Here is a 229,510-nt window from a genome sequence, read left to right on the forward strand (position 1 = left end):
CAATGAAACTGGTTGGCATGCTGGATTCCCCGTTCGTGCGTCGCGTCGCCATCTCGATGGCAGTGCTCGGCATTCCGTTCGAACATCGCAATCTGTCGGTGTTTCGCACGTTCGACGAGTTCGCGAAACTGAATCCGATCGTCAAGGCGCCCACGCTCATCGAAGACGACGGGACCATGCTGATCGAATCGACGCTGATTCTCGATCATCTCGACCACAAGGTTCCGCCCGACGTGCGCCTCATGCCCCAGCGCGGTGCCGAGCGCACGCGTGCGCTGCAATTGGTCGGTTACGCGCTCGCGGCTGCGGAAAAGACGGTGCAGATCGTCTATGAGCGCGAGCTTCGGCCGCAGGAGAAGCAACACGAGCCGTGGCTCGTGCGGCTGCAGGGGCAGTTGTCTGCCGCGTACGATTTGCTCGAAAAGCAGATCGGAAGTACCGACGGCTGGCTCGTCGGCAATCGCATGATGCAGCCCGATATCAGCGTGGCGGTGGCATGGCGCTTCACGCAATACATCCTGCCCGGCATGATCGATCCGGCGCGCTATCCGGCGCTCGCCGCATTCTCGGCTCGTGCCGAGGCGCTGCCGGAGTTCATCAACGCGCCGCTCGAATAGTCGGGCGTCCGTTCATCGAAGTTTGACGCGCATCGGCTCTTGCGAGCCGATGCGCGCATGGTTTCCAAGCCCGCCTCCAAGCGTGCCGCCGCACTAGCCGCCGCGCACATTTGCGCCTCATCCGTCAGGTCTGCCCGATTGTTCGCTTGCGCCGACAAGTGACTTTCACTTTCGTGCATTTATCCGCACGACCCTCGTCCCTAGAATGGAACCCATCGAAACATAGAGGGCGTTGCGGGCCGAAAAACCGCACTGCGCGAAGGGGCGGAAATGAGGGACTTGATCGAAAAGCAGTTGTACAACCCGTCTGTGGTGCTGCCCATGGTCGCGCTGATGGAGATGCTCGTGTTCACCGATTTCAGCCTCGGCCGCGTGGGCCTCATGGTCGCGACCAGGGGTGCGCAGGCTGCGTTGACTCGGTCGCGCGAATTCATCTGCGCCCATCATCACAGCGCGTGTCACTAGTAAGATGGCGGGACCTTCATACCGCAAACCGCCACGTACGCGATGAGCGTCTTCCGCATCGGCCTGATTTCCGACACCCACAATCTCGTGCGTCCCGAAGCGCTGCAATGGCTTGCGGGATGCGACGCCATCATTCATGCAGGTGACATCTGCGCTCCGAACGTGCTCGATGCGCTCGCGCAAATCGCGCCGGTGACGGCGGTGCGCGGCAATAACGACTTCGGCGACTGGGCCGCGCACTTGCCGGTATCGACGACGCTCGAAGTGCAGCGCGTGAAGATCCACGTCGTGCACGACATCGCCGACTTGCATGCCGATACGCTTGCGGACGGTGTGCGCGTCGTCGTCACCGGGCACTCGCACAAGCCGCACGTCGAAGAGCGCGATGGCGTGCTGTTCGTCAATCCCGGCAGTGCGGGGCCGCGCCGTTTCAAGTTGCCGATCTCGGCGGGCATGCTCACGATAGAAGACGATCACGTCGAGGCTTCGCTGCATACGCTCGTCGCTTGAACAAAAAGGCGCAAAAAAGGCGCTGCACATCGTGTGCAACGCCTTTTTCGCTTCTTGACTGTGTGCTTAAGCGCGCACGGTTGCCGCCGGGGCGTAGACGTCGTCGTCCATCTCCTTGGCTTCACGCGCTTCACGGGCTTCGCGCACGAGCGCATGCGCTTCGGCGCGCGTCGCCACGGCGGGCGCCGAGCCCTTGAGCGGCTTCTGCGCGGTTTCCGCGAGCGCGACCACCGACACGATCCCGATCACCGCCGCGCCCATCAGGTAGTACGCGGGCATCATCAGGTTGCCGGTCGTTTCAACGAGCCAGGCGGTGACGAGCGGCGTCGTGCCGCCGAACAGCGACACGGAGACGTTGAAACCGATCGCAAGCGCGCCGTAACGGATCGCGGTCGGGAAGAGGGCCGGCAGCGCGGACGGCATCACGCCCGTGAAGCACGACAGCAGCGCCCCGAGGATCATGAGGCCGCCGAACACCGGCAGCGTTTCGCCGGTTTGAATCAGCATCAGCGACGGAATCGAAAGCAACAGCAGACCGACGCAGCCCGCGAGCATCACCGGCTTGCGCCCGATCGCATCCGACAGACGCCCCGCCGCGAGCGTGAGCGGCATCATCAGCACCATCACGATCAGCACGAGGAACAGGCCGTGCGTTTCGTCGAAGTGCAGCGTCGCCGACAAATAGCTGGGCAGGTACGACAGCGCCATGTAGTCGGTGACGTTGAAGATCAGCACGAGGCCGACGCACAACAGGAGCGGCTTCCATTGCGCGGCGAGCATCTTGCCGAACGACTGCTTCGGCGCGGCCTTATCGAGTGCTTCGCGTGCTTCGGCTTCGCGCTTGAAAGCGGGCGTTTCCTCGAGCTTCATGCGGATGTAGAGCCCGACGAGCCCGAGCGGCCCGGCGATCATGAACGGCACGCGCCAGCCCCACGAGAGCATCGCGTCTTCGCTTAACGTGGCCGTCAAGAGCGCGACCGTCCCCGCGCCGAGGATGTAGCCCGCCAGCGTGCCGAACTCGAGGAAACTGCCCATGAAGCCGCGGCGCTTGTCCGTCGAATACTCGGCGATGAAGGTCGCGGCGCCGCCGTATTCGCCGCCGGTCGAGAAGCCCTGCACGAGACGCGCGAGCAACAGCAGTGCCGGCGCGAAGATGCCGATCGCGCCGTAGCTCGGGATCAGGCCGATCGCGAACGTGCCGGCGGCCATCATGATCATCGTCATCGCGAGCACGCGCTGGCGGCCGATGCGGTCGCCAAGCGGCCCGAACACCATGCCGCCGATCGGCCGCACGAGAAACGCGGCGGCGAACGTGCCGAAGGTCGCGATCAATTGCGCGGAAGGGCTGCTCGACGGGAAGAACACTTTGCCGAGCGTCACGGCGATGTAGCTGTACACGCCGAAGTCGAACCATTCCATGGCGTTGCCGAGCGCCATCGCGCCGACGGCGCGCTTGAGCAGGCTTTTATCGACGACGGTGATGTCGTCGGCTTTGAGAAGGGCGTTTTCTTGTTGTTGGTTTCGCGCGGAGCCGTTAAGTGAAGCGGTCAAGGTCAAAAACTCCTGTGACTGAGCCGAATCGAGATGTGAATCGTGTCCCGATGCGGTCACGGTTGCCGAAAAAGCGCACGCTCGCGAGTTCGAGCCGGCAGCGGACAAATCGAAGAAAAAGAAACGCCCGTGCCTCGCGCCGAACACGCGAAAGTGCACTCGAGAGTGATGCTGCTGGTGCGGCGCCTGCCCGATGGGAGGGCAGATCGAACCGGCCGATAGCGTGAAGCTAGGGAACGAATCCCACGAGGACGTTTTCCTCGTTGGCCGGCACACGCCGTGTCAAGGCTTGGAACGAAAAAGGCCGGATGCCCGATGCGCTTCTGAGCGCTGCAACCGACAAGCCTTTCTGTGTCAAAAGTTATTCAATCTCGCCGCGGCGCAAGGTGGGCGCGCATGAAATTGAGCGCGAATGAAGGTGAATTGCTGTTGGAACGATGCAGATGGTATCACGTTGTAAGTGTTCGCTGCAAACCTGAGCTCGGCGGTGGGCCGGCCGAAGCGCTCGATCGCTTGGCTGGCGGGGGATTGCGGCGGGCACAGCTTTGCATGGGACCCAAGTAAGCGCTGAAGCGCCAACTTGGGTCGACAAAAAAGACCGGCCCGCATTGCGGGCCGGTCTTTTCGAATCATGCAGCTTGCGTTACTCAGCCTTGCGCCGGAGGAGGCACGAAGCCCGACGCCTGGTCGGCGCCGTCGCCGAAAAAGTACTTCTCCGTCTGCTTCATCAGGTACTGACGCGCGCGCGGATCGGCCATGTTCAAGCGGTTCTCGTTGATGAGCATCGTCTGGTGCTTGAGCCACCCCTGCCACGCTTCCTTCGAAACGCTTTCATAGAGGCGCTTGCCGAGTTCGCCCGGCAGCGGCGGGAAATCGAGGCCCTCGGCTTCCTTGCCGAGCTTCGCGCATTGAACCATACGGGTCATCTTGTCCTTCTCCTGTCATCGATGTGGGTGGCAGCTTAGCGTGACTTGGACGCGTTTGCTCAGAGCTGTTTCAACAGCACGAGCGATTTGCGCTGCCAGTTATAGAGGCGGCGGCGGTCTTCGGGCAGGTCGTCGACCGTTGCCTTCTTGAAGCCGCGCTTTAGGAACCAGTGCTCGGTGCGCGTCGTCAGCACGAAGATGTGCGTGAGGCCGCGCGCCCGCGCGCGCTGCTCGACGCGCTTCAAAATCCGCTCGCCGTCGCCGGAGCCCTGCGCTTCGGGCGCGACCGTCAAGCACGCCATCTCGCCGATGCGCTCTTGCGGATACGGATAGAGCGCCGCGCAGCCGAACAGCACGCCATCGTGCTCGATGACCGAGAAGTGGTCGATGTCGCGCTCGATCTGGTGGCGTCCGCGCCGCACGAGCGTGCCGTCGCTTTCGAGCGGCTCGATCAGTTGCAGGATGCCGCCGACGTCGTCCGGCGTCGCTTCGCGCAGGCTTTCGAGGTTCTCGTACGAGATCATCGTGCCGACGCCGTCGTGCAGAAACAGTTCGAGCAGGAGGCTGCCGTCGAGCGCGTAGGGCACGATGTGCGCCCGCGCGACGCCGCCGCGGCACGCGCGCACCGAATGCTTCAGATAGAAGCCCGCGTCGCCTTTCACCTCGCCGCTTTCATGCAGCTTGTACGCTTCGTCGAGCGACATTTCGGCGATCAGTTCGCTGTTCTCGTCCGTGAGGCCCTGGGTCTCGGTGAGGAAGACGATCTTGTCGGCGCGCAGCGCGATCGCAGCGGCGGAAGCTACGTCTTCCATCGAAAGATTGAACGCTTCGCCCGTCGGCGAGAAGCCGAGCGGCGAGAGCAGCACGAGCTTGCCGCTCGCGAGCGACAAGCGGATCGATTCCGCGTCGATCTTGCGCACGAGGCCCGTGTGCTGGAAATCGACGCCGTCGAGAATGCCGACCGGGCGTGCCGTCACGAAGTTGCCCGATACGACGCTGATGTGCGCGTGTGCCATCGGCGTGTTCGGCAAGCCCTGGCTGATCGCCGCTTCGATGTCGAGCCGCACTTCGCCCGCGGCTTCCTTGGCGGATTCGAGCGCGCGCGCATCGGTGATGCGCATGCCGTGCGAGAACTCCGACTGCACGCCGTGCAGATTCATCTGTTCCTCGACCTGCGGGCGCGAACCGTGCACGAGCACGATCTGGATGCCCATCGCCTGCAGCAGCGCGATGTCGGACACGAGCGCGTTGAGCAAGCCCTCGTGCACGACTTCGCCGCCGAAGCCGACCACGAAGGTCTTGTTGCGGAACTTGTGAATGTAGGGAGCGACCGAACGCATCCAGTCGACGAATTGGGCCCGTTCGGCGAGCGTTTCCGCATCCGGCGAGGTGCTCGGAACGGGCTCGGGCGCGGAAATGAGGTCGGTTTGAGAATTCATGCCGGGATTATAATGCGCCCCCATGTCGAATGTACCCAAAAAGCCTGCCGCGCCGAACACGAATCCGACACGCGACGCGGCGCACGGCAAGCCTCAGAAAAACGGTGGCGCGAGCGGCCCGCAGAGCGCGCGCGACGCCCGCGAAAAAGCGAATCCGCAGCGTGCGAAGCCATCAGGCGAGGCCAGAACGGCTGCCCGTCCGCCGCGCCGCGTCGAGCCCAATCCCGTTCCACCCATCGAATTTCCCGAAGCGCTGCCGGTGTCCGGCCGGCGCGAGGAAATTGCGCGCGCGATCTCCGAGCATCAGGTCGTGATCGTTTCCGGCGAGACCGGCTCGGGCAAGACCACTCAGCTGCCGAAAATCTGCCTCGCGCTCGGGCGCGGGCTCGGCGCGGGCGGCACGGGATTGATCGGCCACACGCAGCCGCGCCGGATCGCGGCGTCGGCCACCGGCCGTCGCATCGCCGAGGAGCTCGGCACGCCGTTCGGCGAAGTGGTCGGCTACAAGGTGCGCTTTACCGACAACCTCGCGCCGGGCGCGTCGGTCAAGCTGATGACCGACGGCATCCTGCTGGCGGAAACACAGACTGATCCGCTGTTGCGCGCGTATGACACGCTCATCATCGACGAAGCGCACGAGCGCAGCCTGAACATCGATTTTCTGCTCGGTTATCTGAAGGAGATCTTGCCGAGGCGGCCCGATCTGAAGCTGATCGTGACCTCGGCGACGATCGACGCCGATCGCTTCGCGCGCCATTTCGGCACCGAGGAGAAGCCCGCGCCGGTGATCGAGGTTAGCGGACGGCTCTATCCGGTCGAGGTGCGCTACCGCGCGATTCAAGAGGACAGCCCGGCGGTGAAGGCGGCCGAAGGCACGTCCGGCCGCGACCGCCCGAAGAACGCACGCGAAGCGGATCGCGATCTGATGGACGCGATCGTCGACGCCGTCGACGAGCTGTGCCGCGAAGGCTCGGGCGACGTGCTCGTGTTCCTGCCGGGCGAGCGCGAGATCCGCGACGCCGCCGAGGCGCTGCGCAAGCACCATCCGCCGCACACCGAGATCCTGCCGCTGTTCGCGCGCTTGTCGGCGGCGGAGCAGGAGCGCGTGTTCAAGGCGTCGAACGCGCGGCGCATCGTGCTCGCGACCAACGTCGCCGAAACGTCGCTCACCGTGCCGGGCATCCGCTATGTCGTCGATTCGGGGCTCGCGCGCGTGAAGCGCTACTCGTATCGGAACAAAGTCGAGCAGCTGCAGGTCGAGCCGATCTCGCAGGCGGCGGCGAATCAGCGGGCAGGGCGCTGCGGCCGGGTGGCCGATGGCGTCTGTATTCGTCTGTATGAAGAGACCGATTTCCAGACGCGCACGCGCTTCACCGATCCGGAGATTCTGCGTTCGTCGCTGGCGTCGGTGATTCTGCGCATGAAGTCGCTGCATCTGACGGCGATTGAAACGTTTCCATTCATCGAACCCCCGCCGGGCCGCGCGATCGCCGATGGCTACCAGCTGCTGAACGAACTCGGCGCCGTCGACGACGATAACGAACTCACGCCGCTCGGCCGCGAGCTCTCGCGCTTGCCGCTCGATCCGCGCGTGGGCCGGATGATTCTCGCCGCGCGCGATCAGGGCTCGCTCGCCGAGGTGCTGATCATCGCGAGCGCCTTGTCGGTGCAGGACCCGCGCGATCGTCCGATCGAAGCGCAGGAGCAGGCCGACCAGGCGCACAAGCGCTTCGCCGACGAGCGCTCTGAATTCCTGCAGTGGCTCAAGATCTGGAAGTGGTTCGAGGAAGCGGTCGCGCACAAGAAGTCGAACCGGCAGCTGACCGACGCGTGCCGCGCGAATTTTCTCTCGCATCTGCGCCTGCGCGAATGGCGCGACGTGCATTCGCAGTTGCTGACGGTCGTGCGCGAACACGGCTGGCGGCTCTCGGAGGCCGAAGCCACCTTCGAGCAGATCCACTTGGCGCTCTTGACCGGCCTGCTCGGCAATCTCGGCCTCAAAGCCGACGATGAGCCGCACTACCTCGGCGCACGCGGCATCAAGTTCTTCCTGTGGCCGGGCTCGTCGCTCGTGAAGAAGGCGGGGCGCTGGGTGATGGCGTCCGAGCTGGTCGAAACGAGCCGCCTGTACGCGCGCTGTCTCGCGAAGATCGAGCCCGAGTGGATCGAGAAGGTCGGCGCGCATCTGCTCAAGAAATCGCTTTCCGAGCCGCATTGGGAAAAGCGCGCGGCCCAGGTGACCGCGTACGAGCGCGCGGTGCTGCACGGGCTGCCGGTCTACAACCGGCGGCGCGTCGCGTTCGGCAAGGAAGATCCGCGGCGCGCGCGCGAGCTGTTCATTCGCGGCGCGCTCGTCGAAGGCGAGTTCGACACGAAGCTCGCGTTCTTCGCGCACAACCGCAAGCTGCTCGCCGACATCGAGCAGCTCGAACACAAGTCGCGCCGCCAGGACGTGCTCGTCGACGACGAATTGATCTTTGCGTTCTACGACCAGGCGTTGCCGCAGGGCATCTATACCGGCGCGGCATTCGAGCGCTGGTATCGCGATGAAGTGAAAAAAAGCGGCCAGTCCGAGGACAAGCCGCGCCTCCTGTATCTGTCGCGCGACGATCTGATGCGCCACGAAGCGGCCGGCGTCACGACCGACCTGTTTCCGAAGCGCATGATGATGGCCGGCGTCGAAATGGGGCTGACGTACCACTTCGAGCCGGGCTCGCCGCGCGACGGCGTGACGCTCGCGGTGCCGCTCTTCGCGCTCAACCAGGTCGACGCGCGCCGAGCCGAATGGCTCGTGCCGGGCATGATCAAGGAAAAGACGCAGTTGCTGCTGAAGTCGCTGCCGCAGAAGCTGCGCCGTCATTGCGTGCCGCTGCCCGAGTACGCGGCCGGTTTTGTCGAGCGCGCGGGCGCTGAGCGCTTTGGCGTGGGCGGCCTGGTCGAAGCGCTGATCATCGACGTCCGCGAGACCACGCAAGTCGCGATGAAACAGTCCGACTTCAAACTCGAGACGCTGCCCGCGCACTTGTTCATGAACTTCAAGGTCATCGACGAGCATGGCCGGCAACTCGCGATGGGGCGCAATCTCGCGCAGCTGCGTGCGGAATTGGGCGGTGAAGCGCAGCGGCATTTCCAGAAGCTCGCAGCAGGGGCGACGCTGGGCGGCGGCGCGGCTCCAAGCGCTGGCCGTGGAGAAGGGGCGCGCGGCGCGGACCGGGGCGGCGTGCACGACGGCCAACGCGAGATCACCGGAAAGCCTGCGGCGCAAGCCGCCACCGCATTCGCAAACAGCACGCGTGCCGCGCCAGGCGCCACGCAAGTGGCAGCGACCGCGCTCTACGACAACCTGACCACCTGGAATTTCGGCAAGCTCCCCGAGCTGCTCGAAATCCGCCGCGGCGGACAGACGCTCTTCGGCTACCCCGCGCTCGTCGACCGCACGACGCACTGCGACGTCGAGGTGTTCGATTCGCCGGAGGAGGCGGCGCGGATTCATCGCGCGGGCCTGCGGCGTTTGTTCGCACTTCAGCTGCGCGAGCCGATCAAGTACCTGGAGAAGAACCTGCCGGGCCTGCGCGAGATGGCGATGCAGTTCATGCCGCTCGGCACGCAGGAGGAATTGCGCGATCAGCTGATCGACACCACGCTCGACCGCGCCTGCTTGCAGGAGCCGCTTCCCGACGACGACGCGAGCTTCCACGCGCGCCGCGACGAAGGCAAGAGCCGCCTGAGTCTGCTCGCGCAGGAGATCGCGCGGCTCGTCGGGCAGATCCTCGCGGACTATGCGACGGCGACCAAAAAACTGGTGCAGGCGAAGCCGTTTCCAGCCGCCTACTCGGATCTTCAGAGCCAGTTGAACGCCCTGATCAGCAAGCGCTTCGTGCTCGATACGCCCTATGTGCAGCTCGCGCATTTCCCGCGTTATCTGAAGGGCATCGCGCTGCGCGTCGACAAGCTCAAGGCCGATCCCGCGCGCGACACGCGTCAAGCCGCCGACCTGCTGCCGCTCGTGCAGCACTACCAGCGCGCTTTGTCGCAGCGCGGCGGCGTGCCCGACCCGCGCCTGGCGGAATTCCGCTGGCTCCTCGAAGAACTGCGAATTTCGCTCTTCGCGCAGGAGCTGCGCACGCCAATGCCGGTATCGGTCAAGCGCCTGCATAAGGTGTGGGAGTCGATGCAGCGGTAAGCCCTCCTAACGCGCGAACCACCACCGTCCATTTCCGCCAAAACCGCGTCGAACCGGCGTTTGCGGACCGCATTTGTGCCCAGGCAAGTCAACCGGAAGCGCCGGTAAACGTTCTAGAATGGCGGCTGCAATTTTTTCGTAGGTTGATATGCGCAAATTTTTCCTCGCCGGCTTGAACGGCACCGCCGGCGCTTTCGCGGCGGGTGTGGCACTGGTGGCAGCGACGGGCGTGTTTTCCACCGCCGCGCACGCGAACAACATCATCGTGCTCAACTCCGGCGAAGCCACGCTGTCGCTGATCGATCAGACGACCCACAAAGTGGTCGCCACCGTGCCGACCGGCAAGGAACCGCATCACCTGATGGCGACCCCCGACAATTCGTCGCTGATCGTCGCCAACTCCGTTTCGAACAACCTGATGTTCGTCGATCCGAAAACGGGCCAGACTCAGCGCTGGATCGAAAACATCGAAGATCCCTACCAGCTCGGTTTCTCGCCGGACCGTAAATGGTTCGTGACCACGGGCCTGCGCCTCGATCGTCTCGACATCTACCGCTACGACGGCCACGATCCGGTGCTGGTCAAGCGCTTGCCGCTCGAAGTGATGCCGAGCCACATGGCGTTCTCGAACGACAGCAAGACGGTGTTCGTCACGCTGCAGGTGTCGGGCGAACTCGCCGCCGTCGATCTGCCGACGCAAACGGTCAAATGGAAGATGAAGGTCGGCAAGGTGCCGGCCGGCTTGTGGATGACGCCGGGCGACAAATACCTGCTCGTCGGCATGACGGGCGCCGACTACGTGGCGGTGGTCGACTGGCGCAACCAGAAGGTCGTGAAGATGATCCACACCGGCAACGGCGCGCACAACTTCCGCTCGCTCGACGACGGCCGGCATGTCGCGGTGAGCAATCGGGTCGCGAGCACGATCAGCATCATCGACGAAGAGACGCTCACCAACGTGGGCGACATCACCGGCCTCTTGCCCGGCCCCGACGACATGGAGCTGACCGCCGACAAGAAGCAACTGTGGGTGACGTTCCGCTTCGCCAAGAAGGTCGGCGTCATCGATCTTGCGACGCGCAAGCTGATCGAGACCATTCCGGTCGGGCGCTCGCCGCACGGGATCTACTTCTTCGATCGCGCGCCGGTGACGGCCGCGAATGGCGCCTGACATGTTTCATCTGATCGTCTCGTCCCTCGACAGCTTTGTCTCGGCGGTGCAGACGCTGCTCTACATCGACGTCGTCCAGCCATTGCTTTTCAAGTTCAACTGGATGGACTACGACGAGGACACCTACGACCAGCTCTATTGGGTGATCGTCGGCGCGCTCACGATCGTGGCGATGTATGCGGTGCTGCGGCCGCTCGAAGCGCTGATGCCGGTGGAGAAGTGGAAGAACCGCAAGGAAGTGCGCGTCGACGTGCTGTACACGTTCATCATGAAGCTCGGGTTTTTCAACCTGTTCTTCTTCTTCGCGTTCCAGCCGGTTTTTGACAACTTCCAGGCGTGGCTGCGCTTGAAGAACATCTCGAACATCAACTTCGACAATCTGTGGCCCGGCGTCACCTCGCAGCCATGGGTCACGTTCGTGATCTACCTGGTCGTGCTCGATTTCGCGGGCTACTGGTACCACCGCTGGCAGCATCGTTTCGGCGTCTGGTGGGAGCTGCACGCGGTCCATCACAGTCAGAGGCAGATGTCGCTCTGGTGCGACGATCGCAACCATATGCTCGACAACGTGATTCAGGCGGCCTTCTTCGCTGCGATCGCGCTCGCGTTCGGCGTGCCGCCGGCGCAGTTCGTCGTGCTCACGGCGCTCACCAATTTCGCACAGAGCATTCAGCATGCGAACGCGAAGCTCAACTACGGGTGGCTGCTCGAGCGGCTGATCGTGAGCCCGACGTTCCATCGCCGGCATCACGCGGTCGGCTACGGGCACGAAGGCACCAAGTACGGGTGCAACTTCGGCGTGCTGTTCCCGTGGTGGGACATGCTGTTCAAGACCGCATCGTGGAATCGCGCGGTCGAGCCGACCGGGATTCGCCAGCAGTACGAGGGCGAGTCGTACGGCGAAGGTTTCTGGTCGCAGCACTGGCTCGCGTTCGTGCGCATCGCGCGGCGTGTGTCGTCGAAGAAGCGCGCGTCCGCGGTTTGAGGCGTTACCTCGGCTGGCCCGAGCGACGCGCGTAGGCGCCGCGGCTACGGCGCTCATCTTCGTGCTCATTTTCACGAAGTCTCGGCGAACTTTCGTTCGCCTTTCCCCTCATTCACCTCGATGAACCACTCTTAGCGGTTACGCTGAGAGTGGTTTATTCTGTCCGCGCATCTCGGATCGTTTTCTTTTCTCTACTTTCATACTGACTCGCATGAATGATTTGCTGCGCTCGTTCGGCCGGGCGCTCGCGAGTGCGCTGCACCCGCGCATGCTCTTCCTGACGTTCGTGCCGTTTGCCGTGGCTGCGGTCGTTTGGGGCGTGCTGCTTTGGTTTTCGTGGCAGACGCTCGTCAATTGGACCCACGCGTGGCTCGACGGCTGGACGCTGACGAACACGCTCTACAAGATCTTCGATTGGGTCGGCTTCTCCGCACTGCACACCGTGATCGCGCCGTTCCTCGTGATTGCGGCGGCGATTCCGCTGATCGTCGTGAGCGTGCTGCTGCTGATCGCGATGCTGTCGATGCCCGCCGTGATCCGCTATTTGTCGGTGCGGCAATTCCCGAGCCTCGAGCAGCGCCGCGGCGGGGGCTGGTTCGGCAGCCTCGTGCACGCGCTCGTGACGACGCTGGTTTGTCTCGTGCTGCTCGTGATCACGTTGCCGCTGTGGCTGATCCCGCCGTTCTTTGCGTTGATCCCGCCTCTCCTGTGGGGCTGGCTCACCTACCGCGTGATGACCTACGACGCGCTCGCGCTGCACGCGAGCCGCGAAGAGCGGCGTGAACTCGTGCGCCGACACCGTCTGCCGCTCTTGATGATCGGCGTCGCGAGCGGCCTGCTCAGCTCGCTGCCGACACTCTTGTGGGCGTCGTCGGTATGGCTCATCGTGCTGTTTCCGGTCGTCACCGCGGCGACGATCTGGATCTACTCGTTCATTCTGGTGTTTTCGGCGTTATGGTTCGGCTATTACTGCTTGCGCGCGCTGCAACGGTTGCGCGCCGAGCAGGCCGACGTTCACGGCGAGCGCCTGGCTTGACGGCCGGCGCGCGTCATTACTCGCGAGGCGGTTATGGCATTTGGCGTCATCATCATCGGCGATGAAATCCTGTCGGGCAGGCGCACCGACAAGCATTTGCAGAAAGTCATTCAGCTTCTGACGGCGCGTGGTCTGTCGCTTGGGTGGGCCGAATACGTCGGCGACGAACCCGAGCGCATCACGGCGACGCTGCGCCGTTCGTTCGCGTCCGGCGATATCGTGTTCTCGACGGGCGGCATTGGCGCCACACCCGACGATCACACGCGCCAATGCGCGGCCGCCGCGCTCGACGTGCCGCTCGAACTGCATCCCGAAGCCGCCGAGCTGATTCGCGAACGGATTCGCGACATGCACCCGCCGGGCTCGCCGAACCCAGTCGACCTGGATTTGCCGGAGAACCAGCATCGCTTGAACATGGGTGTCTTTCCGCGCGGCGCGTCGATTATCCCGAACGGCTACAACAAGATTCCCGGCTTTTCGGTCGGCGACCATCACTTCGTGCCGGGTTTCCCGGTGATGGCGTGGCCGATGATCGAATGGGTGCTGGATACCCAGTACGCGCACCTGCATCATCAGACGCCGCACGCGGAGCGTTCGCTATTCGTGTTCGAGCTGCCGGAATCGACGCTCACGCCGCTCATGGAAAAAATCGAAGCCGATTTTCCGGGCGTGCGCGTGTTCAGCTTGCCGAGCGTCGGCGATGCGGAGAAGGGCGGGGTGTTTGCGCGCCGTCATATCGATCTCGGCGTGAAGGGCGAGCCCGAGGCGGTGGCGGCGGCCTTTGTGAAGCTGCGCGAAGGCGTGCATCTGCTCGGCGGGGACATCGTCGAGGCGGAAACGCTGCAAGGCAAGCCGGCCTGAGCGGGCGCGGCATCACCTTGCTGTCACATCACGCGCCGATTCTCACATCACGCGCCGATCCACGGCAGCCCGCGATAGCACCAGCCTTCGACCGTTTTCCGATGCCCTTGGCCGTCCTTGCCGCCTTCGAAGCCTTCGAGCAGGTCGTACGCTTCCTTGTAGCCCGCTTGCGCGGCAGCCACGGCGGCGAGCTTGGAGCGCGCGGCGCTGCGGCAGAGGAACAGCACGGGCGTGTCGGGCGAGGCGACCTGACGCAACTGATCCATGAATTCGGGATTCGGCACGCCGCCGGGATAGCGGGTCCATTCGATGTGGGCGTACTGGCCATCGCCGACGACCGGGCGGCCGACCCAATCGAGTTCGGCGCGCGTGCGCACGTCGATGAGACGCACGCGCGGATCGAGTTGCAGCAGCTCGAAAGCTTCGGCCGGCGAGATGGCGCCTGCGTACGCCAATTGGTTGTCGGCGCGACGCTTGTGGGCCTGGGCGTAGAGTTGTTCGAGCGTACTCATGACTGCATGTCTCCGTTAGACCAAAGGATCATTCTAGCGCGTCGCGCTTAAGAGGACGCCGCGACAGGGTGGCAGCACTCGGTTGGCCGAGAAGCTCCGCAATGGTGCAAAATATGTTGGGTGCACCAAAATGGAATTCTGGTCGGATGATCATTTTGGGATTGCACCGTTTTCGTGCAGCCCGGCAGCGCTGCACGGCATTGGACGAGTGGGACGATCCAACAATGGGCGTCGCGGTTTCTTCGAGACGCATGGCGCACAAGGATTTACGCCAGGGTGGCACTGTCTTGGCACGGAAGCTGCTTTAACAGCCGGCGATCGTTTTGATCACCTGCTATAGCATCGATGCAGTCGATCAGCTAGATTGGGCGACGGCGGAAACCGCCGACTTCATTAATCAGGAGAAAAGGATATGAGTAAATCCGTGGCCGACGTCATGCAACTCGTCAAGGACGAGGACGTCAAGTTTGTCGACTTCCGCTTCACCGATACGCGCGGCAAAGAGCAACACGTGTCGGTGCCGCTGTCGGCATTCGACGAAGACAAGTTCGAGAGCGGCCATGCGTTTGACGGTTCGTCGATTGCCGGCTGGAAGGGCATCGAAGCGTCGGACATGTTGCTCGTTCCGGACCCGAACACGGCGTTCATCGACCCGTTCTACGAAGAGTCGACGCTCGTTCTGACCTGCGACGTGATCGAACCGGCGGACGGCAAGGGCTACGAGCGCGACCCGCGCTCGCTCGCGAAGCGCGCCGAAGCGTACCTGAAGAGCACGGGCCTCGGCGACACCGCCTTCTTTGGTCCGGAACCCGAATTCTTCATCTTCGACTCGGTCCAGTGGAACACGGACCAATCGGGCTGCTTCGTGAAGATCGGTTCGGAAGAAGCGCCGTGGTCGTCGGGCAAGGAATTCGAAGGCGGCAACACGGGTCACCGTCCGGGCACGAAGGGCGGCTACTTCCCGGTCGCGCCGGTCGATTCGTTCCAGGACATCCGCTCGGAAATGTGTCTGCTGCTGGAGCAAATCGGCATCCCGGTCGAAGTGCACCACCACGAAGTGGCGGGCCAAGGCCAGAACGAAATCGGCACGAAGTTCTCGACGCTCGTGCAGCGCGCCGACTGGACGCAGCAACTGAAGTACATCGTCCATAACGTCGCGCACACCTACGGCAAGACGGCGACGTTCATGCCGAAGCCGGTCGTCGGTGACAACGGTTCGGGCATGCACGTTCACCAGTCGATCTGGAAGGACGGCCAGAACCTGTTCGCGGGCAATGGCTATGCCGGCCTGTCGGAGTTCGCGCTGTTCTACATCGGCGGCATCATCAAGCACGCTCGCGCGCTGAACGCGATCACGAACCCGGGTACGAACTCGTACAAGCGTCTCGTGCCGCACTTCGAAGCCCCGGTGAAGCTCGCTTACTCGGCACGCAACCGTTCGGCATCGATCCGTATTCCGCACGTGAGCAACCCGAAGGGCCGCCGCATCGAAACGCGTTTCCCGGATCCGCTGGCCAATCCGTACCTGTGCTTCTCGGCGCTGATGATGGCGGGTCTCGACGGCGTGCAGAACAAGATCCACCCGGGCGAAGCCGCCGACAAGAACCTGTACGACCTGCCGCCGGAAGAGGATGCAAAGATCCCGACCGTCTGCGCCGGCCTCGACCAGGCTCTGGACGCGCTCGACAAGGATCGCGAATTCCTGACGCGCGGTGGCGTGTTCACGGATGCGATGATCGACGCGTATCTGGAACTGAAGGAAGGCGAACTGCAACGCGTGCGCATGACGACGCACCCGGTCGAGTTCGAACTGTACTACTCGCTGTAATCGGCACCATGTGCGCTTCGCCCACCATCCGGCGAAGCGCATCCGATGCTTGCGATCGGTAGCGAAGGGACGGCAGTGCCGTCCCTTTTTTTGTTTTTGTTTGACCTCGTCGCAATCAAAAGATGGTCCTCAAGAACTTGATCAAAGCGAAGAAAGGGCAGGCCGAATCGCTGTCCGACGACGTGCAGCTTGCCAATTCCGGTCTGCTGCCGGGCCTCGAAGCATTGCCGACGGTGGTGCTCGTGCTCGACAAGCGCACGCTGCGCGTGGCGTTCGCGAACCCGTCGGCCGAATCGATGCTCGATTTGTCGCGCAAGCAATTGGCGCAAATGCTGTGGTCCGACATCTTCACGAACGCGGAAGAGCTCGTGACGACGATCGGTGCGATCGCCGAACACCGTTTTCATGCCACCCATCTCGATGCCGTGCTCGAGCGCCCGGGGCGCGAGCCGCTGCACGTGCATGTGATCGTCGGCTTTCTCGAAGTCGCGCAGGACTACGTGCTGCTCGAACTCTTCGAGAACGAACGACATTTGAAGAGTGACCGTGAAGAGCGCATTCACGATCTGACCGCGGTCAACAAGCAGCTGATCCGCAATCTCGCGCACGAAATCAAGAACCCGCTGGGTGGTATCCGGGGCGCTGCGCAGCTGCTCGAGTTCGAGCTCGGCGCGCGCGAGCGCAACGACTTGCGCGAGTACACGCAGGTCATCGTCAAGGAGTCGGACCGGCTGCAGACGCTCGTCGATCGCTTGCTCGAACCGCATCGCCATCCGCATGTGGTCGGCGACGTGAATATCCACGAAGTGTGCGAGCGCGTGCGCGCGGTGATCCTCGCGGAGTTTCCGCGCGGCCTCACGATCGAGCGCGACTACGACGTGAGCCTGCCCGACTTCCGCGGCGACAAGGAGCAGTTGATCCAAGCGCTCCTCAATATCGTGCGCAACGCGGCGCAAGCGCTGCGCGAGCGGATTTCGCAGGGCGATGCGCGCATCGAGCTGCGCACGCGGATCGCACGCAAGATCACGATCGCGAAGCGCCTTTGCAAGTTGGCACTGGACTTGCATGTCATCGACAACGGGCCCGGCATTCCCGAAGACATTCGCGACCGAATTTTTTATCCGCTCGTGTCGGGGCGCGAGGACGGCAGCGGTCTCGGGCTCACGCTCGCTCAGACCTTCGTGCAGCAGCACGACGGCCTGATCGAAGTGGAAAGCCGCCCAGGGCACACCGAGTTTCAGATTTTGCTTCCGCTCGATACCTGATCAACAGCAACCAGCATATAAAGCTTTCTGACCGACCATATGAAGCCGATCTGGATAGTAGACGACGACCAATCGATCCGCTGGGTGCTCGAAAAGGCGCTCGCCCGCGAGAGTTTCGCGACGCGAAGCTTCGCCAATGTGCGCGAGGCGCTCAGCGCGCTCGACCATGAAAGCCCGCAAGTGCTCGTATCCGATATCCGGATGCCGGGCGGCTCGGGCCTCGAATTGCTGCAAGCCGTGCGCGAGCGGCTGCCGGGGCTGCCCGTCATCATCATGACGGCGTTCTCCGATCTCGATAGCGCCGTCGCCGCATTTCAGGGCGGCGCGTTCGAATATCTCGCCAAGCCGTTCGATGTCGACAAGGCCGTCGAGCTGATCCGGCGCGCGGTCGACGAGAGCCTGCGCGGCGCGCATGCGGTCGACGAGCGTGTCGCCGAAGCCCCTGAAATGCTTGGGCAGGCCCCCGCTATGCAGGACATGTTCCGCGCGATCGGGCGTCTGTCGCATTCCGCGGCGACCGTGCTGATCACGGGCGAGTCGGGCACCGGCAAGGAGCTCGTGGCGCGTGCGCTGCACCGCCATAGCCCGCGCGCTAACGGTCCGTTCATCGCGCTCAACACCGCGGCGATTCCGAAGGATCTGCTGGAGTCCGAACTGTTCGGCCATGAGCGCGGTGCGTTCACGGGCGCCCAGGCGATGCGCCAGGGCCGCTTCGAGCAGGCGGAAAACGGCACACTGTTTCTCGACGAAATCGGCGACATGCCGTTCGATCTGCAGACGCGCTTGCTGCGTGTGCTGTCGGACGGGCAGTTCTATCGCGTCGGTGGCCACAATCCGCTGCGCGCGAACGTGCGCGTGATCGCCGCGACCCACCAGAACCTCGAATCGCGCGTGCGGCAGGGGCTGTTCCGCGAGGACTTGTATCACCGGCTCAACGTGATTCGCCTGCGTCTGCCGGCGCTGCGCGAACGCAGCGAGGACATTCCGCTGCTCGCGCGGCACTTTCTGCAGAAGAGCGCGCGCGATCTCGGCGTCGAGCCCAAGCGCGTGTCGGACGAGGCGCTTGCGTATATGGCCTCGCTGCCGTTTCCCGGCAACGTGCGTCAACTCGAAAATCTCGCGAACTGGCTGACCGTCATGGCGCCTGCGCAGACGGTCGAGATCAAGGACTTGCCGCCCGATCTCGTTCCGGCGCGCTCCGGTTCGGAGGAGATCGTGGCGCTTGATTCAGGCGTGGCGCAAACGGCGAACGGCATGCCGGGCAACGCGGGTACGAACGGCGTGATATCCGCGCCCGCCGTGCCGTCGACGCTCGGCGGCATGCCGGTCGCGACGCCCATGAGCGCGTGGGAAAACGGCTTGCGCACGGAAGTCGCGCGCTTGCTGCGCGAGAACTTCGCCGACGTGATGGATGAGCTCGCACGGCGCTTCGAAGCCGCGGTGATTCGTGAAGCGCTCGACTTCACGCGCGGCCGCAAGGTCGAAGCGGCGGAGCGGCTCGGCATCGGCCGCAATACGATCACGCGCAAGATTCAGGAGTTGCATCTCGAGCCGTGAGGGGGGCGGCGCGGTTCGCGTAGGTGGAGCGCGCCGCTGCTTCAATCAGAGAGCCTGAGCGTCCATCAGGCATTCGCACGTCACCCGATCTGCGCCACCACCGGCGTGTGATCCGACGGCTGTTCCCACTTGCGCGGCGTCTTGTCGACCTCGCACGCCGTGCAGCTAGCCGCGAGCGCGGGCGAAAGCAGGATGTGATCGATCCGCATCCCCGCATTGCGGCGAAACGCCATCATCCGATAGTCCCACCATGTGAAGATCTTCTCGGGCTGCTCGAACTTCCGGAAGGCGTCGACGAAGCCCAGTTCGATCAGCCGCACGAATGCCGCGCGTTCCTCCGGCGACACGAGATTCTGTCCTTCCCACGCCTTCGGGTCGTGCACGTCGCGGTCTTCCGGCGCGATGTTGTAGTCGCCCAAAAGCGCGAGCTTCGGGTACTGCTGCATCTCGCCGGCGAGCCAATCGTGCATCGCGTCGAGCCAGCGCAGCTTGTAGGCGAATTTGTCGGTGCCGGGCGCTTGTCCGTTCGGGAAGTACGCCGAAACGATTCGCACGCCATCGATCGTCACGGCGACTACGCGCTGCTGCGGGTCTTCGAAGCCGGGGATGTTGCGTACCACGGTCGCCTCGTCGACACCCAGCCCCTCGCGCACGAGAATGCCGACGCCGTTGTAGGTCTTTTGCCCGGCAAACCAGCTTCGATAACCCTTCGCTTCAAGTTCGGCGCGCGGAAATTTCTCGTCCGGCAATTTCAATTCCTGCAGGCACAGCACGTCGGTTTGGCTCAGTTCGAGCCAATCGATTACATGCTGCTGACGCACCTTCAGGGAATTCACGTTCCACGTCGCTATTTTCATTGCTTGACTCGAGCTATTGATCCGGGGATGGCATGGCGGGCGACTCGCGTCGCGCCGAGCATTAAACGCCGCCAATAGTACCTCCGCACGCGCAGCTCTTGGCTCTCGCCTGTCCAATTACGCCACCGGTCACGTTTTTTGCTCACGTCATATGCGGTGACGATACCTATTGCAATCGACATAGGCTGCAACTAGCGTTCATAGAATGACTTGTCGATCCGCTCGATATATGAATTTGAAATTCATATATTGCCTTCGAACCAAGCATTCGATTGACGGATTTGGCAGGCATCGGGGTAACAACAAAACGGCTGCGCAGGCGGCCCAACGACAACGTTCGGATCGCGATCCATTGGAGGAGAACCATGGGCGACGCTCAACTAGGCAGAGGCGCGAAACCCGCAGGAATACCGGGCGGCTTGCTTTCACGGGAGCGCACGGTGGCAGGCGCGCACTACAACCGGTGGCTCGCGCCGCCGGCGGCACTGGCCATTCACCTGTGCATCGGCATGTCATACGGCTTCTCGGTGTTCTGGCTGCCGATGACAAAGCTTGTCTCGAACGCCGATGCATCGGCCTGCACAGCGCAAGGTTTCAGCGCCGAGTTGTTTTCGTCGAGCTGCAATTGGTCGGTGCTCGCCGTCACGCACATCTTCGAAATCTTCATCGCGATGCTCGGGATTTCCGCGGCCCTGTGGGGGCGCTGGCTCGAACACGCCGGACCGCGCAAGGCAGGCTTCGTCGCCGCTTGTTGCTGGGGCGGCGGCTTGATCCTGATGGGCTTCGCCGTGTCGATTCATCAGCTCTGGCTCGTGTTCGTGGGGGCGTTCATCGGCGGCATCGGGCAGGGGATCGGCTACATCACGCCAGTCTCGACGCTGATCAGATGGTTTCCTGACCGCCGCGGCATGGCGACCGGTTTCGCGATCATGGGATACGGCGGCGGCGCGATGATCGGCGCGCCGCTCGCGGTGTGGCTGATGGGGCACTTCGCGAGTAACGGCATCCCCGGCGTGAGCGAGACGCTCATGGCGATGGGCGTGATCTACTTCATCGCGATGTCGGCAGGCGCATTCGGTTTTCGCGTCGCGCCGAGCGGCTGGCATCCGCGCGGCTGGACGCCGCCCGCCAACGATCAGTCGAAAGGGATGATCACGCGGCAGAACGTCCATCTGAACCAAGCGTGGAAGACGCCGCAGTTCTGGCTGATCTGGGGCGTGCTCTGCACGAACGTGACGGCGGGCATCGGGGTGATCGCGATGGCGAGCCCGATGCTGCAGGAAGTGTTCGGGCCGAAGCTGCTCGGGCTCGAACCGGGCACGACGATGAGCACCGTGCAAAAGGCGGCGTTGGTCGCGTCGGCGGCGGGACTCGTCGGGCTCGTCTCGCTGTTCAACTCGCTTGGGCGAATCTTCTGGGCATCGCTCTCCGACAAGATCGGCCGCAAGACCGCGTACTTCACGTTCTTCGTGCTGGGCATCGTGCTCTATTGCCTGCTGCCGACGTGGGGACATCTGTTGCTGCCGGCGCTGTTCGTCGCATCGATCTGCATCATCGTCAGCATGTACGGCGGTGGCTTCGCGACCGTGCCGGCGTATCTCGCCGACATCTTCGGTCCGCAGATGGTCGGCGCCATTCACGGACGTTTGCTTACCGCGTGGTCGGTGGCGGGGATCATCGGACCGACGCTGATCGCGGGCATCCGGCAGTTCCAGATCGATCACGGCGTCGCGCACAACCTGATCTACGACGTGACGCTCTACATCATGGCGGGCTTCCTGGCCGTTGGTTTCATCTGCAACTTGTTCGTGAAGCCGGTCGACAAGAAGTACTGGATGACGGATGAAGAACTCGCGCACGAGCGCTCGCTGTTGCATGAGGACCGCACGATCGGCAATGCCGAAACGGCGGCGCGCGGCAGGTTTGGTTTTGGAAGCGTGATCGCTTGGCTCGCTGTGGGCATTCCGTTCCTCATGGGCCTGTTCATCGCCATCCAGAAGGCGGTGGCGTTGTTCTGAGCGTTGGCGATGGGTGATTGGCGAAGCGATATGCGTGTATCGACACGTGATCGCTTCGCGGTCCGCAACGTCATTCACATGGCGCCGCGAAATTAATTGGCGCTTTTGTTTGACGCGCCGATGACATGCCCGTACAATTCGCTTCCTCTGACGCGGGGTGGAGCAGTCTGGCAGCTCGTCGGGCTCATAACCCGAAGGTCGTAGGTTCAAATCCTACCCCCGCAACCAAGCCTTCATGACAAAGCCCGCTGGCATCTCGCCACGCGGGCTTTGTTGTTTCTGCGCGCAGTTTGCGCTTACCGCGTGGCTCAATCGCGAGCGGCCCAATCGACCGCCGCTTGCGCGTGCAGCGATGTCGTATCGAACACCGGCAGCGACGAATCCTCGGGCTTGATCAGCAGCGTGATTTCCGTGCAGCCGAGAATCACCGCTTGCGCACCGCGCGAGGCGAGATCGTCGATCACGCGCTGGTACGTCGCACGTGACTCGTCTTTCACGACGCCGTGACACAGCTCGTCGTAGATGATCCGATGCACGTCGGCGCGATCCGCTTCGTTGGGTGCCAAGGTATCCAGCCGGTACTTCTCCCGAAGACGTCCCGTGTAAAACGTCTGCTCCATCGTATAGCGCGTGCCGAGCAAACCGACGCGCTCCACACCGGCATCGCGCAATGCGGCGCCCGTCGGATCGGCGATGTGCAGGAACGGAATCGTGATCGCGCTTTCGATCGCCGGGTAGACGCGATGCATCGTGTTGGTCGCAAGAATCACGAGGTCGGCGCCGCCGCGCTCGAGCTGTTGCGCGGCTTCAGCCATGTGCGCGCCGAGCGCAGTCCAATCGCCCGCGCGCTGAAGCGCTTCGACGGGCGCGAAGTCGACGGTCAGCATCAGGCTCTTGGCGTTATGGTGTCCGCCGAAGCGCGCCTTCGCGTGACGGTTCAGCAAGCGGTAATACTCGGCCGATGATTCCCAGCTCATACCGCCGATGACTCCGATTGTTTTCATCTTTGCTCTCCCATTCGTACTCTTCGTAACGTATTGCGCATCGCATCCGGCCAGCGCTATCCCGTCGCTATCGCCTGGACGCCGACAAGCATAAGCGCAGCGGCGGCTTTTGCCGCGATACAGATTCCGGACGTTTTGCCAATACGGGGACGCTCGCACGCCCAGCCCGCCTGGCTTGAAAAAACCACTGTATTTTTGTACAGTGGTGCCACTTTGAACCCGCTCGATCCGCACTCCGTTTCGCCCATGCTTGCGCCTTCCAGCGCGAGCGGCGCCGCCGTGCGCAAGATCATCCACTGCGATTGCGACTGTTTCTATGCGTCGGTCGAAATGCGCGACGATCCGTCGTTGCGCGGCAGGCCGCTCGCGGTGGGCGGCCGCCCCGAGGCGCGCGGCGTCATTGCGACTTGCAACTACGAGGCGCGGCGCTTCGGCGTGCATTCGGCGATGCCGTCTGCGCTCGCGATGCGCAAATGTCCCGAGCTGCTGATACTGCGGCCCGCGATGGAGAAGTACCGGATCGCCTCGCGGCAGATCATGGCGATCTATCGCGATTACACGCCCGACGTCGAGCCGTTGTCGCTCGACGAAGCCTATCTCGACGTGACGCGATCTGAGCGTTGCAAAGGCAGCGCCACGCTGATGGCCGAGGAGATTCGCCAGCGGGTGCGCGAGACGGTTGGCGTGACGGTGTCGGCGGGCGTCGCGCCAAACAAGTTCGTCGCGAAGATCGCCTCCGACTGGAACAAGCCCGACGGGCTCTTCGTCGTGCGTCCGCACGAAATCGACGCATTCGTCGCGGCGTTGCCGGTGCGCAAGATTCACGGCGTGGGCAAGGTCACGGCGGCGAAGCTCGAAAAACTCGGCATCACGACGTGTCTCGAGTTGCGCGCTTGGGCGCTGATCGATCTGCATCGGCACTTCGGCGCGTTCGGCAAGCGCCTCTACGAGCTGTCGCGCGGCGTCGACTACCGCGCGGTGCAGGCGGACCAGGAGCGCAAGTCGATCAGCGTCGAGACCACCTATGTGACCGATCTGAAGACGCTCGACGAATGCGCTGCGGAAATCACGCGCCTCACCGAGCAGCTCGACGAGCGGATCGCGCGTGCTGGTGCGGCGTCAGCTGTGCGCAAGCTGTACGTGAAAATCCGCTTTGCGGATTTTCAGCGCACGACGGTCGAGTGCGTCGGCGACGCGACTCACGTGCCGACGTTGCTCGCGTTGCTCGAAAAGGGCTTGGCGCGGCGCAACCGGCCGGTACGGCTCCTTGGCGTCGGTGTGCGTCTCGAAGAGGACGACCCGTCTCAGCACGGGCAATTCGCGCTGTTCGACGACCTGCAGCTGACGGAGCATGAGCCGGACGTGGCGAGCGAGCGGGGCGAGGCGTCAGACGGGGCTGCACGCGAAGACGGCGTCGGCGACCATTTGGCCTGAGCTTCGCAAGCGCTCGGTTTGCCGCTTCTGTTTTCGGGTCGCTAGAATCGAACCCACACTAACGAGCGCCACAGGGAGCCGCCAATGGACCTGATCATTCGCCGCGCAGCACTCACGACTCACATCGCACATCGAGACGAGCTGGTCGATATCGGCATCGACGGCGAGCGCATCGTCGCGGTCGAACCGCGGCTCGCGGCCACTGGACGTGAAGAAATCGACGCGGGTGGCCTGCTGGTCGCGCCACCGTTCGTCGATGCGCACTTTCATATGGACGCGACGCTTTCCTACGGGCTGCCGCGCGTGAACGCATCGGGCACCCTGCTCGAAGGCATTGCGCTTTGGGGCGAGCTCAAGCCGCATCTCACACAAGAAGCGCTGATCGAACGCGCGCTGCAGTATTGCGACTGGGCCGTCGCGCGAGGGCTGCTGGCGATTCGCTCGCACGTCGACGTCTGCGATTCGCGTTTGCTCGCCGTCGAGGCGTTGCTCGAAGTGAAGCGGCGCGTGGCGCCGTATCTCGATCTCCAATTGGTCGCGTTTCCGCAGGACGGCCTCTTGCGCAGCCCTGGCGCATTCGACAACTTGAAGCGTGCGATCGAGATGGGCGTCGATGTCGTCGGTGGCATTCCGCACTTCGAGCGGACGATGGCCGATGGCGCCGAGTCGGTGCGCCTGCTCTGCGAATTCGCGGCTGAGAAGGGTCTGCGTGTCGACATGCACTGCGACGAATCCGACGACCCGATGTCGCGACACATTGAAACGCTCGCCGCGCAAACGCACCGGCTTGGGCTTCACGGACGCGTCGCGGGCTCGCATCTGACATCGATGCACTCGATGGACAACTACTACGTGAGCAAGCTGCTGCCGCTGATGCGAGAGGCCGGCGTCGCGGCGATTGCGAATCCGCTGATCAACATCACGCTGCAGGGCCGTTCGGATACCTATCCGAAGCGGCGCGGCATGACGCGCGTACCCGAGATGCTCGCGGTGGGCATCGATGTCGCATTCGGGCACGACTGCGTGATGGACCCGTGGTACAGCCTGGGCTCGGCGGACATGCTCGAAGTCGCGCATATGGGGCTGCATGTTGCGCAGATGACGGGCGTCGATGCGATGCACGCCGCGTTCGATGCGGTGACGGTCAACCCGGCGAAGATCCTCGGTCTGGAAGGCTACGGGATTGCTCCCGGGCATTACGCGGACTGCGTGCTGCTCGATGCGCGCGATCCGATCGAAGCGCTTCGCCTGCGTGCCACGCGGCTTGCGGTGGTGAGGCGGGGGAGAGTGGTGGCGCGAACGCCCGCGGCGCGCGCGGCACTATCGCTCGAAGGCCGGCCTGCGGAAGTCGACTTCAAGCTATATCGATGAGTCCAGTCCAGATGAACTCGCGCGGCGCGCGACCCGTCAACCTGCACGGGCAGCGCGCCGCGCGATACTGCGCGCGGTTTAGTGCGCAGAGCCAGCCGACATGCCGCTATGACGCAGCAGCGCATCGATTTGCGGTTCGCGGCCGCGGAACGCCTTGAACGACTCCATCGCGGGCCGGCTGCCGCCCACTTCGAGAATCTCGCGACGGTAGCGCGTGCCGGTCGCCGCATCGAGCACGCTGCCGCTCGCGGCCTTGGCGGCTTCTTCGAACGCGGCATAGGCGTCGGCGGACAGCACCTCGGCCCACTTGTAGCTGTAGTAGCCCGCCGCATAGCCGCCCGCGAAGATATGGCTGAACGTGTTCGGCCAGCGCGAGAACGGCGCCTGCGGAATCACATGGAAGCGCTCGTTGATCTCGCGCGCGAGATCGGTTGCGTTCTTTTGCGCGGACGGATCGAAATCGACGTGCAGCATCATGTCGAACATCGAGAACACGATCTGCCGCAGCGTGCCGAGCCCACTCTGGAAGTTCTTTGCGGCGAGCATCTTGTCGAAGAGATCGCGCGGCAGCGTGGCGCTGGTTTCGACATGCGACGACATATCGGTCAGGACGTCCCACTCCCAGCAGAAGTTCTCCATGAACTGCGACGGCAGCTCGACCGCATCCCATTCGACGCCGTTGATGCCCGACACGCCGAGTTCGTCGACGCGCGTGAGCATGTGATGCAGGCCGTGGCCGAACTCATGGAACAGCGTGATGACTTCGTCGTGCGTGAAGCAGGCCGGCTTGCCGCCGACCGGCGCCGAGAAGTTGCACGTCAGATAGGCGACCGGCGTCTGCACGCCGCCTTCGGTGCGCTTGTGGCGCGAGCGCGCATCGTCCATCCATGCGCCGCCGCGCTTGCCTTCGCGCGCGTACAGGTCGAGATAGAACTGCGCGACGAGCGAGCCGTCCTTGTTCTCGACGCGAAAGAAGCGCACGTCGGGATGCCACGTGGCCGTCTGGTCGCGGCGAATGCTGACGCCGAAGAGCGTCTCGGTCACCTTGAACAGCCCCTTCAACACGGCGTCTTCGGGGAAGTATTGCTTGACTTCGTTTTCCGAGAACGAATAGCGGTTCTGACGCAGGCGCTCGCCTGCGAACGCGACGTCCCACGGCTGCATTTCGGCCATGCCAAGTTCCGTGGCAGCGAATTGGCGCAGCTCTTTCCAGTCTTGCTCGGCGAAAGGACGTGCGCGCTTGGCGAGGTCTTCGAGGAACGCGACGACTTGGGCGGGCGACTCGGCCATCTTCGGCGCCAGCGAGACTTCGGCGAAGTTCTGGTAGCCGAGCATTTGCGCTTCCTCGCGGCGCAGCTTCAACTGATCGGCGAGATTGGCGGTGTTGTCCCAATCCGCTTTGCCGTTGCCATACAGCGCGCCCAGCTCGGATGCGCGCGTCACGTAAGCGCGATACATCGCCTCGCGCATCGCGCGGTTTTCCGAGTACTGCATCACCGGGAAGTAGGACGGGAAGTGCAGCGTAAATTTCCAGCCTTCCTTGCCGTCGCGCTGGGCGGTTTCGCGCGCTGCTTCAGCGACGTCGTCGGGAAGGCCCGCCAGGTCGCCCTCGTCGGTCACGATGTAGGCGTAGGCGTTGGTTGCGTCGAGCACGTGGTCGGAGAATGCTTTCGACAACGCCGCTTGCTGCTCCTGCAATTCGGCAAAACGCGGCTTCTGCTCTTCCGGCAACTCGGCGCCCGACAGGCGGAAATCGCGCAGCGCGTTTTCGAGGATCTTCTTGCGCTCGGCGGTGAGCGTAGCGAATTCGGTGCTTGAGGCGATCGCCTTGTATTTCTCGTAGAGCGCGAGATTCTGCCCGACGCTCGACCAGAACTCGGTCACGCGAGGCAGGTTCTCGCCGTAGGCGGCGCGCAGCTCAGGCGTATCGGCGACCGCGTTCAGGTGGCCGATCACGCCCCAGGCGCGAGAGAGCGGCTCTGTCGCGTGTTCGACCGGCTCGACGATGTCGATCCAGGTCGCGGGTGTTTCCGGCGCGCTCGCGCGATCGACGGCAGTGTTCGCGGCGGCGAGCAGCACGTCGAGTGCGGGCGTCACGTTCGCAGGCTGGATCTCGCCGAAGCGCGGCAGATCGGAGAAATCGAGGAGCGGATTGTCTTTCTGCGTGAGGGTATTGGATGACATGGAGCTTCCTGTCTGACTGAATGAGGCGGGCGCCGCGCGCCCTGCACCGTCATTATTGGGGCAGCGCGCCACGATTCCAATCGATAGTTTCTACCGGACCGATTATCGTGCCGCATGACGCGGCCCGGTAGCTGGCCAGATGGCATAGGCCGAACGGCCTAGTTGCCCGCGGCGCGCTCCGCTGCTTCAATGGTGTTCACGAGCAGCATCGTGATCGTCATCGGACCGACCCCGCCCGGCACCGGCGTAATGAAACCGGCCACTTCCTTGACGGCCGCGAAGTCGACGTCGCCGCAGAGCTTGCCGGCTTCGTCGCGGTTCATGCCGACGTCGATGACGGCTGCGCCCGGCTTGACCATGCCGGCGGTCACGATGTTGCGCAGGCCGGTCGCGGCGACGATCACGTCGGCGTTCTTCGTGTGCGCGGCGATGTCGCGCGTCTTGCTGTGGCAGATCGTGACGGTGGCGCCGGCTTCGAGCAGGAGCAGCGCCATCGGCTTGCCGACGATGTTCGAGCGGCCGATCACCACGGCATTCGCGCCCTTGAGATCGATGCCGTACGCCTCGAACATTTTCATCACGCCATACGGCGTGCAGGGGCGAAAGAGCGGCTTGCCGGTCAGGAGCGCGCCGGCGTTCGCGACGTGAAAGCCGTCGACGTCCTTCTCGGGCGCGATCGCTTCGATCACCTTGTGGCTGTCGATGTGCTTCGGCAGCGGCAGTTGGACGAGGATGCCGTGAATCTTCGGATCGCGGTTCAGCTCGTCGATGCGCGCGAGCAGGTCGGCTTCGGAGAGCGTAGCCGGGTAGCGGTCGTAGGACGAGAAGATGCCGTTGTCCTCGCACGCTTTCACCTTGTTGCGCACGTAGACTTCGCTTGCCGGATTGTCGCCGACCAGCACGACGGCGAGGCCCGGTTGATGGCCGCGTGCGGCGAGCGCGGCGGCGCGGGTCGCGACTTCGGCGCGGAGGGTCTTGGAAAGGGCGGTGCCGTCGATCAGTTTGGCTGTCATGATGGGTCGGTCGAGTGACGAGTATGGAAATCGGTCTTGCAAGGCGCTGTTCGGGCCGAGATGCGGCGCTTTAGGCCGGCAGCTTGACGCGAACAGGCTGAAAGCGGTTTGGCGCGAGGCTGCGAACGGGTCGTGAAAGCCAGGAAAGAGGACGACCGACCGGGGCCGCGCCGCGAAGTAGCGAATTATACCTTTGAGCGAACGCCGGACGGCGCGGATGGACAAGCGCGTGGCGGCCGCGGACAGGCGTGTCGGGCGCGAGTCTGCGTGTGATGAAGAGGGAGGGTGTGGAGTGGGACGACGGCGTCCCAGAGAGGAAAAGCGAAAGGAGCGCCGCATGAGCCGACGCCGCGCGTCGCTGAAATCTCAACGCCTGCTTTCGTCGGCCGCTGCCATGGCGGCCGCCAAAGCCCGGGCGGCGAGCCCGGGCGCGCAGCGAATGAACAGCGCTTACTGCGCTTGCTGCGGCTTGTTCGAAAGCGCCAGACGCAACAGATCGGCGACCGTGTTGACGTTGAGCTTTTCCATGATGTTCGCGCGGTGCGCTTCGACAGTCTTGATGCTGATGCCGAGATCGTCCGCGATCTGCTTGTTCAGACGGCCGGCGATGATGCGCTCGAGCACCTGATGTTCGCGTGCGGTCAGCTTGCCAAGCCGCTCGGCGGCGGCGCGCTGCTGCGCGACGCTGGTGCTTTCGCTGCGGGCCTTGTCGAGCATCCGCTCGACGAGCTTGCGCAGTTCCGCCTCGTCAAACGGTTTTTCGATAAAGTCCATCGCGCCTTTTTTCATCGTCGAGACGGCCATCGGCACGTCGCCGTGACCCGTCACGAAGATGATTGGCAGGGTGGCGTTTTCCGCGATCAGACGCTCTTGCAGTTCGAGGCCGCTCATGCCGGACATCCGCACGTCGAGAATCAGGCAGGCGATCTGGCCGGCGTGCTGCGCGGGCTGATAGGCGTCGATGAACTGTTCGGCGCTCGAAAAGCATTGCACCCGATAACCATTTGCCTCCAAGAGCCAGCGCAGCGAATCGCGCACGGCCTCGTCGTCGTCGACGACAAACACAGTTTCCTGAGTGGTGACTGGGGTACTCATAGCTCTCCCGTAACGGTTTGTGTTCTCGGCGCCTCGGACCCGCCGTTGCTCAGGTCGTGAGGCTCGCCAATGGGCAGACTGCAATGGAACGTGGCGCCCGTGATGTGGCCGTCAGCTTCGACGTTGTTGACCACCCACAGACGGCCGCGGTGCGACTCGATAATGGAACGGCAGATGTTCAGCCCCATGCCCATGCCGTCGGACTTGGTGCTGTAGAACGGTTCGAACAGGCGCTCGGTGGTGGCTTCATCGACGCCCGGGCCCTGGTCGATGACGCTGATGCAGACGAACCCGGCATCGAGCTTCACGACGACGCGGATCACCGGATCGACCGCATTCGGGCGCGCGTCATGCATGGCCTCGGCGGCGTTTTTCAGCAGGTTGACGAGCACCTGCTCGATCAGCACCGGATCGACATAGATGACGGGCAGCCGCGAGCGCATTTCGGTGACGATGCGGATCTTTCGCTTGCGGGCTTCGATTTCGGCCAGACCCACGGCATCGGCGACGATATCGGCGACGCGCGTTGCCTGACGCTTCGGCTCGCTGCGCTTCACGAACTCGCGGATGCGCTTGATGATCATGCCGGCGCGCACTGCCTGTTGCGCGGTCTTCTCGAGCACCGGCAGCAGATTGTCGGAGTTCGTGCGGCCCGATTTCACCAAGGCGACGGTGCCGGAACAATAGTTGTTGATCGCGGCGAGCGGCTGGTTGAGTTCGTGCGCGAGCGACGACGCCATCTCGCCCATCGTCATCAGGCGACTCGTGAACTGGAGCTTTTCTTCCTGCTGGCGCGCGAGTTCCTGCGCCTGCTTGCGCGAGGTGATGTCGGTCGCGATCTGCATCTGCGCGAGGTGGCCGTCGACCCACTGAATGTACTGACGGCGCACTTCGAACCACTTCTGGATGCCGTGAATATAGACTTCGCGCGCATCGGCCGTGCTCTCGGTGAGCGCGGCGGCGGGCAGGCCCGCATAGGCGTCGACCATGTCGATCGAATCGGACGAAGCCTGCGCCGTGTCGTAGCTGCCGCCCGAGAGTTCGAGATGCCCGTCGGGGCGGATGCCGAACAGATGCCGGTAGTAGCGGTTTGCGAACAGCAGCTCGGCTTCGTCGGCGGCGAGCACGGAGACGGCCGCGTCGAGGCTTTCGAGCACGGTCGTGAAGCGTTCGTGCGCGGCGGCGAGTTCCTCGCGCGCGCGTTTCGGTTCGGTGATGTCGGTCATCGACGACATCCAGCCGGTCTGCCGGCCCGAGCTGTCGATGAGCGGGGAGACGTAGAGACGTGCGTGAAAGAGCGAGCCGTCCTTGCGCCGTACGCGCAATTCGAAGCCCGACGACGGCGCCTTGCCGCGCAGCGTCATGTCGAGCTGGCGCTGCATTTCCGGATACGAATCGCGCGGCCAGTACGGGAAGGGCGCCGTTTTGCCGACGAGGTCGCTTTCGTCCCAGCCCGTCATCCGGCAAAACGCCGGGTTCACGTGGGTGATGCGGCCGTGCATGTCGAGCACGCGCATGCCGATCAGCACCGAGTTCTCCATCGCGCGCCTGAAGAACGCTTCGGCGTACAGCGCCTGCTGCGCCTCGAAGCGCTGGCGCGTGTGCTTCCAGAGGCTCCACAGGCTCCACAGCACGAAGCACGACAGGCCGGCGACGAGCCAGACGAGCGTGTTGTTCGTGAAGTTCGTGATCTGCGGGAACGAGTAGACGCGTACCGTCACGCCTTGTCCCGGCGGATCGAGCGGCAGGTCGTAGTAGACGTCGCGCGGCAGGCGTGGACGCGTCGAGGTGGTGGCGAGCTCGCGGTTGTTCGAGTCGGTGATCGAGATCTTGTACTTCGCCGACAGCTCAGGCGGGATGTCGTGCTTCAGAATGCCTTCGATCGAAAACACCGCGGCGACCGTGCCGAGAAATTCGCGGTCGCGGTAGACGGGCGTTTGCAGCGTCAGGTAGCCGTTGCCGAGATCGTCGTAGATGAGCGGGGAATACACCTGGCGGCGCGTGCTCTTCGCTTCGTTGAACGCCGCTTTCACGGCTTCGTCCATCTGCGCGTCGTTCGGGCGCGCGAGGCGCTGCCCGAGCATGGGAAGCGGGTTGTTCGGCCAGCGCGCGACATCCTCGTTCGTATACCAGTTGAGGTAGAGGATTTCGGGATGGCCCTGCATGATGTCGGTGGTCGACACCAGGAACGAATGGGGATCGGCGTGGCCGGCGGCGAGATCGCGCGAAAGCGCCTGCAACTGCTCCTGCGCGCCCGTCATCGATAGACGGATCTGCTGCTGGGCCCAGGCGACGTTTCGGTATAGGGTGTCTTCCTGCTGCTGCTGCTCGCGCCGGTTCAGGCTCCAGAGGATCAGGCTCATGACGACCAGGAACACCAGGATCGACAGGAGCGGCGTGAGCAAATAGGAGTTCGACCACCACGGTCCGTGGTGCCAGCGGGACGGCGAAGCGTCCGCCCGGGAGCGGGACGGCCGCGCCGAGCGTGTGAATAGCCGTTCGGTCAACATGGCTGGCATTGTAGCGCAGCGTGTCATCTGCAATTGGCGTAAAAGGACGGCGAACAGGGGCTAATCTCGATAATTCGAGTCGTGTAATGACGATTCCGCCGTTCATTCGAGGTGCGCTGCAGCAAAATTTCGCATTATGAGAATCGATCTCGTAATTCGAAAATTTTGTTGCGCGGGCAGCGTTCGGCTCATTACAATCGCCGAAAGCTGCCGCGGCCGGTCCCGGCCCGCGTCGTGTGTTCCAAGTGCATTTCTCTAAATCAGGAGACGAGAATGTCCGCTGTACCCGACGAAGTGATGAAATATGTCGCTGCCGATAAAGACGACGACCCCCAGGAGACGGGCGAATGGCTTGAAGCCCTCGATGGCGTGATTTCTGCTGTCGGCCCCGACCGCGCGCACTACCTGATCGAGAAGCAAATCGAATTTGCCCGCGTGCACGGCGAGCACCTGCCTTTCTCGGCGAACACCCCCTACATCAATACGATCCCGGTCGCGAGCCAGCAACGCATTCCCGGCGACCAGGACATCGAACACCGCATCCGCTCGTACACGCGCTGGAACGCCATCGCGATGGTCGTGCGGGCCGGCAAGCATACGAACGTCGGCGGCCATATCTCGTCGTTCGCGTCGGCGGCCACGCTTTATGACGTCGGCTTCAACCACTTCTGGAATGCGCCGTCCGACAAGCATGGCGGCGACCTCGTGTTCGTGCAGGGCCACTCGTCGCCGGGCGTCTACTCGCGCGCGTTCCTGCTCGGCCGCCTGTCCGAGAGCCAGCTCGACAGCTTCCGCCAGGAAGTGGGCGGCGAGGGCATCTCGTCGTATCCGCACCCGTGGCTGATGCCGGACTTCTGGCAGTTCCCGACCGTCTCGATGGGTCTCGGCCCGATCATGGCGATCTACCAGGCGCGCTTCATGAAGTACCTGCAGGCGCGCGGCATCGCGAAGACCGACGGCCGCAAGGTCTGGGCGTTCCTCGGCGACGGCGAAACGGACGAACCGGAATCGCTCGGCGCGATCGGCATGGCCGGCCGCGAGCGTCTGGAAAACCTCGTGTTCGTCATCAACTGCAACCTGCAGCGTCTCGACGGCCCGGTGCGCGGCAACGGCAAGATCATTCAGGAACTCGAAAGCGAGTTCCGCGGCGCGGGCTGGAACGTCATCAAGGTGATCTGGGGCAGCCGCTGGGATGCGCTCTTCGCACGCGACAAGACGGGCGCGCTGATGCGCCGGATGATGGAAGTCGTCGACGGCGAGTACCAGACCTACAAGTCGGAGTCGGGCGCGTTCGTTCGCGAGCACTTCTTCAACTCGCCGGAACTGAAGGCGCTCGTCGCCGACTGGTCCGATGACGACATTTGGGACCTGAACCGCGGCGGCCACGATCCGCACAAGATCTATGCGGCGTTCAAGGCGGCAACCGATACGAAGGGCCAGCCGACCGTGATCCTCGCGAAGACGATCAAGGGCTACGGCATGGGCGAGTCCGGCCAGGCCATGAACATCACTCACCAGCAGAAGAAGCTGCCGGTCGAGCAACTGAAGAAATTCCGCGATCAGTTCCGTCTGCCGATCTCCGACGAAGCGATCGTCGACGTGCCGTACATCAAGTTCGAAGAAGGTTCGAAGGAACTCGAGTACATGCGCGCACGCCGCCAGGAACTCGGCGGCTATCTGCCGGCGCGCCGCCAGAAGGCGGAATCGTTGCCGGTGCCGGCGCTCGAAGCGTTCGAGCCTTTGCTGAAGGGCACGGGCGAAGGCCGCGAGATTTCGACGACGATGGCGTTCGTGCGGATTCTCAACATCCTGTTGAAGGACAAGGCGCTCGGCAAGCGCATCGTGCCGATCGTGCCGGACGAGTCGCGTACGTTCGGCATGGAAGGTCTCTTCCGTCAGATCGGCATCTGGAATCAGGACGGCCAGAAGTACGTGCCGGAAGATTCCGACCAGCTGATGTTCTACAAGGAATCGGAAACCGGCCAGATTCTGCAGGAAGGGATCAACGAAGCCGGCGGTATGTGTGACTGGATCGCGGCCGCGACGTCGTACTCGACGCACGGCGAGATCATGATCCCGTTCTACATCTTCTACTCGATGTTCGGCTTCCAGCGCATCGGCGACCTCGCATGGGCCGCCGGCGACATGCGCTCGCGCGGCTTCCTGCTGGGCGGCACCGCGGGCCGCACGACGCTGAACGGCGAAGGCCTGCAGCACGAGGACGGCCACTCGCTCTTGTGGGCGGCATCGGTGCCGAACTGCATCAGCTACGACCCGACGTTCGGCTACGAGCTCGCCGTCATCATGCAGGACGGCCTGCGCCGCATGGTGCAGGAGCAAGAGGACGTGTACTACTACGTCACGGTGATGAACGAGAACTACGAGCACCCGGCGATTCCGCAGGGCGAGCACGTGGCGGCCGACATCATCAAGGGCATGTATTCGTTCAAGAAGGCCGACGCGAACTCGAAGGCGCCGCGCGTGCAACTGATGGGCGCGGGCACGATCTTCAACGAAGTGATCGCCGCCGCCGACCTGCTCAAGAACGACTGGGGCGTCGATGCCGACCTCTGGAGCGTGCCGAGCTTCACGGAACTCGCGCGTGAAGGCCAGGACGTGGATCGCTGGAACCTGCTGCATCCGGCCGAGCCGCGCAAGCTGTCGCATGTCGAGAAGCTGTTGAAGGACGCGAAGGGTCCGGTCATCGCATCGACCGACTACATTCGCGCACTCGCGGATCAGATCCGCGCCCATGTGCCGCAACGCTTCGTCGTGCTCGGCACCGACGGCTTCGGCCGCTCGGACACGCGCGAAAAGCTGCGTCACTTCTTCGAGGTCGACCGTTACTGGGTCACGGTCGCTGCACTGAATGCGCTCGCGGACGAAGGTACGATCGAGCGCAAGCTCGTCGCCGACGCGCTCAAGAAGTACAACCTCGATCCCGCCAAACCCAACCCGATGCACGTCTAAGGCATCGTCCGCGTGATGCTGGCGTGCGCGCTTTCCGTTCGATGAATGGGACGCGCGCACGCGGCCCAGGAGACACTAACAAATGAGTCAAGCGATCGAAGTCAAAGTCCCGGACATCGGCGATTACAAGGACATCCCTGTGATCGAGGTGCTGGTGAAGGCGGGTGATACCGTCGAGAAAGAGCAGTCCCTCGTCACGCTGGAGTCCGACAAGGCGACGATGGATGTGCCGAGCCCCGCGGCCGGCACGGTCAAGGAAGTGAAGGTGAAGCAGGGCGATCCGGTGTCCGAGGGCACCCTGATCATCCTGCTCGAAGGCGGCGCGGCGGCGCCGGCGGCCAAGCCCGCGCAGGCCAACGGTGCGGCTGCGGCTCCCGCTGCTCCGGCACCGGCTGCTGCGGCAAGCGGTGGCGGCGTGCAGGAAGTGAAGGTTCCGGATATCGGTGACTACAAAGACGTGCCGGTTATCGAAATCGCCGTGAAGGTCGGCGATCGCGTCGAGAAGGAGCAATCGCTCGTCACGCTCGAATCCGACAAGGCGACGATGGACGTGCCGAGCCCGGCATCGGGCGTCGTCAAAGAGATCAAGGTCAAGGTGGGCGACGCGGTGTCGGAAGGCACGGTGATCGTGCTGCTGGAAGGCGGGGGCGCGGGTGCCGCCGCGCCTGCGGCTGCTCCGGCTCCGGCCGCGAAGCAAGTCGAGCATCCGATGGACGAGCCGGCCGCCGCGCCGCAACGCGCCGCAGCGCCCGTTTCGGCGCTCGCGCAAGCGCCGGTGATTCCGTCGGGCGTCGGTGGCGAGCGCAAGCCGAGCCATGCGTCGCCTTCGGTGCGCAAATTTGCGCGCGAGTTGGGCGTCGATGTTGCGCTCGTGCCTGGCACGGGTCCGAAGGGCCGCATCACGCAGGACGACATCACTGCGTTCGTCAAGGGCGTGATGACCGGCCAGCGCGCACCGGCTGCAGCGGCCGCGCCGGCTGCGGGCGGCGGCGAGCTGAACCTGTTGCCGTGGCCGAAGATCGACTTTACGAAGTTCGGTCCGATCGATCCGAAGCCGCTTTCGCGCATCAAGAAGATTTCCGGCGCGAACCTGCATCGCAACTGGGTCATGATCCCGCACGTCACGAACAACGACGAAGCGGATATCACCGAACTCGAAGCGCTGCGCGTGCAATTGAACAAGGAAAACGAGAAGGCGGGCGTGAAGATCACGATGCTCGCGTTCGTCATCAAGGCCGTGGTGTCGGCGCTCAAGAAGTTCCCGACCTTCAACGCAAGCCTCGACGGCGACAATCTCGTCTTCAAGCAGTACTACCACGTCGGTTTCGCGGCCGATACGCCGAACGGTCTCGTCGTGCCGGTGATCCGCGATGCGGACAAGAAGGGCTTGATCGAAATCGCGAAGGAAATGGCCGAGTTGTCGAAGCTCGCACGCGAGGGCAAGCTCAAGCCGGATCAGATGCAGGGCGGTTGTTTCTCGATTTCGTCGCTGGGTGGGATTGGCGGCACGAACTTCACGCCGATCATCAATGCGCCTGAAGTCGCGATTCTTGGTTTGTCGCGTGGCGCGATGAAGCCGGTTTGGGACGGGAAGCAGTTCGTGCCGCGTCTCACGCTGCCGTTGTCGCTGTCGTATGACCATCGCGTTATCGATGGCGCCGAAGCTGCGCGCTTCAATGCGTATTTGGGCGGGCTGCTTGCCGATTTCCGGCGGGTGATTCTTTGATTTAGTGCCGTCGCGGGGGCGTGGGTCGCTTACGTCGGTGATCCACGTCCCTCGTAGAACCTGATTCCACGTCGGTCTGCAAGCATTGCCCCTGTGCGGGGCGGCACCTACTTTTCTTTGTCTTCCAAAGAAAAGTAGGCAAAAGAAAGGCGCGTCCTTGGGCGGACGGCAAAGGATGTTTTGCCCATGTTTTCGCCAGCTTTTTAGTCCTCTGGTCAATGTATCTACGGCGCTTCAATCAACACGGTCAATAAGAGAAGGGGACGTTAATGAGTCTCGTCGAAGTGAAGGTGCCGGACATCGGCGACTTCAAGGATGTCGATGTCATCGAAGTCAATATCAAGCCGGGCGACGTCATCGAGAAGGAACAGTCGCTCCTGACGCTCGAGTCGGATAAGGCATCCATGGAAGTGCCGAGCGATACCGCTGGCACCGTCAAGGAAGTGAAGATCAAAGTCGGCGACAAGGTCTCCCAAGGGACCGTCGTCGCCATCGTCGAAGCCGGTGAAGCAGTAGCTGCTGCGAAACCTGCTGCTCCGGCGGCTGCGCCCGCACCGGCCCCGGTAGCGCCGAAGGCCGCTGCGCCTGCGCCTCAAGCCGGCAGCTTCGGCGGCTCGGCCGATATCGAGTGCGACATGCTCGTGCTCGGCGCAGGCCCCGGTGGGTACTCCGCTGCGTTCCGCTCGGCCGATCTCGGCATGAAGACGGTGCTCGTCGAGCGTTATTCGACGCTCGGCGGCGTGTGCTTGAACGTCGGGTGTATTCCGTCCAAGGCGCTGTTGCACACGGCGCTCATCATGGACGAGGTCAAGGATCTTGCCGCGCACGGCATCTCGTTCGGCGAGCCGAAGATCGATCTCGACAAGCTGCGCGGATTCAAGGAGAGCGTCGTCAAGAAGCTGACCGGCGGCCTCGCCGGCATGGCCAAGGCGCGCAAGGTCGAAGTCGTGACGGGCTTCGGCTCGTTCGTCGATCCGCATCACATGGAAGTCGTGGGCGAGGGCGGCAAGAAGGTCGTCAAGTTCAAGCAGGCCATCATCGCGGCCGGCTCGCAAGCCGTGAAGCTGCCGTTCATTCCGGAAGATCCGCGTGTCGTCGATTCGACGGGCGCACTCGAGTTGCGCCAGATTCCGCAGCGCATGCTCGTGATCGGCGGTGGCATCATCGGCCTCGAAATGGCAACGGTCTACGCGACGCTCGGCTCGCAGATCGACGTCGTTGAAATGCTCGACGGCCTGATGACGGGCGCGGACCGCGATCTCGTGAAGGTGTGGGAGAAGTACAGCGGCAAGCACTTCGCCAACATCATGCTCAAGACGAAGACGACGGCGGCGGAAGCGAAGCCGGACGGCATCTACGTGTCGTTCGAAGGCGAGAAGGCGCCGGCCGAACCGCAGCGTTACGACCTCGTGCTCGTGGCGGTGGGCCGCAGCCCGAACGGCAAGAAGATCGGCGCGGACAAGGCAGGCGTTGCCGTGACCGACCGTGGCTTCATCGACGTCGACAAGCAGATGCGCACGAATGTGCCGCATATTTTCGCGATCGGCGACATCGTCGGCCAGCCGATGCTCGCGCACAAGGCCGTGCATGAAGGCCACGTGGCGGCGGAAGCGGCGCACGGCGAGAAGGCGTACTTCGACGCGATCCAGATTCCGTCGGTGGCTTACACCGATCCGGAAGTCGCGTGGGCCGGCAAGACCGAGGACCAGTGCAAGGCCGAAGGCATCAAGTACGGCAAGGCGGTGTTCCCGTGGGCCGCATCGGGCCGCGCGATCGCGAATGGCCGCGACGAGGGTTTCACGAAGCTGATCTTCGATGAAGAGACGCATCGCGTGATCGGCGGCGGCATCGTCGGCCTCAATGCGGGCGACCTGATCAGCGAAGTGTGTCTCGCGATCGAAATGGGTGCGGACGCAACCGATATCGGCAAGACGATCCATCCGCACCCGACGCTCGGCGAGTCGATCGGCATGGCGGCGGAGTTGTATGAAGGCGTCTGCACGGACTTGCCGCCGCAGAAAAAGAAGTAAGCTCGGCATCTACCGCTAAGCGAAACGAAACGGCGCGCCCAGTAATGGGCGCGCCGTTTCGTTTTCAACGTTTCGTTCCGACCAGATCCGGGCCGCGGCATTCATTAGCGAAGCGAGCAGGCAAAAAAACACCGGCCCTTGGGCCGGTGTAACGATACGCTGCTTGCCGTATCGGGGCTCTGGGCAACCTATCCGCTTGGGAGATCCAGATAGGCCGCGCTATGGCTTACGATACTGAGCGTTTGCGCCCGCGATGGAAGTCGCAGGCGCGGACTAGCTTTAGGCAGCCGGCTTCTTCGCTGCGCGCGAAGCTTGCGAAGCGGCTTGCTGAGCAGCCTTCGTAGCGGCCGTAGCGGCGGCGTTGAAGTTGCTTTCGGCGATTTCGACGGCTTGCTTCGTTGCCTTGTGGACCGTTTCGTACGTCGTGTTGGCGGCGCTGATGGCCGACTTCATCACGGCGACAGCGGTTTCCGAGCCGGCCGGTGCGTTCTTCGCGACGTTTTCGACGAGCGCTTGGACCTTGCGGTTTTGCTCTTCGTATTGCGCTTCCGCGACCTTCGCGAATTCGGCTTGCGTAGCCGATGCGATTTCATACAGGTGACGGCCGTACGACAAAACCTTTTCAGCGACCGGTTGCGTCAGGCTGGCTTGAAGCGCGAGGAGTTCTTGCGCGTCCTTGACCGACAGCGCGCGTTGTGCGTTTTCCTGGCCTTCCGCGATCGTCGATTTCACGACTTGCAGGTTCAGCTCAACCAGCTTTTCGACGCCTTCGAACGCCTTGTTCGTCAGACCGAAGAGAGCTTCGAGGTTGGCCTTCTGTGCTGCGGCAAATTGCTCAGGGGTCAGCAGAGTCATGTTTACGCTCCTGGATTTGATCTGTCTTACGCAGATCGATGGGTTGACAGCAAAACGAGGGTAAAACCGCTTCAAGCGCGCGGCGCATTGTGCGTCGCAACAATGGTTCCCATTTTAGGATGGCGCGCCCAAATGTCAAGCGCATTTTGTGCGACGCACAATCTCGAGAAATTATCGAGAAAACAATGCCTTAAGTCTATGCGGAATGGGTCGCTTAACGAGATTGACACTGTTTTGTGCCCCGCGACGGGAGCCGCCTTGGCGGAAGAGTATCTGATTGTGGCGGGTGAATTTGGGGCGTAAACCGAAGATTGACATTGAACGTTAAGAAAACTACCCGGTCGAATGCGCGCGTCTTAGGATTTGCAACAGACGCTTAAGATTCGGTATGGTCGGCCGTCCGGCGGACTTCGCGTGCCGAGAGTTCGTTGTACCATCGGCGCGATCCGTGTTTTCCCCGCTCAAGTTCATGTTGACCTTGCCGATATGTGGATAAGTGCTATCGGTGAGGCGCAGCCCGTAAGGGTGGCGCACCTGTGCAGGCAGAACCAGGTCGATTGCAGTGCCCGCGAGCGTTGCTGTACCCCGGCGATCGATTTTTTTGATTGCTTACAGTGCGGTTATTGGCTTTTTACAATCGCTGCTTATAAGTCGGTTTAAGTACATTCGATAAGTGCTTAATATTGCTTATTTTTCGTAGCTTTACTACACTGGCGAGAAATTCTCGCCCGCTCTACATTCAGAACACCAATGAAAACCGAAATGTTTTCGTCGATCAAAGTGATGCAAGGCGTGGCGCTCAGCACCGCGATGTCGGTCGCCACCTCGATGGTCATGGCCGCCGCGCTTGCCGCTCCGGTCAATGCCTTCGCTGCATCCGCCGATTCTTCGGCCCCCGCGACGGCCGCGCCGTCGAAACCCGCCAAGCTGCACAAGAAGAAAGTCGCTTCGGGCGCGACGCGAAAATCGTCGAATGCCGCGAAAACGGCTTCCGCGCAGGACGACCAGGCGCCGGTTCGCGTCGAATCGAAACGAAAGCGTGTTTCGTACACAGTAGACGCGCATGGCCGCCACACTGCAGTGCGCAAGGTCGCATTCGCGCCGCGTCAGCAGTCGGTCGGGCAGGCGTTTGGCCTGCACGACACGCCTGATGCGCTCGCCTTGCGCTCGAGCGTGGCCTATGTCGTCGACCAGAACACCGGCGAAACGCTGTTCGACAAGAACTCGCGTGCAGTCGTGCCGATCGCATCCGTCTCGAAGCTGATGACTGCGATGGTCGTGCTCGATTCGAAGTTGCCGATGACCGATCAGATCGAAGTCACCGATGAAGATCGCGACTACATCAAGAATACGGGCTCGCGCCTGTCGGTCGGCTCGGTGCTTTCGCGCGAGGACATGCTACATATCGCGCTTATGGCGTCGGAAAACCGTGCGGCCGCGGCGCTGTCGCGCTATTACCCGGGTGGCCGCCCAGCGTTCCTCCAAGCGATGAACGACAAGGCAAAGCAGCTCGGCATGACCGATACGCACTTCGAGAGCCCGTCGGGCTTGACGAGCGAGAACGTGTCGAGCGCGCGCGATCTCGTGAAGATGGTCAACGCGGCGTATCAATACCCGCTGATCCGCAAGTTCTCGACCGACGAGAGCTACGACGTCTTCAACGGCAAACGCACGATCCCCTATCGCAGCACGAATGCGCTGGTGCGCAATCCGACGTGGGATATCGGTCTGCAGAAGACGGGCTTCATCAACGAAGCGGGTGAGTGCCTCGTGATGCAGGCGACGATCGAAGGTCGTCCGGTGATCATGGTGTTGCTGGATTCGTCGGGCAAGTACTCGCGATTCGCGGACGCGACGCGCGTGCGCAATTGGCTCGACGCAGGCGGCGCTCAGCGCATCACCAGCGCCGATGCAAGCGGTAGCGGCACGTGATGTAAACTCGCGGCAGGCTGCGAGGAGCGGTTTCCGGTCGGAGGTTTGAGATTCGGATGCAGCTTGTGAAAGATGCTTGGAACGGCCCAATCGGCGAAAGTCGATTGGGCCGTTTTCTTTTTCGGTGCTTGGCGCGTAGTTGGCCGCCTTAGTCAGCCGCCACCGTCATGCCGCGCGCAATCCAGCGCGTTTTGCCGTCTTGCTTAAGCAACGCGCCGAAACGGCCGCTTAGCCTGAGCGATTGGAGTCCCTAGGCTCCCAAGGAGAACGGCATGAAATGGATTGGGATCGGTTGGCTCTTGGCGGCGTGCTGCATGTCCGGTACGGCGCTGGCCGACACGAATGGGCAGTTCAACGTGGAGTGCACCTACTCGCACACGCTGGCCGACGACGCCATCGTCTATCCCGGTCAGCCGGGCATCGCGATGGGACATGACTTCTTCGGCAACACGGCTGCGAACGCCTTCACCACGCGCAAGAGCCTGATGGCGCAGCCCGGCACCTCGTGCGACAACTTCGCGGACAGCTCGGCGTATTGGGCGCCGTCGCTGCGGCTGGCGGACGGCCGCGTCATCCGGCCGATGTACCAGAAGACGTATTACCGCGCGAATGGCGTGGACAAGTATCCGGTCTCGCCGCTGCCGGAAGGCCTGCAACTGCTGGCGGGCGACCACCGTGGTTCCGCGCCGTCTCCGAATGTCACTTTCCTTTGCTCGGGCCAGGACTACAGCAGGACGATTCCTACTGGATGCACGCCCAATCAGGAAGGGTTTGTACAGTTCAATATCGCGGTGACGTTCCCGAATTGCTGGGACGGCGAGCATCTGTCGCCCATACAGCACGACCCGGTCACGGGCAGGCCGCAGCATGTCATGTCGGGGCTGGGCAACGCCGTCTATAGCGACCGCGCGGGCAAATGCCCCGCCAACTACGTCCATATTCCCCAGCTGAATTTCAACCTCGCCTACAACCTGGGCACGACGACGAGCCTGGAGGGTGCACAGCTGTCGATGGACCCGACCGTCGTCGACGGCAAGGCGGTGAACGAGAACTGGGGCTCGCTCTATTCGGCCCACGCCGATTTCGTCAACGGCTGGCAGAGCCGCGCCGCGCAATACATGGTGACGTACTGCTTAAACAAAGGCTGGGCCTGCAATAAGCGGATTCCCTTCGACTACAGCGAAGCCTTGGCCGACACCACGCTGAGCAATCTGCGCCCCAACGAGAACACTGGCACCGAGCGTGAAATCCACGCCAAGGCGCGCTTCAAGAGCGATGTCGACCAGGAGATGGCGCTGTTGCGCTTTGCGGTGCCCGCCAAGCCGGACAGCGCGGCGCTGCCGAACCCGAAATACGCTGTTCAGCTCTATGGCGCTAACGCTTCATCCAAATCGGCGCGCATCATCTATCTGTACGAGGCCGATGACAGCTGGGACGAGGCGACCGCCACTTGGGGCAACACACCGCTCTGTCCGGATTCGGGCCGCGCCGTCACGATGTACCTGGACCAGACGCCGGCCTACCGCAACTTCGACGTGACGGATTTCATCAAGGACGCCCAGGCGAGCGGCAAAAAAACGATCTCGTTCTGTGTGCGAGGCACCAACGCCGGGAACGACATCTCCAGCGTATTCGCCTTTGATTCGCGCGAGGGTGCCAATCCGCCGCTGCTGATCTTGCCGTCCAATCCGTGATAGGGAAGGGGCGCTATTCAAGCTGACCGCGCGCCCGCGCGAACCAGGCGCGGCGTGGCGATCACGCGTGTCTTGCTGCGTCAGCCTTTCCCACCTCAGGGTGGTATCCGAGCGATTCGGATATCACGAGCGCGGTTTGGCTCAGCTGCCCGAGCCACGCGTCCTGCAGCCTGTCGGCCGGCGCCGAGAGCGACAGGCCCGCGACCAGCTTGCCCGTATCGTCGTAAATCCCCGCCGCGATACAGCGCACGCCTAATTCGAGCTCTTCGTTGTCGCGTGCACAGGCTTGCTGCCGGACGTGCAGCAACTCACGCTCGAGCTTCGAGAGATCCGTAATGCTGTTTTGCGTATGTCCCGAAAGACCGGTGCGTGTCGCGTAGGCGCGGACGCGCGAGGATTCGTCGGCCGCGAGAAAGAGTTTGCCGACGGACGTCAAATGCAGCGGCGCGCGTCCGCCGATTGCCCGCACCACCTGCATGCCCGAGCGCTCCGAATAGGCGCGCTCGATGTAGACGATCTCATCGCCTTGCCGCACCGACAGATTGACGGTTTGCCCCGTCAGCCGGTGCAGCTCGCGCATCGGCTGCAGCGCGGCGTCGCGCACCGAAAGCCGCGCTTTGACGAGATTGCCGAGTTCCAGCAGGCGCATGCCGAGCCGGTAGGTGCCGGGGTCGGAGCGGTCTACCAGCCGGCAGGTCACCATGTCGTTCAGAATGCGGTGGGCCGTCGAAGGATGCAGATCGGTGCCCTGCGCAAGTTCTTTGAGGCTGACCGGGTCGGTATGGGAGGCGAGGGCGTCCAACAGGCGCATCATGCGCTCGATGACCTGAATCGACGTTTTGGAATCCGGATTCGTTTCGCTCATCGTGAAAAATTGTTTGACGCGTCAACAGCGGGAAAATCGATTGTATCTCGTATCGTGAAAAAAGCGAACGGCGTTTGAATGAAGTCTCGGGCCGCCGATTCGGGCCTTTCACCGTGCTTTGGCGTTGGAGATGCGAAGCAAACAGCGGATAATCGCAGATGTTTTCTCGAAGGAGGGGCTATGCGAGTCGGATTGTTCGTTACCTGCCTGATTGACCTGATGCGCCCGGAAATCGGGTTCTCCGTCATCAAGCTGATCGAGCGCGCGGGTTTCGAAGTCATCGTTCCGCCTGCGCAGACCTGCTGCGGGCAACCTGCCTACAATTCCGGCGACCGTGGCCTCGCGCGCGATCTCGCCGAAAAGACGCTGCGCGAGTTCGAGCAATTCGATTACGTGGTGGTGCCGTCGGGTTCGTGCGGCGGGATGATCGGTGTGCATTACGGCGACTTGTTCGCCGACGATCCCGAACTGATGAGCCGCTACGGGCGGCTGCGCCCGAAAGTCTTCGAACTGACCGATTTCCTCGTCAACGTCGCGAAAATCGAGCTGGGCCCCCTTGGGTTCGAGGGAACGGTCACCTATCACGATTCGTGCTCGGGCTTGAGGGAGCTGGGCGTCAAGGCCCAGCCGCGCGCGCTGCTCGCGCAAGCCGGCGTGGCGGTCACCGAAATGAAGGGTTGCGAGCACTGCTGCGGCTTCGGCGGCACGTTCGCCGTGAAGTACGGCAACATCTCGACGGCGATCGTCGACGAGAAGTGCGCGAATATCCAGGCAAGCGGCGCCGGCGCGGTCGTGCTCGGCGACCTCGGCTGCATGCTCAATATAGAAGGGCGTCTGCGGCGCAACGGCGATACCACCACGCGCGTCCTGCACATCGCGCAGGTCCTCGCGGGCGACGCGTAGATTCGCTCGCCGCCGCGCTTCCTACCTTCTCTCCAAGGCCGCCTCATGCAAGTTCAATCGATGCAATTCAAGGCGCGCGCGGGCCAGAAGCTTGCCGACCAGCGTCTCCAGCAGAACCTGACCAAGCTGTCGACGAAGTTCGTCACGGCTCGCGCGAGCGCAATGACCGCGATCGATTTCCAGGCCACGCGCGCCGCGCTGAAGGCGCGCCGCAATCGCGCGCTGGAAAATCTCGATGTCTGGCTGGAGACGTTCGAGCGCGAAGCGACGCGCCGCGGCGTCACGGTGCTGTTCGCGGAGACGGCGCAGGAGGCGGCGCGGCTCGTCGCCGACATCGCGAAGAAGCACGACGTCAAGAAGGTGATCAAGACGAAATCGATGGTGTCCGAGGAGATGCGCCTGAACGCCGTGCTCGGCGAAATGGGCGTGCAGTCGATCGAGACCGACCTCGGCGAATACATCCTGCAGATCAACGACAACGAGCCGCCGAGCCACATCATTGCGCCCGTCGTCCACAAGGACAAGGAAGAGATCGCGGACCTGTTCGCAAAAACGCACGGGCGCGCGCGTCTCACGGAAATCACGCAGATGACGCGCGAGGCGCGCGAGGTGCTGCGGCCGCACTTCATGTCGGCGGACATGGGAGTGACCGGAGGCAACTTCGTGATCGCCGAGACCGGCTCGGTCGCGGTCGTGACGAACGAAGGCAACGAAGGGATGTGCACGGTGATGCCGCGCGTACATGTCGCCGTGACGGGCATCGAGAAAGTGCTGCCGACGCTCGAAGACCTCGCCACCGCGATGCGTCTGCTGCCACGCTCGGCGACGGGGCAGACCACGTCGAATTACTTCTCCGTGCTGACGGGCCCGCGCGCGGCGGGCGATCAGGACGGTCCCGAGCATATGTACGTCGTGCTGGTCGACGGCGGCCGCACGGGGCTGATCGGCGGGGAGTTTCAAGAGATGCTGCGCTGCATCCGCTGCGGCGCGTGCATGAATCATTGCCCCGTGTATCAGAAGGTCGGCGGCCATACTTATGGATGGGTGTATCCCGGTCCGATGGGCTCGGTGCTGACGCCGAGCTACGTTGGTCTCGACAAGGCGCTGGACCTGCCGCAAGCCGCGACGTTGTGCGGCGAGTGCAATAGCGTGTGTCCGGTCGGGATTCCACTTTCTGACTTGTTGCGCAAGCTGCGTGAAAAGCAAGTGGAGCGGCATTTGCGACCTTGGCGCGAAAGGGCCGGGCTCGCGGTCTGGGGCTTTCTCGCGCTGCGGCCGGGCTTGTACAACCTCGTGACGAAGCTTGCGGTGCGGGTGCTCGAACGCGCTGGCGGGCAGCGGCGTGCGATATCGCGCCTGCCGCTCGCACATGGCTGGACGGCGACGCGCGATATGCCGGCGCCGGTCGGGCGGACGTTCCGCGAGCTGTACGCGGCCCAACGCAGCCATATCGGCTGATCGTGTGACAGGTGCGGCCGGCTTCGCGCCCGCACCGCCAGGCATCGCGGTAACGCCAGGTCTCGCCGCGGCTCGGTTCCACGCCTATACCGCGATTGTTTGCCTCAGCGCAACACTCTATTCACTATCCAGTGCTTTTTCTCGATAGGTGCTGTCTATAGAATTTGGACTCGGCGCCATGGGTCTGTACCTCGCGCCATTCCCGAGAGAGCACATCATGAAAAAGAAAATATCGATTTACTGGCCGCTGGCGGTCATCGTGCCGCTCGCCGCAGTCGCTTATCTGCACGCATACGGCGATGCCGCGCAGCACGCGCCGCTTGCGGCTCACGAGGTGACGGCCGAGCTGGCCCGCACGGTGTCCTACGGCTATATCACCGACGGCGCGGTTAAAGCGTTGCCAGCCGTCCACCGCAACGTGTCGTTCGGGGCGTCGGAAGCGTCGTGATTGACGTTTCGGCGCCGGGCGAAGAATGGCGCGCCTTTGTATAATCGCGCTCTGTCTCGATTTGCCGTTGTTCCAATCTGAATTGCCCTCGATGAAATCTGTTGCGATCTGCTTCGTCTGCCTCGGCAACATCTGCCGTTCGCCCACCGCCGAGGCGGTGATGCGCGCGCAGATCGAAGCTGCCGGATTGGCGTCGCAGATTGTCGTCGACTCGGCGGGCACCGGTGACTGGCACGTCGGCGAGGCACCGGATGCGCGCGCGCAGGGCGCCGCGCGGCAACGCGGTTACGATCTGTCGGCGCTGCGCGGCCGCCAGATCGGCAAAGCCGATTTCGAACGCTTCGACCTCCTGCTGGCGATGGACGACGCGAATCTGCGCGAATTGCACAAGCTGTGTCCTCCGGAGCATCGGCACAAGATGCATTTGTTGATGGAGTTTGCGGCGCGAGCAGAAAGCCGCGAGGTCGCCGACCCTTACTTCGGCGGCGCCCAAGGGTTCGAGCAGGTGCTGGATCAATGCGAAGAGGCATGCCAGGGCTTGCTTGCCGATTTGCGCACAAGGCTGGCGGCTGCGAATTAAACAGCTGCTCCGCGAATAACCGGAATTGAGATAGGGATACTTGACTAAATTTGTCATGTATTTATACTTGACCAAAATCGTCAAGATTGCTGTCCCCCCGACATTATGAGACTGACCACGAAAGGCCGTTTCGCCGTCACGGCGATGATCGACTTGGCACTGCGCCAAGAGCAGGGCCCGGTGACGCTGGCCGGCATCAGCCAGCGCCAGCGCATCTCGCTCTCCTACCTCGAGCAGCTGTTCGGCAAGCTGCGCCGTCATGAAATCGTCGAGTCCGTGCGCGGACCGGGCGGCGGATACAACCTCGCCCGCCGCGCGGAAGACGTCACGGTCGCGGACATCATCATTGCCGTCGACGAGCCGCTCGATGCCACGCAGTGCGGCGGCAAGGGCTCGTGCGAAGGCACGAAAACGCACGACGGCCACTGCATGACGCACGAGCTGTGGGCCACGCTCAATCAGAAGATGGTCGAGTACCTCGATTCCGTCTCGCTGAAAGACCTGGTCGACCAGCAGCGTTCGCGCGAAGGCGCGCCCGCCGTGCTGCGCGACCGGCGCACCGAGCCGCCGGCCGTCGAGCCCGCGCGGGTGGTGCCGAAAGGACCGAATTCCGTTTTCAATATGGCGAGTTCATAAGCGCTCATTCCCCACAGAGCCGAACCGTCAGCCGTTGAGCTGTGCATTGATTCCCCGGAGCGATTGATGAATAACGATATTCCCCACCTGCCCATTTACATGGACTACAGCGCGACGACGCCCGTCGATCCGCGCGTGGTGGACAAGATGATCCCGTACCTGCGCGAACAATTCGGCAACCCGGCTTCGCGCAGCCACTCGTACGGCTGGGACGCTGAACGGGCTGTGGAAGAGGCGCGCGAGAATGTCGCCGCGCTCGTCAATGCCGATCCGCGCGAGATCATCTGGACCTCGGGCGCGACCGAATCGGACAACCTCGCGATCAAGGGCGCGGCGCACTTCTACAAGAGCAAGGGCAAGCACGTCATCACGGTGAAGACCGAGCACAAGGCCGTGCTCGATACCGGTCGCGAGCTCGAGCGCGAAGGCTTCGACGTCACGTATCTGGACGTGAAGCCCGATGGCCTCATCGACCTCGACGTGTTCAAGGCCGCGTTGCGCCCGGACACGATTCTGGTTTCGGTGATGTTCGTGAACAATGAGATCGGCGTGATTCAGGACATCGCGACGATCGGCGAAATTTGCCGTGAAAAAGGCATCATTTTCCACGTCGATGCGGCGCAGGCGACGGGCAAGGTCGAGATCGACCTCGCCAAGCTCAAGGTCGACCTGATGTCGTTCTCGGCACACAAGACTTATGGCCCGAAGGGCATTGGCGCGCTGTATGTGCGCCGCAAGCCGCGCGTGCGCATCGAAGCGCAAATGCACGGCGGCGGTCACGAACGCGGCATGCGCTCGGGCACGCTGGCGACGCATCAGATCGTCGGCATGGGCGAAGCGTTCCGGATCGCGCGGGAAGAAATGGCGACGGAAAACGAGCGCGTGCGGATGCTGCGCGACAAGCTGCTGCGCGGCCTCTCGGAGATGGAAGAGGTCTACGTCAATGGCGACATGGAACAGCGCATTCCGCACAATCTGAACATCAGCTTCAATTTCGTCGAAGGCGAGTCGCTGATCATGGCGATCAAGGATGTCGCGGTGTCGTCGGGTTCGGCGTGCACGTCGGCGTCGCTGGAACCGTCGTACGTGCTGCGCGCGCTCGGCCGCAACGACGAACTCGCGCACAGCTCGATCCGCTTCACGGTTGGCCGTTTCACGACGGAGCAGGATGTCGAATACGTCATCAATCTGTTGAAGGGCAAGATTGCAAAACTGCGCGATCTGTCGCCGCTTTGGGAAATGCATCAGGACGGCATCGATCTGTCGACGATCAAGTGGGCCGCGCACTAAAGAGGCGCTGGCAACCCGGACGTTGTTATCGAATGCACGCTGAATTGAATCAAGGAGTGTGACCATGTCTTACAGCAACAAAGTACTGGACCATTACGAAAACCCGCGCAACGTCGGCTCCTTCGCGAAGGACGACGATACGGTCGGCACCGGCATGGTCGGCGCGCCCGCATGCGGTGACGTGATGAAGCTGCAGATTCGCGTCGGCGCCGATGGCGTCATCGAAGATGCGAAGTTCAAGACGTACGGCTGCGGTTCGGCGATTGCGTCGAGCTCGCTCGTCACCGAGTGGGTGAAGGGCAAGACGCTCGACCAGGCGCTCTCGATCAAGAACACGCAGATCGCCGAAGAGCTCGCGCTGCCGCCGGTGAAGATCCACTGCTCGATCCTCGCGGAAGACGCGATCAAGGCGGCTGTCGCCGATTACAAGCAGCGCCACGGCGGTGAGCAAGCGTCGGACGAAGCGAAGCAACAGGTCGCCTGATCGGCGAGCCGCGGGACGAGAAAAACGCTATGGCAATCACATTGACGGATAAAGCCGCACAGCACGTACAGAAGTACCTGACGCGTCGGGGCAAAGGGCTCGGGCTGCGGCTCGGCGTGCGCACGACCGGTTGCTCCGGTCTCGCCTACAAGCTCGAATATGTCGATGAACTCGCGCCGGAAGATCAGGTGTTCGAGAGCAACGGCGTGAAGGTCGTCGTCGATCCGAAGAGCCTGGCGTATATCGACGGCACCGAACTCGACTTCGCGCGCGAGGGGTTGAACGAGGGCTTCAAGTTCAACAATCCGAACGTGAAGGACGAGTGCGGCTGCGGCGAATCGTTTCGCGTCTAAGTCGAGGCTCGAGCGGGAAAGAGGCGGCGCGGGCCGCCTTTTTGTTTGCTGGTCTCCCAATTTCAACCGATGACGTAATCCGATGGCATCGATCAACGACAGCCACTTCGACCTCTTTCAACTGCCGGCGCGCTACACGCTCGACGCGGACACGCTCGAGCACGCGTACCGCACCGTGCAGACTCAGGTGCATCCGGACCGCTTTGCCGCGGCCGGCGACGCGCAAAAGCGCATCGCGATGCAATGGGCGACGCGCGCGAACGAGGCGTATCGCACGCTGCGCGATCCGTTGAAGCGCGCGATCTATCTGCTGTCGATTCGCGGCGTCGATGTCGCGATGGAAAGCAATACGGCGATGGAGCCGGTGTTCCTGATGCAGCAGATGGAATGGCGCGAGGGCGTCGAAGATGCGGCGGCGGCGAAGAACGTCGACGCGCTCGATGCGCTTCTCACCGAATTGCGCGACGAAGAGCGCGTGCGTTTCACCAAGCTCGCGGCATTGCTCGACAACGGCGCAGACCAGGCGGCGGCAGAGGCGGTGCGGCAATTGATGTTCATCGAACGCGTAGCGGCGGAAATCGGCACGCAAATCGAAAGACTCGATCACTGACGACAACGCGCGGCAAGTCAGCGACTGAACGCCAAGCGCTCGTCGCCCGGCAACGCGATAATGGCGGGGGCACATGAACCCCGAAGAGTACTGATGGCATTACTGCAAATTTCCGAACCCGGCATGGCGCCCGCGCCGCATCAGCGGCGCCTCGCTGTCGGTATCGATCTCGGCACGACGAACTCGCTCGTCGCCGCGGTGCGCAGCAGCATCCCCGAAGTGCTGCCCGACGAGCACGGCAACCTGCTGCTGCCCTCGGTGGTCCGCTATCTGGAGAAGGGCGGCCGGCGTATCGGCCACGTCGCGAAGGCGGAGGCGGCCTCCGATCCGCGCAATACGATCGTGTCGGTCAAGCGCTTCATGGGGCGCGGCAAGGAAGAAGTCGAGGGCCACGAGAACGCGCCGTATGACTTCGTCGATGCGCCCGGCATGGTGCAGATCCGCACCGTCGATGGCGTGAAGAGTCCAGTCGAAGTGTCTGCCGAAATTCTCGCGACGCTGCGTCAGCGCGCCGAAGATTCGCTTGGCGACGAACTCGTCGGCGCCGTGATCACCGTGCCTGCTTATTTCGACGAAGCACAGCGCCAGGCGACCAAGGACGCCGCGCGCCTCGCGGGCTTGAATGTGTTGCGCCTCCTGAACGAACCGACCGCTGCGGCGATCGCCTATGGTCTGGACAACGGCGCGGAGGGGCTCTACGCGGTGTACGACCTCGGCGGCGGCACGTTCGACTTGTCGATCCTGAAGCTCACGAAGGGTGTGTTCGAAGTGCTGGCGGCGGGTGGCGATTCCGCGCTTGGCGGTGACGACTTCGATCACGCGCTATTCCGCCACGTGCTCGCGAAGGCGAGCATCGACGCGAAGAGTCTGACGCCCGAAGACGTGCGTATGTTGCTCGACCGCGTGCGCGAGACGAAAGAGGCGCTGTCGGCGACGCCGAGCGCGAAGCTTCAAGCCACGCTGTCGAGCGGCGCAAAGCTCGAAGTCACGGTAGACGAAACCGAATTCGCCAATCTCGTGCAGGACCTCGTGCAACGCACGCTCGGGCCCACGAAGAAGGCGCTGCGCGATGCGAAGATCGCGCCGAAGGACGTCAAAGGCGTGGTGCTGGTCGGCGGCGCGACGCGCATGCCGGTGATCCGGCGCGCGGTCGAAGCGTTCTTCGGTCAGCCGCCGCTCGTCAATCTCGATCCGGATCAGGTGGTTGCGCTCGGCGCGGCGATCCAGGCCGATCTGCTCGCGGGCAACCGCGGCGCCGAAGGCGACGACTGGCTGCTGCTCGATGTGATTCCCCTTTCGCTCGGCGTCGAGACGATGGGTGGCCTCACCGAAAAAATCATCCCTCGCAATTCGACGATTCCGGTCGCACGCGCGCAAGATTTCACGACCTTCAAGGACGGCCAGACCGCGATGGCGATCCATGTCGTCCAGGGCGAGCGCGAATTGGTGTCCGACTGCCGCTCGCTTGCACGCTTCGAGCTGCGCGGCATTCCGCCGATGGCGGCCGGCGCGGCGCGCATTCGCGTGACGTATCAGGTCGATGCTGACGGCTTGCTGTCCGTGTTCGCGCGCGAGCAGCATTCGGGCGTGGAGGCGTCAGTTGTCGTCAAGCCGTCATATGGTCTCGCTGACGACGATGTCGCGCGCATGCTCGAAGAGAGCTTCAAGACCGCCGAAGTCGACATGCGCGCCCGCGCGCTGCGCGAAGCGCAAGTCGAAGCGAAGCGCATGCTGGAAGCGACCGAGGCGGCGCTCGCCGCGGACGGCGAATTGCTCGACGACGACGAACGCGCGCAAGTCGACGCGTCGCTCGCCGGACTGCGAGCGCTGGCCGAAGGCGACGATGCCGGTGCGATCGAAGCCGCGACGAAGGCGCTTGCGGAACAAACCGACGAGTTCGCCGCGCGCCGCATGGATAAGGGCATTCGGCTCGCGCTGACGGGCCGCAAGCTCGACGAGATCTGAAGCGCGTCGGATGAATTTATCGGCGGTGAAAGAAGCCGCCGGCAACACACGCCGTGGCTCCCTGGTGCCGCGGCACTACACAGTCAAAACGGAATTCGTATGCCTCAAATCGTTGTGCTGCCTCACGTCGAACTGTGCCCGGAAGGGGCCGTGATCGACGCCGTGCCGGGCAAGAGCGTGTGCGACAGCCTGCTCGAGCACGGTATTGAAATCGAGCACGCATGCGAAAAGTCTTGCGCTTGCACCACGTGTCATGTGATCGTGCGCGAAGGGTTCGACGCGCTGACGCCGTCCGAAGAGGACGAAGACGATCTGCTCGACAAGGCTTGGGGGCTCGAGCCGACCTCGCGGCTGTCGTGTCAGACGCTCGTGCCGGAAAGCGAGGATCTCGTCGTCGAGATTCCCCGTTATTCGATCAACCACGCGAAGGAAAATCACTGAACGAAGGAGCGAGATGCCATGAAGTGGACCGATACGCAAGAAATCGCGATGGCCTTGACCGACAAGCACACGGATATCGATCCGCAATATGTGCGGTTCACCGATTTACATCGCTGGGTCACCGAGCTTGAGGGTTTTGACGACGATCCCGAGCGGTCGAGCGAGAAGATTCTCGAGGCGATCCAGCTGGCCTGGATCGAAGACGCGGCTGAATAAATTCGATTCGGCAGTGGGCTGACAAAGGAAAAGCCGCTTCGCAAACGCGAAGCGGCTTTTTTCATACCGGTGGGCGATGGGGCCGCTTAACCCGGTTAATCGGTTCAGCCTGCGGCAAGCGTGCCGTTCTCGATGTGCACGCGGTCGCCTTGCTGGAACGGCGGCGCTTCACGATACGTGAAGTAGCGCGTATGGCCGTTTTCCATCTTCACGCGGACTTGGTAGTCGGTTTCGCTGCGCAGATGCTTTTCGACCGCGTTGCCCGCGAAGCCGCCGCCGACTGCGCCGAGCACCGTCATCGCGGCGCGGCCGGTACCGTGACCGAACATATTGCCGACGACACCGCCTGCCACTGCACCGCCGACTGCGCCGACACCGGTGCCATGGCCTTCCTTCTTGATCGGCACGACCGCTACGACGGTGCCGCAGGTCGCGCAGTAGGCCGGGGCAGGCTGCTGTTGCGGCTGCTGTGCGTACTGCGGTTGGGCCGGCTGCTGTTGCGGCTGCTGTGCGTATTGAGGCTGCTGCGCGTATTGCGGCTGGGCCGGTTGCGCTGCTTGCTGAGCTGGCGCGGCCGGCTCAGCGGGAGCGGCGGGCTGTTGAGCCATCGTTTGCGGCTGCTCTTGCGTGGGCGCAGCCTGCTGGGCCGCTTGCTGGCTCGCCTGGCCGTTGGCCGACAGCGTGGCCGGCGCCGATGAATCGACGACGCCTTGCGGTTGCGCCGTGACTGCTGCGGCTTGCGTCTGGCTATTTTGCGCGTCCGAGCTCGATGCCTTCGGAAACAGGCCCGTGATTGCCGCGGTGGCGGCGAGGCTCGCGACAATGACGCCTGCTGCCGCGGTGGCGATGAGCGGGTGAAGGCGGCGATGCGGTGTGGTCGGCGTGTTTTGTTGATCCATTTGGAAACCTCCGTCTGAGCAGAGTCGATTTAGCTACGACAATAGTCTCCGCCAAATGGCTCCCGGTTGCGTTTCCATTTGTAACCGTTTCCAACGGGCCCAACGCAGAGGCTCGCGTCACCTCCTCGTGAAATCACGGGCTGTTCGAGGGTCGAAAGCACAAAAGAAAACTGCCCGACAAACCGCATCGGGCAGCATTTACCGACAGTTACAAATGTCCCTCTAAAAACGCATCAATCTTCGCGGCGCAGGTGCGGGAAGAGGATCACGTCGCGGATGCTCGGGCTATCGGTCAAGAGCATCACAAGGCGGTCGATGCCGATGCCGCAGCCGCCCGTCGGGGGCATGCCGTATTCGAGCGCGCGGATGTAGTCGGCGTCGTAGAACATCGCTTCTTCATCGCCCGCGTCCTTCTGCTCGACTTGCTTTTTGAAGCGCGCGGCCTGGTCTTCCGGATCGTTCAGCTCCGAGAAGCCGTTCGCGATTTCGCGGCCGGTCATGAACAGCTCGAAGCGCTCGGTGATGCCTTCACGCGCGTCCGACGCACGCGCGAGCGGCGACACTTCGATCGGGTAGTCGATGATGTAGGTCGGCTCCCACAATTGCGACTCGGCGGTTTCTTCGAAGAGCGCGAGCTGCAGCGCACCAAGGCCTGCGTTCAGGAACGCAGGCTGGTTCGTGTCGACGCCGAACTTCTTCAGCTCGGTGCGCACGAAGGCGGCATCCGACAGCTGGCCATCGGTGTATTGCGGCGCGTACTTCTGGATCGCCTGCGTGATGGTCAGGCGATGGAACGGCTTGGCGAGATCGAGCTCACGACCCTGGTAGGTGATCGTGGCCGTGCCGAGCGCGTCGATTGCCGCTTGGCGGATCAGCTGCTCGGTGAAGTCCATGAGCCACGTGTAGTCGGTGTACGCAGCGTAGAACTCCATCATCGTGAATTCCGGATTGTGACGCGGCGAAACGCCTTCGTTACGGAAATTCCGGTTGATCTCGAACACGCGCTCGAAGCCGCCGACGACGAGGCGCTTCAAATAGAGTTCAGGCGCGATGCGCAGGAACATCTGCATGTCGAGCGCATTGTGGTGCGTGACGAACGGCTTGGCCGCAGCGCCGCCCGGGATCGGGTGCAGCATCGGCGTCTCGACTTCCATGAAGCTCGCGTCCGACATGAACTTGCGGATCGACGACACCGCCTTCGTGCGCGCGACGAACGTCTTGCGCGCTTCGGGCGTGACGATCAGGTCGACGTAGCGCTGGCGATAGCGCATTTCCTGGTCGGCGAGGCCGTGGAACTTGTCGGGCAGCGGACGCAGCGCTTTCGACAAGAGACGCAGCTCCGTGCAGCGCACCGACAGCTCGCCCTTGTTGGTGCGAAAGAGCACGCCGCGCGCCGCGACGATGTCGCCGAGGTCCCACTTCTTGAAGGCTTCGTAGGTCTCTTCGCCGACGTCGGCCGGCGTGATGAAGAATTGGATCTGGCCCGAGCCGTCGCGCACCGTCGCGAAGCTCGCCTTGCCCATCACGCGCTTGAGCATCATGCGGCCGGCGATGGCCACATTGAGCGCGGTCGCTTCGAGCGCGTCCTTGTCGGTGTCGGCGTAGTCCGCCTGAAGGTCGCCGGCGTGATGCGTCGGACGGAAGTCGTTAGGGAACGCCACGCCGCGCTCGCGCAGCGCGCGCAGTTTCTCGCGGCGCTCGGCGATGATCTGGTTGTCGTCCTGTTCGGGCACGGCGGCCGGCTGGGTCAGTTCGGTCATGATGGTTGGCTATTGAAACTTACACGCCTTGCTTGAGGCTGGCGCTGATGAACTCGTCGAGGTCGCCGTCGAGCACGCTCTTGGTGTTGCTGATTTCGACGTTGGTGCGCAGATCCTTGATGCGGCTGTTGTCGAGCACGTACGAGCGGATCTGGTGGCCCCAGCCCACGTCGGACTTGCTCGATTCGAGCTTGTCCTGCTCGGACTGGCGCTTGCGCATTTCCGCTTCGTAGAGGCGCGATTTCAGCATCGCCATCGCCTCGGCGCGGTTGCGGTGCTGCGAGCGGTCGTTCTGGCACTGCACGACGATGCCGCTCGGCATGTGCGTGATCCGCACGGCCGAATCGGTCTTGTTGATGTGCTGACCGCCCGCGCCCGAGGCGCGGAACGTATCGATGCGCAAATCCGCCGGATTGACGTCGACCTCGAACGAATCGTCGATCTCGGGGTACACGAACACCGACGAGAACGACGTGTGACGGCCGCCCGACGAGTCGAACGGCGACTTGCGCACGAGGCGGTGAATGCCCGTTTCGGTACGCAGAAAGCCGTACGCGTACTCGCCTTCGACCTTGATCGTTGCGCTCTTGATGCCGGCGACGTCGCCTTCTGATTCTTCGAGCACTTCCGTCTTGAAGCCCTTGCGCTCGCAGTAGCGCAGGTACTGGCGCAACAGCATCGACGCCCAGTCGCACGCTTCGGTGCCGCCGGCGCCGGCTTGAATATCGATGAATGCGTTGTTCGGGTCGGCCGGGTTCGAGAACATCCGGCGGAATTCCATATCGGCGACGCGCTGCTCCAGGCCGCCGGCATCGGCTTCGCAGGCGACGAGCGTGTCGTCGTCGCCTTCCTCGCGGGCCATGTCGAAGAGGTCCTGCGTGTCGCGCAGGTCGTTATCGAGCGCCGTGAGCGTCATCACGACGCCGTCGAGCAGCTTCTTTTCCTTGCCGAGTGCCTGGGCGTGCTTCGAGTCGTTCCAGACGTCCGGGTCTTCGAGTTCCTTGTTGACTTCGGCTAGCCGTGACGCTTTGGCGTCGTAGTCAAAGATACCCCCGTAGCTCGCCTGCGCGATGGCGCAGGTCCGCAAGAGAGCTTTCGATCGCGTTGAGACGTTCCGCTTCCATGTCGATCTTTTCTGCTTCGTAAAAAGGAGAAATTATAGCCGATCGGCATGGCAAGCCGGCGGTGCGGACGGTTGCCGCGCGGCACGCGTGCTCGAAGCGCCGCGCCTCAATGAGCTGTAGTCAATCCCCCGCGTGCTCCACGATCAACTGCACGCGCGACACGCCGTTCCACGTATCGCTCGAGAGCCGGTAGGCGAGCGTCGCGCGCGCGGGCAGCGGGTCGGTGTGGTTGAACCAGATCGCGGAAAAGCGCTGGCGGCCGCGCGCGAGCTGCAGCTTCAAGTGCTTGTCCTTCACGAGCGCCTGCGAGGCGATGTCGAACTCGCCGGAAAACACCGGCGCTGGAAACCCCTGGCCCCAGACGGCGGCGTCGAGCATCTCGACGAATTGCGGCGTGAAGTACGCGTCCTCGAGGTCGCCGTCGGTTTCGATCACGCGCGCGAGCGCGTCGTCGCTCAGCCACTCGCGGCCGACGGCTTCGAACGCGGCCGTGAAGCGCGGGATATCGGCCGCGGCGAGCGTGACACCCGCCGCCATCGCGTGGCCGCCGAACTTGACGATGAGGCCGGGCTCGCGCTTGGCGATCAGATCGAGCGCATCGCGCAGATGGAAGCCCGCGATCGAGCGGCCCGAGCCCTTGGCGAGCACGCCGCTGTCGTCGGCGAGGGCGAACGTGAACGACGGTCGATGAAACTTTTCCTTCAGACGCCCGGCGACGATGCCGATCACGCCCTGGTGCCAGTTCGGATTGAAGAGCGTGATGGTAGCGGTGCCCGCCGGATCGACCGACGACAGGTCTTCCAGCGCCTGCTGCTGCATGCCCGCTTCGATCTCGCGGCGCTCGCGGTTCATGGCGTCGAGCTGCTGCGCGAGTTCCCAGGCGCGGCCGACGTCGTCGGTCGTCAGGCATTCGATACCGAGCGACATGTCGGAGAGGCGGCCGGCCGCATTCAGGCGCGGTCCGAGCGCGAAGCCGAGGTCGAAGCCCGATGCGCTTCTCGCGTCGCGTCCGGCGGCGCGGAAGAGAGCGGCGATGCCCGGTTGCATGCGTCCGTTGCGGATGCGCTGCAGCCCTTGCGCGACCAGCACGCGGTTGTTGCCGTCGAGCTTCACGACGTCCGCGATGGTGCCGAGCGCGACTAGGTCGAGCAGGCCGTCCAGACGCGGCTCGGGGCGCTGGCCGGCGTCCGTTCCGAACACGCCGCGCTTTCTCAGCTCGGCGCGCAAGGCGAGCAGCACGTAGAACATCACGCCTACGCCCGCGATGCACTTGCTCGGAAATTCGCAGCCCGGCTGGTTCGGATTGACGATCGCGCGGGCTTGCGGCAGCGCGTCGCCGGGCAGGTGGTGATCGGTGACGAGCACGTCGATATCGAGCGCATTCGCCGCCTCGACGCCGTCGACGCTTGCGATGCCGTTGTCCACGGTGATCAGCAGATCGGGCTTGCCGCCTTTACGGGTTGCCGCGAGTTCGACGATCTCGGGCGTGAGGCCGTAGCCGTATTCGAAGCGGTTCGGCACGAGGTAGTCGATGTGCGCGCCGAGCATCCGCAAGCCGCGCACGGCCACGGCGCAGGCGGTCGCGCCGTCGCAGTCGTAATCGGCGACGACGAGCATGCGCCGATTCTGTTCGAGCGCGTCGGCGAGCAGAACGGCGGCATCGGCGCAGCCCTTGAGGCTCGCCGGCGGCACGAGCCGCGTGAGGGCGGTTTCGATTTCGTCGGGCTGGCACACGCCGCGGGCGGCGTACAAGCGGGCGAGCACGGGGTGAAGGCCGTGGCGGATCAACGCTTGCGCGTCGGCGGGAGACGACGCGCGGGTCACGATTCGGGTCATGCGGTGTAGCCGAAAAAGGAGCGGGCGAGTGGGCGCGGAGCGGATCGCCCGCCAAGTGTCATTCGAAAAGCGACGCCAGTACGCGGCGGCGCCAGAATTTGCGCAGGTCGCCGCGCGTGACGGTGAGCGTCGACGAGCCGGTGTCGCCGCAAAGCGTCAAGCCCAGTTCGCCGATGCGGCCCGCCTGCAGCGCGGCTAGCGCTGGGGCGAACCAGTCGCGTTCGAGCGTGTTCAGCGCTGCATGCCAGCGCGCCCAGTCCTGTTCGATGAACGGCGACGAGAACGGGTCCAGCTCGACGAGCGTGGCGCCGTCGGCGTTCGCTTGCAGCGCGCCGAACGACGAGGGCGGCGGACCCGCTTCGACGCCCGCGGCAAGCGCGAGCCCGCGCGTGGCCGCGGCATCGGAAAGCACCCGCGCAAACGGGCTCTTGACCGCTTGCGCCGCGCCTTGCGCATGCATCCAGATCGAATTGACCGCGGGCAGTCCGCGCGCCTCGCGCGCTTCGTTCACGGGATGTTCGAACCACGCCATCTGCACTTCGTTTTGCAGCTTCATCCAGGCGCGCGAGCGCTGACCGGTGTGCGCTTCGTGCGGCAGCCAGATCTCGATGTTGCGCCCGCTCGCGCGCAGCGGGGACGCGCCGGCAAGCGCGCCAAACATATCGCTCGACAGGTACCAGCGCGTCGGCCGCGGCGCTTCGATGCGCACGCCGAGCTCCTCGACGAGCGGCTTGGCGACCGCCAGGAGCGTCGCGGCTTCGTCCTCCGACAATTCGAGCGAGGCAGGATCGATCAGCACCAGGTGATCGTGAGCGATGCGCACGTGCACCGGCTGCACGCAGGCCCAGACGGCGTCGCCCGGCGTGCCGCCGTCTGCGAGCAGCATGTAAGGCGCAAGCGGCGCTTCGTCGTCGGCACTCGACGCGACGGCGCCGAACTGGCGCGCGACCCAGCGCTCATGCGGCAGCGTGCGTTGAAAATCCTCGCCGGCGACCCGTTCGACGAGGCTCGCGCGCGCCAGCAACTTTCCGAGCGCCGGGCTCTCCAAGTTGTGCAGTGCGGTAGAGGCGTCGGCGGCCGTGGGCAGCGCGAAGGGCAGCAGGAAATGGAGGCGGTTGGCGTGCATGATGGTGCGCATTGTATGGCAAACTTCGCGCTTGATTGACGGCTGAGGCGGTGGCGGATGTCCTCGGTGCGAGCATTTTCGAGGTCCGCGCGCTACGGGCCGGCGCTCGAATACGCCTGCATTTGCGTTGCATCGCAGCGTTTCTCGCAGCAGCCCGAATCCGACCGCGCGGGGGCCGCGTATCATTGCAAGCGTGGTTGCGCGCGGCGGCCTGGCTCGCCAAATGCGTGCCTTACGCGATATCTGCGCGACCTGCGCGCCGAAGGAACACGCCAAGGCGCCGAAAGAACACACTAAGGATTGGCTTGAAACTTCCCTACGAATGGCAGATCGGCTGGCGCTACACGCGCGCCGGCAAACGCACGACCGGCAACGGCTTCATCTCGTTCATCGCGCTCGTTTCGATGTCGGGCATCGCTCTCGGCGTCGCGGCGCTGATCGTCGTGCTCTCGGTGATGAACGGCTTCCAGAAAGAAGTGCGCGATCGCATGCTGTCGGTGCTCGCGCACGTCGAGATCTTTTCCCCCACCGGTTCGATGCCGAATTGGCAATTGACCGCACAGGAGGCGAAGCGGAACAAGGAAGTGATCGGCGCCGCGCCATACGTCGACGCGCAGGCGTTGCTCACGCGCCAGGACGCCGTGAGCGGCGTAGCGCTGCGCGGCGTCGAGCCGTCGCTCGAACCGGAGGTGTCCGACATCGGCAAGGAGATGCGCGCCGGCAGTCTGAACGCGCTCGAGCCGGGCTCGTTCGGCATCGTGCTCGGCGCGGATCTGGCCGCGAGCCTTGGCGTGTCGGTCGACGATAAGGTCACGCTCGTCGCACCCGAGGGCACCATCACGCCGGCCGGCATGCTGCCGCGCTTGAAGCAGTTCACCGTGGTCGGCGTGTTCGAATCCGGCCACTACGAATACGACAGCACGCTTGCGCTCATCAACATCCGCGATGCCGAGGCGCTGTTCCGGCTGCAGGCGCCGACCGGCGTGCGGCTGCGTCTCACGGACATGCAAAAGGCGCCGCAGGTCGCGCGCGAACTCACTCATCAATTGTCCGGCGATCTCTACATCCGCGACTGGACGCAGCAGAACAAGACCTGGTTCTCGGCGGTGCAGATCGAAAAACGGATGATGTTCATCATCCTCACGCTGATCATCGCGGTGGCGGCGTTCAATCTCGTGTCGTCGCTCGTGATGACCGTCACCAACAAGCAGGCCGATATCGCGATCCTGCGCACGCTCGGCGCGCAGCCCGGGTCGATCATGAAGATCTTCGTCGTGCAGGGCGTCACGATCGGCTTCGTCGGCACGGCGACGGGCGTCGCGCTCGGCTGCCTGATCGCGTGGAGCATCCCGTGGCTCGTGCCGATGATCGAGCATCTGTTCCACGTGCAGTTCCTGCCGCCGTCGGTGTACTTCATCAGCGAGCTGCCTTCGGAGCTCGTGCCGGGGGATGTCGTGAAGATCGGCATCATTGCGTTCGTACTATCGGCGTTGGCGACGCTCTATCCGAGCTGGCGCGGCGCGAAGGTGCGGCCGGCGGAGGCGCTGCGCTATGAATGAACAAGTCATCGAACAACCCATGACGGGCGCTACGGCTTTGGAAAAGAATTCAAACGATTACGTGCTCGAAGCGAGCGGCATTTCGAAAGCGTTCATTCAGGGCGGGCTCAACGTGCCGGTGCTGAACAATGCGCACCTGTCGGTGCGGCGCGGCGAGAAGCTCGCGATCGTCGGCGCTTCGGGGTCGGGCAAGAGCACGCTGCTGCACGTGCTGGGCGGACTCGACGAACCGACGGCCGGGCAGGTGTCGCTGCTCGGCAAGCCGTTCACGAAGCTCGCCGAGCGCGAGCGCAACGATTTGCGCAACCGCGCGCTGGGCTTCGTCTATCAGTTCCACCATCTGCTGCCGGAATTCAGCGCGCTCGATAACGTGGCGATGCCGCTGCGCATCCGGCGCATGCCGACGGAAGATGCGCGCCGCGACGCCCTGGCGACGCTCGAGCGCGTCGGCCTCGCGCATCGCGCGAAGCATCGGCCGGGCGAGCTGTCGGGAGGCGAGCGTCAACGCGTCGCGATTGCGCGCGCGCTCGTCACGAAGCCCGCCTGCGTGCTTGCCGACGAGCCGACCGGCAACCTCGACGGCAGCACCGCTGATTCGGTTTTCAACCTGATGCTCGAGCTGTCGGAGACGCTTGAAACGAGCTTCGTGATCGTCACGCACGATACGGACCTCGCCGCGCGTTGCGATCGCATCATGCGTTTGCGCGACGGCGTGTTGCACGAAGAGCCGTCAGTTCCCGTTTGACGCTTTGAGCGCCGGCGCGCGACATTCACCTCGCTACGCGGATCCTATGTGGATTGATACGCACTGCCACCTCGATGCCTCCGAGTTCGACGCGGATTGCGACGACGTGGTGCGCGCGGCGCATGACGCGGGTGTATCGCGAGTCGTGATTCCGAGCGTCGGGCGCGGCAACTTCGAGCGCGTGCGCGAGTTGGCGCAGCGTGTCCCGGGCGCGGTCTACGCGCTCGGCATCCATCCGATGTACACGCCGCGCGCGGTCGATGCCGATCTCGACCTGTTGCGCATGGAGATCGAAGCCAGTCTGGCCGATCCGCGCTTTGTCGGCATCGGCGAGATCGGCCTTGACTACTTTGTGCCCGGGCTCGACGACGCGAGGCAGCAGTTCTTCTACAACGAGCAGTTGAAGCTCGCGCGCGAATTCGATTTGCCGGTGATCTGCCATGTGCGCAAGTCGCAGGACCAAGTGTTGAAGGGCCTGCGCCGGCATGCCGTGAGCCGCGGTATCGCGCATGCGTTCAACGGAAGTTTTCAGCAAGCTCAGGCGTTCATCGATCACGGCATGCACCTGGGCTTTGGCGGCAACGTCACCTTTGAACGCGCGCTGCAGATACGTCGCCTCGCGGAGCAGTTGCCGCTCGAAGCCATCGTGCTCGAGACCGATGCACCCGATATCGCGCCCGCATGGCGCTATAAAGAGCGCAACACGCCCGACCAGATTCCGCGCATCGGCGCTGTGCTTGCCGAGTTGCGCGGCATCGACGAAAACACGCTTGCACTAGGCACTATGGCTAACGCGCGCGCTGCGCTGCCGCGGCTCGCGCTTTCGTCCGCATAATCGTTCCTCGTGGTTCGCGCTGCGCCGGACACGTGCGCGGCATCTCATCTTTTGCTTGTGCTCGACGCGGCGCCTTTCGAACGGAGGGCGGATGCGGGCGGTCCTGTGCGGATTTGCATTGGGCGTTTTCGTGTTGCAGCAGCGGCCGGCTTTGCCCGATGCGTTGCAATGGAGCGCGAGCGCGGTGTTGCTGGCTGTGGCCGTTGCGTTTGCGGGATGGGCGTTCAGGCGCGAAGTGAGTTGGCTTCGCCGAGTTGGATTCTGCACGGTCGTGGTTGGTGCCGCGCTCGTCGGCTTCGGCTATGCGGCGTTGCGCGCCGAGATCCGTTTGCGTGATGCGCTGCCGGTGTCGTGGGAGGGGCGCGATATCGAGTTGATCGGTCATATCCGCGGCTTGCCTGTGCGCGACGCAAACAGTGTGCGATTTCTGTTCGCTGTCGATACCGATGACGCGCTCCGCACCACCGGTATTGCCCATTTCCCGCCGACGATTCAACTGACATGGATCGACCGCACTCGCGCGCCGGACGCGTTGCCGTTGCTCGTTCCCGGTGACCGCTGGCGTTTGATCGTGCGCTTGAAGCGGCCGCACGGCAACGCGAACTTCGGCGTGCGGGATCCGGAGGCCGCGCTGCTTGCGCGCAACGTGCGCGCGACGGGGTACGTTTCGGCGGCATCGGCAGCCGGTGCGCGGCGCTTGCCGGGCAGGGCGAGCGGCGTGGGTCTGACGATCGATCGCTGGCGCTTTGCGCTGCGTGCGCGAATCGACACGGTGCTCGCCGCGGCGCCACATCGCGGCATCGTCACCGCGCTCGCAGTCGGCGCACAGGATGCCGTCAGCGCCGAGGACTGGCTCCTGATGCGCAACACAGGCACGAGTCATCTGGTGGCGATTTCGGGTTTGCACATCGGCCTGGTCGCGGGGCTGTGCGCAGCGCTGGCGGGAGGGTTGTGGCGACGTTCGTGTTTTCTCGCGCGCGTGACTCGGCGTGACTGGCCGCTCCTCGTGCCCGCGCAAATCGTTGCTGCGGTGGCGGGCGCGGCAGTTGCCGCGTTCTACGCCGCGCTTGCCGGTTTCAACGTGCCCGCGCAGCGTGCGCTGTGGATGCTGACCGTGGTGAGCATCGCGTTTGTGAGCGGGCGTAGCGTGGCGCCTTCGCTGGTGCTGGCGTGGGCGTTGGCGATTGTGCTGCTGGCCGATCCCTGGGCGGTGATTACGCCGGGCTTCTGGCTGTCGTTTTGCGCGGTTGCGGCGATCCTGCTCATCGTGCACGGACATCTGCGCGTGGGAACGGAAGCTCAGTGGGAAGACGGCGAGGGCGACGAACCTCCGCGGTCGCGCGCATCGCGAGTGATCGCCGTTGTGCGCCGCCGGCTGATGCGCTGGCGCGAACGGCTGCTGAGCGCCGCACGCGTTCAATATGCAGTGACGCTGGGGCTCGCGCCGCTCACCGTCTATTGGTTTTCGCAGATTCCGCTGATTGGCCCGTTCGCCAACGCATTCGCGATTCCGTGGGTGAGCGCGCTCGTCACGCCGGCCGTGCTGGCGGGCGTGGTTTTGCCCGCACCGCTCGACGCGTGGGCTTTTCGCGCCGCGCACGCGCTCGTCGAGGCGATGGTGGCTGCCCTGCAGGCGCTGTCGGGCCCGGCCTGGGCTATCTGGCGCTTGCCGCAGCCGGACACCTGGGCGCTCGCCGCCGCCGCGGCTGGCGTCGTCTGGTACTTGATGCCGCGTGGCTGGCCGCTGCGCTGGGCCGCGCCATTGACGTGGCTGCCGCTCCTCGTGCCGCCGCCGGCCGGGCCGTCTGCGGGCATGTTCCGCGTGACCGCGCTCGACATCGGCCAAGGGACGTCGGTCCTGATCGAAACAGCGCACCACGCGCTCTTATTCGACACCGGTCCCGGTCCGGAATCGACGCACGCCGGCGAGCGGATCGTTGTGCCGTTCCTGCAGGCGAACGGCGTGCGCTCGCTCGACACGCTCGTGATCAGCCACGCGGATTCCGATCACGCCGGCGGCGCCGACGCCGTGCTGCAAGCGGTCCCCGTGCGCCAACTGCTCGCTGGCCTGCCGCCGGCGAATCGCCTATGGGGCGCAGCGAGCAGGGCAGGTGCGGATACGCTGCGGTGCGCCGCCGGTCAGCGCTGGCAATGGGACGGTGTCGAATTCACGATGCTTTGGCCCGATGCGGGGCCTCTCCCGGCAGTGTCGAACGCACAGTCGTGCGTGCTGCGCATCGCGGCTCCCGGTATGTCGGCGCTGCTGACCGGCGACGTCGATGCGCCATCCGAACGCGTGCTGGTGGCCCGGGCAAGGGAGGCGCCGCGGGACGCACTGCGCGCACAGGTGCTCGTCGTGCCGCACCACGGCAGCAAGAGCTCGTCGACCGAACCGTTCCTCGACTCTATTGATCCGCTGATTGCGGTATTTCAGGTAGGCTATCTCAATCGTTTTCACCATCCGAATCCCAGCGTGTGGGCGCGCTACGCGGCGCGCGGCATTGCTTTGACCCGCAGCGATCGCGATGGGGCGGTGCGCATCGATTCGAACGGCGGCGTGCTCGTGCTCGAGCGCTACCGCGAGACACATCGCCGCTACTGGATGGATTGACGAGCCGAGCAGACAGATCTGACACAACGATCGACACCAAGACCAAGACCGCACATGCGCGCGCACGACACACGCGCAGACAACCATCAGGAGGCAGCGGCGCGTGAAAAACATCATTCACTTCTCGCACGCGAACGGCTTTCCCGCGTCGACCTACCGCACGATCTTCGCGGAGCTCGCCGACGACTACGAACTGCGCTATATCGAGCGCATCGGTCACGATGCGCGCTACCCCGTGACGAGCGACTGGCCGCACCTCGTCGAGGAGCTGCTCGAAGACATCGATCGCTCCTATCAGCACCCGGTGTGGCTCGTCGGCCATTCGCTCGGCGGGTATCTCTCGCTGATGGCCGCGCTGAAAAGGCCGCAGTGGGTGCGCGGCGTCGTGATGCTCGATTCGCCCGTGATAGCGGGCTGGCGCGCGAACGTGCTGCGCGTGACGCAATGGACAGGGCTCGACGAGCGGATCTCGCCCGCGGCCGCTACACGCACGCGCCGCACCCATTGGGCGAGCCGCGAGGAGGCGTGGCGGCATTTTCACTCGAAGCCGGCGTTCGCGCGCTGGGACGAACGCGTGCTGTCCGACTACATCGACTTCGGCATCCCGCAGAGCGCCGCGGACGGCGCCCGCACGCTCGCGTTCGACCGGCAGATCGAATACGTGATCTACCGGACGCTGCCGCGCACGCTCGGCGCCCGGCTTGCGCACGGTGCTCCGGTACCGGTCGCGTTCATCGCCGGCAAGCACTCTAAGGAAATCCGCCAAGTCGGTCTCGACGCCACGCGGCGCGTGACGGGCGGACACATCGAATGGCTCGACGGCAGCCACTTGTTCCCGATGGAAAAGCCGCTCGAAACGGCGCGTGCGCTGCAACGGGCGCTGCACGAATTGCAAGCGCGCGAGCTGAGCGCGGCGTGACCCTCGGTCACGACGGCGTCACATGCGTCGTGCCGGATTAATGGCTGCACGGGCGTGCACAAATATTGTTGCCGAAACCCGTGCTGATCGCCCGCCATTCGCTGGGTTGGAGCCTGCCTTTACGGTATAATCCGTTTTTCCCGCGAGCATTCAGCGATGACCAAATATGTTTTTGTCACCGGCGGCGTAGTGTCTTCACTCGGCAAGGGTATTGCCGCCGCCTCTCTCGCCGCGATCCTCGAATCGCGCGGTCTCAAAGTCACCCTCCTCAAGCTCGATCCCTACATCAACGTCGACCCCGGCACGATGAGCCCGTTTCAACACGGCGAAGTGTTCGTGACGGAAGACGGCGCTGAAACGGACCTCGACCTCGGCCACTATGAGCGCTTCATCAGCACGAAGATGCGCAAGGCCAACAACTTCACCACGGGCCAGATTTACGAATCGGTGATCCGCAAGGAACGCCGCGGCGATTATCTGGGCAAGACCGTGCAGGTGATTCCGCACATCACGAATGAAATCCAGGCGTTCGTCGAACGCGGCGCCGCGTCGGCGACGTGCGGCGAGCCGGATGTCGCGATCGTGGAAGTGGGCGGCACGGTGGGCGATATCGAATCGCTGCCGTTCCTCGAAGCGGCGCGGCAAATGAGCCTGCGCCTCGGCCGCAACAGCGCGTGCTTCGTGCACCTGACGCTCGTGCCGTACATCGCCACGGCGGGTGAGCTGAAGACCAAGCCGACCCAGCACAGCGTGCAGAAGCTGCGCGAGATCGGCATCTCTCCGCACGTGCTGCTGTGCCGTGCCGACCGCCGCATTCCGGACGACGAGCGCGCGAAGATCTCGATGTTCTCGAACGTGCCGGAAGACGCCGTGATCTCCGTGTGGGACGTTGACAGCATCTACAAGATTCCGCAGATGCTGCACGACCAGGGCCTCGACAGCATCATCTGCGACGAACTCAAGCTCGCGCCGAATCCGGCCGATCTGACGATGTGGTCGAACCTGGTCGAGAAGCTTGAGAACCCGAGCAATGAAGTGACGATCGGCATGGTCGGCAAGTACGTCGATCTGACCGAGTCGTACAAGTCGCTGATTGAAGCGTTGCGCCATGCGTCGATCCATACGTCGACAAAGGTCAACATCGAGTACATCGATTCCGAGCAGATCGAAGCCGAAGGCGTCGATAGCCTGAAGCATCTTGACGCGGTGCTCGTGCCGGGCGGTTTCGGCCGGCGCGGCACGGAAGGCAAGATCGCCGCGATCCGCTATGCGCGCGAAGCGAAGGTGCCGTACCTCGGCATTTGCCTCGGCATGCAGCTTGCGGTAATCGAGTTCGCACGCGATGTGGTCGGCCTGAAGGATGCGAACAGCACCGAGTTCGATCCGAATACCGAAAACCGTGTGGTCGCGCTGATCACCGAATGGTACGACCGCGAAGGCCGCGTCGAGAAGCGCAACGAAGAATCCGACCTTGGCGGCACGATGCGCCTGGGCTCGCAGCGCTGCCCGATCAAGCCGGGCACGATGGCCGAAGAGATTTACGGCAAGGACGTGAACGAGCGTCACCGTCACCGTTATGAAGTCAATAACCGCTTCGTGCCCCAGCTCGAGGCAGGCGGTCTTATCATCAGCGCCCACACCCCAAGCGAGGATCTGCCCGAGATGATGGAATTGCCGCGCAGCATGCACCCCTGGTTTGTCGGCGTGCAGTTCCACCCGGAGTTCACGTCCACGCCGCGCGATGGTCATCCGCTCTTCAAGTCGTTCGTCGAAGCGGCGCGCGCGCACAAAGAGGCGTGCGTCGAGGAGAAGGCATGAAGCTGTGCGATTTCGAAGTCGGTCTCGACAAGCCGTTTTTCCTGATCGCGGGCACGTGTGTCGTGGAATCGGAGCAGATGACGATCGATACCGCGGGCCGTCTCAAGGAAATCTGCGCAAAGCTGAATATTCCGTTCATCTATAAATCGTCGTACGACAAGGCCAATCGTAGTTCGGGCAAGTCGTTCCGCGGTCTGGGTATGGACGAAGGGCTGCGTATTCTTTCCGAGGTGAAGAAGCAGCTCGGCCTGCCGGTGCTGACCGATGTGCACAGCGAAGAGGAGATCGAAGCGGTCGCGTCGGTCGTCGACGTGCTGCAGACTCCTGCGTTCCTGTGCCGTCAAACCGATTTCATTCACGCGTGTGCGCGCTCGGGCAAGCCCGTCAACATCAAGAAGGGCCAGTTCCTCGCGCCGCACGACATGAAGAACGTGATCGACAAGGCCCGCGACGCCGCGCGCGAAGCGGGGCTGTCGGAAGACCGCTTCCTCGCGTGCGAGCGTGGCGTGTCGTTCGGCTACAACAACCTCGTATCGGACATGCGCTCGCTGGCGATCATGCGCGAGACCGCCGCGCCGGTCGTGTTCGACGCGACGCATTCGGTGCAATTGCCGGGCGGCCAAGGTACGAGTTCGGGCGGCCAGCGCGAATTCGTGCCGGTGCTCGCGCGCGCTGCCGTGGCAACGGGCGTGGCGGGCCTCTTCATGGAGACCCATCCGAACCCGGCTCAAGCCAAGTCGGACGGCCCGAACGCCGTGCCGCTCAACCGGATGGGCGATCTGCTCGAAACGCTGATCACGCTCGATCAGGCCGTCAAGCGCACGCCGTTCCTCGAAACCGATTTCAACTGATGCCCCCAGGCGCACCCGGCGGGCGACGGGTGCGTTCGACAGCCGACCTGCGCCCGGCGCCGTCAACGCTGTAAAGATTCAACGTCAATTCTTGAGGAAACCATGAGTGCAATCGTAGATATCATCGGTCGCGAGATTCTGGATTCGCGCGGCAACCCGACTGTCGAGTGCGACGTGCTGCTGGAGTCGGGCACGATGGGCCGCGCAGCCGTGCCTTCGGGCGCGTCGACGGGCTCGCGCGAAGCGATCGAGCTGCGCGACGGCGAAGCCGGCCGCTATGGCGGCAAGGGCGTGCTGAAGGCCGTCGAGCACATCAACACCGAAATCTCCGAGGCGATCATGGGCCTCGACGCGTCGGAACAAGCGTTCCTCGACAAGACCCTGCTTGAGCTCGACGGCACCGACAACAAGTCGCGCCTCGGCGCGAACGCGATGCTGGCCGTGTCGATGGCGGTCGCGAAGGCTGCCGCTGAAGAAGCCGGCCTGCCGCTCTATCGCTACTTCGGCGGCTCGGGTGCGATGCAACTGCCGGTGCCGATGATGAACATCGTCAACGGCGGCGCGCACGCGAACAACAGCCTGGACATCCAGGAATTCATGATCGTCCCGGTCAGCCAGCCGACGTTCCGCGAAGCGCTGCGTTGCGGCGCGGAAGTGTTCCATGCACTGAAGAAGATTCTGTCCGACCGCGGCATGAGCACGGCGGTGGGCGACGAAGGCGGCTTCGCGCCGAACTTCGGCAGCAACGACGAGTGCCTGTCGACGATCCTGCAAGCGATCGAGAAAGCCGGCTATCGCGCGGGCGAAGACGTGCTGCTCGCGCTGGATTGCGCAGCCAGCGAGTTCTACCACGACGGCAAGTACCAACTGGCTGGCGAAGGTCTGCAACTGTCGTCGGCCGAATTCACCGACTACCTCGCGACGCTAGCGGATAAATTCCCGATCGTCTCGATCGAAGACGGCATGCACGAAAGCGACTGGGCCGGCTGGAAGCTGCTGACCGACAAGCTCGGCAAGAAGATCCAGCTCGTCGGCGACGACCTGTTCGTGACGAACACGCGCATCTTGAAGGAAGGCATCGAGAAGGGCATTGCGAACTCGATCCTCATCAAGATCAACCAGATCGGCACGCTGACGGAAACTTTCGCGGCGATCGAAATGGCGAAGCGCGCGGGCTACACGGCCGTGATCTCGCACCGCTCGGGCGAAACGGAAGATTCGACGATCGCCGATATCGCCGTCGGCCTGAACGCCGGCCAGATCAAGACGGGTTCGCTCTCGCGCAGCGACCGCATCTCGAAATACAACCAGTTGTTGCGTATTGAAGAAGATCTGGGCGACATCGCTAGCTATCCGGGCAAGTCGACGTTTTATAATCTGCGCTGATTATCTCGTTATAATTCGTCAATTGGATTTGCCCGCCGCCCTGCGTATAGCGCAGGGCGGCGTTTATTTAACCGGCACTTTGCATGCGGCTCGTCACTGTTGTCCTGATTGTCCTGCTCGCGCTGATTCAGTATCCGCTCTGGTGGGGGCATGGTGGCTGGCTTCGTGTCCACGAGTTGCGTCAGGAGCTCTCGCAGCAGCAGCAAAAGAACAACGACGAAAAGCTGCGCAACGAGCGGATCGAAGGCGAGGTGCAGGATCTGCAGAACGGCACCTCTGCGGTCGAAGAGCGCGCCCGCTACGAGATGGGCATGGTCAAGGACGGCGAGGTGTTCGTGCAGTTCGTGTCGCCGAACCAGCCGCTGCCTGCGCCGACGTCGACGGCATTGAATAACACGTCGACGCGTGGCGAGGTTTCCGCTGCGCCCGTGAGTGTCGTGCCGAATCCGGTGTCTCGCGCGAAGCCGGACAGGAAGCACGGTGGCGACAAGAAGGGTAAGGAAGCGTCGGCGTCAAAGGACAAAGGCAAAGTTAAGCACGCGGGTTAATTCGGACGTGATGCGAGGACGTGTTGCAGATACGAAAAAGGCATGGAGCGATCCATGCCTTTTTTGCTTAAAGAGCGCGTGTGCGCGCTACCACCACCAGCCCGGCGATCCGTACCCAAACCCGATACCCGTGCTCCAGCCGCTGTAATAGCTGCCGTACACGACCGGTGCGGGATAGTAGTAGGGCGTTGTGTAGTACGGCCCGTAGTAGCGCGCCCAAGCCTCTGCGGCCATCGCCTGGTTCTGTTCCTGGAGCACCTGCTTGTCGATCGCGTCGTAGCGCTGCTTTTCCTCGGCGCTGAGCTGCGGCGCGGGAGCCGCGCCGGGTTGGCTCGGCGGGAGCCGGCTCAGGATGGGCGCCGGAACTTGCGGGTCCAGCGTGCAACCGGCGAGCAGGGCGCCGCCGGCGAGCGCCGACAGCACCATGACGGTCCGCAACGTTGCCGATGACGAGAGACCGGAACGGCTATTTTTCATTTTGACCTCCAACTTCCGCAGGCTGAACCTAGTGGCGCTGCTCGGCTGCCGGCGTCACGCCGGTTGCGATCGCATTCGCGACGAAGAGTTGCGCCACGTCGACCGGATCGAATTCATAGCGCTGATTGCAGTAGTCGCAATGAATCTCGACATGACCGCGCTCCTCGATGACGCCGTCGACCTCCTCGCGCCCGAGCATCTTGAGCATCGAGCCCACTTTCTCACGCGAGCACGTGCATTCGAAGCGCGGGGCAGCAGGCGCGAAGTGCTGCACGTTTTCCTGCCAGAACAGGCGCTTGAAGACCGTTTCCGGCGCCTCTTTCAGCAATTCGTCCTGCGAGAGCGTGCCGCCGAGCGTGCATACGCGCTCCCAAGTATCGGCGTCGAGCTCGCCGGCGTGCGGGACGATGCCGCCGTCGCCCGGCAGCTTCTGCAACAGCATGCCGACCGCGCGCTCGGTGTTCGCCGCGAGCCATAGCCGCGTGTCGAGCTGCTCCGAGTGATGCATGTAGTGCTCGAGCACCTGCGCCATCGACGTGAGCGGGCCGTCCTCGCCGTTGAGCGGCACGATGCCCTGATAGGGCTGCTGGCCCGGCTTCTTGTCGGAAGGGTCGAGCGTGATCACGCAGCGCCCGTGGCCGCCTGCGTTGACGAGCTCGGCGAACGAGATGTCGTCGCGGATGGCGTCGGCGGAATCGCCGGAATACTTCGCCGTCGCGCGCATCGTCAGATTCGAATTGCACTGCACGACCAGCATCTTGACCGGGCCATCGCCGAAGACCTGCATGATGAGCGTGCCGTCGAACTTCAGATTCGCCGACAGCAGCGCGCACGCCGCCATCATTTCCCCAAGCACGTCCCGCACGGGCGCCGGGTAATGACGGCGCGCGAGTACTTCCTGCCACGTGTTGCGCAGCGAGACGATCTCGCCGCGCACCGGCGCGGTGCTGAACATGAATTTTTGCAACTGGTCGTCCACGACTATTCCTTGATTGATTGGCACTCGGGCGATCGGCCGATCAGCCGATTCGAACGAGTTGCGCCTTGAAGTATCCACGGCGCTCGGCGTAATTTTCCGTATTCCGGCGTATCCCGGCGATATCGGCTTCCGTCAGTTCCCGCACCGCTTTCGCAGGCGCGCCGAGAATCAGCGAGTTGTCCGGGAAGACCTTGCCCTCCGTCACGACGGCGCCTGCGCCAACCAGACAGTTGCGGCCGATTACCGCACCATTCAAGACCACCGCCTGCATGCCGATCAAGGCGCCTTCCTTGACGGTGCAACCGTGCAGCATCGCCTGATGGCCGACGGTGACGTTGGCTTCAATCGTCAGCGGATAACCCTCGTCGGTGTGCAGCACCGCGCCTTCCTGAACATTGCTGCCCGCGCCGACGGTGATTGGCTCGTTGTCGCCGCGCAGCGCCGCGCCGAACCAAATGCTCGCGTTTTCCTCGAGCGTGACCTTGCCGATGATCGTCGCCGTATCCGCGACGAACACGCTTTCATGGATGGTGGGGGCGGCATCGCCGAGCTTGTAAATCGCCACAGTGTGAGTCCTCGGGGAAAGCGCCGGGGCGGCCGGTACAATGGCGCGCACGGCGGCAGCGCCCGAAATCGGCAGCTTTCGCTGCGATCGAGGCGCCGGGTGGTCGGTCAATCGCATATTGTAAACGGTTACGCGGCAAAGGCCGGGCCAGTGGCGCGGGGCCGCGCCAGCCGTTCCATTTCATTTCACGATTCATGACGTTGGTGGTTTCTTCCGTTTCCGATGCCGCTTGCGCGCGCAGCGCAGCGCTCGAGGTACTGCTCGCGCGCGATCCGAGGGCGAAGGCCGAGGCGGCGCGCGCCCTGTACGCGCGCGTCATCTCGCATGAGGCGGCTTGTTTGCCGTCGATCAAGATCGCCGAGCCTGCTGGGCTGCCGGGGCGTCCCGAGCGTCCTTTGGTCGTCGAGCCGCGTCTTTTGCAACGGCGAAGCATGCAGTCGGCAGAAGGCCGGGCCGTGTTGCTGCATGCGCTTGCCCATATCGAATTCAACGCGATCAATCTCGCGCTCGACGCGGTCTGGCGCTTTGCCGGCATGCCCGAAGCGTTCTACGTGGACTGGCTGAAAGTCGCTGCGGAAGAGGCACATCATTTTTCGCTGCTCACTGCGCGGCTCGCGGAATTCGGCCATGCCTACGGCGACTTTCCGGCGCACGACGGCCTGTGGGATATGTGCGAGCGTACGCGCGGCGACGTGCTCGCGCGCATGGCGCTCGTGCCGCGCACGCTGGAGGCGCGCGGTCTCGACGCGTCGCCGCCGATTCGCGCACGGCTCGTGCAGGCGGGCGACGAGGCGTCGGCGGCGATTCTCGACGTGATCCTGCGCGACGAGATCGGCCACGTGCTGATCGGCAACCGCTGGTTCCGGCATCTGTGCGAGCGGGACGCGCTCGATCCGCATCCGACCTATGTCCGCTTGGCGGAGCAGTATCACGCGCCGAAGCTGCGCGGTCCGTTCAACTTCGACGCGCGCCGTGAGGCGGGTTTCGACGACGCCGAACTCGCCGCGCTTGCGCAGCACGATACCGGGGTAGGGCGCCAGGCCGAGTGAGGCCGGCCTGCGCCGCTGCGCGTGTCGAAAACATCGGCGTCCCCCGTCGCACGAAAATCCGCCTGTCTCGATATAATCGAACGATCATTCGTTTTTATGCGCGGCAGGTACTCATGAACCCTTCAAAATCCAACTTCGTCACCGTGCGCGGCACTCGGCTGCACGTCCGCCGCTGGGGCCGCTCCGATGCGCCTACGCTCTTCATGCTGCACGGCTGGATGGATATATCGGCGTCGTTTCAGTTCGTCGTCGATGCTCTCGCGGGCGAGTGGCAAGTCGTCGCGCCGGATGCGCGCGGTTTCGGCCTGTCCGACTGGCCGGTGGCCGAACGCGGTGGCGGCAGCTACTGGTTTCACGATTACCTGGCCGATCTCGACGCGTTGCTCGACCACTACGCGCCGACGGGGCAGGTCAATCTCGTCGGCCACAGCATGGGGGCCAACGTGGTGTGCCTGTATGCCGGCGCACGCCCGGAGCGAGTGCGCCGGGTGGTGGACCTGGAGGGCTTTGGCCTCGCGCCCTCGAAGGCGTCGCAGATGCCGCGCCGGCTCGGCGCGTGGCTCGACGAGCTGCGCGAGCCGCCGACGCTGCGCAGCTACGCATCCGAGGAGGAGGTCGCCGCGCGGCTGATCAAGACCAATCCGCGACTTGCGCCGGAGCGCGCGCGGTTTCTCGCGCGGCACTGGTCGAAGCTCGACTCGGACGGCCGCTACGTGCTGCTCGCTGACCCCGCGCACAAGCAGCGCGGACCGCTCTTGTACCGGCTCGACGAAGTGATGGCCGTGTGGGCGAACGTCCGCGCGAAGGTGCTGCACGTCGAGGCAGCGGCCTCGCCGACGCTCGCGATGCTCGCCGGCAACATCCCACTCGACGAATACAAGGCGCGTTTCCAAGCGTTTCCCGACTGGCAAGAACACATCATCGACGATGCCGGCCACATGGTGCATCACGACCAGCCTGAGCAGATCGCCGCGCTGATCGAGGGTTTTTGCGCGTAAATCGGCCGGGGCGCCGTTGCGTGGGGCGCAGCCGCGCGCAGCACAGCGAATTGACCCATGGCCCGCATGCCGCATTGCAGTAGAATGAACAGGCTACCGAATTCCACTGACAATGAACGCCGACCTGCACTGCCATTCGAACGTTTCCGACGGTCTGTTCGCTCCCGCGGACGTCGCTCGCCGCGCACATGCCGGCGGCGTTACGCTGTGGGCGCTGACCGATCACGACGAAGTCGGCGGGCAGGCCGAAGCGCGCCGCACCGCGCAAGAGCTTGGCATGCGTTATTTGTGCGGCGTTGAAATTTCGGTCACCTGGGCGTCACGCACGGTGCATATCGTCGGGCTCAATGTCGATCCCGAGTGCGCGACGCTAGTCGACGGCCTTTATGCGACGCGACATGGCCGTGAGGCGCGCGCCAAGGCGATCGGCGAGGCGCTGGGCGAGCTCGGCATCGACGGGGCGTATGAAGGCGCGCTCCGATATGTATCGAATCCCGATCTGATCTCGCGTACGCACTTCGCGCGGTTTTTGGTCGAAAAAGGCTTTGCCGCATCGACGTCCGATGTGTTCGACCGCTTTCTCGGCGACGGCAAGCCCGGTTACGTGCCGCACCGCTGGGCCAAGCTGTCCGACGCAGTCACCTGGATCAAGGCGGCGGGCGGCGAGGCCGTCATCGCGCACCCCGGCCGCTATCAGTACACGCCCACGGAATTCGATGCGTTCTTCGGCGAATTCATCGACTTGGGCGGCAAGGCGATCGAGGTCGTGACCGGCAGCCATACGCCGGATCAATATCGCGAATACGCGGACGTGGCGCGCCGCTTTGGTTTCGAGGCGTCGCGCGGCTCGGATTTTCATGCGCCGGGCGAAAGCCGTACCGAATTGGGCAGCTTGCCGCCGCTGCCGTCCGATCTCAAGCCTGTCTGGGAGCGCTGGCTTTAGCGCTCGCCCAGCTGCCGCGCTGTCGATAAAGGGCGCGGCGGTGTGCCCGGAAGGTGCGCGAGGCACGCGCCTTTCGCCTCACGATCCCGACACGTTCCCCATGTCCCAATACTTTCGGATTCACCCGGATAATCCGCAGCCGCGTCTGATAGCGCAGGCGGTCCAGATCATCAAGGAAGGCGGCGTGGTCGCGCTGCCGACCGATTCGAGCTACGCGCTCGCCTGCCAGCTCGATGACAAGGACGCCGTTGCGCGCCTGCGCCGCATCCGCGGGCTGGATGAGAAGCAGCACTTGTCGCTGATCGTGCGCGATTTGTCGGAGCTCGCGAACTTCGCGATGGTCGACAACCTCCAGTTCCGGCTGATCAAATCGGTCACGCCGGGACCTTACGTGTTCATTCTGCAGGCGACCAAGGAAGTGCCGCGGCGCCTGTCGCATCCGCAGCGACGCACCATCGGCCTGCGCGTGCCCGACCATGCGATCACGCTCGCACTGCTCGAAGCGCTCGGCGAACCGCTGATCGCGACGACGCTGATCCTCCCGCCCGACACCGATCCGCTCAATGACCCCGAGGAAATCCGCGCTCAGCTCGAAAAGCAGCTCGACTTGGTGATCGACGGCGGCGCGTGCCCGCGCGAACCCTCGTCGGTGATCGACCTGACGGGCGACGAGCCCGTCCTCGTGCGCGCCGGGCGCGGCCGCCTCGAGCCGTTCGGGCTGACGGCAGCGTAATGGGGATACCGCAGCGGGAAGCCCCAGCGGGATGCCGCGACGAGCATTGCACCCATCCTTTCGGGAGAGTATTGAAAGCGGCCGGCCGCGTGTCACTCGCTTGATACAATAACGCGCTATGGATTCTTCACTGATACAGACAATCGCGGTCTACGCACTGCCCGTGATCTTCGCGATCACGCTGCACGAGGCGGCTCACGGCTATGCTGCGCGCCTTTTGGGCGACAACACGGCCTACTTGATGGGGCGCGTGTCGTTCAATCCGATGCGCCATATCGATCCGCTCGGCACGATCGCGATTCCGCTCATTCTTTACTTCGCGACGGGCGGCGCGCTGATGTTCGGCTACGCGAAGCCGGTGCCCGTCGCCTTTCGCAACCTGCGCAATCCGCGCTGGGGGAGCCTCTGGGTAGCGCTTGCGGGTCCAGGGTGCAATTTCGTGCAGACGCTCGTCTGGGCCGTGTTCGGCGTGGCGCTCGCGCTGTTGTCGGTCGATGAGCCTTTCTTTACGCGTATGGCGCAGGCGGGCATCGGCGTGAACCTCGTGCTCGGCTTTCTGAACCTCTTTCCGCTGCCGCCGCTCGACGGCGGCCGCGTGCTGGTCGCGCTGCTGCCGCCGCGTCCGGCGATCGCGCTCGCGCGGCTCGAACCGTACGGCTTTTTCATCGTGATGGCGCTCGTCATGACCGGCGTCCTGACGAAGTTCTGGCTGAGCCCGCTCGTCGGTCTCGGCTACGCTGCTGTGCGCGCCATCCTGACTCCTTTCGTCTCGCTCCTTAACTAAAACCATGTTCCCAGACCGTATTTTCTCCGGCATGCGGCCCACCGGGTCGCTGCACCTCGGCCACTATCACGGCGTGCTGAAAAACTGGGTTCGGCTGCAATCCGAATATCCGTGCTTTTTCTGCGTGGTCGACTGGCACGCCCTGACGACCCACTACGAAACGCCCGAAGTCATCGAGAAGAACGTCTGGGAAGTGCTGATCGACTGGCTAGCTTCGGGCATCGATCCCTCGCAGGCCACGCTGTTCATCCAGAGCAAGGTGCAGGAGCACGCCGAGCTGTCGCTCTTGCTCGGCATGAGCGCACCGCTTGGCTGGCTCGAGCGCGTGCCGACCTACAAGGAGCAGATCGAGAAGCTCAAGGACAAGGACTTGTCCACCTACGGCTTTCTCGGCTACCCCGTGCTGATGGCCGCCGACATCCTGCTGTACCGAGCGTCGCTCGTGCCGGTTGGCGAGGACCAGGTGCCGCACGTCGAGATGACGCGTGAAATCGCGCGCCGCTTCAACTATCTCTATGGCCGCGAACCGGGCTTCGAGGAAAAGGCGCTCGAAGCCGCGAAGAAGCTCGGCGGCAAGCGCTCGAAGCTCTATCACGAGCTGCGCAACGCCTATCAGCAGGAAGGCGACGACGAAGCGCTCGAACAGGCGAGGGCGATGCTGCAGGAGTCGCAGAGCCTGTCGATGAGCGACCGCGAGCGGCTGTTCGGCTACCTCGAAGGCGCGCGCAAGATCATCCTCGTCGAACCGCAGGTGCTCCTGACCGAAGCGTCGCGCATGCCGGGCCTCGATGGGCAGAAAATGTCGAAGTCGTACGGCAACACGATCGGGTTGCGCGAGGATGCGGAAACAATTACGAAGAAGGTCCGCACGATGCCGACCGACCCGGCGCGCGTGCGTCGCACCGATCCGGGCGATCCGGACAAGTGCCCGGTGTGGCAGTTGCATCAGGTCTATACCGACGAAGCGACGCACCAGTGGGTGCAAAAGGGCTGCCGCTCGGCAGGCATCGGGTGTCTCGAATGCAAGCAGCCGGTGATCGAGGGCATCTTGCGCGAACAGCAGCCGATGCTCGAGCGCGCTCAGAAGTACATGGACGACCCGTCGCTGTTGCGCGCGATCGTCGCCGACGGCTGCGACAAGGCCCGCAAGTTCGCGACCGAGACCATGCGCGACGTGCGCGAGGCCATGGGCCTCTCGTACAACTGATTCGGTGTTGGACGCGACGCGGCAAGCGATGAGCGGCGGCGAATCCACGGTACCAGCGCACGAGCCGTCGCGCTGGGTGAAGCGCTGGTCGCACCTCGTCGCGGCGGGCGGCACGGTGCTGGACGTCGCGGCAGGCAGCGGACGCCATTCGCGCTGGTTCGCTGCTCGCGGCCACCGGGTGACGGCACTCGATCGCGATGCCGCGGCGCTGGCGACAATGGCCGGCGTGGCGGGTGTCGAAACCCTCACCGCCGATCTCGAGGATGGCAGCCCCTGGCCGCTGTCCGCCGATGCCCGCTTCGCCGCGGTGGTCGTGACGAATTATCTGCATCGGCCCCTGTTTCCTAGGCTGCTCGACGCCCTGGCGCCGGGCGGCGTGCTGATTTACGAGACCTTCGCCGCCGGCAACGAAACGGTCGGCAAGCCCTCGAATCCGGCGTTTCTGCTCTCTCCCGGCGAACTGCTGGACGCCGTGCGGCCAGGTCTGCGCGTCGTAGCTTTTCAAGATGGATTTCTGGCAACCCCGCGCGCCGCGTATATTCAGCGGATTTGCGCGGTTCGAGAGGCGGAATCGCCGGTAATCGAAGCGAATGGGGCAGTGGTTCCCCCGCGTTACGATTTGGCCGGCTAATCCGCTACAATCGCGGTTTACTGATTAAATTCAAAGCATTTCATGACTTACGGCAACCAGAGCGGCACCCAGGACAGCGTTCGAATCCGCGGCAGCATCCCCGCCATCGTGACCCCAATGCTTGAAGACGGCGGCCTGGACTTGCCGGCGTTCCGCAAACTGATCGATTGGCATATCGAGGAAGGCACCAACGCTCTCGTGGTGGTCGGCACGAGCGGCGAATCGGCGACGCTGTCGGTCGAAGAGCACATCCTGATGGTCAAGACGGCGGTCGATCACACGGCAGGACGCATCCCCGTGATCGCCGGCGCGGGTGGCAACTCCACCACCGAGGCGATCGAGTTGACCGAGCGCGCCAAGGCCGTCGGCGCCGACGCCACGCTGCAAGTCGTACCGTATTACAACAAGCCGACGCAAGAAGGCATCTACCGCCACTTCAAGGCGATTGCTGAAGCGGTCGATCTGCCGGTCGTCCTGTACAACGTGCCGGGGCGTACCGTCGCCGATATGTCGAACGAGACGATCCTGCGTTGCGCGGAAGTGCCGGGCATCATCGGCGTGAAGGAAGCGACGGGCAACATCGATCGCGCCGCGCATCTGATCAAGTCGGCGCCGGCCCACTTCGGAATCTATAGCGGCGACGATCCGACCGCGATTGCTCTGATGCTCCTCGGCGGCCACGGCAACATTTCCGTGACGGCCAACGTCGCGCCGCGCTTGATGAGCGAATTGTGCAAGGCCGCGCTCGCCGCCGATGCGAAGACGGCTCGCGAGATTCACCTGAAACTCTTGTCGCTGCATAAGAACCTCTTCATCGAATCGAATCCGATTCCAGCCAAGTGGGCCCTGCAGGAGCTGGGCATGATGCAGGGCGGCATCCGCCTGCCGCTGACTCCGCTCGATGCGCGCTATCACGACGTGGTGCGCGCGGCATTGCGCGAAGCGGGTCTTTTGGGCTGAGCGCTGCAGCCCGTCGAGCGCCGCTAGCCGGCATTCCTTTAACACGTCGACTCTCGACTCACGTACCCGGCACCGTTGCAGGCAACGCGTTCCAGTATCACGAAGGACCTCATGAAACGTTCCGCTTTCCCTACTAACGCCACCCGCATGGCGGTGCTGGCGCTTGCGCTTTGCACGCTCGCCGGCTGTGAATCGTTGAACGACTGGTTCGCGTCCGATCGCGTCAACTACAAGGCCACGGGTTCCGCGCCGCCGCTGACGGTGCCAAGCGACTTGAACCCGACCGCGATGAATCAGCAATTCACCGCGCCGCCGGTCACCGCTCCGCTGGGCGGCGCGCCGACCCTCTCGAAGACCGCGGCCGGCAACACTGTTGAAGGCGTGCCTACCGCGCAAGATCCGTACGGGATGCACGTCGAGCGTGATGGCGACCGTCGCTGGCTCGTCGTCGACGGACGCTCGCCCGATCAGCTTTGGCCGATCCTGCAAGAGTTCTGGAAGGACAACGGCTTCTCGCTGAAGACCGACGCCCCGGCCACCGGCATCATGACCACGGACTGGGCTGAGAACCGCGCGAACATTCCTGATGACTGGTTCCGCCGCACGATCGGCAAAGTCATCGATTTCGCGTATTCGTCGGGCACGCGTGACAGCTTCCGTACGCTGGTCGAGCGCGGTCCCGGTGGCATGACCGACATTTCGATCACGCACAGCGCCATGGAAGAAGTGCTGACCGGGCAGGACAAGGATTCCTCGCGCTGGGTTGAACGGCCGCGCAATCCGGTGCTCGAAGCGGTGTTCCTCGATAAGCTGATGCAGAAGTTCGGCCTGACCGAAGCGCAGTCCAAGCAGTTGCTGGCCGATGCGCGTCCGTCCGGCGCGACGGCACAAGTCGACATGAACGCGGGTGCAACCACGCTGGACCTGACCGAGCCGTTCGACAGCGCGTGGCTGCGCGTTGGCCTTGCACTCGATCGCACCAACTTCACGGTCGACAATCGCGATCGCGCGAAGGGTCTCTATTACGTGCGTTACGCCGATTCGATGCAGGAACTGAAGCGCGAAGGCTTCTTCGGCAAGCTGTTCTACAGCGGTCCGAGCGCGCAGAAGCCGGGTCATGAATTCCTCATCAACGTGCGTTCCAAGAGCGACGGTGTCACGCAAGTGGCGGTGGTCGATGCGAACGGGCAAGTCGACACGTCGTCGGACGCGCAAAAAATCGTTTCGTTGCTGCACGCGGAACTGAATTAAGCGCGATGCGTTTTGCGAGCCTCGGCAGCGGCAGCGAGGGCAATGCCCTTGTCGTCGAGGCTTCGAACGGAGCCACGACGACTCGCGTGATGCTCGACTGCGGTTTCTCCGCGAAGGAAGTCGAGCGACGCCTTTTCAGGCTCGAAATGGGCGTCGAGCAACTCGACGCCATTCTGATCACACACGAGCACAGCGATCACATCGGCAGCGCGTTGACGCTCGCGCGTAAGTGGTCGATACCGCTTTACATGAGTTGGGGCACGGCGCGAGCGGTCGGGGCCGATGACGCCGACGTCGATTTGCACGTGCTATGGGGCGATGAAACTGTCGCCATCGGTGATGTCGAAGTCCTGCCTTATACGGTGCCCCACGACGCGCGCGAGCCGCTGCAATTCGTGTTTTCGGATGGCGCGTGCCGCTTGGGCGTGCTGACCGACGTCGGCACGTCGACACCGCATATCAGCGCTGTACTAAGCGGTTGTGACGGTCTCGTGCTTGAATGCAACCACGACACGACGATGCTGGCCCAAAGCCGCTATCCGCAATCGTTGAAAGCGCGTATCGGCGGCAATCACGGACACCTTAACAACGACGCCGCTGCGGACATTCTGGCTTCGTTGGATCGAGCGCGTCTCAAGCACCTTGTGGCGGCGCATTTGAGCCAGCAAAACAACCTTCCTGAGCTCGCCCAAGCGGCAATGGCCCGTGTGCTGGGGGCGGCGGCGACTGAGGTGGTGGTCGCTTCGCAGATCGATGGATTTGGCTGGTTAAGTCTGTAATTCTGTGTTGCTTTCGGCGTTGCTAATCGTCCGGCTGGACACCACGTCGTAGCGCAGCGCTCATCAATCTTGCAGGCATGAAAAAACCGGCCCGAAGGCCGGTTTTTTCTTTGCCACATCAGCGGCAAGCTTACTGGCTTGCGCCCGAAGCAGGAGCAGCAGCCGAAGCGCCAGCGTCCGATGCAGCAGCTGCCGGAGCCGAAGCAGCGGCGCCGGTGTCGCTCGCAGCAGCAGCACCCGAAGCAGCGCCCGTGTCCGAAGCAGCAGCTGCCGGTGCCGAAGCAGCCGACGTGTCGCTAGCGGCCGGGGCAGCCGATTGGTCGCTGCTCTTGTTGCAAGCGGCCAGGGCCACAGCTGCCAGCAGGGATGCTACGAGGAGGGATTTCTTCATGATCACGTCCTTTTATGGTTAAAGGTAAGCAACAGCGCGAAATAATACCGGTAATGTGCTCCAACACCAACCTGGGCCGATGGTGGGATGCACTTCAGAGCGTGAATCTTCCCTACGGCTTGGGCGGAAATTATATGCACTTTCGTACCGACCGTCAGCAAACCAGGGTCAATACGTTGTCTTTCTAATACAAAATATTGTGTTTCGGAACAACAGGCAGGCTACTTTACGCGAATTCGCCCACTTGTACCCAGCCCGCACAATACCATTCGTGCAGCAATGCTGTCACCGCCCCCTCTGCCGAGAGTGTTACAAAGCGTTTCGCTCCCAGGCGCCGTGTATCAGCCAATTCCGCTAGCCATTTTTGGCCGCGCAAAAGCCGGTCTTCTTCCCCATTGATGAAGTACGAACGGGGTCCATACAGCAACACAGTTTTTCTATCGAGCCGGATACCCGAGCGAGAGACGTTGCGAATGAACGCGGCTTCGTTCAATGGGCGGCGCGGCGCATCGAATACGACATTCGCTTTCGGCTCGCTCAAGTAGCTGCCTAAAAACGACGCGATGTCACGCTCGGTCCATTTGATCTTTGCAAGGATCGCGCCAACCTGGTCGACGAGCGCTTGCGGCAATTGTCCCGGATTCGACACCGCCGGTTGTTGCGGATCGCGATAGCGTTCGTCTCGAAGTGATCCGTTCAGGGCCTCGCCACGCTCGGCGAGATGGTAGAGGAACTGGCCGGTCAGCTCGCTTGTGGAAGGCGCTCGAAAGCCGATCGAGCAGGTCATGCATTCGCCTTCGGCGACGCCGTCGTGGGCGATGTGCGGGGGCAGGTACAGCATGTCGCCGGGCTCGAGCAGCCATTCTTCGTCGGGCTCGAAATGCTGTAAAACTTTCAACGGCAGTCCCGGTTTCAACGTCAGGTCCTTTTGCGCACCGATACGCCAGCGCCGCTTGCCATGCACTTGCAACAGGAAAACGTCGTAGGAGTCGAAGTGCGGACCGACGCCGCCGCCGTCGGTCGCATAGGAGATCATCAGATCGTCGAGACGGGCATCGGGAACGAAGCGAAAGCGGTCGAGCAGCGCGCGTGCGCGATCGTCATGCAGGTTGACGCCTTGGACCAGGAGCGTCCATTCACGACGCTTCGCCGACGGCAGTTCGTCCGGTGCGAAAGGCCCGTGCTTGAGCTGCCAGCCACCGCGGAAATGGGTGATCAGCCGGGACTCGGCATCGTCGCTGTCGGCGAGTTCGAACAGTTCGTCGCGCGCGAGCGGCGGCGCGATATCCGGGACGGCCCGGCGGATCAAGAGCGGCTTTTTCTGCCAGTAGCGGCGCATGAATTGCGACGGCGTAAGATTGCCCAGCAAAGGCGTAGGCACTTCGGGCAGCGGGGGCGAAACGGTCGCTTTGGCGGTGGCCGACGCAGTGCCGGCCGAGTGGTCTAGGGGCCGCTTGGGCATCGTATAATAGGAAATGTATTTTGGAGAATCGAATGAAAATCGCAAAGAACACCGTCGTATCGGTCGCCTACAAGCTGTCGGATGCGCAGGGCAATCTGATTGAGGAGAGCGACGAGCCAATGGTCTATCTGCACGGCGGCTATGATGGCACGTTCCCCAAGATCGAGGAAGAACTCGACGGTCGCGAGCCCGGTTTCCAGACCCAGATTCAGCTCGAGCCGCAAGACGCCTTCGGCGAGTACGACCCTGACCTTGTGAAGATCGAGCCGCGTAACCGTTTCCCCGAACCGCTCGAAGTCGGCATGCAGTTCGAGGGCACGCCGGAAGAGGGCGACGAGGATGTCGATTCGCTGATCTACACCGTCACCGATGTCGCCGAAGATAAAGTCGTGCTCGACGGCAACCACCCGCTCGCCGGCATGGCGCTGCGTTTTGCGCTGACCGTCAAGGAAGTGCGCGAAGCGACGCAGGACGAGATCGACCACGAGCACGCGCACGGCGCCGATGGCCTCGAAGTCATCGATGAAGATGACGACGAAGAAGCCGGCGATTCACGGCCCACGCTGCACTGAGGAACTTGCTGGCTCGGCGCTCTCGGGCGCCGAAGCTTGCGAAGGTTGAGAGGGCGCCGTCAGGTTAGGCGGCGCGCTTTGATAATTGTCCTGCAGGATCGGCGGCTCTTGCATGGGCACCGCCGGCATCAATCCTGACGCCTCGGGCACCGGCGGCACAGCCGGCTCCTCGCTCGGCACTGTTTGCGGCGCGGTAAGCGCCGGCAGATTTTTCGGCACATTCCTCACGCTGACTCTGAACGGCGGCTGCTTGCCGAAGTCCGCATCGATCTGAATCCATTGCGTTAAACGTTCGCGAGGAGAAATCGCGATGCGCGTCAGATTCATGACGCGGCCGCCTTTATCGTTGCGAAGCGGCTGATCGATCAGAAAGCCGTTTGCGAGACGTCGGTCGTCGTAGTGGATGAGCAGCACCGGCCCGCGAAACGTTTCCGCCATTTTCACGAGACTGCGCTTGAATTCCAGATAGCCGTCGCGCGGCCGCGCACGGCCGAATCGCAGCCAGGGGAAGCGCTCGGGATGTTCGTACTGCTTGAGATCGGGGTCGCCTTTGACAAAGACGACCACGGCGCGTGCGTCGCGGCGCTTTGCATATTCGGCCGCGTGCTCAAGCCAGAACGACGTCGCGACAGCGCGATCTTCAAATTCTCCGTTACGGCCGCCCGCACTCGAGTAGTGGTTGTTTTCGCCGGGCACGTTCAGGCCGATGAACACCGTATCGCCGATCTGCCAGCGGATGTTTTCGCGGTAGGGCCGAAAGCGTGCGACTTCGCTTTCGCGAGTGAGCGTAAGCGAGTTCTGACCCATCGATGCCGAATCGGAAAGCAACGTCTGCCGCACAAAATCGAGCCGTTCGACTGCGTCGTAGCCGCCCAGCTGTGGCTGAGCGCAGGCAACCCAGTCGTGCCCGCCCGGGATGAAGAAAAGCGGCGCCCGCGACGTTTCGAGCACTTGCTGGCGCTGCTCATAGAGCGCGTCGCGGCATGCTTCCGTCGCGCCTTTGAGGTTGCCGTCATAGACGACGAACGACATTTGCTTCTCGAGCCCGATCGCTCCCAGAAGACGCTGGGTCGGCGCTTCATCGGCGGCGTCTTGCAACGTGCTGCCGATGACGGCGAACGTGTAGCGCGGTGCGGCGGCGTTGGCTTGCCGAACCGGCGTCAGGCAGCACGCGAGCGCGATGGCGAACGCCACCGCGCCCGATGTTGCGGCGGCGCGTCGGTGCCGGTCTCGGGCCCGCATGCGGCGCTTAGCGCTGCGCATCCCGCGCGGTGCTCGCGAGATCGTGCAGTTCGTAAAGCAGATCGAGCGCGTCACGCGGCTTCAGATCGTTCGGATCGATCGACCGCAGCTTTTCGAGCGCGGGGTGTGCCTGCGTCGCGGGCGGGTCGTCCTCGGCATCGTCCGGTGCATCTTCCAAGTAGGCCGGTTCGGCGAACAAATCGAGTTGCGGTGTCGCGTGCCCGACCGACTGTTGCTCGAGGTACGCGAGGTGTTTGCGCGCGGCGCGAATCACGGGCGACGGAACGCCCGCCAACTGCGCGACCTGCAAGCCGTAGCTTTGGCTCGCAGGGCCTTCGTTGACGGCATGCAGGAAAACGATCCCATGCCCGTGTTCGACGGCGGACAAGTGGACGTTCGCCGCGTGCGCGAATTCCGCCGGCAACTGCGTCAGTTCGAAGTAGTGCGTGGCGAAGAGCGTGTAGCAGGCGTTGTGCGAAAGCAGGTGGCGCGCGATGGCCCACGCGAGGGCGAGACCGTCGAACGTCGACGTGCCCCGGCCGATCTCGTCCATCAGCACGAGACTCTGCGGGGTCGCGTCGTTCAGGATCGCCGCGGCTTCCGTCATTTCGACCATGAAGGTCGAGCGGCCGCCCGCCAAGTCGTCGGCGGCGCCGATGCGCGTGAAGATGCGGTCGATCGGACCGAAGCGGGTGCGCCGCGCGGGCACGTAGCTGCCGGCGTAGGCCAACAGTGCGATCAGCGCGGTCTGGCGCATGAACGTCGACTTACCGCCCATGTTGGGGCCGGTGATCAGCAACAGCTTGCGATCGGCGAAGAGGCGGCAGTCGTTCGCGATGAACTGCTCGACTTGGGCCTCGACGACAGGGTGGCGTCCTTGCTCGATATCGATGCCGACGTCCGCCGAGAATTCCGGTGCGACCCAATCGAGCGCGCGGGCTCGCTCGGCGAGCGCAGCGAGCAGGTCGAGCTCGGCAAGCGCCGCGGCGACGCGCTGGCAATCCGCGATGTAGGGCAAGAGCGATTGCAGCAGCGCGTCGAAGAGCGCGCGTTCGCGGGCGAGCGCACGTTCCTGGGCTGAGAGCGCCTTGTCTTCGAAGGTCTTCAGCTCCGGCGTGATATAGCGCTCGGCGTTCTTGAGCGTCTGGCGGCGGCGGTAATCGTCCGGCACCTTGTCGGTTTGGCCGCGCGTGACTTCGATGTAGAACCCGTGGACCTTGTTGTACTCGACACGCAGATTCGCAATGCCGGTGCGGGTGCGTTCGCGAGTCTCGAGGTCGATCAGGAATTGTCCGCAGTTCTCCGAAATATCGCGCAATTCGTCGAGATCCGCATCGTAGCCTCGCGCGATCACGCCGCCGTCGCGAACCATGGCCGCTGGTTCGGCGGCGACTGCGCGCGTCAACAATTCGACGCAGCCCGCCGGCGGTTCGAGCTCGGCGTCGATGCGCGCCAGGGCGGATGCGTTCGCGACGATGCTCGCCAGCTTCGCGCGCAGCGCCGGCAGGGAGGCGAACGTGTCGCGCAGGCTCGAAAGGTCGCGCGGACGCGCCGACAGCAGCGCAAGGCGCCCCGTAATCCGCTCGACGTCCGCGATCTGGCGCAGCGTGCTACGCAACGTATCGAGGCTGGCGTCGGCGGGTGCGTCGAGCAGCGCGCCGATCGCCTGCTGGCGCGTTTGAGCGACCAATGCGTCGCGCGGTGGGTGGTGCAGCCAATGACGCAGCAAGCGGCTGCCCATCGCCGTACTGCAGGTATCGAGCAGCGAATAAAGCGTCGGCGATTCGGTGCCGCGCAGCGTTTCCGTCAGTTCGAGATTGCGGCGCGTAGCCGGATCGAGACCGATGTATTCCGACTCGTACTCGACCTTGAGGCTGCGCACGTGGCGCAATTGCTGGCCCTGCGTCGCCGACGCGTAGAGCAGCAGCGCACCAGCCGCGCCGCACGCGCTCGTCAGCGTTTGCGCGCCGAAGCCGTCGAGCCCCGCGACACCCATTTGGTCGCACAGGCGCTGCGTACCCGACGCCACGTCGAAATGCCAGACGGGCACCCGCGTCAGCGCGCCGGCCAGGCTGGCCGGAGTGGGGTTCGTGGGCGTGTCGGCCACGAGGATTTCGGCCGGGCGAATGCGTTCGAGCGCGGCATCGACTTGATCGGGCGCGACTTCGGCAAGGCGCAGCGCGCCGCTTGCGAGGTTGAGCCATGCGAGGCCCACGTTGGTCACGACGCCGCGCTTATTGTGACCCGGAGAGAGCGCGAGCAGATAGACGTCGCTCTTGTCGGAGAGCAACGCCGCGTCGGTGAGCGTGCCCGGCGTGACGACGCGGACGACCTTGCGTTCGACCGGGCCCTTGGAGGTCGCCGGATCGCCGATTTGCTCGCAAATCGCGACCGATTCGCCGAGCTTCACGAGTTTCGCGAGGTATTGCTCGACGGCGTGATGCGGCACGCCCGCCATTTTGATCGGATTGCCCCCGGACGCGCCGCGCTGCGTGAGTGTCAGGTCGAGCAGACGAGCGGCTTTTTCCGCATCTTCGAAGAAGAGCTCGTAGAAGTCGCCCATTCGATAAAAGACGAGCGTGCCGGGATGCTCCGATTTAATGCGGAGATACTGCTGCATCATCGGGGTATGCTGCGCGAAGTCGCTGGCGGCGCTTGCAGCGCCCGCCGCTTCAATTGGATTGCCCATCGTGTTTGTCTTGTCTTGCCTATATAGGCCGAGAGTTTAACCCGGGCAGGTGTGTGCACGAGCCCTGGCCGAACGGCTAACGTGAACGTATCGCCAGTCGCGCCAGGAAGTCCGCAACCGGGCTGCGACGTCTCGCCCTGTCACTCATTCCTCGATGAGCGCGCGCAGATCCACCTTGCGCGCGTTCGCCGCGCTCTTGCGCTGCGCGAGCCAGATCATCAAGCAGATGAAGCTGCCGAAGATGACGATGATCCATTGGGGCGGCACCTTTGCGGTCAAGAGCAGCGCGTAGGCGCCAAGCATCAGCAGGACGGCGAGATTCTGGTTGAAGTTCTGCACCGCGATCGAATGGCCCGCCGAAAGCAGAGTCGCTCCGCGATGCTGCAAGAGCGCGTTCATCGGCACGATGAAGAACCCCGCCAGGCCGCCGAGGCCGATCATCAGCGGATACGCGAATACGATATAGAACGGCGCGAAGAGGGTGCCGACCCTCAAGCCCGAGCCGGCAGGGAAGAGGCCTTTGCTGTAGAACGCCATCGCTACCGCGACGAGGCCCGCGGCGATCCCTACCGGCAGGACCTTCAGCGAGCGCACGAGCGGAATCCAGGCTGCGGCGGCCGCCGCGCCGACCGCGATGCCGATGCCCGTCACGCCCTGCATCACGGCGGCCTTCGACAACGACAACCCCAGGTTCGACGCGGCCCACTTGAGGACGAGCAATTGCAGCGTGACCGCCGCGCCCCACATCAGCGTCGTGACCCACAGCGCGATCTGCGCGAGCTTGTCGAGCCACAGCACGTTGAAGCAGTGCACGAAATCGCCGACGAGCTTGCCGGGTTCGCGCAAGCGGTTGGCGTAGCGGGCGCCGGTGTCGGGAATGTCGATGTTGATGAGCGCCGCCACCAAATAAGTCAGCATGACGGCGGCCATCGCGAGGTCGGCCGCCGAATGCACGAACGGCCAGTGCGTGTGCGCGACGAAGCGCTCGGCGAGCGGGCTGATCAGCGCGCCGCCCATCATGGTGCCGATGATCGTCGAGAGCACGGTGGCCGATTCGAGCCACGCGTTGGCTGCGATCAGCCGCTCGGGTGGCAGCAGCTCGGTGAGAATCCCGTATTTGGCGGGCGAATAGGCTGCCGCGCCGAACCCCACCACGCCATACGCGATCATCGGATGAACGCCTGCGATCATCATCAGGCAGCCGCACGCTTTCAGCGCGTTCGACACGAACATGACGTGACGTTTTTGCAGCGCGTCCGCAAAGGCGCCGACAAAAGGCGCGAGCACGACGTACGAGATCGTAAAAAAGATCTGCAGCATCGGCGTAACCCAAGCGGCGGACTGCATCACGCTGAGCAGCGCGATCGCGGCGATCAGCAACGCGTTGTCGGCGAGCGACGACACGAATTGAGCCGCGATAATCGTATAGAAGCCTTTCTTCATGAAGCGCAGAGCAAATGCGGTCCGCCACCGCGGCGCTGGCCGCTGCGGCAATCATCGAAATCGAAGCGTGCGCGAAGTGCGCCGACACGCTCGCCGCGACGGCGAGCAATGGCTGGCGCGAGCGCTATGACTTGCATACGGTTCTTGCAAACAAAAAAGCGGCCGCAGCCGCTTTCGTTGCCTCGCGTCAGGCCGCTTGCCGGGTGCGGCTGTAGGGGCTCAGGATCGGCACCATTTGCGCGTACACCTTCGGGTTCGCGGCGACGATTTCACCGAGATGCAGGAAATCGGAGTCGCCCGTGTAGTTGCCGACGAGGCCGCCGGCTTCCGTGATCAGCAGGCTGCCGGCGGCCATGTCCCAAGCGCTGATGCCTTGCTCGAAGAATCCGTCCATGCGGCCGGCGGCGACGTTGGCGAGATCGAGCGCCGCGGCGCCCGGACGGCGCAGGCCCGTGCAGGCGTGGGTCATTTCGGCGAACAGGCGGCAGTACGCTTCGAGGCCGTCCTTTTCACGGAACGGGAAACCCGTGCCGATCAGCGAGTCGGCAAGCCGGTCGCGCCGGCCGACGCGGATGCGCCGATCGTTCAGGTAGGCGCCACGGCCGCGCGATGCCGTGAAGAGATCGTTGCGAGTCGGGTCATAGACGACGGCCTGCGTGACGATACCCTTGTGCGCGAGCGCGATCGAAACGCAGTAGTACTGGAAGCCGTGAATGAAGTTGGTCGTGCCGTCGAGCGGGTCGATGATCCACTCGTACTCGGATTCGTTCTCCGAGCGGCCGGATTCTTCGGCGAGGATGGCGTGGTCGGGGTAGGCGGTCTTCAGCGTCTCGATGATGGCCGCTTCCGATGCCTTGTCGACCTCCGTGACGAAATCGTTGTGCTGTTTCTTGCTGACCTGGACCAGATCGAGATCGAGCGATGCGCGGTTGATGATCTGTCCGGCGCGGCGGGCGGCCTTGACGGCAATGTTGAGCATGGGATGCATGAGCCTGGTTCCTTGTGCCGGGAGGGCGCGAGCGCTGCCCGGTAATGAGCTAAACCGGCCGGAACGCGTGACCGGGCACGAATTCCGTCGACGGAGACGAATTGAAGAAGAGCGGGGCGCGGGCTGCTTGGCAATGGGTGAAAGCGTGCGGCGCGCGCGAATGGCGTGATTTTACCTGAGTCGGGCATTTTCCGGCACTACGCCGGGGGCTAAACGCACCGGGCCTCGCTCGATTCGACTCGATGGCGATAGTCTGAGGCCGTCGGTGCAGCGCGCACAACCTGGCCGAATGGCCCAGGCCGAACGGCAGATTGGGTTCGTCCGAGGTTGGCGATACCATACTCACTTCATCGGCACATCTGACGGCTTCGTCCGGCAAGCCTGCCGCCGGCTGCTTTTCACGGTTTTCATCACGTCATCTTGAATCATCCAAACACACCGCATCACGAGCCGCGCGGCGGCTTTACGTCGACGCGCTTCGTGCTAGTCGAGCCAAGTCACCCCGGCAACGTCGGCGCCGCGGCGCGTGCGCTCAAAACGATGGGCTTTTCGCGCCTGGTGCTCGTCGCGCCGCGCGTGGCGCACGTGCAGAGCGATCCCGAAGCGATTGCGATGGCAAGCGGCGCCGACGATGTGCTCGCGTCGGCTCACGTCGTACCTACGCTCGCCGATGCGCTGACCGGCGTCCATTGGTCGATCGCGCTCACCGCGCGGATGCGGGAGTACGGGCCACCGCAACTCGCGCCGCGCGTGGCTGCGAAGGAGGCCTACCTGCAGGCCGCGAGCGGCGACATCGCGCTCGTGTTCGGCAACGAGCGCACCGGTCTTTCGAATGAGGATGTCGAGCGTTGCAGCGCGCTTGCGCATATTCCGGCCAATCCAGCCTATAGCTCGCTCAATCTCGCGCAGGCCGTTCAGGTCTTGTGTTACGAGCTTCGCATGGCGTATCTGGGCGAAGCGAGCAGCGACGCTTCAGCCTCGTCCTCGGCCTCGGCCGATGCCGGCGAGCCGCGCGCGTCGAGCGACGAGATCGAGCGCATGTACGTCCATTTGGAGAACGCGCTGATCGCGCTGGAGTTTCTCGATCCCGCGAATCCGAAAAAGCTGATGTCTAGATTGCGGCGGCTTTTCGCGCGCTCGGGGCTCGAGCGCGAGGAGGTGAATATCGTGCGCGGCATTGCCAAGCACATCTTGCTCAAGACGCACGACCCGGGAAAATGACCTCGAGTGCGAGCGAGGGCTTGGGGCGCCGGATGGAGCGCGTGGCGCGCAATCGGGGTGCGACGGTCGTCACGTCGTCAGACTTTGAGCTACGACGAATACCCTCGCGTGGATTGTGGCGATAACGGGTGTCCAGCACATCCGGCGGCTTCGCCCTACAATCGGCCCATTCGTCATAAGCAAATCCGCAGATCTGCTATACCGTGCTTTCGCCGTCGCTTGCCACGACCCTGCGACCGTTTCACCCAACGATCACGATCATGTTCACGAGACTTCGCGAAGACATTGCCACGATCCGCGAGCGCGATCCCGCCGCTCGCAGCGCCTGGGAAGTGCTCACGTGTTATCCGGGGTTGCACGCCCTGGTGCTGCATCGCCTTGCACACGCATGCTGGCTCGGTAAGCGCCGCTGGCTCGCACGCTTCGTTTCGCAGGTCGCGCGTTTCCTGACCGGCATCGAGATCCACCCCGGCGCGACGATCGGCCGGCGCGTGTTCATCGATCACGGAATGGGCGTCGTGATCGGCGAGACGGCGGAAGTCGGTGACGACTGCACGATCTACCAAGGCGTGACGCTCGGCGGCACGTCGCTCACGCGCGGCGCCAAGCGTCATCCGACGCTCGAGCGCGGTGTGATCGTCGGCGCCGGCGCCAAAGTTCTGGGCGGCTTCACGATCGGCGCCGAAGCGAAAATCGGCTCGAACGCGGTCGTCGTGAAGCCGGTGCCGGCAGGTGGCACGGCGGTCGGCAATCCGGCGCGCGTCGTGATGCCCGCTGATACCAAGCGCGCGCCACAGAGCGCCGCGTTCTGCGCGTACGGCATCACGCCGAATGCGGACGATCCTGTGTCGCTGGCTTTGCACGGCCTGATCGATCACGCGGCGAAGGAGGCGCAGCGGGTCGACGAAATCGTCGCCGCGCTCGAACGGCTCGGCGCGCGTCTCGAGGCCTTGCAGGGCGCGGACGCGGCGCTGATGGATTTGCGGCGCCTGTCCGCGGCGATCGAAGGAAAAACGGTCGAGCAGTGACCTGAGTCAGTCGAGCGGAAACGCTCGAATGCCTTCGGCGTCGATTCGAAGGTAGCCGCCGCGCCGCTTACCGTGGTCGAGATCCCAGTCGGGCAGGACCCAGCGCGTGCCTCCATGCTCCTGGTGGCGTGCGGGCCGGTGCGTGTGGCCGTGAATCATGGTCGTCGTTCCGCTTGCCTTGAAGAGCATTTCCACCCCTTCACTCGTGACGTCGTAGAGCGGCGAAACCGGCCTCGTGCGGCCGTCCTCGCTCGCGCTGCGCATCCGTTCGGCGAGCGCGCGCCGCCATTTGAATGGCCACGCGAGAAAGAGCAACTGCGCGGCGCGGCTGCGTGCGAAGCGGCGAAACGTCTGATATTTCCGGTCCGAGGTGCAAAGCGCGTCGCCGTGTGCGAGCACGATGCGCGCGCCGAACGCGGTCATCACGAACGGATCGGGCAGCCAGATCGCACCGGCTGCTTTCATAAAGCGCTTGCCAAGCAGAAAATCGCGATTGCCATGCATGATGTAGAGCGCGACGCCGCGCTCGGACAGCGTGTGCATCAGCGCCGCCATGCTTGCCGCGAAAGGATCGGCGGCGAGCATGTCGTCGCCGATCCAATATTCGAACAGATCGCCGAGAATGAAGACAGAATCGGCGTTGTCAGCCGTTACGCGCACGAAGTGCTCGAACGCGGCGACCGTGCGCGGGATCGCCTCGCTTAAGTGCAGATCGGAGATAAAGAGGAGCGGGCGCGGCGCGTGCGGGCGGGTGTGACCGACTTCGCCCGGCACGCCCGCCGCGACGCTGTGTGGCGTATCCTGCCGCCCAGCAACGCTTTTCTCCCGTACGAGAGTGGTGCTCAATCTCAGTCGACGATAACGGCCTTTTCGATCACGACATCGTCAACGGGCACGTCCTGGTGGAAGCCCTTCGAGCCCGTTTTCACCTTCTTGATCTTTTCGACGACGTCGAGCCCATCGACAACCTTGCCGAACACCGCGTAGCCCCAGCCTTGCGGCGTCGGCGACGAGTGGTTCAGGAAGTCGTTGTCGTTCACATTGATGAAGAATTGCGCCGTAGCCGAATGCGGGTCGTTGGTGCGCGCCATGGCAATCGAGCCCTTCACGTTCTTCAGACCGTTGTTGGCTTCGTTGTCGATCGGCGCTTCGGTCGCCTTTTGCTTCATGCCCGGCTCGAAGCCGCCGCCTTGAATCATGAAGCCGTCGATCACGCGGTGAAACACCGTGTTGTCGTAGTGGCCGGCTTTCACATAGTTCAGGAAGTTCTCGACCGATTTCGGCGCTTTTTCAGCGTCCAGTTCGAGCTTGATGATGCCGTGGTTCGTATGGAGTTCGACCATGATGCGATCCTTGAGTAGAGGGAGGGAGCGGGCGGGGCCGCGCGAACTACGCCATATTTCACTAAGTTAGCGCGTTCCCGCCGATTGCGCGAATTGTCGTCTACGCGTGATTTATTTCGAAACGACGCTGGCCGATTCGATCACGATCGGGGTTTGCGGAACGTCGGCCATCGGGCCGCGCGTCGTGGTCGGCGTGCCTTCGATCTTCTTGACGACATCCATGCCGGAGACCACCTTGCCGAACACCGCGTAGCCGTTGCCGTCCGGATTCGGATAGTCGAGGCCGGCGTTGTCGACGGTATTGATGAAGAACTGCGCAGTGGCCGAATTCGGGTCGCTCGTGCGCGCCATCGCGATCGTACCGACCGCGTTCTTCAGGCCATTCTTGCTTTCGAGCGGAATCGGCGCGCGCGTCGGCTTCTCGACGTAGCTCGCCGTGAAGCCGCCACCCTGGATCATGAAGCCCGGAATCACGCGGTGGAAGATCGTGCCGCTGTATTGCCCGGATTTCACGTAGTCGAGGAAGTTGGCGACCGTCTTCGGCGCTTTCTCGGGGTACAGCTCGACGCGGATGTCGCCGTCCGTCGTCTTGATGAGTACGGTGGGGTGCGCGGCGGGGGCGGCCGTTTGCGCAAAGGCGGGGGCGTTCGCGATCAAAGCGGCGCTGCCGAGCGCCAACAACAAACTTTTCATGAAATTCCTCGGAGTGGAGAAAAGGGGAGCCGCGTGCACCGCTTACTGCGACGGCGCGACGTACGGAGGCATGGCCAGCGAACCGTTCGAGCCGGCGCCGTACTGGAACGTCGGCAAGGAGATGACCGGGAAATTCGGCATGGGAGCCGAAGCCGGCACGGCCGCTTTCGCGGTCTTCTTGCTCGAGGCGGGCGGCGAGATCACTTTCTGGAGGTCGGCAAGGCGCTGCGCGGTCGCGCCGCTTGCATGACCGAGCGACTGAGCGCGCTTGTAAGACTCTGCTGCAAGCCGCAGGTACAGGTCGCCCAGATTTTCGTACGCGAGGCCGTAGCTCGGGTTGGTCTTGACAGCGGTTTCGAGCGCGGCGCGCGCCTCGTCGTAGCGGCCTTCTTTTGCGTAGAGCGCAGCCAGGTTGTTGTAGGGCTCGGGCAGCTCCGGATAGGTCTGCGTCAGCTCGACGAATTGCTGGATCGCTTCGTCGTCGCGATTCAGATGGGCGAGCACGGCGCCGCGCTTGAACTTCGCCTGGGCGTCGCGCGGGTTCGTCTTGATGCGTGCGTCGAGTTGGGAAAGCGCCGCGTTCCAGTTCTGGCTGGCGATCGACGCGTCGATCTGCGGCGTGCCGTCGGCGACCGCCGTCGACACTTGTTGTGCGTGGGCGGCGACGCCCGGCAGCGCGGTCAGTACAACGCCGCACAGCATGGCCGCGGCGAGGGTCGCAGCGCGGGGCGCGCGGCCGCTGGAAGGTTTCATAGGCTCAAGTCGGGATGTTATACTCCGACCCATTCTAACAAAACGTCTGCTAGTTTCCTCGAACAGCAGACTGTCTATCGCCACTCGTGGTCGTCTCCGCCTCGATCGCAGCTTGATCGCAGTTTCAAGCGTTCACGTTCGCGCACCGGTTCTGTCACATGCACCGCATTCGTCATGTGTGTCGAATGCGCGGCGTGCGGCGTCAAGTGCGGATATCTCTCGGCCCACGCATCGTCTCTATGGAATCTCTGCGCATCTACAACACGCTCGCGCGTGACAAGCAACTATTCGTTCCGCGCCGCGCGGGCGAGGTGCGGATGTACGTCTGCGGGATGACGGTGTACGACTATTGCCACGTCGGCCACGCGCGCGTGATGGTCGTGTTCGACATCGTGCAGCGGTGGCTGCGCACCCTCGGCTATCAAGTCACTTACGTGCGCAACATCACCGATGTCGACGATAAGATCATTCGCCGCGCCGTCGAGAACGGCGAGACGATCAAGGCGCTGACAGACCGCTTCATCGCGGCGATGCACGAAGACGCGGACGCGCTTGGCATCGAGCGTCCCGACATCGAGCCGCGTGCAACCGATTTCATCCCGCAGATGCTTGGCATGATCGAGCGGCTCGAAGCAAATGGTTATGCGTATCGAGCCAAAGACGGCGATGTCAATTACGCAGTGCGCAAGTTCGCGAACTACGGCAAGCTGTCGGGCAAGTCGCTCGAAGATTTGCGCGCGGGCGAGCGAGTGGCGGCGAACGACGCCAAGGAAGATCCGCTCGATTTCGTGCTGTGGAAAAGCGCGAAGCCCGACGAGCCGGCCGATACGATCTGGGAATCGCCGTACGGGCGCGGCCGTCCTGGGTGGCATATCGAATGCTCGGCGATGAGCTGCACGCTGCTTGGCGAACACTTCGACTTGCACGGCGGCGGCCAGGACCTGCAGTTTCCGCACCACGAGAATGAAATCGCGCAAAGCGAAGGCGCGACAAATCAAACCTTCGTCAGTTATTGGATGCACAACGGCTTCGTTCAGATCGACAATGAAAAGATGTCGAAATCGCTCGGCAACTTCTTCACGATCCGTGACGTGCTCGCGAAATATGATGCGGAAGTCGTGCGTTTCTTCATTGCGCGTGCGCATTATCGTTCGCCGCTCAACTATAGCGATGTGCACCTCGACGACGCGCGCGCGGCGCTTACGCGCTTGTATGTCGCGTTGAAAGAGGCAAGCCCCGACGGCCTGGCGCTCGACTGGAACGAAGCGCATGCGACGCGATTCCGCGCGGCGATGAACGACGACTTCAATACGCCGGTCGCGGTGGCGGTGCTGTTCGAATTGGCGGGTGAGGTGAATCGCACGCGCGACGCTGCGCTTGCGCGTCAGCTCAAGGGGCTTGCGCAGGTCGTCGGCCTGCTCGGCCGCGATCCGCGCGTGTTCTTGCAGCAGGCGGGTGGCAGCGCGAACGAAGCGTCGCTCGATGTCGCCGCGATCGAAGCGCAGATCGCTGCGCGCGTCGCTGCGAAGCAAGGGAAGAACTATGCCGAAGCAGACCGGATTCGCAATGAATTGCTCGAAGCCGGAATTGCGCTTGAAGACAAACCGGGCGGGTTGACCGAGTGGCGCCGCGTATGAGCGCGCATCGGAAATCCCTCTGATCGACTCGCCAGGCAGGAGGCAAGATGGCAACGGCCAGGAAGGCGCCGGCTAAAACGGCGGCGCCGCAAAAATCCGCGGCAGCAGTAAAGACGGCACGCGCGCGCAAGGCGGGCGTGTCGAAGGCATCGCCGGACGACGGCGGTCAGGTGCTTCCCCTAAAAAGTGCTGCGGCAAAAAAAGCAGCCGCCAAACGTTTGCTCAATGGCAGCGCCGGTCATGCGGCGAAGCCGGCTCGCCCGTCAAAACGGAAAGCGGGCAAACCCAATGGTTCGGCAGGGGCTGCAGAGGTTCAAGAGTTCGCACGGGACGGCGAGATCGTGCGCAAGACGCGCGCGGGTTCGTCGACGGAAGCGGCCGTCCCGGTGCAGATCAGCGGCATGACTCCGGCTGTCACACGGCCGCCGTACTGGGACGGCGCGTGCGCAGACCTCGTCAAGCGCGATCGCATCCTCAAGAAGCTGATCCCGAAGTTCGGGCCGGTGCACCTCATCAACGGCGGCGATCCGTTCGTCACGCTCGCGCGGTCGGTGGTGGGGCAGCAGATCTCGGTCCAGGCGGCGCAAGCCGTGTGGGAGCGCATCGAAGCAGTGTGCCCGAAGCTCGCTCCGCAGCAGTTCATCAAGCTCGGCCAGGAAAAACTCGTTGCGTGCGGTCTTTCGAAGCGCAAGTCCGAATACATTCTCGATCTCGCGCAGCACTTCGTGTCAGGTGCGCTGCACGTCGACAAGTGGATGTCGATGGAGGACGAGGCGGTCATTGCCGAGCTGACGCAAATTCGCGGCATCGGTCGTTGGACGGCGGAGATGTTCCTGATCTTCAACCTGTCACGGCCCGATGTGTTGCCACTCGACGACCTCGGCCTCATTCGTGCGATCAGCGTCAACTATTTCAGCGGCGAACCGGTTACGCGCAGCGAAGCGCGTGAAGTCGCGGCCAATTGGGAACCGTGGCGTACTGTCGCGACCTGGTATATGTGGCGCAGCCTCGATCCGCTCGCGAACGGCGAGTGACGAATGATGTGCGTGAATCGGCTATCGATATCTTATAATTGATAGTTGCGATCTGATTTTGACTTTGTCGGGCGCGGTTAGAATACGCGCTGCCCGGCAAGTCCAAGGATTCGAACAAATGAAAACGACATTTCTGGATTTCGAACAGCCCATCGCTGAACTCGAAGCGAAGATTGAAGAGTTGCGCTTCGTGCAGGACGATTCGGCTGTCGATATTTCGGAAGAGATCGAGCGGCTGTCCAAGAAAGGCCAGCAGCTCACGAAGGACCTCTACGCGAACCTGAGCCCCTGGCAGGTTTCGCAAATCGCGCGTCACCCGCAGCGTCCCTATACGCTCGATTACGTCAACGAGCTGTTCACCGATTTTCATGAGCTGCACGGCGACCGTTCGTATGCGGACGATTTGTCGATCGTCGGCGGTCTCGCGCGTTTCAACGGTCAACCGTGCATGGTGATCGGCCAGCAGAAGGGGCGCGATACGAAGGAACGCGCGGCTCGCAACTTCGGTATGCCGCGTCCGGAAGGCTATCGGAAGGCCGAGCGTCTCATGCGTCTTGCCGAGAAGTTCGGGTTGCCGATTTTCACGTTCATCGATACGCCGGGTGCGTATCCGGGCATCGGTGCCGAAGAGCGTGGGCAATCGGAAGCGATCGGCCGCAATTTGTACGTGATGGCCGAGTTGAAGACGCCGATCATCGCGACCGTGATCGGCGAAGGCGGTTCGGGCGGCGCGTTGGCGATCGCGGTTGCCGATAGCGTGTTGATGCTGCAGTTCTCGACCTACTCGGTGATTTCGCCGGAGGGCTGCGCGTCGATTCTGTGGAAGAGCGCGGCCAAGGCGCCGGAGGCTGCCGAGGCGTTGGGCTTGACCGCGCATCGTCTGAAAGCGCTCGGCCTCATCGACAAGATCGTCAACGAGCCGCTCGGTGGCGCGCATCGCGATCCGAAGGGCATGGCTGCGCTGCTGCGCCGCGCGCTCGCCGACACGCTGCGCCAGTTCCAGGGCATGAGCACGCAAGAGCTGCGTGAGCGCCGTTTCGAACGTCTGATGGCGTACGGCAAATTCAAGGAAACGACGCCGGGCGCATGACGCGCACGTGCGGCTCGTTCTCACAGGGGCGCTACGCGCCTTGCAGCCGTGACTTCCTCCGCTGAATCCACTGCCGATCGCATCGTTTTCGATGCGATCGGCAGTGCGCTTTCGGGGCTTCCCGATGATGCTCGCATTGCGCTTGCGTACAGCGGGGGCCTCGATTCGACGGTGCTGCTCGACGCCGCCGTGCGCGTAGCTGGGGCGGCGCGCTGTGTCGCGCTGCATGTTCACCACGGTCTTAGCCCGAACGCAGATCAATGGCTTGCGCATTGCGAGGCGACGGCGCGTGCCTATGGCGTGGGCTTCGAGGCACAGTACGTCGAAGTGATGCGCAGGTCGGGCGAGAGCGTCGAGGCGATGGCGCGCAACGCGCGCTATCGCGCGCTCGATGCGATGTGCGCGCGTCATGGCGCCGCTGCGCTGTGGCTCGCTCAACACGCTGACGATCAAGCCGAGACCGTGCTGCTGCAATTGCTGCGCGGCGCGGGCGTTGCCGGGCTGGCGGCGATGGCGCCGCAGCGCGTCGAGGGGGCGTCGGCGGTGCCGCGCGTGCGGCCGCTGCTCTATCTGCTCAGAGGCCAGCTCGAGACCTATGCGCAGACGCACGACTTGCGCTGGATCGACGACGAATCGAATGCCGATACCCGCTATGCGCGCAATGCACTGCGCCATGAGGTGATCCCGGCGCTCGCGGTGCATTTCCCCGGTTTTCGCGACGCGCTCGCGCGGGCGGCGCGGCATGCGGCGAGCGCGCAGCGCCTGCTCGACGACCTCGCCGAACTCGATATGCAAACGGTGTCGTGCGACGAGCGCCGCGCCTTGTCGCGCGCTGCGCTGCTCGTTCTGGATGATGAGCGCGCGCTGAACGTGATCCGCTTTTGGATGCGCACGCTCGGTTTGCCGGCTGCCTCGAGCGGCCGCCTCACCGACGCATTGCGCCAATTGCGCGATGCACGCGACGATCATCGCTTGCGTGTCGATCACGCCGGGCAATGCTTGCGTTTGTATCGCGATCAAATTTATTGGGAAGCAGGGGACAGCGCCGATCCGGCGCACGAAGCCGCGATCGAGGTCAGAACGCCAAGCGAGCTGAACTGGCGCGGCGACGAGGTCTGGCGTTTGCCGCTTTGGCGCGGCTCACTTGTCTTTGTGCGGGCAGCAGACGACGACCCTGAAGCTGTCCCCGAGGCGCTGCTTGCGCACGCGCCGTTGTCGGCCCGCTCGCGCGTGGGTGGCGAGCGCATGCGCGTCGCGCCGCACGGCCCGACGCGCACGCTGAAGAATCTGTTCCAGGAACTCGGCGTGCCGGCGTGGAAGCGGGACGTGCCGCTTGTCTATTGCGGCGATCAGCTCCTTTTCGTGCCGCTGATCGGCGTGAACCGCGACGCGTTGCGCGACCAACTGCCGCGACGGACGGGGCAGCCCTGCCGGCGCATCGAATGGCGCCCCGATTTGTTGATCGCTTGACCGCCAATATCCCTCGAATTCGCGCACATCCTTTGCGCACAAGCCTCTGAGGGCGTTTTTCAGCCGCGTCTGGCTTGTCTTTTTGGCGTCGATCGAGTACGCTCAATCGTTTGCTCGACCCGCTTTTGCTACCGCTGGTGCATATTTTTTTGCGTGTTTTGCGCCACTTTGCGGTCTCTTGCGTCTATTTAACGAGCAAACCCGCGCATGCCCAGAGGCAACTCGTGCATGCCTTCGCCGCCACCCTTCGTCGTCGTCCTAAGCTCACAAGGCGTGTGACCGAACGGCAGTCTTGCGGTCCGTTGAGCCCATTCAGCACATCGAGCACGTCAAGCGGCGCGGTCACATTTCCAGTTCAGAACGACAATGGCACTCATCGTACACAAATACGGCGGCACCTCGATGGGCTCGGTCGAGCGCATCAAGAACGTCGCCAAGCGCGTCGTCAAATGGCACCAAGCCGGCCACCAGATGGTCGTCGTGCCGTCGGCGATGTCCGGCGAAACCAATCGTCTCCTCGGTCTTGCGAAAGAGATCACGAGCCAGCCGAGCCCGCGCGAACTCGACATGATCGCCGCTACCGGCGAGCAGGTCAGCGTCGGCCTGCTGTCGATCGCGTTGCAGGAACTCGGCGTCGAAGCCGTGAGCTACGCCGGCTGGCAGGTCCCGATCAAAACCGACAGTTCTTTCACGAAAGCGCGCATTCACACGATCGATGACGAGCGCGTGAAGCGCGATCTCAACGACGGCAAAGTGGTGGTGATCACGGGCTTCCAGGGTGTCGATCCCGAAGGCCACATCACGACGCTCGGCCGCGGCGGTTCCGATACCTCGGCGGTCGCGGTCGCGGCAGCTTTGAAAGCGGAAGAATGCCTGATCTATACCGACGTCGACGGCGTCTACACGACTGACCCGCGCGTTGTCGACAGCGCGCGCCGGCTCGATCGCGTCACGTTCGAAGAAATGTTGGAAATGGCAAGCCTGGGTTCGAAGGTCTTGCAGATCCGCTCGGTGGAGTTCGCCGGCAAATATCAGGTGAAGACGCGCGTGCTGTCGAGCCTGACCGATCCGCAGATCCCGCTCGAAATCGAAATGAAGTCGGGCACCCTGATCACTTTTGAAGAAGACGAGACCATGGAAAAAGCAGTCATCTCCGGTATCGCGTTCCAGCGCGATGAAGCCCGTATCGCAGTGATGGGCGTGCCCGACAAGCCGGGCATCGCGTATCAGATTCTCGGCCCGGTGGCGGATGCGAACATCGACGTCGACATGATCATCCAGAATCAGAGCGTGCAAGGCAAAACCGACTTCACGTTCACGGTCGGCCGCGGCGACTATCAGCGCGCGATGGACATTCTCGTCAATCAAGTGAAGGGTCACGTGAGCGCCGAACAGGTGCTGGGCGATCCGAAGGTGTCGAAGGTGTCGGTGGTAGGCGTCGGTATGCGCTCGCACGTGGGCATTGCGAGCACGATGTTCCGCACGCTGTCGGAAGAGGGCATCAACATCCAGATGATCTCGACCTCCGAAATCAAAATCTCAGTGTTGATCGACGAGAAGTACATGGAGCTCGCCGTGCGCGCGCTGCACAAGGCATTCGAGCTCGATCAGGCGTAACAAAAATGAGGTAGGTGCGGGGTGTGCCTATTGTGCGCAACACCCGCGATGCGAATCGTCAAACCTGGCGAGAAAATTGCGTCATAAGTTTGACCTTCGCTCGCGAACCCGCTATTATCTTGGCTTCGTCGCGCTGCCTCCCTGGCGCGAGCGAAGGTTTGGGAGACGTGGCCGAGAGGTCGAAGGCACTCCCCTGCTAAGGGAGCATCTGGGCCAAAACCTGGATCGAGGGTTCGAATCCCTCCGTCTCCGCCAGCAATGGCGGTGAAACCCCGTAGAGCTGCGGTTCTACGGGGTTTTATTTTTTTGAAGTGGGGATTTTGTTTTCGCATTCGATTCGCCACGCGGCGAATTGCCGCGTGGCGATCGAAATTGCGAATTTAATTCGGACCGCCAATTAAGTCCCTTCTCAATCGAAGAAATGGAAAGGCGTGCGCAAGAGGCTCGTCGGCGGTATCTTTTTCATGTCCAGCCTGCCTCGGGCAAATCACATTTGTTTGAATACCACACCGTGTAACGAAACGTAACGCCAATCGGCTGCGGCGATCTTGTGCATCAGTAGTTACAAGTTTGAAATACGCCGGCTTGGGTCGGTACGCTATATTGCACTCAGCAACACCACATTTCGTACAAAAGGTGAGTTCATGAAATCCGCACGCATTCTTCCACTTCTTATCGGGGTTTTGGCGATCGGCGCATCCAGTGCGGCGATGGCAGGCGTGAGCGTCGGGGTTAATATCGGCATCCCGGCACCTGTGTATGTGGCGCCCGCGCCGGTCTACGCGCCGCCGCCCCCGCCGCCGCCTGTCGTCTATGCGCCGGCTCCGGTATATGCCGCGCCGGTCTACGGCGGCCCGTCAATCGTGATCGGCTGGCATGGCGACCGCTACTGGGATGGTCGTCGCTATTGGGGTCGCGATGACTGGTATCGCCATCATGGCGGTCCTGGCTACGGCTGGCATGGCGGTCATGGCGACGACTGGCATGGCGACCGTGGCCACGGCTGGCATTGAGATTGATGCGGTGCTGGTCTAGCCCGCGTGACGCATAAAAAAACCGCCCAAAAAAGGGCGGTTTTTTATTGGTGCCGACGCGAATGCTGCAGGCGCCGCCGGGGATTCGGCGGTTATTCTCCGGCTGCGGCCATCCCGCCGACCACCGCGCTAAAGCCGCTGTCGACGTGCATGATCTCGGCCGTCACGCCGCTCGCCAGATCCGACAGCAGGAATGCGGCCGAGTTGCCGACTTGTTCGATCGTCACGTTGCGCTTGAGCGGCGCGTTCTCTTCGACGAAGTCGAGGATCTTGCCGAAGCCCTTGATGCCGCTCGCCGCGAGCGTCTTGATCGGGCCCGCCGAGATGCCGTTCACGCGAATGCCTTTCTTGCCGAGCGAAACGGCGAGGTAACGCACGCTCGCTTCGAGTGCGGCTTTCGCCACGCCCATCGTGTTGTAGTTCGGAATCGCCTTTTCGGCGCCGAGGTAGGAGAGGGTGAGCAGCGCCGCATTGTCCGACAGCATCGGCAGTGCCGCTTTCGCGAGTGCGGGGAAGCTGTACGCGGAAATGTCGTGAGCGATGCGGAAGTTCTCGCGCGTCATCCCGTCGAGGAAGTCGCCGGCGATCGCTTCGCGCGGCGCGAAGCCGATCGAGTGGACGAGGCCGTCGAGGGTCGGCCAGTGGTCCTTGAGCGACGCGAAGAGTGCGTCGATTTGCGCATCGTCGGCGACATCGCACGGGAACACGAGGTTGCTGCCAAATTCGGCTGCGAATTCGGTGATGCGGTCCTTAAAGCGCTCGCCGACGTACGTGAACGCCAACTCGGCGCCTTCCCGTTTGCAAGCCTGCGCGATGCCGTAAGCGATCGAACGGTTCGACAGCAGCCCTGTCAGCAAAATGCGTTTACCAGCGAGAAAGCCCATGAATTCTCCTAATGAAGTCTGCGCGCCGTGCCGTCGCTCGAAAGTTCGCGTCCGGCCGGCCGGTGCGGGATTTTGGTTAGAATTCTCTCATATTGCAATCGCCAACTGACCAATACACCAATATGACGACTGGCTCGCGCGGGGCCTCTCCACGACGCGTGCAATGGCACGCCCTCATCGGCGCGTGTTTGCGCGACAGCATTTCGCATCGCAGACAAGCACTCGCCGCGCGTTTTCTGATCGCTGCGTGCATGTCGTTCTGGCTTATCGCGCCGCATGAGGCGCACGCTGTTTATGCGATCGCGCAATACGGCGAGCCGAAGTATTCGCCGGACTTCAAGCATTTCGACTACGTGAATCCGGGCGCGCCCAAAGGCGGCACGCTGGTGCTCGCGAACCCGAACCGCCTCACGAGCTTCGACAAATTCAATCCGTTCACGATGCGCGGCAATCCGGCGCCCGGCATCGGCATGCTGTTCGAGAGCCTGACGACCGGCAGCTCCGATGAAGTTGCGTCCGCCTACGGCCTGCTCGCCGACGACATCCGCATCGCGCCCGACCGCATGTCGGTGACATTCCACATCAATCCGCGCGCGCGTTTTTCAAACGGCGACGCGGTTACCGCGGACGACGTCAAATACTCATTCGATACGCTGACGAGCCCACAAGCCGCGCCGCAATACTCGGCTTTCTTCGCGGACATCAAGCGCGCGATGGTCGTCGATCCCGCGACCATCCGCTTCGAGTTCCGCCAGCCCAATCGTGAATTGCCGCTGCTCGCAGGCGGCATGCCAGTGTTCTCGCACAAGTGGGGTTTGAAGGCCGATGGCACGCGCATTGCGTTCGATCAGCTCGCGTTTCAACAGCCGATCGGCAGCGGGCCATACGTGATCGAAAGCTACGCCAACGGGCGCACGATCACCTATAAGCGCGATCCGTCGTACTGGGGGGCGTCGCTGCCGGTGCGCGTCGGCACCAACAATTTCGAACGCATCACCTACAAGCTCTACTCCGATGCCACGGCGCGGCTCGAGGCGTTCAAGGCGGGCGAGTATGACGCGCTGGTGGAATACATTGCGCGCAACTGGGTGCGGCGCGATGTCGGTAAGCGTTTCGACAACGGCGAGCTGATCAAGCGCGAATTCCGGCAGCACAACGGGGCAGGCATGCAGGGCTTCTTTATGAATCTGCGCCGGCCGCTCTTTCAGGATGTGCGCGTGCGCGAAGCGCTCGATCTCGCGTTTGACTTTGAGTGGCTGAATCGCCAACTGTTCTTCGGCGGCTATACGCGGGTCGACAGCTACTTTGCCGATAGCGACATGCAAGCGAAGGGCATGCCGAGCGCCGGGGAACTCGCGCTGCTCGATCCGTTGCGGGCGCAACTGGATCCCGCCGTGTTCGGGCCGATGACCGTGCAGCCCGATACGGACCCGCCCAATTCGTTGCGCGCGAACTTGCTGAAGGCGCGCGCGCTGCTGGCGGACGCCGGGTGGACCTACCGTAACGGCGCGCTGCGAAACGCCAAAGGTCAGCCTTTCACGTTCGAGATTCTCGATGACAGCGGCTCGGGCGGCGGCATGGAGCCAGTCGTGACCGCATACATCCGCAACCTGGCGAAGCTCGGCATCACGGCGAACTTTCGCACGGTCGATTTCGCGCTGATCCAGAAGCGCTACGACGCGTTCGACTACGACATGACGACGATCCGCTGGCCGGGAACGCCGATACCTGGGCAGGAGCAGGTCAGCCGCTTCGGCAGCAAGTCAGCCGACCAGCAAGGCTCGGACAACATGGTGGGCCTCAAGTCGCCGGCCGTCGACAAGCTCCTCTCCGAGCTCGTCCATGCGCAGACGCGCGAACAACTGACCGATGCGGCTCGCGCGCTCGATCGTGTGCTCATGCATGGCTACTACGTGGTGCCGCATTGGTACAGCGCGACGCACCGGATCGCGTACAAGCGCGAGCTCGCGTACCCGAAGACCTTGCCGCTGTACTATGAGGCGGACGACTGGATCATCTCGACGTGGTGGTTTGCGCAATCGTCGACCGCGGAGTCGACGGACAAAGCGCACTGAAATTGGTGCGTCTCTCGGACTTCCAGTCCTGCTTAACGTTATCGTTCGTTTTTTGCCTGTTCAGGGTGGCCGTCCATGTGGAGCTACATTCTCAAACGTGTGCTGCTGATGATCCCGACGCTGCTCGGCGTCTTGACCATCACGTTCGCCGTGATCCAGTTCGTGCCGGGTGGACCGGTCGAGCAGGCGGTGTATGAGTTGCGTAAAGGGCAGGCTGAGGGGCACGCGCCATTCGGGCTGCGCTCGCACACGGGTGTCGACGCGCAGCAGATCGCGCAATTGAAAGCGCTCTACGGTTTCGACAAACCGCCGCTCGAACGCTACTGGCTGATGCTCTCGCGCTTTGCGCGCTTCGATCTCGGGCAAAGCTATTTCCATCACCAGAGCGTCTGGTCGCTGATCGTATCGAAGCTGCCCGTTTCGATCAGCATCGGGCTATGGACGTTTTTTCTCACCTACCTGATATCGGTGCCGCTCGGCATCGCCAAAGCCGTGCGCAGCGGCTCGTCGTTCGATATTGTGTCGAGCCTCATCGTGCTCATCGGTTATGCGATTCCGGGGTTCGTGCTTGGCGTGCTTCTGCTGGTGCTGTTCGGCGGCGGCTCGTTCCTGCAGCTATTCCCGTTGCGCGGCCTCACGTCCGATAACTTCGCGCAGCTCAGTTGGGGCGGCAAGATCGTCGACTATCTATGGCACATCACATTGCCGATCACGGCGTCGGTCGTCGGCAGCTTTGCGGTGGTCACGATGCTCACGAAGAATGCGTTCCTCGACGAGGTCCACAAGCAGTACGTGCTGACTGCGCGCGCGAAGGGTCTCGCCGAGCGCCGCGTGCTCTGGAAGCATGTCTTTCGCAATGCGATGCTGCCGCTGATCGTCGGCTTTCCGGCCGCGTTCATCGGCGCGTTCTTCACCGGAAGCCTCCTGATCGAAACGCTTTTTTCTCTCGATGGTCTTGGCTTGCTGTCGTATGAATCAGTCGTGCGGCGCGACTATCCGGTCGTGCTCGGCACACTCTATCTCTTCACGCTGATCGGGCTCGCGACGAAGCTCATCTCCGATCTCTGCTATGTCTGGGTCGATCCGCGAATTCAGTTTGAACAATTGGAGCGTTAAGATGAAACAACCCCCACGCTCACTACGTTCGCTGTCGACGGGAGTTGGCGCTTTAGCGCTTACTCCGGTCCCATGCAACGCTCCCCCCATGGGGGCGGTCGGTACGCTTGGGGCGGCCCGGCGCGTACCGACATGAGCCGAGTCCGTCCCCGTACCGATAGCGATGCGCAAGCTCGCACCGAGACTGCGCGTGCGTTTGTGTCGCCCACGCCCGCGCGCCGCGTGTGGCTGCGCTTCAAGCAGCAGCGCCTCGGCTACTGGAGCCTGATTATTTTCATCGTTGCGTTTGCGGCGAGCCTGGCTGGTCCGCTGTGGTCGAACGACAAACCGTTAGTCGTCCGCTATGACGGGCAACTGTACTTTCCGATCGTGAAGACGTACGCGGAGACCGCGTTCGGCGGCGATTTCCCGACGCCCGCGGATTACCTCGATCCCTACGTCCGGCATCGGTTCGACGCGCCCGGCAACTTCGCGATCTATCCGCCGAATCACTATTACTACGACACGCTCAACTATTTTTCGAACCAGCCGAACCCGGCGCCGCCGTCGCGCGAAAACTGGCTCGGCACCGACGCGCAGGGGCGCGATCTGCTCGCGCGGCTTCTTTACGGCTTTCGCGTATCGGTCGAATTCGGCCTGGTGCTGACCTTCATCGGCACCTTGATCGGCATTCTCGCGGGTGCGGTGCAGGGGTACTTCGGCGGACGAATCGATATCGTCGGGCAACGGTTGATCGAGATATGGAGCTCGATGCCCGAGCTCTATCTGCTGATCATCTTTGCGTCGATCTTCGAGCCGAGTTTCCTGCTCTTGATCGTGCTGCTGTCGCTGTTCGGATGGATCGGCTTATCGGACTACGTGCGCGCGGAGTTTCTGCGCAACCGCACGCAGGATTACGTACGGGCCGCGCGCGCGATGGGCCTTTCGAATTGGCAGATCATTTGGCGCCATGTGCTGCCCAATAGCCTCACACCCGTCATCACGTTCCTGCCTTTCCGGATGAGCGGGTCGATTCTCGCACTGACGAGCCTCGATTTCCTCGGCCTCGGCGTGCCGCCGCCGACGCCGAGCCTCGGCGAATTGCTCGCGCAAGGCAAGGCGAATCTCGACGCGTGGTGGATCTCGCTGTCGACGTTCGGCGTGCTCGTTGCCACGCTGCTTTTGCTGACGTTCATGGGCGATGCGTTGCGCAATGCGCTCGATACGCGGATTGCCGATGCGATGCGCGCCGGAGGCAACCAATGAGCGCGCCGACGACGCCGCAAATGAATTCGAACGACTCGGCCGCCGGCGAGCCGTTGCTGGAACTCGAGCGCTTGCGAGTGAGCTTCGGCGACACGGTTGCCGTCAACGATGTGACGCTTGCCATCGCCAATGGCGAGCGTGTCGCGCTGGTTGGCGAATCGGGCTCGGGCAAGAGCGTGACGGCGCTCGCGATTCTGCGTTTGTTGCGCGATGCCGAAGTGAGCGGCTCGATCCGCTTTGCGGGGCAGGACCTGACGCAAAAGACCGAACGCCAGATGCGCGGCCTGCGAGGCTCGGACATCGCGATGATCTTCCAGGAGCCGATGACGGCGCTCAACCCGCTCTTCACGATCGGCGATCAGATCGCGGAGACGATCGAGCTGCACGACGGCTTGCGGCCGCTCGAGGCGAAGAAGCGGGCGATCGAGTTGCTGGCGCGCACCGGCATCGCCGAGCCGGAAAAGCGCGTGAACAGCTACGCGCACCAGTTGTCGGGCGGTCAGCGTCAGCGCGCGATGATTGCGATGGCGCTCGCGTGCCGGCCGCGTCTGTTGCTCGCCGATGAGCCCACGACCGCACTCGACGTCACGATCCGTGCGCAGATCGTCGACCTGTTGCTGGAGCTGCAGCGCGACGAAGCGCAGAAGCGCGGCATGGCCGTGCTGCTGATCACGCACGACCTCAACCTGGTGCGCCGGTTCGCGCAGCGGGTGGCGGTGATGGAGCGCGGTGTGCTGGTCGAGAGCGGTGCGGTCGAGCGGATTTTCGCCGAGCCGCAGCATCCGTACACGCAGCGCCTTCTGAACAGCCGGCCGCAGCGCGAGGTCGAGCCGGTCCTGCCGATTGCGCCAGTTCTGCTCGAAGCGCGCGACGTGTCGGTCGCGTTTCGTACGAAGCTGCCGGGATTTGGCGGCTGGTTTCGTTCGGGACGGTTCGCCGCCGTCTCGGACGCGAGTGTGACGGTGCGGCAAGGGGAGACCGTCGGGATCGTCGGCGAGTCGGGCTCGGGCAAGTCGACGCTTGCCATGGCGCTGCTCGGCTTGCAGCGTACGTCGGAAGGCGAGGTCGAGTTTCAAGGTCGGCCGCTCGCGAGCTATCGTGGACGCGAGCAAACGGTCTTGCGCTCGAATATGCAGGTCGTGTTTCAGGATCCGTTCAGCTCGCTTTCGCCGCGCCAGACGATCGAACGGATCGTCGGCGAGGGGCTTGCGCTGCATCGTCCGCAGCTCGACGCTACCGCGCGGCGCGAAAAGGTCATCGCGGTACTGCGGGAAGTGGGGCTGGATCGAACGGCGCTGTCGCGTTACCCGCATGAGTTTTCGGGCGGACAGCGTCAGCGGATCGCGATTGCGCGAGCCTTGGTGCTGGAGCCGCGCATCCTGATTCTCGACGAGCCGACGAGCGCGCTCGACGTGTCGATCCAGCAGCAGGTCCTGAAATTGCTCGCCAATTTGCAGAACAAGTACAACCTCGGTTTCGTGTTCATTAGCCACGATCTCGAGGTGATCGGTGCGATGGCGCATCGCGTGATGGTCATGCAGGATGGAATGATCGTCGAGACTGGAGAGGTGGAAAAAATATTCTCTGCTCCGGCCCATCCTTACACGCGAAAGCTACTAAATGCCGCATTGCAAGCCTGATTTGCCCCAATGGGGGTGTTATCTCAATTGTATTTTTTAATTTGTTTTGACATTTCTATACTTACTGGCTAGTATCGTCCAAACTTTTCGCAGTCCACTGATTCTTAAGCAAATTCTACCGACCAATGCAGCACCGATATCTAGCCCAGGTTTGTACGCGAGCCGTCACCGGGATGTTCATCGGCGTACTGATGGCAGCAGCTCCCGGCGCGTTCGCCGACGAAGTAAGCAGTTTTAATCAGAATGCCGCAAATTCGACTCAAAATGGGTCGAATTTGCTGTCTCCCGATCCTTCCCTGTATTCCCAAGCAGGCACCGCGGCCCCCTCGGCCGGCGGTGCTAAGTCGTTTCTGTCGGGCATGGCCGGCAAAGCTGGCGACGTTGTCGTCGGCGCGCTGAACATGATCGGCGTGCGCTACCGCTGGGGCGGCAATACGCCGGATTCGGGCCTCGATTGCAGCGGCTTCGTGCGTTACGTGTTCCAGGACACGCTTGGCCTCGCCCTGCCGCGCCGCGCTGAAGAAATGAGCCGAGTCGGCGAAAAGGTTCGCATGAGCGAACTGAAGCCGGGCGATCTCGTGTTCTTCAATACGATGCGCCGCACGTTCTCGCACGTTGGCATCTACATCGGCGACAACAAGTTCGTGCATTCGCCGTCTACCGGCAGCACGATCCGTGTCGACGATCTGGATGACGGCTACTGGGAAAAGCGCTTCACGGGCGCGCGCCGCATCGAGACGCAGTTTCCGCTGAAAGCCGATGATCTGCGTCAGCGTGTGAATGCGACACTCGGCGGGAACGGCAACTAAGGTTCCGCCAGCGCGGCTGATCGTGGACAGATCAAAAAAGCCTGCTTCGTTCGAAGCAGGCTTTTTGTGTTTTTGCTCGAGATCGATTTGAAATCGATACAGCAGCCTATTAGGCGGCGGCTGCGCGGCTCGCAGCCAGCTTGCGTTGCAGCTCCGGAAACGTCTTCGCAACCGCTTCTTCTCCTGCCAGGATGGCCGCGTTGCGCTGGCCGAAATCACTGCCGCCCATCGCCGCGAGATTCGGGCGAATCACGAAGTCGGCGTACTTTTCGAGCTCATAGGTCTTGATCGTCTGTCCCATGATCGTGAAGGTCTGGAGCAAGACGTCGAACGAGCTTTGCGTGAGTGCCGATTCCGGCCGCGCCGAGATATCCACCGCGATCACGAAGTCCGCCCCCATCTTGCGCGCGAACGAGGCCGGGACAGGGCTCACGAGCCCGCCGTCGACATACTCGTGTCCGCCGATCTTCACCGGCTCGAATATCGACGGCACGCTGCACGATGCGCGCACCGCGATGCCCGTGTTGCCGCGCTGGAACAGGATCGGTTGGCCGCTGCGCAGATCGGTCGCGACGACGCCGAGCGGCTTGGCCATCTTTTCGATCGGACGGTTGTTGAGCGTCGTGTTCAGATAGTTCTGCAGCGCGACACCTTGCAGCAAACCGCGCGCGCGAAACGGCATCGCCCAGTCGCTGATCGACGCTTCGTCCATCGTCAGCGCGAGCTTGTTGATCGCGATGCCGCTCATGCCGGACGCATACAGCGCGCCGACGACCGAGCCCGCGCTCGTGCCGCACACGATGTCGACCTGGACGTTGCGCGCTTCGAGCGCCTTGATCACGCCGATATGCGCAAAGCCGCGTGCCGCGCCTCCGCCGAGCGCGAGCGCGACGCGAATCGGACGCTCGCGCGTCGTGGCGGCCGGCGGAAGGGTTGCCGGCGGCGTGGCAGTCGCGTTGTTGGGCGCCGCGGCGGCAGATTCGCCGTTGGGCTTGGTGCCTGTCGAGGCGCAGGCTGACAATACCGCCGACGCGCATGCAAGCGAGAACGTGCGGCGGGTGAGGCGAGGGGACGAGGGTTTCAACGATTTCTCCAGCTACGGCGCGCGCACATCATAAAGCAAAGCGCGGAACGCGGATCGCTGCGTGAAGACAAGTGGCCGACGGTTATAATTCCCGTTTGTTTCCGAATCGATTCGTTGCGCGCTGCTCGTGATGTTCGCTTGTGGCTTCCTTGAAGATGCTCGCGGCATCGCGCAACGACATCCGCGCTCACGCGCATTCCGCTTCCGAGTTTCCTTTTCGCCTATGACTACCTCCGTTCGCACTCGCTTTGCACCGAGCCCAACCGGCTTCATTCATTTGGGCAACATCCGCTCCGCGCTGTACCCATGGGCGTTCGCGCGCAAGACGAAGGGCACGTTCGTGCTGCGGATCGAGGATACCGACGTCGAGCGTTCGACGTCCGAGGCCGTCGATGCGATCCTCGAAGGGATGGCATGGCTCGGCCTAGATATCGACGAAGGTCCGTTCTACCAGATGCAGCGCATGGACCGCTATCGCGAAGTGCTCAAGCAGATGGTCGATCAAGGGCTCGTGTACCCGTGCTACATGTCGACGGAAGAGCTCGATGCGCTGCGCGAACGTCAGCGCGAGGCCGGCGAGAAACCGCGTTACGACGGCACCTGGCGGCCGGAGCCGGGCAAGGTGCTGCCGACGCCGCCCGCGGGCGTCGAGCCCGTCCTGCGCTTCAAGAACCCGCTGACGGGTGTCGTCGCGTGGGACGATGCCGTGAAGGGCCGCATCGAGATCTCGAACGAAGAGCTCGACGATCTCGTGATCGCGCGACCGGACGGCACGCCGACCTACAACTTCTGCGTGGTCGTCGACGATCTCGACATGCGCATCACGCACGTGATTCGCGGCGACGATCACGTGAACAACACGCCGCGCCAGATCAACATCCTGCGCGCGCTCGGCGGCGAAGTGCCGGTCTATGCGCACCTGCCGACCGTGCTCAACGAGCAGGGCGAAAAGATGAGCAAGCGCCATGGCGCGATGAGCGTCATGGGCTATCGCGATGCCGGCTATTTGCCCGAAGCGGTGCTCAACTATCTGGCGCGTCTCGGCTGGTCGCATGGCGACGCTGAAGTGTTTTCGCGTGAGCAGTTCATCGAGTGGTTCGATCTCGATCATCTCGGCAAGTCGCCGGCCCAATACGACCAAGACAAGCTCAACTGGCTCAACAATCACTACATCAAGGAAGCCGACGACGCGCGTCTCGCCGAGCTGGCCAAGCCGTTCTTCGCGGCACTCGGCATCGATGACGCGACGCTTGCAAGCGGGGCGGACCTCGTGGGCGTCGTCGGATTGATGAAGGACCGTGCGACGACGCTCAAGGAGATCGCGGACAACGGGGCGATGTTCTATCGCGCGCCGGCGCCAGATGCCGAAGCGCTCGCGCAGCACGTCACCGATGCAGTGCGTCCCGCGCTTGTGGAACTCGCGGCGGCATTGCGCTCGGCCGAGTGGACGAAAGAGGGTATCTCGGCCGCGTTGAAGGCGACGCTGGCTGCGCACAAGCTGAAGATGCCGCAACTTGCGATGCCGGTGCGTTTGCTCGTTGCGGGTACGACGCATACGCCGTCGATCGATGCGGTGTTGATGCTGTTCGGGCGCGATGTCGTCGTGAGTCGAATCGAAAAGGGACTCGCTTAAGCATCGTCGAAGGGCATGCATGCAGCCTCGAAAAAGCTGCATGCAAAAAATTTTGCATCGGAAGCGAAGAGGGTATTTACAAAACGGAAATCGAACTCTACAATCTCGCTTCTGTTCTGCAAGGGGGTATAGCTCAGCTGGGAGAGCGCTTGCATGGCATGCAAGAGGTCAGCGGTTCGATCCCGCTTACCTCCACCATCAGAACAGTGAGGTCGATTGCAAAGCACTTTGACAAACAAAGCGCAGCGGTAAAAAGGACTTCACAAGCAGTAGTTAAGCAGTTAGAATAGCGTTCTTCGCAGTTGACGGAAGTTAGCAGCGAAAGCGAGACGAATCTGAAAAGATTTTGTCCCCTTCGTCTAGAGGCCTAGGACATCACCCTTTCACGGTGAGTACAGGGGTTCGAATCCCCTAGGGGACGCCAAAACATCGGCGTCGCTTCGGAAGAGAAGCAGCGCAGTTCGTGAGAATAGACCGACGCTCACGAGCCATGGTGTAAAGACTGGAGTGGTAGTTCAGTCGGTTAGAATACCGGCCTGTCACGCCGGGGGTCGCGGGTTCGAGTCCCGTCCACTCCGCCAGACAAAGCCCGTTCAGGTCATGCTTGAACGGGCTTTTTCATTAAAGGTGTAAGCAGTACGTTGTCCCCTTCGTCTAGAGGCCTAGGACATCACCCTTTCACGGTGAGTACAGGGGTTCGAATCCCCTAGGGGACGCCAAAACATCGGCGTCGCTTCGGAAGAGAAGCAGCGCAGTTCGTGAGAATAGACCGACGCTCACGAGCCATGGTGTAAAGACTGGAGTGGTAGTTCAGTCGGTTAGAATACCGGCCTGTCACGCCGGGGGTCGCGGGTTCGAGTCCCGTCCGCTCCGCCAAATGGAAACCCGTTCAAGCTCGGTGCTTGAGCGGGTTTTTCTTTTACTGCCTGCGTCGTGTGTCCGGGACAAACCGCACTTGCCAGCGCGCGCGGGCTGCCTTAACGTGGGCCGAATAACGTCTTCCGCTTGCTGCAGCGATGCTCGATCCGACCGACGTCCCGTTTCCGTTCCATCTGCGTGAAGCCGCACCCGGCGATTTCGAATTCGCGGAGGCGCTCACACGCGCCAACATGGGCGGCTATTACAAGCGCCATCATCTGATTTGGCGTGCCGACCTTTTTCTGGCGAGCTGGCGCGAGTCGGAAAACTTCATCCTCGAAGAGAACGGCGAGCCGATCGGCGTGCTGCGCATCACCGAGGAAGGCGACTCACTGCACATTCGCGACGTGCAAATCGCCGAAGGGCATCGACGTCACGGCGCCGGCACCTATCTGCTCGACACTTCGCATCGTTGGGCGCGTGCGCGTGGCTTGCGCGAGTCGCAGTTGCGCGTGTTCGTCGACAACCCCGCGGCGCGGCTTTATCTGCGCATGGGGTATCGGATCGCCGGTCCGCGGCTTGCCCAGTTGGGTGCGATCCGGCATATGGTGCGGCGCGTTTGACCCGTTGTGTTCTATGCCTGCGACGCGGCGCGCGAGGCGTGTTGCTGCCTAACGTCGGCTGGTCTCAGCGGCGTCACGCCGAATCGCGCGCCTCATCGCTTGCCGTCTCGGCCGATTGATCATCGATGTCGTCGTCTGCCGGATCGTCGCTTCGGCGTTCGGCGCCGCGCATCATGAACGCGCGCGGGCTCTCGCCGAACGCCCGCCGGAACATCGCCGAGAACGCACTTTGGCTTTGATAGCCCAATTCCTGCGAGACATGCGACAGCGCCCGCCCTTGATGCAGCAATGGGATCGCTCGAGCCAGCACGGCCTGCTGGCGCCACTGCGAAAAGCTCATCCCCAGTTCGTTGCGAAAGAGTCGCGCGATCGTGCGTGTGCTGGCGCCAACGCTCGATGCCCAGCGCTCGAGCGGGTCCGTGTTCGCGGGATTGGCGAGCAGCGCCTCGCACAGCGCGCGCAGGCGCTTCTCGCTTGGCATCGGCACTGACAGCGGCAGCGGCACCGAGCGCGTCAGTTCGTCGAGCGCGAGCGCGCCGAGGAGCTGCTCGCGCGTCGAGGTCAGCTCGCGCGTGTCGATCGCGGCGATGACTTCACGCAGCAGCCCCGACACTTCGACCACACGGCACGCGTCGAGCCCTGGCGGAACGGCGGATTCATCGATGTAGAGCGTGCGCAGGTACGCGTCCTCGACGATGACGACTTCATGGTTGATACGCGGCGGCACGAAGATCGCGCGCGATGGCGGGACCATCCACGTGCTGTCCGCGACCCCGACTCGCAGCACGCCCCGCGATGCATACGCGAGTTGCGCCCAAGCGTGCGTGTGCTGGGCGATCCGTTCGCCGGCGGGCATCGGACGCGAACGCACGCGGATCGGATGCTCGGGCGTCGGCGCGAACTCGGGCGGGATGTCGGCGAAGTGAACGCGTGTTGAAGGCGCGGTCGCTGGGTCGGCGGAGGCGGGATGAGAGGACGAAGCAGCGGACTGGGTCATGGTCGTGGTAGCTAGCCAAATGGAATGGCCGAAACGGGCGGCGAGCGGCGCCGCGGCAAAGCACGAAGAAGAAGGCCTGCTGGCTTGGAGATACAGGCTCGTTACACACGTTGACCGGCGGTCTATTGTATGTGGAATGTCCGGGCCGTGTGGTCTGGGCCGTGCGGTGCAGGATTCATTGTCCACGAAACCCATCCGTAAGCCTGTGGCGAAACTTGCGGGGCATAATTCGTTTCGACGCAGCCCATTCGAATGGAGACGCCCATGACGTTTGCGACGACGGATCTTTGCGACGCGCACGAAGACAAACTAGTGTCGGGCGCGTTGCGCGTGCTCGAACCGATATTCCGTTCCTTCGGTCGCGCACAGATTTTTGGCGGCCGTGCAGTCACGCTGAAATTGTTCGAGGACAATTCGCTCGTGCGCTCGACGCTCGAGCAGCCGGGGCACGGGCACGTGCTCGTCGTCGATGGCGGCGGGAGTCTGCGATGCGCGCTGGTCGGCGGCAATCTTGCGCAGATCGGCGAGACGAACGGCTGGGCCGGCATCGTGGTCTACGGCTGCGTGCGCGATACGTTGGAACTGGACGCCTGCAACATCGGTATCCGCGCGCTCGCTGTGCATCCGCAGCGTAGCCAGAAGCGCGGCGCGGGCGAGCGCGACGTCCCGGTACGGTTGCCGGGCTCGGTCGTGCGGCCGGGGGATTGGGTGTATGCGGATATCGACGGCGTGCTGATCAGCGACGCGCCGCTCACATAATCGACAGGGATGTGCGCGAGCGGTGCCGCGGTCTTTCCAAATCGCTGAACAAACGGCTGGCCGCAAGGCCATTGAGGTGACGAACGAAAGGACGGGAAGGACAGGCAACTATGCAATACGTATTCGTGTACGGCACGCTGAGGGCGGGCGAAATCAACGACATCGGCCGGGCGGCCGCGCGGCACGGCATCGCCGAGCCGCGATTCATCGGTGCGGCCGCGGTGCGCGGACAACTCTTCGACTTCGGCAGCTACCCCGGACTGGTTCCGGACGAGGCGTCGTCGTTAGTGCGCGGGGATGTCTATCAAATCGACTCGGCGCTCGTGCCGGTGCTCGATGAGATCGAAGAGGTCTATCCGGGTGTCGAGGGGCTTTTCAGGGCGCGACAGCTGACGGTTGCCGTCGACGGGCGCGAATTGCCGTGTCTGTTCTATCCGGTGGCCTCGGAGGCTGTCGCGAACCGTACGTGGATCGAATCGGGCGACTGGGTTGAATACCGGCTCGAGCGCGAAGCCTCTCCGGGCGTCAAATACGGAAGCTAAAAGAGAAAAAGGCGCCGCAAATGAGCGGCGCCTTTTCACTTCTGGCAGGTGCTGTTCAAAGGCGAAGAGCGGCGCTCGACAAGCCACGCCGCATCGCCATCGATCAGATCTCTTCGTAAAGCGGCAACGTCAGGAATTCGGTGAAGTGTTCCGACGTCGACATCTTTTGGAAGATGACGGCAGCGCGCTCATACGGCTTGGTATCGCCGCCGACGGTCTTCTTCACGTTCTCCAACTCGACCTGAGTGAACTCGTTCACGAGTTCGGCCGTGACCTTGCGGCCGTCTTCGAGCTTGCCCTTCGGCGAGCGGATCCATTGCCAGACTTGCGAACGCGAGATTTCCGCGGTGGCCGCGTCTTCCATCAGGTTGTGGATCGGCACGCAGCCGTTGCCGGCGAGCCATGAGCCGAGGTAGTGAATCCCGACGTTGATGTTGTTGCGCAGGCCCGCTTCGGTGATCGGCGCTTCCGGACGGAAGTCGAGCAGATCCTTTGCCGCCGGAATGACGTCGTCGCGCTGCTTGGCGATCTGGTTCGGCTTGTCGCCGAGCACCTTGACGAACTCTTCCATCGCGATCGGCACGAGGCCCGGGTGGGCAACCCATCCGCCGTCGTAGCCGTCGCCCGCGTCGCGCGCCTTGTCCGAGCGCACGCCGTTCATTGCCTTCTCGTTGGCCTGCTCGTCGCTCTTGATCGGAATCAGCGCGCTCATGCCGCCGATCGCCGGCGCGTTGCGCTTGTGGCAGGTCTTCAGCAGAAGCAGTGCGTAGGCGCGCATGAACGGCACCGTCATCGTGATCTGCGAGCGGTCGGCCAGGCAGAAGTTGGTGTCGTTCTTGAACTTCTTGATCGCCGAGAAGATGTAGTCCCAGCGGCCGGCGTTCAGGCCGGAGCTGTGCTCGCGCAGCTCGTACAGGATCTCGTCCATCTCGAACGCAGCGACGATCGTCTCGATCAGCACCGTCGCGCGGATCGTGCCGCGCGGGATGCCGATCGCTTCCTGCGCCATCACGAAGATGTCGTTCCACAGACGGGCTTCGACGTGGCTTTCCATCTTCGGCAGATAGAAGTAGGGCCCCGTGCCGCGTGCGAGCTGTTCCTTCGCGTTATGGAACAGGAACAGCGCGAAGTCGAAGACGCCGCCCGACACGCGCTGGCCGTCGACCGTCACGTGCTTTTCGTCGAGGTGCCAGCCGCGCGGACGCACGATCAGCGTCGCGATCTTGTCGTTGAGCTTGTACGACTTGCCGTTCTGCTCGAGCGAGATCGTGCGGCGCACCGCGTCCTTGAGGTTCAACTGGCCGGTGATCTGGTTGTCCCAGTTCGGCGTGTTCGAATCCTCGAAATCGGTCATGTAGGAATCCGCGCCCGAGTTCAGCGCGTTGATGATCATCTTGCGCTCGACCGGTCCGGTGATCTCGACGCGGCGGCATTCGAGATCCTTCGGCAGCGGCGCGATCTTCCAGTCGCCGTCGCGGACTGCCTGCGTTTCCTTGAGGAAATCGGGGCGCTCGCCGGCGTCGAGCCGCTTCGTGCGCTCGGCGCGCACCTTCAACAGCTCCTGGCGGCGCGGCTCGAATGCGCGATGCAGCTTGGCGACGAGTTCGAGCGCATCGCGCGTCAGGATCGTTTCAAAACCCGGCTGGATTGCACCGGTGATTTCCATGCCTTGCGGCAGCGACAGCGTGTTGGCCATGGGATTCTCCTTGGTCGGTCAGATGACAAAGATACAAATAAAAAATGCCTTGATACCCGCTTCGAGTCGACTCAACCGCCAGGGCTGTGGCGGCTGCGGCCTGGACTCTTGTCGGGCGGCGCAGCAAGGTTTTCGATGAAATCGAGCAGGTCGGCCATGCGGCCGCCTGTGCCATGGGGGATCACCCCCAATTCCTCGGCGGGCGCGCCCGCGCGATTGATCCAGAACGTCGTGTAGCCGAACCAGCCCGCGCCGGCGGCGTCCCAGCCGTTCGACGACACGAACACCATCTCGCGCGCGGCCGCGCCGAACGCTTGGGGTCCAAGCGCGTACGCGGCGGGAGCCGGCTTGTAGGCGCGCACGGCGTCAACCGACAGCACGCGGTCGAACAGGCCCGTCATGCCGGCGCTCTTCACGGCGATGTCGAGCATCTGCGGATTTCCGTTCGACAGGATCGCGAGCCCGACGTGCCCCGCGCCCGCGCGCATCTCGCGCAGCCGGCGCAAGGCGGGCACGGTGTCGGGATAGGCGGACAGGCATGCGTATTCGTCCATCAGGCGCTTTTCGCCGGCACTGCCGAGGTCGAGACCGAGCTTGCGCGCGCTGTAGCGCAGCGCATCGAGCGTGATGTTCCAGAACGGCTGGTAGCGCGCGCCAGCCGGATCGGCCAGCGTGCGCAACTGCGTGTATTCAATTTGCTTTTGCCGCCACAACTGCGAGAGCGCGTCGCCGTGGCCCGGGAACATCTGCTCCGCCGCAGCGACGACCGAATGCACGTCGAACAACGTGCCGTAGGCGTCGAAGATGACTGCTTTGGGGAGAAGTGTCGTTGTGGCCGACATTGCCATGCGCTCCTATAGAGGTCGAGTTGAATTGTATTGGTGATTCATTACGCTTAAAAAGACCGGAAACATCACTTGATCTTTTACTTTTATCACCCTAATCTGGCCGTCGACTTGTTTATGTAACCCTTTTTTAGGCCGACGCGGTCCCCGTCCATGCCTCGTTTCAAGCAGATCGAAACCTTCGTCGCCGTCGCCGCCAAGGGCAGCCTTTCCGCTGCCGCGCAGGCGGAGGGCGTGGCGCCCGCGATCATCGGCCGTCGCCTCGACGCGCTCGAGGAGCGGCTCGGCGTCAAGCTCTTCGTGCGCACGACGCGCAAGCTCACGTTGACCTTCGAAGGCTCGGCCTTCCTCGAAGACTGCCAGCGCATCATCCACGACATGCAGAACGCCGAGGCCAGCGTTTCCGCTGGTGGCGTGAAGGCGAGTGGCCATTTGCGCGTGTCGGCGCCGGCCGGCTTCGGGCGCAAGCACGTCGCGCCGCTCGTGCCCGCCTTCACGCTCGCGCATCCGGACGTGTCGATCACGCTCGATCTGTCCGACCGGATGGTCGATCTCGTCAACGAGGGATTTGACTGCGCGGTGCGGCTCGGCGAGTTGCCGGATTCGTCGCTGGTGTCGCTGAGGCTCGGCGAGAACCGGCGCGTGTGCGTGGCGTCGCCGCACTATCTGGCGCGGCGCGGCACGCCCGAGACGCTCGCCGATCTCGCCCGCCACAATTGCCTCGCGCTCGGCGCGAGCGCCAATCAGCAGCGCGGCTGGGTGTTCCAGCAGGACGACAAGGTCGTGTCGATCAAGGTGTCGGGCACGATGGAGTGCTCGGACGGCGCGGTGCTGCACGAATGGTGCCTCGAAGGCCATGGGCTCGCGTGGCGTTCCTGGTGGGAAGTCGGCGCCGATATCGCCGACGGACGGCTCGTCAGCGTGCTCGATGCGTTCGCCGCGCCGCCGATCGGCATCCACGCGGTGTTTCCGCAACGGCGTCATTTGCCGCTCCGGGTGCGGCTCTTTCTCGACTTTCTCAAACACACGTACGAGCATCCCGGCTACTGGAAGTGAGGTGGCGCCGTCGCGAACGGCCACGGGTTTCCGATATGCGGACTCACCCGCAAACCCGCCTTGCGGCGATTTTCCGCGCACTACAATCGGTTGGGAGGGCTGCGCGAGCGTGCGTATGACCGCAAGTGGCACCGCGCAAGCCGATAGCGAGGACAGCCGACGACGGAGAGCGCCATGTTCAAGCACATCCTGGTTCCGACCGATGGTTCCGACCTGTCGCAAAAGGCGATCGACGGCGCGATCGACTTGGCGCAATCGGTCGGCGCGCGGATTACCGCCTATGCCTGCTTGCCGCAATATCCGTACTCGCCGTTTTCCGAGGTCGTGATCGAGCCGCCGGCCGACTTCCAGGAGCGCAGCGAGCGCGAAGCACGAGAGCATCTGCAGGACGTGGAGGAGGCCGCGCGGCGTGCCGGTGTCGCCTGCGAGAGCCAGACGAGCGTGCATCCGTCGCCGTATCTCGGGATCATCGAAGCGGCGGAGCACGGCGGATGCGACGTGATCTTCATGGCGTCGCATGGACGGCGCGGGCTCGGCAGCCTGTTGATCGGCAGTGAGACGCAGCGCGTGCTGACCCATACGAAAATCCCGGTGATCGTGTATCGCTGACGCGCGACACGGCGCATTTCGTGTGCCGCGTTCTTGCTTTTGAATTCGAGACCCGATGCGCCCTAAAGAAGCGCGCCGGCGGTGTGCCGGCGCGTTCCCTTTACTGCGGGCATCGCGGCGCAAATGGCTGAGCCGCGTACCTTCGGCTGTCGCGCTGCGGCTTCTTGGTGCAGCATCCGCGACAGCGGTCCCCCCTGCATTTCGCCATCAAGCGATCGTCAAGCGACCTTCACTTCCTTCACCTTCTGGCTGTCGAAGAACTGTTCGTCTTCGGTGGAGCCGTGCAGGGCGGTCGTCGACGCGTCGCGCTCGACCGTCTGCGTCACCGCGTCGAAGTATCCGGTGCCGACTTCGCGCTGGTGCTTCACGGCCGTGAAGCCCCGATCGGCCGCCGCGAATTCCGCTTGCTGCAGCTCGACGAATGCGCTCATCTGCTGGCGCGCATAGCCGTGCGCGAGGTTGAACATCGAGTAGTTCAACGCGTGGAAGCCGGCCAGCGTGATGAACTGGAACTTGTAGCCCATCGCGCCGAGCTCCTTCTGGAACTTGGCGATCGTCGCGTCGTCGAGGTTCTTCTTCCAGTTGAACGACGGCGAGCAGTTGTACGAGAGCAGCTTGCCCGGGAACTGCTTGTGGATCGCTTCGGCGAATTTCTTCGCGTATTCGAGGTCGGGCTTGCCGGTTTCGCACCAGATCAAGTCTGCATACGGTGCGTAGGCGAGGCCGCGCGATACCGCTTGCTCGAGGCCCGGCTTCGTACGGTAGAAGCCTTCCACCGTGCGCTCGCCCGTGAGGAACGGCTTGTCGTTGTCATCGACGTCGGACGTGATGAGGTCGGCGGCTTCGGCGTCGGTGCGCGCGATCAGCACGGTCGGTGTGCCCATCACGTCGGCGGCGAGACGCGCCGCGGTCAGCTTCGCGACGTTCTCGCGCGTCGGCACGAGCACCTTGCCGCCCATGTGGCCGCACTTCTTGACCGAGGCCAGCTGGTCTTCGAAGTGCACGCCCGAGGCGCCTGCTTCGATCATCGCTTTCATCAACTCGAACGCGTTGAGCACGCCGCCGAAGCCGGCTTCGGCATCGGCCACGATCGGTGCGAAGTAGTCGACATAGCCTTCGTCGCCCGGGTTCTTGCCTTCTGACCACTGGATCTGGTCGGCGCGCGTCAGCGTGTTGTTGATGCGCTTCACGACGAGCGGCACCGAGTTCGCCGGATACAGCGACTGGTCCGGGTACATTTCGCCGGCGACGTTCGCATCGCCCGCCACCTGCCAGCCGGAGAGGTAGATCGCCTTCAGGCCGGCCTTCACTTGCTGCATCGCCTGGTTGCCGGTCAGCGCGCCGAGCGCGTTCACGAACGGCTCGCTATTGACGGACGCCCACAGCTTTTCGGCGCCTTGCTTGGCGATGGTGTGCTCGACTTGCAGCGAACCGCGCAGGCGCACCACGTCTTCGGCCGTGAAACCGCGCTTGATGCCTTTCCAGCGCGGATCGGTTTCCCATTGCTGATGGAGTTGCTGTGCTTGTTGTTGACGCGACATGGTGGGCTCCTTGGTTTGCCATAGAGGTGAATCGTTGGAAATCTGCTTGCAGCGAAACTCGGCGAGGCTGCTTTGTTTCGTGAAGTCTTATATAAGAGTCTAGGCAAATCGATCGAGTCGCCATAGTAGCGAGCTAACCTTTGTCGGATACTTTTTAGTTGATAAATATCAACAACTTATGCATAGAATATCGTATTGTGGAATGTTGTTTTCTATCCTGCAATTGGGGTCGTTGTGCCACGCAGCACGACTTTTTACGACTTAAAAGAATTTTCCATATTGTGAAATATGGGTCAGGGCGAAAAAAACCGGTGCGCGAGCACCGGTTTTTTGTCAGACGAAGGCGATTCGGTGAGCCGAATGCCTTGTCAACAGGGGGTTCGGACGGGCAATCAGCTCCCGCGACGCGCCCCGCGCGGACCGTCGCCGCGACGTGCGCTGTAGCCGTCGCGCGAACCGCCGCCGAAGCCGCCGTCACGCGAGCCGCCAAAACCTTCGCGCGAGCCACCCGACGGCTTGCCGCTCCAGCTGCTGCCGCTGCGCGAGCCGCCGTTGCCCGGCTTGCCGCCGCCGTTTCCACCGGCATTGCCGCCGAAGCGTCGGCCGTTGCCGCTACCGCTGCCCGGACGGCCGCGTCCGCCGCCGAAACCGCCGCGGCCGTTGGCCGGCGGCGCCTTGCGAGGCTCAAAGCCTTCGATCACGTTGACCGGCAGCGGCGAGCGCACGAAGCGTTCAATGCGCTTGAGCGCGCCTTGTTCGGCGTGATGCACGAGGCTCACTGCGATGCCCGAGCGGCCTGCGCGGCCGGTCCGGCCGATGCGGTGCACGTAGTCTTCCGCGAACTTCGGAAGGTCGTAGTTGAAGACGTGCGTGATGCCCGGGATGTCGATGCCGCGCGCGGCGACGTCGGTTGCCACCAGCACGCGCACGCGACGCTCGCGCAGCGCACGGATCGTGCGGTTGCGTGCGCCTTGCGGCAGGTCGCCGTGCAGCGCGGCCGATTCGAAGCCCGCGTCGGCGAGCTTGCCCGCGAGCTGGTCGGCGTCGCTCTTGGTCGCCGTGAACACGATCGCCTGGTCGAGACCGTCGGCGCGCAGCAGGTGGTCGAGGAGGCGATCCTTGTGGTCGCGGTCGTCGACGTAGTGCACGGTCTGCGCGATGTTCGTGCGCGATTCCAGGCGCTGCTGGATCTCGATGCGCTCGGGGTCCTTCAAGAGACGGCCCGTGAGCGAGCCGATCTTGCCGTCGAGCGTCGCGGAGAAGAGCATCGTCTGGCGCGTCGCCGGCGTGGCTGCCACGATCGTCTCGATGTCGTCGATGAAGCCCATGTCGAGCATGCGGTCGGCTTCGTCAAGCACGAGCATCTGGAGTTGCGAGAGGTCGATGCGGCCGCGTTCGAGGTGATCGAGCAGGCGGCCCGGCGTGGCGACCAGGATTTCGGGGTTCTTGGCAAGCAGCATCAGCTGCTGGCCGTAGGCCACGCCGCCAAGGATGCTGACGGTGCGCAGGCGCTTGAGGTGCTTGCCGTACGTCGATGCGGCGGTCGTCACTTGCATCGCGAGTTCGCGGGTCGGCGTGAGGACGAGCAGGCCCGGACGCGCAACCGGCTGCGGACGGCGGCCGCGACGGTCGCCATTGGCCTCACGCGGCTCGCGCGGCTGCGAAGCCTGTGATTTTTGAAGCTGCGCGAAACGTTCGATCGCGGGCAGCATGAAGGCGGCCGTCTTGCCGGAGCCCGTCGGGCTCGACACCAGGAGGTCGCGTCCGGCGATGCCGGCGGGAATCGCGCGCTGCTGAACCGGCGTCGGCGAGACGTAGCCGGCTGCTGTCAGCGCCGAGCAGATTTCCGGCGACAGGCCCAGCGACTCGAACGTCGGCCCAGTGGGTGCGGCGGTTTCAGCGGGTGCAGCGGTCTCGGCGGGGGAAGCGGCGGCGACAGGGGTATCCAGACCGAAGACCTGATCAGCGATGGTGTCCAACGGGCTGGAAGTATTGCTCGAAGTCATGAGAATCCTAGAAACACAGGGATAGGAACGTCGGCGCCAATCGGCATTACCCAAGTCGTCGGATTCAGCGAGCCAAAGAGCCGCGAAAAAATCAAAAAACGGGGGCAGCTCGCGACAATCAAGGCGAGCTTTCGTTAGAAGCTGTATCGGATGCGTCAACGCCGGTATGGCATTGCCGCTAAGCCTGGTACAAGACGGCCCGGAGGGCCTAGGCAGAAGGGGACAGGTTCTAAACTAGATTGGGGCAAAACGCTACGAGGCGCTGCGCGACGGTCTCAAAACTAGACCCGTCAGTGAAGCGCAGGCCGCATTATAAGGACTTTTGCTGCGCTGCGCCACTTATTTGAGAGATGTCTTAGCCATATTGTGTGTGGCTAAGACATCTGGGTCAGACGAGAGTCAGACGATTGCTGGGCCAGTCTTAGCTCTCCGCGCCGGTTTTCAGTGATTCGACGAGTTCCGTGTATTGCTGCTTTGCCGTGTCCTGAGCGGTGCCTTTGAGCGATGCCCATGCGTCGTACTTGTATTTGCCGACGATGTCGGCGAAACCCGGCTTGTCGCCGTGCACGTCGCCTTCGGTTGCCTGCTTGAAGAGGGCGTACAGACGCAGCAGCGTCATGTTGCCGGGCTTCTCGGGCAGTTCCTTTACATCCGACTGGGCTTGCGAGAAGCGAGCGTCGACGTCGTTCATGACACCTCCTTGCCAAAAAATGGAATCGAGGCGGCCGATCATAGCAAGCGATCTTGTGCGCTGGCTCGAACGATCCTTCCAAACGCCAAGGCCCCTCGCAGCGCTCGGTCGTCTTCATTGGGCTAGGAGTAGTCACGCGAGCATCGTCCGAACGGACGAGGTTCGGCTGAGCGGGGCGCCGCATTACAATGTCGGGCATGACCAGAACTGTGCTGCTTGCTCTCGATACGTCGACCGAATTCTGCTCGGTCGCGCTACTGTGCTCCGACTCGTCCGCCGAGGCTTCTTCGGTCGAAAACATTCGCACCTGGGTGCGCCATGAAGAAACGGGGGCGGTGTCGAGCACCCGCGTGCTGCCCGCCGTCCGCGAGTTGTTCGACGAAGCCGGACTCACGCTCGCCGATTGCAACGCGATTGCGTTCGGCGCCGGCCCCGGATCGTTCACCGGCCTGCGGACCGCGACAGGCGTCGCGCAGGGACTGGCGTTCGGCCTCGATCTGCCCGTCGTGCCCATCGGTACGCTGCTCGCTTGCGCGGAAGGCGCGCGCCTGAACCGCCCGTCGGCGACGCGCGTGCTGGCCGCGCTCGATGCGCGCATGGACGAGGTCTATTGGGCTGATTACGCGTGGGAGGCGGGCGAATGGCGCGTGGTGGTGCCGCCGTCGCTAGGCACGCCCGATACCGTGATCGCGCCCGACGTGCCATTCACGCTAGCCGGCAATGCGGCTGCCGCGTTTGGCGAAAAGCTTGATGTGGCGGCGCGCGCGGAATTTGTCGACGGCGCGGCGTTGCCGCATGCCCGGCCGGTCGCGCTCGCGGCGTTGCGCGCGTATCGCGCGGGACGCACCGTACCGGCCGAGCTGGCCGCCCCCGACTACGTGCGCGACAAGGTCGCGCAAACCACGGCCGAGCGGCTCGCCGCCCGGGCCGCACAAGGCGGCGAGGGCGCGCGATGAGCGGCGTGCTGATGGCGGACCGCTATTTGTCGCCGATGACCGACGCCGATCTCGACGAGGTTGTCTTCGTCGAGCGTAACGCCTACGAGTTTCCTTGGACGCGCGGCAATTTCGAAGACTCGCTGCGCAACGGTTATTTCGGGCTGTGCATGCGGCACGTCACCGGTACGCTGATCGGCTATTGCGTGCTGATGCCCGTCGTCGACGAGATGCATCTGCTGAATCTGTGCGTCGCGCCGCAGGCGCAGGGTGTGGGCGCAGGGCTTGCCCTGTTGCGCGAAGCGGTGCGTATCACGCAGCACGAGCGGCTTTCGGGCCTGCTGCTCGAAGTGCGGCCGTCGAACCAGCGGGCGATTCATCTGTACGAGCGCTTCGGTTTCGTTTCGATCGGCCGACGCAAGAATTATTATCCGGCGCGGCACCGCAGCCGGGAGGACGCGATCGTGATGCGTTTCTCGTTTGCCAAGGAGGGCGCACATGGCGCTGCATGAATCCGCGCTCGAAGAATTTGGACTCGCACCGATGTGGGTGCGGCGGGGTTTGGCTGCATCGGTTGACGATGAGGCGGCGTCTGCTGCCGCCGAGCCGCAGAGCGTTGCGGCCCACGCCGGCCTGCCGGAGGCCGAATCAAAGACAGTCGCTGTCGCGATGGAGCCTGAAGCGAAGATTCAGCCGGTGGCCGAGGCAACGGATGTCATCGTGCCGGCGGCCAAGGTGTCAAAAGCCGCCGTGCCGCAGACCGATCCCTTCGCCGGCGACGAGCCGCCACCCCTCACCGAAGACGATCTCGCCTGGTTCGATGCCGAACCGGCGCCCGTGTTCGAGCCGAGCGTAGAGGCCGAGGCCGGCGGGCTGCCGCCTATCCATAGCCTCGATTGGGACGCGCTCGCCGAGCGGGTCGCAGGCTGCGAGCGCTGCCGTTTGTGCGAAAAGCGCACGAACACGGTGTTCGGCGTCGGCGATCGGAACGCCGACTGGATGCTGATCGGCGAAGCGCCCGGCGAAAACGAGGACAAGCAGGGCGAGCCGTTCGTCGGGCAGGCGGGCAAGCTGCTCGACAACATGCTGCAATCGCTCACGCTCGCGCGTGGTACGAACGTCTATATCGCGAACGTCATCAAATGCCGCCCGCCCGGCAATCGCAATCCCGAGCCCGATGAGGTCGCGCGTTGCGAGCCGTATTTGCAGCGCCAGGTCGCGCTCGTGAAGCCGAAGCTGATCATCGCGCTCGGCCGGTTCGCGGCGCAAAGTCTCCTGAAGACCGACTCGAGCATCTCGTCGCTGCGTGGCCGGGTGCATCAGTACGAGGGCGTGCCGGTCATCGTCACGTATCACCCGGCGTATCTGCTGCGCAGCTTGGCGGACAAGTCGAAGGCCTGGGCGGATTTGTGCCTGGCGCGCGATACCTATCGAAACGCAGCGCAGGGCGCGTCCGCGCACGCCAACCCCCAATGAAAACGCTCGAGCCGGCCGCCAATGCTGCTGCCGCGCTCGAGGCGCTGCTCGATTCGCTTGTCGATCCTGCTGTGCGGGACTTGGCGTGGCTGCTCTTCAGCCCCGATTTGTTGTGCGCGCAACCGCCTGCGGGAATGCTGGCGAGCCCTTTCGAATCGGCGAGCGAAGCGTCGGCTACGGTCGCATGGCTGCTCGCGCTCGATCAGGACGCGCGCGATCTGCACCAGAGTCTGAGCGCTTCACATGTGACGCGGCTCGGCCGCTACGCCGAGTGCCTGCTCGGCTATTTTCTGCAGCATGGGCCGGCCGCGTGCCTTGTCGCGGCCAACGTCGCGCTGCGGCGCGCGGGACGCACGCTCGGTGAATGCGATTTTCTGGTCGAGACCGCGAGCGGCAAGCGCCTGCATTGGGAGCTGGCGGTCAAATGCTATCTGCACGCGGGCGGTGCGCGAGCGTCGATGGCGGACTATGTCGGACCGAATCTGCAGGATCGCCTCGACCTCAAATTCACGCATTTGCTCGACCATCAATTGCCGTTGAGTGCGCGTGAGGAATTCGCGTCGCTCGGTCATCGCGGACCTTGGGACGCGCAGATGTATGTCAAGGGATGGCTGTTTTATCGTTGGAGCGATGCAGCCGAGGAGGGCGATGCGGCGGCGCCGCCGCCTGCCGAGATTCATCCGGCGCATGCGCGTGGCTGGTGGCTCGCCCGCTGCGACCTGCCGGGCTTTGCCGCTAGTCACGCCGAGGCGTGGGCGGTGTTGCCGCGTCTCGCGTGGCTCGCACCGCGGCGACGTGTGCCGGTCGACGACGGCGCCGGCGCGGCAGCTCGCTTGCTGGATTCCGACGCGCTTACCGAACAGTTGGCCCAGCAAAGCGGACCGACGATGGTGGCGGCTTTCGCGCGCGATGGCGGCGCACACTGGTTCGAACGCTCGCGCGGCTTCGTCGTGCCGAACGATTGGCCGGAGCGGGCGTTGGCTTTTGCAGAGCAGTGAGCGCGGCGGCGATGCGAATCTGACGAGCGCTAGCTCGGCGCTCGTGTCGCGAGCCAACTGAAGCCCCCCCGCACGCTGCCTACCACCAGCGATAGAAATGATGAACCGGCCCAACGCCGCTGCCGACGTCAAGCCGCGCGCTGTGCTCGAGCGCACCGGTCAGGTATGCCTTCGCATCGGTGACCGCGCTCGCGAGATCGGCGCGCTGAGGGATCAGCGCGGCAATGGCCGACGACAACGTGCAGCCCGTGCCGTGCGTATTCTTCACCGGGATGCGCGGCCCGCCCAAGCGCAGCGCGCCGCTTGCCTGAACGAGCCAGTCGGGGCTATCGGCCGCTAAGAGGTGTCCACCTTTCATCAACACGGCCTGTGCGCCAAGCTGAAGCAATGCTTCGCCTTGGCGGCGCATCGCCGGCTCGTCCGCGGCAGCTTCGACGCCGAGCAGCGCCGCCGCCTCGGGCAGATTCGGCGTCAACACGCTCGCCAGCGGCAGCAGTTCGTCGCGCAGCGCGGCGACCGCGTCCGGCGCGAGCAGAGCATGATTGCTCTTCGAGATCATCACCGTGTCGAGCACGACGTAGCGCGGCCGATACTGTTTGAGCGCCGCCGCCACCGCGCGCACGATCCCCGCGTTCGCGAGCATGCCGATCTTCACGGCATCGATACGGATGTCGCTGAAGACCGCGTCGAGCTGGGCTGCGACGAATTCGGCTTCGGGCGCATGGATCGCGCTCACGCCGCGCGTGTTCTGCGCGGTGAGCGCCGTAATGACGCTCGCGCCGTACGCGCCGAGCGCCGAGAACGCTTTCAGATCGGCCTGAATGCCTGCGCCGCCGCCCGAATCGGAGCCGGCGATCGTGAGCACGTTGGGAATCTTCGGTGTCATAGCAGGCGCGTCGCGCTCAGTGCTTGACTTCGCCGATCAGCGCGACCGAATCGAAGGCGCGCTGATTGGCTTGATGGCGGCGCATCACGAGCCACATCATGAGGCAGACGAAGGTGCCGAACAGCACGATCACGGCGGTGACCGGCACGTCGAGCCAGACCAGCACCGCATACAGGCACAGCATCACGAGCACCGAGAGGTTCTCGTTGAAATTCTGCACCGCAATCGAATGTCCCGCGGACAGCAGCACGTGCCCGCGATGCTGAAGCAGCGCGTTCATCGGCACGACGAAGAAGCCCGACAGACCGCCGACAAAAATCAGGAAGACATAGGCGACGAGCAAATATCCGGACACATGCATGCGGCCGATGTGCAAGCCCCAGTGCGGCGGGAACAGATCGCGCGTGTAGAAGGCCATCAGCATCACGGCGATGCCCATCATGATCCCGACCGGCAGCACGGAAAGCGAGCGCTTGAGCGGGATCTTGGCCGCGGCGATCATCGCGCCCGCCGCGACGCCGACCGCGACCACGGCCTGCAGGATCGCCCCTTCGGAAAGCGACATGCCGAGCGATACTTCGGCCCATTTCAACACGATGAATTGCAGCGTCGCGCCCGCGCCCCAAAAGAGCGTCGTGACGGCGAGCGAAATTTGCCCGAGCTTGTCGCGCCAAAGGATCTGGAAGCAATCGGCGAAATCGGTGATGAGCTTGATCGGGCCGTGCTGCTGTCTCGGATAGCGCGCGCCGGTGTCGGGAATGCGCAGATTGAAGAGCGCCGCGATGACATAAATGCCCATGATGACAACCATGGCCGCTTCGGCGGGCGTGGCGATGTAGGGGATGTTGTGCTTGAGGATATGGACGGCGATGTGCGGGCTGATCAGCGCACCGCCGAGCACGGTGCCGAGAATGATCGAGCCGACAGTCGTGCCTTCGATCCAGCCGTTGGCGGCCACTAGCCGGTCCGGCGGCAGGAGTTCGGTGAGAATGCCGTATTTCGCGGGCGAATAAGCAGCGGCGCCGAAACCGACGATGCCATAGGCGAGCAGCGGATGCGCCCCGACCAGCATGACCACGCAGCCGACCACTTTGATCGTGTTGGTCACGAACATGACGCGGCCTTTGGGCCGGGAATCCGCGAAGGCGCCGACGAAGGCGGCGAGCACGACGTACGACAGCACAAAAAACAGCTTGAGCAGCGGCGTCATCCAGTTCGGGGCGTGAAGATCTTTCAGCAGTGCGATTGCAGCAATCAGAAGGGCATTGTCGGCCAACGACGAAAAAAACTGCGCGGCCATGATGGTGTAAAAACCTTTTTTCATCTGATGCGGTGCTGTCCTCGCTGCGGTCGTCCGCCCCGCCCGCGGGGCTCGCGTTCGGACTTATTCCGTTCGAAATGGGTTGTGCGCACGGCTTTATATCACGAAAATAGACGTTTTCGGACTAGCGTATCCTCGGTGGTGCCCCCAGCGGGCCTCGACGGGCATTGAAAACGCGCTGTAAGGTCCTGATTTGGAAGTGTCTTTACGAAAAATCCCATGCCGCGCCCCCTCCTAGCCACCATCCATACCGCCGCTCTCGCCAACAATCTCGCCGTTGCCCGCCGGTACGCGCCGAACTCCAAGATTTGGGCCGTGGTCAAGGCCAATGCCTACGGGCACGGGCTTGCGCGTGCGTTTCCGGGGCTGCGCGCCACGGATGGCTTCGGCTTGCTGGATCTCGAAGAGGCAGTGAAGCTGCGCGAGCTGGGCTGGGCGGGGCCGATCCTGCTGTTGGAGGGATTCTTCCGGCCGACCGACATCGACGTGATCGACCGCTACAGCCTGACCACCGCGCTGCACAGTGACGAGCAGTTGCGCATGCTGGAGATGGCGCGCCTGTCGAAGCCGGTCAATATCCAGTTGAAGATGAATAGCGGCATGAACCGGCTCGGCTATGCGCCCGAGAAGTTCCGCGCGGCTTGGGAGCGGGCGCGCGCCTGTCCGGGCATCGGCCAGATCACGCTGATGACCCACTTCTCCGATGCCGACAGCGAGCGCGGCGTCGCATACCAGCTTGAAACGTTCGAACGCGGCGCGGAAGGGATCGCGGGCGCGCGCAGTCTCGCGAACTCGGCGGCCACGCTCTGGCATCCGTCGTCGCACTACGACTGGGTGCGGCCCGGCATCATCCTGTACGGCGCGTCGCCCTCGGGCGTGACGGCCGCTATCGACGGCACCGGCTTGCAGCCGGCCATGACGCTCACGTCGGAGCTGATCGCCGTGCAAACGATCGCCAAGGGCGAGACCGTCGGCTATGGCTCGATCTTCACTGCGACGATGCCGATGCGCATCGGTGTCGTCGCGTGCGGCTATGCCGACGGCTATCCGCGTGTCGCGCCGGAAGGCACGCCGGTGATCGTCGACGGCGTGCTGACGCGAGTCGTGGGCCGGGTGTCGATGGACATGATCACCGTCGATCTCACGCCTTGCCCGACGGCCAACGTTGGCGCGCGCGTCGAGCTGTGGGGCGCCAACCTGCCGATCGACGACGTGGCGCGCGCCTGCGGCACTATCGGCTACGAGTTGATGTGCGCGGTGGCGCCGCGCGTGCCTGTGCGCGCCGAATAAGCGGCGCGACCGTTTCCCCTCCCAGAACGACGAAGAAGAAAGCAAAGGCGGCGCGTGGCGAAGCAAAAGACGTTGTACACCTGCACTGAATGCGGCGGGCAGGCTCCGAAGTGGCAAGGGCAGTGTCCCGCGTGCAGCGCGTGGAACACGCTGGTCGAGACCATCGCCGAATCCCCGAATGCGCACCGCTTCCAGTCGCTCGCGAAGAGCGCGCCGGTCCAGCGGCTTGCCGATATCGAAGCGGCCGACGTGCCTCGCTTCTCGACCGGCATCGGTGAATTCGACCGTGTGCTGGGCGGCGGTCTCGTGGCCGGCGGCGTGGTGCTGATCGGCGGCGATCCGGGGATCGGCAAATCGACGTTGCTGCTGCAGTCGCTCGCGGGCATGGCGAACGAGCGTCGCGCGCTGTATGTGAGCGGCGAGGAATCGGCCGCGCAGATCGGCTTGCGCGCGCAGCGTCTCGCCTTGCTCGAACCCGGCTCGAAAGCGGCCGAATTGCAATTGCTCGCGGAAATCCAGCTCGAAAAAATCCAGGCGGCGATCGAAGCCGAACGCCCGGATGTCGCCGTGATCGACTCGATTCAGACGATCTACTCCGAAGCGCTCACGTCCGCGCCGGGCTCGGTCGCTCAGGTTCGCGAGTGCGCGGCGCAGCTCACGCGCATCGCCAAGCAGTCGGGCACCGCGATCATCATGGTCGGTCACGTCACGAAAGAGGGCAACCTCGCCGGCCCGCGCGTGCTCGAACACATCGTCGACACCGTCTTGTACTTCGAAGGCGACACGCACTCGTCGTTCAGGCTCGTGCGCGCTTTCAAGAACCGCTTCGGCGCCGTCAACGAACTCGGTGTGTTCGCGATGACGGAGCGTGGCTTGCGCGGCGTGGCGAATCCGTCCGCGCTGTTTCTGTCGCAGCACGAGCAGATCGTGCCCGGCTCGTGCGTGCTCGTGACGCAGGAAGGTTCGCGGCCGCTGCTCGTCGAAATTCAGGCGCTGGTCGATACGGCGCACGTGCCGAACCCGCGCCGGCTGGCAGTCGGGCTCGAGCAGAACCGCCTCGCGATGCTGCTCGCCGTGCTGCATCGCCACGCCGGCATCGCCTGCTTCGATCAGGACGTGTTTCTGAACGCCGTGGGCGGCGTGAAAATCGCCGAGCCCGCTGCCGATCTTGCGGTGCTGCTCGCGATTCATTCGTCGATGCGCAACAAGCCGCTGCCCAAGGGGCTGTTCGTGTTCGGCGAAGTCGGCCTGGCCGGCGAGATCCGGCCGTCGCCGCGCGGACAGGAACGTCTCAAGGAGGCGGCGAAGCTCGGGTTCACGGCGGCGCTGATTCCGAAGGCGAACGCGCCGAAGCAGCCCATCGACGGCTTGCAAGTGCTCGCCGTGGAGCGCATCGAGCAGGCGATCGACCGCGTCAAGGAGCTCGAATAGCCGTGCATTTCAGTCGAACGAAAGCGCCCTTACAAGTGTAATTCCGGGTAACCATCCCTAAATTTGCTGTAACCCAAGCGGCACGGCGTTTGCCTATTCTTTGCGCACATGCAATCCGTGTTGCACGGTTAAAGGATGGCGCCTTGAAACAAGCTCAAGAAATGACGGCTGCCCGCCCGCTCGACAACCTGCGTGGCTGCCGGGTATCGGACCCGATTCCGCGGCCTTGGGGCGGCGGATGCCGGATCGTCGAATGGATCGACACGGAAGGGCGAATTTCGCGGCGCGTCGTCGCCGAAGATGCGACCGCGGCCGAGGTGATCGCGACGATCAAACGCCACGTCGAAGGACGCAAGCACCTGATGTTCGACGACGAGCTCGCGCCTCGGCAAACGCTGCCACGGCGCTGACGCGAAGGACTGGCGGCGGACGGCCGGTCGCGGCCGCACCGGCATCGCACGGTGCTGTTATTCGTGGTCGGGTTGGAATAGCACGTGGTTCGCGGCTTCTTCGGTGGTCAGCACCGGGGCCACACAGCAGTCGAGCGGTTCGAGCAGCGCGACCCAATCGTCAAGCGGATGCTCGGCAAACAGCTCGGCCATCTCGCGCTTCAGCGTGGTGGCGTCCGGGCCGCCGATCGCTTGTCCGAGGCTCCAGTGGCGGCTCGCCCAATCGTCGCGGTTGAGCGCCTTGCAGAGCCTTTCCCAGAATTTCAGTTCGAGCGCACCGACCGCGAGCCACCGGCCGTCGGCGGTGCGGTACACGTTGTAGCACGGCACGCCCCCATTGAGCAGGCTGGACGCCGCGGGCGGGGCGCCGAGATGGCTGCGGCCTTCCTTGATCGAGTCGGCCAGCGTCGCCCGCGCGACGATGTTGTTCGCGTACACGGCGTGCGTCATCGACACGTCCAGAAACGCGCCGCTGCCACCGCGCGCCACCTGCCACAGCGCGGCCAGGATCTGCGTCACGGCGGATAGCGCGCCGCCAAGCAGGTCCGCGATCTGAATGTTTGGAATGGCCGGCGTGCCGTCGCGCGTCCTGATCTGATCGAGCGCGCCCGCGTAGGCGAGATAGTTGATGTCGTGCCCCGGCCGCTGCGAGAACGCGCCGTCGTAGCCGTAACCGGTGATCGCGCAATAGACGAGCTTCGGGTTGAGCGCGGCGAGCGTTTCGTAGCCGAGCCCGAGGCGCTCCATCACGCCGGGCCGGAAGCTCTCGACGAGCACGTCTGCCTCGCTGACGAGCGCACGCAGCACCGTCAGCCCCGTCTCCGATTTCAAGTCGAGCCGTGTCTCGCGTTTGCCGCGGTTGACGATCTTATAGAACGTGCTCGGCTGGCCGGCGGCTTTGTCGGCGGCGCTTTGCATGATCGAGCGGGCATAGTCGCCGGCGCCCGGCTCTTCGATCTTGAGCACGTCGGCGCCCAGCTCCGCGAGGCGCAACGTCGCGACCGGGCCGGGCAGCAGTCGCGTCAGGTCGACGACGCGCAAGCCTTGCAGCGGTGCATGAAGCGTCAAGTGCCACCTCTTGTCGGTCGGTGCCGGCTCAGGCGCTCGAGCGCAAAGCCGGCGTGAGGCCGTCTAGCCGATTTGTTCGAGTTCCTCGTGCGCGTCGAGCCATTCGGCTTCGAGCGTTTCGAGGCGCGCAGTGACTTCTGCCTGCCGTCTGATGGAATCGGTCAGCTTGGCCTTCATTGCGGGCTCGTAGCTCGCGGTGTCGGCAACGAAGGCATCGAGTGTAGCTTTTTCGGCGTTCAGCGCGTCCATTTCCTTTTCGATCTTCGCGATGCGCGACTGCAGCGGCTTCTTGAGCTGCGAGAGCTTCTGGCGCGTCTCGGCTTCCTGACGGCGCTGTTCCTTGCGGTTGGCGGCGGAGTCGGCGGCGCCGTTGCCGTTAGCGCTCTCTGCGCTCGTCGCGGCTTTCGCGGCCGCGCGCTGGTCGGCTGCGTGCTGCAGCAGCCAGTCGCGGTAGTCGTCGAGATCGCCGTCGAACGGCTGCAGCCGGTGCTTTGCGACCAGCATGAACTGATCGGTTGTAGCGCGCAGCAGGTGGCGGTCGTGCGACACGAGAATCAGCGTGCCCTCGAATTGCGCGAGCGCCATGGTGAGCGCGTGGCGCGTTTCGAGGTCGAGGTGGTTGGTCGGTTCGTCGAGCAGCAGCAGATTCGGCTTTTGCCAGATGATCAGCGCCAGTGCGAGGCGGGCTTTTTCGCCGCCCGAAAACGGCGCGATTGCCGCAGTCGCCATGTCGCCCGAGAAGTTGAAGCCGCCGAGGAAGTCGCGCAGTTCCTGCTCGCGCGTATCGGGCGCAAGGCGTGCGAGATGCTGCAGCGGCGAATCATCAGGGCGCAGCGTTTCGAGTTGATGCTGCGCGAAGTATCCGATGCGCAGGCCGCGACCTTCGCGCGTGTGCCCGGACAACGGGGCGAGGGTGCCCGCGAGCGTCTTGATGAGCGTCGACTTCCCCTGGCCGTTCGCGCCGAGAAGGCCGATGCGCTGCCCGTTCTGGATCGACAGCGCGACGCCCTCGACGATCGGAATCTCGCCCGCGCCGTCTTCCGTGTGGTAGCCGCAGCGCACGTCCTCCATCACCATCATCGGGTTCGGCGCGGCGTCGGGGGTCCGGAATTCGAACGTGAACGGCGAGGCGATGTGCGCCGGCGCGATCAGCTCCATCTTTTCGAGCGCCTTCATCCGGCTCTGGGCCTGCCGCGCCTTGGTCGCCTTCGCCTTGAAACGGTTGATGAAGCTATGCAGATGCTCGATCGTCTTCTGCTGTTTCACGTACGCGCTTTGCTGCAGCGCGAGTTGCTGGGCGCGCAGGACCTCGAACTGCGAATAGTTGCCGCCGTAGCGCTTGACTTGAAGGTTCTCGAGATGCAGCGTGACGTTGCACACCGAATCGAGGAATTCGCGGTCGTGCGAGATCACGACGAGCGTGCCGGGATAGCGGTGCAGCCAGTCTTCGAGCCAGACGATGGCGTCGAGGTCCAAGTGGTTGGTGGGTTCGTCGAGCAGCAGCAAGTCGGACCGGCACATCAGGGCTTGCGCGAGATTCAGGCGCATGCGCCAGCCGCCCGAAAAGCTCGTGACGCTCTCACGCGTTTGTTCGAGCGTGAAGCCGAGGCCGAGCAGCAGCGCTTCGGCGCGCGCGGGCGCCGTATAGCCATCGGCATCGGCGAACGCCGCGTGCGCTTCGCCTTCGGCGGCGCCGTCATGGGCCTTTGAGGCTGCGGCGATGCGCGCCTCGATCGCGCGCAGGGCGGCATCGCCGTCGAGCGTGTAGTCGAGCGCGGTTTTGTCGACAGCGGGCGTTTCCTGCGCGACGTGCGCGATCTGCCACGACGGCGGCATCGAAAAATCGCCCGCGTCCGCGTGGAGCTCGCCGCGCAGCACCGCGAACAGCGTCGATTTGCCGGCGCCGTTCGCGCCGACCAGACCGGCTTTCTCGCCGGGATTGAGCGTAAACGTCGTTGCGTCGAAAAGCGGCTTGGTGCCGCGCGCGAGGCTGAACTGATTGAAACGGATCACGGCAGGAGGGGGGCTTGCGAAAAGCGCTATTTTAGACTGTGGCGCTCAGGTTAGGCATTGGCCGTTCGGCCGAGTCCCAGCTACCGCCTTTTCGCATAGACTGCTGTTTTTTTCGGGAGGGGCGTATGGGGGAGATATACCAGTTCACCGCGCGCAGGCTCGGCGGCGAATCGATCGGGCTCGACAACTATCGCGACAAGGTGCTGTTGATCGTCAACACGGCGAGCGAATGCGGGTTCACGCCGCAGTACGCCGGGCTGCAGAAGCTGCATCAGCAATACGCGGCGCGCGGCTTTGAAGTGCTTGGCTTTCCGTGCAATCAATTCGGCAAGCAGGAGCCGGGCGATGCGGCGCAAATCGGCACGTTCTGCGAGAAGAACTTCGGCGTGACGTTTCCGATGTTCGACAAGATCGACGTCAAAGGGCCGAACGCGCATCCGCTGTATCGCTATTTGACTGGCGAGGCGCCTGGCTTCCTGGGTCTCAAGGCGATCAAGTGGAATTTCACGAAGTTTCTCGTCGATCGTAAAGGGGGCATCGTAAAGCGCTACGCGCCCAAGACGAAGCCGGAGGAGATCGAGAAGGATATCGAAGCGCTGCTGTAGCTGGAGTCGCTAGAGAATCGGCGAGAAGAGCCGGGCGACGTGCATGGTCACGCGGCGCAACGCAGGCGCTTTCCGGTATTCGGTGCGGTCCACCTCGAAGGCCTCGGCGAAATCGCGCTCCAGCATCGTTTCGACTTCTTTGGCGAACGGGCGGTCGATCGTCAACACCATGATCTCGAAGTTCAGGCGGAACGAGCGGTTATCGAGGTTCGCGCTGCCGATGGCCGCGGCAACGCTGTCGATCAGCACCACTTTCTGATGCAGGAAGCCGGGGCGGTAACGGAAGATGCGCACGCCGGCGCGGATCAGCTCGTACGCGTAAAGTTTCGACGCCTCGAACACCACATAGTGATCGCGCCGGCTCGGAATCAGGATCCGCACGTCGACGCCGCGCATCACGGCCAGCGTCAACGCCGAGAACACGGCTTCATCGGGGATGAGATAGGGCGTCGTGATCCACACGCGTTCGCGCGCCGCGTTGATCGCCTCGACAAAGAAGAGCGAGCCGGTTTCCTGCTTGTCGGCGGGGCCGGTCGCCATTACGAGGCAATGCATGTCGTCGGCCGAGGGTTCCGCCGGCGGCGGGTCGAAGTGCGGCAATTGCTGGGTCGCCCAGTGCCAGTCTTCGGTGAACACGAATTGCACGCTTTGCACGATTGGTCCGCGCATCTCGATGTGCGTATCGCGCCATGGCGACAGGCGCGGATTGCCGCCCAGATATTCGACGCCGACGTTGTGCCCGCCGATGAACGCGCGCAAGCCGTCGACGACGACGATCTTGCGGTGGTTGCGGAAGTTGAGCTGAAAGCGGTTGACGAACCGGCGGTTCGTCGCGAACGGATGGATGTCCACGCTGCCCGCGAGCAACGCCGCCACATAGCTGTGCGGCAGATCGAAACTGCCGATGCTGTCGTAGAGAAAGTGGATGCGCACGCCTTGCGCAGCCTTGGCGAGCAGCAGTTCCTTGAGCATCTGGCCGAGTTCGTCGTCGCGAACGATGAAGAACTGCACGAGCACGTAATGCTGTGCGCTTTCAATCGCATCGAGAATCGCGGCAAAGGTCGCATCGCCGTTGACGAGCGTACGCACCGAGTTGCCAGGCAGGAACGGCATGTTGCCGAGCTTGGTGAGCGAGCGGACGACCGCTTCGCCGAATTCTTCAGTGGCCCGGCCGGCCGATGCCGGGTTCGTGTCCCAGATCGGCGGGTGCGAGCGTGTGCGCAGCAGTTCGTTTTCGAGCCGGCGTGCGTCGACATAGCCCGAGAACTTGCTGCGTCCGAGGAAGAGATACGGAATCAGCGTGAAGTAGGGCATGGCCGTCAGCGACACCGCCCAGGCAATCGCACCCTGCGACGTGCGGGTGTTGAGGATGGCGTGACAAGCCGCGATCACGCCGAGCACGTGAGCGATGACGATGAGACTGCCGAGATGTAGCCAGTCGTATTGCATTAGGCGTGAAGGACTTCGGAATGCTGAGCGTGACCGATGGGGTGGTAAGCGTGCCGTTCTTGAGCATCTTACCGAAGCTGGGGAATAAGGGCACGGTCGCCGTGGGCGTAGTCACGTAGCAGAGCAGCGATTTCTTCGAGCACGCGGTGGCCGGGCTCGTAGCTTCGAGTGTGGGCTCGCCGACGTCAATGGCGCGACAGAACGCCCGCCGTGATCAACAGTTGCGCCGCCGCATACGCGAACCAGATCGCGAATGTGCTGCCGCTGAAGGGTTCGAGGAAGCGGTCGATGCCGATCATCGCGTCGGACGCGACGAACACGAGCCCGCCGAGCGCCGTGGCTGCGCTCGGCAGTTGCGCGGCAAGCGCCAAGCTCGCCATCAGGCACAGCACGAGCATGTAGGCGCCCACCGGCGCCGCCAGTTCGTGCAATTGCGGGAAGAAAGCGGCGTACATGGCGGCAGCGGCCGCCCACATGAGCGGCAGCGCGAGGCGGCGCCATCCGGCCATCCTGCCTCGCAGCGGCGCGAGCAGCGCGCAATAAGCCAGATGAGCGACGAGGAAGGCGCCGAGCCCGCCGACAAACGATGTAGGCAGATCTTGCAGCGCAAGCAGCGCGTCGCCGACACCGGATGCCGCCAGCGCCGCGCAAAGCCATGAGCGCTCGCGGCGCTCCGTGTGATGCACGGCCGCGAGCGCGAGGAAGCCGCACATCAGCACTTTGGCGATGGCCTGATCGGGATAAGGCGCGTCGCGCAGCGAGATCCCGTAGGCCAGCGCCGCGCCGGCGGCGACGCTCCACAGCCGGCGCACCTCGGAAGGCATGCCGGCGAACACCGCCGAAACGCCCGGCATCACGACGGCAGATCGGCCGCTTGGATCAGGAACACGTTATCGTCGCCGCCGCTCGTCGAGAGCCAGACGAGATCGAGGCCGCCGAACGCCGCCTCGACGTTCGCGCGCTCGTTGCCGATCTCGACGACGAGCACGCCGTCGTCGGTCAGCCAGTTGCGTGCTTCCTTGAGGATGCGGCGCACGACGTCCATGCCGTCCTCGCCGCCCGCGAGCGCCATTTCGGGCTCGTGCTGGTACTCGGCCGGCAGCGCGCGCATCGATTCGGCGTTGACGTAGGGCGGATTCGTGATGATCACGTCGTAGCGGCGCTCGGGGAGCGGTGCGAACAAGTCGCCTTCGAAGAGCGCGACGCGATCGTCGAGCCCGTAGTGGCCGACATTGATCTGCGCGACTTCGAGCGCTTGCGGCGAGAGATCGACCGCGTCGATGTCCGCGTTCGGAAACGCGTGCGCAGCGAGAATCGCGAGGCAGCCCGAGCCGGTGCACAGTTCGAGCACGGCGCCGACTTCATCCGGATCGGCCACGTACGGTTGCAGGCCGTCTTCGAGCAACTCGCCGATGAACGAGCGCGGCACGATCACGCGCTCGTCGACGTGAAAGCGGCAGCCGTGCATCCACGCCTCCTGCGTGATGTAGGCGGCCGGAATGCGCTCGGTCGTGCGGCGGTCGATCACCTTGAGCACGGCGTCGATTTCGGTATCGAGCAGGCGCGCGTCGAGAAATGGCTCGAGCGTGTCGAGCGGCAGGTGCAGCGTATGCAGCACGAGATACGCGGCTTCGTCGTATGCGTTCGCGGAGCCGTGGCCGAACGCGAGCTGAGCTTCGTTGAAGCGCGACACCGCGTAGCGCAGCACATCGCGGATGGTGGAAAAGGGCGTCGTCATGATTTTTCCCCTATCAGGCGATTAGTTGTTCGAGCACGCGCCGGTATACGTTCTTGAGCGGCTCGATGAAGGCGACGTCTATATGCTCGTCGATTTTGTGAATGCTGCCGTTCGGCGGGCCGAACTCGACAACCTGCTTGCAGATGCGAGCGATGAAGCGGCCGTCGGACGTGCCGCCTGTCGTCGAAAGCTCGGCGGCGACGCCGGTTTCGTCCTTGATCGCTTTTTCAAGCGCGTTCGACAGTTCGCCGCGCGGCGTCAGGAACGGCAGGCCGCTGACGGTCCAGGTGAGGTCGTAGTCGAGGCCGTGCTTGTCGAGGATCGCGTGCATGCGGCTTTGCAGCCCTTCGACCGTGCTTGCCGTCGAGAAGCGGAAGTTGAACAGCAGATCGGCGTGCCCGGGGATCACGTTGCTCGCGCCGGTGCCGCTGTGCAGATTCGACACTTGCCAGGTGGTGGGCGGGAAGTACTCGTTGCCGTCGTCCCACTTTTCGGCGACGAGCTCGGCGAGCGCGGGCGCGAGCAGGTGCACGGGGTTCTTCGCGAGATGCGGGTACGCGATGTGCCCCTGCACGCCCTTGACGACGAGCTTGCCCGACATCGAGCCGCGCCGGCCGTTCTTGACGACGTCGCCGAGCGTATCGGTCGAGGTCGGTTCGCCGACGATGCAGTAGTCGAGCGTCTCGCCGCGCTGCTGGAGCGCCTCGACGACTTTGACGGTGCCGTCGGTGGCCGGGCCTTCTTCGTCGCTCGTGATCAGAAAGCCGATCGAGCCGCGGTGCTGCGGATGCGCGCCGACGAACTCCTCGCTCGCGACGATAAAGCCCGCGAGCGATGTCTTCATGTCGGCTGCGCCGCGTCCGTAGAGCTTGCCGTCGCGGTGCGTCGGCACGAACGGCTGCGACGTCCATTGTTCGAGCGGGCCGGTCGGCACGACGTCGGTGTGGCCGGCGAAGACAAGCAGCTTGCCGCGCGCGCCGTCGGCGGCGCCGGTGCCACGCTTTACGGCCCACAGGTTCGTCACGCCATGCGATTCGATCGTCTCGCATTCGAAGCCGATCGCTTGGAGCCGCTCGATCATCAGGTGTTGGCAATGCTGGTCGTCGGGCGTGACGGACGCGCGCGCGATCAGCTGTTCGGTAAGGGCAAGGGTGGCGGACATGGATTCAGACCACTGACGATCAAAAGATCAATCGATCGAAAGATTAAAAAAATGCCGGCGCGCGGGCCGGCAACTGCATGGTTCTGGCTACGCGGCGGTACTACACAAAGAGCGTCGCATACTGGTCGGCGGAAAAGCCGAGCGTCTTCACGCTGCCGTTCACGACGACGACCGGCCGCTTGATGACCGAGGGCTTCTCGATCATCAGCGCGATCGCGCCCGCTTCCGTTTCGGCCGCGGCCTTGGCGTCGTCGGGCAGCGCGCGCCACGTCGTGCCGCGCCGGTTCACGAGCGCGTCGAGCGAGACGTCCTTCAGCCACGTCTTCACGAGCGCCGACGTGACGCCGGCCTTCTTGAAGTCGTGGAATTCGAACGGCACGCCGTTTTCCTCGAGCCAGACGCGCGCTTTCTTGACCGTGTCGCAGTTCGGAATGCCGTAGACGACCGTCTTCGCCGCGCTCATCAATCGCCTCGCAGCAACTCGTTCAAACCGACCTTCGCGCGCGTCTTCGCATCGACCTTCTTCACGATCACCGCGCAGTAGAGGCTATGCGAGCCGTCCTTCGACGGCAGGTTGCCCGCCACGACGACCGAGCCTGCCGGAATGCGGCCGTACGTCACTTCGCCCGTTTCGCGGTCGTAAATCTTCGTGCTTTGGCCGAGATAGACGCCCATCGAGATCACCGAGTTTTCTTCGACGATCACGCCTTCCACGACTTCCGAGCGTGCGCCGATGAAGCAGTTGTCTTCGATGATGACGGGGTTCGCCTGCAGCGGCTCCAGCACGCCGCCGATGCCGACGCCGCCCGACAGGTGCACGTTCTTGCCGATCTGCGCGCACGAACCGACAGTGGCCCAGGTATCGACCATCGTGCCTTCATCGACATACGCGCCGATGTTCGTGTACGACGGCATCAGCACGACGTTCTTGGCGATGAACGAGCCGCGGCGCGCGATGGCGGGCGGCACGACGCGAAAGCCGCCGGCCGCGAAGTCTTCAGCGGTGTAGTTCGCGAACTTCGACGGCACCTTGTCGTAGAACTGGGAGTAGCCGCCGGCCGGCATCGGCGTGTTGTCTTCGAGGCGGAACGACAGCAGCACGGCCTTCTTCAGCCATTGATTGACGATCCACTCGCCGTCCTTCTTTTCGGCGACGCGCAACACGCCTTTGTCGAGCTGCTCGATCGCATGCGCGACGGCATCGCGCACTTCGGCCGAAGCGGCCTTCGGCGACAGCTCGGCGCGGTTTTCCCAGGCGGTATCGATGATCTGCTGAAGTTGTTGCGACATATGCGTAGTTCTCTGGTTGAAGACTGAGGAAAGAGGGAATGGCGAACGGCGGCGTGCCGAATCTGCTTGAGTCTGTTTGGCAAGGGCGGGGCGCCGATAAGCGCCTCTCCGCCTTGCCGGTCAGCTTGGGTCAGCTTTTGACGCCGCGGCAGAAATCGACGATGCGTTTGGCGCCTTCGATGCACTCGTTCACGTCGGCAACGAGGGCCATGCGGACAAAATTGCGGCCCGGGTTCGTGTCGTGCGCGGTGCGCGCCAGATAGGAGCCGGGCAGAACCGTCACATTATAGTCGGCGTATAGGCGCCGGGCGAACTCGGTGTCCGTGAGGCCCGTGCGCTCGACGTTCGCCCACAGGTAGAACGCGGCATCAGGCAGCCGCACGTCGAGCACGTCGGCGAGCATCGGCGTGACGGTGGCGAACTTCTGCACGTACTTCGCGCGGTTTTCGCGCACGTGCGCCTCGTCGTTCCAGGCTGCGATGCTCGCAGCTTGGTAGACGGTCGACAAGGCCGCGCCGTGGTATGTCCGGTATAGCAGGAAGCGCTTCAGAATCGCCGCGTCGCCCGCGACGAAGCCCGAGCGCATGCCCGGCACGTTCGAGCGCTTCGACAGGCTCGAGAGCATGACGAGCCGCTCGTAGCCGCGTCCGAGCTTGTGCGCGGCTTCGAGGCCGCCGAGCGGCGGCTTCGCTTCGTCGAAATAGATCTCCGAATAGCATTCGTCGGATGCAATCACGAAGCCGTAGCGATCCGACAAGGCGAACAGTTCGCGCCAGTCGTCGAGCGTCAGCACGGCGCCCGTCGGGTTGCCCGGCGAGCACACGTAGAGCAGTTGCGTGCGCGCCCAGATCTCCTCTGGAATGGCGCTGTAGTCGCACGCGAAATTGCGCGCCGGATCGCTGTTCGCGAAGTAGGGCTGCGCGCCCGCCAGGAGCGCGGCGCCTTCGTAGATTTGGTAGAACGGGTTCGGGCAGAGTACGATCGCGCTCTTGCCGTCGGTTCTCGGCGTGCCGTCGACGACCGTCTGCGCGAGTGCGAACAGCGCTTCACGCGAGCCCGAAACCGGCAGCACTTCGGTGGCCGGATCGATGGGCGGCAGGCCATAGCGCTGCGTGACCCACTGTGCGATCGCCTGACGCAACGCTTCCGAGCCGAGCGTCGCCGGATACGCCGACAGGCCGTTCAACGAAGCGACCACCGCGTCGCGGATCAGCGCCGGGGTCGGATGCTTCGGCTCGCCGATGCCGAAGCTGATGTGCGGCAGGTCGGCGGGCGGCGTCGCGTCCTTCAGGAGCGCGCGCAGCTTTTCGAACGGATAGGGCTGGAGGCTGTCGAGTAGCGGGTTCACTTGGCTTGGCGAGAAACGCGGGTAGATACGCTGAGGCGGCTTTCACACGGCGCCCTGGCGCTTGGCGGATGAACGGCAGATTATAGCGTGGCGGGACAGGCAAGCACGCGCCACGAACATAGGAAATGGCTTGAATGAATGATCGGATCCGCAACGGCTGGCCAACGCTTGCGATCATGCTGGGCGCCTCGGTATGGGGCTTCGTCTGGTACCCGTTGCGCTTGCTGGCCGCGCTCGGCGTCACCGGCACCGCGGCGAGCGCGCTGACGAGCGCCGCGGCCTGCGGCTTCGTGCTGATCGTGCGGCGCCGCGCGATTGCGACGATCCGCTGGCATTGGGTGCTGCCTGCGCTTGCGCTCGCGGCCGGCGTGACGAATCTCGGTTTCGTCTGGGGCACGATCCACGGCGAGGTCATGCGGGTGCTGCTGCTCTTCTATCTGACCCCCGCCTGGACCGCGCTGTTTGCCCATTTCATCCTGCACGAAAGGCTGACTTGGACGGGCGCCGCGCTCTCGGCGCTGTCGCTGATGGGTGCGATGCTGATGCTGTGGTCGCCGCAGCTCGGTCTGCCGCTGCCGGGCAATCTCGCCGAATGGGCGGGGCTCGCCGCAGGCATGAGCTTCGCGATGAGCAACGTGCTGATCCTCAAGGCGAGCCGCGTGCTGCCCGGCATGAAGCCGGAAATGCGCACGGCGACGATCTTCGGCGGCGCGGCGATCTTCAGCTCGGTCGCGTCGCTGTTCGAGGCGATGCCGGCGCCGCCCGCCGGCGCGCATTTGGGCGTCGCCGCGCTGCTCGTGCTTGGACTCGGGTTCGCGCTCGCATCGAACAATATGCTCGTCCAATACGGACTTGCCCGGGTACCGGCCAATCGCGCATCGATCATCATGCTGTTCGAGATCGTCGTGACGGCGCTGTCCGCGTGGCTGCTCGCGGGTGAAGTCCCGGGCGCGCGCGAATGGGCGGGCGGCGGGTGCATCGTGCTCGCATCGGTGCTATCGAGCTGGCTTCATCGCGCCAAACCGGTGGCCGGGAGCGACGCCGAACCGGGGTCCGGCGACGATTCCAAGCGTCAGGATGGGCAACGCGCGATGGTATGATTGCCACTGCTCGCGGGCCGCGCTTCGATTTCGGTTGAACGCGGCCCCAAATTTTAAGCGTCGCGGTTCGGTCCCGAGTTCTCGCCACTTTTCGCGACTACAACGGGTCAAGCGCCGCGATCTGTTTTCTTTTTCCCTTTTCAATCAGCGATATCGCCGTGCGTCTGACATCGATCAAACTCGCTGGCTTCAAGTCTTTCGTCGATCCCACGCATTTCCAGGTACCGGGCCAGCTTGTCGGCGTGGTCGGTCCCAATGGGTGCGGCAAGTCCAACATCATCGACGCGGTGCGCTGGGTGCTCGGCGAATCGCGCGCCTCCGAGCTGCGCGGCGAATCGATGCAGGACGTGATCTTCAATGGCTCGACCGCACGCAAACCGGGTAGCCGCGCGAGCGTCGAACTCGTATTCGACAACGCCGACGGCCGCGCCGCGGGCCAGTGGGGCCAATATGCGGAAATCGCCGTCAAGCGCGTGCTGACGCGCGACGGCACGTCGAGCTATTACATCAACAACCTGCCGGCGCGCCGCCGCGACATCCAGGATATTTTCCTCGGCACCGGCCTCGGGCCGCGTGCCTACGCGATCATCGGGCAGGGCATGATCGCGCGGATCATCGAGGCGAAGCCGGAAGAATTGCGCGTGTTTCTCGAGGAGGCCGCAGGCGTATCGAAGTACAAAGAGCGCCGCCGCGAGACCGAGAACCGCCTGCACGATACGCGCGAGAATCTGACGCGCGTCGAGGATATCGTCCGCGAGCTCGGCGCGAATCTCGAGAAGCTCGAAGCGCAAGCGATCGTCGCGACCAAGTTCAAGGAGCTGCAGGCCGACGGCGAGGAAAAACAGCGCCTCCTGTGGCTGTTGCGCAAGAACGAAGCGGCGGGCGAGCAGGAGAGGCAGCAGCGCGCGATCAGCGCCGCGCAGATCGACCTCGAAGCGCAGACCGCCAAGCTGCGCGAAGTCGAGGCGCAGCTCGAAACGCTGCGGGTGGCGCACTACTCGGCGAGCGACGCCATGCAGGGCGCGCAAGGCGCGCTTTACGAGGCGAATTCCGAAGTGAGCCGCCTCGAAGCCGAGATCAAGTTCATCGTCGAATCGCGCAACCGCGTGCAGGCGCAGATCGCCGCGCTCACCGCGCAGCGCGAGCAATGGCAGATGCAGGCCGAGAAGGCGCGCGGCGACATCGAGGACGCCGAGGAACAGCTCGCGATCGCCGAAGAAAAGGCGGTGCAGGCCGAAGACGAAGCGGCGGCCAAGCACGACGCGATGCCGGCGCTCGAAGCGCGCTGGCGCGACGCGCAGAACCAGCTCAATGACGAGCGCGGCGGAATCGCCCAGACCGAGCAGTCGCTCAAGCTCGAGGCGGCGCATCAACGCAATGCCGACCAGCAACTGCAGCAATTGCAGCAGCGCCATGAGCGCCTGAAAGCGGAAAAGGGCGGGCTCGACGCGCCGGACGAAGCACAGCTCGAAGAGCTGCGCATGCAGCTGGCTGAGCACGAAGAAATCCTGAACGACGCGCAAGCGCGCCTCGCCGACGCGCAGGAAACGCTGCCGCGGCTCGACGGCGAGCGCCGCGCGGCGCAGGAGCGCGTGCAGGCCGAAAGCGCGCAGATTCACCAGCTCGAAGCACGTCTTGCCGCACTCAAGCAACTGCAGGAGAACGTCCAGACCGAAGGCAAGATCCAGCCGTGGCTCGACAAGCACGAGCTCGGTTCGTTGCCGCGTCTGTGGAAGAAATTGCACGTCGAAGCGGGCTGGGAAACGGCGCTCGAATCCGTGCTGCGCGAGCGGCTTGCCGCGCTCGAAGTCTCCAATCTCGATTGGGTGAAGGCATTCGCGAGCGATGCGCCGCCCGCCAAGCTCGCCTTCTACGCTCCGCCCGCGGCGGGCGCGCCGCGCGAGGCGCCCGCGTCGCTGCGTCCGTTGCTGTCGCTCGTGCGCATCGACGAAGCCGGCATTCGCGCCGTCCTGAACGAATGGCTCGGCCAGGCATTCCTCGCCGACGATCTCGCGCAGGCGCTCGCGATGCGCTCGCAGCTGCCGGACGGCGCCATGTTCGTCGTGAAGGCGGGGCATCTCGTGACGCGCGTCGGCGTGCAGCTTTACGCGGCCGATTCCGAACAGGCGGGCATGCTGGCACGCCAGCAGGAAATCGAAAACCTGACGCGCCAAGTGCGCGCGCAGGGCTTGCTCGCCGACGAGGCGAGGGCGGCCGCGATCCGTGCGGAAGCGGCGCATACGCAGGCGTCGCAAGCGCTTGCCGATGTGCGCGGCGAAGCCGAGCGCGCCACGCAGCGCGTGCACGCGCTGCAGATGGACGTGCTCAAGCTCGCGCAGGCGCACGAGCGTTACATGCAGCGCAGCACGCAGATTCGCGAAGAGCTCGAAGAGATCGGCGCGCAGATCGAAGAACAGCGCGCCCAGCGGGCCGAATCGGAGGCGAATTTCGAGCGCTTCGACGGCCAGCTCGCCGAATTGCAAGCGCGCTTCGAAGACAATCAGCTGGCGTTCGAGGCGCTGGACGAAGAGCTGACTGTCGCACGCGGTCAGTCGCGCGATTTCGATCGCACCGCCACCGACGCGCGCTTTGCCGTGCGCAACATGGCGAATCGCATCGACGAATTGAAGCGCAGCATCCAGGTCGCGCACGAGCAGAGCGAGCGCGTTGCCGCCTCGCTCGAAGACGCGCGCGCGGAACTCGAAACCATCAACGAGCAAACCGCGCACACGGGTCTGCAGGACGCGCTGGAAATCCGTGCCGTGAAGGAAGAAGCGCTGCACGCAGCCCGCCTCGAACTCGACGATTTGACGGCGAAGCTGCGCCAAGCGGACGAAATGCGCCTGAGCGCGGAGCGCTCGCTTCAGCCGTTGCGCGACCGGATCAACGAGCTGCAACTGAAGGAGCAGGCCGCGCGCATCAACGGCGAGCAGTTCATCGAACAGCTGACGGCCGCCGGCGTCGACGAGGCGCAATTGCAGGCGAAGCTCACGCCGGACATGAAGCCATCGTACCTGCAGGGCGAAGTCACGCGCATCAACAACGCGATCACGGCGCTCGGACCGGTGAACATGGCGGCGCTCGAAGAGCTGGCCGCCGCGAGCGAACGCAAGACCTTCCTCGATGCGCAATCGGCCGACCTGACGAGCGCGATCGAAACGCTCGAGGACGCGATCCGCAAGATCGACCAGGAAACGCGCACGCTCTTGCAAGGCACGTTCGACGAAGTGAACCGCCATTTCGGCGAGCTGTTCCCACGCCTGTTCGGCGGCGGGCAGGCGAAGCTCATCATGACCGGCGACGAGATTCTCGACGCGGGCGTGCAGGTGATGGCGCAGCCGCCGGGCAAGAAGAACTCGACGATTCACCTGCTGTCAGGCGGGGAAAAGGCGCTGACCGCGACCGCGCTCGTGTTCGCGATGTTCCAGCTGAATCCGGCCCCGTTCTGCTTGCTCGACGAAGTGGACGCGCCGCTCGATGACGCCAACACCGAACGTTTCGCGAACCTTGTGCGTGCGATGTCGGACAAAACACAGTTCCTGTTCATTTCGCACAACAAGATCGCGATGGAGATGGCGCAGCAGTTGATCGGTGTGACAATGCAGGAGCAAGGTGTGTCCCGAATCGTGGCCGTCGACATGGAAACGGCCGCGGGCTTCGCACAGAATACGGTTTGAACCGCTTCACGCGGCGCTCGTCGCAGCGGCCCTTTGCCGCGCGAAATGTCGAGCGCTTGCGTGTCGCACATAAAGAATTGCTGATGGAGCGTGCATGGACGAGTTGACACTCGGGTTGATCGGCGCAGGGGCCGTGGTGGTAGGGGGCGTGGTCGTGTACAACGCGTGGCAGGGTGCGAAGGTGCGCCGCAGGATGCCGAGACCGATGCCGCCCGATGCCGCCGAGACGCTCGCGCGCCAGGATCACGAAGAAGAGCTGCCGTTCATCGAACCCGCGCGGCCGAGCGCACGCCGCGAGCCGTCGCTGTCGGATGCGCCGGAAGCCGCGAGCGCGGCGCGGGTCGAGCCGAGTTTCGGCGGCGTGGCGCCGCTCGATACCCCAGCCGATATCCAGGCCGAATCGACGATGCCGAACGGGTTTCCTGAAGAGGCGGCGGTCGAGCCCGCTGTCGCGGAGGAGCGCGAGGAGCCGATTCTGCCGGCTGCGACGACGATCTCGGCGGCTCCGCCGCACATCGTCGATCGCCGTATCGACTGCATCGTTCCGATCCGCCTGGGTGGTCCGCTCGCGGGCGAAAAGATTATTCCGCTTGCGCAGCGGTTGCGCCGCGCGGGCAGCAAGCCGGTGTATATCGAAGGCAAGTCCGAAGGCGGCAACGCTTGGGAGCTGCTGCAAAACGGCGTCCGCTATGAGGAGTTGCGCGCGGCCGCGCAATTGGCGAATCGCAGCGGCCCGTTGAACGAACTCGAGTTCTCGGAGTTCGTGTCGGGCGTGCAGCAATTCGCGGACGCGATCGACGGTGCGCCCGAATTCCCCGACATGCTCGAGACGGTGTCGATGGCACGCGAGCTCGACGCATTCGCTGCCCAATGCGATGCGCAGTTGTCGATCAACGTGCTGTCCGACGGCGCGCCGTGGTCGGCGAATTACGTGCAAGCGGTGGCGTCCCAGGACGGCCTCTTGCTCTCGCGTGACGGTACGCGCTTCGTGAAGCTCGATGCGAAGCAAAGCCCGGTGTTCATGCTGCAGTTCGGCGACACCAACTTTCTGCGCGATGACCTCACCTACAAGGGCGGGCAGATGATCACGCTGATCCTCGACGTGCCGGTCGCCGACGAAGACATCTTGCCGTTCAGGCTCATGTGCGACTACGCGAAGTCGCTGTCGGAGCGCATCGGCGCGCGGGTGGTCGACGATCAGCGGCGTCCGCTGCCGGAGGCCGCGCTGCTGGCGATCGAAAAGCAGCTCATGACCTTGTATGCGAAGCTCGAGGAAGCGGGGATTCCGGCCGGTTCGCCGGCTACGCGGCGACTGTTCAGCCAGTAAGCCAAGCGGGGTTCACCCTGTGTTCGTTACAGCGAGGCCCGTCGGAAGACGGGCTTTTCGTTTGTGCGCACGGATTTCGGGCGCAGTAGGCCCCCTCGCGTGCGCGGTCGCGCTCAATCCACTTCCTTTGGCCACGCGCCGCCTACGATCCACGCCTTGATGGCAGCCACAACCGCTTGATCCTGGCCATAAAAACCGTGGTGCCCCTTCGCCCCGCAAGGGTTGCCGCGCGCCATGCCGCCGTGCACCGTGATGAGGTCGTGTCCCGCCGCCAGTTGCTGGGCGGCATGATACGAGCAGAGGAAGCACGCATCGTCCTCATGATGGACGAACAACTGCCGAGGCCGGATCGCACCATAGTCGAATCCGGCGAGCGGTAACGCTTGCCCTCGCGACGGACTGCTCAACGTCGACGTGTGGACGACGGCATCCCATACATCGGGATACGCGCGTCCGACGAAGGCCGATGAAATCGTGCCGCGACTCGTACCGATCAGCACGAGCTTGGCGGAAGGGAACCGCTGGTGCAGATCCGCAGTGACCTTTGCGAGGTCCTGGGCATGGCGCGGCGATGCTCTGAACTCGTCGGAGTAGCCGCCCGGCTGATCGGACGGCGCGTCGACGATTGCGGTGGCGAAGCCATCGACGGCAAAAAGCGTACGCGCGCGCACGAGGAAATTGCCCTGTTCCAGCATATGGATCGCGCCGTCGGCGCTTTGCGACAACTGCATCTCGCCTTCGCCACCAGGGAACATCACGAGTATCCATTGCGGCGCGCTCGTGTCCTGTTGCGTCAGCAAATAAGAGAGCGTCGCGCCATCGGTCGCCGGCACGGAGATCACCTGCTCGCCCGCGAACGCGCGGTTGGCCAGCACGAGCGCCGCGCAGGTCACCAAGCAGGCCATGGCTCGAAGTCGCATGTCTTGCAAAAACAAGGGGAGTCGCCGCATCGGTTGCCTCCGGGTCTCGGACGCTGCGTGGCCGCCTGTGGGCCCGCCGCGCAGCGTGAAGTGGTCGTGGTGGCCGCAACAGTCGCATTGCGCCGAGCGACTGTCAATCGAGCGCGGTGTGCGTTAGTCGAACGGTCTATCCAAACGCCTTGCAGCGTGTGCGCCGGCTCGCGTTTATTGGCCATTTGGCCGATGCTACGGGGCACGCTTCCTGCGATAATCTGGGGTCTGATTTTTCTCCGAGATTGCGCCACAGCATGGCACGAACGACCGTTGAACCGTCCCCCGACAAGCCAGCAGAGCGCGCCGCGTGGCTGCGCACCGAGCTCGAACGCGCGAACCATGCGTACTACGTGCTCGACCAGCCGGATTTGCCCGACGCGGAATACGACCGGCTCTTCAAGGAGCTCGAGCAAATCGAGTCGGAGCACCCCGACCTGATCACGCCGGAGTCGCCGACGCAGCGCGTCGGCGGTCAGGCCGCGAGCGGTTTCGCGCCCGTTGTGCATGCGATGCCGATGCTGTCGCTGAACAACGGCTTCGCCGACGAAGACATCGTTGCGTTCGACAAACGTGTGTCGGACACGCTCGACAAATCGCCGGTGGACTACGCCTGCGAACTCAAGTTCGACGGCCTCGCGATCTCGCTGCGCTACGAGGACGGCCGTTTCGTGCAAGCCGCTACGCGCGGCGACGGCGCGACGGGCGAAGACGTCACGCAAAACATCCGCACGGTCCGCTCGATTCCGCTCAAGCTCAAGGGCGAACGCATTCCGCGCGTACTGGAGGTGCGTGGCGAAGTGCTGATGTTCAAGCGCGATTTCGAACGCTTGAACGCGCGCCAGCGGGAGGCGGAGCAGCGAGAGTTCGCGAACCCGCGCAACGCAGCGGCCGGCAGCCTGCGCCAGCTCGATCCGAAGATCACGGCGCAGCGGCCCTTGTCCTTTTTCGCGTACGGGATCGGCGTGCTCGAAGGCATGGAGATGCCGCCGACGCACAGCGAACTGCTCGATTGGTACAGCGAACTGGGCCTACCGGTTTGCGCGGAGCGCGCAGTCGTGCAAGGCGCACAGGGATTGCTCGAGTTTTTCGGCCACGTCGGCGAAAAGCGCGATGGGCTGCCGTACGACATCGATGGCGTCGTCTACAAAGTGAATCGCCGTGACGAGCAGGACGCGCTCGGCTTCGTCTCGCGCGCGCCGCGCTTTGCGCTTGCCCACAAGTTCCCGGCGCAGGAAGCGCTGACGAAGCTCCTCGCGATCGACGTGCAAGTCGGCCGAACCGGCGCGATCACGCCGGTCGCGCGCCTCGAACCGGTCTTCGTCGGCGGCGCGACGGTCACGAACGCGACGCTGCATAACGAAGACGAAGTGCGCCGCAAGGATATTCGAATCGGCGACACCGTCATCGTGCGGCGCGCGGGCGACGTGATTCCGGAAGTGGTCTCCGCCGTACTCGATCGGCGCCCGGATGACGCGCACGAATTCGTGATGCCGACCGAATGCCCGGTGTGCGGCTCGCGCATCGAGCGGCTGCCCGACGAAGCGATCGCGCGCTGCACGGGCGGCTTGTTCTGCCCGGCGCAGCGCAAGCAGGCGTTGTGGCACTTCGCGCAACGCCGAGCGCTCGATATCGACGGGCTTGGCGAGAAGATCATCGACCAGCTCGTCGAGCAGAATCTCGTGCGCACGCCCGCGGATCTCTTCAATCTCGGCTTCTCGACGCTCGCGGCGCTTGACCGCTTCGCGGACAAATCCGCGCAGAACCTGCTCGATTCGCTCGAGAAGGCCAAGAGCACGACACTCGCACGCTTCATCTACGCGCTCGGTATCCGGCACGTCGGCGAATCGACGGCCAAGGACCTCGCCAAATATTTCGGCTCGCTCGATCCGATCATGAGCGCGTCTGTCGAAGAACTGCTCGAGGTCAACGACGTCGGCCCGATCGTCGCCGAAGCGATCCATCAGTTCTTCGCGGAAGAGCACAACCGCACGGTCATCGAGCAGTTGCGAGCGGCCGGCAAGGTGACGTGGGCTGAAGGGCCGCCCGCGCCGAAAGCGCCGCAAGGCGTGCTCGCCGGCAAGACGATCGTGCTGACGGGCACCTTGCCCACGCTCGCGCGCGAGGAAGCCAAGGAAATGTTGGAGGCGGCGGGGGCGAAAGTCGCCGGCTCCGTTTCGAAGAAGACCGATTACGTGGTCGCGGGCGCGGAAGCCGGCAGCAAGCTCGCGAAGGCCGAGGAACTCGGCATCCCCGTGCTCGACGAAGATGGTATGCGCAAGCTCCTGGAGGGCCACACCCAATGATTCGCGAAATTCTCAGAATGGGCGATCCGCGCCTGTTGCAAATCGCTCAACCCGTCGACCATTTCGATACGCCCGAGCTGCATGTGCTCATCAAGGATATGTTCGACACGATGCACGACGCGAACGGAGCCGGTCTCGCCGCACCGCAGATCGGCGTCGATCTGCAGGTCGTGATCTTCGGCTTTGGGCACAACGAACGCTATCCTGATGCGCCGTCGGTGCCGGAAACGGTGCTCATCAATCCGACTATCACGCCGGTTTCGCAGGATATGGAGGAGGGCTGGGAAGGGTGCCTGTCGGTGCCGGGCATGCGCGGCGTGGTCAACCGTTTTTCGATGATTCGCTACCACGGCTTCGATCAGTACGGAGACCCGATCGATCGCGTTGCGGAAGGGTTTCATGCGCGTGTCGTGCAGCACGAGTGCGATCACTTGATCGGCAAGCTGTATCCGATGCGGATCACCGACTTCGCGAAGTTCGGCTTCACCGACGTCCTGTTCCCCGACCTCGATCCGAATAGCGACGACTAGCGAGCGCCGGCCGTCGAGCGATAAAAAAAGCCCGAATCGAATTCGATTCGGGCTTTTCTTTGTGCGCCGCGCGGATAAGTCCGCTCAGACCGCGCACGGGGCGAAGATCAGAACTCCTCGTCCGGCATCAGATAGCGCCACTGTCCCTGCGGCAGTTGACCCAGCGGAATCTGGCCCATCCGGATGCGCTTCAAGCCGACCACTTGCAGGCCGACCAATTCGCACATGCGGCGGATTTGGCGCTTCTTGCCTTCGCGCAGGACAAATCGCAACTGTTCGCCGTTTTGCCAACTGACTTTGGCGGGCCGCAGCGGAACGTCGTCGAGCGACAGGCCGTGCCGGAGCTTCGCCAGTAGTTCCGGCGGGAAGTGTTGATCGATGTCCGTCGTGCGCTCGCCGTAGCCCACGCGCACCAAGTACTCCTTTTCGATCGGCGAGTGGATGCCGATCAGATTCTTCGCGACGCGGCCGTCCTGCGTCAGCACCAGAAGGCCGGTCGAATCGATGTCGAGGCGTCCGGCCGGCGCGAGCTGGCGCAGATGGCTCGCGGAAAATTCGATGTTCGAGCGATCGCCGTCCCAATGGTTGGCTGGCGTGATCAGCGTGATGGCCGGCTGGTAGCCGTCTTCGGCCTGACCTGACACGTAGCCGACCGGCTTGTGCAACAAGATCGTCACCTGCTTGGCCTGGGCCGCACGCGCATTCGCGACGATCTCGATCTGCTGTCCCGCGTGGACCTTGGTGCCGAGTGTATCGATCCGCTGGCCGTCCACGAGGACCCAGCCCTTTTCGATCCATTCGTCCGCCTCTCGGCGCGAGCACAGGCCGAGTTCGGACATGCGCTTCGAGAGGCGCATCATGCCGGCTTCGTCGGCGTGGGATTCGGATTCCGTCCGTCTGCCCGCAGCGGGGCTGGGGTTGGCCGAGGGCTTGCGAGCGCGTGCGTCCGAGGCCGGTTTGCGGCCGTGCGTATCGTCCTCGCGCGCCGGGCGCCCGGCGTATTGGCGAGCGCTCGGGCGGGTGTCCTGGCGGGTGTCCGACCCGGCGCGGTTCGCGCGCTCGCGCGGCGGGCCGTCGCGGCGTGCGTTGCGCTCGCCGACCGGCCGCTTGGAGGCGGTCTCGGACGCGCGATCGTCGCGCTCGACGAATGAGCGCTTGATCGGGCTGCCGACCTTGAGGCCGCCGCGCGGGGAATCCCCGGCCGGGCGGCCTGCGCCGCCTTGGCGGGGTTTATCCGACGTGCGGCCCTCGCCGTAACCGCCGCGTGTCCGTTCGGACGTATCGCGGCGCGCTCCGGCTGGTCGTTCGGACGCTGCGTAGCCGCGATCGCGTTCCCCACCCGCGCGCGCCGGGCGCTTGGCAGGTGCGCGCTCATCGCGTCTATCGCCGCGCGTTTCACCGTCGCGCTTCCATTCTCCGCGCGCACCCGCCGGTCCCGCTGGCCGTTTGGCATCGGCGGGCGCCGCGTCGCGTCGCGCCGGGCGTTCGGTATAGGAGCGCTTGCCGGTCTCCGCTCCAGCGCGCGCCGGGCGCTCGGTATAGGGGCGCTTGCCGGTCTCCGCTCCAGCGCGCGCCGGGCGCTCCGTATATGAACGCTGGCCGGTTTCCGCTCCAGCCCGCACCGGCTTGCCGGAGCGCGCCGTGCCGCCGTCTTTCTTCATAGCTCCGGCCGCCGCACCTCGCTTGGCGGGCGACTGCGACGTCCGTGCCTCGCTGGCGGTCCTGCCGCTGGTCCTGCCTGAGCCGCCGGCAGGACCGGAAGCCGACGCGCGCGCCGGCCCGGCCGGCCGATCGGTCTTCGCCGCCTCCGTGCGAGCCGGCCGCACGGGCTTGCGTGCCGACGCGCTGCCGGAACGGACGGGGGCGCGTTCCGGCGCTGCCGGTCGCGGATGCTTGGCTGTCAATTTGGCGCGCATAAACTCTCTCAACAAAAGACTGGACCGCTTCGCGCCTCCCCGACGACGTCGACGGGATAGGGCGCGAAGCGGCGAATACGGGGGCTGTTAGACCGCGATCGCGCGCAGCAGCTCGGTTTCGACCTGGATTTGCAGACGGTTGTCCGACAGGCCGCGTCCGTCGAGCAGGAACACGTCCTCGACGCGTTCGCCGAGCGTATTGATCCGCGCCGCATGGACGCCGACCCGGTGCTCGGCCAGCACGCGCGCGATCGAATAAAGAAGGCCCGGCCGGTCGTTGGCCGACACGGACAGGATGTAGTACTGGCCGCGCTCGTCGGCCCGCAGGTCGACGCGCGGCGTGACGGGAAACGTGCGCGACAGCCGTGAAAGACGCCCCTTCGAAGGCTCGGGCAAGAGCGCCTCGACCGCGAGCCGAGCCGCGAGTTGCTGCTCGACGAGATTGGCGATGTCGCGATAGTGCACGTCGTCTTCGGTGTGCGCGACGATGAAGTTGTCGAGCGCATAGCCGTGGCGCGTCGTGCTGACGCGCGCATCGAGCACCGAGAGCCCGTTTCTGTCGAAATAGGCGCAGATGCCCGCGAACAGGTCGGAGCGGTCCTTCACGTAGACGAGCACCTGCAGCGCTTCGCCAATCGGCGACGGGCGCGCCCGCACGATGGCCGTCTCCGTGCGCACGTGGCGATACAGCACGCGCGTCTGCCATGCGATGTCGGCGGCGTCGTGGCGCAGGAAATAGCCGACGTCGAGCTGGTCCCACAGCGCGAGATGCGCGTTCTCGGGCACGGTTTCGAGCCGCAGCAGCGCGAGCGCTTCCTCTTGCCGCTGCTTGAGTTCCGAGTGGGCGTCGGGGCGTGCGCCGCCGAGCACGGCGAGCGTCGCGCGGTACAGGTCCTCGAGTAGCTTGCCTTTCCAGTTGTTCCAGACTTTCGGGCTGGTGCCGCGGATATCGGCGACCGTCAGGAGGTAGAGCGCGGTGAGGCGGCGCTCGGTGCCGACCAGCTCGGCGAACTGCTTGATGACTTCGGGGTCGCTCGTATCCTGCTTCTGCGCGACCTGGCTCATCGTCAAATGATGCTGGACCAGCCACACGACGAGCTCGCCATCGTCGCCCGTGATGCCGTGGTCGCGGCAGAAGCGCCGCGCGTCCGCCATGCCGAGCGTCGAGTGGTCGCCGCCGCGGCCCTTCGCGATGTCGTGGAACAAGGCCGCGACGTACAGCACCCACGGGCGCTCGAAGTTCGCGATGAGCTGGCTGCAGAACGGATACTCGTGCGCGTGCTCGGCGATGGCGAAGCGGCGCAGATTGCGCAGCACCATCAGGATGTGCTGGTCGACCGTGTAGACGTGGTAGAGGTCGTGCTGCATCTGCCCGACGATGCGCCGGAAGTTGAGCAGGTACCGCCCGAGCACGCTCGTCTGGTTCATGAGCCGCATCGCATGCGTGATGCCGTGCGGCTGCTTGAGTATCTCCATGAACAGGCGCCGGTTTTCCGGATCGCGGCGCCAATGCTGGTTCATGATGTCGCGCGCGTTGTAGAGCGCGCGCAGCGTTCGCGCCGAAAGGCCCTTGATGCCCGGCGTCGCTTCGAACAGCAGGAACGCTTCGAGAATCGCGTTCGGCGAGCGTTCGAACACGTCGTCGCTGCCGATTTCGATCATCCCTTGCTTCTCGACGAAACGGTCCGACAGCACGCGCGTAATGCCGCTCGTCTTCGGGAAGAGCTGCGCCTCGATGTTCTGGATCAGGATCGTCGCGAGCTGCGTGACGGCCTTGGCGGCCCAGTAGTAGCGGCGCATCAGCTGTTCGCTCGCGCGCTTGGTCTGCGTCGCCTTGAGGCCGAAGCTCTCGGCGGCCGGGGTCTGCAGATCGAACAGCAGAATGTCCTGACGGCGCCCGGCGATCACGTGCAGACGAGCGCGCAGCGCCTTGAGGAAGCCTTCGTTGCGACGCAGTTCGCGCGCTTCGCGATCGGTGATGAGGCCGCGCGCGTCGAGCTCCTTCCAACTGCTGCCGAAGCCCGCCGCACGCGTGATCCACAGGATCAGCTGCAAGTCGCGCAAGCCGCCCGGGCTTTCCTTGACGTTGGGTTCGAGGCTGTACGGCGAGTCTTGAAACTTCGCGTGCCGCTGACGCAGTTCGAGCATCTTCGCCTGGAAGAATGCGCGCGGATCGAGCGTCTCGTTGTAGCGCAGCGTGAAGGAGTCGAAAAGCGCCGTGCTGCCGACGATCCTCCGCGCTTCAAGCAGCGACGTGCGTACCGTGACGTCGTTCGACGCTTCTTCGATGCACTGTGCGACCGTGCGCACGCTGCTGCCGAGTTCGAGCCCGAGGTCCCAGGCCATGCCGATGAAGCGCTCGATGCACGCCTCGATATGCGGCGGCGCTTCTTCGGGCAGGAGGACGAGGATGTCGACGTCCGAAAACGGCGCGAGCTCGCCGCGGCCATAGCCGCCGACCGCGAGAAGCGCGAGCGTCGCGGGCAGCTCGCACGCTTCCCAGGCGCCGCGCAGGGCGTCGTCGGTGGTGCGGGCGAGCGAGCGCATCAGCGAATCGACGTTGGCCGAGGTCTTGAAGCGCTCCAGCAGTTCGGATTTGACCACTTTGTAGTCCGCTTTGAGCGACAGGGCGTGGGGAAGGGCGGCAGCGGGAGCGCTCATGGGCGGCGTGTCGGCGTGATAGGGTGCAGTGGGCTCGTTGGCGTTGGACGAAGAAGCAGGGCTGGCTCGGCCGCTGACTTACGCGGCTACCGCGATCTGCGGCTTGGCGGGCGTGCCTGCCGACACCGTCAGCACTTCATGGCCGGATTCGGTGACGAGCACTGTGTGCTCCCATTGCGCGGAAAGGCTGCGGTCGCGCGTCTTGACGGTCCATTGGTCGGGCATCGTGCGGATTTCGCGGCGCCCGGCGTTGATCATGGGCTCGATCGTGAAGATCATGCCGGCCTGCAATTCCAGGCCGGTACCGGGGCGTCCGTAGTGCAGGATTTGCGGATCTTCGTGGAACACGGTGCCGATGCCGTGGCCGCAATACTCGCGCACGACGCTGTAGCCCTGCGCTTCCGCATGCCGCTGGATCGCGTTGCCGATGTCGCCGAGGAACGCGCCCGGGCGCACCTGCTCGATGCCGAGCCACATGCATTCGTAGGTAGTCTGCACGAGGCGCTTGGCGAGGATCGAGCCTTCGCCCACGATGAACATCCGGCTCGTGTCGCCGAAGTAGCCGTTCTTGATGACGGTGATGTCGATATTGAGCGCGTCGCCGTTCTTGACGATCTTGTCGCCGGGGATGCCGTGGCAGATGACGTCGTTGACCGAAATGCAGGTCGCCTTCGGGTACGGCGGGTAGCCGGGCGGCTGGTAGTTGAGCGGCGCCGGCACGGTGCCTTGCACGTCGAGCATGTAGTTGTGGCACAGGCGGTCGAGCTCGCCCGTCGTGACGCCCGCCTTGACGAACGGCGTGATGTAGTCGAGCACTTCGCTGGCGAGGCGGCAGGCCACGCGCATTTCGGCGATATCGTGTTCGTTTTTGAGGGTAATAGCCATGAGTCCGGGTCTTAAATGCGTTAATTACGCGATTATCGCACCATATTAGGCCCGTCGCTGGCCTTTAGAAGCTGTGCGCAAAGCTCGGTGAGCCCTGACGCGCCCCGGTTCTGCTCGGATTCGGTCAATGCTCGGCAGATCCGGCCGACGCGCCAAAGCAAATCGCGGCTTGAGAGGGGTAACACGCGCGTGCTATACTCTTTGGCTAAGTCGCTATCGGGCTTGTGATTATTTCCCTCGGTCTTTCGGATGACGCGGGGAATATGGGGTGGTAGCAAAAGTGCAAATGCGGCAATTGCGCGACCCCATGCAAAGCTTGTGGCGGCTTGATCGTGGTGCGCCTCGTGGGGTTTTTGGCCCTCCAGCGCGCATCCATTCGCAAGCCGGCGCACCCAGGGTGTCGCCCGTATCAAGCGTCCGCCGATCCAGGCGGTGCGGTGCGGCCGATACAGCAGCCGGCTTAAGACCCAACCCTCGCGGAGATTTTCATGGCAGTTACCATGCGTCAAATGCTGGAAGCCGGTGTCCACTTCGGTCACCAAACGCGCTTCTGGAACCCCAAGATGGCCCCGTTCATCTTCGGTCATCGCAACAAGATTCACATCATCAACCTCGAAAAGACGCTGCCGATGTACAACGACGCGCTGAAGTACGTGCGTCAACTGGCAGCGAACCGCGGTACGGTCCTGTTCGTCGGCACGAAGCGTCAATCGCGCGACACGATCGCCGAGGAAGCGCAACGCGCCGGCATGCCGTTCGTCAACGCGCGCTGGCTCGGCGGCATGCTGACCAACTTCAAGACGCTGAAGGTTTCGATCAAGCGCCTGAAGGACATGGAAGCGGCCGTGGAAGCGGGCGAACTCGAACGCATGAGCAAGAAGGAAGCGCTCCTGTTCGAACGCGAAATCGCCAAGCTGCAAAAGTCGATCGGCGGCGTGAAGGACATGGGCGGCATTCCTGACGCGATCTTCGTCGTTGACGTCGGCTATCACAAGATTGCTGTTACCGAAGCGAACAAGCTCGGCGTGCCGGTCATCGCCGTGGTCGACACGAACCACTCGCCGGAAGGCATCGACTACGTGATCCCGGGCAACGACGACGCGAGCAAGGCCGTTGCGCTCTACGCGCAAGGCGTGGCTGACGCGATCCTCGAAGGTCGTGCAAACGCAGTGAACGAAGTGGTCCAGGCTGTGCGCGGTAACGACGGCGACGAGTTCGTCGAGGTCAACGGGGAAGCGTAAAGCTGCCCCGCGGCCGGCAAAAAAGGGGGCTCTCCATAGGCCCCCTTTTTTTAAGTTTCGGCCGGCCCAAAGCGGTGAGTGCGTCTAAATCGACGCATGCCGGAAACAAATTCCTGCCGCGCGCGTCGAAAGCGCGTCGGCGTGTGACAGACAAGACTCAAGGAGCTGATGATGGCGGCAATTACCGCAAGCATGGTTGCAGAACTGCGCGCGAAGACCGACGCGCCGATGATGGAATGCAAGAAGGCGCTGACGGAAGCCGACGGCGACATGGCGCGCGCTGAAGAGCTGCTGCGCGTGAAGCTCGGCAACAAGGCGAGCAAGGCAGCGTCGCGCGTGACGGCTGAAGGCGTCGTCGCTTCGTTCATCGGCGGCAACGCTGGCGCGGTTGTCGAGCTGAACTGCGAAACCGACTTCGTCGCGAAGAACGACGATTTCCTCGCGTTCGCGAAGACCGTGGCCGAACTCATCGCCACGCAGAACCCGGCCGACGTGGCCGCGCTGTCGGCGCTGCCGCTCGAAGGCTCGACGGTCGACGCCGTGCGCCTCGCGCTGGTCGGCAAGATTGGTGAAAACCTGTCGATCCGCCGTTTCGAGCGCTTCGAAACGTCGAACAAGGTCGCTGCTTACCTGCACGGCACGCGCATCGGCGTGCTCGTCGAGTACACGGGCGCGGACGAGCAAGTCGGCAAGGACGTCGCCATGCACATCGCCGCGATGAAGCCGGTCTCGCTGTCGTCCGACGACGTGCCGGCCGAGCTGATCGCCAAGGAGCGCAGCATCGCCGAGCAGAAGGCCGCCGAATCGGGTAAGCCCGCTGAAATCATCGCGAAGATGGTCGAAGGCAGTGTGCAAAAGTACCTGAAGGAAGTGTCGCTGCTGAACCAGCCGTTCGTGAAGAACGACAAGCAGACGATCGAGCAGATGCTGAAGGCCGCCGGTACGACGGTCCAGAAGTTCGCACTGTTCGTCGTCGGCGAAGGCATCGAGAAGCGTCAAGACGACTTCGCCGCCGAAGTGGCCGCGCAAGTTGCCGCAGCGAAGCAGTCGTAAGCACGAGCAGTACGTTGTATCCGCGGCGGGTGAAAACATCCGCCGCGGCCGGGAAGCGCCGCCGGGCTTGGCGGGTCAGCTCGATTGACACCCGCCTGGCAGTCGCCGAGCCCGCCGCACAACGGCGGTTCGGTGAATTTGGCGGCGCTTGCCCGAACCAGCATTTCACCCCTACAGTTCTACGTTGTTGTCATCCTCTTCGGCGCGATCGGATACCTCTATGCCCACTGCCTATAAACGCGTTCTTCTCAAACTCTCCGGCGAAGCTCTGATGGGCGACGATGCCTTCGGCATCAATCGCGCGACGATCGAAAGAATGGTGGCAGACGTTGCGGAAGTCGTCCGGCTGGGCACCCAGCTCGCGGTCGTGATCGGCGGCGGCAACATCTTCCGTGGCGTGGCGGGCGGCGCGGCCGGCATGGACCGCGCGACGGCCGATTACATGGGGATGCTCGCGACGATGATGAACGCGCTCGCATTGCAGGACGCGATGCGCCACGCCGGGATCGAGGCGCGCGTGCAATCGGCGCTGCGCATGGACCAGGTGGTGGAGCCGTACATCCGTCCGCGCGCCATCCGCCAGCTCGAAGAGGGCAAGGTCGTGATCTTCGCGGCCGGCACGGGCAACCCGTTCTTCACGACCGATACGGCCGCCGCGCTGCGCGGCTCGGAAATCGGCGCGGAAGTCGTGCTGAAGGCGACCAAAGTCGACGGCGTATACTCCGCAGACCCGAAGAAAGATCCTACGGCCACGCGCTATTCGACGATCAGCTTCGATGAGGCGATCGGCCGCAATCTGCAGGTGATGGACGCGACGGCCTTTGCGCTGTGCCGCGACCAGAAGCTGCCGATCCGCGTGTTTTCGATCGTCAAGCCCGGCGCGCTCAAGCGTATCGTTCAAGGTGAGGACGAGGGCACGCTCGTCCACGTGTAAACTCTCGCAGGACGCGGTTTGCGCTGCGGGTTGCGGCGGGGTGCCGCTCCTCGCGGGCGGACCTGCACTGTTATGAAGGTTCGGAGGTTTAAATGAGTGTGGCAGATATCAAAAAAGGCGCCGAGCAGAAGATGCAGCGCTCGATCGACGCGTTCAAGAACGATCTGGCGAAAATCCGCACGGGCCGCGCGCATACCGGCTTGCTCGACCATATTCAGGTCGACTACTACGGCTCGGCCGTGCCCATCTCGCAGGTGGCCAACCTGACCCTCGTCGACGCGCGCACGATCGGTGTCCAGCCGTGGGAAAAGAAGATGGTTGCGGTCGTCGAAAAGGCGATTCGCGAGTCCGACCTGGGCCTGAACCCGGCGACGCAAGGCGACCTGATCCGCGTGCCGATGCCCGCGCTGACCGAAGAGCGCCGCAAGGAGCTGACCAAGGTCGTCAAGAGCGAAGGCGAAACCGCGAAGGTGGCCGTGCGCAATCTGCGCCGCGATGCGAACGAGCAGCTCAAGAAACTCGTCAAAGATAAAGAGATTTCGGAAGACGACGAGCGCCGCGCCGGCGACGATGTGCAAAAGCTCACCGATAAGCACGTCGCTGAAATCGACAAGCTCGTCCAAAGCAAGGAAGCCGAGATCATGACGGTTTGAGGCCGTCAGGTCTCAGGCTTTCAGTCTCACTTCTTTTTTGCAGTCACAGTCCCAGCGGCCATGACCTATACCAGTTCTACCGTTCGCGTGCCTGACGTCGCGGCCGTGCCGCGACACATCGCGATCATCATGGACGGCAACGGCCGTTGGGCGACGCAGCGGCGCTTGCCGCGCGTGGCGGGCCACTCGCGCGGCGTCGATGCGGTGCGCGCATCTGTCGAAGCCTGCGCGCGCGCGGGCGTCGAATATCTGACCCTGTTCGCCTTCAGCTCCGAAAACTGGCGCCGTCCGAACGAGGAAGTCTCATTCCTGATGCGCCTTTTCGTGACGGCGCTCGAGCGCGAAGTCGGCAAGCTGCATGCGAATGGCATCCGTCTGCGCGTGGTCGGCGACCTCTCGCAGTTCGATGCCCGCATTCAAGACCTGATCCGGCGCGCGGAAACGAAGACGGCGCGCAATACCCGTCTCACGCTTACGATCGCCGCGAACTACGGCGGCCGCTGGGACATTCTCCAGGCCGCGAAACGTCTCGCCGAGCAATCGGCGCAGACGGGCCAGGTAGCCGAAGTCAACGAGGAGACGTTCGCCCAGCACCTGGCGATGGCCTATGCGCCGGAGCCCGATCTCTTCATCCGCACCGGCGGCGAGACGCGCATCAGCAACTTTCTGCTCTGGCAGCTCGCCTACACCGAGTTCTATTTCACCGAGACCTTCTGGCCTGACTTCGACGCGAACGCGCTTTCCGACGCGATCGCCTCGTATGCGCGGCGCGAGCGCCGCTTCGGCCGCACCAGCGCCCAACTCGAACCGCAATCGCAGAACGCCGATTCGCTTCCATGCTAAAAACCCGTGTTATCACGGCGATCGTCCTGCTGGCAGTCTTCTTGCCCGTGACGCTGTTCGCGCCGGTCGGCGCGTTCGGCGCGCTGATCGCGTTCGTGCTCGTCTTTGCCGCTTGGGAATGGGCACGCCTGCTCAAGCTGAATGGCGCCGGCCCGGTCATCTATGCGCTGGTAGCGGCTGTGGCGCTGGTGGCGAGCACGAAGCTCGGCGTCGGGGTCAAGCCGCCTCGGCCGCTCTTTCAGGCTGCGGCCGTATTCTGGGTGCTGGCGGGGCCGTTCGTGCTGATGCGCAAGCCCGTGCTCGCCCATGGCGCCTGGCGCCTGTTCCTGTTCCTGGCGGGGATCATCGTGTTCGTCGCGTGCTGGCACGCCCTCGTGGCGGCGCGCATCGAAGGGGTGCCGTTTGTTTTGTCCCTGTTATTAGTGGTATGGCTCGCCGACATCGGCGCATACTTTGCGGGTAAGGCATTCGGAAAGCATAAGCTGGCGCCCGCCATCAGTCCGGGTAAAACCTGGGAAGGCGCCGCGGGCGGCTGGCTGGCGGTGATCGTCGTCGCGGGCGTGGCCGTCGCCACCCAGGCGCTCGCGCCTACGCTGTATTCCGATTTGGTGACGCGCCTTGGCACCCCGCGCGCGTTTGTCGCTTTGACGCTGCTGGTTGCGTTCAGCGTGGTCGGCGATTTGTTCGAATCGATGATGAAGCGCCAAGCCGGCGTGAAGGACTCGAGCGGTCTGCTGCCGGGCCACGGTGGCGTTCTCGACCGCATTGACGCGTTGTTGCCGGTGTTGCCGCTTGCGATGCTGCTGCTCGGCTAGAGAAAGAGATATGAAAAAACGTCTGACACTGCTCGGTTCCACGGGCTCGATTGGCGAGAGCACGCTCGACGTCGTCGCGCGCCATCCCGACCGTTTCTCGGTCTATGCGCTGACCGCGCATCGCAATGGCGACAAGCTCGTCGCGCAATGCCTGCGTTTTCAACCGGAAGTGGCGGTGGTCGGCGATGCCGAGACGGCTGCGAGCGTTGCCGCGCAGTTGCGCGATGCCGGTTGCAAGACCGAAGTCGCGTACGGCCCGCAAGCGCTTGTCGACGCATCGAACAGCGCGCAGTGCGACACGGTGGTCGCGGCGATCGTCGGTGCTGCCGGCCTGGCGCCCACGCTGGCCGCGGCGCGCGCCGGCAAGCGCATCCTGCTCGCGAACAAGGAAGCGCTCGTGATGTCGGGCGCGATCTTTATGGACGACGTGCGCGACCATCACGCGACGCTGCTTCCCGTCGACAGCGAGCACAACGCGATTTTCCAATGCCTGCCGAGCGAAGTCTCGGCGCACGGCGGTGTCTCGAAGATCATCCTGACGGCGTCGGGCGGACCGTTTCGCACGCGCGAACCGTCCACGCTCGTCGACGTCACGCCCGACGAAGCCTGCAAGCATCCGAACTGGGTCATGGGCCGCAAGATCTCGGTCGATTCGGCGACGATGATGAACAAGGGGCTCGAAGTCATCGAAGCGCATTGGCTCTTCAATCTGCCCGGCGAGCGTATCGAAGTGCTGATCCATCCGCAAAGCGTGATTCATTCGCTCGTGTCGTACGTCGACGGCTCGGTGCTCGCGCAGCTCGGCAATCCCGACATGCGTACGCCGATCGCGCACGCGCTCGCGTTCCCCGAGCGCGTCGATTCGGGCGTCGCACAGCTCGACCTCGTGCAGGTCGCATCGCTCAGTTTCGAGAAGCCCGACTACGCGCGTTTCCCGTGCCTCGCACTCGCCATGAAGTCGCTGGCGGAAGGCGGCGTCGCGAGTGCGGCGCTCAATGCGGCGAACGAAGTCGCGGTCGACGCATTCCTGTCGCGCAAGATCGGTTTCATGGCGATTGCGCAGACCGTGGACGCGGTGCTGAACGCGCTGCCGAACCGCACCCCAAGCGGCCTCGACGACGTGCTGGAAGCGGACGCCGCGGCGCGCCGCGCGGCCACGGCTTTCATCGAAAGCCATCTCGCCGGCGCGCGCCGGATGGACCGCACGGTCCAGTGAGACGGATATGAAGCGGCTCGGTGCCTATTGACATGAACTTGCTGATCGAAATCGCGTCGTTCATCGTGGCGATTGGCGTTCTCGTCGTCGTGCACGAGTACGGGCACTATCGCATCGCGCGGTTGTGCGGCGTGAAGGTGCTGCGCTTTTCGATCGGTTTTGGCAAGCCGCTCTGGCAACGCGTCAGCAAGAAGACCGGTACCGAATGGACGATCGCCGCGTTGCCGCTTGGCGGCTATGTGAAGATGCTCGACGAGCGCGATCCCGGGCCGGGCATCGCCGCGGCGGACTTGCCGTATGCCTTTAACCGGCAGTCAGTGGGCAAGCGCATCGCGATCGTGCTAGCAGGGCCGGTGGCGAACTTCCTGCTGGCGATCGCCCTGTTTTCCGCCGTGTTCGCAACCGGCATCACCGAGCCGGCGGCGATCGTCGCGGCTCCGCCCGCGGGAAGCGTCGCGGCGAAGGCCGGCTTCGACGGCGGCGAAACCGTGCTGGCGATCCGCAACGAACGCGGCAGCGATGCGGAGACCGTGCGTTCGTGGTCCGATTTGCGCTGGAAGCTGCTCGATGCGGCGTTCGATCATCGCCGCGTGGTGCTGCGTGCGAAGAACGTCCAAGGCACGTTCGATTATCAAGTCGACCTGCGCGACATCTCGGACAAGCAAGTCGACGACGACTTCATGTCGAAGCTCGGTTTCGAGCCGGGCGGCGGTACGTTGATGGTTGCTGGCGTCGAGCCGGGCAGCGCCGCGCAGCGCGCCGGACTGCAGCCCGGCGACACGCTGCGGGAAATGAACGGTAAGCGCGTGGACAGCGCGACCGCGTTTATCGATTTCATCAAGTCGCACGCCGGCCGGACGGTTGCGCTGGAGATCGAGCGCGGCGGTTCGTCGGCAGTCGCGGCAAATGGGGCAGCGAGCGGAGCAGCAAGCGGTGTGGCGACTGGCGCGGCAGGTCCGCTGCAAACGCTCACGATCGTGCCCGAGATGCGGCGCGACCCCGATACGGGCGCCGACATCGGCCGCATCGGCGCGGCGCTCGCGACGCAAGTGCCGAGCGTCGACGTCCGTTACGGCCCGATCGAAAGCCTCCAACTGGGCGTGCGGCGCACGTGGGACATCTCGCTGTACTCACTGCGGATGTTCGGCCGGATGATCACCGGCGAGGCGTCGCTCAAGAATTTGTCCGGTCCCGTGACGATTGCCGACTACGCCGGCAAGAGCGCGCGACTCGGATTGACGCCGTTTTTGTCGTTTCTCGCGCTCGTCAGTATCAGTCTCGGTGTGCTGAACTTGTTACCGATTCCGGTATTGGACGGGGGGCATCTGTTATATTATTTGGTTGAAGCCGCGACCGGCAAAGCGGTATCGGAACGTTGGCAGCTTGTTCTGCAGAGGGCCGGGCTCGTCTGCATCGTCGCATTGTCGGCGATTGCGCTTTTCAACGATCTGGCTCGGTTAATCCATTTTTAAATTGTCGAGCGGCTCACTTAAGGGCACCTTAAGGGCACTTTAAGTAAGCCGCGGGGACTGACGCAGCTAAAAACACTGGGGAAGCACGTTGTTCAAACCTCATCGCTTTGTTCCTAAAACGATTGCAGCCGCGGCACTCGCCGCGCATGGGCTGGTGGCTCACGCGACGACACCTTTCGTGGTGCAAGACATCCGGATCGAGGGATTGCAACGCATCGAACCAGGCTCTGTTTTCGCCTACCTGCCGATCAAGAAAGGCGACACTTTCAGCGACGATAAGGCGTCCGACGCCATCCGCGCGCTGTACGCCACCGGCTTCTTCAGCGACGTTCGCATCGCCACGGAAGGCAACGTCGTGATCGTGGACGTGGTCGAGCGCCCGGCCATCGCGAGCATCGATTTCGCAGGCCTCCACGAGTTCGACAAAGACAACCTCAACAAGGCGCTCAATTCGGTTGGCTTGTCGCCGGGCCGCTACTACGACAAGGCGCTCGTCGATCGCGCCGAGCAGGAACTGAAACGCCAGTACCTGACGCGCGGCTTCTACGCCGCCGAAGTGACGACGACCGTCACGCCGGTCGACCGCAACCGCGTGTCGATTCTGTTCTCGGTGGCCGAGGGCCCGAGCGCGAAGATCCGCCAGGTCAACTTCATCGGCAACAAGGTGTTCAGCACGAGCACGCTGCGCGACGAAATGCAGCTGTCCACGCCGAACTGGTTCTCCTGGTACACGAAGAACGACCTGTACTCGAAGGAAAAGCTCACGGGCGACCTCGAGAACATCCGTTCCTACTATTTGAATCGCGGTTACCTCGAGTTCAACATCGAATCGACGCAAGTGTCGATCTCGCCGGACAAGAAGGACATGTACCTCACGCTGACGTTGCATGAGGGCGAGCCGTACACGATTTCGAGCGTTCAGCTCGCGGGCAACCTGCTGGACCGCCAAGCCGAGTTGACGAAGCTCATTACCATCAAGCCCGGTCAGCGCTTCTCGGCGGAAAAGCTGAAGGCGACGACCAAGGCCATCGTCGACAAGCTCGGCGAATATGGCTACGCGTTCGCGACCGTGAACGCCGTGCCGCAGATCGACCAGGAACATCACACGGTCGCGCTCACGCTGCAAGTCGATCCGAGCCGCCGCGTCTACGTGCGCCGCATCAACATCACGGGCAACACGCGTACGCGCGACGAAGTGGTCCGCCGCGAAATGCGCCAGCTCGAAAGCTCGTGGTTCGATTCGAGCCGCCTGGCGCTGTCGAAGGACCGTATCAACCGTCTCGGCTACTTCACTGACGTCGACGTGACGACGGCGCCGGTCGAAGGCACGCAGGACCAGGTGGACGTCGACGTGAAGGTCACCGAAAAGCCGACCGGCGCGATCACGCTGGGTGCGGGCTTCTCGTCGACCGACAAGGTGGTGCTCTCGGCAGGCGTGTCGCAGGACAACGTGTTCGGTTCGGGCACGAGCCTCTCGGTCAACGTCAATACCGCGAAGACGTACCGCACGCTGACGGTCACGCAGGTCGACCCGTATTTCACGGTCGACGGCATCAAGCGGATCACCGACGTCTACTACCGCACGACCGAGCCGCTGTACTACTCGACGACATCGAGCTTCCGCATCATCACCGCGGGTGCGGACCTCAAGTTCGGCATTCCGTTCTCGGAAGTGGATACCGTCTACTTCGGCACGGGCCTCGAGCAGAACCGCCTCGACGTCGATTCGAATACGCCGCAGAGCTACATCGATTACGTGAACGAATTCGGCCGCGTGTCGAACAACGTGCCGCTGACGGTCGGCTGGTCGCGCGACGCGCGCGATAGCGCGCTTGTGCCGAGTCGCGGCTACTACACGCAGGCAAACGCCGAATACGGCACGCCGATTGGCGCAACGCAGTACTACAAGGCCGACTTGCAGGCCCAGTACTATTACTCGTTCGCGCGCGGCTTCGTGCTCGGCCTGAATTTCCAGGGTGGCTACGGCAACGGCCTCGGCGGCAAGCCGTACCCGATCTTCAAGAACTACTTCGCCGGCGGTATCGGTTCGGTGCGCGGCTATGAGCCGAGCTCACTGGGTCCGCGCGATGCGACGACGAACGACCCGATCGGCGGCTCGAAGATGGTGGTCGGCAACATCGAACTCACGTTCCCGCTGCCGGGCACGGGCTACGACCGCACGCTGCGCGTGTTCACGTTCCTCGACGGCGGCAACGTCTGGGGCAACGAGGGCAACAGTATCGGCGCGAACGGCTTGCGTTACGGCTATGGTCTGGGTCTCGCGTGGATTTCGCCGATCGGCCCGCTCAAGATCAGCTTGGGCTTCCCGGTTACCAAGCACACTGGCGACCAGTATCAGAAGTTCCAATTCCAGATCGGGACGGCATTCTGACGAAATACCGAGACCTTTACAGTATCGAGAGGAAGACTTTGCGAAACGGTATGTTTTCGAAACGTGTGATGTTCGCGGCCACGCTCGCGATGGCGCTTGGCGTCAGCGCTGCTCATGCTCAGGAGGCCCGCATCGCGGCGGTCAATTCGGATCGTATCCTGCGTGAATCGGCGGCGGCGAAGACTGCCCAAACGAAGCTCGAGGCCGAGTTCGCAAAGCGCGACAAGGATCTGCAGGATATGGCGCAGCGTCTGAAGTCGATGTCCGACGCGCTCGACAAGAACGGTGCGGCCATGTCCGCCACCGATCGCGCGCAAAAGCAGCGCGATCTGTCGCAGCTGGATAGCGATTTCCAGCGCAAACAGCGCGAGTTTCGCGAAGACCTGAACCAGCGCCGTAACGAAGAGTTGGCGGCTGTGCTCGACAGGGCGAACAAGGTCATCAAGCAGATCGCCGAGCAGCAGCATTACGACCTGATCGTGCAAGAGGCGGTCTACGTGAGCCCGCGCATCGATATCACCGATCAAGTGCTGAAAGCGCTCGCCGCTTCGAGTACGAGTGCGTCATCGAGCCCTAGCGCCACGAACTGAACCACAGGAGTCGTACCCGCATGGCATTGACGCTCGAAGAACTCGTCCGGCGCTTCGGCGGCGAGGTGGTCGGCGACCGGGCACACCAAGTCGGCAGCCTCGCGCCGCTCGATCAGGCAGGACCGCAGCAACTCGCGTTCCTCGCCAACCCCAAATACCTGTCGCAAGTCGAATCGACGAACGCCGGCGCCGTGTTGATCGCGCCGGCCGATCTGGACAAGCTCGGCTCCCGCGAAGGGCGTAACTTCATCGTCACGCCGAATCCTTACGCTTATTTCGCGCGGGTCGCGCAAATGTTCATCGATCTCGCGACGCCGAAGGCGCCGGCGGGCGTCCATCCGAGCGCGGTGGTCGATCCAGCCGCGAAGGTCGCGGCGAGCGCGGTGATCGGTCCCCACGTGGTGGTGGAGGCGGGCGCCGTGATCGGCGAGAACGTGCGGCTCGATGCGAACGCGATGATCGGCCGCGGCACGCAGATCGGCGAAGGCTCGCATCTGTACCCGAACGTTTCCGTGTACTACGGTTGCAAGATCGGCCCGCGCGTGATCATCCATTCGGGCGCTGTGATCGGCTCGGACGGTTTCGGTTTTGCCCCCGATTTCGTTGGCGAGGGTGATGCGCGTACCGGAAGCTGGGTCAAGATTCCGCAGGTGGGTGGCGTGTCGATCGGGCCGGACGTGGAGATCGGGGCGAATACGACTATCGACCGAGGGGCAATGGCCGATACGATCATCGAGGAATGTGTGAAGATCGACAACCTCGTGCAGATCGGCCACAACTGCAAGGTCGGTGCGTATACCGTCATCGCCGGCTGTGCCGGGATTGCGGGCAGCACGACGATCGGGCGGCATTGCATGATCGGCGGGGCGGTCGGTATCGCCGGTCACGTGACGCTGGCCGATTACGTTATCGTCACGGCGCAGTCGGGCGTGTCGAAGTCGTTGTTGAAACCCGGCATGTACACGAGCGCATTCCCGGCCGTCGAGCATGCCCACTGGAACAAGAGCGCCGCGTTGATGCGTAATCTCGACAAAATGCGAGACCGTATCAAGGCGCTCGAAGCCGCTGCCGCGGAACGCGGCAAAGCGTAGCAGCGGCTGACGCCGGCATGCCGCGGGCAGGGTGCCGCCAGCCAGGCGGCGTCCCGCACCGCGGCATGTTGGCGTCTGGCAACCACGAAGCTGCCGGCACCAGCATCCGCAGTTATCATCCGCGCAGTCAATGCGTGAGCAGAAACACCATGAGCACTGAAAAAATCAATCTCGACATCCATAAGATCCTCACGCTTTTGCCGCATCGCTACCCGATCCTGCTGGTGGATCGCGTGCTCGAGCTCGAACCGCACAAGAGCATCAAGGCGCTGAAGAATGTGTCGATCAACGAACCGTACTTCGTGGGGCACTTTCCGCAGCGCCCGGTGATGCCGGGCGTGTTGATCCTCGAAGCGCTGGCCCAGACGGCGGCGCTTCTGACGTTTGCAGAAGAGCCGCACGATCCGGAGAAGACGCTTTACTACTTCGTCGGCATCGATGGCGCGCGTTTCAAGCGGGTCGTGGAGCCGGGCGATCAGTTGATACTGAACGTGACGTTCGAACGCTACATGCGCGGCATCTGGAAGTTCAAGGCGCGCGCGGAAGTGGAAGGCGTCGTGGCGGCCGAAGCGGACCTGATGTGCACGGTCAAGAACACTGACGCGAATTGAAGGGCAAACGCGCATGAGCAGGATTCATCCCACCGCGATCATCGAACAAGGCGCCGAGATCGGAGAGGACGTCGAAATCGGGCCGTACGCGGTCGTCGGCGCACACGTCACGATCGGGGCGCGCACGACGGTCGGTTCGCACAGCGTGATCGAAGGTCACACGACGCTTGGCGTCGACAATCGGATCGGTCACTACGCGTCGGTCGGCGGCCGTCCGCAGGACATGAAGTATCAAGGCGAGCCGACGCGTCTCGTGATCGGCGACCGCAACACGATTCGCGAATTCACGACGATTCACACGGGCACCGTCCAGGACGCCGGCGTTACGACACTAGGCGACGACAACTGGATCATGGCGTACGTGCATATCGGCCACGATTGCCGCGTCGGCAGCAACGTGATCCTGTCGAGCAACGCGCAGATGGCCGGGCACGTGACGATCGGAGACTGGGCGATCGTCGGCGGCATGTCGGGCGTACATCAGTTCGTGCGCATCGGCGAGCATTCGATGTTGGGCGGCGCTTCGGCGCTCGTGCAGGATATTCCGCCGTTCGTCATCGCGGCGGGCAACAAGGCGGAACCGCATGGCGTGAACGTCGAAGGCTTGCGCCGTCGCGGCTTCTCGCCCGATGCGATCTCGGCGCTGCGAACCGCCTACCGGTTGCTGTACAAGAACAGTCTGTCGCTCGAAGAGGCGAAGGTGCAATTGCGCGAGCTGGCCTCGGCCGGCGGCGATGGCGATGCCCCTGTCAAGACGCTGGTCGATTTCGTCGAAGCGTCGCAGCGCGGGATCATTCGCTAAACGATGGCGCTGCAATCCAGTCCGCTGCGGCTTGCGCTGGTTGCCGGCGAGCCGTCGGGCGACCTGCTCGCGGCGTCGCTGCTCGGCGGGCTCGCCGAGCGTTTGCCGGCGTCGACGCAGTATTTCGGCATTGGCGGCCCGCGCATGAGCGCGCAAGGGTTCGACGCGCACTGGCCGATGGATACGCTGACCGTGCGCGGGCTCGTCGAGCCGCTCACGCGTCTTCCCGAGATTCTTCGCGTGCGCAGCGAGCTGAAGCATCAGTTGCTGGCGGAGCCGCCGCACGCGTTCGTCGGCATCGATTCGTCGGGATTCAACTTCAGCGTCGAGCCCGCGTTGCGCGAAGCGGGGATTCCGACGATCCACTTCAACTGCCCGACGATCTGGGCATGGCGCGGCTGGCGGATCAAGAAGATCGCCAAGGCCGTCGATCACATGCTCTGTCTGTATCCGTTCGAGAAGGCGATTCTCGAAAAGGCGGGGGTCTCCGCGTCGTATGTCGGGCACCCGCTTGCCGACGAGATTCCGCTCGAGCCGGATGTGCCCGGCGCACGCGCCACGCTCGGCTTGCCGGCGGGCGGCCCGATCATCGCGGTGCTGCCGGGCAGCCGCCGCTCCGAAATCAAGCTGATCGGGCCGACGTTCTTCAAGGCCATGGAGTTGATGCAGGCGCGCGAACCGGGCGTCCGCTTCGTGATGCCGGCCGCCACGCCGGCCATTCGCGAGATGCTGCAGCCGCTCGTCGATGCGCATCCGAATCTCGCGCTGACGATCGTCGACGGCCAGGCGCAGCTCGCCATGACCGCAGCCGACGCGCTGCTCGTCAAGAGCGGCACGGTGACGCTCGAAGCGGCGCTCCTGAAGAAGCCGATGGTGATCTCGTACAAGGTGCCCTGGCTTGAAGGCCAGATCATGCGGCACATGGGCTATTTGCCCTACGTCGGTCTGCCGAACATCCTCGCGGGGCGCTTTGTGGTGCCGGAGATCCTGCAGCACTTCGCGACGCCCGAGGCGCTCGCCGACGCCACGCTGACCCAGTTGCGCGACGAGGCCAATCGCCGCACGCTCACGGAAATTTTCACCGAGATGCACCTCGCGTTGCGGCAGAACACAGCGCAGCGCGCGGCGGAAGCAGTCGTACGCGTCATCGAATCGAGGAAGCTGCGTCCATGACGGCAACCAAGACAGCGCGCCGCAAGCCGGCTGTTGCCGCAGCGGCTGGTGAGCCTGCACAGCCCGGGTTCGATTTCGGCTCGCCGCAGGATATCGTCTGCGGCGTCGACGAAGCCGGCCGCGGGCCGCTCGCCGGACCGGTGGTAGCGGCAGCGGTGATTCTCGATCCGAAGCGCCGGATTCGCGGTCTCGACGATTCGAAAGCGCTCTCCGCAAAGAAACGCGAAGAGCTGTACGAGAAGATTATCGAGCGCTCGCTTGCGTATTGCGTGGCCTCGGCGAGCGTCGACGAGATCGATTCGCTCAATATCCTGCACGCGACGATGCTGGCGATGCGGCGCGCGGTCGAGGGCCTGGCGATCGCACCGACCCTCGTCAAGATCGACGGCAACCGGTGTCCCGTTTTGCCGATGCGCAGCGAGGCGATCGTCGGTGGCGACGCGCTGGTGTCGTGCATTTCGGCGGCGTCGATTCTCGCGAAAGTCACGCGCGACCGCATGCTGCTCGAGTTGCACCAGGATTTCCCGATGTACGGTTTCAACGCGCACGCGGGCTACGGCACGCCGCAGCATCTTGCGGCGTTGTTCGAGCACGGCCCGTGCGAGCATCATCGGCGCTCGTTTGCGCCGGTGCGCGAAGCGCAGGCCAAGCGCGGGCTGCGCGTGACGCTGCCGGGCGACCGGCCGGCACGCGCCCAACGCGCGCTGGATGATGCTTTTTCCGATCCATTCGGCGATAAGCTAGCCGACTGAAGCCAACGCGCTTCTCGTTGGCGCTTCGTCCGATAGTTGCCATTCGTCTCGCTTTTTTCTTCCTTTGCCCGTGAAAGCCATCACTTCGCGCGACAACCCGCTCTATAAGCGCTTGAAAGCGCTGGCGGGATCGACTCATCAGCAGCGCAAGAGCGGCCATGCACTGCTCGAAGGCTTGCATCTGGCGAGCGCCTATCTCGATGTCGCGGGGCAGCCCGAAACCTGCATCGTCACGGATGGCGCGCTGCGTCACGCGGAAACCCAGGCGATCGTCGAGCGGATTGACGAGCATCGCATCGTCACGCTGCCCGATACGTTGTTTGGACAACTATCGAATGTGGTCAACGGGGTTGGCGTACTTCTGCTCGTGCCGAAACTCGATGCGCCGTTGCCCGAGCGTGTGACCTCATCGTGCGTCGTGCTCGACGGCGTGCAGGATGCGGGCAATGTCGGGTCGATTCTGCGCAGCGCCGCCGCCGCCGGTATCGCGCACGTGTTTTGCGCGCCTGGGACGGCGTACGCGTGGTCGTCGAAGGTCCTGCGCTCGGGGATGGGCGCGCACTTTCTGCTGCAAATCTATGAGGATGTCGACGCGAACGCGCTGATCGAGCGGCTCGCGATGCCGGTCGCGATCACCGACTCGCACGCGGCCGAGGCGCTCTACGATTGTGACCTGACGGGGCCGCTTGCGTGGGTGTTCGGCAATGAAGGCGCTGGGGTGTCGCAGGTTTGGCGCGATGCCGTCACGCATCGCCTGACGATTCCGCAGCCAGGCGGCATGGAGTCGTTGAACGTGGCGGCCGCAGCCGCTATTTGTCTTTTCGAGCAGTGCCGCCAGCAGCGCGGGCGGGGTTGAGCGCCGCGAGGCGCTCGTTGCCGGCTGGCCGCCCCCTCAATACGACGGCCGGTCGAGCTTGATTTCCTGCAGGATCGTCGTCGCGATTTCTTCGATCGACTTGTGCGTCGACGACAGCCACTTGATCCCTTCCCGCCGCATCATCGCCTCGGCCTCGTTGATCTCGTAGCGGCAGTTCTCCGGCGCGGCGTACTTGCTGCCTGGCCGCCGTTCGTTGCGAATCTCGGACAGCCGCTGCGGATCGATCGACAAACCGAACATCTTGTTGCGATGCGCGTAGAGCGCGCTCGGCAGCTTGCCGCGCTCGAAGTCTTCCGGAATCAGCGGATAGTTGGCCGCTTTCACGCCGTACTGCATCGCGAGATACAGACTCGTCGGCGTCTTGCCGCTGCGCGACACGCCGATCAGGATCACGTCGGCGTCGGCGAGGTTGCGGTTCGATTGTCCGTCGTCGTGCGCGAGCGAGAAGTTGATGGCTTCGATGCGCGTCTTGTACTCGTCGGTATCGGCGTTTTGGTGGCCTCGGCCGATCGCATGCGTCGACTTCATCTCCAGTTCCTGCTCGAGCGGCTCGACGAACTGCTGGAAGATGTCGAGCACGAGCGCGTTCGAATTCTTGACGATTGCGTTCGACGCGCTGTCGACGAGCGTCGTGAACACGATCGGCCGGCGGCCGTCGAGCTGAGCGGCTTCGGCGATCTTCTCGACCGTGGCGTAAGCCTTGTCGGCGGAATCGACGAACGGCACGCGCACGAGGCGGAATTTCTGGTCGAACTGGGACAGGATCGAGTGCGCGAAGGTCTCGGCAGTGATCCCGGTACCGTCGGAGACGATGAATACGGTAGGCGGCATCAATAGGGCACGGAACGTGCGAAAAATCACAGCGGGAAAACAACTGCGGGGCAGCGCGCCTTGCGAGGCGCAATTCTCATCAGACCGTCACACTTCAACGGTCGGCACGGTAGAATAGCGGCAACCTGTTGGATAAGCAATTGCGGGCGGATCGCATCGAAATCCGCGTCGTTGCGAGAGAGATTGCTGAAAATTGCGCCAATCTCAAGGAATTCTCCGCTTCGTCGGGCTTTTCCGCCGTATTTTTGACGGCTTCCCGAAGCGCGAACGCGCCGGCGATTGCTTCTCCAACAGGTTGTACAAAGCGCGGCGCCTCGCTTCCTATGAGCGGCCCGCGCCCAAGCCCACTTGTACAGCCGAGAATTTCTTTCACACTTAGGGGCTTGTATGACTAACGCAGTTAACGTCGCAAAGGATCAGGCGTATGTAGTTCCGTTCGAGCAGTTGCGGATGACCGATGTGGAGATTGTGGGCGGCAAGAACGCGTCGCTCGGCGAGATGATCAGCCAGCTCGCCGAAGCCGGGGTTCGGGTGCCCACGGGTTTCGCCACCACGGCACTCGCATTCCGCGATTTCCTCCATCACAACACTCTCACCGAACGCATTGCCAAGCGTCTCGAGTCGCTCGACGTCGACGACGTGAAGGCGCTCGCCGAAGCGGGCAAGGAAATTCGTCAATGGATCGTCGACGCGCCGATGCAGCCGCGCCTCGAGGCGGAGATCCGCGCGGGCTTCGATACGCTTCAGAACAGCTCGCCGGAAGAGCTGTCGTTCGCCGTGCGCTCGTCGGCGACGGCCGAAGACTTGCCTGACGCGTCGTTCGCAGGCCAGCAGGAAAGCTACCTGAACGTGGTGGGCATCGAAGACGTGCTCGATCGCATGAAGCACGTGTTCGCGTCGCTCTATAACGACCGCGCGATCTCCTATCGCGTCCACAAGGGCTTTACGCACGCGGAAGTGGCGCTGTCGGCCGGCGTCCAGCGCATGGTCCGCTCGGACGTCGGCGCGGCCGGCGTGATGTTCACGCTCGATACCGAATCGGGCTTCAAGGATGCCGTGTTCATCACGTCGAGCTATGGCCTCGGCGAAACCGTCGTGCAAGGCGCGGTGAATCCGGACGAGTTCTACGTCTTCAAGACCACGCTCGCCCAAGGCAAGTACCCGATCATTCGCCGCTCGATCGGCTCGAAGCTCATCAAGATGGAATTCACGAAGCCGGGCGAGCCGGGCCGCGTGAAGACGGTCGACGTCGCGCACGAGCAGCGCAACCGCTTCTCGATCACTGACGAAGACGTGATCGAGCTCGCGAAATACGCCGTCATCATCGAGAAGCACTACCAGCGTCCGATGGACATCGAGTGGGGCAAGGACGGCCGCGACGGCAAGATTTTCATTCTGCAGGCGCGTCCTGAGACCGTGAAGAGCCAGGCGGCAGGCAAGGCCGAGCAGCGCTTCAAGCTCAAGGGCCAGTCGCAGGTGATCGCCACCGGCCGTGCAATCGGCCAGAAGATCGGCGCGGGTCCGGTGCGCGTGATTCACGATCCGTCGGAGATGGAGCGTGTGCAGCCTGGCGACGTGCTCGTCGCCGACATGACCGACCCGAACTGGGAGCCGGTGATGAAGCGCGCGTCGGCGATCGTCACGAACCGCGGCGGCCGTACCTGCCACGCGGCGATCATCGCGCGTGAACTCGGCGTGCCGGCGGTGGTCGGCTGCGGCGACGCGACCGACGTGCTCAAGGACGGCTCGCTCGTCACCGTGTCGTGCGCGGAAGGCGACGAAGGCAAGATCTACGACGGCCTGCTCGAAACGGAAGTCACCGAAGTGCAGCGCGGCGAGCTGCCGCCCGTGCCGGTGAAGATCATGATGAACGTGGGCAACCCGCAGCTTGCCTTCGATTTCTCGCAGCTGCCGAACGCCGGCGTGGGTCTCGCGCGTCTCGAGTTCATCATCAACAACAACATCGGCGTGCACCCGAAGGCGATTCTCGAGTACCCGAACGTCGATGCGGACTTGAAGAAGGCCGTGGAAAGCGTTGCGCGCGGGCATGCGTCGCCGCGTGCGTTCTACGTCGACAAGCTGACCGAAGGCATCGCGACGATCGCGGCGGCGTTCTATCCGCGTCCGGTGATCGTGCGTCTGTCGGACTTCAAGTCGAACGAGTACAAGAAGCTGATCGGCGGTTCGCGCTACGAGCCGGACGAAGAGAACCCGATGCTCGGCTTCCGCGGCGCATCGCGCTATATCGCGGATGACTTCGCCCAAGCGTTCGAGATGGAGTGCCTGGCGCTCAAGCGCGTGCGTGAAGAGATGGGCCTCGACAACGTCGAGATCATGGTGCCGTTCGTGCGCACGGTGAAGCAGGCGGAGCGCGTCGTGGGCCTGCTCGCGAAGTTCGGCTTGAAGCGTGGCGAGAAGGGCCTGCGTCTCATCATGATGTGCGAGATTCCGTCGAACGCGATCCTCGCGGAGCAGTTCCTGCAGCACTTCGACGGCTTCTCGATCGGTTCGAACGACCTCACGCAATTGACGCTCGGCCTCGACCGCGATTCGGGCATGGAGCTGCTCGCCGCCGATTTCGACGAGCGCGACGAAGCGGTCAAGTTCCTCCTCAAGCGCGCGATCGAAACGTGCCGGCGCATGAACAAGTATGTCGGCATCTGCGGTCAAGGCCCGTCGGATCATCCGGATTTCGCGCAATGGCTGACTGACGAAGGCATTGCGTCGATCTCGCTGAACCCGGACACGATCATCGATACCTGGCAGGCGCTCGCGCAGTCGCACAAGCAGTAAGCGCAACGGACGACGGACTGCGGCTCGCGTATGCGATCCGCAGTCCGAATCGGTTCGTAAGGTAACGAAAGGTCTGACGAGTTCGTGCTATAACACCCCGGTATATCCGGGGTGTTTTGCTTTTAGCTTTGCATGGGACCAGAGTAAGCGCTAAAGCGCTAACTCTGGTCGACAGGAGAATGAAAATGAGATCAGGCGAACTGTTCTGGTGGATCGGCACGGGGGTGCTGATCGTCGCTGAGCTGCTGACGGGGACTTTCTATCTGCTGATGATCGCGCTCGGGTTCGTGGCCGGCGCGCTCGCGCATCTGTTCGGCGCGAGCCTCGAGGCGCAGCTGGGACTAGCCGCCCTGGTGGCGCTCGCCGCGGTCATTCTGCTGCGCCGCTCGCGCTTCGGCCGCCGTGCGCAGCGCCGCGACGCGTCGGTCAATCCCGATGTGAATCTCGACATCGGCGCGACGCTGACCGTCGAGGCGTGGCAGGACCGGCACGCCCGCACGCAGTATCGCGGCGCCGAATGGGATGTCGAGCTCGCGCCGGGCGAGCGCGAGGATGCACGTGTCTATGAGATTGCCGCCGTGCGCGGCAGCCGCTTGATCGTTGCTGCGAAAAAGCAGGCGGCACATGCTTGACGACAAAAGAATCGGTAGTTAACAAAGGGGGTTGAAGATGGATATGACTATTGTCGGGGTGGTGTTTTTGGTGATCGTCGTCGTCATTGCGGCGCAGACCATCAAGATCGTGCCGCAGCAGCACGCGTGGGTGCTCGAGCGGTTTGGCCGGTATCACGCGACGCTGACGCCGGGGCTGAACATCGTGCTGCCGTTCATTGATCGCGTCGCGTACAAGCATCTGCTCAAGGAAATCCCGCTCGACGTGCCGGGGCAGATCTGTATCACGCGCGACAACACGCAGTTGCAAGTGGATGGGGTGCTGTACTTCCAGGTGACCGACGCGATGAAAGCGTCGTATGGATCGAGCAACTTCGTGCAGGCGATTACGCAGCTCTCGCAGACGACGTTGCGTTCGGTGATCGGCAAGCTCGAGCTCGACAAGACCTTTGAGGAACGCGATCTGATCAACCACAGCGTCGTCTCGGCACTCGACCAGGCCGCGACGAACTGGGGCGTCAAGGTGCTGCGCTACGAGATCAAGGACCTCACGCCGCCCAAGGAAATCCTGCACGCGATGCAGGCGCAGATTACGGCCGAGCGGGAAAAGCGCGCGTTGATCGCGGCATCGGAAGGGCGCAAGCAGGAGCAGATCAATATCGCGGCCGGCGGGCGTGAGGCGGCGATCCAGAAGTCCGAAGGCGAGCGGCAGGCGGCGATCAATCAGGCACAAGGGCAGGCCGCGGCGATTCTCGCAGTGGCCGAAGCCAATGCGCAGGCTATCCAGAAGATCGCTGCGGCGATTCAGTCGCAAGGCGGCTGGGATGCGGTGAACTTGAAGGTCGCCGAACAGTATGTGAACGCGTTCGGCAATCTGGCGAAGAGCGGCAACACGCTGATCGTGCCGGGCAATATGTCGGATATGAGTTCGATGATCGCGTCGGCGCTGACCATCGTGAAAGGAGGCAAGGGCGCTTCGATGAACGACGCGCGCTGATCCGGCACGTGCCGAATGGCGCGCGCGGCGTTGCCGTTGGCTGCTACGCCGCAGCGCCTGAGGTTCGATAAGGGGTCTAAGCCGCTTAAGTCCCCGAGCGCATGATCCGCGCTTTCTCGCGCTCCCAATCGCGCTTCTTTTCGGTCTCGCGTTTGTCGTGCTGCTTTTTGCCTTTCGCGAGGCCGATTTCGCATTTCACGCGGCCTTCCTTGTAGTGGAAGTTCAGCGGCACGAGCGTATAGCCGCGCTGCTCGACCTTGCCGATCAGCTTCTTGATCTCTTCCGCGTGCAGGAGCAGCTTGCGCGTGCGGACCGGGTCCGGGTGGATGTGCGTCGACGCTTCGGGCAGCGGGCTGATGTGCGTGCCGATCAGGAAGATCTCGGCGTCGCGCACGATCACGTAGCCTTCCTTGATCTGGCCGCGTCCGGCGCGCAGCGCCTTGACCTCCCATCCTTCGAGCACGAGTCCTGCCTCGAAGCGCTCCTCGATGAAGTAATCGAAGAAGGCTTTTCTGTTGTCAATGATGCTCATGAATGGAAAGTGCCCAACTCGTTTAAAATCACGATTTTAGCAAAGCGGCGCAATGAAAGCGAAAGCCGCCGTGCTCCTCCACACCCTCGCCGCGCGTTGTGCTCTCTATGGCAGATGTCCAGAAAACCGTGTTGATTCGCCATTCGGCGGAACAGATGTTCGATCTCGTCACCGACGTCGCCGATTACCCCAATTTTCTGCCGTGGTGCGGCGGCGTCGAGATTCGCCGCCAGGACGAAAACGGCATGGAAGCGAAGATCGACATCAACTTCAAGGGCATCAAGCAGCATTTCGCGACTCACAACACCCAAGAGCGGCCGACGCGCATCGACATGGATTTCGCCGACGGCCCGTTTCGCAAGTTCACCGGCTACTGGCGCTTCACGGCGCTGCGCGCGGACGCCTGCAAGATCGAGTTTGCGCTCCATTATGAGTTCACGAGCGTGATTCTCGAGAAGATCATCGGGCCGGTGTTCAACCATATCGCGAACACCTTCGTCGAATCGTTCGTGAAGCGCGCGGACCAGCGGTACGGCAAGCCATGAGCGCGATGTTGTCGGTTGAAGTCTGCTATGCGCTGCCCGAAGCGCAGACGTTGATCGCGGTCGATGTGCCCGCCGGCGCCACCGTGCAGCAAGCGATCGACGCAAGCGGCATCCTGCGCAAGCACCCCGAGATCGATCTGTCGACGCAGAAAGTCGGCATCTACGGCAAGGTCAAGCCGCTCGATGCACCGCTGGCCGATCATGATCGCGTCGAGATCTATCGTCCGCTGATCGTCGATCCAAAAATGGCGCGGCAGAGGCGGGTCGACAAGACGCGCCGCGCAGGGTCGATTGAAGGGCGCAAGTGGCTGTCGAAGGATTCGCGCTGACCCGAATTATTCAATGCACCGACGCCTGCGCGCGCTCTTCGAGCGGCGGCTCCGTGGGCCGGTCGCTGCCGTGCTGACGCACTGACCACAGCACGCCCGCGAGCAGCAGCGCGATCGCCGCGATTTCTAACGGGCGCGGCGTCCGGTGGTCGTACAGGAAGCCATAGAGCAGGGCAAAGAGCGTTTCGAACACGATCAACTGCCCCGACAGCGTGAGCGGCAGGCGTTTGGACGCCGCATTCCAGAGCCCGTTGCCAAGCCACGAAGCGCCGATCGCGAGCCCTAGATTCAGCACCCAGAAGAGCTGCCAACGGTCGCCTGTGACCGGCGTCTGCACGACGCCGGCCGGAAACGCCGCCGTTCCGAGCCACAACGCGGCGCCGAGCAGCCCCGTGACGACACCCCACAGCACCGACCACTCGTTGCCGTCGAAATGATGATTGCGCTGCAGGTAGCGGGCGTTCTCGACGGCAAACCAGGTCCAGCTCGCCAGCGCGCCGAGCGCGCACAGCACGCCGAGCAGGCGGTTCAGCATGCTGACGGGGTGCGCGGGGTCGCCGGCGAACACGTCGACGTTGATGCAGACGATTCCGGCGACGACCAACGCGAGCGGCCACGCCAGCTTGGCGAGCGGCACGGCGCCGTGGTCGCGCCGGCCGGAGAGTGTCACGGTGACGGGCAGCACGCCGACGATCAGCGACGCCGGCGCGATGCCGACGAGGTGCACGGCCGCCGTGAGCAGGATGTAGTAGGCGACGTTGCCGACGAGCGCGAGCTTCACGAGCGCGCCGAAATCCTCGCGCGTGAGCTTGGCGGCGAGGCGCCGCGCCATCGGCAGCGCCGCGGCGAGCGACACGATGCCGTACATCATGTAGCGGCCCGCGCTCAGCAGGAACGGCGAAAAATCGGGCAGCAGCCTCGGCACGAGAAACACCATGCCCCATAACGCCCCGGCCATCATCCCGTATGCCACTCCGCGTTGCATGCTTTGCCACTCCAACAATGATTCGAACAGGCGCGCAGATTACGTGGCATTTGCAAGAGTGTCTTGTTTGATCCTGCAATCGAGCGGCAACCGCGACGTGTGCGCCGCGGACTTTTAGAGGTTTACTTCTTGCCCGGGAGTGCTGGAAACGCGTTCGCGGACGGCCCGTGCGCGCTTTCGGGGCGCTATCGGAGCAAACGAAATCCGATCGAACATCAGTCGAAAGCGAATCCGAAATTCTTGCAGCCCGGCGGTGTCCGAGACGGCAAGAAATTCGCTAACGTGCTGTTCGGTCAGTGAAAACCAGGGTGGTATCGCGTATAATTCGATTTTGCGCCTATAGGATTTGCCATGCGTCTGATCCAAAAAGCACTCACGTTCGATGACGTGCTCCTCGTCCCGGCCTTCTCCGACGTTCTGCCGCGCGACACCAGCCTCAAGACCCAGCTGACCCGCAATATCTCCCTGAACATGCCGCTCGTGTCCGCCGCCATGGACACCGTCACCGAAGGCCGTCTCGCGATCGCGATGGCGCAGCAAGGTGGCGTCGGCATCGTCCACAAGAACCTCACGCCGGCCGAGCAGGCTCGCGAAGTCGCGAAGGTGAAGCGCTTCGAATCGGGCGTGGTGCGCGATCCGATCACGGTGCCGCCGCAGATGAAGGTGCGCGATGTGATCGCGCTGTCGCAGCAGCATGGCATTTCGGGCTTCCCGGTGGTGGAGGGCGCGCAGCTGATCGGTATCGTCACGAACCGCGACCTGCGCTTCGAAACGCGTCTCGACGAACCCGTCCGCACGATCATGACGCCGCGCGAGCGCCTCGTCACGGTCAAGGAAGGCACGCCGCTCGCCGAAGCGAAGGCGCTGATGCACAGCCACCGCCTCGAGCGCGTGCTCGTCATCAACGACGCGTTCGAGCTGCGCGGGCTGATGACGGTCAAGGACATCTTCAAGCAGACCGAATACCCGGACGCCTGCAAGGACGCCGACGGCAAGCTGCGCGTCGGCGCGGCGGTCGGCGTCGGCGAGGATAACGAAGAGCGCGTGTCGCTGCTCGTGCAGGCGGGCGTCGACGTGATCGTCGTCGATACCGCGCATGGCCACAGCAAGGGCGTGCTGGAGCGCGTGCGCTGGGTCAAGAAGAACTTCCCGCACGTTGAAGTGATCGGCGGCAACATTGCTACCGCCGATGCGGCCCGCGCGCTCGTCGAGTACGGCGCGGACGCCGTGAAAGTCGGCATCGGCCCGGGCTCGATCTGCACGACGCGGATCGTCGCCGGCGTGGGTGTGCCGCAGATCAGCGCGATTGCGAACGTGGCCGAAGCGCTGCGCGGCACGGGCGTGCCGGCGATCGCAGACGGCGGCGTGCGCTACTCGGGCGACGTCAGCAAGGCGCTTGCCGCTGGCGCGAATGCCGTGATGATGGGCAGCATGTTCGCGGGCACCGAAGAATCGCCGGGCGACGTGTTCCTCTACCAAGGCCGGCAGTACAAGTCGTACCGCGGCATGGGCTCGGTCGGCGCAATGAAGGACGGCGCGGCGGACCGCTACTTCCAGGACAACTCGGCGAACATCGACAAGCTCGTGCCGGAAGGCATCGAAGGCCGCGTCGCCTACAAGGGTTCGGTCAACGCGATCCTGTTCCAGCTGATCGGCGGCGTGCGCGCGAGCATGGGCTACTGCGGCTGCCGCACGATTTCGGAGATGCACGACAAGGCGCAGTTCGTCGAAATCACCGCGGCGGGCATGCGCGAATCGCACGTGCACGACGTGCAGATCACGAAGGAAGCCCCGAACTACCACCAGGACTAATCGCCGATGAAACCATTGCTGCGCGCTGTGCTCGTCGTCTACACCTTGCTGTACCTGCTCGTCGGCCTGCTGTATCTGGCGACTCCGTGGACATCTCTGCACCGCGCGCTGCAACTGGCCGTCATCGAGCCGGCCATGGCTGGGCAATTGCTGGGTCTGGCGCTGCTCGGGCTCGCGTCGCTGGCGCTTCAAGGCGTGATCAACGGAGCGATGACGACGGCCGTTGCTCGCGTCGTCGGGCATATCACCTGGCTTGCGGGCGTGCTGATCCTTGTTTGGTTGATCGCGTTCGCCATGTCGCTGTCGCCGGGATATGGCGCGCTTTTCAACGCGCTGGGCGGCGTTGCCTTGCTGATCATCGGGTTGGGTGGCGTGCGTTTGGCTCGCTCGGTGCGGCGTGGCGAAAGGACGGCGAAGGAGGCTGCGCGAGTGTACGCGGAACAGGGCGCCGCGCCTTCGCGTGCCGAGGCGGCGCGCGCGGCCGAACCGTCGCTGAGTTCCGCACCCCAGCAGCCTGTTGTGCCCGAATCCACGCCTGCCGCGCCTGCGGCGCGCGCCGCCGAACCGGCGGTGCGCTACCGGTTCGGCACTCCGGCGGAGGGCGCGCCGGCGACGGGCAACCCCGCGCCGCAGCCGCCGCTGAGTCCGAGCGAGAAGGCTGCGCGCGACGTGGCGCGAGATGACGCCGCCGATTTGCCAGGCAGTCCGCGGCCCCCGTTTCATGGCTGATGCGCGGGCGGCCTTATCGCCAGCTCGCGTCGACGATAGCGCCGGCCTGTTCGGCTTCTGCACTTCGTACCCGCCCGCCGCCGCAAATAGGGCGCCGCGCAAGGCTCGTATCAACGTTGCCGCGCCGTTGGAAACCGGCTTCTTTGCAGCGCGCGAGGCGCTGCTTTTTGTATCCGTTCACTACTACTATCGTCCGCTGCCATGCATGACAAGATCCTGATCCTCGACTTCGGTTCGCAAGTCACCCAACTGATCGCGCGCCGCATTCGTGAAGCGCACGTCTACTCCGAGATCCATCCGTACGACGTCGACGATGCGTTCATCCGCGAGTTCGCGCCGAAGGGCGTGATCTTGTCGGGCGGCCCGAACTCCGTCACCGAAACCGACACGCCGCGCGCGCCGCAGGCCGTGTTCGAACTGGGCGTGCCCGTGCTCGGCATTTGCTACGGTATGCAGACGATGGCCGAGCAGCTCGGCGGCAAGGTCGACGGCGGCCACCTGCGCGAGTTCGGTTACGCGGAAGTGCGCGCGCGCAGCCATACGAGCTTCCTCGAAGGCATCGAGGATTTCCGCACGGCGGAAGGCCACGGCATGCTGAAGGTTTGGATGAGCCACGGCGATAAGGTCACGGAAATGCCGCCGGGCTTCTCGCTGATGGCATCAACCGACTCCTGCCCGATCGCCGCGATGGCCGATGAATCGCGCCATCTCTACGGCATCCAATGGCACCCGGAAGTGACGCACACGGTGCAGGGCCGGGCGATGCTCGAGCGCTTCGTGCTGAAGATCTGCGGCGCGAAGGCCGATTGGGAGATGGGTCATTACATCGACGAAGCCGTCGAGAAGATTCGCGAGCAAGTCGGCGATGAGCATGTGATTTTGGGCTTGTCGGGCGGCGTGGATTCGTCGGTGGCTGCGGCGCTCTTGCATCGCGCGATCGGCGATCAACTGACTTGCGTGTTCGTCGATCATGGCCTCTTGCGCTTGAACGAGGCCGAACAAGTGATGGCGACGTTCGCCGATCACCTCGGCGTGAAGGTGATTCACGTCGATGCGAGTGGACCGTTTCTATCGAAGCTCGCGGGCGTCACGGACCCGGAGGCGAAGCGCAAGATCATCGGTGCGGAGTTCGTCGAAGTGTTCCAGACCGAGGCCGGCAAGCTGACCGACGCGAAGTGGCTGGCACAAGGCACGATCTATCCGGACGTGATCGAATCCGCCGGCAAGGGCAAGAAGGCGGCGCACACGATCAAGAGCCACCACAACGTGGGCGGCCTGCCGGAGACGCTCAATCTGAAGCTGCTCGAGCCGCTGCGCGAGCTGTTCAAGGACGAAGTGCGCGAGCTCGGCGTGAAGCTCGGTTTGCCGCACGAGATGGTCTATCGCCACCCGTTCCCGGGCCCGGGTCTCGGCGTGCGGATTCTTGGTGAAGTACGACGCGATTTCGCGGATTTGCTGCGCCGTGCGGACGCGATCTTCATCGAGACGCTGCGCAATACCGTCGACAAAGAAACCGGCAAGACGTGGTACGACCTGACGAGTCAGGCGTTCGCGGTGTTCCTGCCGGTGAAGAGCGTCGGCGTGATGGGCGACGGGCGCACGTATGAGTACGTGGTCGCGCTGCGTGCGGTGCAGACGCTCGACTTCATGACCGCGCATTGGGCTCATCTGCCGCATGAGCTGCTGGGGCAGGTGTCCAACCGGATCATCAATGAAGTGCGCGGGATCAACCGGGTTGTCTATGACATCTCGGGCAAGCCGCCGGCGACGATTGAGTGGGAATAATCTGAAACCGTCCAATCAGTCTGACGGTTTCAACTGACGGCCCCATTCAAAGAAATAAGGCCTCGCAAGCAATGCTTGTGAGGCCTTTTTCATGTGCTCCGGATTTTGCGTCAGTGCGGACGCAGCGTCTCCACAAGCAACTGTCTAAACCAGCGATTTTCCTCGTCATTGTCGAACGTCGAATGCCAATACACGGTCGAGGCGATATGAGGCAATTCGACCGGCAGCGGATAGATCTGAAACTGCTCCGATTCGTTGAACACATACGCCACGCCACGAGGCAGCGTCACCATCCAGTCCGTGCGCTGGAGAATCTGCGGAATCACGGTGAAATGCGGCACGCGCAACGCGATGCGCCGATGGAGCCCACGCGCGCGCAACGACTCGTCGATCTCCACATGACTGCTGTCGCTTGACGCGACGGCCACGTGCGAAAACTCCATAAACCTCTGCTGCGACAATTTCCGAGCGGGTAGTCCGGGGCGCTTGCGTGTCATGCACGCATACTCGTCATGGAAGAGCAGGGCGGAGTTCGTCACCGGCTTGAGTGCCGACATATTCCCGATCGCGAAATCGAGCTGTCCGAGACGCAGTTTCTCCTCGATCTCAGACAACGGAACACGTTCCGCGGCGATCCTCATCAGCGGCGCCACCTGCTGCAACTTCTCACAGATGCGTGGCAGAAACGTCTGTTCCCCCACATCGGACATCGACAAGCGAAACTCTCGCGAGCTCGTTGCCGGATCGAATCGTTCCCGAAGACGTAGCGTTTCTCGAATCGACGCGATCGCGTTGCCGAGCGGCGCAGCCAATTGCTCGGCTCTCGGAGTCGGCAACATTCCATCTGGAGTACGTATAAATAATGGATCGTCAAACAGCGCGCGCAAGCGTCCCAGCGAATAGCTGACCGCAGGCTGCGAGAGCTCGAGTTGCTGCCCGGCACGCGTCAGGCTCCGCTCTTCGAGGATCACCTGAAAGACGCGCAGCAAGTTCAAATCAACTTTATGGAAATCAGTCATGTTTATGTAGACCAGAAAATTGATTAATTTGACGGATATATTACGCGTTCCTAGACTCGGTCTCATACCTAGCAGAGGCATGAGTACATGAGACTTTTCGACACCCTCGCCGAACCGCGCACCAGTCTGGAGTACGGGCACGATGCGCAGCGCACGTTGCCGGCACTGCTGGCGGCGCGCGCTGCCCGAAACGGCGCGGCACCCTTGTTCTCGGATCGCACGACCACGTGGAGCGCTTCGGAGGCCGTCGAAATCGCTGCCCGCCGCGCGGGAGCGCTCGCCGCGCAAGGCGTCGGACGCGGCGACCACGTCGCCCTGCTGTGCGGGAATCGCGTCGAATTCATGGAAATCGTGCTCGGCTGCGCGTGGCTCGGCGCGGTGGTCGTGCCGATCAATACCGCATCGCGCGGGCTGCAACTGGCGCATATCCTGCGCAACTGCGGCGCGCGTCTGCTCGTAGCGGAGGCGCATCTTGTCGGCGCCGTGCATGCGCTCGATGCTCAGGATCTGCCCCTGCAAACGATCTGGCTCGTTGGCGAACCAGAGGAGGATGGTCCGGAGTCCGCCTATGCCACGACTCCGCTGCCGCCGGCGCGCGAGCCGGTTGCGCCGGCCAAACTCACGGATGGCGATCCGTTCGCCGTGCTTTACACGTCGGGGACCTCGGGTTTGTCGAAGGGGGTGATATGCCCGCACGCGCAGTTCTTCTGGTGGGGGCACTGCACCGCGCGCGACCTCGCCGTAACGGCGGGCGACGTGCTGTACACCTGCCTGCCTTTATTTCATACGAATGCGCTCAACAGCTTTTTCCAGGCGCTCATTCACGATGCCGAACTCATCGTCGACCGGCGTTTCTCGGCGAGCGGGTTTTTCGACGCGCTGGTTGAAACGCGTGCCACGGTGACCTTCGTGCTCGGTGCGATGGTGCCGATCCTGCTCGGCCGTCCGGTCTCGGCGAACGAGCGCGAGCACCGTGTGCGCGTTGCGCTGGCGCCGGGCGTACCCGGAGATTTCCAGCAGGAATTTACGACGCGATGTGGCATCGCGCTCGTCGACGGCTACGGCTCGACGGAGACCAACTGCGTGATCAGCAGCTCGATTGGAGCGCACCGTCCCGGCTACATGGGCAAGCTCGCGCCGGGTTTCGACGCCCGCGTCGTCGATGAGCACGACCAGGCGGTTCCGGACGGCGAGGCGGGTGAACTAATCCTGCGAGCCGATGCGCCGTTCGCGTTCGCAAGCGGCTATCTGGGGATGGCGGAGAAGACGGTCGAAGCCTGGCGCAACCTCTGGTTTCATACGGGCGATCGCGTGGTGCGCGATGCCGACGGCTATTACCGTTTCGTCGATCGCCTGAAGGACACGATTCGCCGCCGCGGCGAGAACGTCTCCTCGTTTGAAGTCGAGCAAGTCCTGCTGAGCCATCCTTCGATCGAGACGGCGGCCGTGTTCGCGGTGAAATCGGCCCTTGCCGAAGACGAAGTGATGGCCGCGGTCGTGCTGCGCGATGGCGAGACGCTCGAGCCTCTCGAACTGATTCGCTACTGCGAACCGCGCTTGCCGTATTTCGCCGTGCCACGTTACCTGGATTTCGCGCGAGACCTGCCGAAGACGGAGAACGGCAAGATCCAGAAGTTCAAGTTGCGCGAGACCGGAGTGAGCGCGACGACCTGGGATCTCGACGCCTCGGGATACCGGCTCAAACGCTCATGACTTCAACCCAGCCCGTCGTTCTCTAAACGCATTCTGTGCGAGCACGGCACGCAGATCCATCAGCAGCATTGAGTGCGTCGACAGATGCACGCCCGGAGAAACAGATGGCAAGCACGCGAACGTTATCTGCAGCAAGCACCCCCCACGATGACGCGGCGGAGGTGACGACCGCTTCGGTCGACAGCAAGTCGCTGCGGCGCATCGTCTTCGCATCGGTCGTGGGCAATTCGCTCGAATGGTATGACTTCTTCCTTTACAGCACGGCTGCAGCGCTCGTGTTCGGCGGACTGTTTTTTCCGAAGGGCACGGATCCGCTCCTCGGCACCCTGGCCGCGTTCGCGGGCTTTGCGGTCGGCTTCGCGGCGCGGCCGTTCGGCGGCGTGCTGTTCGGCCATATCGGCGATCGCTACGGACGCAAGGGCGCGTTGGTCTGGACGCTGTCGATCATGGGCGGCGCGACGTTCCTGATCGGCTTCTTGCCGACGTATGCGCAAGTCGGCCTGTGGGCGCCGGTGCTGCTGCTGGTTCTGCGCATTTTGCAAGGCGTCGCGGCCGGCGGTGAATGGGGCGGCGGGGTGCTGATGATCAGCGAGTCGGCGCCGCCCGAGAAGCGCGGCTTTTACGCGGCGTGGAGCCAGATCGGCGTGGGCGGCGGCTTCGTACTCTCGGCGGGTGTGTTCTTTCTCGTGCAGATGCTGCCGAAGGACGCCTTCATGAGCTGGGGGTGGCGCATTCCATTCCTGTTGTCGATCTTCATTTTCGGCGTCGGCGTCTACGTTCGCTCGAAGTTGCCTGAGAGCGCCGATTACGCGAAAGCCGAAGCCGCCGGCAAGAAAGCGCACATGCCGGTGCTCGAAGTGATCCGCAAGCATCCGAAGGAGATCCTGATGGCGATGGGTCTGCGGGTGGCGGAGAACGGCGGTTCGTACATCGTGCTGGCCTTCTCGCTCGTGTACGGCAAGTTCATCGGTGTGCCCAATCAGATCATGCTGGCGGGCGTGATCGTGTCGATGAGCGTCGAGCTCGGCGCGATGCTGCTGTGGGGGCGGCTCTCCGATCGCATTGGCCGCAAGCCGGTGTACATGATTGGTGCGGCGGGTTTCGTGGTGATCGCATTTCCGTTCTTCTGGCTGATCGGCACCCACGTGCCCGTGCTGATCTGGCTGGCGTTCATGCTGGGCAACCCGCTTTGCCACGGCGCGATGATCGGCACGCAGCCGAGCTTGATGGGCGAGCTGTTCAGCACGGAAGTGCGTTACTCGGGCATGGCGCTGGGACACGAAATTGCCTCGGTATTTGCGGGCGGCCTGTCGCCGCTCGTTGCGACTGCGTTGCTCGCGCACTATCACGCGGTCTGGCCGGTGGCGCTGTTGTTGATCGGGATGGGCATGATCACGGTGATTTCGCTCCTGTTCACGCATGAGACCGCGCGCCAGCGTGCGCGTTGATACTCCCAGCGCCCAAGGATTTCTTATATGCAATCCAGTCCATTTGCCGACGTTGTTCTGGCGGCCGGTGTCGAGGTGCCGTATCGGCGCCAGGCGGGCGACGCGACTACGGGCGATCTGCTCGCGCAGGCGTTCGCAGCGGCCCTCGCCGAATCGGGGTTCACGGCGAAGGAAATCGACGGACTCGGTGTGGCATCGTTCACGCTCGCTCCCGATCATGCGATTGATCTTGCGTGGCGGCTCGGCTTGAGCCCGCGCTGGTGTATGGACGATTGTCATGGCGGCGCGAGTGCGATCAACATGCTGCAGCACGCGATCCGCGCGATTCAGCACGGCGACGCGAATGTCATTGCGCTCGTGTCCGGAGACCGCTTCGAACCGGCCGATTTCAAGCAACTGGTCGAGCATTACAACCTGACGACGCGCACTTGGTTGCGTCCGCTCGAGAACGGCGGCCCGAACAGCCTGTTCGCGATGCTCACGCAGCGCCACGCCAAGCAGCACGGCCTGACGCGCCGCGACTATGGTGCGCTATGTGTCGCGCAACGCGCGTGGGCCGCGCTCAACCCGCGTGCCGTCTACCGCGCGCCGTTGACGATCGACGAATACCTCAAGGCGCCGCTCGTCGCCGACCCGCTGGGCCGCTTCGATTGCGTGCCGGTCGTTTGCGGCGCGAACGCGGTGATCGTCGCGCGCGCGGACCTCGTCCGCCATGCGAGGAACGTGAGCGTGCGTGCATTGCAATGCCGCTATAACCTCGACCATCAGGCAGGCGATGGATTGCAGACATCGCTGGCGACGATTGCCGGCGACTTGTGGCGACAGGCCGGCGTAACGCCGGAGGATATCGACGTGGTGTCCGTCTACGACGACTACCCCGTCATGGCCCTGGTGCAGCTCGCCGATCTCGGCTTCGCACCGGACGGCGATCTGCGCGGACTGATTTCACGCATCGCCGCGCGCGAGCTGGCCGTCAACACCTCGGGCGGGCAATTGTCCGCGGGGCAAGCTGGTGCCGCAGGCGGCATGCATGGCCTCGTCGAAGCCATCACGCAATTGCGCGGCGCCGCGGGCGAGCGGCAAGTGGAGGCCGCGCGCCTAGCGGTAGTGAGCGGATACGGCATGGTCGAGTATCGCTACGGCATGTGCGCGAACGCCGTCGTACTCGAAAGCGACCTGCGAGGTGCGCAATGACACTCAAGGTATTTCGGTGCACGCAGTGCGGGCAAACGCTGTTTCCCGCGCGCTATTTCTGCCCCGCATGTGGCGGCGGCCAATGGCGCGAGTGTGCGGTGGAGCGCGGCACGGTCGCCGAGTCGACTGTCGTGAGGCATCGCGTCGGCGCGCACGGCGAGGGCGACGTGCATCTCGCGAGCGTGGCGACGAGCGCCGGACCGATCGTGATCGCGCGGCTCGATGGCGCCATGCGATCCGGCGATGCGGTGAGTCTCGACGTTGACGACGCCGGTCGTGTGATCGGCCGCGCGGTTTGACGCTGAGGCGACGCGCGAGTGAGCGCAGGGGCAGGCGATAAACGGGATAAAACGTTCGGAGTTCGAGATGCAGATTGAAGGCTGTGTTGCGTTTGTGAGCGGAGCCAATCGCGGGGTCGGTGCGTGCTTCGTCGAGAAGCTGCTGGAACAGGGGGCGCGGAAGGTGTATGCAGGCGCGCGCGATATCAAGACGCTAGGCAATCGCGACTCACGCGTTGTGCCGGTCGAACTCGACATCACGAATGCGGGGCACGTGGCACGCGCAGCGGCTTTGGCGGGGGACGCAAACCTGCTTGTGAACAACGCCGGCATCAACCGCCTCGAGCCCGCGCTCGCTGCAACCGACCTGAGCGCAGCGCGCGAGGAGATGGAGGTCAATTACTTCGGCACCCTGAACATGATTCGCGCATTCGCTCCCTCGTTGCGAGTGAGTGGTGGCGCAATCGTCAATGTGTCGTCGATTCTGGCGCGCGTGGCGCTGCCTTCCATGGCGTCGCTTTGCGCTTCGAAAGCGGCTGCCTTGCGGATGACCGAGGGTGTGCGTGCGGAACTCGCGCCACATGGGGTGCGCGTGCTGTCGATTCTTCCCGGCGCCGTCGATACGGACATGAGCCGCGATTTTCCTCCACCGAAGATTCCGGCCGCCGAAGTCGTCGAGGCGGTTTTTGCGGCGCTGAGGGAAGGGGGCGACGAAGTCTACGTCGGCATGATGGCCCAACAGATCGCGTCGGGCCTGGCAGCGGACCGGCGCGCGGTCCAGGCAAGCCTGGCCGGCGTCGCGTGAGCGGTGGTCAAACAGATAGCATCAACACTTCTAGACGGAAAGGAACGGATCATGAGCGGCGAGTTCATTCAGATCGATGCGGGTCACGGGCAGGCGTTTTCGGCATACATGGCGAAACCCAAGCAGGGCTCGGGGCCGGGGCTGATCCTGTTGCAAGAGATCTTCGGCATCAACGGCTATATGAAAGCGATGGCCGACCGCTTCGCGGAGGAAGGCTACGTGGTGCTGGTGCCGGATCTGTTCTGGCGCATGCAGCCGCGAGTCGAACTGGGGTACGGCGAAAAAGACTTTGCTGCCGCGCTCGACTACAACGCGCGCCTTGATCCGGGGCTCGCAGTCGAGGACATCGCGATAACCCTCAAAGCACTGCGCGCGCTGCCGCAGCAGGCGGGCAAGGTGGGTGCACTGGGATACTGCCTCGGCGGCAAGCTCGCGATGCTGGCCGCTGCCCGGACGGACATCGATTGCGCGGTGAGCTACTACGGCGTGGGCCTCGACGCGTTTCTGGATGAGGTGCCCTCGATCCGCAGCCCGATGGTGTTCCATTTTGCCGGCCGTGACGCGATGTGCCCGCCCGAGACGCGCGAAAAGATCCAGGCGGCGCTTGGCAAGCATCCGCAGATCGAGCAATACGTCTACCCCGATTGCGATCACGCGTTCGCGACCCCGGAGCGCGAGCACTTCGACAAGCCCGCCGCCATGATGGCGTACTCGCGCTCGCTTGCGATGTTGCGCAAAGTGCTGGGTCCCATCTACGACCTGAATGCGCTGTGGGATTTGCACTGCTACTACGAATTCGCCACGCGTGACGTGAACGCTGTCATGCCCACCATGGTTGCCGAGCCCTATGTCAACCACGTTCCGACGATGACGGGTGGAGTCGGCCACGACCAGCTCAAGCGCTTTTATAAATACCACTTCGTGCACGCGAATCCCGACGACACGCGGCTGATTCCGTTGTCACGCACCATCGGCGCAGATCGGATCGTCGACGAGTTCGTGTTCTGTGCGACTCACGATCGCGAAATCGACTGGCTGCTGCCGGGATTGGCGCCCACCGGGAAGTACATTGAAATTCCGATGCTGGCGGTCGTCTGCTTTCGGGGCGACAAGCTGTACAACGAGCACATCTATTGGGACCAGGCCTCGGTGCTCGTGCAAATTGGCGTGCTCGACCCGACGGGACTGCCGATTGCCGGGATTGCGACGGCCAAGAAAATGGTCGACGAGAGTTTGCCGAGCAATACGCTGATGCGCAATTGGGAGACCAGCGAGGGTAAGCCGATCTGATCGGGGAGGAGGACCCGCCTGCTTGCGGTGAAAGCAGGCGGCGGGCGAGAGCCGCGCCGAAACGGGTTTGGCCCGCGCAAAAGAAAACGCCCGCGTTGCTATCGCAGGCGTTTCCGTGGCCCCGCTACCGCGTCCTATGGGGAGATTACGAGCCCCGTGCTGCAATCAGGACCGGCTTCCGCGCGGCTCCTTTCCAGTATAGGGCGCGCATAGAGAAATCCAAGTTTGCATTTGCCGCCGCTTGCTCGCGCCGATAGGCATGCAAAGTTCGCGCGATCGAGTGTGTCGTCATGCGACGGCTGAGCGAGTCTCGTCGAAGGAAGGCCCCTTCGGGCGCACCCGGATGTGCGGATCAAGACGCTGCCACGGCAGATCGGCCGGGTCCGCCGCCATCGGTCCGGGCGCCTTCGCGACAAGAATGGTCTCCGCAATCTCCTGAAAATCCGCACGGAAATGAACGGAGCTCTTATTGACCAGTATTTTCATCTGCTCAGGTTCGATCCCCGCAACGCGATAGAGATTGCGATCGAAAATCTGCATCTTGACGCTGCTGACAGCGATTCGCACGCCGTCGATACGCAGGCAAGCAACCGGTCCGAGTTCGCCCGTCATGCCGTTCAGCATCGGACCGTCAAAGCGGAAGCGGCCATCGGACACATGCTCCACCTCGAACGTGCCTTTCAGCGGCTCATCGCCGGGCACGCCTGAACGGCCCGCCAGCGCAAGCTCGATGCGCGCGCCGACACCGGCGCGATGCGCGGCGGCCGCAGCGTCCGCATCCCAGATCACACCGACGGCCGCATCGCTCGCACCATGGCGCAGCAGCGCGCGCACCATGCCCATCGTATTCGAGTCGCCACCCACGCCGGGGTTGTCCTGCGTGTCGGCGATGATGACCGGCTTGTCGGCGTTCCGGCTGATCCGCATCGCTTCGATAACCGCTTCGTCGGGTGTCAGGAACGGCACTTCCCATGACGATTCCTCCGCGAGCATTCTGGCGTACAGCGTGTCGATCGCCTTCGTGAGCGCGTCATGGTCGAATCCGTAACCCCAGATCACAGGGCCACACTCCGGGAAGTCCGCAGCCGGAAAACCCGGCGCAAACGACAGCGACACGACCGTATCGCGCTCAAGCGATGCCAGTGCGTCGTACATGTCATGGGCGGGCGCGACCAGCGTGCACATGGCGTTCACCGGAATCAGAAATGGAATGCGCCGGGCGACGCGCGCGAATTTGCGCTTCTCCGCGATCAGCCTGTCGAGCAGATGCGCCGCGCGCTCGCCCGTTTCGGCCATGTCGACGTGCGGGTACGTCCGGTACGCAACCATCGCATCCGCATGCTTCAACATTCGTTCAGTCACGTTCGCATGCAAATCAAGCGACACAACGAGCGGCATGCTATCGCCGACTACCGCACGCACGCGTTCAAGCAGCTCGCCTTCGCCGTCGTCGGCGTGCTCCGCGACCATCGCTCCGTGCAGGTCCAGATAGATGGCATCGAAGCCACCCGCTGTGACCGCGTCGGTGATCTCGCCGGCAATGCGTTCGAACGCGTCCACGGTCACGTGCGCCGACGCGCTCGCGCCCGCCCAGATCACGGGAATCAGCTCATGTCCTTGCGCCTCGGCGACCTTGATGAAACCGCCGATCGGCACGTTCACGTCGCGCAGATTCAGCACGTCGGCGCCGCGCACCAGCGGCGGAAAACCTTCGCCCTGAATGAAGCTCTGAAACGACGCCTTGGTCGGCGCGAACGTGTTGGTCTCATGTTGAAAGCCTGCGATCAGGATCTTCATTGCCATTCATCCTTCTGTTCGATATGAAAAGGGCGTGGTCTTTCCTAAGCTATGAGGACCGGTCCCCAGATTCCTCGTGTTCGTCCGGCTCGTCGAGTGGGACCATCGTGCGGCGGAGAAAGCCCGCTAGCAAGAGCAACTCTGTTCACGTACCGTTGCTTCGTGAGCAACACAAGGGATCCGAGCCTCGTTCAATGCGAGACTAGGGCCCGTCGGGCCCCATACCAGGCAGGAGTTCGTCCCATGGCTTCCGTTTTCCGATCGATCACACGCTCGACCCTGGCGGCCGCTGCAGCGCTGGCCTTGGTGAGCACACCGGGCGCCACGTTCGCTGCTGGGCCTGACGGCGCAAGCGCCGACGAAGGTCCATTTCTCTCCGAGAATGAAAAGGCCATGACGAAGATGATGGACGACATGTCCGTCAAACCGACAGGCAACGTCGACCAGGATTTCGTCGCGATGATGGTGCCTCACCATCAGGGCGCCATCGACATGGCGCAGGCGGAGTTGCGCTACGGGCACAACGAACAATTGCGACGCATTGCGCAGGAGATCATCGTCGGGCAGCAGCAGGAAATCGTCGCCATGCGTCTCGCGCTAGGGCAGCCGCTGCCTCCGCCTGCACCCGCGCCCGACCAGCAAGCACCCGCTTCCCATCCCACCCCAGCACAACCGGTGTCCCGTAACGGCGGGCATTTGAATAGCGCGATGAACGCGCACCAGGAGCCATGATGAAACCTATCCCGATTCTTGCGACCGCGCTGGCCGCGATCGCCATGGCTGCGGCGCACTTCGCATCGGCCGGCCAGGCCCCAGGGGCGCTGTCGGATGCGGATGTGCCGGTCAGCCATCACGACCGTGTTTATGCAGCCGAGCAGTTTTCGAACACGGTGTCGGTGATCGATCCCGCCGCGAACAAACTCGTAGGCTTGATTCGCCTGGGTGACCCGACGCCCGCCAACTTCAGCCCGCTGTATCACGGTCAGGTGCTTGTGCACGGCATGGGCTATTCGCCAGATCATCGGACGATCGCGGTGGTCTCCATCGGCTCAAACTCGGTTACGTTCATCGATACGCAAACGAATGCCGTCAAGCACGTGACCTACGTTGGCCGTTCGCCGCATGAGGCGTTTTTCACCCCTGACGGCAAGGAAGTCTGGGTGACGGTGCGTGGTGAAAACTACGTGTCGGTGCTCGACGGAACCACCTTCGAAGAAAAGGCCCGCATCATCGTTCCGGCCGGCCCAGGGATGCAGATTTTTTCGCCGGACGGCAAGTATGGGTACGTGTGTTCGTCATTCAATCCGGAGACCGAAGTCATTTCCGTCGCCGATCACAAGATCGTCGGCAAGGTACAGCAGGCGAGTCCGTTCTGCCCGGATCTCGCGGCCACGCCGGATGGCAAGCAGGTGTGGTTCACGCTCAAGGACGTGGGCAAGACTCAGGTTTTCGATGCGCATCCTCCATTCGCATTGCTTAAGACGCTCGATACCGGTCCCATCACGAATCACGTGAACATCGTGCACAACGCCAATGGCATGTTTGCTTACGTCACGGTGGGTGGTCTGAATCAGATCAAGGTGTTTCGCACCGACGACTTCTCGCAGGTCGCAACCATCCCCGTCGGGAATCTGCCACATGGCATCTGGCCGTCGGGCGATGGCAGCCGCGTGTACGTAGGCCTCGAAAACGCCGATGCGATGGCCGCCATCGACACGCTGACCAATACGGTCATCGCCACCGTGCCGATCGGCCAGGCGCCGCAGGCGGTGACCTACGTGCCGAACGCCGTGCCCGAGGGGGACGGTACCGAGAATACGGTGCCGCTCGGCTTGGCAGGACAAACCGATCACTTGACGTTGGTGCCGGCGGGAACGGGCAAGTCGGCGGGTTCCGCCGTCGCTCCCACCAACGTCGCGCTGTTCGAACAGGGTCTCGTGCAGGTGTTGCAAGCCGCGGTCACCGGATTGCAGCCAAAGCAGCCTTATGTTCTCGGCCTATCGGACCATCCAGACGGCAGCGGCAATATCGATGTGTTGGCGAGCTTCATGACTAATCCGGCCGGTTCGGCGATCGTCAACACGATCGGCCAGATTCGCCAGGTGGTCGCGCCGGGCGTGAGCGCGGCGGGTGACAAGCGCCGTTACCTCGTGATCGCGCCCCAGGTGTCGGGCAAACCCGGTGCGCCGGTTCAGGTGCAGGCGCTGTAAGCCGCCTCGCAGAATTGTTTCTCAATGTGTATGCCGCCCGCGCAGAAACACAGTCATGCAATCGGCCACTCTCCCGACACAATCCAGATACCTCGTTCGCTTTTAATGCACTCAACGATGGTTTCAGAGAGGGTTTTCAATCATGGGTTCGTTGAGCATTTGGCATTGGATGATCGTGTTGCTGATCGTGGCGCTTGTTTTCGGCACGAAGAAACTGCGCAACATCGGGAGCGATCTGGGTGGTGCGGTCAAGGGATTCAAAGATGGCATGGCGGACAGTCAAATTTCGGAGGGGCCGCGTCAATTGCCTCATAACGGTGCCGTTGAGATCGAAAAATGAGCGACCTGCAACACGTTAGAGACGAGCCAGTCGAAGAGACCTTCATCTCACACCTGGTCGAACTACGTGACCGGATCATCCGCGCGGGCGCTTCAGTGGTCTTCGTGTTCTTGGGACTGGTTTATTGGGCTTCCGATATCTTCCGGCTGCTGGCTCATCCGCTGATCCAGAACTTGCCGAAGGACGGCAAGCTGATTGTCACCGACGTCACCGGCTCGTTCTTCGTCCCGATGAAAGTCACCCTGTTGGTTGCGCTCGTCATCGCACTGCCTGTCGTGCTTTACCAAATCTGGGCGTTTATCGCTCCGGGGCTTTATCGGCACGAAAGGAAACTCGTCGTGCCGCTGGTCGGCAGCAGTTACGCGCTGTTTCTGTGCGGCATGGCATTCGCCTATTTCGTCGTGTTTCCCACCATTTTCCGAGTGATGGCGCATTACAACGCGCCGCTCGGGGTGGAGATGACGACGGATATCGACAAGTATGTGGGTTTCGTCCTCACCCTATTTCTTGCGTTTGGCGTGACGTTCGAGGTGCCGATCATCGTTGTGATCCTCGCGCGAATGGGGATCGTGACGGTCAAGCAGTTGCGCGAGATTCGGCCGTATGTGATTGTCGGTGCGTTTGCGATTTCCGCCGTGGTGACGCCGCCGGACGTGTTTTCTCAGCTGATTCTCGCTGTCCCGCTTGTCATCCTGTACGAGATCGGAATCATTGCAGCCGCGACGATCACACGCAAGGACGGGATCAAGGAGCAGGCAGCCGAAGGACAGCGATAGTCATGCCATGGGACCTCAACGCATATACAGCCCGCCGTTGACATCCCAGCACGCACCATTCGCGAAGTAAGCATCAGGAGAAGCGAGCAGCACGGCGACATCGGCGATATAGCTCGCTGAGCCGAGCTTGCCCACCGGGATGCCTGCGATGACTTTCTCCAGCTTGTCCGCAGGCACGCTTTCATGAACGATGGGCAAATCGAGCGGCCCCGGCGAGATGGCGTTTACCGTGACGCCGTGTGCCGCGAGATCGCGCGCGAAGACCTTGGTCAGCGTGATCGCACCACCCTTGGCAGCGGCGTAGTGCGCGCCAGTGGCCGACCCGCCGTTCTGTCCCGCGAGCGAGGCGATGTTGACGATGCGCCCAGCCTTGCGACTCGCGAAATACTGGCCGAAGACCTGACAGCCGAACAACACGCTGCGCAGATTCACATCGATGACCTGATCGAATTGCGCGGCCGTGATCTCCATGACCGGCACGACCTTCGACGCGCCCGCGTTGTTGACGAGCGCATCGATGGCGCCCCAGCGATCGAGCAGTGCATCGCGCGCCGCCTCGAAGTCGGCCTTCGACGTGACATCGAGCTTGATGGCGAACGCGCTCGATCCGTCGGCGCTCAGTTCGCGTGCGAGTGTCTGCGTCTCTTCAATCGCGATGTCGCCCAACGCGACCTTGTAGCCCGCGTCATGAAAGCGCCGTGCGACGACCGCGCCCAAACCACGCGCGGCCCCTGTCACCAGCACGATTCTGTTCGACATATCGGCTATCCCTGTTATGTGTGAGAAGCTCGCTGCGAGAGCATCGCTTCGATATGCGCGGCGACGGCGCAGACGCGTTCGTCGTCTCCCTTGCGGCCGACGATCTGCAAGCCCGCCTTCAGCGCCGAATCACGAACGGGGACGGGCAGCGAGAGCGCCGGATGTCCGCTCAAATTGAACGGCCGGATCAGCGACGACATGCCGATCACCGGCGTGCCCGCGCGCGCCGCAGCGAGCGTGATCGGCAGCGCGGGCAGGGTGGGCAGCACGAGGACGTCGACCTCGTCGAGCGCGCGGTCCACTTCATCTCCGAAGGTGCGGCGCACGCGCTCCGCGGCTTCGAGATCGGCCGCGCTCGTGTTCGACGCTGCTTTCAGCCGCGTTTCGACATCGGCGCCAAGCTTGCCTGTCTCGACCAGATGCCCGAACGCGCGCCACGTTTCCGCGTTGATGACCGCGAGACCGGCGGCGAAGGCGTCCTTCATCGAGCGCAGCGTGATGCCGCGCGTGGGCAAATCCGAGCGTTCGACCGCAGCGGAAATCGCTTCGACGATGCTGTCTTCCGCTTCGACATCGACGACACCCACACGCAGGTTCGACGCATCGCCGCGCGCCCGATTGACCTGGAAAGATGGATCGATCGCCCTCATCACGTCGATGAGCGTATTCATGTCCCGTGCAAACGGGCCGACGCAGTCGAGCGTCGTGATGCCTGGCGTCACGCCTTGCCGCGACACGCGCGCGAACGTCGGCTTCAAGCCGATTACGCCGCAGCATGCGGCGGGGCCGCGAACCGAGCCGCCGGTATCGGTGCCGAGCGCGGCATCGACGAGCCGCTGGCCCACGGCCGAAGCCGATCCACTCGACGAGCCGCCCGGAATGCGCGACGCATCCTGCGGATTGACGGGCGTGCCGAAAACGTCGTTGATGCCGGTCATGCCGAACGCGAGTTCGTGCATGTTGGTTTTGCCGGTGATGCGCCATCCCGCATCGATGAGGCGCTGCACGACTTCGGCGTGCTTCGCGGCGGGCGGCGCATCGGCGAGCGCGCGGCTCGCGGCGGTGGTCGGATAGCCCGCGATATCGATGCTGTCCTTGATGGCGATCGTCGGAGCTTCCGCGTCTCGATGTGCGTGTCGATCCGCGCCAAGATCGAAGGTCCGCAAAAATGCGCTCATGACGTGAGTCCTCTTGCCGGATTGACGTGCCACGGCGCATCGAAAAGACGCTCCGTGCGGAAATTCCGGATCAGCCACACTCCGCGATCAGACGGCGACGGCGCGAAATCCACTTCGAGGCGAGCAGCGATGAGTTCCGCTTTCGCATCGATGTAGCCGGAAGCTTGCAGCATGATCCAGCGGCCCTTCGCCGTTTCGCCATGCACTTCGATGTGCTCGGCGGTGAGGAAGTGCACGTTGGTGGCGAAATGCGGCGTCGGAGGCAGATAGCGCTGCAGCATGCCGACGATGGCCACGCGTCCCTGCAGACGGCCGAACTTGTCGGCGTAGTGCGGACCGATGCCTTCCCACACAGCGTCGTCGGTGAACAGCGCGGCGAGCGATTCGCCTTCGAGCGCACGGGCGGGCACGTCGCACAGCGCCATGTAGCGCGCGATGGTCTTGCGGACCGCGTTTTGGGCTTCGAGCGCTTCGATGCGCGCAAGCAGGGCTTCGATGATCGAGTCAGTCATCGCGTCACGCTGGGTTGGCGACGGGCGGCGGCACGCTCAGCGCGCGACCCACGCGCGCCTCGATCTTGCCGTACCGCCACAGGTTGTAGTCGCCCACCGGCGTCGTGCGATAGAGATTGCAGACAGCCGCCGCCGTGTCGAAATCGGCGACGTCGGCCATGATGTAGAAGGTCCACGGCGCGCCATCCGCGTGGCCGACGACGAGGCGGTCATCGTCCATCACGCCGAGCACGCGTACGTTTTCCATGGCTTCGATGGCGTTGAGCATCTTGCCGTAGGCTTGCCACACTTCGCCGATCCGTTCGCGCGGCAGGTCGAAGAAATTCTGTGAGACGCCGCAGCAGAACAGCACGCGCAACGGCAGGTGTCGGGTATCGGTCATGGCTTGCGGCGCCTCAGAGCAGGAAGCCGACGGCGCTCAATGCTTCCGTCGAATCGATCAGGCGGACGACCTTTTCGACGAGACGCGGCTCGCCGCTCGCCATGCTGATCTTGTGCGTGAGATCGGCGGCGAAGATCGTCGACACGCCGCGCTTGTACGCGATGACGATCTGCGACGACTTCACTTCGACGAGGTCCGCGCTGTCGCTGGAGAGCGTGAAGCGCGAGACGGTGCGCACGGTGCGCGCCGCATCCGAGGCCGATGCCGAATAGCCCGATGTCATGCGTTGCACGCGCAATTCGCGCATGTGCTGATCGTCGTAGGCGTAGTTCAGCGTCGATGCGAAGTCGGTCGTTTGCGGATCGATCGGCACCACGTAGAAGCCTTGCGAGTCCCATAGTTCGAGCCACGCGCGATAGTCGCGGCGATCGAGCAACTCGGCTTCGCGCCAGATGAATTCGATCGCGCGCGCGAAGGTTTGGTGGGAGAAAAGTGCGTTGCGGTCGTCCATCATGCCTGCTCCATCATTGCGCGCCATTGCTTGTAGGCTTCGCGCATGCCGGTCTCGTCGGTGGCGTGCGCGGTCTTCTCTCCGTTGGGAGCGGTGGTTTCGCGATTGAGGCCGCGATTCACGAGAATCGGCACATCCGGGCCCGCATACGAGCCGCGTTGCACGCGTTCCCAGGCTTCCGCATCGTCGGGGCTGCCGAAGCCGAACGGTCCCTGGAAGTGCTCGTGAATGCGCAGGCGCGTGCGGTTCGCTTCCTCGGGGCCGCCGTCCATCGCGAGCGCGACGTGTCGAATCTCGGTCTCATTGACGGCAATGGGCCGCAGTACGCGGAAGAACGCCATCGACAACGCCAGGTTAGGAAACAGGTTCAGATTGAAGCCGACGCCCATGAGCGAACGCACGATGCGGCGCACTTCCTCCGGCGTGTGCTTGTTCGCGAGTTGCGCCGCGAGTTCGTTGAAGCGCTCGGGCAGCGGCGCGCCGTCGTCCTGGTCCAGATCGACGATCTCCGGCATCAGCACCGCGAGGCTGTGGCCGTTGCCGAGCGAGCGGCAGAAGGCCTGATCGCTCGTCATGAAGCTCGTGATCGCGGCGGCCGTTTCTTCGTCGATCGACTTCATCCACGACTTGTGCACGACGGGGAAGTGATAGAGGTCGGTGGTGTTTTCGAGCTGAATTTTCCAGTTGCCCTTGAACTTGAACTTGTGCTCGCCGTTGGCCTTGATCGGATAGCCCGCGCCTTGCTTCATGAAGAGATCGATCCACGGCTTCGCGCCACCGAGAAAATCCTCGAGCGATTCGATGGTCTCGTTGAAGCTCGCGAAAATCAGCCCTTGATAGATGCCGGCGCGCAGCTTCTTGAGCGGCAGCTCGCCTTTGTCGCACACGCCTTCGTAGCCGTCGCCATAGGGCAGCGCGCGCAGCGTGCCGTCGAGCGCATACGACCAGCTGTGATACGGGCACGTAAAGCCTTTCGCATTGCCCTTGTGCTCTTCGCACACGGTCGCGCCGCGATGGCGGCAGCGGTTCTGCAGCACGTGCACCGCGCCGCTTTTGTCGCGCACGACGATGACCGGTTGACGGCCGATCGTGGTGGTGACGAAATCGCCCGGCTTCGGCAATTCGCTTTCATGCGCGACCCAGACCCACGTCTTGTAGAAGATGCGTTCGAGTTCTTCCTCGAAGAGCTGCGGATCGGTGTAAAGGGAAGGCGCGATGCGATCGGCCTCGGCGCGCTTGTGGAGCGCGCTCGTGTCGATGCTTTGATAGGTCGGCGTACTCATCGTGTTCGTGGCGAGAAGTTGAGTGGCTAATGTGAAAGATGCGTGAAAGATGCGATGAGGATGGCGGTGCGACATCGGCACATCCTCTCGTTGACATCAGTCTCGCGTTCCGAGGATCATGCGTCAAATCGATTAAAAACAGGTCGCCGGATAAATGCGGCCGATATCTCGCGAGATCCCCATGACATCCATCGACCACATCGACCTCAATCTCTTGCGCGTGTTTCAGGCGATCGTGGAGGAGCGCAGCCTGACCAAAGCAGGCGAGCGTCTCGCGCTGTCCCAACCGGCGGTGAGCTATGCGCTTGGGCGTTTGCGCACGCTGTTCGACGACCAGCTGTTCATTCGCACACGCTCCGGCATGCAGCCGACACCCGTTGCGCTCGAACTCGCGGAGATCGTCGGGCTCGCGCTCGACACCGTGCGTCAGGCGCTGCGTTACGCGGAGCGCTTCGATCCGGCGACGAGCACGCGCACGTTCCGGCTTTCGCTTTCGGATGCAGGGGAAATGGCCTATCTGCCCGCGATCTGCGCCGCGCTGCAGGACGCGGCGCCGCGCGTGAAGCTCGTAGTGGAGCCGATGCCGGTGGAGGAGATCGAAGAGGCGTTGCGTTCGAGCCGGCTCGATTTCGCCATCGGCAATCTGCCTTCGCTCTTGCCGCGCACGCGTCACGCCTTGTTGTTCGAGGAGTCGTATGTCTGCATGACGCGCAAGCGCCACGATTTGCCGGTGGGAAACACGTTGAAGCTCGACCGTTTTCTGGCTGCGTCGCACCTGCAGGTGCGTTCGCTCGAACACAGCCACCATGAGCTGGACGATGCACTTCGCGCGCAGGGCGTGGGGCGCAATATCGCGGTGGCGTTGCCGCATTTCGTTGCGGTTCCCGGCGTGCTGGCCGCGACGGACTTGTTCGCCACGCTGCCGGAACGTCTCGCGCATATCCTCAATCGCGGCGACGCGTTCCGCGTCTATACGTTGCCGGTTCAGTTGCCCAAGGCGGCAGTGACGATGCACTGGCACGAGCATTTCCACGAAGACGAAGGTATCGCCTGGATGCGCGGCCTGATGACCGACATCCTGGCGGGCTTCACGAAAATGTGAGATTCAAGCGGTAAGAAGCGCTCAGAGGTCGAGCACCAGCACCGGAGAACGCGAGCGCGAGATGCAGCAGCAGATCACGCTGTTGCTGGCGCGCTCGGCTTTGCTCAGACAGTGATCGCGATGCTCGGGCTCGCCGCTCACGACATCGACCATGCAGGTGCCGCACACGCCTTCGCCGCATGAGGTGTCCACTTCGATGCCGATCGAGGCGAGCGCATCCACGATGGACGTGTTGCTATCGACGCGCACCGTCTGGCCCGTGCTCGCGAGTTGCACGTCGAAGCTCGTGAGAGAAGTCTCCGCGGCCGGCGCGGGCTCGGCCTTGAAGCGTTCGAGATGAATCGCATCGATGGGCAGCCGCGTTTGCGCGATTTCGACGACGCGTTCCATGAAAGGCGCGGGGCCGCAGGTATAGACATGGGCGTTCATGTCGGCTTCGCGCACGCACGCATCGAGTTCCGCTGCGAGCGCGTCACGCTCCACGCCGAAATGCAGCGTCACGTGCTGATCGAACGGCGCGCGCCTGAGCAGCGTCATGAAGGCCGCATGCGTCTCGCTGCGCGCGAAATAGTGCAGCGTAAAACGCGCGTTCCTCGCGACAAGGCGATACGCCATCGAAAGCAAGGGCGTAATACCGATGCCCGCGCCGATCAGGATATGTTCGCTCGCATCCTCTTCCAGACGAAAGAGATTGCGAGGCGCGCCGACCATCAGTTCGGTGCCGACGCTAACTTCCTCGTGCAAGGAGCGCGAGCCGCCGCGCGACGGGTCTTCCTTCTTCACGGCGAAGATCTGCGAATCGAGGCATTCGGGATCGCCGCACAACGAGTATTGGCGCGTGATGCCAGACGGACTCGTGACGTCGATATGCGCGCCGGGCTCGTAACGCTCGAAGGGCTGGCCGTCGAGACGCGAGATGCTGAACGAGCGCACACCGTGCGCTTCCTCGCGCAACGCGTCGACCCGAACTTTCACGATTTGAGCTTGCATGGTGCCTTCCTATGTCTTTTCTGGAGACCATGCGTCGAGGTTAGCGTCGTGTGTTCGATAAGCCAAATAGATTAAAAAGGCCAGGGTAAATCGGTGGAATTGATATCACGCGTGAACGGCATCGAAGCACTCACGCTTCGGGCTGGTGAAACATCGCGTGAATGGCCTCCCGCAGCCAGGCGATGCCCGCATCCGCGGCGAACTGCGTGTGCGAATGCACCTTGATCTCGATGGGCGGAAGCGAGAACGGCAGCGGCAGAATGCGAAACGCCTTGCCGCGATTGAAGCGCTTCGCGATGCTCTTCGGGAAGATCACGGCGAGGTCCGTGTGCATCACGATCTCGGGCGCGACGACGAAATGCGGCAGTCTGAGCACGACCTCGCGCTTGAGGTTCAGCTCATCGAGCCATTGCTCCACCATGCGATGGCCGGTGGCGTTCGTGCTTGCATACACGTAACGTAGGGCGGCGAGATCCTCACGGGTGGGTTTCGCCTTGCGCAGAGGATGTCCCGCGCGCAGCACGCACACATGCTCGTCGAGGAACAAGGTCTGGCTCATGCAGCCCGCGTCGAGGCCGGGCACGTAGCCGAGCGCGAGATCGATCTCGCCGGCGCGCATGGCGGCGCTCACGGATTCGACTGGGACATTCGCGACCTCGATGCGAATGCCGCGCGCCTCACGGTCCAGCATTGCGACGAGCGGCGGCAGAAAATAAAACTCCGACATATCGGACATCGAGACGCGAAACACGCGCTGCGCGGTGGCCGGATCGAATTTCGCGAGCTGCTGCACCGCCTCGTTGATCATCGAGAACGCTTGCGCGAGCGGCGGATAGAGACGGTACGCGGCATCGGTCGGCACCATGCCGGTGGGGGTGCGCACAAACAGCGGATCTTCGAACAGATTGCGCAGGCGGCGCAGGGCGTGACTCACTGCGGGCTGCGTGAGCCCGAGGCGGTCGCCCGCGGCGGTAAGGCTGCGCAAGTCCCAGATGGCGAGGAACACGCGCAGCAGGTTCAGGTCGGGGATACCGGAATGCGGCTTGTTCATGTGCGTCGCTCGTGAGCAAGGGCGTATCACGCAGCGCGCGACGGCCGGTCAGGGTGACGCGAGATTACCGTAGATGCTGCGCATTGCAAAATGCGGCGTCGTACCTTGATAGGGCGGCAGTGCGTGAAAGTCGCGTCGCATGGCGTCGCGCACGGGAGAGGCGAGGGCGTCGACGAGCGCGGACGCATCGTCGAACACGACCTTGTTGCGTTGGATAGCGTGGGCATGCGCGAATGGCAGGCCGCTCGTGCAGTCGATGCGCGTGTAGATTTCCAGCTCGCGCAAGCCGGGCAGTTGCTGCATCAACGGCGGATGATGCAACAGATAATGCGTGAGCCACGCGTTGAAGTCTTCCGCGACGCCTTCATAGCCGACCAGATAGGTGCATCGAGGCACATCGCTTGCCGGCGGCTTGGCGTGCGAGGGTGCGAGCGTGCGAACGGCCATCGCCTGTTGTGTGAATGTCCGCGTGGTGAGCGCCGCATGGACCGATGAAGACAGCGCGCAATGAATGGCGCCGTCGAGTTCGGAGGCGGCTTCGAGGGGCGCGAGTTCATCGAAATACCATTGCAGCACGCAGGACGGCGCATCGGCGGCAGGCGCGATGAGCGGATCGATTTGCCCCGCGATCGGCTCGTGAACGATCAGTGCGCGCAGGCCTTCGATGTGCCGCGCCGCGTGCATCAAGCGGTTCGCATCAAGCAACGGTTCCGCGCCGCTCGCGCCGGTTAGAAAGAGGCAGGCCTGCATCTTCAGGTCGCCTCGCACGTGAGCCGGTGGAATTGCCTGCCGAAGTAGACCAGGCCATCCCCCTCGCCGCGCATGTCGATGTGCTCGATCTGCACGAAGATCACCGAGTGCGATCCCACCGTCTTGCTCTCGACGATCGTGCCTTCCAGCGTCGCGATCGCATCGTCGAGCAGCGGGACGTCGAGACGCCCCGCATGCCATGCACATCGCTCGAACCGCTCTTCCATCGTGCAGCCGGCCATGCCCGCGAACACGCGTGCGGGATCCTGACCATGTGCGCCGAGCACATTAATGCACACGTTGCGGTTTCCGTGCAGCACGTCATGCACATAACTCGACTGATTGATGCAGACGAGCATCGTCGGGGGCGTGTCGGTCACCGAGCACACGGCGCTCGCCGTGATGCCGCAGCGGCCGCGCGGACCGTCGGTGGTGATGACGTTGACGGCCGCCGCGAGGCTCGCCATGGCATTGCGGAACTGCGTGCGATGGGGATCGTGCGTCATGGCGTCGTGCCTCCGCTCAGGGATAGGGCGTGACGGGCGGAATGCCGACGAACAGCGCACCCGACGCGTCGTAATTTCCTTCGCCCAGAAAGGCGTGTTGCGTGACGACGATCGAATCGCGCACGAGCCGCTGCAGGCGGTTCTCGCGATAGATGGCGCCGACGCCTGCCATCTTGTAGGCCTGCATCACGACGTCGGCGCACGTATGCGCCGCATGCGTCGCGGAGAGGCGCAGCAGGTTGGCTTCGGCGGGCAGAACGGGATCGCCCGCGAGGACCGTTTGCCACGATGTCTCGGCGGACTCGAAGAAGAAGGCCCGTGCGCTGCGCAGATACGCTTCCGCTTGCGCGAGGCCCGTGCGGTAGTACGCGCGATCGGCAAGACGCGGTGCACCCGTCGTGGTCTTCGTCACGCCGGACATGCCGGCGAGCAGGTCGAGCGCCGCACGCGCGAGGCCGAGGTTCACCGCCGCATGCACCTGTGCCTGATAGGCGACGGCGGGATAGCGAAAGAGCGGCTCGTCGATCAGCGCCGCGCCGCCGCGCACGAAGGTCCAGGCTTCGTCGACGAACTTGTCTTTCAGGCGCAGATCGTGACTGCCGGTGCCCTGCATGCCGACTACGTTCCAGTTCTCCACGATCTCCACTTCGTGCGCGGGAAACACGGCGGTGAAAGGCTTGCCGGCATTCTTGTCGTCCGCATGGCCCGGCGCGCCGCCGATGCCGACGCCGATCCAGTCCGCGCCCTTGCAGCCGCTGGCGAAGCGCCACTGGCCCGAGACCAGAAAGCCGCCTGGCGCACGCTCGGCCTTTTGCAGCGGATAGAGGCCGCCCGCGAACACCTGATCGGGACCGGACGCATAAATGCGCGCCTGGGTTTCGACGGGCAAGGACGCGAGGTACGTATTCGCGGAGCCGAACGCGGCGACCCATGCGGTCGATCCGTCGGCGACGGCGATGCGTTCAAGCATTTCCAGAAAGCGTGGGGGAGGCAGTGCGTCGCCGCCGAAGCGCTTGGGCGTGCTTGCGCGGAAAATGCCCGCGCGCTTCATGCGGGCCACCATGTCGCGCGGCACGTGGGAGAGTTGATCGAACTCGTCGCGGCGCCGTTCGATGTCGTCGATCAGCGTATCGAGTGAGAGCGGGCCGGGGTATTCCGGGTAGTCACTCTGCGCATCGATGATGGGCGCACTGCTCGTGCACGCGGTTTGAAGGGCTTGCATGTGGGATACCTCTCGATCAATGGGGGATGTCAGTCGGCCTGCTGACGCGCCGCGATGCGCATCGCACGGGGAAAGGTCTCGCGAGCGAACAGCGTGGCGATCACGGTGACGAGGCCGAGCGCGCCGAGATAGAGCGCGACGGGCATGGCGCTGCGATAGTGGGCGAGCAGGGCGGTGGCGATCATCGGCGACAGTCCGCCGCCGAGCACAGAGGAGAGTTCGCGACCGATGCCAAGCCCCGAGAAACGCAGATGAACCGGGAGCATCTCGCTGATGAAGGCCGGCTGTGAACCTTCGAGAATGCCGAGCGTGACACTGTTCGCAAGCAAGAGCGCGGTGATGACTTTCCAGTAAACGCCGGAGCCGAGCAGCGCGAAGTACGGCCACGCGACGAGCAACATGGCGATGGCGCCTGCGAGATAGACGGGCTTGCGACCTACTTTGTCGGTCAGATAGCCGCAGAACAGCGAGACCGGAATCATCAGCAGCATCGAGAGCGTGAGGCCGCCGAGTATCCAGCTCGACTTGATGCCGAGAAACTGTCCGTAAGCGATCGAGAACGCGAAGAAGATATACGACGCGCCACCTTCGCCAAAGCGCAGGCCGAACACGGTGAGCACTTCACGCGGACACTGGCGCAGCACTTCGATGAGCGGCATGCGGCTTTGATGATGCGTGGCCTTCACTTCGGCGAACGCGGCGCTCTCTCCGACCGAGCGGCGCATCCACAAGCCGAGTACGACGAGCACGGCGCTGGCGAGAAAAGGCACGCGCCAGCCCCAGCTCAGGAAATCGCCGGACGGCAGATTGTGCGCGAGCATGAACGCGCCAGTCGACAACACGAAGCCAAACGCCGCGCCGCATGGGCTCCATGCCGAGAGGGCGCCGCGCTTCGATTGCGGCGCGTTTTCGTGAATGAGCAGGATGCTGCCGCTCCACTCGCCGCCTGCGGCGAGTCCTTGGAGAATGCGCAACAGCACGAGCAATGCCGGCGCCGCGATGCCGATCTGTTGATAGGTGGGCAACACGCCCATCAGCACGGTGGCCGAGCCCATCGTCAGGAGCGTGAGCATCATCACGACCTTGCGGCCGTGGCGGTCGCCGATATGGCCGCACAGCACGCCGCCGATGGGCCGCGCGATGAAGCCCACCGTGAAGACGCCGAACGCGGCGATGGTGCCCGTCAACGGGTCGCTGCCCACGGGGAAAAACAGCTTGCCGAACACGAGCGCGGCGGCGGTGCCGTAGAGGAAGAAGTCGTACCACTCGAGTATTTGTCCGAGCACGGCGGTGGTCGCCGCGCGGCGTACGTTGCTTCGGGTGCGAGGTGCGGACCGCGTGGCGGGCGGCGATACGCTCAAGTCGGGATTCACGGCGTCAGGGTTCATGGCAAGAGGGAGCACGAAGGAGCACGAAGTGTTCGATTTCCGCTTCACGATGAACATCGGCAGCGGGGCGCTTGAGGCGACATCGGGACGACATGGGCGAACGATATGAGCCGTGCTGACGCGGGTCAAATAAGGGACAAAAATGCGCGATATGAATGCCGTGCATGGGGGCTTGGTGGAAACCCTGCGTGGCGAGGCGCTTGCCCTGGTGTTCGGCAAGGTCAGCAAGAATGTTATCTTCGTGTTACATTAACAGGGTTAGCGACTCAGGAAGATAGCAAAATGCCGACTCCTCACGCTCCTTCGGCCGGTGTCCGGCGGGCGCTGCGCAAGTTGGGCACCGATATTCACGACGCGCGTCGCCGTCGCCGGTTGACCATGGCGGTGATTGCCGAGCGGGCTTTCACGTCGAGAGCGACTTTGCAGCGCGTCGAGGCTGGAGACCCAAGCGTGAGCATCGGCATCTACGCAGCCGTGCTGATGGCGCTCGGGCTTCTAGGCGGACTACAGGAGGTTGCCGACGCTGCTCACGACACAGTCGGGCAGTCGCTGGCTGCCGCGGCGTTGCCTCAGCGCGTCCGGCTGCCCCGTGGCAGAAGGAGGGGTGAAGATGGCTGATGTCGAGGTATATATCGATCGCGGCGGCACGCCGCGACCAGTGGGGCTGCTCAGACGCCATGCGTCGCGCCGGGAAGAAACGGTCACGTTTGAATATGACGAGACCTGGCTGGCCGACGACGAGCGCTTTTCGATCGAGCCGGCGCTCGCGTTGACGCGAGGCGTCTTCCCACCGCTGCCTGACCAACCCATCTTCGGCTCGATCGGCGATTCGGCGCCGGATACCTGGGGGCGCCGGCTCATGCAACGTGCGGAGCGTCGCCAAGCCGAACGTGAAGGGCGGCGCGTCCGTACGCTCGGTGAACTGGACTATCTGCTGGGCGTAGCTGATGAAACGCGTCTGGGTGCGCTGCGGTTCCGTTGGGATGGAGAAGACGAGTTCCAAGCACCCGTGCCGGCCGGTGTTCCCGCGCTCATCGAATTGGGGCGGCTGCTGCAAATCACAGAGCGCATCTTGCGGGACGAGGAAACCGATGAGGATTTGCAACTAATCTTCGCACCTGGGTCGTCACTCGGTGGCGCACGTCCCAAGGCTTCGGTCATCGACCAGCATGGTCATTTGTCGATTGCCAAATTCCCGAAGGAGATCGACGACTACAGCATCGAGACGTGGGAGGAAATCGCTCTGCGATTGGCTGAACGCGCCGGCATATCCACCCCACATCACGAACTGCTCCAGGTAGCGGGCAAGGCGGTGTTGCTGTCGCGCCGCTTTGATCGCACGAGGAGCGTGCGCATTCCCTTTCTCTCGGCTATGTCGATGACGGGATCGAGGGATGGTCAACGGGGCAGCTATCCCGAACTGGTTGACGCTCTGGCGCAATACGGTGCGAAGGCACGGGTCGATGCGGTGCAGTTGTATCGCCGGGTGGCCTTCAATGTCCTGGTCTCCAATGTCGATGACCATCTGCGCAACCACGGTTTCCTGTGGGCGGGACGCGATGGCTGGGTATTGTCACCAGCCTACGACCTCAATCCCACGCCAACCGATGTCAAGGCGCGGATCTTAACGACAAACATCGATCTCGACGAAGGAACGTGTTCGGTTGACCTGCTGGAACATGCCACGGAGTTTTTCGGTCTGTCGCTGAAACAGGCTCGGGCCACTATCCGGGAGGTCGCTGAGGTAACCCGGACGTGGCAAGCGGTCGCCAAGGAAGTCGGTTGCAAGCGTGCTGAAGTCGCGCGCATGGCGAGCGCCTTCGAGCACGAGGATCTTAGCGCCGCAATGCGGTTGTGATCGTAGCCATCGCCTCGGCGAAGCAAGAGCCCGCCGCGCTCGCTGCATGCGGTAGCATCGTCAACTCGGGGCCACCGCGCGTCTGCCATCCGCCTGCGCCCGTTCGATCAAGACAAAGGACCCCCGCATGACCCATTCCATCCACGGCAACCAACGCTGGCTAGCGCTGATCGTTCTATGCCTCGGCGTGCTGATGATCGTGCTCGACACGACGATCGTGAACGTTGCCTTGCCGTCGATTGCCGCGGACCTCGGCTTTACCGAAACCTCGCTGGTGTGGGTGGTCAATGCCTACATGCTGACGTTCGGAGGCTGCCTGCTGCTCGGCGGGCGGCTGGGCGATCTATACGGACACCGCAAGCTGTTCCTCGGCGGCATTACGCTGTTCACGGTGGCGTCGCTCGCATGCGGCATGGCGAATTCGCAAATCCTGCTGGTCAGCGCACGCGCCGTGCAGGGTTTGGGCGGCGCGGTCGTCTCGGCTGTTTCGCTGTCGCTGATCATGAATCTGTTCACCGAACCCGGCGAACGGGCCAAGGCGATGGGCGTGTACGGTTTTGTCTGCTCGGCGGGCGGCAGTATCGGCGTGTTGCTCGGTGGTCTGCTGACCAACCTCCTGAGCTGGCACTGGATCTTTCTCGTCAACTTGCCTATTGGCATCGCCGTCTATGGGCTGTGCGTCGCGCTGTTGCCGTCGGCACGCGGCCATGCTCATGGCGAACGGCTCGACGTGGCCGGCGCGGTGACGGTGACCGCTTCGCTGATGCTCGCCGTGTATGCCGTCGTGAACGGCAATGAAGCGGGCTGGACTTCAGCGCAGACGCTGGGCCTGCTGTTCGCCGCGCTCGTGCTGTTGGCCGCGTTTCTCGCGATCGAAGCGCGCGCGCAGCATCCGTTGATGCCGCTCGGTCTGTTCCGCCTGCGCAATGTCGCGACGGCCAATGTGGTCGGCGTTCTTTGGGCAGCGGCGATGTTCGCGTGGTTCTTCATCTCCGCGCTGTATCTGCAGCGGGTGCTCGGCTACCGGCCCTTGCAGGTCGGCCTCGCGTTCTTGCCGGCCAATCTGATCATGGGGTTCTTTTCGCTGGGCCTGTCGGCGCGCCTGGTCATGCGCTTCGGTCTGCGTCTTCCGCTTGCCGTCGGGTTGCTCGTCGCGGCGTGCGGCCTCGCGCTGTTTGCACGGGCGCCGGTGGACGGCAGCTTCGTGTTCGACGTGTTGCCCGGCATGGTCTTGCTCGGTGTCGGGGCGGGCATCGCATTCAATCCCGTGCTGCTGGCCGCCATGAGCGACGTCGATCCGAGCGATTCGGGCTTGGCGTCCGGCATCGTCAATACGTCGTTCATGATGGGCGGCGCGCTCGGTCTCGCGGTGCTCGCCAGTCTCGCCGCCGCGCGCAGCGACGCGATGCAGGCTTCCGAAAGCGCCGCGGCGGCGCTCAATAGCGGTTATCACGTGGCGTTTCTGTTCGGTGCGATCTTCGCGGCGGCGGCGGGGGTGCTGGGCGGTGTGTTCTTGCGTCGTGGGCAGCAAGGCGGCGGCGCCGCGCAACCGACTGCCGATAGTGACGGCGTCACGAACACGAGCCCTGCACCCACAGCCGGCAACGCGGAAGCGACAGAGCGCTACTGACATTTCGCCACTACTCCACCATTCCTCCGACGGCTCGCCCGCCCGGCGAAATGAAACGAAAATCCCTGTTTCGTCCCAGAATCGGATGGCCTCGACGGAATTCGCTTGAAGTCCGGATTTCGGACCATTAAATAAAAACGAACCACTGACTCGCGCCTCGCGACGCAGTACAAGAATGGCCTCGGAGGAGACACCAAGGGGCCCCGTTCCTGCCGCGCGCAACGCGCACGGCACGGATATCCATTGGAGGAGCCGTTCATGTCAGCTGATTCGCACATCGATTCCCGCATGGTTCGCCGCGTCGCACTGGCCAGTGTGATCGGCGCGACGGTCGAGTGGTACGACTTCTTTCTGTACGGCGTGGTCGCCGGCATCGTCTTCAACAAGCTGTATTTCCCCGGCAGCGATCCGCTCGTCTCGACGCTCCTCGCCTATACGACCTTCGCTGTCGGCTTCGTGACGCGGCCGGTGGGCGGCGTGCTCTTCGGGCATTTCGGCGATCGCATCGGGCGCAAGTCCGCGCTGATCCTGACGCTCGTCATCATGGGCATCTCGACCGCGGGTGTGGCCTTCGTTCCGACCTACGCGCAAATCGGCGTATGGGCGCCGATCCTGCTGCTGTCGCTGCGCGTGCTGCAGGGCATCGGGCTCGGCGGCGAGTGGGGCGGCGCGGTGCTGATGGCCTACGAGTACGCGCCGCCGCACCGGCGCGGGCTCTATGCGAGCTTGCCGCAAATCGGGCTGTCGATCGGACTGTGCCTCGCCTCGGGGATGGTCGCGGCCGTCTCGCATCTGCTCTCCGAGCAGGCGTTCTTCGCGTGGGGCTGGCGCATTGCCTTCGGCGCGTCGCTCGTCCTCGTGTTGATCGGCCTCTACATCCGCGTCAAGGTGATGGAGACGCCCGCGTTCGTCGCGCTCAAGCGCTCGCGCCGCGAAGCGCGGCTGCCGTTCGCCGAGATGCTCGCGAACTATCGCAGCGAGCTGTTGCTCGGCATGGGCGCGCGCTACATCGACGGCGTGTTCTTCAACATCTTCGCGGTGTTTTCGATCGGTTATCTGACGCAGCACATCAAGCTGGACCGCACCGATGCGCTGCTCGGGGTGATGATCGCCGCACTTGTGATGTGCTTCTTCATTCCGCTCTTCGGCAGTCTTTCCGATCGCGCCGGCCGGGGACGCGTGTACATGTGGGGCTCGCTGATCTGCGGTGCGTCGGTCTATCCGGCGTTCTGGCTGATCGAGAGTCAGCCCGGCAACACGTTGCTCATCTGGCTTGCGATCGTGATCCCGTTCGGCATCTTCTATGCGGCGGTCTATGGTCCGGAAGCCGCGCTCTTCGCGGATCTGTTCGACGCCAACGTGCGCTACACAGGCATCTCGTTCGTCTATCAGTTCTCTGGCATCTTTGCGAGCGGTCTCACGCCGATCATCGCGACCGCCCTGTGGAAGCTGAGCGGCGGCAAGTGGTGGGTCGTGTGCTCGTACGTGGCTTTCTCCGCGCTGGTGTCGGCATGGTCGGCGCGCGCGATCGAACGGCGCCGCAGCGCTCAGTTGCTGTCCGGCGGCGAGCACGCCATGAGCGCACCCTGACGCGCACACCGGTCGCCACGGCGATCTGATCGACTTAGTAGCGACCTCGGCGCCCCGGCCGCCCGCCGGGGCGCGCTCATGCGCGGAAGGTCTTGGCGGTCTCGTCGGCCGCGTGCCGCAGATCGGGCACGAATGCCAGCAGATCGTCGAGCGTCACGCGCCCGACCGGCGCCTGAACCGCGATCGCCGCGCAGGCGCGGTTGCGGTCGAGCATCACCGGCACCGCGATCGCAATCAAGCCCTGCAAATGTTCCTGGTCGTTGATCGCGAGCCGACGCCGGCGGGTGGCGGCGAGTTCCTTGCGCAGCGCCTCCCGGTCGGTAATGGTGCGCTCCGAATACGCGCGCAGCGGTAGCGTTTCGATCACGCGCTCGCGCCGCTCTTTCGGCAGAAAGCTGATCAATAGCTTGCCGCTGGCCGAGCAGTGCAGCGGCACATGCGAGCCCGGCTGAAGATGCATGCGCAGCGGCCATTCCGTTTCGACACGGTCCACGTAGACGACGTCGTTGCCGGACAGCATGGTCAGGTTGCAAGTTTCCCCGATCTTCGCGACGAGCTGCTCGAGCAGCACATGACGCGCCGCCGCGGGGCCGGCGTGCATGAGCACGTTGACGGCCAGCATGCGCACGCGCGGCGAGCATTCGTAGAGCTTGTCGCCGGCGCCGCGCGTGACGAGCCAGGCGTCGGTCAGCTGCATGAGGATGCGGTGCACCGTCTGCTTGGGCAAGTCGAGCGTGTGCACGAGATCCATCATGGATAGCGGGTGGCCTGCCTCGGCGAGCGTCTCGAGCACGCGAAACGCTCGCACTGCCGCCGCGTTCGATTGATTCGATGTCGACACGGTCTCTCCTGAAGATGGTGGCGCGTGCCGCGCGCGTTCTTATTGTGTCTCTGATCGTGCAGTTTTCGGGACTATGGAAAGTCCCGAAATTCGCAATTTCCGCCGCCCCGGGCGACGCAGTTCGGGAATGATCGGGAAACGGGACTCGCGACTTGTCGCCGAAGAATAGATTGACAGTACCGCCAATTCTTTCGATCGGGAGTGCCGCGTATGAACGTCAGAGCCGCAGCAGTCGAAACTGCCGCCGCGCCAGTCGATGACGGGGTGGAGCAGCGTGTCGCCGCGCTTGTCGCGCGAGCGCGGGAGGCGCAACGAAGCTTCGAGTTTGCCGGGCAGGCGACGCTCGACACCGCTGCCGACGCAGCCGCATGGGCAATCATGGAGCCCGCGCGCAATCGCCGGCTCGCCGAGCTGTCGGTCAGCGACACCGGACTCGGCAACGTCGACGACAAGGTCCGCAAGAATTACCGCAAGACGCTTGGCCTGCTGCGCGATCTGCACGGCCGGCAGACCTGCGGCGTGATCGCGCGCGACCCGGCTGCGGGCATCGTCGAGATCGCGCGCGCGGTGGGCGTCGTCGCCGCGGTGACGCCGTCCACCAACCCGGCCGCCACGCCCGCGAACAAGATCATCAACGCGCTCAAATGCGGCAATGCGGTGATCGTTGCGCCTTCGCCGAAGGGCTATTCGTCGTGCGCGCTGCTGATCGAGTTCATCCACGCGCAGTTCGAGAAGGCCGGGCTCGACCCCGCGCTCGTGCAGATGCTGCCCGCGCCGATCACCAAGGCCGCGACCGCCGCGCTGATGCGGCAGTGCGATCTCGTCGTCGCGACGGGCTCGCAGGCGAACGTGCGGATGGCCTACGCGAGCGGCACGCCGGCCTTCGGCGTGGGGGCGGGCAACGTCGCGTCGATCGTCGAGCGCTCGGCCGATCTGCACGATGCGGCGCACAAGATCGCGGTGTCGAAGACCTTCGACAATGCGACGAGCTGTTCGTCGGAAAACAGCGTGGTGATCGAAGACGCGGTCTACGACGCCATGCTTGCCGAACTGGCCCGGTGGGGCGGCGCGCTGCTCGATGCGGCGCAGAAGGCCCGGCTGCAGGCGGCGATGTGGCACGACGGCAAGCTCTCCGAGCGCTGCATCGCAAAATCGGCGAGGCACATCGCGCAGACGGCGGGTCTCGCCGACGTAGCCGCGCGCGAGCCGAAGTTCCTGATGGTCGAGGAAAGCGGCTTCGGCGCGGACCATCCGTTCTCGGGCGAGAAGCTGGCTCCCGTGCTCTCGGTCTATCGCGCGCGCGATTTCGACGCCGCCGCGCAGATCGTTCGCGACATCTACGCGTACATGGGCGCGGGCCATTCGGTCGGACTGCACACGGCGAACCCCGACTTCTTCGCGATCGGGCTGGGCGAGCGGCTGCCCGTCGCCCGCGTGATCGTCAACCAGGCGCACTGCCTGGCGACCGGCGGCAACTTCGACAACGGCCTGCCGTTCTCGCTGTCGATGGGCTGCGGCACGTGGGGCCGCAACAACTTCTCGGACAACCTGGGCTTTCGCCAGTACTTGAACGTGACGCGCGTCGCCTATCCGATCGAGGAGCGCGTGCCGGAGCTCGACGCGCTGCTCGGCGATTACTTCAGGAGAATCGGCCGATGAGCGCGCTCACGACTCTGCGCGCGCTGATTGACGAGCGCGCGGCGCAATATCCCGACAAGCCGTTCGTGCTGCCTGTGCCCGAGGGCGATGATGGCGAAGCCGTGGCCGGTGAGGCAGTGACTTTCGCGATGCTGCGCGAGCGCTGCCGCGTGCTCGAGGCGCGCTTTCACGATGCCGGCCTGCGGACTGGCGACGTAGTTTCGGTGCTGATGGGCAACGGCACGCAGACCGCCACGCTGCTGCTTGGCGCCATGTACAGCGGGCTGATAGCGCATCCGCTGAATCTGCTGTGCCAGGCGTCGCAACTGCGCTATATCGTCGAGCATTCGGACACGCGGATGATCTTCGCGTGCGACGACACCGTCGATGGGCTGGCCGCCGTGCTCGCCGAACTGCGCGAGCAGGGCGTGACGCGCCAGATCGCACTCGTGCACACGGCGCCCGATGCCGCCGAACTGCCCGTGCTGCCGGCGCTACCGGTACTCGCGCCCGCGCTTGCCGAAGCGAGCGCCCCAGCAGCGGCTGTTGTCGCTCGGCGGGATGGCGCCTTGGCGGCGGCGCGCGCCAGCACGCTGAGCGATGGCTCGCCGAGCGCGGCCGAGGACGCGAACGATATCGTCCTGCTGATGTACACGTCGGGTACGACCGGCGCGCCCAAGGGCGTGCAGCTGAGCCACCACAACTTGCTCGCCAATGCGCGCAACGTCAGCGATGAGCATCGGCTCGGCGCCGAGGACCGCGTGCTCGCGTCGCTACCGCTCTACCACATCAACGGGCTCGTCGTGACGCTCCTCACGCCGCTGTATCACGCGGGCTCGGTGGCGATGGCGCCGCGTTTCTCGGCGCGCACCTTCTGGCGCGACGTGGCGCACTGCGGCTGCACCTGGATCAACGTGGTGCCGACGATCGTCGCGTACCTGCTCAACGGCGAGGGGCCGAGCGGCCTCGACCTCTCGGCGCTGAAGTTCTGCCGCAGCGCGTCGGCGGCGCTGCCGGGCGACCATCACCGCGCCTTCGAGGCGCGCTTCGGGATCGGCATCATCGAGACGATGGGCATGACCGAAACCGCCGCGCCCGCGTTTAGCAATCCGTACGAAGCGGATCGGCGGCGGGTCGGCAGTATCGGCCTGCCATCGGGCGGCGAGGCGAAGGTGATCGACCTCGAAGGCCGCGAGTGCGCGCCCAATCAGAGCGGCGAAATCGTGCTGCGCGGCGAGCAGGTGATGCGCGGCTACTACAAGCGCCCGGAGGAGACCGCGAAGGCGTTCACCGCCGACGGGTGGCTGCGCACCGGGGACCTCGGCTATCGCGATGACGAAGGCTACTTCTACATCAACGGCCGCGCGAAGGAGTTGATCATCAAGGGCGGCGAGAACATCGCGCCGCGCGAGATCGACGAGGCGCTGCTGCGTCACCCGGGCGTGCTCGACGCCGCCGCGGTCGGCGTGCCCGATCCCGCCTACGGGCAGGAGATCGTGGCCTTCGTCGTGCCGCGCGATACGTACTGGCCTGGCGCACCCGACGTCGACGAGCTGCGCGCGCACTGCCTGCGCGAGTTGGGCCGCTACAAGACGCCGAAGGAAATCCGCTTCGTCAGCGACTTGCCCCGCGGACCGTCGGGCAAAGTGCAGCGCCTGAAGCTGGTGGCCCCACCGCCCGATTGACGCTCGCGGCCCGCTCATATCGCGCGGCCGGCCTCCGCCTTGGCAGGCCTGACAGTCACTACAAAAGAGACATTCGGAGACAACAGCATGGGACAGCATCTACGGCGCGTGAAGACGCGTCACATCATCTTGGCGGTCATGTGTCTGATGTATTTCATCTCTTACATCGACCGCGTGAACATCGCCGTCGCGGGGCCGCTGATCCGTCACGAGATGGGTCTGACGACGGTGCAGCTCGGCCTCGTGTTTTCGGCGTTCGCGTATCCGTATGCGGCGATGCAGATCATCGGCGGCTGGCTCTCGGACAAGTTCGGTCCGAAGCTCGTGCTGACGGTGCTCTCGCTGATCTGGGGCGCGGCGACGCTCGCGACCGGCTTCGCCGGCAGCGTCATGATGCTCGTGGCGCTGCGCTTCGTGCTCGGCATCGGCGAGGGCGGCGCGTTCCCCACGGCCACGCGCGCCTTTACGTACTGGATGCCGGTCGGCGAGCGTGGCTTCGCGCAGGGCATCACGCACAGCTTCGCGCGCCTCGGCGGCGCGGTGACGCCGCCTCTCGTGCTCGCGGTGGTGGTGGCGAGCGGCTGGCGCAGCGCGTTCATTCTGCTCGGTATCGCGAGCCTCGCGTGGACGGTGCTCTACCTGTTCGTGTTCACGAATTCGCCGGAGCAGAATCGCCGCATTACGCCCGAGGAAACCGCCGAAATCGGCTATCGCGCCGGCGACTGCGAGCGCGCCAAGCGCTCGGTGACGCCGTGGCGCAAGCTGATCCATCGCATGTGGCTCGTCACCTTCGTCGACTTCTGCTACGGCTGGCTGCTGTGGGTCTACCTGACGTGGCTGCCGTCCTACCTCAAGGAGTCGCGCGGCTTCGACCTCAAGCATCTCGCGCTCTTCACCGCGCTGCCGCTGCTCGCGGGCGTGATCGGCGACACGCTCGGCGGCGTGGTGTCGGATCGGATCTTCAAGGCCACGGGGCGGCTGCGCTTTGCGCGCTGCTCGGTGCTGGTGGTCGGCATGGGCGGCTCGCTCGCGTTTCTGGTGCCGATGATCTCAGTGGCGGATCCGATGACGGCCGTGTGGCTGCTGACCGGGTCGTTCTTCTTCCTCGAAATCACGAACCCGGTCTTGTGGACGCTGCCGCTCGATATCGCCGGAAAGTACGCCGGCACGGCGGGCGGCATGATGAACACGGGCTTCGGCATTGCGGGGATGGCTTCGCCTGTGGTGTTCGGCTATCTGATCGAGCATACGGGCAGCTACAACGTGCCGTTCACCGTCTCGGCGGGGCTGCTGGCGCTTGGCATCGTCGCGGCGCTGTTCATCGATACGAGCCGCACCGTCGACGCCGACGAGGAACGCGAGCGGCAAGAGGGCGTTCGCCAGGGCGGCGCACTCGCGTTTCTCGACGCGGTGCCGCCCGTGCGGATCGAGCGGCATGTCTTTCGCCGGCCGCTGCGCTGGTGGCGTTGAGTGGGCGCTCAGTGGGCGACGAGTGGGCGATGCCGCGGACCGGCCGCGGTACGCCTTCTTGCTGCTCGATGCTCGTGCGTGGTTCTCGCGCTTCAAACGCCCGCTTCGGTCCGCTCATAGTGCGAGACGTTCAGCGACACACGGTCTTCGAGGATCATGTCGGCGGCCTTCTCGGCAATCATGATGACGGGCGCGTTGGTGTTGCCCGAGACAAGCTCCGGCATGATCGACGCGTCGACCACGCGCAGCCGCGCGACGCCGTGCACGCGCAGGCGCTCGTCGACGACCGCAAGCGGGTCGCGGCCCGAATCGTGGCCCATCTTGCAGGTACCGGCCGGGTGATAGATCGACTGGCTGAACTGCCGGGCCGCGTCGAGCAGCTCGGCATCGCTCTGGTATTGCGCGCCAGGCACGAACTCGGAGATGATGTGCGGCGCGAGCGAGGGCGCGGAGGCGATGCGCCGCGCGACCTTGATGCCGTCGATCACGACCGGATGATCGCGCTCGTCGGACAGGTAGTTGGCGCGGATCGCCGGATACTGCAGCGGATCGACCGAGCGGATCTCGACGCTGCCGCGGCTGAACGGCCGCAGTTGGCACACCGAAGCGGTGAACGCGGAGAACGGGTGCGCGCCTTGGCCGGGCTTGTCGGCGCTGAGCGGCTGCATGTGGAACTGGATGTCGGGACGCTCGGCGCCGGGGTGCGAGCGCGTGAAGATGGCGACCTGGCTTGCCGCGAGCGTGAGCGGCCCGGTGCGCCAGAACGCGTATTGCACGCCGATCCAAGCCTTGCGCAGCGGATTGTTCACTTCGTCGTTGAGCGTGCGCTCACGCGTGCGGAACACGAGCCGCACTTGCAGATGGTCCTGCAGATTCCGTCCGACACCGGGCAGATCGAGGCGCACCGGCACACCAGCGCTCTGCAGCAGCTTCGCGGGACCGATACCGGAGAGCTGAAGAATCTGCGGCGAGCCGATCGCACCGGACGCGAGGATGACCTCCGCACGCGCGCGCGCCGTCTTGCGCTCGCCGCCTTGCAGGTACTCGACGCCGACGGCAACGTTCCCTTCGAAGAGCACGCGGCAGGCCTGCGCGCGGGTTTCGACACGGAGGTTGCCGCGCTCGCGCACGGGCTTGAGAAAGCCCTTTGCGGTGCTCCAGCGAAAGCCCTTGTAGGCCGTCTGCTGGAAATAGCCGACGCCTTCCTGGGTAGCGCCGTTGTAGTCGGGATTGAGCGGGATGCCGATGTCCTGCGCGGCCGCGATGAAATGATCGGCGATCGGGCGGCGCAAGCGCAGGTCGGAGACTTTCAGCGGCCCGCCGACGCCGTGATACGCGTCGGCGCCGCGCTCCTGGTCTTCGGATTTCTTGAAGTAGGGCAGCACCTCGGCATAGCTCCAGCCGCGGTTGCCGAGTTCGGCCCAGCGGTCGTAGTCCTCGCGCTGCCCGCGCACGTAGAGCAGGCCGTTGAGCGAACTCGAGCCGCCCAGTACCTTGCCGCGCGGCCAGTCGATCCGGCGGCCGGCGACGTTGTCGTCGGGCTCGGTGCGATAGCACCAGTCGAGCTCGGGATCGTGCATGGTCTTGAAGTAGCCGACCGGCACGTGGATCCAGGGATTCGTGTCTTTGCCGCCGGCTTCGAGCAGCAGGACCGAGTTGCGCGGATCGGCGCTCAGGCGATTGGCCAGCACGCATCCGGCCGAGCCCGCTCCGACGATCACATAGTCGACTTCATGTTCCATGACGAGCGTTTCCTGACAATCGACGCGTCACGTTGCGTCGCGTGTTTTTCGCTTCAATGTCGTGGATGGCGAGGGCGTTAGCAAGCCCAGTCCCGTTCACGGGCCGGAAGTGGAACGGAATGTGCCGATTCGGGCTCAAAATGTGTCGTCACCGCATATCTCTAAGTTCCGCCAGAAATGCTGTGCCGATTTCCACGGCCTGCTCCGCGCCCATTGGGTCTACATCCATGCCATGCACGGCCGCATTCATGACGCGGAGGGATTCAAGAAAGCGTTCCGTGCTGGCCGGCGCGAGGCCACGTTGATGCAATTCGCGCAGCATATTGCCAATGCCGGCTGGTGCCTTCGATGCAAGGCCGTTGTCGGATAGGAGATCCCGTAAGATCCGCTCGATCTCAATTCGCAACTTGACGACGGACATCAGCGGAAACTCGCGCGCAAACTCCTCGGCGGTTGGCAGCGCCTCCTGCAACTGCGGTGGCAGCGCCGGTGAGAGCCGGTATTGGGCGACGCCCATCGGCTTGCTGGAATCGCGCAAGGCATATTCGACGATCACCTCGTTACGGCCCTTACACAGGATGATGCCAATGGTTGGCTGATCGTCCTTGTGCCTAAGCTGATCGTCGACGGCGGAGAGGTAGAAGTTCATCTTACCCGCGAACTCGGGCTTGAACTCCTCGATCTTCAATTCAATTACGACAAAGCAACGCAATCGCAGGTGATAGAAGAGAAGGTCGAGGTAGTAATCCTGGCCGCCGACTTCGAGATGGTACTGGCTGCCGACGAAGGCGAAGCCCTTGCCAAGTTCGAGGATCAGCGCGCGCAAGTGCTCGATCAGACCACGTTCGAGATCGCGCTCCAGCATATCGGGACCAAGCGCGAGGAAGTCGAAGGTATAGGGGTCTTTGAGGAGTTGCTGGGCAAGCTCGGACTGTTCGGTAGGTAGCGTTCGAGAGAAGTTAGTGAGTGCGCTGCCCTGGCGCGTGAACAGCTTGCTCTCGATCTGATGGACGAGGACAGCACGGCTCCAGCCGTGTTCGATGGCCTGCTGGGCATACCATGCACGCTCCTCGGTCGCCTTGATGGTATCGAGAAGACGGACATTATGCCCCCAGGGCAATTGTGCAACGACCTGTTGCACAAATTCGCCGTCAGGCCATGCCTCGGCAAAGGCACGCATATATTTTAGGTTTCGCGCTGAAAGGCCTGTCATTTCGGGGAAGGCGTGGCCCAGATCGACAGCCAACCGGTCGATGACCTTGGCTCCCCAACCTTCTCGTTCCTGCCGAACCAAAATGTCGCGGCCAATGCCCCAATAGAGCAGGATCAATTCACGATTAACCGACAGGCTAGCGCGATGACGGGCCTCAGCAATCTTCCGCTTCAAGTCACCGACAAAGGCCGCATAGCTCTGTACGGCGATCTCTGCGCCCGATTTCGTAGTTTTGGAACGACTCGATACTGGCTTGGACGACCGGGGATTCATGCGGTCACCTCCTCGGATGAAAATTTCGTTCGTTTGCTTCCCGGCGGCCTCGTGCGCCTATTTTCCTTACGGTGCAGGTACGGGCCGTAGTCGCCCTGGCTGGTACGAGTCTTGTCGCCCGTCGCAATTGCTGGAGCTACCGTTGCCGATGTGG

199 protein-coding genes, 7 tRNA genes and 1 pseudogene (1 of these 207 only partly in view) are annotated in these 229,510 nt (G+C 63.7%); 133 read left to right on the plus strand and 74 right to left on the minus strand.

Translation table 11 applies throughout. The annotated features are described in order from the left end of the window. The first annotated feature begins 2 nt into the window (after positions 1-2). The 3 genes from AAHK20_RS01585 to AAHK20_RS01595 all read left to right on the plus strand — a co-directional run bounded on the left by AAHK20_RS01585 (position 3) and on the right by AAHK20_RS01595 (position 1,592). Positions 3-617 (plus strand): glutathione S-transferase family protein, encoded by a 615-nt coding sequence (locus tag AAHK20_RS01585; protein WP_449179675.1) that lies wholly within the window; start codon positions 3-5, stop codon positions 615-617. Between the two features lie 270 nt (positions 618-887). Beyond that, positions 888-1,082, plus strand: a complete 195-nt coding sequence (locus tag AAHK20_RS01590) for a hypothetical protein (RefSeq protein WP_449179676.1) — start codon at positions 888-890, stop codon at positions 1,080-1,082. A 42-nt stretch (positions 1,083-1,124) separates the two neighbouring features. After that, entirely contained in the window at positions 1,125-1,592 is a 468-nt protein-coding gene (locus tag AAHK20_RS01595; protein WP_449179677.1) for a metallophosphoesterase family protein, read from the plus strand. A 66-nt stretch (positions 1,593-1,658) separates the two neighbouring features. On the opposite strand, the gene proP is transcribed toward AAHK20_RS01595, so the two are convergent. From proP to argA, 3 genes are all read right to left on the minus strand, one after another. Continuing rightward, on the minus strand, positions 1,659-3,143 hold the full coding sequence (proP, locus tag AAHK20_RS01600) for a glycine betaine/L-proline transporter ProP (protein WP_449179678.1): 1,485 nt from the start codon (positions 3,141-3,143) through the stop codon (positions 1,659-1,661). 647 nt (positions 3,144-3,790) lie between these two features. Further along, positions 3,791-4,069: an oxidative damage protection protein gene (locus AAHK20_RS01605; protein ID WP_449179679.1), complete on the minus strand. Its 279-nt coding sequence runs from the start codon at positions 4,067-4,069 to the stop codon at positions 3,791-3,793. A 59-nt stretch (positions 4,070-4,128) separates the two neighbouring features. Further along, positions 4,129-5,508, minus strand: a complete 1,380-nt coding sequence (gene argA, locus AAHK20_RS01610) for an amino-acid N-acetyltransferase (RefSeq protein WP_449179680.1) — start codon at positions 5,506-5,508, stop codon at positions 4,129-4,131. Between the two features lie 22 nt (positions 5,509-5,530). Here argA and hrpA point away from each other — a divergent pair, with 22 nt between their 5' ends. The 5 genes from hrpA (at position 5,531) to AAHK20_RS01635 (ending at position 13,744) form a co-directional block, all read left to right on the plus strand. Beyond that, the gene (gene hrpA / locus AAHK20_RS01615) at positions 5,531-9,691 is read left to right on the plus strand and encodes an ATP-dependent RNA helicase HrpA (RefSeq protein WP_449179681.1); all 4,161 of its coding nucleotides are present in this window, start codon (positions 5,531-5,533) and stop codon (positions 9,689-9,691) included. Positions 9,692-9,839: 148 nt separating this feature from the next. Next, positions 9,840-10,862 (plus strand): YVTN family beta-propeller repeat protein, encoded by a 1,023-nt coding sequence (locus tag AAHK20_RS01620; RefSeq protein ID WP_449179682.1) that lies wholly within the window; start codon positions 9,840-9,842, stop codon positions 10,860-10,862. A 1-nt stretch (position 10,863) separates the two neighbouring features. Next, positions 10,864-11,847, plus strand: coding sequence for a sterol desaturase family protein (locus AAHK20_RS01625; RefSeq protein WP_449179683.1), 984 nt, complete (start codon positions 10,864-10,866; stop codon positions 11,845-11,847). Positions 11,848-12,058: 211 nt separating this feature from the next. Beyond that, positions 12,059-12,883: an EI24 domain-containing protein gene (locus tag AAHK20_RS01630; protein WP_449179684.1), complete on the plus strand. Its 825-nt coding sequence runs from the start codon at positions 12,059-12,061 to the stop codon at positions 12,881-12,883. Positions 12,884-12,916: 33 nt separating this feature from the next. Beyond that, positions 12,917-13,744, plus strand: a complete 828-nt coding sequence (locus AAHK20_RS01635) for a competence/damage-inducible protein A (RefSeq protein WP_449179685.1) — start codon at positions 12,917-12,919, stop codon at positions 13,742-13,744. Positions 13,745-13,791: 47 nt separating this feature from the next. Here the strand turns inward: AAHK20_RS01635 and AAHK20_RS01640 are convergent, their stop codons facing one another. After that, positions 13,792-14,256, minus strand: a complete 465-nt coding sequence (locus AAHK20_RS01640; RefSeq protein WP_449179686.1) for a rhodanese-like domain-containing protein — start codon at positions 14,254-14,256, stop codon at positions 13,792-13,794. Positions 14,257-14,668: 412 nt separating this feature from the next. Between AAHK20_RS01640 and glnA the strand changes: the two genes are divergently transcribed. The 3 genes from glnA to ntrC all read left to right on the plus strand — a co-directional run bounded on the left by glnA (position 14,669) and on the right by ntrC (position 18,906). Beyond that, positions 14,669-16,084: a type I glutamate--ammonia ligase gene (glnA, locus tag AAHK20_RS01645; protein WP_449179687.1), complete on the plus strand. Its 1,416-nt coding sequence runs from the start codon at positions 14,669-14,671 to the stop codon at positions 16,082-16,084. Between the two features lie 122 nt (positions 16,085-16,206). Further along, positions 16,207-17,349, plus strand: a complete 1,143-nt coding sequence (glnL, locus tag AAHK20_RS01650; RefSeq protein WP_449179688.1) for a nitrogen regulation protein NR(II) — start codon at positions 16,207-16,209, stop codon at positions 17,347-17,349. Positions 17,350-17,388: 39 nt separating this feature from the next. Beyond that, positions 17,389-18,906, plus strand: a complete 1,518-nt coding sequence (gene ntrC / locus AAHK20_RS01655; RefSeq protein WP_449179689.1) for a nitrogen regulation protein NR(I) — start codon at positions 17,389-17,391, stop codon at positions 18,904-18,906. An 80-nt stretch (positions 18,907-18,986) separates the two neighbouring features. Here ntrC and xth read toward each other — a convergent pair whose 3' ends face one another. Then, on the minus strand, positions 18,987-19,763 hold the full coding sequence (xth, locus tag AAHK20_RS01660) for an exodeoxyribonuclease III (RefSeq protein ID WP_449179690.1): 777 nt from the start codon (positions 19,761-19,763) through the stop codon (positions 18,987-18,989). Positions 19,764-20,128: 365 nt separating this feature from the next. On the opposite strand from xth, the gene AAHK20_RS01665 reads away from it, so the two are divergent. Further along, entirely contained in the window at positions 20,129-21,781 is a 1,653-nt protein-coding gene (locus AAHK20_RS01665) for an OFA family MFS transporter (RefSeq protein WP_449179691.1), read from the plus strand. A gap of 151 nt (positions 21,782-21,932) precedes the next feature. Further along, positions 21,933-22,009, plus strand: a tRNA-Met gene (locus tag AAHK20_RS01670). An 80-nt stretch (positions 22,010-22,089) separates the two neighbouring features. On the opposite strand, the gene AAHK20_RS01675 is transcribed toward AAHK20_RS01670, so the two are convergent. Beyond that, positions 22,090-22,785: an aspartate/glutamate racemase family protein gene (locus AAHK20_RS01675; protein WP_449179692.1), complete on the minus strand. Its 696-nt coding sequence runs from the start codon at positions 22,783-22,785 to the stop codon at positions 22,090-22,092. Between the two features lie 246 nt (positions 22,786-23,031). Here AAHK20_RS01675 and dinB point away from each other — a divergent pair, with 246 nt between their 5' ends. Together dinB and AAHK20_RS01685 are read left to right on the plus strand one after the other, a co-directional pair. Continuing rightward, positions 23,032-24,219 (plus strand): DNA polymerase IV, encoded by a 1,188-nt coding sequence (gene dinB, locus AAHK20_RS01680; protein ID WP_449179693.1) that lies wholly within the window; start codon positions 23,032-23,034, stop codon positions 24,217-24,219. An 84-nt stretch (positions 24,220-24,303) separates the two neighbouring features. Continuing rightward, positions 24,304-25,590 (plus strand): amidohydrolase family protein, encoded by a 1,287-nt coding sequence (locus AAHK20_RS01685; RefSeq protein WP_449179694.1) that lies wholly within the window; start codon positions 24,304-24,306, stop codon positions 25,588-25,590. A gap of 78 nt (positions 25,591-25,668) precedes the next feature. Here AAHK20_RS01685 and AAHK20_RS01690 read toward each other — a convergent pair whose 3' ends face one another. The 4 genes from AAHK20_RS01690 to fixL all read right to left on the minus strand — a co-directional run bounded on the left by AAHK20_RS01690 (position 25,669) and on the right by fixL (position 32,392). Next, positions 25,669-27,774, minus strand: coding sequence for a M3 family metallopeptidase (locus AAHK20_RS01690; RefSeq protein ID WP_449179695.1), 2,106 nt, complete (start codon positions 27,772-27,774; stop codon positions 25,669-25,671). A 158-nt stretch (positions 27,775-27,932) separates the two neighbouring features. After that, a complete protein-coding gene (gene folD / locus AAHK20_RS01695; protein ID WP_449179696.1) occupies positions 27,933-28,787 on the minus strand; it encodes a bifunctional methylenetetrahydrofolate dehydrogenase/methenyltetrahydrofolate cyclohydrolase FolD in 855 nt (284 codons plus the stop codon). Positions 28,788-29,237: 450 nt separating this feature from the next. Beyond that, positions 29,238-29,882, minus strand: a complete 645-nt coding sequence (gene fixJ / locus AAHK20_RS01700; RefSeq protein WP_137332042.1) for an oxygen response regulator transcription factor FixJ — start codon at positions 29,880-29,882, stop codon at positions 29,238-29,240. Beyond that, positions 29,879-32,392, minus strand: a complete 2,514-nt coding sequence (fixL, locus tag AAHK20_RS01705; RefSeq protein ID WP_449179697.1) for an oxygen sensor histidine kinase FixL — start codon at positions 32,390-32,392, stop codon at positions 29,879-29,881. The genes fixJ and fixL overlap by 4 nt, the downstream gene beginning before the upstream one ends. A gap of 273 nt (positions 32,393-32,665) precedes the next feature. Here fixL and aceE point away from each other — a divergent pair, with 273 nt between their 5' ends. The 3 genes from aceE (at position 32,666) to lpdA (ending at position 39,118) form a co-directional block, all read left to right on the plus strand. Further along, positions 32,666-35,362: a pyruvate dehydrogenase (acetyl-transferring), homodimeric type gene (gene aceE / locus AAHK20_RS01710; protein WP_449179698.1), complete on the plus strand. Its 2,697-nt coding sequence runs from the start codon at positions 32,666-32,668 to the stop codon at positions 35,360-35,362. An 82-nt stretch (positions 35,363-35,444) separates the two neighbouring features. After that, positions 35,445-37,088 (plus strand): dihydrolipoyllysine-residue acetyltransferase, encoded by a 1,644-nt coding sequence (aceF, locus tag AAHK20_RS01715; protein ID WP_449179699.1) that lies wholly within the window; start codon positions 35,445-35,447, stop codon positions 37,086-37,088. Positions 37,089-37,357: 269 nt separating this feature from the next. Next, positions 37,358-39,118 (plus strand): dihydrolipoyl dehydrogenase, encoded by a 1,761-nt coding sequence (gene lpdA, locus AAHK20_RS01720; RefSeq protein WP_449179700.1) that lies wholly within the window; start codon positions 37,358-37,360, stop codon positions 39,116-39,118. Positions 39,119-39,397: 279 nt separating this feature from the next. On the opposite strand, the gene AAHK20_RS01725 is transcribed toward lpdA, so the two are convergent. Then, complete coding sequence (locus tag AAHK20_RS01725) at positions 39,398-39,973, minus strand: phasin family protein (RefSeq protein WP_449179701.1); 576 nt, start codon at positions 39,971-39,973, stop codon at positions 39,398-39,400. A 750-nt stretch (positions 39,974-40,723) separates the two neighbouring features. Here AAHK20_RS01725 and pbpG point away from each other — a divergent pair. Both pbpG and AAHK20_RS01735 read left to right on the plus strand, forming a co-directional pair. Then, a complete protein-coding gene (gene pbpG / locus AAHK20_RS01730; protein ID WP_449179702.1) occupies positions 40,724-41,905 on the plus strand; it encodes a D-alanyl-D-alanine endopeptidase in 1,182 nt (393 codons plus the stop codon). A 314-nt stretch (positions 41,906-42,219) separates the two neighbouring features. Continuing rightward, positions 42,220-43,599, plus strand: a complete 1,380-nt coding sequence (locus AAHK20_RS01735; protein ID WP_449179703.1) for a DUF1996 domain-containing protein — start codon at positions 42,220-42,222, stop codon at positions 43,597-43,599. 61 nt (positions 43,600-43,660) lie between these two features. Here AAHK20_RS01735 and AAHK20_RS01740 read toward each other — a convergent pair whose 3' ends face one another. Then, positions 43,661-44,464, minus strand: coding sequence for an IclR family transcriptional regulator (locus tag AAHK20_RS01740; RefSeq protein WP_449179704.1), 804 nt, complete (start codon positions 44,462-44,464; stop codon positions 43,661-43,663). Positions 44,465-44,644: 180 nt separating this feature from the next. On the opposite strand from AAHK20_RS01740, the gene AAHK20_RS01745 reads away from it, so the two are divergent. The 12 genes from AAHK20_RS01745 (at position 44,645) to iscX (ending at position 53,848) form a co-directional block, all read left to right on the plus strand. Further along, the gene (locus AAHK20_RS01745) at positions 44,645-45,367 is read left to right on the plus strand and encodes a (Fe-S)-binding protein (protein ID WP_449179705.1); all 723 of its coding nucleotides are present in this window, start codon (positions 44,645-44,647) and stop codon (positions 45,365-45,367) included. 45 nt (positions 45,368-45,412) lie between these two features. Next, positions 45,413-46,825, plus strand: coding sequence for a LutB/LldF family L-lactate oxidation iron-sulfur protein (locus AAHK20_RS01750; protein WP_449179706.1), 1,413 nt, complete (start codon positions 45,413-45,415; stop codon positions 46,823-46,825). A 217-nt stretch (positions 46,826-47,042) separates the two neighbouring features. Then, positions 47,043-47,273 (plus strand): hypothetical protein, encoded by a 231-nt coding sequence (locus tag AAHK20_RS01755; protein ID WP_449179707.1) that lies wholly within the window; start codon positions 47,043-47,045, stop codon positions 47,271-47,273. Between the two features lie 91 nt (positions 47,274-47,364). After that, positions 47,365-47,853: a low molecular weight protein-tyrosine-phosphatase gene (locus tag AAHK20_RS01760; RefSeq protein ID WP_449179708.1), complete on the plus strand. Its 489-nt coding sequence runs from the start codon at positions 47,365-47,367 to the stop codon at positions 47,851-47,853. A gap of 105 nt (positions 47,854-47,958) precedes the next feature. After that, the gene (gene iscR, locus AAHK20_RS01765; protein WP_449179709.1) at positions 47,959-48,489 is read left to right on the plus strand and encodes a Fe-S cluster assembly transcriptional regulator IscR; all 531 of its coding nucleotides are present in this window, start codon (positions 47,959-47,961) and stop codon (positions 48,487-48,489) included. Positions 48,490-48,555: 66 nt separating this feature from the next. Continuing rightward, on the plus strand, positions 48,556-49,779 hold the full coding sequence (locus tag AAHK20_RS01770; RefSeq protein ID WP_449179710.1) for an IscS subfamily cysteine desulfurase: 1,224 nt from the start codon (positions 48,556-48,558) through the stop codon (positions 49,777-49,779). Between the two features lie 64 nt (positions 49,780-49,843). Next, positions 49,844-50,263, plus strand: coding sequence for a Fe-S cluster assembly scaffold IscU (gene iscU, locus AAHK20_RS01775; RefSeq protein ID WP_449179711.1), 420 nt, complete (start codon positions 49,844-49,846; stop codon positions 50,261-50,263). A gap of 29 nt (positions 50,264-50,292) precedes the next feature. Next, on the plus strand, positions 50,293-50,616 hold the full coding sequence (gene iscA, locus AAHK20_RS01780; RefSeq protein WP_137332057.1) for an iron-sulfur cluster assembly protein IscA: 324 nt from the start codon (positions 50,293-50,295) through the stop codon (positions 50,614-50,616). 82 nt (positions 50,617-50,698) lie between these two features. Further along, a complete protein-coding gene (gene hscB, locus AAHK20_RS01785; protein ID WP_449179712.1) occupies positions 50,699-51,226 on the plus strand; it encodes a Fe-S protein assembly co-chaperone HscB in 528 nt (175 codons plus the stop codon). 93 nt (positions 51,227-51,319) lie between these two features. Beyond that, positions 51,320-53,191, plus strand: coding sequence for a Fe-S protein assembly chaperone HscA (gene hscA, locus AAHK20_RS01790; RefSeq protein ID WP_449179713.1), 1,872 nt, complete (start codon positions 51,320-51,322; stop codon positions 53,189-53,191). A gap of 99 nt (positions 53,192-53,290) precedes the next feature. Beyond that, a complete protein-coding gene (gene fdx, locus AAHK20_RS01795) occupies positions 53,291-53,632 on the plus strand; it encodes an ISC system 2Fe-2S type ferredoxin (protein WP_137332060.1) in 342 nt (113 codons plus the stop codon). Between the two features lie 18 nt (positions 53,633-53,650). Beyond that, the gene (gene iscX / locus AAHK20_RS01800; protein ID WP_449179714.1) at positions 53,651-53,848 is read left to right on the plus strand and encodes a Fe-S cluster assembly protein IscX; all 198 of its coding nucleotides are present in this window, start codon (positions 53,651-53,653) and stop codon (positions 53,846-53,848) included. Positions 53,849-53,952: 104 nt separating this feature from the next. On the opposite strand, the gene AAHK20_RS01805 is transcribed toward iscX, so the two are convergent. The 5 genes from AAHK20_RS01805 to AAHK20_RS01825 all read right to left on the minus strand — a co-directional run bounded on the left by AAHK20_RS01805 (position 53,953) and on the right by AAHK20_RS01825 (position 60,605). Then, positions 53,953-54,747 (minus strand): outer membrane lipoprotein, encoded by a 795-nt coding sequence (locus AAHK20_RS01805; RefSeq protein WP_449179715.1) that lies wholly within the window; start codon positions 54,745-54,747, stop codon positions 53,953-53,955. Between the two features lie 233 nt (positions 54,748-54,980). Further along, positions 54,981-56,507 (minus strand): lysine--tRNA ligase, encoded by a 1,527-nt coding sequence (gene lysS, locus AAHK20_RS01810; RefSeq protein ID WP_449179716.1) that lies wholly within the window; start codon positions 56,505-56,507, stop codon positions 54,981-54,983. A 19-nt stretch (positions 56,508-56,526) separates the two neighbouring features. Next, a protein-coding gene (gene prfB / locus AAHK20_RS01815; protein ID WP_449179717.1) for a peptide chain release factor 2 occupies positions 56,527-57,631 on the minus strand; the annotation gives its coding sequence in 2 pieces (ribosomal slippage) (positions 56,527-57,549 and positions 57,551-57,631; 1,104 coding nt in all). A 120-nt stretch (positions 57,632-57,751) separates the two neighbouring features. Further along, positions 57,752-59,467 (minus strand): single-stranded-DNA-specific exonuclease RecJ, encoded by a 1,716-nt coding sequence (gene recJ, locus AAHK20_RS01820; protein ID WP_449179718.1) that lies wholly within the window; start codon positions 59,465-59,467, stop codon positions 57,752-57,754. 58 nt (positions 59,468-59,525) lie between these two features. Continuing rightward, positions 59,526-60,605 carry a regulator gene (locus AAHK20_RS01825; RefSeq protein ID WP_449179719.1) on the minus strand — a complete coding sequence of 360 codons (1,080 nt, stop codon included), beginning with the start codon at positions 60,603-60,605 and terminating at the stop codon, positions 59,526-59,528. Positions 60,606-60,898: 293 nt separating this feature from the next. Here AAHK20_RS01825 and AAHK20_RS01830 point away from each other — a divergent pair, with 293 nt between their 5' ends. From AAHK20_RS01830 to ftsB, 9 genes are all read left to right on the plus strand, one after another. After that, positions 60,899-62,152 (plus strand): lipoprotein-releasing ABC transporter permease subunit, encoded by a 1,254-nt coding sequence (locus AAHK20_RS01830; RefSeq protein WP_449179720.1) that lies wholly within the window; start codon positions 60,899-60,901, stop codon positions 62,150-62,152. Positions 62,153-62,171: 19 nt separating this feature from the next. Beyond that, positions 62,172-62,897 carry a lipoprotein-releasing ABC transporter ATP-binding protein LolD gene (gene lolD / locus AAHK20_RS01835; protein WP_449180043.1) on the plus strand — a complete coding sequence of 242 codons (726 nt, stop codon included), beginning with the start codon at positions 62,172-62,174 and terminating at the stop codon, positions 62,895-62,897. A 46-nt stretch (positions 62,898-62,943) separates the two neighbouring features. Next, the gene (locus tag AAHK20_RS01840; RefSeq protein ID WP_449179721.1) at positions 62,944-63,732 is read left to right on the plus strand and encodes a TatD family hydrolase; all 789 of its coding nucleotides are present in this window, start codon (positions 62,944-62,946) and stop codon (positions 63,730-63,732) included. 91 nt (positions 63,733-63,823) lie between these two features. Beyond that, on the plus strand, positions 63,824-66,343 hold the full coding sequence (locus tag AAHK20_RS01845; protein ID WP_449179722.1) for a DNA internalization-related competence protein ComEC/Rec2: 2,520 nt from the start codon (positions 63,824-63,826) through the stop codon (positions 66,341-66,343). A gap of 103 nt (positions 66,344-66,446) precedes the next feature. Then, positions 66,447-67,262, plus strand: a complete 816-nt coding sequence (locus AAHK20_RS01850; protein ID WP_449179723.1) for an alpha/beta fold hydrolase — start codon at positions 66,447-66,449, stop codon at positions 67,260-67,262. A 156-nt stretch (positions 67,263-67,418) separates the two neighbouring features. Then, positions 67,419-69,080, plus strand: a complete 1,662-nt coding sequence (gene pyrG / locus AAHK20_RS01855; RefSeq protein ID WP_449179724.1) for a CTP synthase — start codon at positions 67,419-67,421, stop codon at positions 69,078-69,080. Then, a complete protein-coding gene (kdsA, locus tag AAHK20_RS01860) occupies positions 69,077-69,931 on the plus strand; it encodes a 3-deoxy-8-phosphooctulonate synthase (protein WP_449179725.1) in 855 nt (284 codons plus the stop codon). Before pyrG ends, kdsA begins: the two co-directional genes overlap by 4 nt. A 102-nt stretch (positions 69,932-70,033) precedes the next feature. Then, positions 70,034-71,317 carry a phosphopyruvate hydratase gene (gene eno / locus AAHK20_RS01865; protein ID WP_136898051.1) on the plus strand — a complete coding sequence of 428 codons (1,284 nt, stop codon included), beginning with the start codon at positions 70,034-70,036 and terminating at the stop codon, positions 71,315-71,317. 83 nt (positions 71,318-71,400) lie between these two features. Further along, the gene (gene ftsB / locus AAHK20_RS01870) at positions 71,401-71,865 is read left to right on the plus strand and encodes a cell division protein FtsB (protein WP_449179726.1); all 465 of its coding nucleotides are present in this window, start codon (positions 71,401-71,403) and stop codon (positions 71,863-71,865) included. A gap of 87 nt (positions 71,866-71,952) precedes the next feature. Here the strand turns inward: ftsB and AAHK20_RS01875 are convergent, their stop codons facing one another. Genes AAHK20_RS01875 through AAHK20_RS01885 form a run of 3 tightly spaced genes read right to left on the minus strand, consistent with a single transcriptional unit; the run spans position 71,953 to position 73,886 of the window. Beyond that, the gene (locus AAHK20_RS01875) at positions 71,953-72,342 is read right to left on the minus strand and encodes a hypothetical protein (protein WP_449179727.1); all 390 of its coding nucleotides are present in this window, start codon (positions 72,340-72,342) and stop codon (positions 71,953-71,955) included. A 28-nt stretch (positions 72,343-72,370) separates the two neighbouring features. Then, positions 72,371-73,321 carry an Hsp33 family molecular chaperone HslO gene (gene hslO / locus AAHK20_RS01880; protein WP_449179728.1) on the minus strand — a complete coding sequence of 317 codons (951 nt, stop codon included), beginning with the start codon at positions 73,319-73,321 and terminating at the stop codon, positions 72,371-72,373. Between the two features lie 40 nt (positions 73,322-73,361). Beyond that, positions 73,362-73,886 carry a gamma carbonic anhydrase family protein gene (locus AAHK20_RS01885; protein WP_449179729.1) on the minus strand — a complete coding sequence of 175 codons (525 nt, stop codon included), beginning with the start codon at positions 73,884-73,886 and terminating at the stop codon, positions 73,362-73,364. Positions 73,887-74,080: 194 nt separating this feature from the next. Between AAHK20_RS01885 and AAHK20_RS01890 the strand changes: the two genes are divergently transcribed. The 10 genes from AAHK20_RS01890 to AAHK20_RS01935 all read left to right on the plus strand — a co-directional run bounded on the left by AAHK20_RS01890 (position 74,081) and on the right by AAHK20_RS01935 (position 83,221). Next, on the plus strand, positions 74,081-74,935 hold the full coding sequence (locus tag AAHK20_RS01890; protein ID WP_449179730.1) for a ferritin-like domain-containing protein: 855 nt from the start codon (positions 74,081-74,083) through the stop codon (positions 74,933-74,935). Positions 74,936-75,048: 113 nt separating this feature from the next. Next, positions 75,049-75,933, plus strand: a complete 885-nt coding sequence (locus AAHK20_RS01895) for an alpha/beta fold hydrolase (protein WP_449179731.1) — start codon at positions 75,049-75,051, stop codon at positions 75,931-75,933. A 112-nt stretch (positions 75,934-76,045) separates the two neighbouring features. After that, entirely contained in the window at positions 76,046-76,876 is an 831-nt protein-coding gene (locus tag AAHK20_RS01900; RefSeq protein WP_449179732.1) for a 3',5'-nucleoside bisphosphate phosphatase, read from the plus strand. Between the two features lie 100 nt (positions 76,877-76,976). Then, a complete protein-coding gene (locus tag AAHK20_RS01905; RefSeq protein ID WP_449179733.1) occupies positions 76,977-77,609 on the plus strand; it encodes an L-threonylcarbamoyladenylate synthase in 633 nt (210 codons plus the stop codon). A 118-nt stretch (positions 77,610-77,727) separates the two neighbouring features. Then, on the plus strand, positions 77,728-78,393 hold the full coding sequence (locus tag AAHK20_RS01910; protein ID WP_449179734.1) for a site-2 protease family protein: 666 nt from the start codon (positions 77,728-77,730) through the stop codon (positions 78,391-78,393). 4 nt (positions 78,394-78,397) lie between these two features. Next, positions 78,398-79,600 carry a tryptophan--tRNA ligase gene (locus AAHK20_RS01915; protein WP_449179735.1) on the plus strand — a complete coding sequence of 401 codons (1,203 nt, stop codon included), beginning with the start codon at positions 78,398-78,400 and terminating at the stop codon, positions 79,598-79,600. Between the two features lie 28 nt (positions 79,601-79,628). Then, the gene (locus tag AAHK20_RS01920) at positions 79,629-80,231 is read left to right on the plus strand and encodes a class I SAM-dependent methyltransferase (RefSeq protein WP_449179736.1); all 603 of its coding nucleotides are present in this window, start codon (positions 79,629-79,631) and stop codon (positions 80,229-80,231) included. 42 nt (positions 80,232-80,273) lie between these two features. Then, positions 80,274-81,191: a 4-hydroxy-tetrahydrodipicolinate synthase gene (dapA, locus tag AAHK20_RS01925; protein ID WP_449179737.1), complete on the plus strand. Its 918-nt coding sequence runs from the start codon at positions 80,274-80,276 to the stop codon at positions 81,189-81,191. 111 nt (positions 81,192-81,302) lie between these two features. Then, entirely contained in the window at positions 81,303-82,442 is a 1,140-nt protein-coding gene (gene bamC / locus AAHK20_RS01930; protein WP_449179738.1) for an NlpB/DapX family lipoprotein, read from the plus strand. A 5-nt stretch (positions 82,443-82,447) separates the two neighbouring features. After that, the gene (locus tag AAHK20_RS01935; protein WP_449179739.1) at positions 82,448-83,221 is read left to right on the plus strand and encodes an MBL fold metallo-hydrolase; all 774 of its coding nucleotides are present in this window, start codon (positions 82,448-82,450) and stop codon (positions 83,219-83,221) included. A 130-nt stretch (positions 83,222-83,351) separates the two neighbouring features. On the opposite strand, the gene AAHK20_RS01940 is transcribed toward AAHK20_RS01935, so the two are convergent. Then, positions 83,352-83,612 carry a hypothetical protein gene (locus AAHK20_RS01940; RefSeq protein WP_449179740.1) on the minus strand — a complete coding sequence of 87 codons (261 nt, stop codon included), beginning with the start codon at positions 83,610-83,612 and terminating at the stop codon, positions 83,352-83,354. A 226-nt stretch (positions 83,613-83,838) separates the two neighbouring features. Beyond that, positions 83,839-85,074 carry a JmjC domain-containing protein gene (locus AAHK20_RS01945; RefSeq protein ID WP_449180044.1) on the minus strand — a complete coding sequence of 412 codons (1,236 nt, stop codon included), beginning with the start codon at positions 85,072-85,074 and terminating at the stop codon, positions 83,839-83,841. 32 nt (positions 85,075-85,106) lie between these two features. Between AAHK20_RS01945 and AAHK20_RS01950 the strand changes: the two genes are divergently transcribed. Further along, a complete protein-coding gene (locus AAHK20_RS01950) occupies positions 85,107-85,646 on the plus strand; it encodes an FKBP-type peptidyl-prolyl cis-trans isomerase (RefSeq protein ID WP_449179741.1) in 540 nt (179 codons plus the stop codon). Here AAHK20_RS01950 and AAHK20_RS01955 read toward each other — a convergent pair. From AAHK20_RS01955 to lplT (AAHK20_RS01965), 3 genes are all read right to left on the minus strand, one after another. Further along, positions 85,626-86,888 (minus strand): hypothetical protein, encoded by a 1,263-nt coding sequence (locus tag AAHK20_RS01955; RefSeq protein WP_449179742.1) that lies wholly within the window; start codon positions 86,886-86,888, stop codon positions 85,626-85,628. The genes AAHK20_RS01950 and AAHK20_RS01955 overlap by 21 nt on opposite strands. Positions 86,889-86,895: 7 nt before the next feature. Then, positions 86,896-89,577: a DNA mismatch repair protein MutS gene (gene mutS / locus AAHK20_RS01960; RefSeq protein WP_449179743.1), complete on the minus strand. Its 2,682-nt coding sequence runs from the start codon at positions 89,575-89,577 to the stop codon at positions 86,896-86,898. A gap of 144 nt (positions 89,578-89,721) precedes the next feature. Next, the gene (gene lplT / locus AAHK20_RS01965; RefSeq protein WP_449179744.1) at positions 89,722-91,020 is read right to left on the minus strand and encodes a lysophospholipid transporter LplT; all 1,299 of its coding nucleotides are present in this window, start codon (positions 91,018-91,020) and stop codon (positions 89,722-89,724) included. Between the two features lie 14 nt (positions 91,021-91,034). On the opposite strand from lplT (AAHK20_RS01965), the gene AAHK20_RS01970 reads away from it, so the two are divergent. Further along, entirely contained in the window at positions 91,035-91,235 is a 201-nt protein-coding gene (locus tag AAHK20_RS01970; RefSeq protein WP_449179745.1) for a hypothetical protein, read from the plus strand. Here AAHK20_RS01970 and AAHK20_RS01975 read toward each other — a convergent pair. Continuing rightward, a complete protein-coding gene (locus AAHK20_RS01975) occupies positions 91,208-92,008 on the minus strand; it encodes an inositol monophosphatase family protein (protein WP_137332092.1) in 801 nt (266 codons plus the stop codon). The genes AAHK20_RS01970 and AAHK20_RS01975 overlap by 28 nt on opposite strands. Positions 92,009-92,428: 420 nt before the next feature. Between AAHK20_RS01975 and AAHK20_RS01980 the strand changes: the two genes are divergently transcribed. Together AAHK20_RS01980 and cysE are read left to right on the plus strand one after the other, a co-directional pair. After that, the gene (locus AAHK20_RS01980; protein WP_449179746.1) at positions 92,429-93,229 is read left to right on the plus strand and encodes an RNA methyltransferase; all 801 of its coding nucleotides are present in this window, start codon (positions 92,429-92,431) and stop codon (positions 93,227-93,229) included. Between the two features lie 260 nt (positions 93,230-93,489). Further along, positions 93,490-94,257 (plus strand): serine O-acetyltransferase, encoded by a 768-nt coding sequence (cysE, locus tag AAHK20_RS01985; RefSeq protein ID WP_449179747.1) that lies wholly within the window; start codon positions 93,490-93,492, stop codon positions 94,255-94,257. 6 nt (positions 94,258-94,263) lie between these two features. Here the strand turns inward: cysE and AAHK20_RS01990 are convergent, their stop codons facing one another. From AAHK20_RS01990 to AAHK20_RS02005, 4 genes are all read right to left on the minus strand, one after another. Then, on the minus strand, positions 94,264-95,031 hold the full coding sequence (locus AAHK20_RS01990; RefSeq protein ID WP_449180045.1) for a UDP-2,3-diacylglucosamine diphosphatase: 768 nt from the start codon (positions 95,029-95,031) through the stop codon (positions 94,264-94,266). A 74-nt stretch (positions 95,032-95,105) separates the two neighbouring features. After that, positions 95,106-95,600 (minus strand): peptidylprolyl isomerase, encoded by a 495-nt coding sequence (locus AAHK20_RS01995; protein ID WP_449179748.1) that lies wholly within the window; start codon positions 95,598-95,600, stop codon positions 95,106-95,108. A 111-nt stretch (positions 95,601-95,711) separates the two neighbouring features. Continuing rightward, positions 95,712-96,293, minus strand: coding sequence for a peptidylprolyl isomerase (locus tag AAHK20_RS02000; RefSeq protein ID WP_449179749.1), 582 nt, complete (start codon positions 96,291-96,293; stop codon positions 95,712-95,714). A gap of 42 nt (positions 96,294-96,335) precedes the next feature. Next, positions 96,336-97,046 (minus strand): tetratricopeptide repeat protein, encoded by a 711-nt coding sequence (locus tag AAHK20_RS02005; RefSeq protein ID WP_449179750.1) that lies wholly within the window; start codon positions 97,044-97,046, stop codon positions 96,336-96,338. A 239-nt stretch (positions 97,047-97,285) separates the two neighbouring features. On the opposite strand from AAHK20_RS02005, the gene cysS reads away from it, so the two are divergent. The 7 genes from cysS (at position 97,286) to AAHK20_RS02040 (ending at position 104,907) form a co-directional block, all read left to right on the plus strand. Further along, positions 97,286-98,683 (plus strand): cysteine--tRNA ligase, encoded by a 1,398-nt coding sequence (gene cysS, locus AAHK20_RS02010; RefSeq protein WP_449179751.1) that lies wholly within the window; start codon positions 97,286-97,288, stop codon positions 98,681-98,683. A 47-nt stretch (positions 98,684-98,730) separates the two neighbouring features. After that, on the plus strand, positions 98,731-99,717 hold the full coding sequence (locus AAHK20_RS02015; protein ID WP_449179752.1) for a DNA-3-methyladenine glycosylase family protein: 987 nt from the start codon (positions 98,731-98,733) through the stop codon (positions 99,715-99,717). Between the two features lie 118 nt (positions 99,718-99,835). Further along, a complete protein-coding gene (locus AAHK20_RS02020; protein WP_449179753.1) occupies positions 99,836-100,807 on the plus strand; it encodes an acetyl-CoA carboxylase carboxyltransferase subunit alpha in 972 nt (323 codons plus the stop codon). A 48-nt stretch (positions 100,808-100,855) separates the two neighbouring features. Next, positions 100,856-102,277: a tRNA lysidine(34) synthetase TilS gene (gene tilS / locus AAHK20_RS02025; protein ID WP_449179754.1), complete on the plus strand. Its 1,422-nt coding sequence runs from the start codon at positions 100,856-100,858 to the stop codon at positions 102,275-102,277. Between the two features lie 366 nt (positions 102,278-102,643). Beyond that, the gene (locus tag AAHK20_RS02030; protein ID WP_449179755.1) at positions 102,644-103,894 is read left to right on the plus strand and encodes an aspartate kinase; all 1,251 of its coding nucleotides are present in this window, start codon (positions 102,644-102,646) and stop codon (positions 103,892-103,894) included. Between the two features lie 161 nt (positions 103,895-104,055). Then, a tRNA-Ser gene (locus AAHK20_RS02035) sits at positions 104,056-104,149 on the plus strand. Between the two features lie 389 nt (positions 104,150-104,538). Then, positions 104,539-104,907: a hypothetical protein gene (locus AAHK20_RS02040; RefSeq protein WP_449179756.1), complete on the plus strand. Its 369-nt coding sequence runs from the start codon at positions 104,539-104,541 to the stop codon at positions 104,905-104,907. Positions 104,908-105,020: 113 nt separating this feature from the next. On the opposite strand, the gene fabI is transcribed toward AAHK20_RS02040, so the two are convergent. Further along, complete coding sequence (fabI, locus tag AAHK20_RS02045; protein WP_449179757.1) at positions 105,021-105,812, minus strand: enoyl-ACP reductase FabI; 792 nt, start codon at positions 105,810-105,812, stop codon at positions 105,021-105,023. A 122-nt stretch (positions 105,813-105,934) separates the two neighbouring features. Here fabI and AAHK20_RS02050 point away from each other — a divergent pair, with 122 nt between their 5' ends. From AAHK20_RS02050 to AAHK20_RS02075, 5 genes are all read left to right on the plus strand, one after another. Continuing rightward, a complete protein-coding gene (locus AAHK20_RS02050) occupies positions 105,935-107,887 on the plus strand; it encodes an extracellular solute-binding protein (RefSeq protein WP_449179758.1) in 1,953 nt (650 codons plus the stop codon). A gap of 75 nt (positions 107,888-107,962) precedes the next feature. Beyond that, positions 107,963-109,003 (plus strand): microcin C ABC transporter permease YejB, encoded by a 1,041-nt coding sequence (locus tag AAHK20_RS02060; RefSeq protein WP_498063322.1) that lies wholly within the window; start codon positions 107,963-107,965, stop codon positions 109,001-109,003. A 132-nt stretch (positions 109,004-109,135) separates the two neighbouring features. Continuing rightward, the gene (locus AAHK20_RS02065) at positions 109,136-110,248 is read left to right on the plus strand and encodes an ABC transporter permease (RefSeq protein ID WP_449179761.1); all 1,113 of its coding nucleotides are present in this window, start codon (positions 109,136-109,138) and stop codon (positions 110,246-110,248) included. After that, the gene (locus AAHK20_RS02070) at positions 110,245-111,888 is read left to right on the plus strand and encodes an ABC transporter ATP-binding protein (RefSeq protein ID WP_449179762.1); all 1,644 of its coding nucleotides are present in this window, start codon (positions 110,245-110,247) and stop codon (positions 111,886-111,888) included. Before AAHK20_RS02065 ends, AAHK20_RS02070 begins: the two co-directional genes overlap by 4 nt. A gap of 125 nt (positions 111,889-112,013) precedes the next feature. Continuing rightward, on the plus strand, positions 112,014-112,697 hold the full coding sequence (locus AAHK20_RS02075) for a C40 family peptidase (protein WP_449179763.1): 684 nt from the start codon (positions 112,014-112,016) through the stop codon (positions 112,695-112,697). A gap of 109 nt (positions 112,698-112,806) precedes the next feature. Here the strand turns inward: AAHK20_RS02075 and AAHK20_RS02080 are convergent, their stop codons facing one another. Next, positions 112,807-113,793, minus strand: a complete 987-nt coding sequence (locus tag AAHK20_RS02080; protein WP_449180046.1) for a patatin-like phospholipase family protein — start codon at positions 113,791-113,793, stop codon at positions 112,807-112,809. Positions 113,794-114,004: 211 nt separating this feature from the next. Between AAHK20_RS02080 and gltX the strand changes: the two genes are divergently transcribed. The 7 genes from gltX (at position 114,005) to AAHK20_RS02115 (ending at position 116,895) form a co-directional block, all read left to right on the plus strand. Further along, entirely contained in the window at positions 114,005-115,414 is a 1,410-nt protein-coding gene (gltX, locus tag AAHK20_RS02085) for a glutamate--tRNA ligase (protein ID WP_449179764.1), read from the plus strand. 122 nt (positions 115,415-115,536) lie between these two features. Next, positions 115,537-115,612: transfer RNA gene (locus tag AAHK20_RS02090), tRNA-Ala, on the plus strand. 150 nt (positions 115,613-115,762) lie between these two features. Continuing rightward, positions 115,763-115,838 (plus strand) — tRNA-Glu (locus AAHK20_RS02095). 80 nt (positions 115,839-115,918) lie between these two features. Further along, positions 115,919-115,995, plus strand: a tRNA-Asp gene (locus tag AAHK20_RS02100). A gap of 62 nt (positions 115,996-116,057) precedes the next feature. Beyond that, positions 116,058-116,133: transfer RNA gene (locus AAHK20_RS02105), tRNA-Glu, on the plus strand. 80 nt (positions 116,134-116,213) lie between these two features. Continuing rightward, positions 116,214-116,290, plus strand: a tRNA-Asp gene (locus AAHK20_RS02110). Between the two features lie 140 nt (positions 116,291-116,430). After that, complete coding sequence (locus tag AAHK20_RS02115) at positions 116,431-116,895, plus strand: GNAT family N-acetyltransferase (RefSeq protein ID WP_449179765.1); 465 nt, start codon at positions 116,431-116,433, stop codon at positions 116,893-116,895. Positions 116,896-116,968: 73 nt separating this feature from the next. Here AAHK20_RS02115 and AAHK20_RS02120 read toward each other — a convergent pair whose 3' ends face one another. Further along, complete coding sequence (locus AAHK20_RS02120) at positions 116,969-117,892, minus strand: AraC family transcriptional regulator (RefSeq protein WP_449179766.1); 924 nt, start codon at positions 117,890-117,892, stop codon at positions 116,969-116,971. Between the two features lie 264 nt (positions 117,893-118,156). Between AAHK20_RS02120 and rraA the strand changes: the two genes are divergently transcribed. After that, positions 118,157-118,651, plus strand: coding sequence for a ribonuclease E activity regulator RraA (gene rraA / locus AAHK20_RS02125; protein ID WP_449179767.1), 495 nt, complete (start codon positions 118,157-118,159; stop codon positions 118,649-118,651). Positions 118,652-118,761: 110 nt separating this feature from the next. Next, the gene (locus AAHK20_RS02130; protein ID WP_449179768.1) at positions 118,762-119,193 is read left to right on the plus strand and encodes a gamma-glutamylcyclotransferase family protein; all 432 of its coding nucleotides are present in this window, start codon (positions 118,762-118,764) and stop codon (positions 119,191-119,193) included. A 103-nt stretch (positions 119,194-119,296) separates the two neighbouring features. Here AAHK20_RS02130 and aceB read toward each other — a convergent pair whose 3' ends face one another. Together aceB and AAHK20_RS02140 are read right to left on the minus strand one after the other, a co-directional pair. Next, positions 119,297-120,889: a malate synthase A gene (gene aceB / locus AAHK20_RS02135; protein ID WP_449179769.1), complete on the minus strand. Its 1,593-nt coding sequence runs from the start codon at positions 120,887-120,889 to the stop codon at positions 119,297-119,299. A gap of 71 nt (positions 120,890-120,960) precedes the next feature. Continuing rightward, positions 120,961-121,731: a haloacid dehalogenase type II gene (locus tag AAHK20_RS02140; RefSeq protein ID WP_449179770.1), complete on the minus strand. Its 771-nt coding sequence runs from the start codon at positions 121,729-121,731 to the stop codon at positions 120,961-120,963. A gap of 156 nt (positions 121,732-121,887) precedes the next feature. Between AAHK20_RS02140 and AAHK20_RS02145 the strand changes: the two genes are divergently transcribed. After that, a complete protein-coding gene (locus AAHK20_RS02145; protein WP_449179771.1) occupies positions 121,888-122,790 on the plus strand; it encodes a LysR family transcriptional regulator in 903 nt (300 codons plus the stop codon). A gap of 174 nt (positions 122,791-122,964) precedes the next feature. Continuing rightward, positions 122,965-123,399 carry a universal stress protein gene (locus AAHK20_RS02150; RefSeq protein WP_449179772.1) on the plus strand — a complete coding sequence of 145 codons (435 nt, stop codon included), beginning with the start codon at positions 122,965-122,967 and terminating at the stop codon, positions 123,397-123,399. Positions 123,400-123,617: 218 nt separating this feature from the next. Here AAHK20_RS02150 and aceA read toward each other — a convergent pair whose 3' ends face one another. The 3 genes from aceA to AAHK20_RS02165 form a co-directional block, all read right to left on the minus strand. Further along, positions 123,618-124,940 (minus strand): isocitrate lyase, encoded by a 1,323-nt coding sequence (aceA, locus tag AAHK20_RS02155; protein WP_449179773.1) that lies wholly within the window; start codon positions 124,938-124,940, stop codon positions 123,618-123,620. 392 nt (positions 124,941-125,332) lie between these two features. Beyond that, a complete protein-coding gene (locus tag AAHK20_RS02160; RefSeq protein WP_449179774.1) occupies positions 125,333-126,946 on the minus strand; it encodes a DEAD/DEAH box helicase in 1,614 nt (537 codons plus the stop codon). A 421-nt stretch (positions 126,947-127,367) separates the two neighbouring features. Continuing rightward, positions 127,368-127,637 carry an acyl-CoA-binding protein gene (locus AAHK20_RS02165; RefSeq protein WP_449179775.1) on the minus strand — a complete coding sequence of 90 codons (270 nt, stop codon included), beginning with the start codon at positions 127,635-127,637 and terminating at the stop codon, positions 127,368-127,370. Between the two features lie 197 nt (positions 127,638-127,834). Between AAHK20_RS02165 and tsaB the strand changes: the two genes are divergently transcribed. The 4 genes from tsaB to AAHK20_RS02185 are packed head-to-tail and all read left to right on the plus strand — an operon-like array spanning position 127,835 to position 131,046. Beyond that, positions 127,835-128,593 (plus strand): tRNA (adenosine(37)-N6)-threonylcarbamoyltransferase complex dimerization subunit type 1 TsaB, encoded by a 759-nt coding sequence (gene tsaB / locus AAHK20_RS02170; RefSeq protein WP_449179776.1) that lies wholly within the window; start codon positions 127,835-127,837, stop codon positions 128,591-128,593. Further along, positions 128,590-129,084, plus strand: a complete 495-nt coding sequence (gene rimI / locus AAHK20_RS02175; RefSeq protein ID WP_449179777.1) for a ribosomal protein S18-alanine N-acetyltransferase — start codon at positions 128,590-128,592, stop codon at positions 129,082-129,084. The genes tsaB and rimI overlap by 4 nt, the downstream gene beginning before the upstream one ends. After that, positions 129,071-130,048 carry a uracil-DNA glycosylase gene (locus AAHK20_RS02180; protein ID WP_449179778.1) on the plus strand — a complete coding sequence of 326 codons (978 nt, stop codon included), beginning with the start codon at positions 129,071-129,073 and terminating at the stop codon, positions 130,046-130,048. Before rimI ends, AAHK20_RS02180 begins: the two co-directional genes overlap by 14 nt. Further along, positions 130,045-131,046 (plus strand): DUF1853 family protein, encoded by a 1,002-nt coding sequence (locus AAHK20_RS02185; RefSeq protein ID WP_449179779.1) that lies wholly within the window; start codon positions 130,045-130,047, stop codon positions 131,044-131,046. The genes AAHK20_RS02180 and AAHK20_RS02185 overlap by 4 nt, the downstream gene beginning before the upstream one ends. Before the next feature lie 79 nt (positions 131,047-131,125). Here AAHK20_RS02185 and thiD read toward each other — a convergent pair whose 3' ends face one another. Together thiD and lplT (AAHK20_RS02195) are read right to left on the minus strand one after the other, a co-directional pair. After that, on the minus strand, positions 131,126-131,932 hold the full coding sequence (gene thiD, locus AAHK20_RS02190; protein ID WP_449179780.1) for a bifunctional hydroxymethylpyrimidine kinase/phosphomethylpyrimidine kinase: 807 nt from the start codon (positions 131,930-131,932) through the stop codon (positions 131,126-131,128). A gap of 16 nt (positions 131,933-131,948) precedes the next feature. Beyond that, positions 131,949-133,256, minus strand: coding sequence for a lysophospholipid transporter LplT (gene lplT, locus AAHK20_RS02195; protein WP_449179781.1), 1,308 nt, complete (start codon positions 133,254-133,256; stop codon positions 131,949-131,951). 216 nt (positions 133,257-133,472) lie between these two features. On the opposite strand from lplT (AAHK20_RS02195), the gene alr reads away from it, so the two are divergent. The 3 genes from alr (at position 133,473) to AAHK20_RS02210 (ending at position 136,384) form a co-directional block, all read left to right on the plus strand. After that, positions 133,473-134,543: an alanine racemase gene (alr, locus tag AAHK20_RS02200; RefSeq protein ID WP_449179782.1), complete on the plus strand. Its 1,071-nt coding sequence runs from the start codon at positions 133,473-133,475 to the stop codon at positions 134,541-134,543. Between the two features lie 54 nt (positions 134,544-134,597). Continuing rightward, positions 134,598-135,974 (plus strand): DNA repair protein RadA, encoded by a 1,377-nt coding sequence (gene radA, locus AAHK20_RS02205; protein WP_449179783.1) that lies wholly within the window; start codon positions 134,598-134,600, stop codon positions 135,972-135,974. 161 nt (positions 135,975-136,135) lie between these two features. Continuing rightward, on the plus strand, positions 136,136-136,384 hold the full coding sequence (locus AAHK20_RS02210; RefSeq protein WP_449180047.1) for a DUF2866 domain-containing protein: 249 nt from the start codon (positions 136,136-136,138) through the stop codon (positions 136,382-136,384). A 57-nt stretch (positions 136,385-136,441) separates the two neighbouring features. On the opposite strand, the gene AAHK20_RS02215 is transcribed toward AAHK20_RS02210, so the two are convergent. Together AAHK20_RS02215 and AAHK20_RS02220 are read right to left on the minus strand one after the other, a co-directional pair. After that, positions 136,442-137,491 carry a CaiB/BaiF CoA transferase family protein gene (locus AAHK20_RS02215; RefSeq protein ID WP_449179784.1) on the minus strand — a complete coding sequence of 350 codons (1,050 nt, stop codon included), beginning with the start codon at positions 137,489-137,491 and terminating at the stop codon, positions 136,442-136,444. 63 nt (positions 137,492-137,554) lie between these two features. After that, positions 137,555-139,504: an ATP-binding cassette domain-containing protein gene (locus tag AAHK20_RS02220; protein ID WP_449179785.1), complete on the minus strand. Its 1,950-nt coding sequence runs from the start codon at positions 139,502-139,504 to the stop codon at positions 137,555-137,557. A gap of 125 nt (positions 139,505-139,629) precedes the next feature. Here AAHK20_RS02220 and AAHK20_RS02225 point away from each other — a divergent pair, with 125 nt between their 5' ends. Beyond that, positions 139,630-140,109, plus strand: a complete 480-nt coding sequence (locus AAHK20_RS02225; protein WP_449179786.1) for a glutathione peroxidase — start codon at positions 139,630-139,632, stop codon at positions 140,107-140,109. Positions 140,110-140,118: 9 nt separating this feature from the next. Here the strand turns inward: AAHK20_RS02225 and cls are convergent, their stop codons facing one another. From cls to dapC, 7 genes are all read right to left on the minus strand, one after another. Continuing rightward, entirely contained in the window at positions 140,119-141,558 is a 1,440-nt protein-coding gene (gene cls / locus AAHK20_RS02230; RefSeq protein WP_449179787.1) for a cardiolipin synthase, read from the minus strand. 185 nt (positions 141,559-141,743) lie between these two features. Further along, positions 141,744-142,394, minus strand: a complete 651-nt coding sequence (locus AAHK20_RS02235; protein WP_449180048.1) for a lysoplasmalogenase — start codon at positions 142,392-142,394, stop codon at positions 141,744-141,746. A gap of 17 nt (positions 142,395-142,411) precedes the next feature. Then, positions 142,412-143,296 (minus strand): 50S ribosomal protein L3 N(5)-glutamine methyltransferase, encoded by an 885-nt coding sequence (gene prmB, locus AAHK20_RS02240; protein WP_449179788.1) that lies wholly within the window; start codon positions 143,294-143,296, stop codon positions 142,412-142,414. A gap of 13 nt (positions 143,297-143,309) precedes the next feature. Continuing rightward, on the minus strand, positions 143,310-144,458 hold the full coding sequence (gene dapE, locus AAHK20_RS02245; protein ID WP_449179789.1) for a succinyl-diaminopimelate desuccinylase: 1,149 nt from the start codon (positions 144,456-144,458) through the stop codon (positions 143,310-143,312). Positions 144,459-144,558: 100 nt separating this feature from the next. Further along, a complete protein-coding gene (locus AAHK20_RS02250; protein ID WP_449179790.1) occupies positions 144,559-144,921 on the minus strand; it encodes an ArsC family reductase in 363 nt (120 codons plus the stop codon). Further along, a complete protein-coding gene (gene dapD, locus AAHK20_RS02255) occupies positions 144,921-145,748 on the minus strand; it encodes a 2,3,4,5-tetrahydropyridine-2,6-dicarboxylate N-succinyltransferase (RefSeq protein WP_449179791.1) in 828 nt (275 codons plus the stop codon). The genes AAHK20_RS02250 and dapD overlap by 1 nt, the downstream gene beginning before the upstream one ends. Before the next feature lie 130 nt (positions 145,749-145,878). Further along, on the minus strand, positions 145,879-147,096 hold the full coding sequence (dapC, locus tag AAHK20_RS02260) for a succinyldiaminopimelate transaminase (RefSeq protein WP_449179792.1): 1,218 nt from the start codon (positions 147,094-147,096) through the stop codon (positions 145,879-145,881). A 134-nt stretch (positions 147,097-147,230) separates the two neighbouring features. On the opposite strand from dapC, the gene AAHK20_RS02265 reads away from it, so the two are divergent. The 3 genes from AAHK20_RS02265 (at position 147,231) to AAHK20_RS02275 (ending at position 153,200) form a co-directional block, all read left to right on the plus strand. Then, complete coding sequence (locus AAHK20_RS02265) at positions 147,231-148,196, plus strand: DMT family transporter (protein WP_449179793.1); 966 nt, start codon at positions 147,231-147,233, stop codon at positions 148,194-148,196. Between the two features lie 158 nt (positions 148,197-148,354). Further along, entirely contained in the window at positions 148,355-151,873 is a 3,519-nt protein-coding gene (gene smc, locus AAHK20_RS02270; protein ID WP_449179794.1) for a chromosome segregation protein SMC, read from the plus strand. A 94-nt stretch (positions 151,874-151,967) separates the two neighbouring features. Further along, entirely contained in the window at positions 151,968-153,200 is a 1,233-nt protein-coding gene (locus tag AAHK20_RS02275) for a cell division protein ZipA C-terminal FtsZ-binding domain-containing protein (RefSeq protein WP_449179795.1), read from the plus strand. Between the two features lie 113 nt (positions 153,201-153,313). On the opposite strand, the gene AAHK20_RS02280 is transcribed toward AAHK20_RS02275, so the two are convergent. Next, entirely contained in the window at positions 153,314-154,105 is a 792-nt protein-coding gene (locus AAHK20_RS02280; protein ID WP_449179796.1) for an alpha/beta fold hydrolase, read from the minus strand. Between the two features lie 302 nt (positions 154,106-154,407). On the opposite strand from AAHK20_RS02280, the gene ligA reads away from it, so the two are divergent. Both ligA and def read left to right on the plus strand, forming a co-directional pair. Beyond that, positions 154,408-156,456 (plus strand): NAD-dependent DNA ligase LigA, encoded by a 2,049-nt coding sequence (gene ligA, locus AAHK20_RS02285; RefSeq protein WP_449179797.1) that lies wholly within the window; start codon positions 154,408-154,410, stop codon positions 156,454-156,456. Next, complete coding sequence (gene def / locus AAHK20_RS02290) at positions 156,453-156,986, plus strand: peptide deformylase (RefSeq protein ID WP_449179798.1); 534 nt, start codon at positions 156,453-156,455, stop codon at positions 156,984-156,986. Before ligA ends, def begins: the two co-directional genes overlap by 4 nt. A gap of 107 nt (positions 156,987-157,093) precedes the next feature. On the opposite strand, the gene AAHK20_RS02295 is transcribed toward def, so the two are convergent. The 3 genes from AAHK20_RS02295 to map form a co-directional block, all read right to left on the minus strand. Further along, a complete protein-coding gene (locus AAHK20_RS02295) occupies positions 157,094-158,647 on the minus strand; it encodes a pseudouridine synthase (RefSeq protein WP_449179799.1) in 1,554 nt (517 codons plus the stop codon). A 342-nt stretch (positions 158,648-158,989) separates the two neighbouring features. Next, positions 158,990-161,563, minus strand: a complete 2,574-nt coding sequence (locus AAHK20_RS02300; protein WP_449179800.1) for a [protein-PII] uridylyltransferase — start codon at positions 161,561-161,563, stop codon at positions 158,990-158,992. A gap of 78 nt (positions 161,564-161,641) precedes the next feature. Further along, the gene (gene map, locus AAHK20_RS02305) at positions 161,642-162,448 is read right to left on the minus strand and encodes a type I methionyl aminopeptidase (RefSeq protein ID WP_449179801.1); all 807 of its coding nucleotides are present in this window, start codon (positions 162,446-162,448) and stop codon (positions 161,642-161,644) included. A gap of 488 nt (positions 162,449-162,936) precedes the next feature. On the opposite strand from map, the gene rpsB reads away from it, so the two are divergent. The 16 genes from rpsB to AAHK20_RS02385 all read left to right on the plus strand — a co-directional run bounded on the left by rpsB (position 162,937) and on the right by AAHK20_RS02385 (position 178,942). Continuing rightward, on the plus strand, positions 162,937-163,689 hold the full coding sequence (rpsB, locus tag AAHK20_RS02310) for a 30S ribosomal protein S2 (RefSeq protein ID WP_449179802.1): 753 nt from the start codon (positions 162,937-162,939) through the stop codon (positions 163,687-163,689). 171 nt (positions 163,690-163,860) lie between these two features. After that, positions 163,861-164,742, plus strand: a complete 882-nt coding sequence (gene tsf, locus AAHK20_RS02315) for a translation elongation factor Ts (protein ID WP_449179803.1) — start codon at positions 163,861-163,863, stop codon at positions 164,740-164,742. A gap of 220 nt (positions 164,743-164,962) precedes the next feature. Next, entirely contained in the window at positions 164,963-165,676 is a 714-nt protein-coding gene (gene pyrH, locus AAHK20_RS02320) for a UMP kinase (RefSeq protein ID WP_137332150.1), read from the plus strand. A gap of 92 nt (positions 165,677-165,768) precedes the next feature. Then, the gene (gene frr / locus AAHK20_RS02325) at positions 165,769-166,329 is read left to right on the plus strand and encodes a ribosome recycling factor (protein ID WP_449179804.1); all 561 of its coding nucleotides are present in this window, start codon (positions 165,769-165,771) and stop codon (positions 166,327-166,329) included. A gap of 60 nt (positions 166,330-166,389) precedes the next feature. After that, on the plus strand, positions 166,390-167,172 hold the full coding sequence (gene uppS, locus AAHK20_RS02330; protein ID WP_449179805.1) for an undecaprenyl pyrophosphate synthase: 783 nt from the start codon (positions 166,390-166,392) through the stop codon (positions 167,170-167,172). Beyond that, on the plus strand, positions 167,166-167,987 hold the full coding sequence (locus tag AAHK20_RS02335; RefSeq protein WP_449179806.1) for a phosphatidate cytidylyltransferase: 822 nt from the start codon (positions 167,166-167,168) through the stop codon (positions 167,985-167,987). The genes uppS and AAHK20_RS02335 overlap by 7 nt, the downstream gene beginning before the upstream one ends. Positions 167,988-167,997: 10 nt before the next feature. Then, positions 167,998-169,203, plus strand: a complete 1,206-nt coding sequence (locus tag AAHK20_RS02340) for a 1-deoxy-D-xylulose-5-phosphate reductoisomerase (protein ID WP_449179807.1) — start codon at positions 167,998-168,000, stop codon at positions 169,201-169,203. A 32-nt stretch (positions 169,204-169,235) separates the two neighbouring features. Next, complete coding sequence (gene rseP / locus AAHK20_RS02345) at positions 169,236-170,675, plus strand: RIP metalloprotease RseP (protein WP_449179808.1); 1,440 nt, start codon at positions 169,236-169,238, stop codon at positions 170,673-170,675. 88 nt (positions 170,676-170,763) lie between these two features. Continuing rightward, positions 170,764-173,067: an outer membrane protein assembly factor BamA gene (gene bamA, locus AAHK20_RS02350; protein WP_449179809.1), complete on the plus strand. Its 2,304-nt coding sequence runs from the start codon at positions 170,764-170,766 to the stop codon at positions 173,065-173,067. Positions 173,068-173,105: 38 nt separating this feature from the next. After that, positions 173,106-173,657, plus strand: a complete 552-nt coding sequence (locus tag AAHK20_RS02355) for an OmpH/Skp family outer membrane protein (protein ID WP_449179810.1) — start codon at positions 173,106-173,108, stop codon at positions 173,655-173,657. A gap of 20 nt (positions 173,658-173,677) precedes the next feature. Beyond that, positions 173,678-174,748 (plus strand): UDP-3-O-(3-hydroxymyristoyl)glucosamine N-acyltransferase, encoded by a 1,071-nt coding sequence (gene lpxD, locus AAHK20_RS02360; protein WP_449179811.1) that lies wholly within the window; start codon positions 173,678-173,680, stop codon positions 174,746-174,748. 149 nt (positions 174,749-174,897) lie between these two features. Next, positions 174,898-175,359, plus strand: coding sequence for a 3-hydroxyacyl-ACP dehydratase FabZ (gene fabZ, locus AAHK20_RS02365; RefSeq protein ID WP_449179812.1), 462 nt, complete (start codon positions 174,898-174,900; stop codon positions 175,357-175,359). A gap of 13 nt (positions 175,360-175,372) precedes the next feature. Then, a complete protein-coding gene (gene lpxA / locus AAHK20_RS02370; protein WP_449179813.1) occupies positions 175,373-176,161 on the plus strand; it encodes an acyl-ACP--UDP-N-acetylglucosamine O-acyltransferase in 789 nt (262 codons plus the stop codon). 3 nt (positions 176,162-176,164) lie between these two features. Continuing rightward, on the plus strand, positions 176,165-177,334 hold the full coding sequence (gene lpxB / locus AAHK20_RS02375; protein WP_449179814.1) for a lipid-A-disaccharide synthase: 1,170 nt from the start codon (positions 176,165-176,167) through the stop codon (positions 177,332-177,334). After that, a complete protein-coding gene (rnhB, locus tag AAHK20_RS02380) occupies positions 177,331-178,086 on the plus strand; it encodes a ribonuclease HII (RefSeq protein WP_449179815.1) in 756 nt (251 codons plus the stop codon). The genes lpxB and rnhB overlap by 4 nt, the downstream gene beginning before the upstream one ends. 70 nt (positions 178,087-178,156) lie before the next feature. Beyond that, entirely contained in the window at positions 178,157-178,942 is a 786-nt protein-coding gene (locus AAHK20_RS02385) for a TrmH family RNA methyltransferase (RefSeq protein WP_449179816.1), read from the plus strand. A 36-nt stretch (positions 178,943-178,978) separates the two neighbouring features. Here the strand turns inward: AAHK20_RS02385 and ppsR are convergent, their stop codons facing one another. Then, positions 178,979-179,794, minus strand: a complete 816-nt coding sequence (gene ppsR, locus AAHK20_RS02390; protein ID WP_207000942.1) for a posphoenolpyruvate synthetase regulatory kinase/phosphorylase PpsR — start codon at positions 179,792-179,794, stop codon at positions 178,979-178,981. Positions 179,795-180,181: 387 nt separating this feature from the next. Between ppsR and ppsA the strand changes: the two genes are divergently transcribed. From ppsA to AAHK20_RS02405, 3 genes are all read left to right on the plus strand, one after another. Further along, positions 180,182-182,587: a phosphoenolpyruvate synthase gene (ppsA, locus tag AAHK20_RS02395; protein WP_449179817.1), complete on the plus strand. Its 2,406-nt coding sequence runs from the start codon at positions 180,182-180,184 to the stop codon at positions 182,585-182,587. Between the two features lie 185 nt (positions 182,588-182,772). Next, complete coding sequence (locus tag AAHK20_RS02400; protein ID WP_449179818.1) at positions 182,773-183,219, plus strand: NfeD family protein; 447 nt, start codon at positions 182,773-182,775, stop codon at positions 183,217-183,219. A gap of 37 nt (positions 183,220-183,256) precedes the next feature. Next, on the plus strand, positions 183,257-184,195 hold the full coding sequence (locus AAHK20_RS02405; protein WP_449179819.1) for an SPFH domain-containing protein: 939 nt from the start codon (positions 183,257-183,259) through the stop codon (positions 184,193-184,195). Between the two features lie 85 nt (positions 184,196-184,280). Here AAHK20_RS02405 and smpB read toward each other — a convergent pair whose 3' ends face one another. Then, positions 184,281-184,727, minus strand: coding sequence for an SsrA-binding protein SmpB (smpB, locus tag AAHK20_RS02410; protein WP_449179820.1), 447 nt, complete (start codon positions 184,725-184,727; stop codon positions 184,281-184,283). A 107-nt stretch (positions 184,728-184,834) separates the two neighbouring features. Here smpB and AAHK20_RS02415 point away from each other — a divergent pair, with 107 nt between their 5' ends. Together AAHK20_RS02415 and AAHK20_RS02420 are read left to right on the plus strand one after the other, a co-directional pair. Then, positions 184,835-185,272 carry a type II toxin-antitoxin system RatA family toxin gene (locus AAHK20_RS02415; protein ID WP_449179821.1) on the plus strand — a complete coding sequence of 146 codons (438 nt, stop codon included), beginning with the start codon at positions 184,835-184,837 and terminating at the stop codon, positions 185,270-185,272. A gap of 5 nt (positions 185,273-185,277) precedes the next feature. Then, positions 185,278-185,601: an RnfH family protein gene (locus tag AAHK20_RS02420; RefSeq protein ID WP_449180049.1), complete on the plus strand. Its 324-nt coding sequence runs from the start codon at positions 185,278-185,280 to the stop codon at positions 185,599-185,601. 10 nt (positions 185,602-185,611) lie between these two features. On the opposite strand, the gene AAHK20_RS02425 is transcribed toward AAHK20_RS02420, so the two are convergent. Then, positions 185,612-186,586, minus strand: a complete 975-nt coding sequence (locus AAHK20_RS02425; protein WP_449179822.1) for a DMT family transporter — start codon at positions 186,584-186,586, stop codon at positions 185,612-185,614. Between the two features lie 351 nt (positions 186,587-186,937). On the opposite strand from AAHK20_RS02425, the gene guaB reads away from it, so the two are divergent. From guaB to guaA, 3 genes are all read left to right on the plus strand, one after another. Next, entirely contained in the window at positions 186,938-188,398 is a 1,461-nt protein-coding gene (gene guaB / locus AAHK20_RS02430) for an IMP dehydrogenase (protein WP_449179823.1), read from the plus strand. A gap of 6 nt (positions 188,399-188,404) precedes the next feature. Further along, positions 188,405-189,127 (plus strand): hypothetical protein, encoded by a 723-nt coding sequence (locus AAHK20_RS02435; RefSeq protein WP_449179824.1) that lies wholly within the window; start codon positions 188,405-188,407, stop codon positions 189,125-189,127. A 201-nt stretch (positions 189,128-189,328) separates the two neighbouring features. Beyond that, positions 189,329-190,912: a glutamine-hydrolyzing GMP synthase gene (gene guaA, locus AAHK20_RS02440; protein ID WP_449179825.1), complete on the plus strand. Its 1,584-nt coding sequence runs from the start codon at positions 189,329-189,331 to the stop codon at positions 190,910-190,912. Between the two features lie 110 nt (positions 190,913-191,022). Here guaA and AAHK20_RS02445 read toward each other — a convergent pair whose 3' ends face one another. Continuing rightward, on the minus strand, positions 191,023-191,931 hold the full coding sequence (locus AAHK20_RS02445; protein WP_449180050.1) for a LysR family transcriptional regulator: 909 nt from the start codon (positions 191,929-191,931) through the stop codon (positions 191,023-191,025). A gap of 87 nt (positions 191,932-192,018) precedes the next feature. On the opposite strand from AAHK20_RS02445, the gene AAHK20_RS02450 reads away from it, so the two are divergent. From AAHK20_RS02450 to AAHK20_RS02475, 6 genes are all read left to right on the plus strand, one after another. Then, positions 192,019-193,644 carry an ATP-dependent acyl-CoA ligase gene (locus AAHK20_RS02450; RefSeq protein WP_449179826.1) on the plus strand — a complete coding sequence of 542 codons (1,626 nt, stop codon included), beginning with the start codon at positions 192,019-192,021 and terminating at the stop codon, positions 193,642-193,644. Between the two features lie 104 nt (positions 193,645-193,748). Continuing rightward, positions 193,749-195,092: an MFS transporter gene (locus tag AAHK20_RS02455; protein WP_449179827.1), complete on the plus strand. Its 1,344-nt coding sequence runs from the start codon at positions 193,749-193,751 to the stop codon at positions 195,090-195,092. 27 nt (positions 195,093-195,119) lie between these two features. Then, positions 195,120-196,286, plus strand: a complete 1,167-nt coding sequence (locus AAHK20_RS02460) for a thiolase family protein (RefSeq protein WP_449179828.1) — start codon at positions 195,120-195,122, stop codon at positions 196,284-196,286. Then, the gene (locus tag AAHK20_RS02465; RefSeq protein ID WP_449179829.1) at positions 196,283-196,585 is read left to right on the plus strand and encodes a Zn-ribbon domain-containing OB-fold protein; all 303 of its coding nucleotides are present in this window, start codon (positions 196,283-196,285) and stop codon (positions 196,583-196,585) included. Before AAHK20_RS02460 ends, AAHK20_RS02465 begins: the two co-directional genes overlap by 4 nt. A gap of 67 nt (positions 196,586-196,652) precedes the next feature. Then, a complete protein-coding gene (locus AAHK20_RS02470; protein WP_449179830.1) occupies positions 196,653-197,369 on the plus strand; it encodes an SDR family NAD(P)-dependent oxidoreductase in 717 nt (238 codons plus the stop codon). Positions 197,370-197,420: 51 nt separating this feature from the next. After that, a complete protein-coding gene (locus tag AAHK20_RS02475) occupies positions 197,421-198,659 on the plus strand; it encodes a dienelactone hydrolase family protein (protein WP_449179831.1) in 1,239 nt (412 codons plus the stop codon). Positions 198,660-198,947: 288 nt separating this feature from the next. On the opposite strand, the gene AAHK20_RS02480 is transcribed toward AAHK20_RS02475, so the two are convergent. Beyond that, positions 198,948-200,456 (minus strand): M81 family metallopeptidase, encoded by a 1,509-nt coding sequence (locus tag AAHK20_RS02480; RefSeq protein ID WP_449179832.1) that lies wholly within the window; start codon positions 200,454-200,456, stop codon positions 198,948-198,950. Positions 200,457-200,699: 243 nt separating this feature from the next. Between AAHK20_RS02480 and AAHK20_RS02485 the strand changes: the two genes are divergently transcribed. The 4 genes from AAHK20_RS02485 to tatC all read left to right on the plus strand — a co-directional run bounded on the left by AAHK20_RS02485 (position 200,700) and on the right by tatC (position 203,782). After that, positions 200,700-201,188 carry a DUF305 domain-containing protein gene (locus tag AAHK20_RS02485; RefSeq protein ID WP_449179833.1) on the plus strand — a complete coding sequence of 163 codons (489 nt, stop codon included), beginning with the start codon at positions 200,700-200,702 and terminating at the stop codon, positions 201,186-201,188. Then, a complete protein-coding gene (locus AAHK20_RS02490; RefSeq protein ID WP_449179834.1) occupies positions 201,188-202,666 on the plus strand; it encodes a YncE family protein in 1,479 nt (492 codons plus the stop codon). The genes AAHK20_RS02485 and AAHK20_RS02490 overlap by 1 nt, the downstream gene beginning before the upstream one ends. A gap of 142 nt (positions 202,667-202,808) precedes the next feature. Further along, the gene (gene tatA, locus AAHK20_RS02495; RefSeq protein ID WP_449179835.1) at positions 202,809-203,006 is read left to right on the plus strand and encodes a Sec-independent protein translocase subunit TatA; all 198 of its coding nucleotides are present in this window, start codon (positions 202,809-202,811) and stop codon (positions 203,004-203,006) included. Next, positions 203,003-203,782 (plus strand): twin-arginine translocase subunit TatC, encoded by a 780-nt coding sequence (tatC, locus tag AAHK20_RS02500; protein WP_449179836.1) that lies wholly within the window; start codon positions 203,003-203,005, stop codon positions 203,780-203,782. The genes tatA and tatC overlap by 4 nt, the downstream gene beginning before the upstream one ends. 15 nt (positions 203,783-203,797) lie before the next feature. On the opposite strand, the gene AAHK20_RS02505 is transcribed toward tatC, so the two are convergent. Genes AAHK20_RS02505 through AAHK20_RS02530 form a run of 6 tightly spaced genes read right to left on the minus strand, consistent with a single transcriptional unit; the run spans position 203,798 to position 208,407 of the window. Next, the gene (locus tag AAHK20_RS02505; protein WP_449179837.1) at positions 203,798-204,541 is read right to left on the minus strand and encodes an SDR family NAD(P)-dependent oxidoreductase; all 744 of its coding nucleotides are present in this window, start codon (positions 204,539-204,541) and stop codon (positions 203,798-203,800) included. A 14-nt stretch (positions 204,542-204,555) separates the two neighbouring features. Continuing rightward, positions 204,556-205,719, minus strand: a complete 1,164-nt coding sequence (locus AAHK20_RS02510; RefSeq protein WP_449179838.1) for an amidase — start codon at positions 205,717-205,719, stop codon at positions 204,556-204,558. Beyond that, on the minus strand, positions 205,716-206,231 hold the full coding sequence (locus AAHK20_RS02515) for a nuclear transport factor 2 family protein (RefSeq protein ID WP_449179839.1): 516 nt from the start codon (positions 206,229-206,231) through the stop codon (positions 205,716-205,718). The genes AAHK20_RS02510 and AAHK20_RS02515 overlap by 4 nt, the downstream gene beginning before the upstream one ends. Positions 206,232-206,235: 4 nt before the next feature. After that, the gene (locus tag AAHK20_RS02520) at positions 206,236-206,613 is read right to left on the minus strand and encodes a hypothetical protein (protein ID WP_449179840.1); all 378 of its coding nucleotides are present in this window, start codon (positions 206,611-206,613) and stop codon (positions 206,236-206,238) included. Positions 206,614-206,626: 13 nt separating this feature from the next. Beyond that, positions 206,627-207,127, minus strand: coding sequence for an aromatic-ring-hydroxylating dioxygenase subunit beta (locus AAHK20_RS02525; RefSeq protein WP_449179841.1), 501 nt, complete (start codon positions 207,125-207,127; stop codon positions 206,627-206,629). Further along, on the minus strand, positions 207,124-208,407 hold the full coding sequence (locus AAHK20_RS02530; protein ID WP_449179842.1) for an aromatic ring-hydroxylating oxygenase subunit alpha: 1,284 nt from the start codon (positions 208,405-208,407) through the stop codon (positions 207,124-207,126). The genes AAHK20_RS02525 and AAHK20_RS02530 overlap by 4 nt, the downstream gene beginning before the upstream one ends. Positions 208,408-208,588: 181 nt before the next feature. Here AAHK20_RS02530 and AAHK20_RS02535 point away from each other — a divergent pair, with 181 nt between their 5' ends. Beyond that, positions 208,589-209,509: a LysR family transcriptional regulator gene (locus AAHK20_RS02535; RefSeq protein ID WP_449179843.1), complete on the plus strand. Its 921-nt coding sequence runs from the start codon at positions 208,589-208,591 to the stop codon at positions 209,507-209,509. A gap of 21 nt (positions 209,510-209,530) precedes the next feature. Here AAHK20_RS02535 and AAHK20_RS02540 read toward each other — a convergent pair whose 3' ends face one another. The 6 genes from AAHK20_RS02540 to AAHK20_RS02565 form a co-directional block, all read right to left on the minus strand. Beyond that, positions 209,531-210,499, minus strand: coding sequence for a PDR/VanB family oxidoreductase (locus AAHK20_RS02540; protein ID WP_449179844.1), 969 nt, complete (start codon positions 210,497-210,499; stop codon positions 209,531-209,533). Positions 210,500-210,629: 130 nt separating this feature from the next. Beyond that, on the minus strand, positions 210,630-211,550 hold the full coding sequence (locus AAHK20_RS02545; protein WP_449179845.1) for a LysR family transcriptional regulator: 921 nt from the start codon (positions 211,548-211,550) through the stop codon (positions 210,630-210,632). A gap of 48 nt (positions 211,551-211,598) precedes the next feature. Next, positions 211,599-212,300, minus strand: coding sequence for an EthD family reductase (locus AAHK20_RS02550; protein WP_449179846.1), 702 nt, complete (start codon positions 212,298-212,300; stop codon positions 211,599-211,601). A 2-nt stretch (positions 212,301-212,302) separates the two neighbouring features. After that, the gene (hpaC, locus tag AAHK20_RS02555) at positions 212,303-212,806 is read right to left on the minus strand and encodes a 4-hydroxyphenylacetate 3-monooxygenase, reductase component (protein WP_449179847.1); all 504 of its coding nucleotides are present in this window, start codon (positions 212,804-212,806) and stop codon (positions 212,303-212,305) included. A gap of 16 nt (positions 212,807-212,822) precedes the next feature. After that, the gene (locus AAHK20_RS02560) at positions 212,823-214,028 is read right to left on the minus strand and encodes an acyl-CoA dehydrogenase family protein (protein ID WP_449179848.1); all 1,206 of its coding nucleotides are present in this window, start codon (positions 214,026-214,028) and stop codon (positions 212,823-212,825) included. A 29-nt stretch (positions 214,029-214,057) separates the two neighbouring features. Next, positions 214,058-215,416 carry an MFS transporter gene (locus tag AAHK20_RS02565; RefSeq protein ID WP_449179849.1) on the minus strand — a complete coding sequence of 453 codons (1,359 nt, stop codon included), beginning with the start codon at positions 215,414-215,416 and terminating at the stop codon, positions 214,058-214,060. Between the two features lie 282 nt (positions 215,417-215,698). Between AAHK20_RS02565 and AAHK20_RS02570 the strand changes: the two genes are divergently transcribed. The 4 genes from AAHK20_RS02570 to AAHK20_RS02585 all read left to right on the plus strand — a co-directional run bounded on the left by AAHK20_RS02570 (position 215,699) and on the right by AAHK20_RS02585 (position 220,494). Beyond that, positions 215,699-216,034 (plus strand): helix-turn-helix domain-containing protein, encoded by a 336-nt coding sequence (locus AAHK20_RS02570; protein ID WP_449179850.1) that lies wholly within the window; start codon positions 215,699-215,701, stop codon positions 216,032-216,034. Further along, positions 216,027-217,274 carry a type II toxin-antitoxin system HipA family toxin gene (locus tag AAHK20_RS02575; protein ID WP_449179851.1) on the plus strand — a complete coding sequence of 416 codons (1,248 nt, stop codon included), beginning with the start codon at positions 216,027-216,029 and terminating at the stop codon, positions 217,272-217,274. Before AAHK20_RS02570 ends, AAHK20_RS02575 begins: the two co-directional genes overlap by 8 nt. Positions 217,275-217,401: 127 nt before the next feature. Beyond that, positions 217,402-218,904 (plus strand): DHA2 family efflux MFS transporter permease subunit, encoded by a 1,503-nt coding sequence (locus AAHK20_RS02580; RefSeq protein ID WP_449179852.1) that lies wholly within the window; start codon positions 217,402-217,404, stop codon positions 218,902-218,904. A 258-nt stretch (positions 218,905-219,162) separates the two neighbouring features. Then, positions 219,163-220,494 carry an MFS transporter gene (locus tag AAHK20_RS02585; RefSeq protein WP_449179853.1) on the plus strand — a complete coding sequence of 444 codons (1,332 nt, stop codon included), beginning with the start codon at positions 219,163-219,165 and terminating at the stop codon, positions 220,492-220,494. Between the two features lie 76 nt (positions 220,495-220,570). Here AAHK20_RS02585 and AAHK20_RS02590 read toward each other — a convergent pair whose 3' ends face one another. Next, positions 220,571-221,335: an IclR family transcriptional regulator gene (locus AAHK20_RS02590; RefSeq protein ID WP_449179854.1), complete on the minus strand. Its 765-nt coding sequence runs from the start codon at positions 221,333-221,335 to the stop codon at positions 220,571-220,573. A 210-nt stretch (positions 221,336-221,545) separates the two neighbouring features. Between AAHK20_RS02590 and sauS the strand changes: the two genes are divergently transcribed. The 3 genes from sauS to AAHK20_RS02605 all read left to right on the plus strand — a co-directional run bounded on the left by sauS (position 221,546) and on the right by AAHK20_RS02605 (position 226,128). Further along, positions 221,546-222,994, plus strand: a complete 1,449-nt coding sequence (gene sauS / locus AAHK20_RS02595; protein ID WP_449179855.1) for an acylating sulfoacetaldehyde dehydrogenase — start codon at positions 221,546-221,548, stop codon at positions 222,992-222,994. After that, the gene (locus AAHK20_RS02600; protein ID WP_449179856.1) at positions 222,991-224,658 is read left to right on the plus strand and encodes an AMP-binding protein; all 1,668 of its coding nucleotides are present in this window, start codon (positions 222,991-222,993) and stop codon (positions 224,656-224,658) included. The genes sauS and AAHK20_RS02600 overlap by 4 nt, the downstream gene beginning before the upstream one ends. An 87-nt stretch (positions 224,659-224,745) precedes the next feature. Then, entirely contained in the window at positions 224,746-226,128 is a 1,383-nt protein-coding gene (locus tag AAHK20_RS02605) for an MFS transporter (protein WP_449179857.1), read from the plus strand. A gap of 92 nt (positions 226,129-226,220) precedes the next feature. Here the strand turns inward: AAHK20_RS02605 and AAHK20_RS02610 are convergent, their stop codons facing one another. The 3 genes and pseudogenes from AAHK20_RS02610 to AAHK20_RS02620 form a co-directional block, all read right to left on the minus strand. Continuing rightward, entirely contained in the window at positions 226,221-227,870 is a 1,650-nt protein-coding gene (locus AAHK20_RS02610) for a GMC family oxidoreductase (protein WP_449179858.1), read from the minus strand. Between the two features lie 148 nt (positions 227,871-228,018). Next, positions 228,019-229,356: a PDDEXK nuclease domain-containing protein gene (locus AAHK20_RS02615; protein WP_449179859.1), complete on the minus strand. Its 1,338-nt coding sequence runs from the start codon at positions 229,354-229,356 to the stop codon at positions 228,019-228,021. Continuing rightward, positions 229,353-229,510 (minus strand): annotated as a pseudogene (locus tag AAHK20_RS02620) (site-specific integrase) (its annotated part continues 471 nt past the right edge of the window); the annotation flags it as partial. The pseudogene AAHK20_RS02620 and the gene AAHK20_RS02615, both read right to left, overlap by 4 nt.

The organism is Trinickia camelliae (genome assembly GCF_053525655.1).

Bases quoted from the DNA above. Each gene is read 5' to 3' on its own strand.
- AAHK20_RS01875 (WP_449179727.1), bottom strand. From the start codon at position 72,342: ATGAAAAATAGCCGTTCCGGTCTCTCGTCATCGGCAACGTTGCGGACC.
- AAHK20_RS02165 (WP_449179775.1), bottom strand. From the start codon at position 127,637: ATGAACGACGTCGACGCTCGCTTCTCGCAAGCCCAGTCGGATGTAAAG.
- map (WP_449179801.1), bottom strand. From the start codon at position 162,448: ATGGCTATTACCCTCAAAAACGAACACGATATCGCCGAAATGCGCGTG.
- AAHK20_RS01750 (WP_449179706.1), top strand. From the start codon at position 45,413: ATGCAAGTTCAATCGATGCAATTCAAGGCGCGCGCGGGCCAGAAGCTT.
- AAHK20_RS01935 (WP_449179739.1), top strand. From the start codon at position 82,448: ATGCGTTTTGCGAGCCTCGGCAGCGGCAGCGAGGGCAATGCCCTTGTC.
- recJ (WP_449179718.1), bottom strand. From the start codon at position 59,467: ATGACCCGAATCGTGACCCGCGCGTCGTCTCCCGCCGACGCGCAAGCG.
- aceE (WP_449179698.1), top strand. From the start codon at position 32,666: ATGTCCGCTGTACCCGACGAAGTGATGAAATATGTCGCTGCCGATAAA.
- uppS (WP_449179805.1), top strand. From the start codon at position 166,390: ATGACCTATACCAGTTCTACCGTTCGCGTGCCTGACGTCGCGGCCGTG.
- AAHK20_RS02000 (WP_449179749.1), bottom strand. From the start codon at position 96,293: ATGAAAAGTTTGTTGTTGGCGCTCGGCAGCGCCGCTTTGATCGCGAAC.
- rraA (WP_449179767.1), top strand. From the start codon at position 118,157: ATGACGTTTGCGACGACGGATCTTTGCGACGCGCACGAAGACAAACTA.
- AAHK20_RS01585 (WP_449179675.1), top strand. From the start codon at position 3: ATGAAACTGGTTGGCATGCTGGATTCCCCGTTCGTGCGTCGCGTCGCC.
- AAHK20_RS02455 (WP_449179827.1), top strand. From the start codon at position 193,749: ATGGCAAGCACGCGAACGTTATCTGCAGCAAGCACCCCCCACGATGAC.
- AAHK20_RS02525 (WP_449179841.1), bottom strand. From the start codon at position 207,127: ATGATGGACGACCGCAACGCACTTTTCTCCCACCAAACCTTCGCGCGC.
- AAHK20_RS02130 (WP_449179768.1), top strand. From the start codon at position 118,762: ATGCAATACGTATTCGTGTACGGCACGCTGAGGGCGGGCGAAATCAAC.
- AAHK20_RS02210 (WP_449180047.1), top strand. From the start codon at position 136,136: ATGACGGCTGCCCGCCCGCTCGACAACCTGCGTGGCTGCCGGGTATCG.
- tsf (WP_449179803.1), top strand. From the start codon at position 163,861: ATGGCGGCAATTACCGCAAGCATGGTTGCAGAACTGCGCGCGAAGACC.
- hscA (WP_449179713.1), top strand. From the start codon at position 51,320: ATGGCATTACTGCAAATTTCCGAACCCGGCATGGCGCCCGCGCCGCAT.
- glnL (WP_449179688.1), top strand. From the start codon at position 16,207: ATGGTCCTCAAGAACTTGATCAAAGCGAAGAAAGGGCAGGCCGAATCG.
- AAHK20_RS02265 (WP_449179793.1), top strand. From the start codon at position 147,231: ATGAATGATCGGATCCGCAACGGCTGGCCAACGCTTGCGATCATGCTG.
- AAHK20_RS02490 (WP_449179834.1), top strand. From the start codon at position 201,188: ATGAAACCTATCCCGATTCTTGCGACCGCGCTGGCCGCGATCGCCATG.
- hrpA (WP_449179681.1), top strand. From the start codon at position 5,531: ATGTCGAATGTACCCAAAAAGCCTGCCGCGCCGAACACGAATCCGACA.
- AAHK20_RS01845 (WP_449179722.1), top strand. From the start codon at position 63,824: ATGCGGGCGGTCCTGTGCGGATTTGCATTGGGCGTTTTCGTGTTGCAG.
- AAHK20_RS02420 (WP_449180049.1), top strand. From the start codon at position 185,278: ATGTTGTCGGTTGAAGTCTGCTATGCGCTGCCCGAAGCGCAGACGTTG.
- AAHK20_RS02610 (WP_449179858.1), bottom strand. From the start codon at position 227,870: ATGGAACATGAAGTCGACTATGTGATCGTCGGAGCGGGCTCGGCCGGA.
- sauS (WP_449179855.1), top strand. From the start codon at position 221,546: ATGAACGTCAGAGCCGCAGCAGTCGAAACTGCCGCCGCGCCAGTCGAT.
- AAHK20_RS01905 (WP_449179733.1), top strand. From the start codon at position 76,977: ATGTCCCAATACTTTCGGATTCACCCGGATAATCCGCAGCCGCGTCTG.
- lpdA (WP_449179700.1), top strand. From the start codon at position 37,358: ATGAGTCTCGTCGAAGTGAAGGTGCCGGACATCGGCGACTTCAAGGAT.
- argA (WP_449179680.1), bottom strand. From the start codon at position 5,508: ATGAATTCTCAAACCGACCTCATTTCCGCGCCCGAGCCCGTTCCGAGC.
- AAHK20_RS02065 (WP_449179761.1), top strand. From the start codon at position 109,136: ATGAGCCGAGTCCGTCCCCGTACCGATAGCGATGCGCAAGCTCGCACC.
- AAHK20_RS01755 (WP_449179707.1), top strand. From the start codon at position 47,043: ATGAAAAAGAAAATATCGATTTACTGGCCGCTGGCGGTCATCGTGCCG.
- mutS (WP_449179743.1), bottom strand. From the start codon at position 89,577: ATGGGCAATCCAATTGAAGCGGCGGGCGCTGCAAGCGCCGCCAGCGAC.
- iscX (WP_449179714.1), top strand. From the start codon at position 53,651: ATGAAGTGGACCGATACGCAAGAAATCGCGATGGCCTTGACCGACAAG.
- aceB (WP_449179769.1), bottom strand. From the start codon at position 120,889: ATGGCCAACACGCTGTCGCTGCCGCAAGGCATGGAAATCACCGGTGCA.
- AAHK20_RS01940 (WP_449179740.1), bottom strand. From the start codon at position 83,612: ATGAAGAAATCCCTCCTCGTAGCATCCCTGCTGGCAGCTGTGGCCCTG.
- aceA (WP_449179773.1), bottom strand. From the start codon at position 124,940: ATGTCGCGTCAACAACAAGCACAGCAACTCCATCAGCAATGGGAAACC.
- tsaB (WP_449179776.1), top strand. From the start codon at position 127,835: ATGACCAGAACTGTGCTGCTTGCTCTCGATACGTCGACCGAATTCTGC.
- AAHK20_RS02515 (WP_449179839.1), bottom strand. From the start codon at position 206,231: ATGACTGACTCGATCATCGAAGCCCTGCTTGCGCGCATCGAAGCGCTC.
- AAHK20_RS01760 (WP_449179708.1), top strand. From the start codon at position 47,365: ATGAAATCTGTTGCGATCTGCTTCGTCTGCCTCGGCAACATCTGCCGT.
- lplT (WP_449179781.1), bottom strand. From the start codon at position 133,256: ATGAAAAAAGGTTTTTACACCATCATGGCCGCGCAGTTTTTTTCGTCG.
- AAHK20_RS01970 (WP_449179745.1), top strand. From the start codon at position 91,035: ATGCGGTCCGCCACCGCGGCGCTGGCCGCTGCGGCAATCATCGAAATC.
- prmB (WP_449179788.1), bottom strand. From the start codon at position 143,296: ATGACGACGCCCTTTTCCACCATCCGCGATGTGCTGCGCTACGCGGTG.
- ligA (WP_449179797.1), top strand. From the start codon at position 154,408: ATGGCACGAACGACCGTTGAACCGTCCCCCGACAAGCCAGCAGAGCGC.
- AAHK20_RS02160 (WP_449179774.1), bottom strand. From the start codon at position 126,946: ATGACTTCGAGCAATACTTCCAGCCCGTTGGACACCATCGCTGATCAG.
- dapD (WP_449179791.1), bottom strand. From the start codon at position 145,748: ATGTCGCAACAACTTCAGCAGATCATCGATACCGCCTGGGAAAACCGC.
- dinB (WP_449179693.1), top strand. From the start codon at position 23,032: ATGCTTGCGCCTTCCAGCGCGAGCGGCGCCGCCGTGCGCAAGATCATC.
- AAHK20_RS01805 (WP_449179715.1), bottom strand. From the start codon at position 54,747: ATGGATCAACAAAACACGCCGACCACACCGCATCGCCGCCTTCACCCG.
- AAHK20_RS02485 (WP_449179833.1), top strand. From the start codon at position 200,700: ATGGCTTCCGTTTTCCGATCGATCACACGCTCGACCCTGGCGGCCGCT.
- AAHK20_RS02185 (WP_449179779.1), top strand. From the start codon at position 130,045: ATGAAAACGCTCGAGCCGGCCGCCAATGCTGCTGCCGCGCTCGAGGCG.
- ppsA (WP_449179817.1), top strand. From the start codon at position 180,182: ATGACTAACGCAGTTAACGTCGCAAAGGATCAGGCGTATGTAGTTCCG.
- AAHK20_RS02280 (WP_449179796.1), bottom strand. From the start codon at position 154,105: ATGGCCTGCTTGGTGACCTGCGCGGCGCTCGTGCTGGCCAACCGCGCG.
- AAHK20_RS02560 (WP_449179848.1), bottom strand. From the start codon at position 214,028: ATGCAAGCCCTTCAAACCGCGTGCACGAGCAGTGCGCCCATCATCGAT.
- AAHK20_RS02275 (WP_449179795.1), top strand. From the start codon at position 151,968: ATGGACGAGTTGACACTCGGGTTGATCGGCGCAGGGGCCGTGGTGGTA.
- rimI (WP_449179777.1), top strand. From the start codon at position 128,590: ATGAGCGGCGTGCTGATGGCGGACCGCTATTTGTCGCCGATGACCGAC.
- AAHK20_RS02070 (WP_449179762.1), top strand. From the start codon at position 110,245: ATGAGCGCGCCGACGACGCCGCAAATGAATTCGAACGACTCGGCCGCC.
- AAHK20_RS02030 (WP_449179755.1), top strand. From the start codon at position 102,644: ATGGCACTCATCGTACACAAATACGGCGGCACCTCGATGGGCTCGGTC.
- lolD (WP_449180043.1), top strand. From the start codon at position 62,172: ATGACGGGCGCTACGGCTTTGGAAAAGAATTCAAACGATTACGTGCTC.
- AAHK20_RS02335 (WP_449179806.1), top strand. From the start codon at position 167,166: ATGCTAAAAACCCGTGTTATCACGGCGATCGTCCTGCTGGCAGTCTTC.
- AAHK20_RS02300 (WP_449179800.1), bottom strand. From the start codon at position 161,563: ATGAGCGCTCCCGCTGCCGCCCTTCCCCACGCCCTGTCGCTCAAAGCG.
- fabZ (WP_449179812.1), top strand. From the start codon at position 174,898: ATGAGCACTGAAAAAATCAATCTCGACATCCATAAGATCCTCACGCTT.
- AAHK20_RS02120 (WP_449179766.1), bottom strand. From the start codon at position 117,892: ATGACCCAGTCCGCTGCTTCGTCCTCTCATCCCGCCTCCGCCGACCCA.
- AAHK20_RS02575 (WP_449179851.1), top strand. From the start codon at position 216,027: ATGGCTGATGTCGAGGTATATATCGATCGCGGCGGCACGCCGCGACCA.
- AAHK20_RS01735 (WP_449179703.1), top strand. From the start codon at position 42,220: ATGTCCGGTACGGCGCTGGCCGACACGAATGGGCAGTTCAACGTGGAG.
- AAHK20_RS02450 (WP_449179826.1), top strand. From the start codon at position 192,019: ATGAGACTTTTCGACACCCTCGCCGAACCGCGCACCAGTCTGGAGTAC.
- AAHK20_RS01635 (WP_449179685.1), top strand. From the start codon at position 12,917: ATGGCATTTGGCGTCATCATCATCGGCGATGAAATCCTGTCGGGCAGG.
- AAHK20_RS02250 (WP_449179790.1), bottom strand. From the start codon at position 144,921: ATGAGCGCGGCGAAGACGGTCGTCTACGGCATTCCGAACTGCGACACG.
- guaB (WP_449179823.1), top strand. From the start codon at position 186,938: ATGCGTCTGATCCAAAAAGCACTCACGTTCGATGACGTGCTCCTCGTC.
- iscA (WP_137332057.1), top strand. From the start codon at position 50,293: ATGGCAATCACATTGACGGATAAAGCCGCACAGCACGTACAGAAGTAC.
- AAHK20_RS02565 (WP_449179849.1), bottom strand. From the start codon at position 215,416: ATGAACCCTGACGCCGTGAATCCCGACTTGAGCGTATCGCCGCCCGCC.
- AAHK20_RS02295 (WP_449179799.1), bottom strand. From the start codon at position 158,647: ATGAAGAAAGACGGCGGCACGGCGCGCTCCGGCAAGCCGGTGCGGGCT.
- AAHK20_RS01770 (WP_449179710.1), top strand. From the start codon at position 48,556: ATGAATAACGATATTCCCCACCTGCCCATTTACATGGACTACAGCGCG.
- AAHK20_RS02475 (WP_449179831.1), top strand. From the start codon at position 197,421: ATGAGCGGCGAGTTCATTCAGATCGATGCGGGTCACGGGCAGGCGTTT.
- AAHK20_RS02040 (WP_449179756.1), top strand. From the start codon at position 104,539: ATGAAATCCGCACGCATTCTTCCACTTCTTATCGGGGTTTTGGCGATC.
- gltX (WP_449179764.1), top strand. From the start codon at position 114,005: ATGACTACCTCCGTTCGCACTCGCTTTGCACCGAGCCCAACCGGCTTC.
- def (WP_449179798.1), top strand. From the start codon at position 156,453: ATGATTCGCGAAATTCTCAGAATGGGCGATCCGCGCCTGTTGCAAATC.
- AAHK20_RS02465 (WP_449179829.1), top strand. From the start codon at position 196,283: ATGACACTCAAGGTATTTCGGTGCACGCAGTGCGGGCAAACGCTGTTT.
- AAHK20_RS02550 (WP_449179846.1), bottom strand. From the start codon at position 212,300: ATGCAGGCCTGCCTCTTTCTAACCGGCGCGAGCGGCGCGGAACCGTTG.
- pyrG (WP_449179724.1), top strand. From the start codon at position 67,419: ATGACCAAATATGTTTTTGTCACCGGCGGCGTAGTGTCTTCACTCGGC.
- AAHK20_RS01595 (WP_449179677.1), top strand. From the start codon at position 1,125: ATGAGCGTCTTCCGCATCGGCCTGATTTCCGACACCCACAATCTCGTG.
- AAHK20_RS02470 (WP_449179830.1), top strand. From the start codon at position 196,653: ATGCAGATTGAAGGCTGTGTTGCGTTTGTGAGCGGAGCCAATCGCGGG.
- cls (WP_449179787.1), bottom strand. From the start codon at position 141,558: ATGCAATACGACTGGCTACATCTCGGCAGTCTCATCGTCATCGCTCAC.
- AAHK20_RS02435 (WP_449179824.1), top strand. From the start codon at position 188,405: ATGAAACCATTGCTGCGCGCTGTGCTCGTCGTCTACACCTTGCTGTAC.
- AAHK20_RS02505 (WP_449179837.1), bottom strand. From the start codon at position 204,541: ATGTCGAACAGAATCGTGCTGGTGACAGGGGCCGCGCGTGGTTTGGGC.
- pbpG (WP_449179702.1), top strand. From the start codon at position 40,724: ATGAAAACCGAAATGTTTTCGTCGATCAAAGTGATGCAAGGCGTGGCG.
- AAHK20_RS02520 (WP_449179840.1), bottom strand. From the start codon at position 206,613: ATGACCGATACCCGACACCTGCCGTTGCGCGTGCTGTTCTGCTGCGGC.
- ftsB (WP_449179726.1), top strand. From the start codon at position 71,401: ATGCGGCTCGTCACTGTTGTCCTGATTGTCCTGCTCGCGCTGATTCAG.
- AAHK20_RS02050 (WP_449179758.1), top strand. From the start codon at position 105,935: ATGACGACTGGCTCGCGCGGGGCCTCTCCACGACGCGTGCAATGGCAC.
- AAHK20_RS01640 (WP_449179686.1), bottom strand. From the start codon at position 14,256: ATGAGTACGCTCGAACAACTCTACGCCCAGGCCCACAAGCGTCGCGCC.
- dapA (WP_449179737.1), top strand. From the start codon at position 80,274: ATGACTTACGGCAACCAGAGCGGCACCCAGGACAGCGTTCGAATCCGC.
- fixJ (WP_137332042.1), bottom strand. From the start codon at position 29,882: ATGAGTACCCCAGTCACCACTCAGGAAACTGTGTTTGTCGTCGACGAC.
- AAHK20_RS01620 (WP_449179682.1), top strand. From the start codon at position 9,840: ATGCGCAAATTTTTCCTCGCCGGCTTGAACGGCACCGCCGGCGCTTTC.
- AAHK20_RS02020 (WP_449179753.1), top strand. From the start codon at position 99,836: ATGAAAACGACATTTCTGGATTTCGAACAGCCCATCGCTGAACTCGAA.
- AAHK20_RS02460 (WP_449179828.1), top strand. From the start codon at position 195,120: ATGCAATCCAGTCCATTTGCCGACGTTGTTCTGGCGGCCGGTGTCGAG.
- AAHK20_RS01675 (WP_449179692.1), bottom strand. From the start codon at position 22,785: ATGAAAACAATCGGAGTCATCGGCGGTATGAGCTGGGAATCATCGGCC.
- ntrC (WP_449179689.1), top strand. From the start codon at position 17,389: ATGAAGCCGATCTGGATAGTAGACGACGACCAATCGATCCGCTGGGTG.
- AAHK20_RS02480 (WP_449179832.1), bottom strand. From the start codon at position 200,456: ATGAAGATCCTGATCGCAGGCTTTCAACATGAGACCAACACGTTCGCG.
- aceF (WP_449179699.1), top strand. From the start codon at position 35,445: ATGAGTCAAGCGATCGAAGTCAAAGTCCCGGACATCGGCGATTACAAG.
- hpaC (WP_449179847.1), bottom strand. From the start codon at position 212,806: ATGACGCACGATCCCCATCGCACGCAGTTCCGCAATGCCATGGCGAGC.
- AAHK20_RS02570 (WP_449179850.1), top strand. From the start codon at position 215,699: ATGCCGACTCCTCACGCTCCTTCGGCCGGTGTCCGGCGGGCGCTGCGC.
- AAHK20_RS02445 (WP_449180050.1), bottom strand. From the start codon at position 191,931: ATGACTGATTTCCATAAAGTTGATTTGAACTTGCTGCGCGTCTTTCAG.
- AAHK20_RS01910 (WP_449179734.1), top strand. From the start codon at position 77,728: ATGGATTCTTCACTGATACAGACAATCGCGGTCTACGCACTGCCCGTG.
- ppsR (WP_207000942.1), bottom strand. From the start codon at position 179,794: ATGCCGCCTACCGTATTCATCGTCTCCGACGGTACCGGGATCACTGCC.
- AAHK20_RS02075 (WP_449179763.1), top strand. From the start codon at position 112,014: ATGCAGCACCGATATCTAGCCCAGGTTTGTACGCGAGCCGTCACCGGG.
- AAHK20_RS01915 (WP_449179735.1), top strand. From the start codon at position 78,398: ATGTTCCCAGACCGTATTTTCTCCGGCATGCGGCCCACCGGGTCGCTG.
- AAHK20_RS01945 (WP_449180044.1), bottom strand. From the start codon at position 85,074: ATGCCCAAGCGGCCCCTAGACCACTCGGCCGGCACTGCGTCGGCCACC.
- AAHK20_RS01840 (WP_449179721.1), top strand. From the start codon at position 62,944: ATGTGGATTGATACGCACTGCCACCTCGATGCCTCCGAGTTCGACGCG.
- AAHK20_RS01890 (WP_449179730.1), top strand. From the start codon at position 74,081: ATGACGTTGGTGGTTTCTTCCGTTTCCGATGCCGCTTGCGCGCGCAGC.
- pyrH (WP_137332150.1), top strand. From the start codon at position 164,963: ATGCCCACTGCCTATAAACGCGTTCTTCTCAAACTCTCCGGCGAAGCT.
- AAHK20_RS02225 (WP_449179786.1), top strand. From the start codon at position 139,630: ATGGGGGAGATATACCAGTTCACCGCGCGCAGGCTCGGCGGCGAATCG.
- lplT (WP_449179744.1), bottom strand. From the start codon at position 91,020: ATGAAGAAAGGCTTCTATACGATTATCGCGGCTCAATTCGTGTCGTCG.
- lysS (WP_449179716.1), bottom strand. From the start codon at position 56,507: ATGACCGAACTGACCCAGCCGGCCGCCGTGCCCGAACAGGACGACAAC.
- AAHK20_RS01825 (WP_449179719.1), bottom strand. From the start codon at position 60,605: ATGCGCACCATCATGCACGCCAACCGCCTCCATTTCCTGCTGCCCTTC.
- AAHK20_RS02540 (WP_449179844.1), bottom strand. From the start codon at position 210,499: ATGCAAGCTCAAATCGTGAAAGTTCGGGTCGACGCGTTGCGCGAGGAA.
- AAHK20_RS02605 (WP_449179857.1), top strand. From the start codon at position 224,746: ATGGGACAGCATCTACGGCGCGTGAAGACGCGTCACATCATCTTGGCG.
- AAHK20_RS01630 (WP_449179684.1), top strand. From the start codon at position 12,059: ATGAATGATTTGCTGCGCTCGTTCGGCCGGGCGCTCGCGAGTGCGCTG.
- cysE (WP_449179747.1), top strand. From the start codon at position 93,490: ATGTTCACGAGACTTCGCGAAGACATTGCCACGATCCGCGAGCGCGAT.
- AAHK20_RS01590 (WP_449179676.1), top strand. From the start codon at position 888: ATGAGGGACTTGATCGAAAAGCAGTTGTACAACCCGTCTGTGGTGCTG.
- AAHK20_RS02585 (WP_449179853.1), top strand. From the start codon at position 219,163: ATGTCAGCTGATTCGCACATCGATTCCCGCATGGTTCGCCGCGTCGCA.
- AAHK20_RS02015 (WP_449179752.1), top strand. From the start codon at position 98,731: ATGGCAACGGCCAGGAAGGCGCCGGCTAAAACGGCGGCGCCGCAAAAA.
- tatC (WP_449179836.1), top strand. From the start codon at position 203,003: ATGAGCGACCTGCAACACGTTAGAGACGAGCCAGTCGAAGAGACCTTC.
- AAHK20_RS01900 (WP_449179732.1), top strand. From the start codon at position 76,046: ATGAACGCCGACCTGCACTGCCATTCGAACGTTTCCGACGGTCTGTTC.
- hscB (WP_449179712.1), top strand. From the start codon at position 50,699: ATGGCATCGATCAACGACAGCCACTTCGACCTCTTTCAACTGCCGGCG.
- rpsB (WP_449179802.1), top strand. From the start codon at position 162,937: ATGGCAGTTACCATGCGTCAAATGCTGGAAGCCGGTGTCCACTTCGGT.
- AAHK20_RS02425 (WP_449179822.1), bottom strand. From the start codon at position 186,586: ATGCAACGCGGAGTGGCATACGGGATGATGGCCGGGGCGTTATGGGGC.
- rseP (WP_449179808.1), top strand. From the start codon at position 169,236: ATGAACTTGCTGATCGAAATCGCGTCGTTCATCGTGGCGATTGGCGTT.
- AAHK20_RS01690 (WP_449179695.1), bottom strand. From the start codon at position 27,774: ATGTCATCCAATACCCTCACGCAGAAAGACAATCCGCTCCTCGATTTC.
- AAHK20_RS02115 (WP_449179765.1), top strand. From the start codon at position 116,431: ATGCTCGATCCGACCGACGTCCCGTTTCCGTTCCATCTGCGTGAAGCC.
- dapE (WP_449179789.1), bottom strand. From the start codon at position 144,458: ATGTCCGCCACCCTTGCCCTTACCGAACAGCTGATCGCGCGCGCGTCC.
- xth (WP_449179690.1), bottom strand. From the start codon at position 19,763: ATGAAAATAGCGACGTGGAACGTGAATTCCCTGAAGGTGCGTCAGCAG.
- iscR (WP_449179709.1), top strand. From the start codon at position 47,959: ATGAGACTGACCACGAAAGGCCGTTTCGCCGTCACGGCGATGATCGAC.
- AAHK20_RS01745 (WP_449179705.1), top strand. From the start codon at position 44,645: ATGCGAGTCGGATTGTTCGTTACCTGCCTGATTGACCTGATGCGCCCG.
- AAHK20_RS01740 (WP_449179704.1), bottom strand. From the start codon at position 44,464: ATGAGCGAAACGAATCCGGATTCCAAAACGTCGATTCAGGTCATCGAG.
- guaA (WP_449179825.1), top strand. From the start codon at position 189,329: ATGCATGACAAGATCCTGATCCTCGACTTCGGTTCGCAAGTCACCCAA.
- AAHK20_RS02580 (WP_449179852.1), top strand. From the start codon at position 217,402: ATGACCCATTCCATCCACGGCAACCAACGCTGGCTAGCGCTGATCGTT.
- AAHK20_RS01895 (WP_449179731.1), top strand. From the start codon at position 75,049: ATGAACCCTTCAAAATCCAACTTCGTCACCGTGCGCGGCACTCGGCTG.
- frr (WP_449179804.1), top strand. From the start codon at position 165,769: ATGAGTGTGGCAGATATCAAAAAAGGCGCCGAGCAGAAGATGCAGCGC.
- AAHK20_RS02545 (WP_449179845.1), bottom strand. From the start codon at position 211,550: ATGAACAAGCCGCATTCCGGTATCCCCGACCTGAACCTGCTGCGCGTG.
- fabI (WP_449179757.1), bottom strand. From the start codon at position 105,812: ATGGGCTTTCTCGCTGGTAAACGCATTTTGCTGACAGGGCTGCTGTCG.
- AAHK20_RS02005 (WP_449179750.1), bottom strand. From the start codon at position 97,046: ATGAAACCTTCCAGCGGCCGCGCGCCCCGCGCTGCGACCCTCGCCGCG.
- AAHK20_RS02180 (WP_449179778.1), top strand. From the start codon at position 129,071: ATGGCGCTGCATGAATCCGCGCTCGAAGAATTTGGACTCGCACCGATG.
- kdsA (WP_449179725.1), top strand. From the start codon at position 69,077: ATGAAGCTGTGCGATTTCGAAGTCGGTCTCGACAAGCCGTTTTTCCTG.
- AAHK20_RS01975 (WP_137332092.1), bottom strand. From the start codon at position 92,008: ATGCATCCCATGCTCAACATTGCCGTCAAGGCCGCCCGCCGCGCCGGA.
- AAHK20_RS01955 (WP_449179742.1), bottom strand. From the start codon at position 86,888: ATGCGGGCCCGAGACCGGCACCGACGCGCCGCCGCAACATCGGGCGCG.
- AAHK20_RS01665 (WP_449179691.1), top strand. From the start codon at position 20,129: ATGGGCGACGCTCAACTAGGCAGAGGCGCGAAACCCGCAGGAATACCG.
- lpxD (WP_449179811.1), top strand. From the start codon at position 173,678: ATGGCATTGACGCTCGAAGAACTCGTCCGGCGCTTCGGCGGCGAGGTG.
- bamC (WP_449179738.1), top strand. From the start codon at position 81,303: ATGAAACGTTCCGCTTTCCCTACTAACGCCACCCGCATGGCGGTGCTG.
- lpxA (WP_449179813.1), top strand. From the start codon at position 175,373: ATGAGCAGGATTCATCCCACCGCGATCATCGAACAAGGCGCCGAGATC.
- folD (WP_449179696.1), bottom strand. From the start codon at position 28,787: ATGACAGCCAAACTGATCGACGGCACCGCCCTTTCCAAGACCCTCCGC.
- AAHK20_RS02150 (WP_449179772.1), top strand. From the start codon at position 122,965: ATGTTCAAGCACATCCTGGTTCCGACCGATGGTTCCGACCTGTCGCAA.
- AAHK20_RS01725 (WP_449179701.1), bottom strand. From the start codon at position 39,973: ATGACTCTGCTGACCCCTGAGCAATTTGCCGCAGCACAGAAGGCCAAC.
- AAHK20_RS02600 (WP_449179856.1), top strand. From the start codon at position 222,991: ATGAGCGCGCTCACGACTCTGCGCGCGCTGATTGACGAGCGCGCGGCG.
- AAHK20_RS02140 (WP_449179770.1), bottom strand. From the start codon at position 121,731: ATGTCGGCCACAACGACACTTCTCCCCAAAGCAGTCATCTTCGACGCC.
- AAHK20_RS01995 (WP_449179748.1), bottom strand. From the start codon at position 95,600: ATGGTCGAACTCCATACGAACCACGGCATCATCAAGCTCGAACTGGAC.
- AAHK20_RS02615 (WP_449179859.1), bottom strand. From the start codon at position 229,356: ATGAATCCCCGGTCGTCCAAGCCAGTATCGAGTCGTTCCAAAACTACG.
- fdx (WP_137332060.1), top strand. From the start codon at position 53,291: ATGCCTCAAATCGTTGTGCTGCCTCACGTCGAACTGTGCCCGGAAGGG.
- AAHK20_RS02535 (WP_449179843.1), top strand. From the start codon at position 208,589: ATGACATCCATCGACCACATCGACCTCAATCTCTTGCGCGTGTTTCAG.
- AAHK20_RS02405 (WP_449179819.1), top strand. From the start codon at position 183,257: ATGGATATGACTATTGTCGGGGTGGTGTTTTTGGTGATCGTCGTCGTC.
- lpxB (WP_449179814.1), top strand. From the start codon at position 176,165: ATGGCGCTGCAATCCAGTCCGCTGCGGCTTGCGCTGGTTGCCGGCGAG.
- AAHK20_RS02400 (WP_449179818.1), top strand. From the start codon at position 182,773: ATGAGATCAGGCGAACTGTTCTGGTGGATCGGCACGGGGGTGCTGATC.
- AAHK20_RS01605 (WP_449179679.1), bottom strand. From the start codon at position 4,069: ATGACCCGTATGGTTCAATGCGCGAAGCTCGGCAAGGAAGCCGAGGGC.
- AAHK20_RS01950 (WP_449179741.1), top strand. From the start codon at position 85,107: ATGAAAATCGCAAAGAACACCGTCGTATCGGTCGCCTACAAGCTGTCG.
- AAHK20_RS01920 (WP_449179736.1), top strand. From the start codon at position 79,629: ATGAGCGGCGGCGAATCCACGGTACCAGCGCACGAGCCGTCGCGCTGG.
- AAHK20_RS01625 (WP_449179683.1), top strand. From the start codon at position 10,864: ATGTTTCATCTGATCGTCTCGTCCCTCGACAGCTTTGTCTCGGCGGTG.
- AAHK20_RS01685 (WP_449179694.1), top strand. From the start codon at position 24,304: ATGGACCTGATCATTCGCCGCGCAGCACTCACGACTCACATCGCACAT.
- tatA (WP_449179835.1), top strand. From the start codon at position 202,809: ATGGGTTCGTTGAGCATTTGGCATTGGATGATCGTGTTGCTGATCGTG.
- AAHK20_RS02530 (WP_449179842.1), bottom strand. From the start codon at position 208,407: ATGAGTACGCCGACCTATCAAAGCATCGACACGAGCGCGCTCCACAAG.
- smpB (WP_449179820.1), bottom strand. From the start codon at position 184,727: ATGAGCATCATTGACAACAGAAAAGCCTTCTTCGATTACTTCATCGAG.
- eno (WP_136898051.1), top strand. From the start codon at position 70,034: ATGAGTGCAATCGTAGATATCATCGGTCGCGAGATTCTGGATTCGCGC.
- rnhB (WP_449179815.1), top strand. From the start codon at position 177,331: ATGACGGCAACCAAGACAGCGCGCCGCAAGCCGGCTGTTGCCGCAGCG.
- AAHK20_RS02415 (WP_449179821.1), top strand. From the start codon at position 184,835: ATGGCAGATGTCCAGAAAACCGTGTTGATTCGCCATTCGGCGGAACAG.
- glnA (WP_449179687.1), top strand. From the start codon at position 14,669: ATGAGTAAATCCGTGGCCGACGTCATGCAACTCGTCAAGGACGAGGAC.
- thiD (WP_449179780.1), bottom strand. From the start codon at position 131,932: ATGACACCGAAGATTCCCAACGTGCTCACGATCGCCGGCTCCGATTCG.
- AAHK20_RS02340 (WP_449179807.1), top strand. From the start codon at position 167,998: ATGAAAAAACGTCTGACACTGCTCGGTTCCACGGGCTCGATTGGCGAG.
- iscU (WP_449179711.1), top strand. From the start codon at position 49,844: ATGTCTTACAGCAACAAAGTACTGGACCATTACGAAAACCCGCGCAAC.
- fixL (WP_449179697.1), bottom strand. From the start codon at position 32,392: ATGTTGACCGAACGGCTATTCACACGCTCGGCGCGGCCGTCCCGCTCC.
- cysS (WP_449179751.1), top strand. From the start codon at position 97,286: ATGGAATCTCTGCGCATCTACAACACGCTCGCGCGTGACAAGCAACTA.
- AAHK20_RS02060 (WP_498063322.1), top strand. From the start codon at position 107,963: ATGTGGAGCTACATTCTCAAACGTGTGCTGCTGATGATCCCGACGCTG.
- AAHK20_RS02145 (WP_449179771.1), top strand. From the start codon at position 121,888: ATGCCTCGTTTCAAGCAGATCGAAACCTTCGTCGCCGTCGCCGCCAAG.
- AAHK20_RS02510 (WP_449179838.1), bottom strand. From the start codon at position 205,719: ATGAGCGCATTTTTGCGGACCTTCGATCTTGGCGCGGATCGACACGCA.
- alr (WP_449179782.1), top strand. From the start codon at position 133,473: ATGCCGCGCCCCCTCCTAGCCACCATCCATACCGCCGCTCTCGCCAAC.